A 230134-nucleotide genomic window follows, 5' to 3' on the forward strand; every position below is an offset into this window, starting at 1 on the left:
CTCGTCGAAGCCATGAAGGTCGACAAGAAGTCCCGCGGCGACCTGCTCCGCTTCATCGTCCTGGACGGCCTCGCCCGACCCACCGTCCTGGAAGGACCCGACCCCGCCGTCCTCCTCGCCGCCTACAGTGCCGTCGCGTGACGCGCCGCATCCGAAGCAACACAAAAGGTCAGGTCACAGAATCTGCGACCTGACCTTTGGCTGAGCCGCTTTCGGGATTCGAACCCGAGACCTACGCATTACGAGTGCGTTGCTCTGGCCATCTGAGCTAAAGCGGCGTGCTGCGCGTGCACCGGGGTGCGTGGCAACGTCGGTAAGTCTACACAGGTTCGAGGGGTGGTCGTACCGGCCCCCGGGGCGGGGGCCGGTGGGGCGGGGAGGTCAGGTGCAGCGTTTGTTCTGGGCGGGCGGGGTGCCCTTGAGGAGGTAGGTGTCGATCGCGGTGTCGATGCAGGTGCTGCCGCGGCCGTAGGCGGTGTGGCCGTCGCCCTCGTAGGTGAGGAGGCGGCCCGAGGCGAGCTGGCGGGAGAGGGACTGGGCCCAGCGGTAGGGGGTGGCGGGGTCACGGGTGGTGCCGACGACCACGATCGGGGCGGCGCCCTCGGCCTCGATGCGGTGCGGGGTGCCGGAGGCTTTGACCGGCCAGTAGGTGCAGTTCAGGGACGCCCAGGCGAGGCTCGTGCCGAAGACCGGGGACGCCTTGCGGAACCGCGGGACGTCCTTCGCCACCTGGTCCGGACCGGAGAAGGCGGGCGGGAGGTCCAGGCAGTTCACGGCCGCGTTGGCCATCATCAGGTTGCTGTAGTGACCCTTGGCGTCGCGCTCGTAGTAGATGTCGGCGAGCGCCAGCAGACCCGCGCCGTCGTGCTCGTCCATGGCCGACTTCAGCGCCTCGCGCAGTTGCTCCCACAGCCCCTGGTCGTACATCGCCGCGACCACGCCGATGGTCGCCAGCGACTCGCCCAGCTCGCGGCCGTCCGCGTCGCCCGCCGGGAGGGGGTGGGCGTCGAGCTGGCGGAAGAACGACTGCAGGCGCTCTCCGACCTGGTCCGGGGTGTGGTCCTTGCTGTTCAGCGGGCAGTCCGCCTGCTTCACGCAGTCCCGGGAGAACGCCTGGAAAGCCGTCTCGAAGCCCGCCGTCTGGTCCAGGTTGACCTGGCGGGCGTCCAGGGAGGGGTCGATCGCGCCGTCCAGCACCAGGCGACCGGTGCGCTGCGGGAACAGCCCGGCGTAGGTCGCGCCGAGGAGCGTGCCGTACGAGGCGCCCACGTAGTTGAGCTTCTGGTCGCCGAGCAGGGCGCGCAGGATGTCCATGTCGCGGGCCGCCTCCACGGTGGAGACGTGCCGCAGCAGCCGCGCCGAGTGCGCGCCGCAGCTCTCCGCGAAGCCCTTGTCCGCCGCGACCAGCGCGTCCGTCTCCTTCGGGCTGTCGGGGGTCAGGTCCGTCTCGGTGAAGGCGTCCATCTGGCGGCCGTCGAGACACTCGACCGGATCGCTGCGGCCGACCCCGCGCGGGTCCATGCCGACCATGTCGTACCGGGCGCGTACCTCGGCCGGATAGCCGAGCGCCGCGTACTGCTGGAGGTAGTCGATCGCCGAGCCGCCCGGACCGCCCGGGTTCACCAGCAGGGAGCCGAGCGGCTTCGCCTTGCCGGTGGCCTTCTTGCGGACGACGGAGAGCTTGACGTCGCCGGAGGAGGGCTTGTCGTAGTCGAGCGGCGCCTTGAAGGTCGCGCACTGGAACCCGGCGGCGCCGCACGCGCGCCAGCTCAGCCGCTGGGAGTAGTACGGCGCGAGCGCGGCCGGGGTCGCCTTCGGCAACGGGGGCAGCACCGCGCCCTGGACCGTCCCGGCGGCCGAGGCGTCGGTCGGGCCGGTGGCCGAGCAGGCGGTCAGCGGCAGCGCGGCAGCCACGAGGAGAGCCGCGGTGGCGCGGGCACGGGTGCCGACGGTGCGGGGCGCGCGCGGCCCCGGGGACAGCGTCCGGGAGAACCGGCGCGGAGAAGGCTCGGTCTGCATCAGGCGAGCGTAACCCTGCGCGATGGCGTGGACACGTTGGGTGCCGCGCGTGCCTCGTACGAGGGACGGCGTCGTCCGGCGGTCACCACCCGCCGCGCGCCCCCGTCCATGCGTGCCTCGTACGAGGGACGGCGCCCATCGCCCGCCGCGCGCCCCCGGCTCACCCCGCCCGCAGCGCCATCGTCATCGCCTCGACCGCCAGCAGCGGAGCCACGTTGCGGTCCAGCGCCTCACGGCACGCGGCGATCGCCTCGATGCGGCGCAGGGTGGACTCCGGGGAGCTGGAGCGGGCGATGCGGTCGAGCGCGTCCTCGGCGTCGGTGTTGGCCAGCGCGATGCGGGAGCCGAGCTGGAGGGCGAGGACGTCGCGGTAGAAGCCGGTGAGGTCGCCGAGGGCCACGTCGAGGCTGTCGCGCTGGGTACGGGTCCTGCGGCGCTTCTGCATGTCCTCCAGGTCCTTCATCACGCCCGCCGTGCCGCGCGGCAGCCGTCCGCCCTGGACCGCGCCGAGCGCCGCCTTCAGCTCCTCGGACTCCTTGCCGTCCATCTCCTCGGCCAGTTGCTTGGCGTCCTCGGCGGCGGCGTCGACCAGCTCCTGGGCTGCCTTGAGGCAGGCGCCGACCTCGCTCAGGCGCAGCGGCAGCTTGAGCACGGCGGCACGGCGCTCGCGGGCCGCCGGGTCGGTGGCCAGGCGGCGGGCGCGGTCGACGTGCCCCTGGGTGGCGCGCGCGGCGGACGCGGCGACCTCGGGCTCGATGCCGTCGCGGCGCACCAGCATGTCGGCGACGGCGTCCACGGGGGGCGTGCGCAGGTTCAGGTGGCGGCAGCGGGAGCGGATCGTGGGGAGCACGTCCTCGATGGAGGGCGCGCACAGCAGCCACACCGTGCGCGGGGCGGGCTCCTCGACCGCCTTGAGGACGGCGTTGGCCGACTTCTCGTTCAGCCGCTCGGCGTCCTCCACGAGGATGATCTGCCAGCGGCCGTTCGCCGGGGCGGTGAAGGACTTGCGGACCGTGTCGCGCATGTCCCTGACCAGGATCTCCGCGCCCACGGCGGCGACCGAGGTGACGTCCGCGTGGGTGCCGAGCAGCGCGGTGTGGCAGCCGTCGCAGAAGCCGCAGCCGGGCACGCCGCCCAGGGCGCGGTCCGGGCTCACGCACTGGAGGGCGGCGGCGAAGGCGCGCGCCGCCTGGTTGCGTCCCGCGCCGGGCGGACCCGTGAACAGCCAGGCGTGGGTCATCCGCGACGACTCCGGCGGCGGCTCGGAGGCGGAGGCGGCCGTGACGAGCGCGTCGGCGTCCCGCGCGGCGCCTTCCAGCACCGCGCCGACCTTCTCCTGCCCGACGAGGTCGTCCCATACGGTCATGGGTCACGCCGCCCTTCCGTCACACCGCGCACCGTCACACCGCGCACGTCGCACCGCGCGGATCCGCCTCCATTGTGCGGGGGAGCACCGACAACGCCGAAAACGGGCATCCGGCGAGCACGTGAAAAGGCGGCGCCCCCGGAGCCGTACCCGTGCTCCGGGGGCGCCGCCTCAGCCAGTGCTCAGCGGCGCCGGTTACGGCCCCGCCTGCCCTCGTCCTCGTCACGCGCGCCGTACTCACGCTCGTCGTACGAGCCGAGCAGTTCGTCCGCCAGCGACGGCAGGTCGTCCAGCGGGGTCTCCTCGGCCCAGTCGGGGCGCGGGCGGCCGTCGGCGCCGAGCTGGGGCATCTCGCGGGTGCTGTCGTCGGCGCCGGACCGCGCGTCGCGGAAGGCGCCGGACGGCACCTGGGGCAGCACGGCGGTCTCGTCCGTGGCGCCCGCCGGGGGACGCGGCACCTCGGCGGTGACCTCGGACTCGCGGCGCTCGTCGCGCACCGGGGGCAGCACCGCCGTGCGGTCGGCGTCCGGGTCGACGACCGGGGTCGGGACCGTCTCGTCGACCGCGCGGGGCGCGGAGCGCGGCGCGTCGTCCTTGTTCAGCGAGATGACGGGCGTCGGCATGGTCGTCGCCTCCGGGGGCGTGGACCGGTCCGCCGACTGCGGGGCGCCCCGGCGGCGGGCCGCCTCCTGGGCTGCCGCGGCCGCCTCGGCGGCGTGCCGACGGGCCTCCTCGGCGCGCAGCAGAGCCTCCTCCGCCTTGCGCTGCTTCTCCAGGCGCAGAGCCTCGGCCTCGGCGCGCAGCCGCGCCTCCTCCTCCGCCTCGCGGCGGCGGCGCTCCTCGTCCGCCCTGCGGCGCGCCTCCTCGGCGGCGCGGGCCTTCTCCTCGGCGAGCAGCCGCTGCCGCTCCTCCTCGGCGCGCCGGTGAGCCTCCTCAGCCCGGCGCCTGGCCTCCTCCGCCTGGCGCTCCGCCTCGCGGCGCTGCGCCTCCTCCAGCTCGCGCCGCTTGCGCTCCTCCTCCTCGGCGCGCAGCCGGGCCAGCGTCTCCTGGCGCTCGCGCTCGACGCGCTCCTCCTCGGCCTTGCGCGCCGCCTCTTCCTCGGCCTTGCGGCGCGCGTCCTCCTCAGCCTTCTTGCGTGCCTCCTCCTGCGCCTTGATCTCGGCCTCGGAGAGCGGGAGGACGACGTCGAGCCGGTGCCGGATCACGGTGGTGACGGACTCGGGCTCCTGCCCCGCGTCCACGACCAGATAGCGGCCGGGGTCGGCGGCGGCGAGGGTGAGGAAGCCGGAGCGCACGCGCGCGTGGAACTCGGCGGGCTCCGACTCCAGGCGGTCGGGCGCCTCGGTGAACCGCTCGCGGGCGGTCTCCGGCGGCACGTCGAGCAGCACGGTCAGATGCGGGACCAGACCATGGGTGGCCCAGCGGTTGATGCGGGCGATCTCGGTCGGGGAGAGGTCGCGCCCGGCGCCCTGGTAGGCGACGGACGAGTCGATGTACCGGTCCGAGATGACGACGGCGCCGCGCTCCAGGGCGGGGCGTACGACGGTGTCCACGTGCTCGGCGCGGTCCGCCGCGTAGAGCAGCGCCTCCGCGCGGTGGGACAGCCCCGCCGAGGACACGTCGAGCAGGATCGAGCGCAGCCGCTTGCCGACCGGCGTGGCGCCCGGCTCGCGGGTGAGGACGACCTCGTGTCCCTTGCCGCGGATCCACTCGGCGAGCGCCTCGGCCTGGGTGGACTTGCCGGCGCCGTCGCCGCCCTCCAGGGCGATGAAGAATCCGTTCGCCGCGGGGGCGGTCACCGGGTCGTCCCCGCCGAGCAGGGCGTCCTTGAGGTCCTGGCGCAGCGGGATGCCGGAGCGGTCGTCGACCTTGGCGAGGACGAGGACGGCGATCGGCAGCAGCAGCGCGCCGACCAGCATGAGGGTGAACGAGGCGCCGCCGTGCGCGAAGACGAAGCGACCGCTCTCCAGCCGGTGGCGGCCGATGAGCCCGGCGACCACGGGGGCGATCAGGACGCCGAGCGCCATGAAGACGCGGACCACCGCGTGCAGGTGCTCGGTGATGCGCGCCCGGCGGGATTCCTCGGTCTCCTGGTCGAGCAGCGCGTGCCCGGTGTTCGCGGACACGCCCGCGGCGACACCGGCGAGGGTGACCAGGAGCAGCACCGTGGTGACGTCCGGGACGAGCCCTGCGGCCAGCAGGGCGATGCCGGTGACCGCTATGGCCAGCGCGAGGAACCTGCGGCGCGAGAGCGAGGACAGCAGCGCGGGCGCGCTGCGGATGCCGACGCCGACGCCACCGGTCAGACCGAGCACAAGGAGGCCGTAGAGCACCGGACCGCCGCCCAGGTCGGTGGCGTGCAGCACGCACACGGAGACGGCGGCGGCGATGGCACCGGCGACGGCGGCGCAGGCGATGACGAGCGGCAGGACGGCGCCGGTACGGCCCTTGTCCACACCGGCGGCGCTGCGCGGGCGGCGCAGCCCCTCCAGCGGCGACCGCGGGCGCGGGGTGCGCGTGCCGGGCAGCTTCAGGGCGCTGAGCACGGACAGGGAGGCGGCGAACAGTCCGGCCGCGACGTACGACGCGAGGGCCGCGTGGTGCTGGTCGAACCAGGTGATGCCGGTGGCAAGGAGGTTGTTGAACAGGGAGGCGACGACCAGCGCGGCGGCCGCCAGCGGGACGGCGAGGAAGCCGGTGCGCAGCGCGAGGCGGCGCAGGGCGTCCAGGTGGTCCGGCAGCGGGCGCACGGTCGCGCCCTCGGGCGGCGGGGCGGGCAGCAGACCGGGCGCCGCGCTCTCGCGGCACACCGTCCACAGCCGCTCGGCCACACCGGTGACGAAGGCGGTGACGAGCAGGACGGCGAGCGCGTTGTCCGGTGTCCAGTCGATCCACAGGGGCGCGACGAGCAGCAGCGCGGCACGCACGCCGTCGGCGCCGACCATGGTCCAGCGCCGGTCCAGCGGGCCGTCCGGCGCGGTCAGGGTGCTCATCGGGCCGAGCAGGACGGCGCCGAAGAGCAGGGTGGCCAGCACGCGCACCGCGAAGACGACCGCGACGGCGAAGGCCACGCCCCGGTACCCCCCGCCGAAGGCGCCCTGCGACACCGCCGCCTGGAGGACGAGGAGGACCAGCACGAGCAGGGCCAGGGCGTCGCCCGTACCGCTCACGAGGTGTGCGCCGCACAGGCGTCGCAGGTCCGGTCGGCGCAGCAGGGAACGGACGGCGCGTTCGCGGGAATCCGCGACCAGTGCGTCGTCCGGTGCTGGGGTGGGGGCCGTTGGCTGCTCGGCTCGCGTCATGCGTTCAGCCTATCCGCAGCCGCTGACACCCATGCCCTCCTTGCCCCCTCGGTCCCGCTCTGCCCCGGACGTACACCGGGTGCTCACATCCCGGCGACACGCCGACGCCCCGGCACCGCGCGTGGCGGTACCGGGGCGTCGGGGGAAGTGTCCCGAAGGCGCGTACGGGAGGAGTCCCGCGGGCTCAGTCCTCCGTGCCGGAAGTGCCGGACGACGCCGTCTTCTTGGCGGCCGCGACGGTCTTCTTCGCCGTGGTCGTCTTCTTGGCGGCGGTCTTCTTCGCCGCCGTCTTCTTGGCGGCGGTCTTCTTCGCCGGGGCGGTCTTCTTGGCCGTGGCCTTCTTCGCCGTCTTCTTGGCGGGACCCTTGGCCCGCTTCTCGGCGAGCAGTTCGAAGCCGCGCTCCGGGGTGATCTCCTCCACGCTGTCGCCGGAGCGCAGGGTGGCGTTGGTCTCCCCGTCGGTGACGTAGGGACCGAAGCGACCGTCCTTGACCACGACCGGCTTGCCGGAGACCGGGTCGTCGCCCAGCTCCTTCAGCGGCGGCTTGGCGGCGGCCCGGCCGCGCTGCTTGGGCTGGGCGTAGATCGCCAGCGCCTCCTCCAGGGTGATCGTGAAGATCTGGTCCTCGGAGGTGAGCGAGCGCGAGTCGGTGCCCTTCTTCAGGTACGGGCCGTAGCGGCCGTTCTGCGCGGTGATCTCCACGCCCTCGGCGTCCGTGCCGACCACGCGGGGCAGCGACATCAGCTTCAGGGCGTCGTCGAGGGTGACCGTGTCGAGCGCCATGGACTTGAAGAGGGATGCCGTGCGCGGCTTGACCGCGTTCTTGCCGGTCTTCGGGGTGCCCTCGGGGAGCACCTCGGTGACGTAGGGGCCGTAGCGGCCGTCCTTGGCGATGATCTGGTGGCCGGTGACCGGGTCGGCGCCCAGCTCGAAGTCGCCGCTGGGCTTGGCCAGCAGCTCCTCGGCCAGCTCGACCGTCAGCTCGTCGGGCGCCAGGTCCTCGGGGACGTCCGCGCGCTGGTGCTGCTCGGTGTCCTTCTCGCCCCGCTCGATGTACGGGCCGTAGCGGCCCACGCGCAGCACGATGCCGTCGCCGACCGGGAAGGAGGACACCTCGCGGGCGTCGATCGCGCCGAGGTCGGTGACCAGTTCCTTGAGACCGCCGAGGTGGTCGCCGTCGCCGTTGCCCGCGTCGGCGGCGGCACCGGAGTCCTCCAGACCCTCGCCGAAGTAGAAGCGCTTGAGCCACGGCACGGACTGGGCCTCGCCGCGCGCGATGCGGTCGAGGTCGTCCTCCATGCGGGCGGTGAAGTCGTAGTCGACGAGCCGGCCGAAGTGCTTCTCCAGCAGGTTGACCACGGCGAAGGACAGGAAGGACGGCACGAGGGCGGTGCCCTTCTTGAAGACGTAGCCGCGGTCCAGGATCGTGCCGATGATCGACGCGTACGTCGACGGGCGACCGATCTCGCGCTCTTCCAGCTCCTTGACCAGGGACGCCTCGGTGTAGCGGGCCGGAGCCTTGGTGGCGTGGCCGTCGACCGTGATCGCGTCGGCGGCCAGCGGGTCGCCCTCGGCGACCTGGGGCAGCCGCCGCTCGCGGTCGTCCAGCTCCGCGTTCGGGTCGTCGGCGCCCTCGACGTACGCCTTCAGGAAGCCGTGGAAGGTGATCGTCTTGCCGGAGGCGCTGAACTCGACGTCCCGGCCGTCGGCGGAGGTGCCGCCGATCCTGACCGTGACGCTGTTGCCGACCGCGTCCTTCATCTGGGAGGCGACGGTGCGCTTCCAGATGAGCTCGTACAGCCGGAACTGGTCGCCGGTCAGACCGGTCTCGGCGGGCGTGCGGAAGCGGTCGCCGGAGGGGCGGATCGCCTCGTGCGCCTCCTGGGCGTTCTTGACCTTGCCCGCGTAGGTGCGCGGCTGCGGCGGCAGGTAGTCGGCGCCGTACAGGTGCGTGACCTGCGCACGAGCCGCGGCGACAGCGGTGTCGCTGAGCGTCGTGGAGTCGGTACGCATGTACGTGATGTAGCCGTTCTCGTACAGCTTCTGGGCGACCTGCATGGTCGCCTTCGCGCCGAAGCCGAGCTTGCGGCTCGCCTCCTGCTGGAGCGTGGTCGTACGGAACGGGGCGTACGGCGAGCGGCGGTACGGCTTGGACTCGACCGAGCGCACGGAGAACCGGGTGGTCTCCAGGGCGGCGGCGAGGGCGCGGGCGTTCGCCTCGTCCAGGTGGAGGGTGTTCGGGCTCTTGAGCTGCCCGAGGGAGTCGAAGTCGCGACCCTGCGCGATCCGGCGCCCGTCGACCGTCTGGAGGCGGGCGACCAGCGACGACGGGTCGGAGGGGTCACCGGCGCGACCGGTGGCGAAGGTACCGGTCAGGTCCCAGTACTCGGCGGAGCGGAAGGCGATGCGGTCGCGCTCGCGCTCGACGATGAGCCGGGTGGCCACCGACTGGACCCGGCCCGCCGACAGCTTCGGCATGACCTTCTTCCACAGGACCGGCGAGACCTCGTAGCCGTACAGGCGGTCGAGGATGCGGCGGGTCTCCTGGGCGTCGACCAGCTTCTTGTTCAGCTCGCGCGGGTTGGCGACGGCCTCGCGGATCGCGTCCTTGGTGATCTCGTGGAAGACCATCCGCTTGACGGGGATCTTCGGCTTGAGGACTTCCTGGAGGTGCCAGGCGATGGCCTCGCCCTCGCGGTCCTCATCGGTGGCGAGGAACAGCTCGACGGAGTCCTTCATCAGGTCCCGGAGCTTCTTTACCTGTGCCTTCTTGTCCGCGTTGATGACATAGATCGGCGCGAAGTCGTGGTCCACGTCCACACCGAGGCGGCGGACCTCACCGGTGTACTTCTCCGGCACCTCCGCGGCGCCGCTGGGAAGGTCCCGGATGTGCCCGACACTCGCCTCGACTACGTAGCCGGGGCCGAGGTAACCCTTGATCGTCTTCGCCTTGGCAGGCGACTCGACGATGACGAGTCGGCGGCCGCCCTGTGCGGTCTCGCTGGTCGGGGACAACTTCGCTCTTCTCTCCGGTCGACGCTGTGGCCTCCCCAGGGGCTTGGTCCCGGGGTCGCGGCGTGCTTCTGGCACGTGTGACGCTGCGGAGTGTGACGGTACATCCCGCCCCCGTGTCAAACGGGAAAAGCCCACAACGGCCACTCGAACGGTAACCCGACTACCGGCATTCCTGCCGCCCGGAGTGCCCGGCAGGTCCGTGGCCCGCGTCCGGAGCGCGATGCTCCGCCCCGGATGTCAGAGACGAGTGAGGCAGTACGCGGCGAGTCCGAGCGCCACGGCTCCGCCGACCGCGGCGAGGCTCGCCGACAGGGTCTGCCCGACCCCCTGGGCGACCGGTTCCCCCCGCCGCACCCGGACCCCGGTCCACACCAGCAGACCCCCTCCGAACAGCGCGAACACCACTCCCGCGAACACCGCCGGACCGCTCTCCATGCCCCGCCCGCCCCTCTCTTCCCGCTTCTGCCTGCTTCGGCGCGGGGAGCGTGCCACGGGCGATCGACAGGGGGGCGACATCCGGGTGAACGGCGGACTCCGCCGGACCGGGACGAGGGCGCAGGGCACGTCTTTCCGGCCGTTCTCCCGCCGGTTTCCGGCGCGCGGCGCGGAGCCCCCGGCGTACGGCGAAGATCGGGTGGCGGTTACGCAGGCGCGGCGAGGGCGGCTACGGCAGCCGTACCCGCCCTTTCCGTGCCGGTCGTTCCGTGTCGGTCAGCCTTTCCGTGCCGGTCAGCCGACCTGTTCGCCGACCGGTTCCAGGAAGCCCTGCTCCACCAGCAGCCGGATCTGGGCCGGGGTGCGGTCGCGCAGGGCGACCGGGTCCTCGCCGACGAGCTGGGCGATGGCGTCCAGGATGCGACCGGCGCTCAGCGTGCCGTCGCACACGCCCGCGAAGCCCGCGCCGATGGTGTCGACCTTGGTGGCACGGCACATGCCCCGGTGCTGACGGAGCACCACATGCTCGGGGTCCTCGGCACCGGGGAGCCCGACCTGTTCCTGGACCACCTCGGCGGCGAGCCTGAAGTGCCCCTCCAGCAAAGCCGCGTCGTCGTGCTCGCGCAGATGGGCGACGCGCTCGAAGTGGGCGCGGATCGCGTCGCCGAGGGGCTGTTCGACCGCGTGCGGCCACTCCTCCACGACAATGGACGGCTCGGCCGCCGAGGTCTTGCGCAGGGTGATCCAGCCGAAGCCGATCCCCTTGACCTTGCGCGCCTCGAACTCGTCGAGCCAGGCGTCGTACCGCGCCTGATACTCCGCCGGGTCCTCGCGGTGGTCCCCGGCGTCCCGCAGCCACAGCTCGGCGTACTGCGTGACGTCCTGCGTCTCGCGCTGCACGATCCACGCGTCGCACCCGCGCGGCACCCACGACCTGAGCCGCTCCTGCCAGTCCTCCCCCTCCACGTGCTGCCAGTTGGCGAGGAACTGCGCGAACCCGCCCTCGTTCAGCCGCTCCCCCGCCTGCTGAACGAGCGTGCGGCACAGATCGTCCCCGCTCATCCCGCCGTCGCGGTAGGTGAGGCGGGCGCCGGGCGAGATGACGAAGGGCGGGTTGGAGACGATCAGGTCGAACGTCTCGTCCTGGCACACCGGTTCGAACAGCGAGCCCTCGCGCAGATCGGCGGCGGGCGCGCCGGAGAGCGCGAGGGTGAGCGCGGTGATGTGCAGGGCGCGCGGGTTGAGGTCGGTGGCGGTCACGCGCGTGGCGTGCTGGGCGGCGTGCAGCGCCTGGATGCCGGAGCCGGTGCCGAGGTCGAGCGCGGAACCGACGGGCGTGCGCACGGTGATCCCGGCCAGCGTCGTGGAGGCGCCGCCCACCCCGAGGACGACGTTCTCGGCGCGCTGTCCGATGCCGCCCGCGCCGCCGACCGCGCAGCCGAGGTCGGACACGATGAACCAGTCCTCGCCGTCGGGACCGCCGTACGGCCGTACGTCCACCGTCGCGGCCACCTCGTCGTCACCCACCCGGGTGAGCCAGCCCGCGTCCACCGCGTCGTCGACGGGGAGGACGCCGGTCAGGCGCGCGGACGGCACCGGCTGCTGGAGCAGGAAGAGCCGCACCAGCGCCTCCAGCGGCGTGTCGCCACGGGTCGCCCGGAGCGCGGGCACGGTCTCGCTGCGGGCCAGCGCCGCGTACGCGGGGGCGCCGAGCAGGTCGAGCAGACCGTCGGCGGTGAAGGAGGCGGCGAGCAGGGCGTCGCGCAGCAGGGCGGTGGTGCCGGGTCGGTCGGCGGCGGGCAGGGGAGCGGAGCCGGTGTCAGTCACGTCCCCATTGTGGCCCGCCGCGCCGGGGTGACCGGTGTCGCCCGGCCGGGGCGGCCGGGCAGCGGGCGGGGCGCCGGGCGGCGGACGGCGGGCTTGAGCGGCTTCGCCGCGCGCCCGGCCCAGGCGGGTGCCGTCAGCCCGCCTGCGCGGGTGCCGACGCCGAGCCCGACGCCTTGCAGCTCGGCTGCTCCGCGATCGCCTCGCGGACGTCGCCCTGCTCCAGGCGCTTGAGCGCCTCGGTGCCGCTGTCGCTCTGCCGGCCGATCGCCTTGGTGCGGTCGGCGACGTCGTGCAGACCCTTGGCGAACTCGCCCTGGTCCTTGGTGTCCAGGTCGTCGACCTTCTTCTTCAGGTCGGCGTACGACGTGGAGAGGTCGTTGAGGTTCTTCACCGCGTCCTGCTGGCGCTTGGCGCCGTCCTGGACGCCGGGGGGCGCACCGGCGTGGCTGATGGCGTCGGCGATCGCCTTGTAGCCCTCGGACATGTCCTGGAACGCCTGGGCGTAGGTCTCCTTGGCGTCCTTCGGCGCGAGGTCGCTGTCGGAGGCGATCTTCGCGATGGACGCGTTGGCGGCGCTGATCTTCTTGTCCTGAGCGGGTACGGCGTCGCACACCGACTTGGCCCAGACCCCCAGCTTGGGGTCGGGTCCCTCGCTCTTGCCGCCGCATCCGGTCAGCGCGACTATGAGTACCGCACCGCCGGACAGTGCGGCCGCGAGCTTCTTGTTCACAGGATCGGTCCCTTCCCTGGCTCTCGGCCCCCGGAATCTACACGCCGGACCACACCTTCCCCCTGGCGAACGCCCTCTACGTCGGCTTTTGTCATGCTTCGCACCGCAGGAGAGAAGGCTCACGGCGTGCGGCTGCCCACAGGAAACGTGCGGGCGCCCACAGGAAAGCGCGGGTGCCCCGCAGGACCGGGGAGCGCGCCGTCCCCCGACACGACGGGCGGGCGGTACGTCAGCGCGTACCGCCCGCCCGCCCGTTGACCGGGCTGTTCCCGCGCCGCCTACGAAACGACCGCCGGAGGTGTCGAGTTGGATATCTCGCCCTCGTCCTCGTCGTCCCCGTCGCCCACCGCGATGCCGCGCCGCTTGGACACGTACACCGCGACGACGATCACCGCGAGCGCGAGCACCGCGACCACGACCCGTACGGCCGGGCTCTTGTCCGCGCCGTAGGAGAACTTGATCACCGCGGGCGCGATGAGCAGCGAGACCAGGTTCATGACCTTCAGCAGGGGGTTGATGGCCGGACCCGCCGTGTCCTTGAAGGGGTCGCCCACCGTGTCGCCGATCACCGTGGCCGCGTGCGCCTCGCTGCCCTTGCCGCCGTGATGACCGTCCTCCACGAGCTTCTTGGCGTTGTCCCAGGCGCCGCCGGAGTTGGCGAGGAACACCGCCATGAGGGTGCCCGCGCCGATGGCGCCCGCGAGATAGGCGCCGAGCGCGCCGACGCCGAGGGTGAACCCGATGAAGATCGGCGCCATGACGGCGAGCAGTCCCGGCGTGGCCAGCTCCCGCAGCGCGTCCTTGGTACAGATGTCGACGACGCGGCCGTACTCCGGTTTCTGCGTGAAGTTCATGATCCCGGGCTTCTCGCGGAACTGCCGCCGCACCTCGTAGACCACCGAACCGGCGGACCGGGACACGGCGCTGATGGCGAGTCCGGAGAAGAGGAAGACGACCGCCGCGCCCGCGATCAGACCGACGAGGTTGTTGGGCTGGGAGATGTCCATGGACAGCGTGAGCGGCGAGCCGGGTCCGCTCAGCCTCTCCCCCACGTCCCGCACGTTGGTGGTGATCGCGTCCCGGTACGACCCGAAGAGCGCCGATGCCGCGAGGACGGCGGTGGCGATCGCGATGCCCTTGGTGATCGCCTTGGTGGTGTTGCCGACCGCGTCGAGGTCGGTGAGCACCTGGGCGCCCGCGCCCTCGACGTCGCCGGACATCTCGGCGATGCCCTGCGCGTTGTCGGAGACCGGACCGAAGGTGTCCATGGCGACGATCACACCGACCGTGGTGAGCAGCCCGGTACCGGCCAGCGCGACCGCGAACAGCGCGAGCATGATCGACGTACCGCCGAGCAGGAACGCGCCGTACACGCTCAGCGCGATCAGCAGCGCGGTGTACACCGCCGATTCCAGACCGATGGAGATGCCGGAGAGCACGACGGTGGCCGGACCGGTGAGCGAGGTCTTGCCGATGTCGCGCACCGGGCGGCGCGTGGTCTCGGTGAAGTAGCCGGTGAGCTGCTGGATGACGGCGGCGAGCAGGATGCCGATGGCCACCGCGACCACCGCGAGGATGCGCGGGTCGCCGTCCTTGGCGCGGATCGCGACGTCGGTGACGCCCTTCAGGTCCGCGTAGCGGGAGGGGAGGTAGGTGAAGACGGCGGCGGCGACGAGCGCCAGGGAGATCACCGCCGAGATGAAGAAACCCCGGTTGATCGCGCTCATGCCGCTGCGGTCGGCGCGGCGCGGGGCGACCGCGAAGATGCCGATCATGGCGGTGACCACGCCGATGGCGGGCACCAGCAGCGGGAAGGCGAGACCGGCGTCCCCGAAGGCGGTCTTGCCGAGGATCAGCGCGGCGACCAGGGTGACGGCGTAGGACTCGAAGAGGTCGGCGGCCATGCCCGCGCAGTCGCCGACGTTGTCGCCCACGTTGTCCGCGATGGTCGCGGCGTTGCGCGGGTCGTCCTCCGGGATGCCCTGCTCGACCTTGCCGACCAGGTCGGCGCCCACGTCGGCGGCTTTGGTGAAGATGCCGCCGCCCACGCGCATGAACATCGCGATGAGCGCGGCGCCGAGGCCGAAGCCCTCCAGCACCTTGGGCGCGTCGGCCGCGTAGACCAGCACCACGCAGGAGGCGCCGAGCAGACCGAGACCGACGGTGAACATGCCGACGACACCGCCCGTGCGAAATGCGATCTTCATCGCCGTGTGCGATACGACGGTGAGATCCTTTTCCGGTTCACCCCGCGCGGGAGTGGCCCGCCGGGCTGCCGCGGCGACGCGCACATTGCTGCGTACGGCGAGCCACATGCCGATATATCCGGTGGCCGCGGAGAACACCGCGCCGATCAGGAAGAACACGGATCGTCCGGCCCGCTGATTCCAGTCGTCGGCGGGCAGCAGCAGGAGCAGGAAGAAGACGACCACGGCGAATACGGCGAGTGTGCGCAACTGCCGTGCGAGATACGCCTTGGCGCCTTCCTGGACCGCCTCCGCGATCTGTTTCATCGAGTCGGTGCCCTCGTCGGCGGCCAGCACCTGGCGCACCAGGATGCCCGCGACCACGAGCGCGGCCACGGCGACGGCCGCGATCACCGCGACCATGATCCGGTTGTCGTCGGTCAGGACCGCTGCCGCGAGGGGTATGGAGTGTTCCGGCTGAGGGAGGGAAAGCCCCGCCATTCGTCCTCCTTGAGGCTTGGGCTGAGCTCGTAATGATCAGCACAGGGCACGGTAAACAGAATTGCCCGGCACAAGGTCTTTAGCAAATGATCGGGACCGGAACAAGGACCGAGAACCCGAACGGCGTAATAGCGCTGAGGCATTTCCGGGCGCGTTCGGCGAAGGGGGTTTCTTGATCAGAATTACTCGTGAATTCCTTCACGAATTCCGGGGCGGCGCGCGGAGGTGGCGCGAGCGGGGCGCGGGCAGCACGAAGGGCCCTGCTCGGCAGGGCCCTGGGTGGTGGTGCGGGTGCGGCGGAGGGGGTGGGGTCAGAGGAGCTGGGTGACCGGGGGGACCGTCGGCCAGGACATGCGGATCAGACCGCCGTCCGGACCGGTGGTGACCTTGACGTCGTCCACGAGACCACTGATGACCGCGAGGCCCATCTCGTCCTCCTCGGCCTCCACGTCCGCGTCGGACGCGGGACCGCCCGCCACCCGCTCGGCGGCGACCGCGTGCGGGGCTTCGTCGCCGACCTCGATGGAGAACAGCTTCTCCTCCTCGATCAGCGCGACCTTCACCGGCGCGGTGATGCCCCCGCTCTGATGCAGCCCGACGGCGCGGGAGCACGCCTCGCCCACGGCGAGCCGGACCTCGTCCAGCACGGCCTCGTCCACTCCGGCCCGGCGCGCCACCGCTGCCGCCACCAGACGGGCGGTACGGACGTGCTCGGGCAGCGCGCTGAAGCGGAGTTCGACGGTGGCCATGCATCCCCCTCGCGACTAACGGGCGTGCGATACGGGGGCGGGGCAGCCGAAAGCCCGCACCCCACGTCGTACTTCTGTGCCCCGGCACACGGCACGGGACAGGACCGTCCAGGTCCGGGCCACGGGGCCCGGACTCGGCGAACGGTCCGGAATCAGTCGGTGGCCTCCACCGCTTCCTCGACCGAGGTGTGAATCGGGAACACCTTGGTGAGACCGGTGATGCGGAAGATCTTCAGGATGCGCTCCTGGTTGCACACCAGGCGCAGCGAGCCCTCGTGGGCACGCACCCGCTTCAGGCCACCGACCAGTACGCCGAGACCGGTGGAGTCGAGGAAGTCCACGCCCTCCATGTCGACGACGAGGTGGAAATTCCCGTCGTTCACCAGCTCGACCAACTGCTCGCGCAGCTTGGGCGCGGTATACACATCGATTTCGCCACCGACCTCGACGACCGTGCGATCGCCGACGGTACGGGTCGACAGGGACAGGTCCACGGAACCTCCAGCACCTTGCTATCGAGCGGTCGTCCCTCGGGACATCTCGGCCTGCGGCCCCCGGGACGCAACGCCAGCCGCGATGGCATTCAATCACTTACCGGCAGGTGTGCACGACGCCTTGGCTCCATTGTCCGTCAAGCCGGTGACACACTCGGTGCCGATGGCCAAGAATCACCGACCCGACCGATCCCAGCCGGACCCGGCGTCCCACCCGTCCCCGGGGGCGGTCCTGGGCAGGCTCGCCTCCGGCCCGAGCAGGTCCGCGCGCATCACTCATACGGAGCACTTGCCCCCGCGTGCGGGCCGCCATGCCGTCTGGCCGGACCGGATTCGCCCCGAGGTCGTCGCGGCGGTCCAGGCGTGCGGGATCGAGCATCCGTGGGCCCACCAGGCACGCGCCGCCGAGCACGCGCTGGACGGCGACTCGGTGGTCGTCGCCACCGGCACCGCCTCCGGCAAGTCCCTGGCCTATCTCGTCCCGGTGCTCTCCGCGCTCCTGGACGGCTCCGAGGCGCCGAACGGCCGGGGCGCGACCGCCCTGTACCTCTCCCCCACCAAGGCCCTGGCCGCCGACCAGTGCCGTGCGGTGCGCGAACTCGCCCGCCCGCTCGGCACGGCGGTGCGCGCGGCCGTCTACGACGGCGACACCCCCTTCGAGGAACGCGAGTGGGTCCGCCAGCACGCGAACTACGTGCTCACCAACCCCGACATGCTCCACCGGGGCATCCTCCCCGCCCACCCCCGCTGGTCCTCCTTCCTGAAGTCGCTCAAGTACGTCGTCATCGACGAGTGCCACACCTACCGGGGCGTCTTCGGCTCGCACGTCGCCCAGGTGCTGCGCCGCCTGCGCCGCCTGTGCGCCCGCTACGGCTCCTCCCCCGTCTTCCTGCTCGCCTCCGCCACCTCCGCCGAGCCCGCCGTGTCCGCCGGGCGGCTGACCGGGCTGCCGGTGGTCGAGGTCGCCGACGACGCCTCCCCGCGCGGCGAACTCGTCTTCGCCCTCTGGGAACCCCCGCTCACCGAGCTGCACGGCGAGAAGGGCGCCCCCGTGCGGCGCACCGCCACCGCCGAGACGGCCGACCTGCTGACCGACCTCGCCGTCCAGGGCGTCCGCTCGGTCGCCTTCGTCCGCTCCCGGCGCGGCGCCGAGCTGATCTCGGTGATCGCCCAGGAACGGCTGGCCGAGGTCGACCGCTCACTGGCCGGACGCGTCCGCGCCTACCGGGGCGGCTACCTCCCCGAGGAACGCCGCGCCCTGGAGCGCGCCCTGCACTCCGGCGAGCTCCTCGGTCTCGCCGCCACCACCGCCCTGGAACTCGGCGTGGACGTCTCGGGGCTGGACGCGGTGGTCATCGCGGGCTACCCCGGCACCCGCGCCTCCCTGTGGCAGCAGGCGGGCCGCGCGGGACGGGCCGGACAGGGCGCCCTTGCGGTGCTGGTCGCCCGCGACGACCCGCTGGACACCTACCTCGTCCACCACCCCGAGGCGCTGTTCGACCGTCCGGTGGAGTCCACGGTCCTGGACCCCGACAACCCCTACGTCCTCGCCCCGCACCTGTGCGCCGCCGCCGCCGAGATCCCGCTCACCGAGCCCGACCTCGACCTCTTCGGCCCCGCGACCGCCGAGCTGCTGCCCCAACTGGAGGCCGCGAAGCTGCTGCGCCGCCGCACCCGCGCCTGGCACTGGACCCGCCGCGAGCGCGCCGCCGACCTGACCGACATCCGCGGCGAGGGCGGACCCCCGGTGCAGGTCGTCGAGGAGGGCACCGGGCATCTGCTCGGCACGGTGGACGCGAGTTCCGCGCACTCCACCGTCCACGAGGGCGCCGTCCACCTCCACCAGGGCCGCACCTATCTGGTGCGCTCCCTCGACCTGAAGCACTCCGTCGCCCTGGTGGAACGGGCCGACCCGCCCTACTCCACCGTCGCCCGTGACACCACCTCGATCTCCGTCCTGGAGACGGACACCGAGATCCCGTGGGGCGCCGGGCGCCTGTGCTACGGCTCCGTCGAGGTCACCAACCAAGTGGTCTCCTTCCTGCGCCGACGCCTGATCACCGGTGAGGTGCTCGGCGAGACGAAACTGGACCTCCCTCCGCGTACGCTGCGCACCCGCGCGGTGTGGTGGACGGTCACCGAGGACCAGCTCGACCAGGCCGGGATCAGCCCGGAGATCCTCGGCGGCTCGCTGCACGCCGCCGAACACGCCTCGATCGGCATGCTCCCCCTCTTCGCCACCTGCGACCGCTGGGACATCGGCGGCGTCTCCGTCCCGCTCCACCCCGACACCCTGCTGCCCACCGTCTTCGTCTACGACGGCCACCCCGGCGGGGCGGGCTTCGCCGAACGCGCCTTCCACACCGCCCGCTCCTGGCTCACCGCCACCCGCGAAGCCATCGCCTCCTGCGAATGCGACGCGGGCTGCCCGTCCTGCATCCAGTCCCCCAAGTGCGGCAACGGCAACGATCCTCTGCACAAGCGAGGAGCGGTGCGACTGCTGGGGGTGCTGCTTCGGGGGGCGGCGGAGGCGGAATCGGAGGACGCGGGGGCGGAGAGGGGCGAGGGGGTCGGCGCCGAGAGGGAGGGCGCCGAGACGATGGCCGGGACGAGCGATGCCGAAGCGGAGCCGGTCGAGGCAGAGGCAGCCGAGGCGAACGGGGCCGAGGTGGCCAGCACGGCGAAGGCGGAGGTAGCCGATCAGGCCAGCCCTCAGCCGGACGGGGAGCGCGTCGGCGAGTGAGCGGGCGGCGCGGGCGCCTCGGGGTCCGCCCCCGGCTCCGCGGACGCCACCGCCGGACCCGCTCTGGATCTCACCTCCGCCGAGAACGGTCCCCGTCCCGCACCCGCGCTCACGTCCGAGATCTCCCCGGAGATCACGCACCGCACGAGCCGCGCGCCCTGTGCCGTGGCCAGCCGCTCGGCCCGGGCGCACGCGGCTTCCGCGCCCTCGGCCCAGTGGTCCGCCGCCGCGAGCGCCGCGAGGTCCGCCGCGCCGGCCGCCCGGTGCCGTACGACGACGGCGTGCCCGAGGGCGAGCACCGCGCCGAACACCACGCACAGCACCGCGACGGCCCCGAGGCTCCAGACGGTCGCGGAGCCACGGTCGCCCCGACCCGAACGAGCCGTACCGTCCCGGCACTTCATCGCCCCCTCCCTTCCCCGGCCGGAGCCTCCCCGGCGCCGACAGCCTCCTCCGCATCGGCCACCGCCTCCTCCCGTACGTCGAACGGCAGCCCGCTCAGCACCGGCGGTCTCGCCACCACCGTCACCCGGACCCGGCCACCCTCGCGGGCGACGCTCACCTCGGCGCCGTCCGGTGCCGTCTCGCGGGCCACCCGCAGCACCGCGTCCGGCGGGTCCTGCCGGGCGGCGGCCCGGGCGCCCGCGCGGGCGGCGTCCACGCACCGGATCTGGGCGGCGACCACGAGCAGCCCCCAGACCAGCGCCATGACGAACGCCACCAGCACGGACAGCGCCATGGCCGCCTCGGCGGTCACGAACCCCCGGTCCCCGCGCGGCTCATGTGTGCGCACTGAGCGCCCGTTTCACGATGCCCTGCAGCTCCGCCTTGACCTGCCCGCTGGTGACGACCTCGTAGAGGAGCAGCGCGAACCCGACCGCCGCGATGATCCCCATGGCGTACTCGGAGGTCACCATTCCGGCGTCCTTGCGGCACCGCTCCCGCAGCCGCCGCCACACCAGTCCGGCCTTCTGTCGCATCTCAAGTTCCCTTCATACGAAGTCTGTTCGGTCCTACTTGCGTTTCTGTCTGCGCCCGGAATCACTCACCTCCGCCCCTCAGCGACCACCCCCTCCCAGCACCCCGCCCGCCAGCCCGATCACCACGGGCAGCACGCCGATGGCGATGAAGGCGGGCAGGAAGCACAGCCCCACGGGCGCGGAGATCAGCACGGCCGCGCGACGGGCTCTGGTCGTCGCGGCGCGAGCCGACTCCGCCCGGGCGTCGGAGGCGATCCGGGCCGCCGGGGCAGCCGCGGGCAGACCCGACTCGGACGCCCGCTCCAGCAGCCGGGCGAGCGGGCCCGCGCCGGGCAGGGCGGTCAACCGGCGCCAGGCGCCCGCCGGTTCACCACCGAGGCGCACCTCGGCCGCACCCCGCGCCAACGCGTTCCCGACCGGTCCACCGAGCGCGTCCCCGACCGCCTGCGCGGCGACCACGGGCTCCGCCCCGGCCACGACACAGGCAGCCAGCAGCTCTGCCGCGAGGGGGAGTTGGCGGGTGGCAGCCGCCGTGTCGACCACCTCGGCGGCTTTCCGGGCGCCGTTCTCACGGCACCACCGCCACAGCCCCGCCGCGACCCCGAGCCCCACGAGGAAGCCCGCGATCCCGCCGACCAGAACCCACGCCCCGCAGACCGCTCCGGCGAGGGGTACCCATGGGCGTACGGCTTGCGTCAGGTCAGTGACGGGAGACCTGCGCGCCGATACCTGTGCAGCCGCCTGACCTGCCACCACCGATCCACGGACCCCCACCACCAGCCCCGCCGCCCGCTGTCTCTCCCTCCGCCCCCGCCGAGCCGAATCCACCCACCACGCCACCCACAGCAGGGCAGCCACCGCGAGCACGGTCACCCCCAGCCTGTGGACAGAGTCGCCGTTCATGCCGCCTCAGCTCCCCGCACGATCCGGTGGGACCACCAGACCCCGGCCGCCTCGAACGCCGCCCCGGCCGCCAGGCAGCCGAGTCCGGCACCGGTGTGCAGCAGCACCCGTAGCGGGTGGGCACCCATGGCGGCGCCGAGCAGCAGCCCGAGAACGGGGAGCGCGGCCAGCAGCAGGGCGGTGGCGCGGGCGCCGGACAACTGGGCGCGGAGGTCGGCGCGTTGGTCGCGTTCGGCGCGCAGTGCGCCGTCCAGCCGGTCAAGACCGTCGGCGAGTCCCGCGCCCTGGTCCACGGCGACCCGCCAGCACGCGGCGAGCCCCAGCAGCCCCTCGGCGCCGGGCCGCCGGGCGGCGAGGGCGAGCGCGCCCGGCACGTCGCCGCCGAAGCGGGCGGCGGCGACCACGGCCGCCTGCGCCTCGCCCAGACCGCCGCAGTCCCGTTCGGCCCGCAGCAGAGCCTCGCCGGGCTGCCGTCCGGCGCGCACCTCGCCCGCCAGCGCCCCGCACAGGGCGATCACCGCTTCCGCCCGGCGCTCCTCCGCCTGCCGCCCCTGCCGGGCGATCCGCAACCGGCGCAGCAGCGGCACCCCGGCGGCACCCGCGACCACCGGAATCACCGAGGCGCCCAGGAGCCCCAGCAGCAGCCCGCCCGCGAGCGACCACCACTCGACACCCAACCTGCCGGTCAGCCGCCGCAGTTCGGCCATCACCCGCTCCCCGGAAGGCGGTCCGGTCGCCACGGTCCCGCCTCCTGCCAGCAGCAACCGCGCCCGCCGCACGCCCTGTTGCCGTGTGCAGTACAGCCACCCGGCACCCCCGAGGCACACCAGCACCGCTCCCGTGCCCAGCTCGCCCGTCCCGACCTCACCCATCGCCACCACTCCCCTCACCGCGACCGCTCGCACGGTCCTCGAGTCCCTGAAAACGCCCGCCGCCCAACAGCTCCCGCAGCCGCCCCCACCCCCGCTCGGCGACGAACGCCCGCTCGCCCCATCGCAGCGCGGGCACCGTCCGCACCAGACCGGAGTCGTCCCGCTCCAGGACGTGCACCTCGGCGATCCGGCGCCGTCCGGTCCGGTCGCGCACGAGGTGGAGCACCACCGATAGGGCTGCCGCCAACTGGCTGTGGAGCGCGGCCCGGTCGAGCCCGGCCGCCGTACCCAGCGCCTCAAGGCGAGCCGGTACGTCGCCCGCCGCGTTGGCATGCACGGTGCCGCAGCCGCCCTCGTGTCCCGTGTTGAGCGCGGCCAGCAGATGCACCACCTCGGGACCGCGCACCTCCCCGACGACCAGCCGGTCGGGCCGCATCCGCAGCGCCTGCCGGACCAGGTCCTCCAGCGTGACCAGACCGGCGCCCTCCTGGTTCGCAGGCCGGGTCTCCAGCCGTACGACGTGCGGATGGTCGGGTCTCAGCTCGGCCGAGTCCTCCGCGAGCACGATCCGCTCACGGGGTCCGACCAGACCGAGCAGCGCGCTCAGGAGAGTCGTCTTACCGGTGCCGGTGCCGCCACTGATCATGAATGAAAGCCGGGCATTCAGCAGCGCGCGCAGCAGCCGGTCGCCGCTGGGCGGCAGGGTCCCCGCACGGGCCAGCTCGGCGAGGGTGAAGGCGCGAGGGCGCACCACGCGCAGCGAGAGGCAGGTGCAGCCGACGGCCACCGGGGGCAGCACGGCGTGCAGCCGGGTGCCGTCGGGCAGCCGGGCGTCCGCCCAGGGCCGCGCGTCGTCCAGGCGGCGTCCGGCGACGGCGGCGAGCCGCTGCGCGAGGCGTCGTACGGCGGCGGGGTCCGGGAAGGTCACCCGGGTCAGCTCCAGTCCGCCGCCCCGGTCCACCCACACCCGGTCCGGGGCGGTCACCAGGACGTCGGTGACGGCGGGGTCCGCGAGCAGCGGTTCCAGCGGGCCGGAGCCGACGAGTTCGGAGCGCAGGTGCTCGGCGGCGCCGAGGACCTCGGCGTCACCCAGGACCCGGCCCTGTTCGCGCAGGGCCTGGGCGACCCGGGCCGGGGTGGGTTCGGCGCCGCTCTCGGCCAGGCGGCGCCGGACGCCGTCCAGCAGTGCCGCGCCGTCGGCCCGGTCGAGTCCGGGGAGAGTCATCGGACGCCTCCCGTCTCGGCGAGGGCCTGCTCCCAGAAGGCGGTGCAGAAGCGTGCGAGCGGACCGCGTCCGCTGGCGCCGGGCGGCTTGGCGGTGGCGCGCGGCCGTGTCAGGGCGGGTTCGAGGGGGACGGTGCCGGCCAGCGGGAGGTCGAGCAGCCTGGCCACCTCGCGGTCGTCGAGTCCGGGCGCGCACGGCCCGCGCACCGCCACGCGCAGGTCGCGCACGACCATGCCGACGGCGGAGGCGACCCGGCCCGCGGCGGCCATGGCGCGCAGTTCGGCCGGGACGACGAGCAGGGCCAGGTCGAGCTGGGCGAGGACTTCCGCGACCCCGTCGTCCAGGCGGCGCGGGAGGTCGACGACGACCGTGCCGCCGCGTCGCCGGGCGGCGGCGAGCACCGCGCGGACCGCCTGGGGCGGGACGGCCACGCAGTCGCCCCGGTCCCAGCTCAGCACGCGCAGGGCGTGCAGTTCGGGCAGGGACTCCTCCAGGGCGCCGCCGCCGACCCGGCCGCGGGAGGCGGCGAAGGCGGGCCAGCGCAGCCCCTCGGCGGTCTCGCCGCCGAGGAGCACGTCGAGTCCGCCGCCCAGCGGATCGGCGTCCACCAGAAGGGTGCGTACGCCCTGGCGGGCGGAGGTGACGGCGAGGGCGCAGGCGAGGGTGGAGGCCCCGGCGCCGCCCCGGCCGCCGATGACGCCGACGGTGAGGGCGGGACGGCCGACGCCTTCGGCCACGTCGGCGATGCGGTCGACGAGCCACTGTTCGCCGTCGGGCAGCATCAGGACGTGGTCGGCGCCGATCTCGACGGCGCGTTTCCACACGTCGGGGTCGTCCTGGTCGCGGCCCACCAGCACCACTCCTCTGCGGCGCGCGGCTCCGCGCACGCGGCGGGCGGCGTCGTCCCCGACGAGCACGAGCGGCGCGGCCGACCAGCCGCCGCCGTGATCGGGGACGCCGTGGTGGACCTCGGGGGTGGCGCCTGCCGCCGCGCACAGGCGCAGCAGATCGTCCAGGAGCAGGGCGTCCTCGGTGACGATGAGCGGGCGCCCGGCGCGGTTTCCGGCGGCGGGTGGCGGATCGTGGGCGACGGCATTCGTCATGGCGGATTCCCTTTCGCTGCATGGTGCGCGCGGCCCCCTCGGGCCCCGCGATTCCCCGACTTGTGGAGAACCGGTAAAGGTCTCCATATGAACGGCCGACAGGAACCGGCCAAACGCGTCCGGCATTGCGATCAGGCCATCGGGCGGCCCGATCCGGAGCGCGGTGGAATCACGATGCGGCGAACCCGGAAATGATGTGGATCTTGGTCGAAAACTGTGGATGCCGAAGAGCCTGTGAATATCTCCGTCACCCAAACCAGTGATGCGGACACGGTTCGTGTACGACTTCCACAGAGCACCCTGACGATTACCGTATGTAATCAATCATGGGCATGACGAAACGGCGGCCAGCCGTCGGCCGCCGCCGGTTCCACACCGGACCAAGAAGCAGAAACCCCATTTGGACATGCGACGACCCCCGCCGGGGGGGAGAGCGGGGGTCGTCCCCACGGTCCGACTCGGGGGGGGAGGAGCCGGACCGGGTTAGCACGGTCGCGAACGATCCGTGACTTCCATGGTGTACCCGAGAGCCTTCTCAGGCAAACCCACGCGCCACACCTTACGCCGAATGGTGGGCGCCTATGCTCAGGGACGTGGAAAACCACTCCTTGCCCCGCGCAGCGGCCTTCTTCGACCTGGACAAGACGGTCATTGCGAAGTCGAGCACACTCACCTTCAGCAAGTCCTTCTACCAAGGCGGACTGATCAACCGCAGGGCCGCGTTGCGTACCGCGTATGCCCAGTTCGTCTTCCTCGCCGGAGGTATGGACCACGACCAGATGGAGCGGATGCGCGAGTATCTGTCCACGCTGTGCCGCGGCTGGAACGTGCGGCAGGTCAGGGAGATCGTCGCCGAGACCCTCCACGATCTGATCGACCCGATCATCTACGACGAGGCCGCCTCGCTCATCGAGCGCCATCACGCCGCCGGGCGGGACGTGGTGATCGTGTCCACCTCGGGCGCCGAGGTGGTGGAGCCGATCGGCGAACTGCTCGGCGCCGACCGCGTGGTGGCCACCCGCCTGGTCGTCGGCGAGGACGGCTGCTACACCGGCGAGGTGGAGTACTACGCCTACGGCCCCACCAAGGCCGAGGCCGTCCGGGAGCTGGCCGCGTCCGAGGGCTACGACCTCGACCGCAGCCACGCCTACAGCGACTCGGTGACCGACCTGCCGATGCTCCAGGCGGTGGGCCACCCGCACGCCGTGAACCCCGACCGCGCGCTGCGCCGCGAGGCGGTCGCGCGCGGCTGGCCGGTCCTGGAGTTCCGCAAGCCGGTCCGGCTCAAGCAGCGGCTGCCCGCGCTCTCGGTGCCGCCGCGTCCCGCGCTCGTCGCGATGGCGGCCGTGGGCGCCGCGGCGGCCACCGCCGGACTCGTCTGGTACGCCAACCGCCGCCGCGCGACGACCGCCTGACCGTTTCTCCCCGGTCCGCACCGGGTCATCCGGGAATCAAACCTGAAATCCGGGATGGGCCCATAAGCAAAGAAGTGCGGCCAGGGGTTCCGATTTCTCCACATTTGCAGTACAAAGGAGTCAACGGCCCGCGAGACCAAAGGACATCCGCGAGGATTCCCTGTTACTACGCACTTGGCCCCACGGACCTCGCATGAACACTGGGCACCCACGCGACGTCGGACCGTCGATTACGGGCCTGCTGCACCAGGGCCGGGCAAAGCACCCCGACCTGATGAGCAACACACGAGGACGCTTGGTAACCCGGGTGAACATGCCAGCGGCGGTACGAGAGGGATTCGTACCGCCGCAACCCTTGTCCGGGCGCGCCCGGGTGTCCGGGTCCGCTCAGGCGGCGCCGCGCTGAAGCGCCTCGCACACCGCCGTCGACTCACGGGCGCCGAGTTCCACCGCGCGGCCGCAGTGCGCGATCCACGCCGCCATGCCGGCCGGAGTGCCCGAGACGTATCCGTCCAGCGCGCCCAGGTAGGCCGCGCGGCCCAGTTCGGCGTGGCCGACCTCGGAGGGGCAGACCGCCTTCGGGTCCAGACCGCTGCCGATCAGCACGATGCGCTCGGCCGCGCGCGCGACGAGCCCGTTGTGCGAGGTGAAGGGGCGCAGCGCGAGCAGCTCGCCGTGCACCACGGCGGCCGTCACCAGCGCGGGCGCCGCACTGCCCGCGATGATCAGCTCCGCGAGTCCGTCGAGCCGCCCCGAGACCTCGGGGGCGTCCGGCAGCGGCAGCTCGATCAGCGGCTCGTCCGCCTTCTCACCGGCGCGGCGCGGCCGTCCCACCTCGTCGCCGTCGCTCGCGGCCGCCACCAGATGCAGCCGCGCCAGCACCCGCAGGGGCGACTGCCGCCAGATGGACAGGAGCTGACCCGCCTCGGCGGTCAGCCGCAGAGCCGCGCCCATGACGCGCGCCTCGGGGTCGGTACTGAAGTCCGTACGCCGCCGCACCTCCTCCAGCGCCCAGTCGGCGCCGGAGAGCGCGGCCGAACCACGCGCCCCGCGCAGCGCCGCCTCGGAGGTGACCGCGTTGCTGCGGCGCCGCATGATCCGGTGCCCGTAGACCCGGTCCACGGCCTTGCGCACGGACTCCACGGAGTCGGCCACACCGGGCAGCGATCCCAGGGCGGCGAGCGGGTCGGCGGTCGCACCAGTCGTACTCATGCGTACGACCCTACGCGTCCGCCTCCCACCCGGACCCGCACCCCTGGGGAAGCCCGATGGCAGGCGGGCGGCCGTTCCCCGAAGGAGTGGACTTCCCCGGACTTCCTGACACGCACAGCGATGAAGCGACTACCGTTCGTGAACATGAAAATTGCTTTCGTCGGGAAGGGCGGCAGCGGCAAGACCACGCTCTCCTCCCTCTTCATCCGCCATCTGGCGGCCGCCGGAGCCCCGGTGGTCGCGATCGACGCCGACATCAACCAGCATCTCGGCCCCGCCCTCGGTCTCGACGAGGCGGAGGCGGCGGCGCTGCCCGCCATGGGCGACCGGCTGCGGCTCATCAAGGACCATCTGCGCGGCGGCAACCCACGCATCGCCTCCGCCGAGACGATGATCAAGACGACCCCGCCCGGCGAGGGCTCGCGCCTGGTCCGGGTGCGGGAGCCCAACGCGATCTACGACGCCTGTGCGCGCCCGGTGGAACTCGACGGCGGCGCCGTCCGTTTGATGGTCACCGGCCCCTTCACCGACGCCGACCTGGGGGTCGCCTGCTACCACTCCAAGACCGGAGCGGTGGAGCTGTTCCTCAACCACCTCGTCGACGGTCCCGACGAGTACGTGGTGGTCGACATGACCGCCGGTTCGGACTCCTTCGCCTCCGGCATGTTCACCCGGTTCGACATGACGTTCCTCGTCGCCGAGCCGACGCGGAAGGGGGTCTCCGTCTATCGCCAGTACAAGGAGTACGCCCGCGACTTCGACGTCACGCTGAAGGTCGTCGGGAACAAGGTCCAGGCGCAGGACGACGTCGACTTCCTGCGCAAGGAGGTCGGGGACGACCTGCTGGTGACGGTCGGGCACTCGGACTGGGTGCGCGCCATGGAGAAGGGGCGCCCGCCGCGCTTCGGGCTCCTGGAGGAGACCAACGCCGCCGCGCTGCACCGGCTGAGGAACGCCGCCGACGCGACGTACGCGCTGCGCGACTGGGAGCGCTACACCCGCCAGATGGCGCACTTCCACCTGAAGAACGCCGAGTCGTGGGGCAACGAGCGCACCGGGGCCGACCTGGCGGCGCAGATCGACCCCGGCTTCGTGCTGGGCGAGGGTGTCGCCACCCCCGCCTGACGCCTGCGGCCGGGCGGCGCCCGACCGCCCGGCGTGGACGGCTACTGCTTGGCCGCCGGCGCCCCGGGCACGCCCTTCGGCGCCGGTGCCGGGCGACCGGAGAGGAAGGACGCCCAGCCCTGCTTGGGCGTCTCCCCGACCTCCAGGGTGCGCAGCTTGGTGAGGGTCTGCGGGTCCTGCGCGTCCAGCCAGTCGGCCAGTTCGTGGAAGGAGACGCAGCGCACGTCGGGCTTGCCGCACACCGTCTTGACCACGTCCTCGATGGCGCGCATGTAGGTGCCGCCGTTCCAGGATTCGAAGTGGTTGCCGATGATCAGGGGCGCGCGGTTGCCGTTGTAGGCGCGGTCGAAGCCCTTGAGCAGGCCGTCACGCATCTCGTCGCCCCACAGACCGAACTTGTCGGGGTCGCCCTGGGTCTGGGTGCCGGACTGGTTGACCATGAAGTTGTAGTCCATGGTCAACTGCTCGAAGGTGTGGCCGGGGAAGGGGACCAACTGCATGGACAGGTCCCACAGCCCCTCCTTCTTCTTGGGCCAGAGCTGGTTGTTGACGCCGCTGGAGTCGTAGCGGAAGCCCATCTGGCTCGCCGCCTTGACGAAGTTCTTCTGCCCCTCCAGGCAGGGGGTGCGGGCGCCGATGAGTTCCTTGTCGTAGTCGAAGGGGAGCGGGGAGGCGTTCTTCAGACCGGAGTTGGTCTTCCAGGTCTTCACGAACTGCTTGGCCTGGCTGATCTCACTCTTCCACTCGTCCACCGACCACTGGCCGACCCCGCCGTCGGGTCCGCAGAAGTGGCCGTTGAAGTGGGTGCCGATCTCGTTGCCCTCCAGCCAGGCGAGGCGCGCCTGCTTGGCGGTGTCGGCGATGCCCTGGTCGTCGTTGAAGCCGATGTCGGAGCGGCCCGGGGAGTGCTGCGGCGGCTTGTAGAGGTCACGCTTGGCCTCCGGCAGCATGTAGACGCCGCTGAGGAAGAACGTCATGTTGGCGTGGTTGTCCTTGGCGACCTTGCGGAAGTGCGAGAAGAGCTTCTGGCTGTCCTCGCCGGCGCCGTCCCAGGAGAACACCACGAACTGCGGGGGCTTCTGACCGGGCTTCAGCTTCTCGGGCCTGGGCAGGTGCGGCTGCGACCCGGTGTAGGCGGTGGACCCGTCACCGATCAGACGGACCACGCTCTTGGGAGCGGCGACTCCCTTCTCCGGGCCGGGCGCACCCTCCTTCACGGGGTGGGAGCCGGCGGCGCAGCCGGCGAGGGACGCGGCACCGGCCGCGGCGACCATGGCACAGACGGCGATCCTCTGGGTGGCGGCCATGTTCCGCCCACCTTCTTCCTTCTCTCAGGCGCTTCTCTCGGGCGAGCTGACGACGGCTTTTGTGCGGATGCGCCGGGTTCGCCCCGACGGCGCCGCCAAGGTCGCACGGGGCCGAGAAGGAATTAGTAAGACAAGCCGACGAAATACCCTCTTCACTCGGGCGAGTGGAGATATGCGCCATTTGCCTCGAAAGGCCATGCGGGACATTTACCCGCCATTACGATTCATTTACCGAAATTTGATTCATCCCGCCGCTGCACGCCGTGACCCACGGCCGCGACCGAACATCCGCCCCATTTCCCGCCGTCACACGGCGGAAGAGGGGCGAGCCACCGCAAGTCCGCGACCGCGTAGCCCCGGAGGAGACGGGAACCATGTCAGCCACCGCCCCCACTCGAGTCCACTCCCATTCCCCACCCACCGACCCACCGCCCCGGCGCCGCCGTTTCACCGTCGCGGGTGCCGATCTGTCCGCCTCCGTCGCCGTCTTCCTCATCGCCCTGCCGCTCTCGCTCGGCATCGCGCTCGCCACCGGCGCGCCCCTGCAGGCCGGTCTGGTCGCCGCCGCCGTCGGCGGGATCGTCGCCGGACGGATCGGCGGCTGCCCGCTCCAGGTGAGCGGTCCCGCCGCCGGACTGACCGTGGTCACCGCCGACCTGATCCACCGGTACGGCTGGCGGGCGACCTGCGGCATCACCGTCCTCGCCGGACTCGCCCAACTCGGTCTGGGCTGCCTGCGGGTGGCGCGCGGCGCGCTCGCCGTCAGCCCGGCGGTCGTCCACGGCATGCTCGCGGGCATCGGCGTCACCATCGCCGTCGCCCAACTGCACATCGTGCTCGGCGGCAACCCGGACAGCTCGGTGCTGACCAACCTGCGCGCGCTGCCGCACCAGTTGGCCCATCTGGACCCGGCGGCCGTCTCGGTGAGCGCGCTCACCCTGACGCTGCTCCTCGCCTGGCCCCGCCTGCCCGGCGAACCGGGGCGCCTGCTGCGTAAGGTCCCGGCCCCCCTCGTCGCGGTCACCGGCGCCACGGTGGCCGCCCTGCTCACCGGGCTCAGCCTGCCCCGCGTCGATCTGCCCTCCTGGAGCAGTCACGCGCTGGCCGGGCTCCCCGAGGGACCGGCGCTCGGCGTCGTGGCCGCCGTGCTCACCACGACCCTGGTGTGCAGCGTGCAGTCACTGCTCGGCGCGGTCGCCGTGGACAAGATGGCCGCCGCCCGCACCGGACCCCAGGCCCGGCTCGGCCGCTCCGACCTCGACCGCGAACTCCTCGGTCAGGGCGCGGCCAACATCGTCTCCGGCGCCCTCGGCGGGCTGCCCGTCGCCGGAGTGGCCGTCCGCAGCACGGCGAACGTGAACGCGGGCGCGGTGAGCCGGAACTCCACGATGCTGCACGGCATCCTCGTGGTGATCGCCACGCTGCTGATGGTCCCGCTCCTGGAGCACATCCCGCTCGCCGCGCTCGCCGCCCTGGTGATGGCCGTCGGCATCCAGATGGTGTCCCTGCACCACATCCGCACGGTGAACCGCCACCGCGAGGTCCCGGTGTACGCCGCCACCACACTCGGCGTCGTCGTCCTCGGCGTCCTGCAGGGCGTGCTCCTCGGCATCGCGGTCGCCGTCTTCCTCGCCCTGCGCCGCCTCACCCACACCCGCATCACGCACGAGGAGAAGGACGGGGTCCACCATGTGCACGTACGGGGTCAGTTGACCTTCCTCGCGGTGCCCCGGCTCAGCAGAACCCTGCACCGTGTGCCCCAGGGCGCCCACGCGGTCGTGGAGCTGGACGGCTCCTTCATGGACCACGCTGCGTACGAGGCACTCCAGGACTGGCGGACCTCCCACACCGCGCGCGGCGGCTCCGCCGAACTGACCGGCAGACACGGCACGTTCCACCGCGTCGAGACGCCGTCCACCACCTGCCGCTGCCGCCCCTGGACACCGTGGCGCAACCACCAGTGCGCGCTGCCGTCCGGCGGTGCGGCGGAGAACACGGGTCCACGAGGGACGAGCTCGCGAAGAACAGACGCGCGGGGAAGCGGCACGCGGGGAGCGGGCTCTCCCAGGACGGCTGGCAGCCCGGAGCCCGGACGCGCGGACCTCACCCCCGCCGACGCACCCGGCGCCACCACCGAGACCCGCGCCCCCGAAACCCGCGCCTCCGAGACCTTCGCCCCCGACACCTACCCCCACGAACTCGCCCGTGGCATCAGCTCGTTCCAGCGGAACACCGCCCCGCTGGTGCGGGACGAGCTGGCGCGGCTGGCGCGGGAGGGGCAGCGGCCCTCGCAGCTCTTCCTCACCTGTGCCGACTCCCGGCTGGTCACCTCGATGATCACCGCGAGCGGTCCCGGCGACCTCTTCGTGGTGCGCAACGTGGGAAACCTGGTCCCGCCGCCGGGCGAGGAGCACGGCGACGACTCGGTGGCCGCCGCCATCGAGTACGCGGTGGACGTGCTCGGGGTCCGCTCGATCACGGTGTGCGGGCACTCGGGGTGCGGCGCGATGCAGGCGCTGCTCACGGCGGAGCCCGGCGCGACCCCGACCCCGGCTCCCGCCCCGCCCCCCACCCCGCTCAGACGCTGGCTGCGGCACGGGCTGCCGAGCCTGGAGCGGATGGCCGCGGGCGACGGGACGGCACCGCGGCTGGCGGAGCGGCCGGCCGCCGACGCGGTGGAGCGGCTGTGTCTGACCAACGTGGTCCAGCAGCTCGCGCATCTGCGGGCGCACGAGTCGGTGGCCCGGGCGCTGGCGGCCGGTGCGCTGGAGTTGCACGGGATGTATTTCCACGTGGGTGAGGCGCGGGCGTATCTGCTGGGCGGACCGGCGGCGGAAGGGGTGTTCCACGACGTCAGAGAGGACATGAGAGAGGTGGAAGAGGTGTGCGGTCCCGCGTGAGCGGGCGTCCCGGGTGCGCCGCAGAAAGGTCTAAACCAATTCTGCGGTCCACCCTTGTCATCGGCCTCCTGGTCTGATGAGGTGTGGCCCGGGACACAACGGACACCCTGGGAAAGGGAGATGTCGTGAGCAACGAGAGCCTGGCCAACCTTCTGAAGGAGGAGCGCCGCTTCGCGCCGCCCGCTGACCTGGCGGCGAACGCCAACGTCACGGCCGAGGCGTACGAACAGGCCAAGGCTGACCGGCTCGGCTTCTGGGCCGAGCAGGCCCGGCGACTGAGCTGGGCCAAGGAACCGACCGAGACGCTGGACTGGTCGAACCCGCCGTTCGCGAAGTGGTTCCAGGACGGCGAGCTGAACGTCGCGTACAACTGCGTCGACCGCCATGTCGAGGCCGGGAACGGCGACCGGGTCGCCATCCACTTCGAGGGCGAGCCGGGCGACAGCCGCTCGCTCACCTACGCGGAGCTGAAGGACGAGGTCTCCAAGGCGGCCAACGCCCTGCTGGAGCTGGGGGTCCGCAAGGGCGACCGGGTCGCGATCTACATGCCGATGATCCCCGAGACCGCGATCGCGATGCTGGCCACGGCCCGTATCGGCGCCGCGCACTCGGTCGTCTTCGGCGGCTTCTCGGCGGACGCGCTGGCCACCCGCATCAAGGACGCGGACGCCAAGGTCGTCATCACCTCCGACGGCGGCTTCCGGCGCGGCAAGCCGTCCGCGCTCAAGCCCGCCGTGGACGAGGCGGTCGCCAAGGCCGGCACGGTCGAGCACGTGCTCGTGGTGCGCCGTACCGGACAGGACGTGGCCTTCGACGCCGAGCGGGACGTCTGGTGGCACGACCTGGTGGGACGCCAGTCGGCCGAGCACACCCCGGAGGCGTTCGGGGCGGAGCACCCGCTCTTCATCCTGTACACCTCGGGCACCACGGGTAAGCCGAAGGGCATCCTGCACACCTCGGGCGGCTACCTCACCCAGGCGGCCTACACCCACTGGGCGGTCTTCGACCTCAAGCCGGAGACGGACGTCTACTGGTGCACGGCCGACGTCGGCTGGGTCACCGGGCACTCGTACATCGTGTACGGCCCGCTGGCCAACGGCGCGACCCAGGTGATGTACGAGGGCACCCCGGACACCCCGCACCAGGGGCGGTTCTGGGAGATCGTGGAGAAGTACCGCGTCTCGATCCTCTACACCGCCCCGACGGCGATCCGGACGTTCATGAAGTGGGGCGACGACATCCCCGCGCAGTTCGACCTGACCTCGCTGCGTGTCCTCGGTTCGGTGGGCGAGCCGATCAACCCCGAGGCGTGGATCTGGTACCGGAAGAACATCGGCGCCGACCGCACCCCGGTCGTGGACACCTGGTGGCAGACCGAGACCGGCGCGATGATGATCTCGCCGCTGCCCGGCGTCACCGAGACCAAGCCCGGTTCCGCGCAGCGCCCGCTGCCCGGCATCAGCGCGACGGTCGTGGACGACGAGGGCAACGAGGTGGCGAACGGAGGCGGCGGCTACCTGGTCCTGACCGAGCCGTGGCCGTCGATGCTGCGCACCATCTGGGGCGACGACCAGCGGTTCCTGGACACCTACTGGGCGCGCTTCCCGGACAAGTACTTCGCGGGCGACGGTGCCAAGAAGGACGACGACGGCGACATCTGGCTGCTCGGCCGGGTGGACGACGTGATGCTGGTGTCCGGGCACAACATCTCCACCACGGAGGTCGAGTCGGCGCTCGTCTCGCACCCGGCGGTCGCCGAGGCGGCGGTCGTGGGCGCGGCGGACGAGACGACGGGCCAGGCCATCGTCGCCTTCGTGATCCTGCGCGGGAACGTGACCGAGGACGAGAAGCTCGTCGCGGAGCTGCGCGACCACGTGGGCGCCACGCTCGGCCCGATCGCCAAGCCGAAGCGCGTCCAGCCGGTCGTGGAGCTGCCCAAGACCCGCTCCGGCAAGATCATGCGCCGTCTGCTGCGCGAGCTGGCGGAGGACCGCGAGCTGGGCGACGTGACGACCCTGGCCGACTCCACGGTCATGGCGCTCATCCAGAGCCGGATGCCGTCCAAGCCCAGCGACGACTGAGCGACACGGCCGACGAGGGGTGCCCGGTGCGCGACAGGCGCCGGGCACCCCTCGCGCGTACGGGTCCGCGCGCGCCCCACCCGGCTCGCGAGCGCCGGGCACCTCACCCGGGGTGCGCCATCCCCCGAACTTAGGTAAAGTAAGCAAAATCGGGACGCGCTGCGTGCCCAAGGTGCGCCGGGAAGTCTGGTCGGCAAGCGTTTTGTGCTGCCCACGACCGGAAGGCTCCGCGATGACCGCGCCCCGCACCCCGAACGCCACCCGTAGGGCCCTGGGACGCCTGTCGCTGCCCGAGCGGACCGCCGTGGCGAACGCGCTGCGCACCGAGACCGTGGGCGGAGTCCTCGTCCTGGTCGCCGCGATAGCCGCCCTCGTCTGGGCGAACGTCCCCGCGCTCCACGACAGCTACGAAGCCGTCAGCCACTTCCACCTCGGTCCCGCGGCGCTCGGCCTGAACCTCTCCGTCGCGCACTGGGCGGCCGACGGCGTGCTCGCGGTGTTCTTCTTCGTCGCCGGGGCGGAACTCAAGCGCGAACTGGTCGCCGGGGACCTGCGCGACCCCAGGGCGGCCGCGCTGCCCGTGGCGGCGGCGCTGTGCGGGATGGCCGTACCCGCGCTCGTGTACACCCTCACCAGTCTGACCGGGGGCGGCTCACTGGGCGGGTGGGCGGTGCCGACGGCCACCGACATCGCCTTCGCGCTCGCCGTGCTCGCGGTCATCGGCACCTCGCTGCCCAGCGCCCTGCGCGCCTTCCTGCTCACGCTCGCCGTCGTCGACGACCTCTTCGCCATCCTGATCATCGCGGTGTTCTTCACGAGCCGAATCGACTTCGCCGCGCTCGGCGGAGCCGTCGCCGCCCTCGCCGTCTTCTGGCTGCTGCTGCGCAAGGGGGTGCGCGGCTGGTACGTCTACGTGCCGCTCGCGCTGGTGACCTGGGCGCTGATGTACCGCAGCGGGGTGCACGCCACCATCGCGGGCGTCGCCATGGGGCTGATGCTGCGCTGCACGACCCGGGAGGGCGAGGAGCGCTCGCCCGGGGAGCGGATCGAGCATCTGGTGCGCCCGCTGTCGGCGGGGCTGGCGGTGCCGCTGTTCGCGCTGTTCAGCGCCGGGGTGCCGGTCTCCGGCGGCGCGCTCGCGCAGGTCTTCACCCGGCCGGAGACGCTCGGCGTGGTGCTCGGTCTGGTCGTGGGCAAGACGGTCGGCGTCTTCGGCGGCACCTGGCTCACCGTGCGGTTCACCCGGGCCACGCTCGGCGAGGGTCTGGCGTGGGCCGACGTGTTCGCGGTCGCGACGCTCGCGGGCATCGGTTTCACCGTCTCGCTGCTGATCGGCGAGCTGGCCTTCGCGGACGACGCGGCGCTGACCGCCGAGGTCAAGGCGGCCGTCCTCGTCGGATCGCTGATCGCTGCCATCTGTGCGACCGTGCTGCTGAAGGTACGCAATGCGAAGTACCGCGGGCTGTGCGAGGACGAGGAGCGCGACGAGGACGAGGACGGCATCCCCGACATCTACGAGCAGGACGACCCGGCGTACCACCTGCGCATGGCCGCGATCCACGAGCGCCGGGCCGCCGAGCACCGTCGGCTGGCCGCCGAGAAGGGCGCCGCCGCGCGGGACGCGCGTGCGGAAGTGCCCGGCGGGGCAGGCGAGGAGAACAGTCGTCCGGCATGATCTGACGAGACGGTACAAAACAAGCGGTACACAAGACGGCACCACTTCAGAGGGAGAACGCGATGAGCGCACCCGACGGCAGCCCGGTCGGCGCCGAACACAGCATCGGCCAGTTGTTCGCCTCGGCGTCGACCGATTTGTCGGCGCTGGTGCACGACGAGATCGCCCTGGCCAAGGCGCAGCTCAAGCAGGACGTCAAGCGCGGTGCGATGAGCGGCGGTTCGTTCTCCGTGGCGGGCGCGCTGCTGCTGTTCTCCCTGCCGATGCTCAACTTCGCGCTGGCGTACGGCATCCGGACGTGGAGCCACTGGAATCTCGCGATCTGCTTCCTGCTCTCCTTCGCGGCCAACGTGCTGATCGCCGGGCTCCTGGCGCTCGCCGGTCTGATGCTCGCCAAGAAGACCAAGAAGAGCAAGGGCCCGCAGAAGGTGGCCGCTTCGATGAAGGAGTCGGCGGGCGTGCTCCAGAACGCCAAGCCGCACCCGCGCGGAACCGGCCCGCAGCACCCGCGCGCGCTGCCTCCGGGGGAGCGGGCGCGCAAGGCTGTGGCACGCTCGTCCTCATGACGGAACCCGCCGCCGCCCCGGCCGTACGCATCGGCATCCCCTCCGGGGAGCAGGTCACCCACCGGGACGTCGCCGCCAATGGCGCCCGCTTCCACATCGCCGAACTGGGCGACGGACCCCTGGTGATGCTGCTGCACGGCTTCCCGCAGTTCTGGTGGACCTGGCGCCATCAGCTCTCCGCGCTCGCCGCCGCGGGCTACCGCGCCGTCGCCATGGACCTGCGCGGTGTCGGCGGCAGCGACCGCACCCCGCGCGGTTACGACCCCGCGAACCTCGCGCTGGACGTGACCGGTGTGATCCGTTCGCTGGGCGAGCCCGACGCCGCCCTGGTCGGTCACGACCTGGGCGGCTATCTGGCGTGGACGGCCGCGGCGATGCGGCCCAAGCTGGTGCGGCGGCTCGCCGTGGTGTCGATGCCGCACCCCAGGCGCTGGCGGGCGGCGATGCTGCGGGACGCCCGCCAGACGGCGGCCAGTTCGTACATCTGGGGGTTCCAGCGACCGTGGATCCCCGAGCGGCGGCTGACCGCCGACGACGGGGCGCTGGTGGGACGGCTGATCCGGGACTGGTCCGGTCCGCGCCTGCCGGAGGACGCGGACGTGGAGACGTACCGACGGGCCATGTGCATCCCGTCCACCGCGCACTGCTCGGTCGAGCCGTACCGCTGGCTGGTGCGCTCGCTGGCGCGGCCCGACGGCATCCAGTTCAACCGCCGGATGAAGCGGCCGGTGCGGGTGCCGACGCTGCATCTGCACGGTTCCCTCGACCCCGTCATGCGCACGCGCAGCGCCGCCGGTTCGGGCGAGTACGTGGAAGCGCCGTACCGCTGGCGGCTGTTCGACGGGCTGGGGCACTTCCCGCACGAGGAGGACCCGGTGGCGTTCTCCACCGAGCTGATCAACTGGCTGAAGGACCCCGAACCGGACCGGTGACCGTACGGGCGCACGGAGTGCCCCTTTCCCGACCGTTCCTGAACACTTGTCCCCCGAACGGCCACATGCCTGACGCATAGGCCGATCGGTGGGCGCGGAAGCGGTTATCGACCTTGGGGCGGGGGCACACGTCGGGGTATGGGCTGGACGCACGACTACAGTGACGCACCCCGCGACCGCCGCTCTCTCGCCGGACCTGGTCCGGCGCGGCGAGGGACACCGCAACTGGCGGAAGCGGACCCGAGGGTGGGGATTCCGCGCATTCTGCGCCGCCGGGCCCGCTGGGTCTCGGTACGGCTGCGTCATCCGCGCGGCTGAAACCGCCTCACAGGGCGCAGTTGTCCGTGCCCACCTGCTCGGCGGCGGTGCGTCCCTTGGTGATGTCGGTGCGGATCTCGTCGGCTGTCAGGGCGTAGCCGGTCTCGGCGTCGTCCAGGGACTTGGCGAACACCACGCCGTACACCTTCCCCTGGGGGGTGAGCAGCGGTCCGCCGGAGTTGCCCTGGCGGACGGTGGCGTAGAGCGAGTACACATCGCGGGCGACGGTGCCCCGGTGGTAGATGTCCGGTCCGTTGGCCGTGATGCGCCCGCGCACGCGCGCCGCGCGCACGTCGTACGAGCCGTTCTCCGGGAACCCGGCCACGATCGCGCCGTTGCCGCCGTCGGCGTCCTGGGCGGAGAACCGCAGCGCGGGCGCGTTCAGGTCGGGCACGTCCAGGACGGCGATGTCGCGCCGCCAGTCGTAGAGCACGACCTTGGCGTCGTACTTGCGTCCCTCGCCGCCTATCTGGACGGTGGGTTCCTCGACGCCGCCCACCACGTGCGCGTTGGTCATCACGCGGCGGTCGCCGAAGACGAAGCCGGTGCCCTCCAGGACCTTGCCGCAACTGTGCGCGGTGCCGGTGACCTTGACGATGGAGCGCTGGGCCCGCACGGCGACCGCGCTGCGCGCGAGAGCCGGGTCGGGCGGCTGGACCTCCTTGATGGGCTCGTTGGAGAACGGGCTGAAGACCTGTGGGAAGCCGTTCTGCGCGAGGACGGAGGTGAAGTCCTTGAACCAGATGTCTGCCTGACCCGGCAGCATCTGGTCCATGCCGACCAGCACCCGGGAGTCGCGCACCTCGCGGCCGACCGTCGGCAGCGTGGTCTGCGCGAGCGCGGAGCCGAGCAGCCAGGCGACCAGCAGCATCGCGGCGACGTTGACGAGCGCGCCGCCGGTGGCGTCCAGGGCGCGCGCCGGTGACCACGTGATGTGGCGGCGCAGTCTGCCGCCGAGGTGCGTGGTCAGCGCCTGGCCGACGGAGGCCACGACGATGACGACGACCACGGCCACCACGGCGATCGTGGTGCCGACCTTGCGACCGCCGGTCAGGGCGTCCCAGAGCACCGGCAGCGCGTAGACGGTGACGAGACCGCCGCCGAGGAATCCGGTCACCGACAGGATGCCGACGACGAAGCCCTGGCGGTAGCCGACGACGGCGAACCAGGCGGCCGCGGCCAGCAGGAGGATGTCGAGCACGTTCACCGCTTCTGGACCCGCCCCATCACTTTCGCTCCGGCCCCGGCGGCTCGGCCGGGGACCCGGGGAGCGGCGGCAGGTCCGCCGATGTCGTGCCCCCGGGGAAAACACCGCACGGACACCCTGTCACGACCGCCGGTCGAGCGGGACCTGCCGGGACCTGTCCCAGGGCAGCTCCCAGCCCGCGTAGTGCAGCAGCCGGTCGATGACTCCGGCGGTGAAGCCCCACACCAGGGCGGATTCGACCAGGAACGCCGGGCCGCGGTAGCCGCTGGGGTGGAGGGCGGTGGCGCGGTTGGCGGGGTCCGTGAGATCCGCCACGGGGACGGTGAAGACCCGCGCGGTCTCGTTGGGGTCGACGACGCCGACCGGGCTGGGCTTGCGCCACCAGCCGAGCACGGGCGTGACGACGAACTCGCTGACCGGGATGTAGAGCGCGGGCAGCACGCCGAAGAGCTGCACGCCCGCCGGGTCGAGCCCGGTCTCCTCCTCGGCCTCGCGCAGCGCGGCCCGCAGCGGACCGTCGGTCTTCGGGTCGCCGTCGACCGGGTCGAGCGCGCCGCCGGGGAAGGACGGCTGGCCCGCGTGCGAGCGCAGCGAACCGGCGCGCTCCATGAGCAGCAGCTCGGGACCGCGCTCGCCCTCGCCGAAGAGGATCAGCACCGCCGACTGGCGCCCCGAGCCGTTCTCCGGCGGCAGGAAGCGGCTGAGCTGGAGCGGCTGGACCGTCTCGGCGGCGCGTGCCACCGGCTCCAGCCACTCCGGCAGCCCCTCCCGGCGCAGCGCCACCGGCCCCTCGTGCGTGTCCCGCGTGTACGTCATGCCCGCCCCCTCGCCGTCGCCGTCGTCCGTGCTCCCCGCGCCCCTGCCGTCATCCGGCCCCCAGCGGCGGGGCCGGGATGCCGCCCGCGTCCAGGTACGCCTGCGGCGGGTTCAGCCGCTGGCCGGGGAAGCCGCCCTTCTCGTACTTGAGGAGCTTCTTCGCCTTCTCGGGGTCCGTCTCGCCCTCGCCGTACGACGGGCAGAGCGGGGCGATGGGGCAGGCGCCGCAGGCGGGCTTGCGGGCGTGGCAGATGCGGCGGCCGTGCCAGATGACGTGGTGGGACAGGTCGGTCCAGTCCTTCTTGGGGAACAGCTCCGCGACGGCCGCCTCGATCTTCTCGGGCTCGGTCTCCTCGGTCCACTTCCAGCGCCTGACCAGCCGCTGGAAGTGGGTGTCCACGGTGATCCCGGGGCGCCCGAAGGCGTTGCCGAGGACCACGAAGGCGGTCTTGCGGCCGACTCCGGGCAGCTTGACCAGGTCTTCGAGCTTTCCGGGCACCTCGCCGCCGAAGTCCTCCACGAGGGCTTTGGAGAGCCCTATGACGGAGCGCGTCTTGGCGCGGAAGAAGCCGCAGGGACGCAGGATCTCCTCGACCGCCTGCGGGTCGGCGGCGGCGAGGTCCTCGGGGGTGGGGTACTTGGCGAAGAGCGCCGGGGTCGTCTGGTTGACGCGCAGATCAGTGGTCTGGGCCGACAGGACCGTGGCGACCAGGAGCTGGAAGGGGTTCTCGAAGTCCAGCTCGGGGTGGGCGTAGGGGTAGACCTCGGCAAGCTCGCGGTTGATCCGGCGGGCGCGGCGGACCAGGGCGGTACGGGACTCGCCGCTGCCGCTGCCGCTGCCGGTGCCGGACGTTCCGGGAATGCGGGAGCCGGTCTTCTTCGCCGCCGCAGCCTTTTTTACGGTTTTCACCTTTTTGCCACTTCCATCGGAACCCTGTTCGCCCACGGCGGAATCGCGGCGCACCGTCACCCGTTCAGCCCCCTCGGCCTGTGCTCTCACCGGCTGTTTGGACACCCGGCCAGCCTAAAGCCCGGCACCGACATCTGCCCCGGACCCGGAGGATCAGCCCCCGATTGGACCCCTGCCGCTCACGTTGGGACACGTGTGCGGCATCCTTGTGACAGATCACACTGTTTGGACCGTCCGGCAAAATGGGGAGCACGGTCCCCTGGCACGTGGGGGAGAACCATCCCCTGAGCAGGTCGACAAGGAGAGAACTCGTGGACGACGTTCTGCGGCGCAACCCGCTCTTCGCGGCTCTCGACGACGAGCAGTCCGCGGAGCTTCGCGCCTCCATGAGTGAGGTGACCCTCGCCCGTGGAGACTCCCTGTTCCACGAGGGGGACCCCGGTGACCGGCTGTACGTCGTCACGGAGGGCAAGGTCAAGCTTCACCGCACCTCCCCCGACGGGCGGGAGAACATGCTGGCCGTCGTCGGCCCCGGTGAGCTGATCGGCGAGCTGTCGCTGTTCGACCCCGGTCCGCGCACGGCGACCGCCACCGCGCTGACCGAGGTCAAGCTGCTCGGCCTCGGCCACGGCGACCTCCAGCCCTGGCTGAACGCGCGTCCCGAGGTGGCCACCGCCCTGCTGCGCGCGGTCGCCCGCCGTCTGCGCAAGACCAACGACGCCATGTCGGACCTGGTCTTCTCCGACGTTCCGGGCCGTGTCGCGCGCGCCCTGCTCGACCTCTCCCGCCGCTTCGGCGTGCAGTCCGAGGAGGGCATCCACGTCGTCCACGACCTCACGCAGGAAGAGCTGGCCCAGTTGGTCGGCGCCTCCCGCGAGACCGTGAACAAGGCGCTGGCCGACTTCGCCCAGCGCGGCTGGCTGCGCCTGGAGGCGCGCGCGGTGATCCTGCTGGACGTGGAACGCCTGGCGAAGCGCTCGCGCTGACCCGGCACACTCGTGCGGTGACAAGGGCTCTGCCGGACGGCGGGGCCCTTTCCCGTGGGCGCGGGACCGTGTCCCGTGGCTCTGTCGACGACCTCGCGCGGAGCGGCCCGTCGTATTCGCCGTAATTCGGCTGATCGCAGCCGCCCCGGCGGGGCAGAGTGCGGGGTATGCCCGAGCCTCAGCGCCTTCCCGCCCCGCACGGTCTGGACCCCGACGGGTTCATCGCGCGCGAGGGCTCCCTCGCGCGCGTGCAGCCCGCCTTCCGCCCGGTCGTGGACGCCGCGCGCGAGCGCGTCGCGGCCACCTGGGGCGACCGACTGGACAGCGCCTACCTCTACGGCTCGGTCCCGCGCGGCACCGCGCGCGAGGGCCGCAGCGACCTGGACCTGCTGATCGCGCTGCGCGCGGAGCCGACCGAGGCAGACCGGACCCTCGCGCACGCCCTCGGAGCCGACCTGGATCGCGCGTACGACGCGATCGACGGCGTGGGCACCCTGCTGTACGCCCGGGAGCGACTGCTGAGCGGGCGTGAGCGGCACGACCTGGGCTGGTTCCTCGCCTGCCTGTGCACCCCCCTTCTCGGGGACGACCTCGCCGCCCTCCTCCCCCGCTACCGCCCGACCTCCCTGCTCGCCCGCGAGACCAACGGTGACCTCGCCCGGCTGCTCCCCCGCTGGCGGACCCTGATCGCGGGCGCGCCGGACACCGAGGAGGCTCGCAGACCGCTGGTGCGCTTCATGTCCCGCCATCTCGTGCGCACCGGCTTCACCCTCGTCATGCCCCGCTGGCAGGGCTGGACGAGCGACCTGAACGAGATGGCGGAGGTCTTCGGGGCGTACCACCCTCAGCGGGCAGCGCCGATGCGTGTGGCGGCGCGCTACGGTCGCGAGCCCGCCGGGGACTCGGGGGTGCTGCGGCTGTACGTGGACGACCTCGGTCCCTGGCTCGCCGCGGAGTACGCGCGCGTACACGGCGAGAAGGTCCTCCGCGAGGAGGAGACGGCGCCCTGAGCGGGGCTCAGATCCTGGACCAGCCCTCGGGCGTCACCCGGTAGTACCGCCCCTGGTCCCAGTCCATCCGCGAGTGACCATGGACGCGCAGATGGTCGTCCTCCAGGTGGTAGGTGAAGCCGCCCATCATGCCGACGACCGGGAAGACGATCCGCACCTCGAGTCCCTCCGTCAGCGGGGACAGCGGCGGCAGCAGATGCTCGGTCCGCTCCAGACAGCGACCGGTGTTCTCCCGCAGCAGCGCGTGGAAGTGACGTTCCAGCGCCTCCGGCGGGGCGGGAAGCCGCCGTACCGCGACCGGCGTCAGCAGGTCCACCAGGCGCGTGTGACCGCGCTCGCGGGCGACGTCCACGGGGCGGCGGCCGTCCCGGGCGCGCTGGGTGCGCCAGGCGCCGTGCGCGATCAGCCGGGAGACGACGGCGAAACCGGCGCCGTGCCAGGCTGCCTGGTGCAGCGGGGCGAAGCCGCTGCGGTTGCCGGGACGGGGCACACCGGCCCACTCCGGGTGTTCCTCCAGGACCCCGAACACGCCGTCCCAGTCGGCGTCGCGCGCCAGGTCGGCGAAACGGTCCCGCTCCGCCAGGTACGTCCCGCCGAACTGCTCGCGGTCGGTGAGCCCGTCCCACTGCATGCTGATCACCCGGTCACGCTAGCGCCGGGTGCCGCGCGCCGGAACAGGGCGCTCAGATCAGCCCGTGCTCACCCAGATAGTCCAGTTGGGCGCGGACGGACAACTCGGCGGCGGGCCACAGCGAGGGGTCCACGTCGGCGTAGACGTGGGCGACTATCGCGGGCGCGGTGCGGTGGCCGTTCTCCACCGCCGTCTCGACCTGGGCGAGCCGGTGGGCGCGGTGGGCGAGATAGAACTCGACCGCGCCCTGGGCGTCCTCCAGGACCGGACCGTGGCCCGGCAGGACGGTGTGCACGCCGTCGTCCACGGTGAGCGAGCGCAGCCTGCGCAGCGAGGCCAGGTACTCCCCCAGACGGCCGTCGGGGTGCGCCACCATGGTCGTGCCGCGCCCGAGGATCGTGTCGCCGGTCAGCACCGCGCGGTCGGCCGGGAGATGGAAGCTCAGCGAGTCGGCGGTGTGCCCGGGGGTCGGTACGACCCGCAGTTCGAGCCCGCCGGTGGTGATCACGTCCCCGGCGGCCAGTCCCTCGTCGCCCAGGCGCAGCGCGGGGTCGAGGGCACGCACGCGCGTGCCGGTCAGGTCCGCGAAGCGGGCGGCGCCCTCGGCGTGGTCGGCGTGGCCATGGGTGAGCAGGGTGAGGGCTATGCGCCGCCCTGCCTGCTCCGCCGCGTCCACGACCGCGCGCAGATGGCCCTCGTCCAGGGGTCCGGGGTCTATGACCACCGCCAGGTCGGAGTCCGGCTCGGCGACGATCCAGGTGTTGGTGCCGTCCAGGGTCATCGCGGAGGCGTTGGGCGCGAGGACGTTGACGGCCCGTTCGGTCGCGGGACCCGAGCTGACCACGTTCCGGGGCTGTCCGGGCAGTACGGCGGCGTCGGTCATGCCGCACCTCCGCGGGGAGCCGCCGGGACGTGCTTGGTGAACTCGTCGTGCCCGGGCCAGCTCAGCACGACCTCGCCGTCCCGCAGCCGGGCGCGCGCCAGCACCGGGGTCATGTCCCGCTCCGGCGCGGCGGCGAGCGCCTCGGCGGCGGTGCCGTACGGCAGCAACTGGCGCAGGGTGGCGATGGTGGGCGGCATCATCAGCAGCTCGCCCCGGTCGTACCCGGCGGCGGCGTCCTCGGGGCGGGTCCAGACCGTGCGGTCTGCCTCGCCCGAGGTCTCCCGGGTGCGCTGGCCCTCGGGGAGGGCGGCGACGAAGAACCAGGTGTCGTAGCGGCGGGTCTCGAACTCCGGGGTGATCCAGCGCGTCCAGGCGCCGAGCAGGTCGGAGCGCAGCACCAGACCCCTGCGGTCCAGGAACTCCGCGAAGGACAGCTCGTGGGCGATCAGGGCGGCGCGGTCCGCCTCCCAGTCGTCGCCGCTGGTGTCGCCCACGACCGCGTCGGGACCGCTTCCGGCGAGCAGGACGCCCGCCTCCTCGAAGGTCTCCCGCACCGCCGCGCAGACGACAGCCTGCGCGCCGTTCTCGTCCACCCCGAGCCGGTCGGCCCACCAGGCGCGCGAGGGGCCCGCCCAGCCGATCTCACGGTCGTCGTCGCGCGGGTCGACCCCGCCGCCCGGATACGCGTACGCGCCTCCGGCGAAAGCCATGGAGGCGCGTCTGCGCAGCATGTGCACGGCAGGGCCGGCCGGCGTGTCCCGCAGCAGCAGGACGGTCGCCGCGCGCCTGGGCGCCACGGGAGTGAGCGTGCCGTCCGCGAGCGCGCGGATGCGGTCCGGCCACTCCGGGGGGTACCACTGACCGTTCGCCATGGCCGGAGGCTATCCCGGACAGAGCGAATGTTCGAGAGGTGGCAGGGGGTCGTGCGGGGGGTTTGACGTGGGTGTTACGTAAGAAGCTCCGCCCGGGTCGGGGAGACGGCTCCGCCCGGACCGGGGAGACGGCGCCACCCCGATCACGCGGGCGGCTCCACCGGCTTACGGAAGCAGCTCCACCTGGATCTCGACCTCCACCGGCGCGTCCAGCGGCAGCACCGCGACGCCCACCGCGCTGCGGGCGTGCACGCCCCGGTCGCCGAGGACCTCGCCGAGCAGCTCGCTGGCGCCGTTGAGGACGCCGGGCTGCCCGGTGAAGTCGGACGCGGAGGCCACGAAGCCCGTGACCTTCACCACGCGGGCGATGCGATCCAGATCACCCACGACGGACTTCACGGCGGCCAGCGCGTTCAGCGCGCAGGTGCGGGCGAGGTCCTTGGCCTCCTCCGCGGTGACCTCGGCGCCCACCTTGCCGGTGACCGGGAGCTGCCCGTCCACCATCGGGAGCTGGCCCGCGGTGTAGACGTACGCACCGGACAGCACGGCAGGCTGGTAGGCGGCCAGCGGTGGCACGACCTCGGGCAGCGTCAGCCCCAGTTCGGCCAGCCGGGCGTCCACCGCGCTCACGCCTGCTTCTCCCGCTTCAGGTAGGCCACGAGCTGCTCCGGGTTGGGCCCGGGAACGACCTGGACCAGCTCCCAGCCGTCCTCGCCCCAGTTGTCCAGAATCTGCTTCGTGGCGTGGACGAGCAGCGGCACGGTCGAGTATTCCCACTTGGTCATGGGGCCGACTGTAGTCGCTGTTATCCACAGCCTCCCGCGTGACGGTGGCCCGGACTGGTTAGTCTCGAAGACGTGAGCAGGCTCCAGGTCGTCAGCGGCAAGGGCGGGACCGGAAAGACGACGGTCGCCGCCGCCCTCGCGCTGGCCCTCGCGACCGAGGGGAAGCGGACGCTTCTCGTGGAGGTCGAGGGCCGGCAAGGCATCGCACAGCTCTTCGAGACCGAGGCGCTGCCCTACGAGGAGCGGAAGATCGCCGTCGCTCCCGGGGGCGGGGAGGTGTACGCACTCGCCATCGATCCCGAACAGGCCCTTCTGGACTATCTCCAGATGTTCTACAAACTCGGCGGCGCGGGCCGCGCCCTGCGAAAACTGGGCGCCATAGACTTCGCGACCACCATCGCGCCCGGTCTCAGGGACGTCCTGCTGACCGGCAAGGCGTGCGAGGCGGTGCGCCGCAAGGACAAGAGCGGCGCGTTCCTCTACGACCACGTCGTGATGGACGCGCCCCCGACCGGTCGCATCACCCGCTTCCTCAACGTCAACGACGAGATGGCGGGCCTGGCCAAGATCGGCCCGATACACAACCAGGCGCAGGCCGTGATGCGGGTGCTCAAGTCACCCGAGACGGCCGTGCATCTGGTGACGCTCCTTGAGGAGATGCCGGTCCAGGAGACCGCCGACGGCATCGCCGAACTCCGCGCGGCGGGGCTCCCGGTGGGCGAGATCATCGTCAACATGGTCCGCCCCGAGGTGCTGGACGCCGCCGACCTGGAACTCGCCCGTACGGTCCCGCACGCCGACGTCGCCCGCGCGCTGTCCGCGGCCGGGCTCGGCGGCGCCCGCCGGGGCGGCAACGCCGAGCGGCTGGTCGACCCGCTGCTGCACCAGGCAGCCGAGTACGCCGAGCGGTACGCGCTGGAGCAGGAGCAGCGCGCGGTCCTCGCCGAGCTGGGTCTGCCGATGCGCGAACTGCCGCTGTTCGCCGAGGGCATGGACCTCGCGGGACTGTACGAACTCGCCACCGAGCTGCGGAAGCAGGGGTTGTCATGAGTCCGGACCCGGCACCGAACGCCGCCGGAGCGCCCGCCGAGGACGGCGAGCGCCCCGGACTGTCCCCCGCCCGCACGCTCGACGTGGACGCCCTCCTGGACGACCCCGGGACCCGGATCGTGGTGTGCTGCGGCTCCGGCGGAGTCGGCAAGACCACCACGGCGGCGGCGCTCGCCCTGCGCGCTGCCGAGCGGGGACGCAAGGTCGTCGTCCTCACCATCGACCCGGCCAAGCGGCTGGCGCAGTCCATGGGCATCGACTCGCTGGACAACGTGCCGCGCCGAGTGAAGGGCACCGAGGACCGCCGTCCGGACGCCGGGTCCGAGGACACCCCGGGCGGCGAACTGCACGCCATGATGCTCGACATGAAGCGCACCTTCGACGAGGTCGTGGAGGCGCACGCGGACCCCGAGCGGGCCGCCCAGATCCTGGCGAACCCCTTCTACCAGACGGTCTCCGGAGGTTTCGCGGGCACGCAGGAGTACATGGCGATGGAGAAGCTCGGGCAGTTGCGCGCCAAGGACGAGTGGGACCTGATCGTCGTCGACACCCCGCCCTCCCGCAACGCGCTGGACTTCCTGGACGCGCCCAAGCGGCTCGGCTCGTTCCTGGACGGGCGGCTGATCCGGGTTCTCACCGCCCCGGCGAAGCTCGGTGGCCGCGCCGGGATGGCGTTCCTGAACGTCGGCATGTCGATGATGACCGGCACGCTCGGCAAGCTGCTGGGCGGTCAGCTCCTGAAGGACGTACAGACCTTCGTCTCCGCGATGGACACCACCTTCGGCGGGTTCCGTACGCGCGCGGACGCCACGTTCAAGCTGCTCCAGGCGCCCGGTACGGCGTTCCTCGTGGTCGCCGCGCCGGAGCGGGACGCGCTGCGCGAGGCGGCGTACTTCGTGGAGCGCCTGGCGGCGGAGAAGATGCCGCTGGTCGGGCTGGTCCTCAACCGCGTGCACGCGAGCGGCGCCGGACGGCTGTCCGCCGAGCGGGCGCTCGCGGCTGCGGAAAATCTTGCGGAGGACCGCATTGTCGATCAGGGGGACGGGAAAGCTGGATCTCGTAACTCTCCCGACATGTACGGAAGTTCAGACTCCGCTCCCGAGGAACCGGCTCCCGGCGCAGGCTCCCCCGCCATCGGTCCGGACCGGTCCGTCGACGAGCTGACGGCGGGCCTGCTCAGGCTGCACGCCGACCGGATGCAGTTGCTCGCCCGCGAGCAGCGCACCCGGGACCGCTTCGTCTCCCGCCACCCCGAGGTGGCGCTCGTCGAGGTCCCGGCACTCCCCGGCGACGTACACGATCTGGCGGGCCTGCGCGACATCGGAGACCGTCTCTCCGAGGGCCGCACGGAACTGACCTGACGGGCGCCCTGGCCGGGCTCTCGGCGAAGGGCACGTGGACGTACGGCTCAGGTGACCGGCGTGAGCAGTGACGGCATGTCGGCGCGGTATGGCGCTGTCGGCACGTCAGCACCGGACAGTGCCGTCGGCGTCCCGGCTGCGGGCGTGCCTCGACAGAACAGCGGCCGCATGGCTGCGCCGGATCACGCGCCGCATGTCACGGCGCGCGCGACGGCGACGGCCGCACGCCGGCAACCGAGATCACCCGCGGCGCTGCGGTCATGCTTCCGACACCGCACGCGCTCGCGCAGCCACACGGGCGCGAGCAGCGAACGCACCCGTGGAGCCGGGCGACCGCCCAAACACCCCCGGACGCAAGGGAAGCAGCCGCCCCACCTTCCGCCGCGGGCCCTCCGGGCACCGCGGTCACACGCCTGCCGCCGCAGCACCCCGCCTGGATCACCCGTGCCCAGCGCACTCACGGCGAGGACACCCCCGGGCGAACCCCCGCGGAGCGGCGCCGCACATGCCCCTCCGGTCTATGCCGGAGGCAAGCTCTCAGCTCACCGCCGCGTAGTTCTCGTACACCTCGTCGTTGTCGAGGGGCACGATTCCCGCGCCGCGCTCGTACTCCGAACGAGCGGTCTCCAGCAGGCGTCGCCAGGAGGTGACGGTGGGGCGCCGGCGCAGCAAAGCGCGGCGCTCGCGCTCCGTCATGCCTCCCCACACACCGAACTCCACACGGTTGTCCAGCGCGTCCGCCAGGCACTCCGTCCGCACCGGGCATCCGGTGCACACCGCTTTCGCCCTGTTCTGCGCTGCTCCCTGAACGAACAGTTCATCCGGATCGGTAGTGCGGCAGGCGGCCTGCGCACTCCAGTCGGTAACCCAGCCCATACCGGCGCCGTCCTCTCCCGAATCGAGGCTCCCCCACGGCGGCAGCGGCATATTCACCGCCGCCAGTTGAGGACGTTACGGAAGGCGCGGACAGCGCAACACCCCCTTCGGGCCCAATCTTGAATGGCCCGAACGGACTATGGGTAAGCGGCAGATCACCCGGAGGAGTGAGCTGACGACATGCGTGATCATCCCGGCGAAGCGGGACGGTTGTGGCGTGTCACAAGGGGCGTCCGGTGACACACGAGGCGGATTCGGACACGCCCCGCCGGAAAGTGGGGGTACTCCCGGAACGATTCGGGGTCGCCGGACGTATTGCTCCATGACCGCACCGCTGTGACAGTTGAGAGCAGCTTAGGCCAATGCCTGTGCGCGTGTCCGGCGAATGAACAGGGACGCGCCCCGCCGCGCCATGCCATGACGCCCGCGCGCATCCATGGCGCCCCCGTGCCACCGGCGTACGTCACGATCCTGACCCGAACATCCCGAAGGACTGTCGGTCCATCGGAACGCTCATCAGTACGGATTAGGCTGCCCCCATGCCAAAGAAGCGCTCCGGCGGTGGCCTCTCGACGACGCAGCAGGCCGCCAAGTTCCTCGGTGTCAGTGTGCTGGCGGGGGCGGTGCTCGCGGGCATCGCGCTGCCCGCCGCGGGCGCGCTGGGTCTCGCGGCGAAGGGCTCCGTCCAGGGATTCGACGACATCCCCGCCAACCTCAAGAGCCCTCAGCTCAGCCAGCGCACGACCATACTGGACAGCCGGGGCCACCAGATCGCGACCGTCTACTCCCGCGACCGCACGGTGGTGGACCTCAAGGACATCTCGCCGTACATGCAGAAGGCGATCGTCGCGATCGAGGACTCGCGCTACTACCAGCACGGCGCGATCGACCTCAAGGGCGTGCTGCGCGCCCTGAACAAGAACGCGCAGGAGGGCGGGGTCGCCCAGGGCGCCTCCACGCTCACCCAGCAGCTCGTGAAGAACTACTTCATCGAGGAGGCGGGCGACGACCCCACCAAGGTCGCCCAGGCCACCCAGCAGACCCTCGGCCGCAAGGTCCGCGAGCTGAAGTACGCGATCCAGATCGAGGAGAAGCTCGGCAAGAAGAAGATCCTGGAGAACTACCTCAACATCACGTTCTTCGGGGAGCAGGCGTACGGCGTCGAAGCCGCCTCGCAGCGCTACTTCTCCAAGCACGCCAAGGACCTCAACCTCCAGGAGTCCGCGCTCCTCGCCGGCATCGTCCAGTCCCCGAGCCGCTACGACCCGGTGAACGACGAGGCCGAGGCGACCAAGCGGCGCAACACCGTGCTCCAGCGCATGGCCGAGGTCGGCGACATCTCCCAGGCGGATGCCGACCGCGCGATGGACAAGCCGCTCGGACTGCACGTCAGCCAGCCGAAGAACGGCTGCATCACGGCGACGCGCGGCTCCGCGTTCTTCTGCAAGTACGTCGAGAACGTCTTCCTGACCGACCCGACCTTCGGCAAGACCCGCGAGGAGCGCGCCAAGCTCTGGAACAAGGGCGGTCTGACGATCCGTACGACCCTGGACCCGCAGGCGCAGGACTCCGTGCAGGCATCGCTCAAGGACCACGTCTACAAGTCCGACAAGGTCGCCGCGGCCGCCACCCTGGTCCAGCCGGGCACCGGCAAGGTCCTGGCGATGGGCCAGTCGAAGCCGTTCGGCTACGCCAAGGACGAGACCGAGTACAACTTCTCGGTGGACAAGGCGTACGGCGGCTCCAACTTCGGTTTCCCGACGGGCTCGACGTTCAAGCCGTTCGTGGCCGCGGCGGCGATCGAGGGCGGCAAGCCGCCGACCCAGTCGTACTCCGCGCCGTACAAGATGAACTACCCGAGCCCCGTGCAGCGGTGCTCCGGCGGGCCGTACGTCAACACCAAGAACGAGACGGTGGAGAACGAGAACGAGTCCGAGAAGGGTCCGTACCGCATGAAGGAGGCGATGGCCAAGTCGGTCAACACCTACTTCGTGCAGCTCATCTCCGACATCGGTCTGTGCCCGGTGGTGAAGATGACCGACGCGCTGCACGTGGTGCAGGGCGACGGCTCGAAGCTGCCGCAGACCCCGTCCATCGCGCTCGGTTCGATCGGTCTGTCGCCGCTGACCATGGCGAGCGCGTACGCGACCTTCGCCTCGCGCGGCACGTACTGCACGCCGGTCGCCATCGAGTCGATCACCCGGAAGTCCGGCACCGAGGAGACCTCGCTCCCGGTCCCGAAGACGACCTGCTCGCGGGCGATGAGCCAGAAGACCGCGGACACGGTGAACACGCTGCTGCGCGGCGTGGTGGACTCCGGTACCGGTAAGGAAGCGGGTCTGACCGACCGCGAGAGCGCGGGCAAGACAGGTACGACGGACGAGCGCAAGAACGCCTGGTTCGTCGGCTACACGCCCAACCTGGCCGGTGCGGTGTGGGTCGGCAGCGCCCAGCAGAACGTGAAGATGGCCGGTGTCACCATCGGCGGCGTCTACCGCCCGCTGGTCTACGGCGGTGAGGTCCCGGGTCCGATCTGGAAGGACGCCATGGCGGGCGCCCTCGTCGGCAAGGCAGCCCCGGACTTCCAGCTCGTCGACATCCCCGACGACGATGACGACGACCACGGCAGGGACGGCGGCCGTGACAACGGCGACGACAACGGGCGTACGGGCGGCAACCACCGGGGCAACCCGGGCGGCGGCGGTCTGATCGGCGGTCTCTTCGGCGGTCTGACGAACGGCGGCGGCACGGGGACGACGGGCGGCACCGGCGGTCGTACTCCCGGTACGACGAAGCCGACCGTCACGGTGCCCCGGAACCCGACGCAGGGGCAGGGTCAGGCGAACGGCGGGGCGAACGGCGGCCGCCGGAACTGAGGGACATGAACGACTTCGGGGCCGCACCTACTGCGTGAGCAGGGGGTGCGGCCCCGAAGTCGTGTCAGGGGGACTCGCGCGCGGAATCCTCGCGCGCGGAGTCCCGCCGGGGCTTGTCAGCCCTGGAGGAGCTTCTTCACGACGGCGGCGACGCGACCGCCCTCGGCAAGACCGGCGACCTTCGGGTTCACGATCTTCATGACGGCGCCCATGGCGCGCGGACCCTCGGCACCGGCTGCCCTGGCCTCCTCGACCGCCTGGGCGACGATCGCGTTCAGCTCGTCGTCGGAGAGCTGCTTGGGCAGGTACGTGGCGAGGATCTCGCCCTCCGCCTTCTCCCGCTCGGCCGACTCCGCACGACCACCCTGCGCGAACGCCTCGGCCGCCTCGCGACGCTTCTTGGCCTCCTTGGTGATCACCTTGAGGACCTCGTCGTCGGACAGCTCGCGCTTCTCCTTGCCCGCGACCTCTTCCTTGGAGATCGCGGCCAGGGTCAGCCGGAGCGTGGAGGAGCGCAGCTCGTCGCGCTCCTTGATCGCGGCGTTGAGGTCGTCGTGCAGCTTCGCCTTGAGCGTGGTGGTCATGGTCCGATTGTCGCAGGTGCGGTGCTCGGGACGCGCCCCGATTTCACTGCCCGGGCTCTTGGTCCCTTCCGGCCCGAACTCCCTGTGCGCCAAAGGGCTCCCGGTCTCACCGTCGCGCCGGGGTCTGACACGATGGTCGTATGCGCGCGCGATATGGAGTACCCCTGGGGATCATGGCGGCAGGCGCCGCCGGAGTGGCGTACGCGGCGGGGTTCGAGGCCCGCTCCTTCCGCCTGCGACGAGTGACGGTGCCGGTGCTGCCGCCGGGCATGCGCCCGCTGCGGGTGCTCCAGGTCTCCGACATCCACATGGTGAGCGGCCAGGGCAAGAAGCGGCGCTGGCTGCAGTCGCTCGCGGGACTGCGCCCCGACTTCGTGATCAACACCGGCGACAACCTGTCGGACCCCGAGGGCGTTCCCGAGGTGCTGGACGCGCTCGGTCCGCTGATGGAGTTCCCGGGCGCGTACGTCTTCGGGTCCAACGACTACTACGGCCCCAAGCTGCGCAACCCCGCGCGTTATCTGTTCGAGAAGGCCAGCGGGCGCCACGGTCTGAACGGCAACGCGCCCGCCACCGGCGTGGTCCACAACCCCTGGGAGGACCTCCGGGACGGTTTCGACTCCGCGGGCTGGCTCAACCTGACCAACACCCGGGGCACGCTGAAGATCGACGGCTCCACGATCGAGCTGACCGGTCTGGACGACCCGCACATCAAGCGCGACCGCTACGCGCGGGTGGCCGGGGGTCCGACGGCCGGGCACGACTTCTCGATGGGCGTGGTCCACGCGCCGTACCTGCGCACGCTGGACGCGTTCACGGAGGACGGCTATCCGCTGGTCCTCGCCGGTCACACCCACGGCGGCCAGCTCTGCATCCCCTTCTACGGCGCGCTGGTCACCAACTGCGACCTGGACACGGACCGGGTGAAGGGGCTGTCGACGCACTCGGTGGACGGGCGGACGTCGTATCTGCACGTGTCGGCGGGGTGCGGGACGAACCGGTACACGCCGGTGCGGTTCGCGTGTCCGCCGGAGGTCACGTTGCTGACGCTGGTGGGACGGGTCTAGCGATCCTGGGCGCTCGCGGGTTGGCGTACCCCTCCCGGAGTACGCCAAATAGCCCCATTCATCCCTTATGCCTAGCGTGAGGGCATGACCGCACCGATACCCAGGGACATCCCGGACCTGCCGGCGATCCCCAGCCCGCCCGTGCTCCAGCCGTCGCCGGTGCCGGTGACGGCGGTGGTGGCTCCGATCCGACGGCCCTGGGTGGCGCTGTTCCGCCTGGGAACCGCGCTGCTCGCGCTGGCCGGGATCGCCCTGGAACTCATGATCGGCGCCCCGTCCCGCATCCTGAGCCACTTCGGCGTCCAGGCGGCGGCGCTGCTCGCGGTGGTCATGCTCCTGTCGGCGTCACGCTCGTGGCGGGCGCGGAGGGCGCTGCCGTCCGGGCTGTCGGGGGCGGCACTCCTCTACATGGTGACGAGCGCGCTGACGTACCACGTGCTGCTCGCCCATACGACGCCGCCGTTCTCGATGACGGGCACGTCGGCGATCCCGGAGCGGTGGCACGCCCAGTGGGGCGCGCTCCAGATCCTCTACACCGTGCTGCCGCTGGCGGCCCTGCTGGACTGGCTCCTCTTCACCCCCGCCCCCCGCCTGCACCTGCGCCAGGCGGCGGCGTGGCTGGTGTTCCCGCTGGCGTACCTGATCTTCACGCTGACGCGGGCGCTGTTCATCCCCTCGGGCAGCCCGCGGGGCCGCTACCTCTACCCCTTCCTGGACGCCGCCGCCCACGGCTACCGCAGCACCCTCGCGAACGCCCTCCTCATCGGCCTCGCGATCTACGCCCTCGCCCTCCTCCTCATCGCCCTCGACCACACCCGCCCGACCCCCACCCGCCGCCGCGTCTGACCCCACCCACAACCGGATTTCGCCCTCAGCCCCCAGTGGGCTAAAGTAAACGACGTCGCCGCGACAGCAGCGACATCGGGGTGTAGCGCAGCTTGGCAGCGCGCTTCGTTCGGGACGAAGAGGTCGTGGGTTCAAATCCCGCCACCCCGACAGTGAAGTACCAGATCAGGGGCCTGATCCGCTTAGCGGGTCGGGCCCCTGAGTGGTTCCTGGGGCCCCTTTGGGAGCCGTTTGGGAGGCGAGTTTGGAATCTTGGCTCCCAAAGGGTCTGCTCCACCGGCAAACTCGGCAGGCGCATCGACCAGCTCTTCGGCACCAACCTCTTCCTCCCCCGCCCAGACACCATGCTGGCAGTCGGCGCCACGAATCCTGCCCATAAGGTGGCCGGCCTCAATGCCGCCTAGGGCGAAGCCGACCACCTCACCCTCCTCATGTATGACTTATGCGGCCGTAGCGACTACGAGTGGTCAGAGGGAATCGTGGCAACGTTGGATCTAGGGATCGTCGGTCCCGCACAAAGCGATGATCTCTACCACTTCACCGGCCGTGTCGGATCACAGCCTGCGGCGGTCCCGCAGGAGATCCAACACATGACCCCGCAGGAGCGGCTGAACAACATCCTGACGGAAGAGCAGCTGCGAGCCTTCCCGCCCTTCGGCGCGGTCACCCCGTGTGTGTGCTTCTCAGAAAGCCCCCCTGCCCACCTGAGCCACCTCATCGGCCTGGGTCGCTTCCAGCCTTGGGGGATCGTCGTCAGCCGATACGGGCTCCTCGACCTCGGCGGAGGCTCAGTCGCCTACGTCCCAGAGGCCGTACATGCACAGTTCAGGGAGGCAGGGCTCGAGCACTGGAGCGTTCGCACCGGAACGGATTCAGCCTGGATGCACGAGCGGGAGTGGCGGCTTCCCCGAACCGACGGATACGTAAGCATCCGCAGCGTCAGAGCCATCCTTGTCGGCGACCCAACTTGGCGACCCTCGCTCGTCGAAGCCGCCTGGGTCGACGGATCCACCGGGGAACCTCTGCCCGGCCCGAACGGCTATCCGTTTGCGCAGCCGATCATGGACCTGCCTCGACTCTGGCGCGAGTCAGAAATCTGGGTGTGGGACGCCCAAAGGCAGTCGGTGAACAGCTACCCGCCTGGCGCACTGAGTTGATGCTCGCCCCAGCCCATACCGAGAGCATGGTGGGCTCGGGCATCATCGATACGAGGTGCTGTGCCGACCGAAGTCGGACGACGCTCCCGCCCCATCTTCAGGCCGAAGCGTGCAGACAGCCAGACCGGACGCTCGGGACGGATTGCCCGCCTGGCATGCAGAAGCCGCGCTATTGACGCAAGGACACAGGGACAGGGCCGGGCACGCTGCCGTTGACGAAACACACGTCAAACCACCGGCCCTTCCGAGACCGAGATCAGTCACCGTCCCCCTCGACCTCGCCGCTTCAACGGGCCTCGCACGCATGCACACCACGCGCATCACTCAACCCACGCATCGCGTGAACGTGACTGCGCACGCGATTGCCCTGTCAAAGCAACGCCATATCGTGATGAATCGTCACATATATTCATCTATCAGCTAATTCAGGCTGACAGGCGCCGCGCGTTCGATGTCGTTGATCACATCCGCTCGGACAGCCTGGGGGTGAGCAGCTCCAGCGCTTCCTCCCAGCGGTAGCGGTCGGCTCCGCCGCCGGCCTTCGGCCGGTGAGGCTCGTACGAACCGATCAGTACCCCCATCTCGCGCAGCCGGGCCAGGCTCTGTCCATACGCGGGATGGGCTGCTTGCGCGGAATTCACGTACGGCAGGACGGCGGTGGGGATCCCGAAGCCGTGCGCCTCGCACAGGATGCCCAGGGCGAGCGTGTCGGATATCCCCGCCGCCCACTTGTTGACCGTGTTGAAGGTGGCCGGGGCCACCGCGATGGCATCGGCGGGCGGTAGCGGACGCGGATCACCGGGGGAGCGCCATGCCGAGCGGATCGGGTAGCCGGTCTGGGTCTCGACGGCCGTCGCGTCCAAGAAGCCCAGGCCCTGCGGGGTGGCGACGACGCCGACATCCCAGTCCGCCTCCTGCGCGGCAGTGATCAGCTTGCCGACGTCGCCGGCGACTCCGGCCGCGCACACCACGACGTACAGGAACGGCTTCTTGGTCTGCTGGTCCGGCTGGTCGCTCACGCGGGGACTCCCAGTTGACGACTGAAGTGATGCAGTGCGGGCAGCGTACGGCGGCGGTCGCGGGCGGCCATGTCGGCGACCAGCTCCCGGACGGCGGGGCGGCGGATGTCCTGGGCCGCACAGCTCTCGGCGATGCGCAGCGTCTGGTACCCATCGGCGAGACGGCCCTGCTGGCTGTAGGCGCGGGCGGCGTCGACCCACAGGGCGGCACGGCGCTCGGGGACCGGGATGTGCCGGCGCATGAGCGGCCGGGCTGCCTCCAGGGCGATGCCTGCGTCGCCGAAGGAGACGGCCGCGCTGACCTGGTGGAGGGCGACGTTGGTGGGGCTGAAGTTCGCCCAGGCGTCGGGCCGGTCGAAGGCGACGTAGCGAGCCACCTCTCGGGCTTCGGTGAGGAAGTCCTCGGTGGTGTCACGGTCGCCGTTCCTGCTTGCCGCGGTCGCCCCACGAAGCAGCAGCAGGCCGACCGCTGCCAGGTAGCGCGGCGACCGCTGGTCGTAGGCGCCGGTGAGTTGGTCGGCGGTGTGGCGGATGATGTTCACCGCCTGTGGGGTGTGCTTCTCTCGGACGAGGACGTGGGCGTGAACGCGGACGCTGGCGGCGAGGACGACCGGGTCTCCGGAACGCTCCGCCTCGGCCATGGCGCGACCGGCCGCGAGCCAGGCGTTGCCCTGATCAGCCCGCTTCAGCAAGAGGCTCACTGACGTCTGGTACGCGGTCGCGAGCAACCCGGACGCCTCGGCCGTGCCGGATGAGCCCCCGACTGCATGGCGCAGGTCGGCGATCAGCCCCGGCAGGGTGCGTTCCAACTCCGTGTACTCGCACGTGCAGAACAGCCGCCGTACGGTCCGTGTTCGAACGCGCAGCCCGTTGATGTCCAAGGCTTGGCCCGTGGCCGTTGGGCTCATGCCGGGCAGCAAGACCCGAACCAGGTCTTGATGCGTTGCGGCGGGCGAAGTCGGAACCGCGAGCGCGGCGACGCCTGCGGCAAGAAGGGTACGGCGGTGCATGTCCTCTGCCTCAAGGTCCGAGGTGCTGGTATTCGGCGCGGCAGCGAGGCCAAGGTGGTGTAGCGGGATGTTCAGCGCCTGCGCGACCTCACGCAGCATGCGGACATCGTCAATACCCCGGCCACTCTCCAGGCGGCTCACCTTCGACTGGTGATACCCCAGTGCGGATGCGACGTCTTTCTGCGAGCGCCGCTGTAACACGCGTGCCCGACGGATCACTTCGCCGATCCGTCTCGCCTCGTTCTGCCCCTCGGCCATCTGTGCCACGGCTCCTCCTGCCGCCGCCGATCCTGCCCGTTCAACCGAGCGTAGCCGAGGGGCGATTGACCGTGATGCAGCTCCTGCATAAGTGATGCAGCCACGGCACCCGGTGTGGCTCCGCTTGTGCCTGGCGCGGTTGCGTGGAGGAGCAGCACCGATCCAGGAGGTCACTCATGGAAGTGCACCAAGTCCGTTTCCCTGTCTCCGGCACACCTGGTGCAGCTACGGCTGCACGACAGCAGCTCGCGGGCGTGATACGGACCTGGAATGCATTCCTGGGGCCCGAACTCCTGGACACGGCAGAGCTGGTGGCCGCCGAGCTGATCACGAACGCGGTGCGGCACGCGGGACACGGGCCGATCTCAGCCGGCGCGCGCCTGAGCGACGTGCGTCTGCTGATCGAGGTGACAGACACGAGTCCTGACCTCCCGCAGGTCGGTCTGCCCGACACGGACGAGGAAGGAGGACGCGGCCTGTTCCTCGTCGCCGCGCTCGCGGATCGCCACGGATTCGATCAGGTGCCACGAGGCAAGCGCTGCTGGGCCGAGTTCAAGGTCAGCGCACCGCCTCAGCCCTCCCAACGCTGCCCCTTGCAGAGGAGTTGACTGTTGACAGCCGTACGGATTCCCCCAATCGCAGCCGAAGTAGTCGCCATCCGGCCCGGCAGCCCGCTCACCGGTTCCGTCGAGGTCGACGGGTCCAAGAACGCGGCGTTGCCCCTGCTGGCCGCCGCCGCGGCGATGCACCGGCCGGTGCATGTGGGCAACGTTCCGAGCAACACCGACGTCGAGACCATGCTCACCCTGCTTCAGCAGGCCGGCTGGCACACGGCCCGCCCCGTCAGCGATCCACACACCGTGGTGATCCTGCCGAGCGACAGCATCCAGTCGGGTCCAAATGCCGACACCGCCGCGCGCATCCGAGCCTCGTACTACCTCGTACCCGCGCTGCTGGGCGCGTATGGGCGAGCCCGACTTCCCTGGCCGGGCGGCTGCCGCATCGGGGAGCGCGGGATGGAGCAGCACTTCACGGTCTACGAGCGCTTCGGTGACCGCGTGACCGTCGACGACCACGGCTACCTCGTAGAGGCAGCATCCGCCCCGACCGGCACGGTTTCTATCATGCTGCCCTTCCGCTCTCGGGGCGCGAGTATCGCCGCTCTCCTGCGTGCGGTCGTAGCCGGACGGCCGCTGCGTCTTGGCCAGCCGAACCTGTCACCGGAAGTGCTCAGCATCGTCGGAGCGTTGCAGGTGGCCGGATGGGAGTGCCGGGTCAGCGAGTCCGTACTGACGCTCGCGCCGCCCCCGGCTGCTCCCACCGGGACCATCACCTGGAGAGTGCCCGGCGACAAGATCGAGGCCGGAACGCTGGCCTGTGCGGTCGCGGCGACCGGCGGCGACGCGCGCATCTGCGGCGTCCGCGGCGATGACGTCGCTCCTCTGGTCGCCGCCCTGCGATCGCTCGGCGTACCCGCCGAGACCGAGGGCGACGTGCTCGCGGTGCAGGCTCGGGGCTCCCACCCTGCCGACAAGCCACTGCGAGCCATCGCCTCCCTCTCCCCCGGCGGTCTGGACGCCGACTTCGAACCACCGCTGATGGCGTTTGCCCTCACCCGCCCCGGTACCCATCTGTTCGCTGACACCATCAACCCGGGCCGCCACGGCAACCTCTTACCGCAACTCGCCCGCCTGGGCGCCGAGATCCACGAGGTCTCGCCCACCGAGTGCCGCTTCACCGGCCCGCAGCAACTGGTCGGCGCCGGGGTGGAGGCAACCGACATCCGTACGGGCTCCGCCCTGCTCATCGCCGGCCTCACCGCTCGCGGCGTCACCACCCTCGGCGGGCTCGAACAGCTCCGGCGCGGCCATGCCGACCTGCCCACCAAGCTGCACGCCCTCGGCGCCGACATCTGCGAGGTCACCCCGTGAGCCGACAGCTCCGGCGGATCATCGCCACGACCGACGTGCATTCCGCCTTCGACTCGGCCGCAGCGATGCTCGCCCACCTCCACGCCACCAGGGCCGACAGCCTGATCGTGGACTGCGGTGACTTCTTCGAGGGCAGCGGCTTCTACCGCTTGGGCAACGGCCGGATCGAGCGGCAGGTCCTCACCGGCCTCTACGACCTGCTCGCGCCGGGCAACCACGGCTGGCCGCACTACTTCGAGCCGGCGCTGCACGAGATGACCGTATGCGCCAACGCGGTCGACGAGAACGGCCAGCCCCTCTTCGACCGCGTACGCATCAAACGCATCGGTGGCCGTCGAGTCGCCGTCACCGCAGTGATCGGGCCGCAAGCGTTCAACGCGGTTCCCGTCGACCAGCGCGCAGGCCATCAGGTCACCGATCCGGCCCAGGCCCTGCGGAAGGTGATGCTGGAGCACCACCACTGCACCGACGCCTGGATCGTGTTGTCCCACTCCGGCTTCGACGAGGACCTGAAGCTCGCCGCCGCGTGCCCGTTCGCGGACGTCATCTTCTCCGGTCACTGTCACAGCGACACCTACGGCCCCCTGCACATCGGCGACACCCTCGTCGTCAAGGGCCACGAGCTCGGCCTCGGATACGCCACCGCGGAGCCCGTCGGCAGCGGCTGGGGCGCCCACGCGTGCGCCTTCCCGGACTCGGTCGCGATCCCCGAGGGCCTCGCCGCACTGCATGAAGAGATCAGCCTCGTGGCACGGACGCTGACGAGCCCACTCGGCACGGTGAACGAGCCCTACCGCAATACCCCGTTGGACCGGCGCCGCCTCCTGGCCGAGATCGCCGGCCGACTGCACTCCGGTCTCGGCGCGGACGCGGTCATCCTCAACGAGACCGCCCTGCGTTCCACCTCGCTCGGCCACAGCCTGACCCTCGGCGACCTGCTGTCCATCGAGCCCTTCGACAACCAGCTCGTCCACGCCTTCCTCCCCGACGAGCACGCCCAGGATCACGACAAGCTGCTCGACCACCTCACCGAACGGGTCGGTCCGCTGGTCATCACGCCCGAGCCTCTGCCGTCCACGATACGCAGCGTGCTGACCACCGACTACCTCGCCGACAGTTACCTCGGCGGACGCACGCACCAAGCCGGACTCCGGCTGGCGCAGGCCGCACGAAGCGTCCTCGCCACGCCCTTCTCCTCGACCGCCGGCCTCATCGAAGGAGGCGAACAATGATCCTCACCGGACCCGAGATCACCGCCGCGACCCACGACGGCCGCCTGGTCATCAGCCCCTTCGAGCCGGACCAAGTCAACCCCAACAGCTACAACGTCCGTCTCGGTCCGACGCTGCTGACCTACACAGCCACCGAGATCGACGCCCACCGCCCCAACCCCACCCACGAGGTCGAAATCGGTCAGGACGGCTACGTGCTCCAGCCCAGCGAGCTCTACCTGGGCCACACCATCGAGCACGTCGGCTCCGACACCTTCGTGCCGCTGCTGTTCGGCCGCTCCTCGGTCGGCCGACTGGGCCTGTTCGTGGAGATCACCGCCCCGATCGGAGACATCGGCTTTCACGGCCAGTGGACGCTGATGCTCTCTCCGATCCGTCCGTTACGCGTCTACGCGGGCATGAAGATCGGGCAGATCATGTTCTTCCTCTCCACCGGCGCCATCGACCTCTACCGCGGCAAGTACCAGGCCGCTGCGGGTGCCCAGCCGTCGGCTTACTGGCGCGACGTCACAAAACTTCGGACGGTGGCCTTGTGATCCTCACCGGCCCCGCAATCGCCGCCGCCGTCCAGACCGGCGAGATCACCATCGAGCCGTACGACCCCGCCCGGCTCTCCCCGAACGCCTACGACTGGCGTCTCGGCGACACACTCCGCGTCTGCGACGGTGACCTCGACGCCGCCACCCCGACCGTGTTCATCGAGCAGTCCATCCCCGCCACCGGCCTGGTGCTGCAGCCCGGGACGCTCTACCTCGGCGTCACGCTGGAGAAGACCGGTTCGGAGATGTACGCACAGATGCTCAACGGCGACCGCACCATCGGCGCCCTCGGCATCTGGGTCCACGTCTCAGCCCCGCTCGGCCACCAAGGCCACGCCATCCGCTGGACCCTTGAAATCCGTGCCGCCCGGCCCGTGCGCGTCTACCCGGGGATGACCTTCGGAAAGCTCGTCTTCCTCACGGCCTTCGGCGCCCCGATCAGCTACCAGCAGCAACCCGCCAAGTACGCGTCGACGGACGGCATCGACATCTCCCGCCTCTACGAAGAGATTCCCGGGGGGCCCTGTGAGCTCCCGCTCGGCCACCGGGCCGCTGGTCGCCACTGTCTTGGACCTACCCGTTGGAAGCCCTGGCGGCAGCGTCGAGCTCTTCCTCGACCTCTATACGGGCGACCGCCCCCTCATTCCTGCACGCGCGTTCATGCTGGGCCCTTCGAATCCCAGCCGCCTTCTCCCCACTGGGCTCAACCTGCTGCCCGTGTCGGGGAAATGCCTGGAGGGTTCCGCCTTCGGTCGCTACGTCGGGGCCCTTCGCAGGGCTCTCGCGATGGCGATCGACCCGGCCCAGATCGGCGTACTTCATCTGCAGCACCTCGCGTTCGGTGCGGCTCCCGCCCTGATGCGGGCGCTACCCCTGCACCCCCGTATCGCCTTGGTCCACGGCACGGACCTGATCTTCGCCGAGGCCCACCGCGACCAGCTCCAGGTCCTACGTGAGACCGCCAGGGCGGCCGACGCGATCGTCGTTCCGACGGGGGCAATGGCCGACCACCTCCTCAAGCTCGCCCCACAGATCGACCGCCGGAAGATCACCCACATCCCCTGGGGCATCCCCGACCACCTGCTCACCGATCCACCGGCCCGACCCACCCGCAGGTCCTCCAGCCACCTACGCCTGCTGTACGCAGGACGGCTGACCGCCGAGAAAGGTGTCGAGGCCCTGGTCAAAAGCGTGGCCCCGGTGCCAGGTGTTGAACTGAGCATCGCCGCCCCCAGAGCCCAGTTCCATGCCCTAGCCCCGCTACTGCAACGGGCCGGCGTAAGGGCCCGTTACCTCGGCTGGCTCCGCCGTCCACAGTTGTGGGGAGCGTTCACCGAGCACGACGTACTGGTCATGCCGTCAACCACCCTGGAGGCCATGGGCCTGGTCGCGCTGGAGGCCCAAGCCTGTGGTCTGCCCGTCCTCTACCAACCCGTTCCCGGCCTCAGCGAAGCCCTCGCCGCCTCCGGCGTTGCCACCGACTTCACCCACTCTGCCGCCCTGGCCCGTGACCTCGACCGGCTGCGCACCTCCCCCGGCCTGTTGCCCGCTCTACGGCAGGCGGGGTACGCGAACGTAGCGCGCTATCCGCTCTCGGCGACCGCACGGTCTCTGACCGAGCTCGGCCGCCAACTCGCCTGAACGGCCCTTCGAGCGGTCGGCCACGCCGCTGCCCGGCCCGCTCCGTGAACGTCACTACGCTGGCCGGCGGGATGCCCCAGCGAAGAGGGAGACCATGACGTACGACATCGACCGCATCGAAGCTCTGCTCGACGAGGGCGTCCGCGGCAAGGTGTACCCCGGCGCCGTGTGGGCCGTCGGCGACGCCCATGGCATCCGCGCCCAAGGCACCACTGGAGTCCTCGACCCCGACGAGCCGGACGTGCCGATGCGCGCTGACACCGTCTTCGACGCCGCCAGCCTCACCAAGATCCTCGCCGTCTGGTCATCCATCGGCGCTCTGTGGGAAGACGGTGCCCTCGACCTGGACCAGCCGCTGGGCAGCTTCTGGCCGGAGGTCTCCGGCCACCCCATCGGCACCGTGACCGCGCGGCAGCTGTTGACGCACACAGCCGGCCTTCCCTTGCGTGCCCAGCTGAAGAACCTTTACGGCACCGACAAGGAGGACATCCGCCGAGGCGTGCTGCACGAGCAACTCCACCGGCCACCAGGCGAGGCCGTCGAGTACACCGACCGGGCCGCACTCATCCTCGGCTACCTCACCGAATATCTCTCCGGTCAGACCTTGGACCAGCTGGCCACCGTCCGCATCTGGCAACCACTGGGCATGGAGAGCACCCGCTTCGGCCCACTACCCGATCAGATCGCAGATCGCTGCGCCCCAACCGAGTACAACCGGGACACCGACACTCACCTCAAGGGAACCGCCCACGATTTCTCCGCGCGCCTCTTGGGCGGCGTCTGCGGCATCGCTGGCGCTTTCACCGTCCTCGACGACCTCACCGTCTTCCTTCGCTACCTGCTGGACGTCGGTACCGCGCCGCGGCGCGCCGGATTCGGCCGCGATTGGACCACGACATCACTGACCGTCCAGACCGGCACGTTGACTCCCGTGCGTGGCCTGTTCTGGCACACCGCTCCCGGGACAGCTCTGGTCGATGACGTCTGGGTCCACTACGGATTCACCGGAACCGGCACATGGATCTCACCCCGCCAAGGCCGGTGGGCCGTACTGCTGACGAACAAGCTGTACTACACCCGTGACCGGCAGCCCTTGACCGACGTACGTAACGCCTTCCGTGGTCTGGCCTTTTCGCCGGATGAATCCCCATCTGTGTAATTCAGCCCCTCTGTACCGCCAATGCTCCGCGCTCCCGCACGCGCCTCGGTTGTCAGAGGCGGGTGCCATGCTTCCTGGATGGCCAGCAAGAACGAGCGACGGCGTGGGCAGGTCGGGCCCGCCGTACCCACGAAGCAGAGCAACTCAAGCAGTGGACCCGATGGATCCTTGTGGATGCAAACGCGTTCTGGGGCGCGGGCGGGCCGCGGGTTTCACTACCAGGATGCCGTCGGAGCGTGGCTGTGCGGCCGCGTACTGTCCCGCGCTCTCGTCATCGATCGCATTGTCCCGGAGGGATTTGAAGACCTCTCCTGTGAAGGCCCGACGCCCTGGCACGTCCAGGTGAAGTCACGCCAGGAACGAGTCGGAGACTTCACCGCCTCCCACGTGGCCGCAGATCTTGTCACCATGGCCAAAGCCCACACCAAGCGTAAGCAAGCGGGGGTAGCTGGTCGAGCGGTCCTCGTACTCGAACGGCCAGTCAACAGTGAGTGGTTTACCGAATGGGGCCGCCCGCTGGATGCCCTTCCGCCGGGCCATCCGGTGCTGCGGGAACTCAACGCAAAGGCTGAGCGAGCCGGTCTGAGCAGAGACGAGATCGATGCCTGGTGCGCAATAGTTAGCCTCTACGTGCTGCCCTGGCGGACGGCTGCGGAGCAGACCTGCACGGCAGTAGTACAGCGCTTCGGGCTGCTGCCCGCAGGAGCGGAGCGGGTCGTGCTGGCGTTGCGCGACGCTGTCGCTGGCCATGCCGACGCCAACGCGGAGACAAGCCTTGCAGATGCGGCCGGGCTGAGCCGAACGAGCATCGATCGTATAGCGCAGGAGGTCGCGGAAACCATCGATCGCGAGTCGCTCGAAGAAGCACTGGCGGCAGGCGTTTGTGAGCCGGTCGACTTCGATCGCCCGCTTCAGCCGACAGGCTTCTACGAGGGAATCGACGTACAGCCCGGCCACATCGCCGCCGGCCTGCCAGCCCCCAGGCCAGGTCTGACTGGTCAGGTGGTGGCGGCGATCGACCGCGAAGAGAACATCCTTGTCACCGGCCCATCCGGAGTTGGCAAGTCGACCGTCATGTGGACGGCCGCCTATGTGACCAGGCATGTGCTCTGGTATCGGATCAGGCACTTGCGGAACGAGGACACCGCCTCGCTAGTACGCCTCGCCAAGGCGCTGAAACCATCGACGCGCTCGCCGGTCGGATTTGTGGTGGACGGCATCGGAATCGGAGCGGTCGAGGCTTGGGACGTTCTCCATCGTGAACTTGCACCCATTCCCGGCGTTCTGCTGTTGGGCTCTGTGCGTAGCGAGGACCTGCTACCGCTCCGAAGCCAGGCAGGTTGCACCCAGATCTCGGTAGCGCTCGACGAGGAGGTCGCGAAGCAGATCTACGCAGGTCTCTCAGCATCCGGTCTCACGAAAGCGCCGCACTGGCGGGAGGCGTACGAAGCAGCGGACGGACTGACTTTGGAGTTCACGCACCTTCTCACCCGCGGACGGCGATTGTCGGATGTCCTGTCTGAGCAGGTCAACCGGCGGGTGATCGAAGGGCGACAGACGGAGATCGAGATCCTGGCGAGAATCTCGGTGGCCCATAGATGGGGCGCCGACGTGCCGCTGCGGGCAATACAGCAGCAACTCGGCATCGGCGACGCGGAACTCCGTCTCGCGCTCTCCCGCCTAATGGACGAACATCTCGTCCACGAGCGGCTGGGACGTCTGTCCGGGCTTCATCAGTTGCGCTCCGGCAGATTGGCCGATGCCGTCCATGCGGTGCCGCCACCGATGCTGGATGAGACCGTCATCTCGGTGATGCGAATGCTGGTCGATGCACAGCTCCAGCCGTTCGTGGCGGGCGTCCTCACGGAATACCCGGATCTGGATTCCGTCGTACTGCAGCAGGTCGTAGTCGAGCTCGGGCAAAGGCCTGGTACAGCTGGGATGACAGGTGTTCTCCAGGCACTGCGCCTCGTCGATTTCACCCGTCAGGCCGCCAAGTGGGCAGAGATCCTCGATCGGCACCGGGTGTCGCCCGCAAACCGTCGGACGCTCCTGTACTTCGCGGTGCTGGACGGCGATCCGCTGCCGAACCTGAAACCCGAGATCGCCGCTGCCACGGCCGAGATCCGCGCCGGTGGTCCTTCCAGTTCTCCGCTACGCGACGCACTGGCAGAACGGCTCGGCACGGCCGAGTTGGCGAACGTACTCGCACAGTGCGAGGAGGAGGCCGAAGCCCAGAGATTCCTGGCTGTACTCGCCCAAACGAAGCTGGATGTCACGGACTGGCCGCAAGTGCTCGCCGACTCACCGTTTGCGCGGCTACTCCTCCACTCACCAGTTGAGTCGCTGGGAGACCTCCTCACAGCGGCACGAGCCGTGTCGTCGAATCTGGCCAAGGACCTGCTCGAACTCGCGGGTGGAGAGGACGTAATCCTGGCGAGACTCATAGCTGAATCCCCGTGGGTGGTTGAGGCATCCGTCATAGAACGGGACGGCAATCCGGTCGCGTACGCCCGTCTCATGCATGTGTCCGGTCGGGCTCAGCCAGACGCGGAACAATCGGTCCGGGCGTTTGGGCGAATCCTGCTCCGCTGCCTTCCGCACTGCGAGAGCGTGGATGTCCAAAGCCTGCTGCCCGGTGGAATTCCACAGATAATCGGTGACTTCACGGGTGGAGTCAGCAGCTTGCAACGCAGGTACGACCGTTCGACGAGCCAGGTGGCATGGTTTCGCGCGCAGGCTCTGATCGCCACGGCTGCCGCCGGCACCACCGACTGGACAACTCGAACAGCAACAGCGAGCGCGGTGCTCCCCACGCTGAACAAGTACTTGATGGACCTGACCCGGGCCTGGGCCATCGGCCGCGCGGGGCCCAGGGACACGGCCAAGCTTCGTACGATGCAAGCGGCGCTGTCGGAGCAAGCCGCCGAGCTGACGTTGCCCGCCGACAGCGCCTCCCTGTCCGCATTGCCTGCCGATACCGCCGCTCCAGGAGGTGGGGTGGATAACCTTCACCTGCTCGTGGACGGAATCGCGGACAACCTCACCCGAAGGATTATCGACCCCACGGAGCACCGGGCACTCGCCGGTTATGTCTGGGAGAATTTGCGGTCGGGCCTATTGCGCGTACGGGACGAGGAACGCTGGCACCTCATCGGCCAGGAACCACCGACCGCCCTTGATCAACTCATGGAGACTCTCACTGACCTGCATCCCGTTCTCGCTGAGCTCACCTGGGGCACCCTCGGACCGAAGGCGCTCAGGACCGCGGCACGGTCTGGGCCTTCTGCTCAGGGGCTCGCCCGAGCGGCGGACCTCGCCCGAGCGGCTGCCAACGAACGAGCGATAACAGTCCAGCGGAAGCTTCAGGCCGAAGCCGAAGCAGCCGGTATCTCCATTCAGCTCTACTCTCGGCCGATCACCGACGCAAAGGCGGTGGAGTGGCCCCCCGTGCAGTTGGCAGTCGGCGTGGCGCTTGACGACGTTGCCCAATGGCAGGCCGTCTTGACCCAGCTGAGCGAGCTAATGCGGCATGATCACGCATCTCAGGGGTACCGCAGGCCCGTCCTTATCGTGCCACTTGCCGACGGCAAGCCGGTTCGACGTCTCGCACATCAGCTTCAAGATGAACTCTGGCCCGGAATCGACCTCTTCGACACCTGGAGCGCGGCCCTTCCTGAAGCCCACCCGACGCCGCTCACTAACGCGGTCATCGACGCCCACCAAGCTCTCCGGGGTCTCTCCGGCCTGGCCCACCTAGCGGCCCTGCGGGAACCCGACCCGCGCCACCAACGTATCGCTGATCAGGAAGTGGCACAGTTCCAGCAAGCGCATGGCATCATCACTGCGCTCCAGCCGGGGAACCCAGTCATCGATGAGGTCGAGCATTGCCTCATTTCCCTGGCTCGTCGAGTGGAGGGCGAGTGCGCCCAGGACACGGCTCTCCGAGACTCAGGGATGCCGAACCTCGCCACCGCCATCGCTCAAGGCATGACCAACCAGCCGACGGAGGACTCCCAACAGTTGGGCGGCCTGATCACGATCTCCCTGCAATGGGACCTCAGCCCCGACGGTGCTGCGCGGCTCCTCGCCGAACTGTCAGATGAAACCGACCCGTCTGCGCGTGCTGGCTCAGAGCTTCATCCCATCTCGATGCCTGCGATCGTTCAAGAGAAGCCGGTCGACGGCTGAGGCGCCGCTCCCTCAGGGCGCAGAGGTGGCCGGATGCCGCTCCTTCCGTCGATCCAGGGTTGTCGCCAGCGAACGCCCTCGTGCCAAAGTCGCTGAACAGACTGGACACGCAAAATGAGCGAACACAAGGAGCAGCACATGCGCGACGGGGGACCGCAGTGGACATTGACCGTGCCCACAGGCGGCGACACATTCCGGCAGGAGCGTCTCACCCGCGATCTGCATGACAGCCTGGATAGGACGGACGGTCTCGTCATCGGCATCCTTGACGCCGAAGGGCCGGCCGAACCGGGTCGTAAGGGTACGGGCGCGGGCTAGGTGGCCCTCTGGGCGGCTACCACTGCCGCTGTCGTTCGCCCGGCGTCCCAGGTCCTGATCACACTGATCAAGGAATGGTGCGCCAAGGAGCGGCACCGCAAGGTCGTGGTCACCATCGCGGGAGACTCGATCGAGATCACCGGGCGCCCTGACGCCGCGCAGGAACGCATGGTCCGCGCATTCCAGGAGCGGATCTCCGGCGAGGACGGCCCCGGATCTGATGGCTGCGCGACGTGACCCGCCTCCACAAGCGTCGGGCTCTTCTGATCGGCAATGAGCACTACGACGACGGCCGGTTCTCGCCACTCGCCTCCGTCCGGGCGGACCTGTGGGGACTTGCCCAGGTCCTGAAGCACCGCAACATCGGCAACTTCGTCTCCGTCCAGACGGAATCCGATCTCACCGCGGACGACATGCGGGCGGTCATCGGGGAATTCCTCCAGGACCGCGACGAGGACGAACTCGCGCTCGTGTACGTCTCCGGGCATGGCGTCCGTAGGGTGCGTGACGGCGGCGAGTTCCACTTCGTCGCCAAGGACACGGACTACGACAGAGTGGCCGCGACCGGTGTCAGCGCCGGGTTCCTCAACGACTCGCTGGAAGAGTGCGTCGCACCGCAGAAGATCGTGATGATCGACTGCTGCCGCAGCGGCGGGTTCGCCATGGGGCTGCGTACGTCGGACCGACGGCTTGACAGCTCCGTGGCCAAATCCGGCGAGCAGCCCGTGCTGACCAGCAGGGGTGTGTACGTCCTGTCCTCCTCACGGGCCGGGGAGGACTCGTTCGCGGACGCAGGCGGCGGCGATGACGTGAAGCCGTCGGCGTTCACCGGTGAGGTCATCGAGGCGCTGCGCACGGGAAAGGTCAGCAAGGACGGCGGCCGTGAAGTACAGGTCAGCGACCTGTACGACTATGTGAACCGGCGTATGCGGGCCAAGGACGGCGGCCGCCAGGTGCCGGTGCAGTCCACGCTCGGCGTCGACGACCGGATCGTCATCGCGGACAGTCCGTTCGGCCGGGCCCCCGTCCTCGAACCGCTCAGGCCGCGACCCCGCCCCGGCGCGGAGGAACCCCCACAGCCGCACGCCGCGAAGTCCGCTCCTACGCAGCCCGCCTGGTCCGCCCTGCTGGACTACTACCGCGAGTGCGTTATGGCCGAAGGCGCCGAGACGCCGCTGATGGAGGTGGGCCATCAGAACACGTCGTACGTATGCCTGGACGGCGCGGAGAGGTTCATCTCCGGCGACGTGGACGACGACGGATGCACCGCGCTCCCCGAGGAAGCGGTCTCGCTGGTGGATTCGGCGGCCGAGGAGGACGCGGAACTCTGGGCGGGCTACCCGGCCGTGGTCCTCACCGGGCCGCGCTCCGGACCCCCTTGGCGGCACCCGAAGTTCGCGCCACTTCTGGTGCGCCGTGTCGAGATCGTCCAGGGCGACGGTGAGGTGCGGCTGAAGCCGTACGGTCCGGTCCAGCCGCATCCTCAGCTCGCTCTCGACTGGCTCGGTGAGGAGGAGGCCACCCAGCTCATCGACACGTTCCAGCCGTCCTGGCATCGAGGACAGCACGACCGTATGGCATTGGAGGTACGCAACCTCCTCACGCAGGAATTTGAGCTGCCGTGCGTGCAGGAGCTCCAGCCCGACCGACTCGCCGATCGCATCGACATCCGCACACCCGGCCACGGCGCCCGCAACACCGCGGTCCTCTTCTCGGCGCGACCCCAGACAGGCTTCACCAAGCGCCTGCTCAACGACTTCGCCGACATCGCCAAGCGGACCGACGAGATCGAGAAGACCGCCCTCGGGGCCCTCGCGCCCGAAGCCTCGCAGCGTGACCGAGCCCTCGGCCACACGGAACCCGATCCGGCGCGCCTCGTGACGCCGCTGCCCTGCAACGAGGCGCAGGCCGCGGTGCTCCGGTCCGCCATGACCAGCCGGCTCACCGTGGCCACCGGGCCGCCCGGCACCGGCAAGAGCCAGCTGGTCGCCAATCTCGTCGCCACCGCGATCTCCGCCGGTCAGACGGTACTGGTGGCGTCCACCAACAACGAGGCGGTGGACGAGGTCTGGCGCCGCTGCGACACGCTGGTGCCCGGCAGCATCGTACGGACAGGTTCGGCGCGGAAGAACGCCAAGAGCAACGCGGAGCACGAGGCCACCGCGCTGCACGCGCTGCGCACCGGCCCGGAGCCGTCGTCCACAGTGGCCACGGCGTCCATGAAGGCCACCCTGGCCGCCGACCGTCTGACAGAAGTACGGGAGAAGCTGGCGCACGTCGCGGAGACCGAGCTGCGGCTGCGCCGGGCAGGCGAGGCCCGCGACCACCACGCGGAGCAGCTCGGGATCGCCGTCGCCGCACTCCGGGACCTCCTCGCTCGTCCGACCCGGCCCGGGGAGCTGGAGGACAGGGCACGCCGCCTCTCCCGCGCACGCTTCCTCGGGTCGTGGCGCCGGGCCCGGTTCCTGCGCCGGGCAGGTCTGGACGCGTACGACGGCGATTCCGTCGCGGGCTGCCTCGCGCTCGCCGGCTTCGCCGCGGCCGAGACGGAATGGCGTGACGGGCGCGATCACGCGGCCTCCGTGGACGACACAGCGCTCGCGCACGCTCTGCGCGACGCCGAGAACAGCGTTCAGGACGCTTCACGCGCTCTCCTCGCCACCACGGTGCAAGCCGCCGCCCGGGCCGGGCGCCGTCGCATCCTCGCACTGTCGCGACGGCCTGCTCGTAGGTGTCCTTATCGGTGTCGATCGTCAGCCTCACGCACGCCCCCTCGGTGATTCCCGACGGGGTCATCCTCGCGCACGGCCGCCCGGGATGTCCGGCGGTCAGGGCGCGTTGCCCCGCTTCCGGCGACCGCTCCGGACCGGTGCGGGGCGGCCGCCGTCTCTTGTTCCGTAGTCGGTGACGGTCAGTCGCTGGTCTCCGGCGGATAGCCGTCATCGAGGACGATGCGGATGGTCTGGCCTTGCCCGGCGGGATTGGTGAGTTCGGCCGCGATGCGGTTGTACGTCATCGTGGCCAGGGCCCATTCGCTCTGCAGCGGAGCCGCGGTGGAGCGGGTGTTCCACAGCTCGATCAGCAGCAGCCGATACCGATCTCGCGCGGCATCCGACGTACCTGTGCACGAATCACGATGAAACTTCCTCACTGCCGCCGTAGCGGCGAATGAGGTCTGCCATCAAGCCTGCCGCACGGAGCGGATCGCTGCCGAAGGTGGTCTCAGTCGTGAGCAGAACCCCGTCGACGCCCGCCTCCAGAACGCCGCTCAGGTAGGCGAGTTCAGAACGAAGCGGCAGCCACGAGTGCTCCAAACCTGACAGCAGCTGGGTGCCCACTACAACCGGCTTGGACAACCGTCTGCATTCCTGCACGGCGGTGGTGCACAGAGCATGGAAATCGAACACGCCGCTGTCCATGAGCAGGTCACCGCGACCCACCAGCACGCTGTCCGCCGCCTGTGCGATCTCCGCGACGTTGGCGACGCCTGCCCTGGTCTCTATCTTGGCGACGACGGCGTTGGCGCTCCGCTCGCCCCACCGCGCCCGGACCGGATCCAGCACGGCCGCATCCTCGGCGAACGAGACGATCGCCCCCGTGAAGGCCGACGCACTCAGCTTCTCGAGCAGGGCAAGGTCCGCCTCGGGGGCCGGTGGCCGGAGGCGTCGTGACTTTCCCATCACCCAGACACCCTTGCGCGGGCCTAGTACGCCGCCGTCAATCGACTCGGCCACACAGTGGGTCCCGGATGCCGACACCACGCGAGCCGCGAGCTCACCGTCACCGATGAGCAGGATGTCGCCGGGAGCAATGTCGGCGCCCAGCTCCGGATCGGAGAGACCGAGCTCGGGCATGTCCGGGCTGTAGCGGGTGTGCTGCTGTGCGTACGAGATCCTGATTCGCGGCGTGACACCCAGGTCGAGCGAGTCCGCGTTCGTGAAGCGGACCTTGGAGCCGGGCAGGTCCAGAAGCAGCTCGACGGGCCGGCCGACAGCGCGGCCCGCCGCGCGGGCGTCCGCTGCCTGGGCCGCGAGCTCGACCACGCCGAACTTGGAGGCAGAGAACCGGAACCCGCTGACACCGAGGCGAATCAGGGCAGCCATGGTCTCAGGTGCGCGGGTCGCGGGACCGATGGTCGCAAGCATGGTCGTCATCGGGGCGCAGTCACCCTGGCAAAGTCCTCGACAGTGCTGACCTTGTGTCCATCGGTGCTCATATTTCCCCTGCCCCGCAACCGCCGAATCCCGGACTGATCCTCATAGAGGTGCGAGCGGCTGGGCAATGCGTCGATACGCATCGTTCTCGATAACCCGCATCAACGCGTTCGATGGCGACCGAGCGGAATGGCGCTCCACGAGACGAACCGCGTGGTCGACATCACCTGGGACCGCAGCTCCGGCGGACCTTCGTCTGCCGGTGGGCGCGGGTCAAAATGCTGCCGATCACAGGATGGCGTACGACGAAGGTACAGCCCGCCTTGATCGGTCGGCTCGGCTTGGTGTGGGAGCCGACACCGGATCGCCGGCGGCGTCGAGAAGCAGTCGACACACCGGTGGTAGCCGATGCTGTTGGAGATCTCCCGCGCGCGGCGCATGCACTGGAGCGTCTCGTCCGGCTCGTGCAGCACGATCGCCTCGTGGTGCACGCCGTCTGGTGTGGGGCAAAGGCTCAGTGCGTCGCCGAACCAGCACGGGGGGCGTCGTGGTCGCCGACGGCGGGGTGGATCGCGCCGATCGCGCTCATCAGCTGCGCCTCGGTGTGCCGGTCACCTGAGGCGCTCACGAGCTCCAGCGCGCGCGTGGTGTGGCCGAGCGCGGACTCGTGCCCGTCGACGACCCGGTAGATGGTGCCGAGCCCAGCGGTCGCGAGCCCCTCGCCGAGCTTGTCACCCAGCTGCCGGAAAAGCTCGATCGACCGCCGCAGGTTTGCCGTCGCCCCGGCGAAGTCGTCACGGTGGATCTGCGCCTGCGCGAGGCCGCGCAGCAGCACCGCCTCGCCGAGCGGATCGCCCGCACGCCGGACCGCGCCGAGTGCCATCTGGTGCCCACGCTGCCAGTCCTCGTACCGGCTGTGGTGATCGTCGTAGGTCACCGCGACGGTTGCGAGCTCCCAGGCCAACTCTGCCAGCTCCCAATCCGCGGCCAGCCGCACCGCATCGAGCAGCGCGGCCCGCTCGGTGCTGAACCAGCTCACGGGGTCGGCGACCGCCCGCCGTTTGACGTCGTCGGAGACCGTGCGACGGGGTGCCGATCCTGGCGGCGGACGGAACAGGCTCGGTGGTAACGCGTCCGCGGCGTGCGTGGCGAGGTCCAGCCAGGCGGTGAGCAGGCGGGCGACCGCGGCGCGACGCTCGGCGCGCGGGATCTCTTCGGCGCCCTCGGCCGCGTACGCGCGGAGCAGGCCGTGCAGCCGGTAGCGGGGCTGGCCGATGGCATCGGTCGTGGTGAGCCGCACCAAGTTCACGTCGACCAGGGTGTCGAGGACGTCGTCGGCGTCGGCGCGGTCGAGCAGGGGGCCGACCACCCAGCCCGGTACGGTCTGCCGACCGAGAATGCCGAGCAGCCGCAGCGCGGTAATGGCATCGTCCGGCAGCCGGCGCACCGACAGGTCGAAGCTCGCGCCCACGCCGAGGTCGCCGAGCCGCAGCTCGGACAGCCTGCGCGACTCGTCCTCCAGCCGCTCCCGCAGCACCCGCAGCGACCACGCCGGCCGGCTGAGAAGCTTGCCCGCGGCGATCCGGATGGCGAGCGGCAGGTGCCCGCACGCTCGCAGGATCGCCGCGGCGTGCTCGGGTTCGCGGTCGGTGCGGTCCGCGCCCACGATGCGGGTGAAAAGATCGTGCGCCTCCACGTCGCCGAGCACGTCCAACGCGACGTGCCGGGCGCCGGGCAGGTCGGCGAGCACAGCGCGGCTGGTCATGATCACGGCGCAGTTCCCGTTCGGAGGTTGCAGCCAGTGGGCCTGGTCCGTGTGTCCGGCGTCGTCGAGGACGAGCAGCATCCGGCGATCGGTGAGCAGCGACCGGTAGAGCGCGGCCCGCGCGTGCAGGCCATCCGGCACGGCGGCCCCGGTGACGCCGAGGGCGTGCAGTACCTCGGCCAGCAGCACCGCCGGATCCCGTGGGGCGGGCGACGTGCCGGCGAGGTCGAGGTAGAGCTGGCCGTCCGGGAACCCCGGCGTCGCGCGGCGCGCGGCGTGCAGAGCAAGGGCCGACTTGCCGACGCCGGGGCCGCCGGAGATCACCGCGACCGGCGGCGGCGCCTCGGGAGACCTGTCGGCCAGCAACTCATCCAGCGCATCGAGCGGGACGCGGCGGCCGGTGAAGTCGGGTACGTCGGCCGGCAGCTGATAGACCTGCGCCACCGCGATGGCGCGTGGCCCGGCCTCGACCTCGTCTGCCAGCACCTGCTGCTGCAGCTCTCGCAGCGCCGTGCCCGGCTCGACACCGAGCTGGTCAACCAGGATCATGCGCACCCGCTGGAACGCGTGAAGCGCCTCAGCCTGCCGTCCGGTGCGGGACAGCGCGAGCATGAGCCGGTGCCAGACCTGCTCGCGCAGCGGGTGCTCCTCGACAAGATGCTGCAGTTCGCTGATCAGCATGGTGTGCCGGCCGCATTCGAGGTCGGCGTCGATGCGGGTGTCTAGCGCGGTCAGCCGTTGCTCGGTGAGCCGAGCCGCCTCTGCCGCGATCGTCGCCGACTCCGACACGTCGGCGAACGCGGGTCCCCGCCACAGTGCGAGCGCGTCGCCGAGCAACTCGGCCGCGAGGTCAGGCCGACCGGAACTGTACCTGCGGTGGCCTTCGCCGACGAGGAACCCAAACCGCTGGGCGTCGGTGTCCGGGGCATCGGGATCCTCGCCGAGCAGAAGCCGGTAGCCGGGCGCCGCGGTGACCAGCAGCCTGCCGTCAGGGTCGCCCAGGAGCCGGCGTAGCCGCAGCACATAGCCGTACACCTGGGTCGTGGCGGTCTTTGGCGGCGTCTCACCCCACAGCTCAAGGACGAGCTGCTCGATCGACACCACCTGGCGCGGACGGACGAGCAGGGTAGCGAGCAGCGACCGCAGCTTCGGGGTCCCGACGTCGGTCCAGCGGGAGCCGTCGTACACCTCCAACGGCCCAAGGAGCCGGATCCTCACGCGCGGCGCCCCCTCCCCGTTCGAGCCGTGCTTATTGATCACTGTACTACCGGGCCGCTTAGCACCACGGCCGCAGTTGGCGTGACCGGTCGTCGGGTTGTTCGCTGAGCCACGCCTCCACGAAGGGGCGGGCGTTGATCGACCGGGAGCCGTACCTTCCCACCTCCTGGATCGAGGAGTATTTCCAGGCCGCTGAGAACAAAGCCGACCACATACGGCCGCCCACCAGGCCATACCACCGTAACCAGCGGACGGCGGATCTCCCACTCCTGAACGGAATGGGTAGATTCACGGAATCCTGGCAACGAAAGACAGTTGCATCACCGGATATCCACGTACCAGTCCGTGTTCCGAATCGCGTGGCGGCAGGCCACCCACTCCTGAGTGAGCCGTTTGTGCTCCGTGAGAAGACTGACGGTGTCCGCTCGGTGAGGCAGTGGGAAACCGGCTCGCCCGTTGGGCTCGCGCCGCCCTGGCGGCGAGGGCGGTGTCGAACTCGCGGACACAGTCCTCGCGGCTCCCGGCGACGCCTGCCGTGGAAAGCTCCGACCGGAGCGGGCGCCTGGGTACCATCACCGCAATCCGCCGCGCCAGGCGCCGCGAAGGGACACGTACACCAACCGGAGAGGCCAAGAGATGTCCCAGGTCACCACTGAAGAATTGCTCGAGCCGCTGCGCCAAAAGGAATTGATACCCGCGGACTGTCTCGCGGCATTCGTCGTCGGATCAACCGCCCGGGGATGGAACAACGCACGCAGTGACCACGACGTGTACGTCGTCACCATGCGTGAATGGGATACATCCACCAGTAGCCCGATCCCGATGCCCCTCAACCCGCCCCGCGTGCAAAGCGAGACGTTTTACGAAGACGGTCGGCGCTGGGAAGTCACGTACTGGCTCGACAGCCAGATCGACCAACTGCTCTCCAAGGTCTCTTGGGAGAAATACGAGCGCGGTCTGGCCGGAGAGGCGCTGACGCCACGCGAGGAAGTCTCGCTCGGGCGCATAGCCAACTGCTTGACGCTGCTGGGCGAGGACTGGGTGGAGGACAGTCGCAAGCGCCTGACGGACTCCGCCTTCAAGTCATTCCTTGTCGTGCGATCGCTGAGTCTCGCGGACGACGCGGTCGAGGACGCGCTGGGCCAGATGGAGGCCGGAAATCTGGAGAGCGCGACCATCTCGGCACGACGGGCCTTCGGTTATGCGGTGGACGCGTTGCTCGAGAGTCACGGCGAGTTCGGCAGCCACATGCCCAAGTGGCGGCCCAACCGTCTCCGTGTCGTGGCGCCCTCGTTCATCACCTTCGAGCGGTACTGGGAGCTGGAGACCATGCGGAGTTACGACGCCACTGACCCGGGCCCGTGGATCAGGGAAGTCCTCGCCCTCTGCCAGGACATCTCCATGCGAGTGGAGACCCCGTGAGTGACGCCCCGACCGAGTTCTTGGCCGACCTGACCACGAAGACGGCCGTCGAGTGGTAGCCGTGGTGGTGGCAGGGACCCGCCGGTGATCCGCCTTCAGATCGATGACCAGAGCCTTCGCTCGGTCCGGCTGGCGTACAGCCCGCTGTGGGAAGCGCTGGGGAGCCTCGCACTGCTCGCCAGGTACCGGGGCGAGGTCCCTTCGCCGTATACGCAATGGGCGCGCAGCGTGCGACAGGGCATGCCGCCGGAGCTGACCTCCGGCCTGGTCGACCTGATGCGCGAGTCCGACCCGGGGCGTTTCCCACAAACATTCATTCATGCGCCCGACCTGCTCGGCGGCACCATTTCCGAAGAGTTGGCATACGCGGTCGGGGCAAGTTCAGTGGGGCCCCGAGGCGAGCGATTGGCGGAGTTGCTGCAACAGTATTGGAACTGGGCGATCGCGCCCTACTGGACGTCCATCCGCTCGGTACTGGAGGAAGAGGTCCTGTTCCGCGGCCGGACCCTTGCGGTGGCAGGCCCCGAGGCCATGCTCGGCGAACTCGTCGGTCGTGTGGACTGGTCCAGGCCGTATCTGACGGCGCCCTACCACCAGGACGTGAGCTGGGACGTGCTCCAGTCCCCACTCATGCTGGTGCCCATGGTGTTCGCTGGCGGCCTGCGCATCATCACGGGACCACAGAACGGGACTGTCGCACTGTCCTACCAGGCCCGGGCGACGGGGTTCCTCCATGCGCTTCCCGCAAGGAAGCCCGGCACGCTGAAGCGGGACAGGCTGGCACTGCTGCTCGGCAAAGGGCGGGCGCAAGTCCTGCGCTCGCTTGAGGTGCCGAAGACCACCACCATGGTTGCCGCGACCCTGGGTATGGCGAAGAGCACCGTGTCCCAGCATCTGTCGGTGCTGACCCAGGCAGGGCTTGTGTGGCGTCAACGGGTGGGCGGACAGGTCTTCTACCAGATCGACCGGGACGGGTTCGTCGTTCTCGAGCACCTTGGGTCCTGAGTATCCCGTGCAGGACGGGTCTGGTAAAACCCGGCAAAGCGACTCAATCGGAGAGGTTCGGCGGTGGACGAATGCCTGGCCATCGCCGAGCCGCTGCTTCTAGCCTCACTCGTGAACGGCCTGCGGCGGGCATCCCCGTGGCGGGCCGGCCATTCCAGGGCATCCGGTGGTCACCGGACGCCCTGCCAAGAGGAGGTGTTCTGCATGAAGAAGTACGCCAAGCCGTCTGCGAAGAGCGTCAAGCCGGGTTCGGTCCTGAAGAGCAACACCTGATCTACCTGTGGGTGGGCGATCCCTTCAAGGATCGCCCACCCACGTTCATTGTCGTTGCTTCGCAAACGCACGGGTGGGTTGAGGAAGTTCAATGTGTGGCATTGCGTGCATAGCCCGGCTCGACGGCCGGGAGCTGGGGCCGGAGACGGACTCCCTGCTCCATGAGATGGCGGACATCCTGGACCACCGCGGTCCCGACGACCGGGAGCTGCTGCGCGACGGCCCCGTCGGCATGGCTTTCACCCGGCTTTCGCTCGTGGACCCGGCCAACGGCGGCCAGCCGCTGGTCAGTGACGACGGTTCTCTGGTGCTCATCGCGAACGGTGAGGTGTACAACCACAGGGAACTAGCCGCCAGCCTGCCGGGCGGAGTCCGTCTCCGTACGGGATCGGACTGCGAGGTACTGCTCCATCTGTACCAGCAGCGCGGACTGGACTTCCTCCGTGACGTACGCGGCATGTTCGGTGTCATTCTGTGGGACCGGGTCAAGGGGCAGTTGATCCTCGCCCGGGACCGATTCGGTATCAAGCCTCTCTACTACCAGCGCGACGACCAGCGGATCGTGTTGTCGTCGGAGGTCAAGGGCCTGTTCGCCGACCCGGCCACTCCCCGGCGCTTCGACTGGGCGCGCTCTCTGTCGGTGGCGATGCTGCCGGCCTCGCCGCGATTCGCGGAGCCTGACATGTGCACGTGGTTCGAGGGCGTGGAGAGCGTCCCGGCGGCCACGGTTGTGCGCATCGGCCTGCGCGATGGTCGGACCACCGAGCACCGCTACTGGGAGCTCCCTACCGAGCAGGATGACGACGCCGATGCCGAGTCGCTGATCGGCCGCTACGGGGAACTGCTGGAGGCCTCGGTGGCGGAATGCGCCACCGCTGACACGGAACTCGGACTGTTCCTGTCCGGTGGGATCGACTCCAGCGCGGTCCTGGCGCTCGCGGCCCCGCGGCTCGACATGCTCCACACTTTCACCGCCTTGACTGGAGGTACCCACGACAACGGTGACGCCGAGAACGCGGAGTGGATCGCGCGTGAGTTCGGAGTGCCGAACCACCAGGTGGTGTTCCCGCGCGACCACGCGCCGTCGCCGGAGGAATGGGTGCGGCTCCTGTGGCTCACCGAGACGCCGCTGTGCGGTCCCGAGGTCTATTACAAGCACGAGCTGCACCGGTTCGCTCGACAGGAGCGGCCGGAACTGCGCGGAATGCTCCTGGGTGCGGCCAGTGACGAGTTCAACGGTGGGTACTCGCGCGACATCCTCGGCGACGGCGACTGGGAGTCTTTCCTGGGCGGCCTGGCCTACATGGACCGCGAGACGAGGCTGGAGGGCTATCCTGGACTGGCCCGGTGGTGGGCTGGCGATGAGTCGCTGATCGCTCTGTCCGCCCTGGACCGGGGGAGCGATGGCCGGGTCGACGACGTGTACCGGGCGTACGTTGAGTCCGAGTACCGCAAGGTGCAGCAGTACAACGTGTGGCACGAGGACCGGACGGCTGCCGGGAGCGGGGTCGAGGCCCGGGTCCCCTTCCTTGACCACCGGTTGGTCGAGCTCGCCGCGACCGTTCCGGACCGACTCCGGTCACGTCTGCTGTGGGACAAGCGCATCCTGCGCGATGCCATGACGTCGCGCTTGCCCGAGAGGATCGTCCAGCGACCCAAGGGACCCTTCTTCTATGGCACCGGTACGCGCCACGCGTACCGCATGCTCGCCCGCTTGTTGTGCGCGGACGACCACCATCTTGTGGAACGCGCCCTCTCTGCCCCGGGTGCGGACGTCTTCATCGATGCGGATGCCGTACGGCGGCGGCTCGACGCCCTGGGCGACGGCGACACGGACTCCCCGGAGGTCGAAGTCGTTCTGCGGGTCGTCAATATGGGGCTGTTGGCCGAGATGGCAGCGAAACCGCCCCGACTCGAGGACCTTTCGGCGGGCACGGTCCTCTCGCCGCTGGGCGGCTCGGTGGCAGACTCCGGGGAATTGTTCGCCCTGCGCCGTGACTTCGATGCGGACGGCGTCCTGCGACTGCCGGACGACACGATGCTGCTCACCGACTGCGCGGGAGCGTGGTTCCTGCTCCGGGAAGGTCAGATCGAGTACGTCTTTGAGGAGGACTCGCCGATCCTCCGGCTCCTGCGCCATCTTGAGAGCTCGGCCTCACTCGGTGGCGCGCTGGAGGCCGTCGGCGCGGACCTGGATGATGTCCGGTCCGAGTTGGATGAGCTCTTCAGCCAGCGGCTGATCGGCTGGGCCTCGTGAGCGAGGCGCGCCCCTCGGTGCTTCCGGCGGGGGGCGCGAACGTGCCCGAGCCTCTGGGTGTACCCGGTGGCGCATATCAGCGATCAGCGCGTGAACAACTGGTGCCGGGCAACATGGCGGCTAGACCAGTGCTGAACACCTACGCCAGCCGCTTCAGTCGATGGGACGACTTGGCGAGCGTGCGCCGCAGGCCCCGGCGGCATCTGGTGGACCGGGCCGATCTCTACTTCCCGCCCGAGCTGTATCCCGTGGTGTCCCATCCCATCGTGGTTGCCCGGGGGCCGGCTGTCGTGAGGACCCTGCTGCTGCACCGTCTGTACGACTACCTCCACTTCACCACCGAACTGGAGAATCTTGCGGTCATCCCGGTAGCGGCCAAGATTGCCCGGGGCACCTCCGGTCTCCTCCTGCCGCGGCAGATGCAGGCCGACGCCTTCAAGATCGTTACTGACGAGGCATGGCACGCACAGTTCTCCTACGACTTCACCCAGGAGCTCGAACACGTCACCGGGGTGCCGCGAGGAGGGGGCGGCATCCCGGTATTCACCCAGCGTCTGGACGAGATAGTCGCCCTGTTTCCCCGGGAGATCGCGGGGCTCGAGGCTCTGGTCTTCGCGATCGTGAGTGAGACGTTGATCTCCGGCATCCTGTCGGAGATCCCGCGGGACGAGAGGCTGCCCCGTCCTGTCCGCGACCTGGTACGCGACCATGCCGAGGACGAGGGACGGCACCACGTCTACTTCCGCTCGGTCCTCAGACATCTGTGGCCGGCGTTGACGCTCCGCGAGCGGCGTGCCGTGGGCCCGCATGTGCCGGCGATCATCCAGGCGTTCCTCATCCCCGACCACGGGCAGGTGGCGACCCGGCTCGCATCTGTCGGACTTTCGGCCGAAGAGATCGTCCAGGTCGTCACCGAGTGCTGGCCGGAGCACGAACTGATGGGCCCGATAGCGGAGTCGGCGGCTCCCGCCGTCAGGTACTTCACCGAGGTTGGCGCCCTCGACGACAGTCGCACGCGGTGCGCCTTCGTGGAGGCGGGGTTGCTCGCAGATGATGCGGGCTCCGACATCGGCCGGTCCAAGCAGCTCACAGACGGGGTGTCGAGGACGCCACGGGACTCGAACGCACCTAGGAGTACGACGACATGACCGATGGGATCGCCAAGAGGACGACGGAAGCGTCGTCCTCGTTCTGGCGCTTCTGGACGGCAACGACCGTGAGTGGGGTTGGCTCGGCCGTCACCCTGGTCGCGTTGCCGCTGGTGGCCGTGACCGTTCTTGACGCGTCTGTAATCCAGGTCAGTCTCCTCGCCGCTGCCGGACAGATCGGCTGGTTGATCCTCGGACTCCCCGCGGGCGTCATTGTCCAGCGGTATCCCCTGCGACGGCTCCAGGTCATCACCGACCTCATACGTCTCGTCGCCCTCGCCTCCGTCCCCGTAGCGTGGTGGCTGGGACACCTGACCTACACGCATCTCGTCGTGGCGGCCTTGGTCGTCGGTCTCGCGACGGTGGTGTTCGACGTCGGTAACGCCACATTCCTGCCGGCCATCATCGACAAGAAGGACCTGACCGCCCGCAACGGTCTGATGTCAGGAACCCTCTCCGTGACCCAGACAGGCGGTCCCTCGCTCGGGGGCCTACTGGTCCAGGTGTCCGGGCCGGTGGGGGCTCTGTGCGTCGACGCCGTGAGCTACCTCGTCTCGGCTCTGACCCTGCGCTCCCTGCCTGAGGTGCCGCGGAGCAGCACGGGTGCCTCGCCCGGGCGAGCGAGATTCACTCAGCAGATCCGCGAGGGGTGGGACTTCGTGGCCAGGCACCCGGTGATGATGCCGTGCATGTGGTGGGCGACCGCCACGAATTTCGCGGTCGGCTCGCTGGTCGCACTGACTCCTACCTACCTGGTTCGCGAGGCACACCTCTCGCCCCTCATGGTGGGGCTCCTGGTAGCGGCCGACGGGATCGGCTCGCTGGTCGGCTCACTCGTCGCGGCCCGGCTCGCCACCCGGTTCGGTACCGCGCGCATCATGATCCTGGCCTCGCTGGTCGGTGCCGTGCTGGCCACGGCCATGCCGCTGACGGTGGGGCTCGGCAGTGCCCTCTTCTTCGCGGTCGGCAATGCTGGCTACGGTGCCGGTGTCGTGATCGGCAGCATTGTGACCCGTACGCACCGTCAGACGGAGTCGCCTCCGGAACTGCTGTCGCGGGTGATGGCCACCGTCCGCTTCGTGTCATGGGGGGCGCTCCCCCTCGGTGCTGCGCTCAGCGGCCTGCTTGCGGCGACCGCGGGACTGCGTCCCGCGCTCTGGCTCCTGTGTGCGTGCACTTTCCTCGGGCCGGCCATTCTCCTGCTGAGCGGGGTCCGCGGGCGACGAGACCTTTCGGAGAAGGTAGCCGATCCGCAGACCGGATCCTCGGCGGCCGCAGCCTGACCGGCCGGGGCCTCGTCCCCGGTGCCACGGGTCGGCGGTGTCAGAGTGTGATCCAGTAGCGCCGTTTCACACCGATAGGGGTGGTGCGGACGTCTTCCAGGACACCGCCGTTCGCCTCGATGGTGCGCGCGGAGGGGATGTTGCCGTCATCGCAGGTCAACAGGACTCGGTCGAGACCCAGGCGGCGAGCCTTCGGGAGGACGGAGCCGAGGGCCCAGGTGGCGTGTCCTCGCCTGCGGGCCGAGGGACGGATGCTGTAACCGATGTTGCCTCCACCCTCCAGGAGCAAGGCGTTCAGGTAGTGCCGTACATCGATCGCCCCCAGATACGTGTCGTCCTCGACGATCCACAGGTGCGTCGCGTGCACGCTGCCCTCCGGCATGGGCATCGACCGGTCGGACTGCTCCTGTAGGCGCCTCACCCAGTCCTCGAAGCCCGAAACGCTGTCGAGATCCGTTCCTGCCAGTCGCAGTCCGCTTCCGTCCTGGTGAGCATTGGGACCCCACTCCTCCCGTGCCTCCATCCACGAGGCCAGAAGACGGGCGGTGGGCTCTATAAGTCTGGGCATACCGAGGAGATTAACATCCATTCGATTCTGCAAACAGGTCATTCCGGCCGGGTTCTCGATCTGGCCCGACGGAATACGAAATGACACTGTTTCGCGGCCGATCGACCCGAGCGCGGTTAATTTCAAGAATGATCCGCCCGGCGTGTACCCGCCCCACTGCGCGCACCTGACGATCCGTCGCATCGCAGGGATTACGAGCCGTCACTCCCCGTACACAACCGTTGAGTCCAACCCGAGTAGCCGCCGCTTAGCTGCGATGTAGGCAGCCCTCGTAGCGTCCGCATGCGTCCGATGCGTGATCTGGGGGGATGTGAAATATGGATCTAAGGCAGCTCAGTACGTTTCATCGGGTCATGACCCACATGAGTTTCACCAAAGCCGCGACCGAGTTGCGGTACGCACAGTCCAGCGTGACCGCACAGATCAAGGGTCTTGAGGCCACTTTGGGCATGGAGCTCTTCGAACGGCTCGGAGGAAAGATCCGGCTCACCCCGGCCGGCGAGCGGCTCGTTCCTTACGCGGAACGAATTCTCGCGCTTGTCGATGAGGCGCGGTACTCCTTGTCCGACGAGACCGAACTATCGGGGACTCTGACCATCGGGGCGGTCGAGAGCCTGATCTCCTATCGCATGCCTGTCCTCCTCGAATTCTTTCACCACCGCTACCCCCGGCTGCAGTTGATCTTGCAGTCGATCACCTGCAGCAAGGCACACGAGTCCGTGCGCAGGGGTGTGCAAGACGTGGGCTTCCTCATCGACGCCGAAACTCGGCACGATGGACTGGTAACCAAAGTGCTCGGGGCCGAACGGCTGGTGGCTGTGGTCGCGCCCGGCCATCCGCTGAACCGCGCCTCGCAGGTATCGACGTCCGATTTACGAGCTTTCCCGGTACTTGCGCCAGGGACGGACTGCTCCTACCGGGCGCTCTTGGAGTCGGAGTTCAACAAGGACGCCGAGACTCCCGTCTCCCTCCTCGAGTTCGGCAACATCGAGTCGGTCAAGCAGGGGATCGCGGCTGGGGTCGGTCTCAGTGTGTTGCCAGCGGCCGCTGTAGCAGGGGCCGTCAAGGAGGCACGGCTGAGCGTGCTCGACTGGCAGCCATCCGTCGAGGTCTTCGCCCAGATCATCTGGCGGCAGGGCCGGCAGCTCACCCGAGAGACACGGATCTTCGTCGACCTGGCCACCCAGGCCATGCGCCAGGACGGCGAGTCGCTTGTCGACACGTTGTCAGGCCCTGGGTTTCGCCGAGACTGAGTCAGCGGTCCCTTGTTGCGGATCAGCTCGGCCCTTGCACAGAGCCGACACCAGCAGCAGTGGGGAGCGCCGGCGCCGGGAGATCGCAGTGGAAAGACGCGGTCACGAAGGGCCGGGGCCCCTGCGAGCCGCACGGCCCAAGGGGAACAGGGCGACGGCGCCTCGCCCGGACAGCGGGCGAGGACCGCCAGGCTGCTGATGGCTCACCACAGCGGACTGAGCGCGAGCCGCACCCGGCCGAGGCTGTCGTCGTCCACCCGCAGACGGATCACCCCAAGGGCCCCTCGACGACCCATTCGACGACACCGCGACCCACGAGATCATCGAGGAACTCGCTCACGTCCGCGCTCACCTCCGCGGGGTCGGCATCGTATGCGGCGGCGACGATGCCGACGATGTCGGCGACGCGGTTCAGCCCGTCCGCCGATTCGTAGATCAGCTTCGCCACATCGGTGAGTTCCAGTGCGTCCGCGTCGATACCGATGACCAGGTCGCCGGCGACCCGGCGGACGCGGACACCGAGGGCACGACGCGGTACACGAAGGCTGGTACTCATGAGGTCTCCACCCGCATAGCGATGTCCTGGCAGATGGTGAGCACGGATCGGATCCACGGCCGTGCGTCGGCCGGGTCATAGTCCCGCATCGTCTCCAGTGCCCAGTACTTTTCGAAGGACAGCACCTCGGGGGCAGCCGTCTTGAACCGGTTGGGGCGCCACTTGGGCATGTGGCTGCCGTATTCGCCCGCGCTCTCCAACAGCGAGTCGACAGCGTGGCCAAGCGCCCGGCGAGCCGACAACACCGCGCTGTGCAGATGCCCGGACTCCAGTTGGCCCAACGCGTCTTCGGCGGCGTCATCGGCCAAGCCGAGCGACCGGACCACGACGATGGAGCGGAAGGCGGACTGCTTCAAGACTTGGTACTTGGCTTCGATCCATTCGCTGCCCAGCAACGGGCGGCAGTGGGCGAGGCGGGCCAGGGAGGTCTCCTCGCGTGGCGAGAGGATCTCGCCGGCGAAGACGCCACCCGTGTACTTCTCCCAACTGATCTTGGCGAGCATCTGGTCGATCTGGCTCTCCAGCCAGTAGGTGATCTCCCAGCGACGACTGTTCTCGTAGAACACCTCGCTTCGCACCCTTGGCGGGTTGAGCGGCATCAGGGTGGCGTTGCAGGTCTCTGTCTGCCATTCCTGGGTGGTGACGACGTAGATGTCGAAGTCACTGCGGGAGTTTTCCCAGCCACGGGCGACCGAGCCGACGACGAAGGCGGCGACCGTGTCGTCGGGGAGCAGGTTCCGCTCTCGGAGCGGGGCCAGCCAGTCGGCCGGGTGCTGCATCGGGGTGGGCATCGCGATGACGGGCTGCTCACTCATATGCGGCACGCCAGCGACATGCCGTCGGCGACGGGGAGCATGACGACCTCGACTCGGGGATCCTTGGCGAGCCGCGTGTTGAACTCGATGACCGCGCGGTCGGCCTCCTTGACCGGTTCCAGCACCCGGCCACTGCGAAAGACGTTGTCGAAGGCGACGATTCCGCCCGGTCGAGTCCGCACGATCAGTTCCTCGAAGTACTCCAGGTACCCCTCTTTGTCGGCGTCGACGAAAGAGAAGTCCAGGTATGGCTCGACCGGTAGCGCGCGCAGCGTCTCGATCGCCGGCGCGATGCGCAGCTCGATGCGGTCCGCGACGCCGGCCGCCTGCCATGCTTCGCGGGCCACCGGTGTCCAGTCATCGGTGATGTCGCAGGCGATCAGGCGGCCGCCGGGCTGCAGGCCGCGGGCGATCGCGAGGGAGGACATTCCGGTGAAGCTGCCGACATCGACGGCTTGACGCGCGCCGAGAGTCCGGACCAGCAGGGTGATGAGAGCGCTTTGCTCAGGTGCGGTCTGCCAGTGCGCCACCTTGGGCAGCGCCGTGGTCTGCTCGATCAGCCGGTGCTGCACAGCGTCGAGGGGGACGCTGTGCGCAAGCATGTAGTCGCGCAGCGGGGCTGGTATGAGGAGTGTGCTGTCCTTCACGAGGCGGTGGCCTTTCCAACGGTCGAGTCGGTGGGGATGCGGCTGGGAGTGGTGGCGCCGCCGACGATCCGGTCAGCGGTGTCGAAGAGCTGGAGCACGTGCTCGGCGAGTTCAGGTGCCGTGCAATGGTCCGTACGCAGCACTGTCCACTCGGGATCGTCGGCGACCTGCCGGGTAGTCAGCTCGTCGAGCCGCACGATCTCGTCCAGGTGGCGGTGCAGGAAGGCGTTGACGGCGTGCTTGGCGGGTCCCTCGCGAGCCGCCATCCGTTCCCGTCGGGCGGCAGGACCACAGGTCAGGTAGACCTGCACGGCGAAGCGGGGGACTCGGGCGCGGATCCACTCCGGTGCCAGGTATCCCTCGCCAGGGGTCAGAAAGGTGTTGAACGAGTACTGCGTCAGCCAGTACCGGTCTTGCACCCTGACGTCATCTGCTTCGGACGGCCCCTGTGCAGCCGCCAGTTCGGCGTCGACGATGAGCTGTGCGGAGCGCATGCTGTTGAACCGGCGCCACAGCTGCGGGTCGCGAAACGGTCGGTCCGTGGCGCCCTCGAAGACCGCCACCGCTTCACTGAGCATCGCGTCCACGAGTCCGCCGTTGGTCAACGTGCCGTGTGACTGTGTGACCTTGCGGCCCCGCGCGCGCAGACCGGCGGTGATGAGCCGGGAAAGGCTGGTCTTGCCGCTGCACTCGTGTCCGTCCAGGAGGATTCCGGAGATGAAGGGACGCTGGACGATGGTCCCTGGACTCGGGTCAGGCGTCACGGGCGACTCGCAAAGAGTGCGGTGGGAACGGTGATGGGTGCGTACCGGTCCCGCAGTCCGTTGAGGAGCGTTACCGCGCGGACCGGGTCGGTGGCCCCCGCCGTCTCTTCGGAGAGCATCAGCCCGGCCACCCCCTCCGCCAGCAACTCGCTGACGGTGGCGAGCTCCGATCGGTGCGGCAGCCAGCCGGCCGCTAGGCTGGTCAGCAACTGGGTGCCGACGAGCGCAGGGCGTCCGTTCGTGCGCGCCGCATCCAGCACCCGGCGGCAGGCCGCGTGGAACTCGACCGGGCCGGTGTCGAGCAACAGGTCCCCGCGGCCGAGCAGGATCCCGTCGGCGGCTCGGGCGACCTCGTGGGCCGCGGCCGCCCCGGCCGCCGTCTCGATCTTGGCGACCACCGCGGGCAGTGGTCCCTGGCGGACACTCTCACGCAGGACGGCGCGGGCCCGGTCAACGAGATCGGCCGACTCGGTGAAGGAGAGCACCACAGCGTCGAACGGTGTACCGGCCATGGCCCGCAACCCGGCGAGGTCGTACGGGGTGAACTCCTGTGCGTCCCCGGCGCTGCGAACACCGGGAAAGGAGAGCCCCCGCCGGATTCCGATCACTCCGGTGGTCAGTGGTACTGCCGTCCACGAACCGGCGGTCTGTCCGACAATGCGCAACGCGTCCTCCCCGTCGCCGATGACGACGAGGTCGCTGACCTGTGGAAGCAGGTCGCCAGGGCCGAGACCGGACACCCCGAGGTGGGGCACCGGACCGGTGAGATCGGAGGGGCTGCCGTCGAAGCGCAGCACGAGTTCGGTGACGCCGGCCAGATCCAGGTAGGCGTCGTTGGTCAGCCGCGGCTTGGCGCCGGGTAGGTCAAGCACCAGCTCGGACGGCAGACCGAGGCCCGCGGCGAGCTCGCGAACGACTTCGGCGAGGGTCGCGAGCTGGGCGACAGGGGTCTTGGAGGCCGTGAAGCGGAATACATCCACTCCGGCTTTCAGCAGGTCGCCGAGCGTCTCCCGTGAGGAGCACGCCGGTCCGACCGTAGCGACGATGTGAGTCATGCCGGCCCGCTCAGATCCGCGCACCGAGCAGCCCGAGCGTCTCGGCAGCTCGGGTGGCAGGGCTCGCGTCGAGGCGGGCCAGACCCGCGTGTATGAAGGACAGACTCAGCCGGAAAATGAGCCAACCCACCTCCTCTTGCTCGCGCCTGGTGAAGTCGAAGGGATCTCCGAGCATCTCGGGGGTCCAGGCGCCCAGTCGATCGTGCAGGTGGACGGGCACCAGGGACAGCGCGCTCAGGCCGTAGCGCAGCAACACCAGGCAGGCCAACAGCTCGAGTCGGGCGGCCTCGTTCGCATCGGCAGGGCGGTCGAAGTAGGCCTCCAGGAACTTCTCGCGCAGCCCTCCGTCGATACCGAGCGAGAGCATCGCGTTGGCCACGTCGTACAGCGGGTCCCCGATACCGAGGTGGTCGAAGTCGATGAGCCAGGCGCGCATGCCGTCGAACAGGACGTTGCCGCGGTTCAGGTCGTTGTGACAGAGCCGCTCCGCGACCCCGAGCCGCCCGAGCGCGTCGCGCAGGGTGTCGAACCGCTCGGACGCTTCGCCGTAGACTGCAAGCCCTGGGATCGTGGCGACCAGTTCCGCCACCGCGGCGCTCGCGGCGATTTCCTTGCTCACGTGCAGCCGCGGCTCACCGCCCATGTCGAGGGTGTGCAGCTCGCGCAAGACCCGGGCGAGCGAGAGGGCCTGCCACAGAGGGAGAGGCCGGGCGCCGGGGGCGCCATCGATCTCGTCCATGACCAGCACGCCGGCCGCGGGATCGGCGTGCTCGACCAGCGGGCCGATCCGGCGTTCACCGAGGAACCGGGCTGCCTTGAATTCCGTCGACACAACGCCTTCTTCAGCGAATTGCAGCTCGACCAGGCGTGCGACCCGACGAGTGCCACCAGCCACGATCGAATAGGTCGACGCCCATGGCGTAGGGGTGGGCGGGAAGGCACGAACCGTTGCCTCGTCGCCCAGCCCGAGGAGCTCAAGAACACCCGCAATCCGGGCATCAACGCACATGGATGACCTCTTTCTGATCAGCGTCAGTGCAACATCCAACGGCTGCGTTTCTTTCGTCAAGGAGTCGATCGGTGTTGTCGATCAGGGTTTTCGAGAATTTCGATGTAGTGCCGTCCGGGAACCAGGTCATGACTTATTGCCGTTGCACATGAGACGCAGGTGGCTGCCACTTGACGGTGTTGGCAATCGGTGCTTACGCTGCGCCGACATCAGCAAAGGGGCATGTGATCTTGCTGAGTTCGAACTGAGAAAACGCAATGGCCAAGAGCTGGAGAATCAATCGCGCCTTTCGGTGCGCGGAAAAGAACTCCCAAATGAAGAGGTATGTACGCCTGACTCCCAGCACCGCGCAGTTGTAGCAGTCAGGCTTTGTTGCTGTTGCGGGCGCGGTCGAGTTGCCATCTCGCGAGGGTGTAATCATGCACGAAGATATTGCGATTGTCGGAGTTGCCTGCCGGTATCCTGACGCAGCATACGCAGGCGCATTCTGGGAGAATCTCGCGAACGGACGATCCGGGATCACAGAAGTCGGCCCGGACAACTGGAGTCTGGATACTTTCTATTCGCCTGACGGCATTGAGTCGGGGCAGGTGAACACGAAATGGATCGGCAGCCTCAGCGGTTCGCGCAACTTTGATCACGCGTTCTTCAACATCTCGCCACGCGAGGCGGTCGCGCTGGATCCGCAGCATAGGATCCTCCTTGAGGAGACATGGCATTGTCTCGAGGATTCCGGCCTGCCGATCGACCTGCTCCGCCGGTCGCGGACGTCGGTGAACATCGCCCTGTCGGTGCACGACTACCTACTCAAATCCACCGCCAGCAACAAGCGCGTGGATGTGTTCGACCCCGTCGGCAACTACCACTGCCTGTCGGCCAACCGAATATCATATTTCATGGATTTGTGTGGGCCCAGTCGCGCAGTGGACACCGCCTGCTCGTCCTCACTGGTGGCGCTGAGCCACGGTCGCCAGGATCTGCTGCACGAGGACTGTGATTTCGCCTTCGTCGGCGGAGTGAACCTGGTCTTCTCCCCCTGGCGCTATCTGGCATTCACGCAATCCCGCATGCTAAGCCCGGACGGACGCTGTTTCACCTTCGATTCCCGGGCAAATGGATACGTGCCCGGTGAGGGCGCCGGCGTGGTGCTGCTGACCAGGCTGTCGAACGCCGAGCGGCTCGGGTGTCACGTGTACGGCGTGCTCAAGGGAATCGCCACGAACCACAACGGGCACAATCGCAACATCACCGCTCCGAGCGTCGCGGCACAGGTCGATGTCATTTCCCGCGCACTGACCGACGCTCAGGTGGACCCTGCCCAGGTGAGCTATGTGGAGGCGCACGGCACCGGCACCAGCCTGGGTGATCCGATCGAGATCGAGGCGCTCGACATCGCCTACGCCCGGCGGGAACGGCCGTCACCGCTGTCAGTCGGCTCGGTCAAGACCAACATCGGTCATGTGGAAGCCGGCGCGGGCATGGCAGGGTTGATCAAGGTCCTGCTCATGCTCGGGAACAAGACCATCGCACCCACCTTGAACATCGAGCGGATCAACCCGCTCATCGAAAACGCGGCGGAGCGAATCGAATTCCCCGGCGACGCCGTGCCGTGGTTGAGCGAAGGGCCGCGAACGGCGGGTATCAGCTCATTCGGATTCGGTGGCGTGAACTGCCACGCCATCGTGTCGGAACACCGGCCGCGTGAGCGTGGCCCGGACTCAGTGCGCGAAGGGGTGACCGAAGGAAGTGGCTCGCCGGTGTTCACCCTCGCGGCGAAGACTCCCACCGCACTTAAGCGTTCGCTCGGCGAATGGTCCCAACGCGTGCGATCCGCCTCGGCAGAGGAGCTTGCCGAACTCTGCCGGGCAACGAACCAACGAGATTTGACGCTGCCGTACCGATTTGCCAAGCGTGCGGGTGATCTTGTGGCCGCACTCACCCGCGTAGACGGAGAGATCCGGCATAGCGAAGGCCCGCCGGAACTCGCGATACTCCTCACGGCCGGCCCCCTCGGGTCGATTGGCGACCCGGCCGTGGCAGCGCACAGATCGGCCGTGTTCGCCGAAGCCGTCGCAGACTCGACGAGTCTGGCTTTGGGCCCGTTCGCCACCCGATTGGCCTTGCTACGGGCGTTGGCCGAGCGCAATGTACACGCGACCGAGTTGGTCGCACTCTGCGGCAACAGTGCCGCTGCCGTCATGGTGCATTCCGGGATGATCTCGATCGCTGACGCTGCCGTGGCGCTGAACACCGACGGCGTTCTCGTGGCGACAGCCCCGCCGACCACCGCAGTGCACATCGGTGGGCAGTCATTCCTGCCCAGCGAGGTAACGGCAGAATACTTGGCAGAACTCGCCGACACGTGTGCTCGATCGGTGACCGCAGTCGCAGGTTACGCGGCACAGGCGGCCGGTCTTCTCGGCCACCAGCACACCTTCACTCGCGCACTCAGCTCGTGGGCGAACCCGACGCGTGCTCACGGGCTGGTCTTGACCGAGGCTGTTCACGACTTCGCCGGGATCGCGGATTCATTGACGCCTGAGCACCGCGCGATGATAGCCCTCGCAATCGACGTTGCTCACGCAGAAATCGACCACGCCTGGGGTTTGACATCTGCCGGATGGCTCGACGCGGGTACCCACGAGCTGGCGAATCTCGTCCGCCGGAACATCGTTTCACCCATGACGGCACTGGATATCCTCGCCGGGACAGCCGATCTGGCGGCAGTCGCAGCGCAGGCGCGCGAGCACCGCGATGTTCGCTCCGCGGTGCCGACGGACCTGCCGCTGCTGCGGCAGCGAACCACCGAGCAGCACTGTGGTCTTCGCATTGATGCCACACAGGTTGAGGCGGTGTCGGATGTCCCGGACGATGTCCGGGCGGATCGCCTCGCCATCATCGGCAGCTTCGGCAGCACGGATTCCACGGTCGGCGCGGTGCGGATCGACGCACCGACAGCGGATGCTTTCGCCACCTGTCTGATCGAGCTCTGGTCTGCCGGCTGCGAGATCGACTGGGCCGGTGCGCAAACCGGTGTCGAGCGCATCCCTGGGCTCCCCGGCTACTCATTCGATCCGAATGAGCACTGGCATGAGGACGGGGTGTTCAGATTCGACGGCCGTGAACCGGCCACGACCTCTGTGCCGGCGGAGCAGTCGGCGAATGCTCAGCGTCACAACGAACACAAGGCGAGCGATCGGTCAGCAGAAGCGGCCCAGTCCGTCCCGGCGACCATGTCGGATGACGACCTGGCAGCGGCCCTGCGGCAACTGTTGCGCCAGTTGGTGGGGCAAAGCACCGGGAATCATCTCTCCGTGGTGCAGCCGGACACCGAGTTCGCCGACCTGGGCATTGATTCGCTGACCATCCACTCGCTCAACGGAGAACTGTCCCAGCGCTTCGGCGAGGTCGCGGTCACCCTGTTCTTCGAGTGCCGCGACATCCGGTCGCTCGCCGACCGCATTCTCCGGGACTACCGACCAGCCGTCGCCACCTATTTCACCTCCCCCACCGGCGGTCATCGCGCGCCCAGAACCGAGCCGCGGCATCCGCAACCGTCAGTCGCGCAACACACCCCGGACCACGGAACGCGCCCAGACGCGGCACGGCACCCGACACCGCCGGAGCGGCCGGTGCTACTTCCGCGGTGGCGCGACGCGGAACGCGAACGCGGTGGCGCATCGCCGATTGCGATCATTGGGCTCGACGCCAGGTTCCCAGGCGCGGACTCGCTCGACGCGTTCTGGGCCGCCCTGTGCGACGGTGCCGACTCGATCACCGAGATTCCGCGCGATCGCTGGGACCACGACCGCTACTTCGATCCCCGCCGCGGCGTGCCGGGCAAGGTGTACGCCAAGTGGGGCGGATTCCTCACCGACGTCGACTGTTTCGACGCCGCGGCTTTCGGTATCGCACCGTCAGAGGCACGGTTCATGGATCCGCAGGAACGGTTGTTCCTGGAGTCCGCATACGGGTGCCTCGAGGTCGCAGGCTATTCCCGAGAGCGCCTGCGCGCCCAGCACGACAACGAGGTCGGTGTCTTCGTCGGGGCCAGTTACAACAACTATCAGCTGATCCAGTACGAAGCCGACCTGGCGAGGCAGGGCGGCGCGACGGGCGTTCTCAACTCGCAGTCCTACGCGATCGCCAACAGGGTGTCGTTCACCTACGACTTGCGGGGCCCCAGCCTCACCCTGGACACCGCGTGTTCGTCCTCGTTGTACGCCGTCCACTTGGCCTGCGAGAGTCTGCGCCGCGGTGAATCCGCGCTGGCACTCGCGGGCGGGGTGAACCTGTCGCTGCATCCGTCGAAGTACCAGATGATGGCGCGATATCAGTTCCTCTCTTCCGATGGGCGGTGCAGGGCCTTCGGCGACGGTGGCGACGGCTATGTGCCTGCCGAGACGGTCGGCAGCTTCCTGCTCAAGCCCCTGGACGCCGCCGAACGCGACGGCGACCGGATCTATGGCGTCATCCGAGGCAGTGCGCTCACCCACGGCGGCCGGACCAACGGATTCACCGTCCCCAATCCGGCCGCCCAGGCACTGGCGATCGAGCGGGCGCTGCGCCAGGCCGCTGTCGATCCAGCCACGATCAGCTACATCGAGGCGCACGGCACCGGGACCCAGCTGGGCGATCCAATCGAAATCGCCGGTATCACAAAAGCATTCGGCTCGGCACGAAAGCAGTACTGCGCCATCGGCTCGGTGAAGTCCAACATCGGCCATGGCGAGGCGGCGGCCGGTGTGGCTCAGGTTGCCAAAGTGGTTTTGCAGATGCAGCACCGCACATTGGTTCCGTCGCTGCTGCACACCAAGCGGACGAACCCCTCGATCGACTTCGCGAACTCACCGGTGTACGTGCAACAGAGTCTCGAGGAGTGGAGCCCCACGCGCCTGGGGCCCGGCGACATCCCCTTGCGCGCCGGCATCACTTCGATCGGTGCGGGCGGCACCAATGTCCATCTCATCATGGAGGAGTACCGCGGATGAGTACCGGTCTTCCATCGAGTCTTGCCGATCGCTACGTCCTGACGGTCTCGGCAGGCAGCGCCGAATCCCTCACGGCCCACGCCCGTGGACTGGCCGCCTTCCTCTCCGGCGGTCCGCGTTCCGGGAGACGCGCGTTCCCCCGCAGCAGCGCGACGCTGCCCGGCGTGGCTGCGACGCTGCTGAACTTCCGGCAGTGCGCGCCGTACCGGCTGGCGCTGAGCGCTGCCACCGTCGCCGAGGCAGCTGACAAGCTCATCGCCTTCACCGAGCACGCTGTGAATCCGAAATCGCTTGCACCACAAGGCTTGTATGCGAACGTCATCCACACGAGCACCTTCGACGGAGACGCCGTAGAAGGCCAGGACCGGAATTACCTGCTGGGGCTTGCCGCGAGTGCACGCCACGATCAGCTCGCGAGGCTGTGGTCCGTCGGGTTCCCGGTCGACTGGCGGCACGTCTATCCCGAACTGGTTGCCGAGCGTCCGGTCTACCTGCCGCCGGCGCCATTGGACCGGCGTAGGTACTGGCCGGAAACGCCCGAGGCCGCGACAACCACGGAAGCAGCTGCGCTGCCAGACGGCGACGCGGCCGAGCAGGTTCAGCCGGTCGGCAGCGCGCAACCGGGGAACGAGCCTTCACAGCTCGTCGCCGACCTGACCGGCCTACCGACCGCACTTCGCGTGCGCCGGCTCTGCGGCTATCTGCAGGCCCACATCGCCGGACTGCTCGACTATCCGGAGGGGGAGCATCCCCACACCGACATCGGATTCTTCGACCTGGGCATGTCGTCCCTTCATCTTGGGCAGGTGCGCCAGTCCATCATCGCCGACACCGCTTTCGAACCCAGCGCGACGTCGGCTTTCGACCATCCGACCATCGCTGATTTCGCCGCCTATCTGGAGCGCGAGCTGACGCTCAAGAGCGAACCTGGGACCGAGTCGGCAACTCCCGTGGCCCCCACGGCCGCACCGGCCGTGACGAAGTCTGGTCAACCCCTCCTGTTGCACACCCTCGGCCAGGACGACATCGATCGGCTGTCCGCCCACGATCTCGAACGCGCAGTCATCGAGGTGCTCTCATGACGCGCTATCTCGACGCGGAACACGAGATCCGCACACTCAAAGCGCTACTGCGCAAGTCGCTCGACACGATTCGCGAGCTCAAGCAACCCTCCTCGGTCGCCGGACCTGCGGAGCCGATCGCGATCATCGGCATGGCTTGCGAGCTACCGGGCGGGGTCACCACGCCCGAAGATTACTGGTCCCTGCTGCGGTCCGGTCGCGAATGCGCACGCGACCTGCCTGCCAGCGAATGGGTGGCAGATGTCTATCGCCGCTACTTCGACCAGAATCCGCGCGCGGCCCGCTACGCTCGCGCAAACTATCTCGACAGTGATGTCATGCGTTTCGATCCGCGCGCCTTCAACATCTCCCCGAAGGAAGCGCGGGACATGGACCCGACGCAGCGACTCGCGCTGAAACTCACGGCTCAGGCACTGGAGCGCGCGGGGTACCAACCGCGGCGCATCGACGGGCGTGTCGGGGTGTACTTCGGGGTCATCGGCGGCGAATACGGCGCGCTCGCCCGACAATCGGCCGAGCCGGGTTCGTACGCCGCCACCGGCTCGCTCAATAGCGTGGTGGCCGGCCGGATCAGCCACACCTTCGATTTCGGCGGGCCTGCCGTGGCCGTCGACACGGCGTGCTCATCGTCATTGGTCGCGCTGCACCTGGCCGGTGAGGCCATCCGCGCCGGAGATTGCGATGTCGCCGTGGTCGGCGGGGTGAACCTGCTGCTGGACCCATCGATCTTCACCGTGCTGTCGGGCATCGGCGCTCTCTCCGCTGACGGTCGTTGCCGCCCGTTCGCTGCGGACGGTGAGGGCTACGGCCGCGGTGAGGGGGGCGGGGTGGTTGTGCTGAAGCGTTGGAGTGACGCCGTGCGCGACCGCGACAACGTACTGGCCCTGGTGCGCGCCACGTCGATCAATCACGACGGAACCTGCAGCGGACTGACCGTACCGAACGGACGGGCGCAGCGTGCCCTGATCGAGCAGACCCTCAAGCGATCGGGTCTGCGAGCCGCCGACGTCGACTACCTCGAGGCCCACGGCACCGGTACCCGGCTGGGGGATCCCATCGAGATGTCGGCTGCGAGCGCGATCTACTGCCAGGACCGTTCCGCGGATCGACCGCTCGCCGTCGGCTCCGCAAAGGCACAGATCGGACATCTTGAGGCCGCGTCCGGCATCGCCTCGCTCATCAAACTCGTTCTGGTACTGCAAAAGCGCCGAGTGCCAGCACAATTCGTCGCGGGCGAAGCCAACCACGACATCGACTTCGAGCGCCTGTGCCTGCAACCGACGGTGACTGAAACACAGCTGACCTCCGCGCAGCCAGTCGGTGCGGTCAGCTCCTTCGGCTTCAGCGGCACCAACGGGCACGCCATCCTGTCGGCCGTTCCTCCGGCCGGGATCGCGCGGGCGGGGCAGCGGTCGAGCGCTCAGCCGGTACTGCTGTCGGCTCGCTCGGCCGCCGCGCTGACCGACCAGGTGTGCCGTCTGGCCAAACATCTGACCGAGGTCGATGCCGACCTCGAGGACGTCGGATTCACGCTGGCAGTAGGCAGGCACCACGGGCCGTTTCGCGCCCACCTGCTGGCCGAAACCCGCGAACAAGCAGTGCGCACCCTTGAAGCCAGGCGCGCCACGCCACAAATTGTCACCTCATCGCGGCTGTTCCGCGCCGGTGCGGCCAAACTCGCCTTCTTTGTCGGGGCGGCGGATCGTGGGCGGCAGGCCCGCCAGTGGTACGGCATGTTCTCCGCGTTCCGCGACGGCTTCGACCGAGTCGACGCGGCCTGGTCCAAACTGGGTGAACCGGCACTGACCCGCTGGATCGACTCGGACCACCATCCATCCAGCGCCGTGGAGTCCGCCGCCCTGCAGCTCGGGCTGCTGTGCGGCACGGTGCGGCTGTGGCAGGCATTCGGCCTCCAGCCGGCGATCTGGATGGCCGAAGGCATCGGATGCTTCGCGGTTGCTGTCGAGACCACCGCTCGCACACCACAAGACGCCCTCGCTGAGCTGAGTCGACTGGTCGAAGAGTCCCAGGTACGTCCTGACGGGAGCATCGACTTCTCCGGACTGCCAACTCCCCCGACCGGTGGCGCACCCACCCCTCACCTTCACCTCGACGCCGCCGTGATCTGTCCCCGTGATGGTGATTTCGTCGGTCCTGACCAACTGGCCGACCCGGCCTACTGGGCTGCGGCCGCTACCGCGCGAACCGACATCTCCGCGGCCGGCCGCCTCTGCGTGGAACACGATGTGCACATCGGCATGTTGCTCGGTGAGGGCGGTGTGACCGCGAGTGTCCGGCAGCATCTCGATCCGGTTCTAACTCTTGTCGACACCGCCGAGGATGCAGACGATCCGCGGCAGGCCCTCGTCCGGAGCCTGTTGCGTATGTACGAGCTGGGCTTCGACATCGATTGGCACCCTCTCTACGAGAACACCGCAGCGCGCCGGATCACTTTGCCCACGAGTGCCCTGGACGAAGCGGTGTACGCCTTCGAATCCGCTGCCCGGCAGCCGGCCAGAGTCACAACGCCCGCCCGGTCCGGTGTACTGCAACCGATGCGACACCTTTCGCCTGGTGACAACCTCGAAGTGGATTTCGAGCTCGACCCTGTTGAGCTGGCCCTCTCCGACACACACCATGTGGTTCACATCGGTTACTTCATCGAAATGCTGTTGCGCGGGCTGACCACAGTCGTGCCAGGCCGCGAGTTCGAGGTGGCCGACATGCATTTCAGCACGGCACTGGTCCTGCGCGACGGGCCCGGCATCGTCCGGTTGGTGTTCAACGGGTTGCGCGGCGACCGCGCCGGTTTCACCTTCCACTCGCTCGCCGATGCCGCGAACAACCAATGGCAGCAGCACGCGCACGGAACGCTCATCGAGCGATCACCAGCGGCGGAATCGGTGCGTGCTCATCCGCAGGTCGCGGAACGCGTCTACTCGGGGGCCGAGTTCTACGCCGGCATGGGCGCGCGTGGAATGCGTCTCGGACCAAGCGTGCGTGCTGTCGGAGAAGTGTTCCGTGACGATTCCACTGTCTGGGCCACCGTCGCCGCAGAACACCGCGCTGCCCCGGCGCAGGCCGCCGCCCGGATCGCTCCGGGGCTGCTGGACGCCTGCTCGCAGCTGTTCCACGCCGCGCTGCCCGGCGAGCAGTCGACGCGGGCGTTCATGGTGGAGCGATTGCAGGGCCTGATCGTTCACTCCGGGGCGCCCACCGCGGTTACCGAACTGTATGTCGAAAACCTGCAGGTCGAATCCGGCAGTGCGCTCGCTCACGGTCGCATGGCGGTCCGCGACGTGGAAGGCCGGACCGTGCTCCAATGCGCCACCGCCACCGTGCGTGTCATCGAAGGAGGAATCGAATCGGTGCTGGCCGCCGCAGGACCGGTCGGTGACACTCTGCGCCTCACAGCCGACGACCTGACAGCCGCCACCGCAGGAGGTCGAAGCGCTGTCGAATGTATTGTGCGACGGCTGCTGGCCCGGTTGACCGACGCGCCGGAGGACGGCATCGGGCCACGTGATTCGACGACCGCGCTCGGCATCGATTCCCTGCAGGCCACTACTCTGCACCGGGCGCTGCGACCGATCGATACGGACGGACGAGTTCCGCTGGCCGATATCGTTGCCGGAATTTCCGTCTCCGAGCTGACCGCACGACTGCTCGGCAGGCGCAATGGTGTGGTGGTGGACGATCTTCCGGCGATGGCCCCGGCGACGGCACGCACCGGCGCCGGCTATCTGAAGCGGCGGGTGGAGACGGCACGAGTACGCCTGTTGTGCATCCCTTACGGTGGCGGCAGCACGCTGCTGTTCCAGCGTTGGCAGGGGTTGCTCGGCGACGAGGTGGACGTGTGCCCGGTGGCACTCCCCGGTCGCGGCGAGCGTCTCGGCGAACCACTGGTACCCAACGTGTACGACGTCGTGGACGCCCTGGAACCAGAAGTCGCCGAGGCATGCGACAAGCCCGTTGTCATCTACGGGCACAGCGCGGGCGCACTGATCGGTTACCTGCTGGCGCTGCGACTCCGCCGGCGCGGCATCACCGCTGTGCGGCATCTCGTCATCGGTGCCTTCAGCGGCCCAGGACTCAAGGAAAATCCTTTCTATCGCGATTCTTTGCGCACCCTCGCGGCTGCCGGGTACCCGGACCTGCCGAGCGCCGAACAGATCCGAGGGCTGGACGCGGAGGCACTACGCGAGCTCGCGCGACTGCTGCTGCTCCCCACCCCGTCGGACGTGGACGCCGAGTTCCTGCGCCTGACACTGCCGATTCTGGTCAATGACATTCGCCTCGTAGGCAGCTTCCGGCCCGCCGATGCGCATGTGCTCGACATTCCCATCACCGCGGTCCACGGCACCCAAGAGGACCGAGTGACCAGTGACGAGATGCGCGACTGGCGCCATCACACCTCCGCAGGCTTCGACTTCCACACCGTGGTCGGCGACCACTTCTTCCTCCATCCGGACCAGCGGCAGCATGAACTGCTCGCCATCATTCGTGAGGTTGTGAATGACGACCGTAGACACCCCTGAAATCGAAGTGCTGGTGGTCGGCGCGGGCCCTGTCGGCCTCACCCTCGCCTGCGCGCTCGCCGACAACGACGTGCGGATACGTATCATCGACAAATTCGAGCACTGGTCACCGCTGAGCAAGGCCATGACGCTCACACCGCGCACGCTGGAGTGCTTCCACATGCTCGGCGTCGCCGCCGAATGTCTGCAAAGCGGCATCATGTCCCGACGGATCAACCATTACACCCAGCGCGGACGCACTATCGGCGTGGCGGATCTCGCCGAGCTCGAGGGCGACTATCCGGGGCTTCTGCAGCTCAGTCAGAGCGACACCACCGGCATCCTCGACCGGGCGGCGGCAGAGCGGGGTATCACCGTTGAACGTGGCCGCGCACTGATTGACATCGAAGTGGACGGGGACAGCCATCGCTGTTCCCTGCTTGACGCCGATGGCCGAACCTCCACGGTCACCGCACGTTTCGTGGTCGGCGCGGACGGCGGCCGCAGCCGGGTTCGGCAGATCATCGGCGCGGACTTCGACGGTGCGGAACAGGATGAGACCTTCATCATGGCCGACATCGAGATGAGCGGGTTTCCGCATCACGCGCACGAGCGACATCAGTTCTGGCTTGACGAAGGCACCTTCCTCGCGGTTCTGCCCATCGACGGCCGCATGTTCCGGCTAGTCTCCACCTGCCGGGTTGCCTCCGCGGAGGTGGACGAGGAATTCGTGCTGCGTCGATTCAGTGAAGTGCTGAGCGCAGTCGGTCTCGACGCGGTGGTTCTGGGCAATCCGTATTGGATCAGCCGATTCAACCCCCGGCAGTTCATCGCCGACAGCTTCCGGAGCCAGGGAATCTTCCTGGCCGGGGACGCCGCACACGTGCAGAGCCCCATCGGCGCACAGGGATTGAACACCGGCATCCAGGACTCGATTGATCTGGCCTGGAAGCTGGCCCTGGTGTTGCGCGCCAAAGCGGGCGACGCTCTGCTCGACAGTTACCACGACGAACGGTTTCCAGTGGCGCAAGCCCTGTTCGCCTACAACAACATGCTGAGCGAACGCGTCTTCGGGCGGAACCGGTGGAAACGAAGGCGGCTGCGTAGTCAGAACAAGCGGCTGCGTCGACGCGCGTATCACACCGCGGAAATAGCGAAGCTCAGTCAATTCGCCGTGTCCTATCCCGCACCGGCGGGATCCGTCGTACGTTCCCGAATTGTCCCCGGCCGGCGTATGCCGACCTGCACGCTGACATCGGCTTCGGGTTCGTTCGACCTGCTGCGTGAACTGGGCGCGCGGCGGCATGTCGTCATGGCTTTCGCAGGTGCGCACGACACTGACGAGTCGCTCGTCGGGCAGGCGCTGGAAAAGTACCGGGAGCGTCTGGGGGACGACGCATTCCGCGCCTACACCGTGCACGACAGGACATCTGCGGGCCAGCGGTTCGACAGGCCCGCGGGTCCGCACGCTCTGATCGACATCGCCGGGCGCTGCCGGGACCGCCTCGGTCTCCAGCCGGGAGACGTCGTGGTGATCCGTCCCGACGGCTATGTCGGGGCCATCGCGGACGCGACATCGCTAGCAACCCTCGACGACTACCTCGACCGCTTGTTCGTTTGATCGCCACATCGGATCTCGCGACGGTGAACTGATAGAAGGGGAACACCGTGCCAGTCATTATGTTCGCGGGCCAGGGCTCGCAGTATGCGGGAATGGGACGCGACCTGTTGGACGAGTTCCCTGAGCACCTGGCACGCGCGGACGAGGTGCTGGGTTACTCCGTCCGCGATCTATGTCTCGGCGAAAACGGGCAGTTGAACTCTACAAAGTTCGTCCAGCCCGCGCTGTACGTCGTGAATATATTGACCTACTTGCGTGTTCGGCGAGAGTGTTACATCGAACCGAGCGCACTGCTCGGGCACAGCCTTGGCGAGTACTGCGCATTGCACATCGCGGACGTCTTCGACTTCGCCACCGGACTCGCCCTGGTGGCACGCCGTGGGGAGCTGATGGCGGATGCTGCCGATGGCGCCATGGCGGCGGTCGTCGGACTCGACACCGACGCAGTGCACGACGCTCTCACAGCCTGGAGCGGAGACGGACTTTGGGTAGCCGGTTACAACACGCCAGATCAGACCGTGCTCTCCGGCTCCCCTGATCAGGTGCGTGCCGCCAGAGATCACTTCCTCGATGCCGGGGCGCGAAATTACGTCCCGTTGAACGTCAGCGGTGCGTTCCATTCCCCATTGATGGCGGCAGCCCAGTCGGAGTTTCAGCGCGTACTGGCCCGGGTCGACCTCAAGGCTCCGCGCATACCGGTGGTGAGCAACATTACTGGCGCGATTCACACTGCAGACCGGATTGGACACCATCTGGGCGAACAGATTTCGGGCCCGGTCCGGTGGGTGGAGAGCATTCAGCTGCTGGCAAGCCGCGGCGAAACCACTTGGATCGAAATCGGCCCTAAGAGGGTGCTTACGCCGATGGTCGAACAGACTTTGGCGGTCCACAGCAGGGCGATGAGGGAGCGTCCGGACAGGACGGTCTAAGCGCTGTCCCGTAAATGATCTTCGGGTTGACTCAAGCACGGTTGGCCGCTGTGGGACCCGCTGGCTTACCCGGAAAGGGCGAGGTTGTGCATCCGCGCGATGCCGAGCATGGCGTGATGGACACCGTCGTCCTTCAAACGACAATCGCGGAGGATCTTCCAGGTCTTCATGCGGGCGAAGACGTGCTCGACGCGGGCGCGGACCTGTTTGTGGGACTTGTTGTGGTCCTCCTTCCAGCCCGGGAGTTCGCTTTGTCCGCGCTGCCGGCGGTGAGGGATGACGAGTCCGGTGCCTGGGTAGCCGCCGTCGGCGATCGTAATGATGTTGCCCACGGCAGCCTTGGCGCCGGATTCCTCCCAGGCCCTGCAGTCGTTGCGATTCCCGGCGAGCGGTCGACCGACCACGACGATCAGGCGGGTGTCGGCGTCGATGACGACCTGGTGGTTGGTGGAGTATCGGTAGTTCTTCGACCGCTCGGCGATGGTGTGATCCCGGGTGGGGACCAGGGTGCCGTCCACGATGAGCACGGTGTCTTTGGCGAACCGCTTGCGGGGCTGGAGGGCGAGCCTCGGCCCGAGGTGGTCGATGATGCGGTCCGCTGCCGACTTGGACACCCGGAACAGCGGGGCGAGTTGGCGCATGGTCAGGTTCGTGCGCCAGTAGGCCGCGACCAGCAGGGCCCGGTCCTCCAGCGGAAGGCTCCACGGCCGGCCCTTGCGGACGGCGTCAGCACCCTGGCGCCTCAGAGCGGTTACCAGCTTCCCGAACTGCCTCGGGCTCAGCCCGCTGAACAGGGCTATCCAGGATGGCTCCGACGCCGTGATTACACCAGCCACGGCGAGATCGTCTCACCTTGATCATGGCGCGGGGCCGCCGTCCTCTGACGGGAGACATCTCGGTCGCCCGGACGGATTCGGCATGAGAGCCTCACGCCCGTGGCTACTGAAACCGAGGTGGGAGAGCTGTTGCACCAGCGCGGCTGGAGGTCGGCGTTCACGGTCGCCGAAAGGGTGAACGCCTGGGCTGCCCTGGTGAGCGCCATCGAGCGCGGCTACGGCGACGACATCTACGAGTACACCAATGACCTCTACTGCCGAAACTGGCTGCACGAGGCGTGGCTCCTGCTGGACGAACACGTCGTCCAGCTCTGGACCCCGCGGATCAAAGCCTTGGACGCGCAGTACAAGGCCGCGACTGTCGACGACGACGGCCACGCACTCGATCATTTCCACAGGCTGCCTGGCCCCGACCTGTGGTGGTGGCGGCGCCACCCCCGCATCCTCACCGGAGACCTCGGACGTTCGCTGCGCTCGGCCGGTGCCATCGGCGCCGACCCGGGCACGACATGACCCTCAGCCTCGAGGGATTACGGGACAGCACTTAGTGGCACTTCGTCTGGTTCTTCTGGTTCTTGGGAGCCATATGGGAGCCGACCCACTCTCTAATCCTCCTCCAGACCACCTGAGACCGCCCGACCACAACGCCTTTACCAGGCGACACAGCAAAGCACCTGGCCTCGACTCCAACCGAACCTCATTCGGGACGAAGAGGTCGTGGGTTCAAATCCCGCCACCTCGACAGCCGTAGTACCAGGTCAGGGGCCTGATCCATCAAGTGGATCAGGCCCCTGATCCTGTTTGGCGGGTTGGATGGGGAGCCGTCTAGGCGCCGAGTTCGGTGACTGACTCCCTGGTTGCAAGCAGCCGAGTAGAGCCAGGACGGCCGACCAGTGGGGCAGCGTCACTCGCACGGAACTGGTGACATCGGGCCCCTCGCCAGCGGCGCCACGGGCGGGCGGACGGGTCCAGGAAGAATCCCGAGCCATTCCGATGGGTCCTGAGGAATCTCAAGCCGCGGTCCTCTCCGCCTCACCGCACCGTCACGGTAACGAGTCCGGGACCCGGGAGTTTCGTCGGAGCGGTGTCGCCGTACCAGGAGAACTCCAGGGCCGAGAGCCTGCCGTCGCTCACCCAGACCAGCAGTTCGCCGAACAGTTCGCCGGAATCGTCCGTGACCGTACCGGTGGCAGGGATGACGCCGTCCTCGATTGCCGCTGCCGGAACACCGGGTGGCACGTCCAGATCGATGCTCGGGGAATCGCTCCCCCAGGTGCGGGTGACGCGGGTCTGCGCCAGTTGGTTCCTCAGCCCCTGCGCGCCCGGGAACTCCACCGAGAGGAGCTTGACGAGGACGCGCTGTTCGAGGGGGGAGAGCGGTCTGGTGGCAGGGCGGTCCGTCATGGTGTCTTTCCTGGGAACTTGTCCTGGATGAACGCGGTTCCGACGCGGGGTATCCCCTTGACCATGGCACCGCGGATGGTGACCAATTCTCCGTCGATAAGGTCGTCGCTCTCCCCGAGGCTGTTGACGATGCGCCGGAACGCTTCGGCGCGTCCTCCCGAATTCTTCACTATCTCCTCGAAGTCGTGCTTCGGAGGATCAATGACGCGTTCGAGCTTTCGCGGCGTATTGTTCATCTCGAAGGCCTTGTCGAGCGCCTCCTGAGTGCACTTCACCAATCCCGTCGGGTCGATCCATCGGAAGGGGTCGAACGGGTGGCGGGCAGGCGTGCAGAGCCCTTCGGGTGCACGCCCTTGAGCCAACCCGCTCCCCGAACCCCGCCCATGCCATGCGACACCAACCGAGCTAACCCCTCCGACCTGCGGAAACGCGATCGAAGCTGGCCTGTTCGTGCTGGGGTGGGTGGATCTCCTCGGTCTGGAGGTCTGCGGCCGCTCGAAGCCCTCAGGGGCCGACGCTCACCTCGGTGGAGCGGATACGGCGGGAGCGCCACCAAGCCCAGACCGTGTGGCCCACGAGGGCGACCGCGACGGCGATGGCCGTGAAACGGACGGTGGTCCAGGTGGTCAGGACGACTTGGTTCGGTCCGCGTGACTCCGTGCGCAGGCGCATGGACGTCTCGTAGAAGGCCACCAGGGGAATGAGCAGCCGGAAGAACAGGCCGCCGATGCCCGGTACGCGTGCGATGTTTCCCAGGAGGCCGAGGGGTGCTCCGAAGACCAGTGCCAGCATGCCCCAGAGGGCGATTCCGGATGATCCCGCGCCCGAGGAATCCAGTCCGCTCAGGGACGCCAGGCTTGCCTTGGTGAGGTAGTAGGTCACGACACCGATGGCCAGTCCCAGGGGCGCGAGAACGACCGATTCGATTTTGGACCGGCGGAAATAACCCACCAGGAACGCGTAACAGGCCCACGGCCACCCACCGGTGAAAACGGCGCCCACGGCCTCACCCGGAAAACCGCCCCACCGTTCGGCGGCAGGTCCGGCCAGGCCGAGCAACAAGCCGAGCGCGAGTGGCATCGCCCACGACACGGCCCGAGCACCCCAAAAGTTCACTGTAGGTCAACCCTCGTACGGCGGACAGATTCAGGCGTTGTCGTAATACGCAAAGCAGGTCCATGCCGCACCCTGGGTCGAGTTGGCGTAGGAGGTCGCCCCCTTCGCCACCCAGCCGCTGGGATGGTCGACGTTCTGGACCCTGACCGTCGACTTGTGCTTCACGTCCGCGATGTAGTTCGAGTAGCACTTCTTTCCGGCCGACACGAGATCGTACCCGTAGCACCATTTGCCGTGGGTCACGTTCTCGCAGGTATTGCCTTTCGGCTGCACGGCGGAATCCTTGATTTCCAGCCTTACCACGCCCCACTCGGAGGGGTTGCCCAGCTCCGCGGGCGGCTTGACCCCGTCACCTCTTTTGTGGATGACGGGCTTCCCAGGTATGAGGCTGCTCTGAGAGCCGTGGGCGGACGCCGGCGTGGCGAATCCGGAAACCGCGAGCGCGGCGCCCGAAATACCGAAAAGTATTGCCTTTCCGAACTTCTTCATGCTGTCCCTTCCCCGTTCCCCGCCGTCGCGGGTTCCAAGGGATCCTCTACGAGGGTGCTGTGGCGGTCAAGGCTTGACCGATTTACGGCCACGAAACGGCCAGAAACGGTTATCGGGCGGCGCTATTCACGAGCGTGGTCATGAACGCGTGGCCTTGCTGCGGTCCGGAAATTCCCTGCGGGCAGCGGGCGGAGCGTTGATAGTGGGCGGATGGAGCTGGTGGAGATCGCGCGGGAGCTGGTGCTGGAGCGGCATCCCAGCGCCAGGGCCGCGTTTCTTGGGGGCAGTGTCGTTACGGAGCGGCGGACGGCGATGTCGGATCTTGATGTCGTCGTACTGCTCGACGGGGAGCCCGCGCCGTATCGGGTGAGTTTTCGCGGGTCGGGGTGGCACGTGGAGATGTTTGTGCATACCGAGGCGTCGTGGGGGGATTTTGTCGGGCGGGAGGTGAGGGCGGGGCGGTCGCCGTTGCTTTTTATGTGTGCGGAGGGGGAGTTGCTGTTCGATGTGGATGGGGTGGGGGCGCGGATCGCCTCCGAGGCGCGGGAGTTGGTGGAGGCCGGGCCGCCTGTGGTGTCGCGGGACGAGGTCGACGACCTTCGGTATGCGCTCACCGATCTGCTCGATGACCTCGCGGGGAGTGGGGACCCGGGTGAGCGGTTGTTCATCGGTACCGAACTTGCCCGGCGAACCGCCGAGTTGGCTCTTGTTGTTCGGCGGTCCTGGCGTGGGGGTGGGAAGTGGCTCGCTCGGCGGTTGGAGGGGGCTGTGCCGGGGTTGGGGGAACGGCTCCGGTGTGGGGTGAGGGAAGTGCTCGATGGGCGGGACGAGTTGCTTGTGTCCGTTGTGGATGAGGTGTTGGGGGAGGTGGGTGGGCGGTTTTGGGTCGGGTATCGGCGGGGTGGGTGAGCCGGCGTCCAGTACCGCCACACCGTTGAGCATCTCCGCCCGCGCCCTTACGCTCGGCTGCCCCCCGTAGGGGAACCGCCCTTAGCGTGAAGGAGCCCTCGCGTGCCCTTGATTGACGTCAATGGTGTTTCGGTCCACTACACCGACACCGGGGCGCCGCCCGGGAAGCCTGACGCGCCTGTCGTCGTATTCGGGCATGGGCTGCTGTTCAGTGGGTGGATGTTTCATCCGCAGGTGGAGGCGCTGCGGGGGGAGTATCGGTGTGTGACTGTCGACTGGCGGGGGCAGGGGGAGACTCCGGCGGCGGCGGGTGGGTACGACATGGACAGCCTTACCGCGGATGCCGTCGCGCTGATCGGGGCGCTCGGGCTCGGGGTTGTGCATTACGTCGGACTGTCCATGGGCGGGTTCGTCGGGCAGCGGATCGCGGCGCGGCACGGGGAGTTGCTGCGGTCGCTGACGTTGCTCGACACCAGTGCGGAGGTCGAGGATCCCGCGAAGGTCGGGGAGTACCGGCTGCTGGCCAGCGTCTATCGGGTCACCGGGGTGCGACCGGTGCTGGGGCGGGTCAAGGCGGAGATGTTCGGGCCCGAGTTCCTCGCGTCTCCGGCGAGCGGACCCGTGGTCGAGGAGTGGGTGCGGCGGCTGCGGCGCTGTCGGCGGTCGGGCATACGGAAGGCGGTGCTCGGGGTGGTCGAGCGGCCGAGCGTGATCGCCGAGCTGGGTCGTATCTCCGTGCCCACGCTGGTCGCCGTCGGTGCTGATGACACCGCCACTCCCGCCGTCGAGTCGGAGCGGATCGCGGCGGGTGTGCAGGGGGCTCGGCTGGAGGTGGTGCCGGGGGCGGGGCACAGCAGCACGGTGGAACAGCCGGTGGTGGTGAGTGAGTTGATACGGGAGTTCCTGGGGGCGGTCGACGGGGGGTGAGGGGAGTCCCGGCTACGCGTCCTCCGACGCGCGGTCCGCTCGCCTCAACTCCCCTGCGGTCAGCACCGCGTACGCCGCGCCGACGTAGAGCACGCCCGGGAGCAGGAGCCAGGTGCGGCCCTCGTCGTGGCGGACGGCTCGGTACTGGGTCCGGGAGATCTCGACGGTGTGGCGGGTCAGTGGGCTGGTGTCGAAGGCGTAGTAATGGCCGTTCTTCTCGCGGGCGTTCTGGAGGCTGCCGCCGCCGGAGATGGTGAGTGCCAGCAGGGTGGCGCCCGCCAAGCCTGCCAGGGCCAGGGCCAGTTGCACCTTGGCGGGGAGGCAGCGGAAAGCCTGCCAGGTGGTGTGGCGGTCCGCCCGGGCGAGAAAGGCGCGGATTCCGGCGGACAGGAAGGTCGGGATCAGCAGGGCGAGGATCGCCGCCGTGAGCCAGGTGAGGGCTGTCGGCGGTATGCGAAGCGCCACGGCGGGCAGCCAGGTCAGGGCTGTCAGCGCCAGCAATGTCAAACCCAGTGCGTAGGCGAGGGCGCCGTGCGCTTTGAAGGTCCACCCCATGGCGGGAGCTTGGCACAGGGTGGAGTCCGTCATCGTCCGGACCGGCATCCCTTACTCGTTCTTAGCGAGTCAGGTCCAGCAACTCGCCGAAGGGGGAGGGGAAGTGGCGCCAGGCTGGGCGGCCCGCCTCGTACTCCTCGTTCGTCAGGAGGCAGGAGTCCAGGAGCAACTCCAGGGCTTCCGCGTCCAGTTCCGGGGATGTGAACGTCAAGTGCTGGCAGCGGTCGCCGTGTTCCGGGTGCCAGTCCACCGCTGCCGCCAGGCGGCGTTCGACGGGGACGAAGTCCCACGCCGCGTCCGGGAGCGCCGCCAGCCACGGGCCGGCCGGCTCCACGCAGAGGGCGCCGCCCGCCGCTTCCCAGGAGAGGAGGGTGTCGGGGTGGTCCGCGAGCCAGAAGCGGCCCCGGCTGCGGGTGGCGGCGCAGGTCAGGTCCTCCAGGGCGGTGTAGAGGCGGTGGGGGTGGAAGGGGCGGTCGCGGCGCCAGACGAAGGTCGACACCCCGTGGGCGTCGCAGTCCTGCGGGAGCAGCGCGGTCGCGGGCTGCCGCCGCCGTCGCGTCGAAACCGCTCAGGAGGGCTTCGCCCAGTCGCGACGTCCCGATCGTCAACTTGCGGGCGCCTGATGTTAGTTGGGTCAGTAGCGCCGCGTCCTCCGCCGACTCCCCCGGCAGCTTCGCCACTACCGTCGGGTACTCCAACTGCCTCGCGTACGTGTCCCCCACCGTCCGCCGGTCCGTCGGCGCGGCGGCCAGACCGACCTCCGCCAGGTCGTCGCCGTTGGCGAGGTAGGGGAGGATCAGCGCCGGGTCCACCGCCGTCGCCACCCCGGTCAGGGTCAGCGGGGCGCCCGCCGCGGCGATCACCGGGGCCATGGACTGGGGTTCCACCGAGTCCCACAGCTCCACCACGGCCAGTCGGTAGCGGAACTGCTCTGCCAGGCGCACGAGTTCGGGTACGAGGTGCTCGCGCAGGGCGCAGCAGGCGCAGTCGTTGACCAGCGGGGCGTCGCCGCTGGTCAGCAGCCCCGTGGCGTCCCGTACCGTCCACCGCACCGCGCTCTCCGTCGCCGACGTGAGGTCGTGGTGGAGGACCACCGTGCCGGGGACCGTACGGAGGATCTCCGCCACGGCGGCACGGCGGGCGTCCGCGTGGAGCCCGGCGACGAGTGCCACGGGGAGGCGGGGCGTCGTGGGGGCGCCGGTCATCGGTCACCCCTTTCGCGTCCGGCGCCTTCGCCTCCGGCGCCCTCATGCCCCGCGCCCTCACGTCCCGCGCCCTCACGTCCCGCGCCCTCACGCCCCGCGCCCTCACGCCCCGCGCCTCCCCGCGCGCCCCGCCCCCGTACCTCCGCTCGAACCTCTCCACCCGTCCCGCCACGTCCAGCACCCGTCGCGTGCCGGTGTAGAAGGGGTGGCTCGCCGAGGAGATCTCGACGTCGATCACGGGGTACGTGCGACCGTCCTCCCACTCCACGGTCCGTTCGCTCGTCGCCGTCGACCTGGTCAGGAAGGCGAAGCCCGCCGCGCGGTCGCGGAAGACGACCGGGGCGTACTCGGGATGGATTCCTCGCTTCATCGGGTTCAGCGCTCCTCGCGGAAGTCGACGTGGCGGCCCGCGACCGGGTCGTACTTGCGCAGCGTGAGGCGGTCGGGGTCGTTACGGCGGTCCTTGCGGGTGACGTAGGTGTAGCCGGTGCCCGCGGTGGACCTCAGCTTGATGACGGGACGGAGTTCGTTGCGTGCCATGACTCGGACCATACATGAAAGTGGTTCTCATTTTCATTTAGCTGGTAGCGTGCTCCGCGTCGCATCGACCACACCGTCCACCGGTCGACCCCAGCAGCCACACCAGGAGGCACCCCCATGTCCGCCCACTGCCAACTCACCGGTCGCAGCCCGGGGTTCGGGCACCGCGTCTCGCACTCCCACCGCCGTACCAAGCGCCGCTTCGACCCGAACATCCAGCGCAAGCGCTACTGGCTGCCCAGCGAGGGTCGCCATGTGCGGCTGACGCTCTCGGCCAAGGGCGTGAAGACGGTGGACACGATCGGGATCGAGGCGGCGGTGGCGCGCATCCGCGCGCGGGGAGGGAACGTCTGATGGCGAAGAAGAGCAAGATCGCGAAGAACGAGAAGCGGCGCCTGGTGGTGGCGCGTTACGCCGCGCGCCGCGCCCTGCTCAAGGCGGTCATCGCGTCGACGCGTTCCAGTGATGCCGAAAAGGCGGCGGCTCAGCGGGAGTTGCGGCGCCAGCCCCGGGACGCGAGTGCCACCCGGGTGCGGAACCGGGACGCCGTGGACGGGCGCCCGCGCGGGCATCTGCGAGCCTTCGGGCTGTCCCGCATCCGGGTACGGGAGCTGGCGCACGCGGGCGAGCTGCCGGGGGTGACCAAGAGCAGTTGGTGAACCCCGGACCACCGCCCCTCCTCAGCCACGGCGGCGTCAGACCCGCCCCGCCTCCTCAGCCACGGCGGCGTCAGCCCCGCCCCCGCCTCCTCCGCTCCCCCAGCACCACCACCGCCCCCACCAGCACCGACATCACGCACCCCGTGGCCAGCACCGGGCTCGGTGTGAAGGTCACCGCCAGCACCGCGAGGATCCCCGCGCCCCACACCACGTCCAGCGCACCCCCGCGCCCATGGCGGTGCAGGAGGCGCAGGACCAGGAGGTACAGCGCCACCGGGACGGTGTACGCCGCCGCCACCGCGAGCCTGCTCAGGTGGGCGTGACCGGTCAGGTGGGCGATCTCGACCGCCAGTCCCGCACCCGCGGCAGCCGCCGAGGCGAAGACGACGTAGTGGCCGTAGCCCCACAGGAGGGCCGTGCGCAGGGAGGTGAGGCGTTCGGCGGCGTCCTGGGTGAAGTAGAGCCACCACATCGCGAAGACGGTGAGGATGCCGCCGACGACCAGCGGGGCGATGTCGCCGAGGGAGACGGCGGTGTCGAGGGCGGTGCGTACGGTCGCCGTCGCCGCGGTGATGGACTCGCCCAGCACGATGAGGGTGAACAGGCCGTACCGCTCGGCGATGTGGTGCGGGTGCCAGGTGGTGCGTTCGGCGCGCTCGGCCCAGGCGGGTACGGCGAGTTCCGCGACGGCGAGGACGAGGAAGGACGGCAGACCCAGGTCGTGGGGCAGGGCGAGCCGGGCGACCCAGCCGATCTGGACGACGAGGATGCCGGTCGCGTAGCGCAGGCTGGAGCGGCGGCGATCGGGGTCGGAGCGGGCGGCGCGCAGCCACTGGCTGACCATGGCCAGCCGCATGACGACGTAGCCGTAGGTGACGACCGCGAAGTCGTAGTGCTCCAGCGCCTTGGCGGTGCCGGCCGCCATGACGAGGGCGCCGGTGATCTGGATCAGGGTGAGGACGCGGTACGGCACGTCGTCGGTGTCGTAGGCGGAGGCGAACCAGGTGAAATTCATCCACGCCCACCAGATGGCGAAGAAGACGAGCGCGTAGCCGAGCACGCCGTGTCCGGTGTGGCCGCCCGCCAGCTCGTGCTCGAACGCCGCGGCTGCCTCCGCGACCGCGGTGACGAAGCAGAGGTCGAAGAACAGCTCCAGGACGGTGGCGACGCGGTGCCGCTCGTCGGTGGGGCGGGCGACCATGGGGCGGTACCAGGACCTGCCGTTTCCGATGGGTTGTGACTGGTTCATGCCGGACACCGTAGTGGCGGCGCCCGCACCGGGCTCGGATGCGATCACTCGCCGTCGCGCGGTGCAATGGAGGACCCCAGCCCCTGGAGTTGTCATGGCCGACGCCCGCCCGCCGCTTCCCCCCTTCACCCGCGAGAGCGCCGTCGAGAAGGTACGGCTCGCGGAGGACGGCTGGAACTCGCGCGATCCGGAGAAGGTCGCCCTCGCCTACTCGCCCGACAGCCGCTGGCGCAACCGCGCCGAGTTCCTCCGCGGCCGGGACGAGATCGTCGCCTTCCTCACCCGCAAGTGGGCCCGCGAACTCGACTACCGGCTGATCAAGGAGCTGTGGGCCTTCACCGGGGACCGGATCGCCGTGCGGTTCGCGTACGAGTGGCACGACGACTCCGGCACCTGGTTCCGCTCCTACGGCAACGAGAACTGGGAGTTCGACGAGAACGGCCTCATGCGGGTCCGGCTCGCCTCCATCAACGACCTGCCGATCACCGAGGACGAGCGCACATACCACTGGCCACTCGGCCGACGCCCCGACGATCACCCGGGGTTGTCGGACCTCGGGCTCTGAGGTCCGGTCCTCAGACGGTCCTCAGACCCAGATCGCCTCCGCCACCGCCGTTCCCACGAACGCCGCTCCCAGCCCCGCCACCAGGCTGGCGACCACGTTGGCGGCGGCGAGGAAGCGGGCGCCGTCCTCTGCCAGGCGGAGGGTTTCGAAGGAGAAGGTGGAGTACGTGGTCAGGGCGCCGCAGAGACCGGTGCCGAGCAGGAGCTGGACGTTGCCGGACGCCGCGCCCGCGACCACCGCGCCGGTCAGGAGACCGAGGATGAAGCAGCCGATCACGTTGACGGTGAAGGTGCCCCAGGGGAACACGGCGTCGTGGCGTTTCTGCACGAAGCGGTCGGTCAGGTAGCGCAGCGGGGCGCCCGCCATGCCTCCGACGATCACCAGCAGCCAGTTCACGCGTGCCTCTCCTTGCCCACGTAGCGGATGACCTCGCAGTCGTCCAGGATCACCAGCCCCGAGGACACCAGCTCGTCCAACTGGGGCAGGAACGCCCGCACCCGGTCCTCCGTGTCCACGATCACGATCGCCACCGGCAGGTCCTCGTTGAGGGACAGCAGCCGGGCGGTGTGGATCAGGGAGGTCGCGCCGAAGCCCTCGATGCCCCGGAAGACGCTCGCGCCCGCGAGTCCGGCCGCGTGCGCGCGGTGGACGATCTCGCTGTAGAGCGGCTTGTGGTGGTAGGTGTCGTGCTCACCGATGAAGATCGTCACCCGCAGGGCGTCTCCGGTCAGCCGTGTCGCCGTCATGACTGCCTCCAGGCGAAGACGCGGCGCGTGGCCGTGACCGTGAGGGCCACCGCGCCGAGAGCCGCGAACAGGGTCGCGGCGAGGTAGAGGAGGGCGGTGCGTGCCTCGCCCGCGTTCACGAGCCGCTCGATCTCGACGGCGTACGTCGAGAAGGTGGTGTACCCGCCGAGCACGCCGGTGCCGAAGAAGGGGCGCAGCAGGCGGTGGGCGGTCCACACCTCGCTGACGAGGACCAGGAAGACGCCGATCACCGCGCAGCCGGTCACGTTGATCACGAAGGTGGTCCACGGGAATCCGTCGGCTGCCGTCGGCCACAGCAGCGAGCCCGCGTACCGCGCCGTCGCGCCGATCGCGCCGCCCACCGAGACGACGGCCACGACGGGCGCCTGAGCCCGCCAGGACCGCGCGCGTTCACGGGGTACGCGCAGATCGACGTCGGGGTCCACGGGTTCTCTCGCCGTGGCGGGTCGCGATGCTGTCATGAAGGTACGTCTCCCTACTCGCCCGGGGCCCGCGCACACGGGCACACTCCATCGCAAGCAGGGACTGTTGGCGGCGCCGATGCCGCGGTTCGGGTACGGCGAGCCCCACCGCCGCGCCGCACCCCGAGGGCACGGCAGGTCACCCAGCCTACCCGGGGCCCGCGGTGAGTGACCACGTCAACGTCACCGGCGGACCCCGGGTCCTGCGGCTCCCGGCGGCTCCTGCGGCGCCAAGGAGGCTCTACGGCTCTGCGGCTCTACGAGCCGACGGTCAGCGGCAGGTCGTCCGTGTAGGCGTTGATCGGCTGCGCCATGGGGCGGGTCTCGTGGACGTCCAGCGCTGCCGCCGCCGACCTGGTGCCGAGGGTGCCGGTCGGGTGCCAGGTGCCGGTGACCGAGAGCCAGGTGTTGGCGGGCGGGGCGTCGGAGCCGTACATGCGGAGCTTCACCGTCTGGGAGTCGGCGGCGCAGCAGGTGAAGATGATCCGGGTCAGGTACCAGCCGCCGTCCGCGCCGCCCGGCGTCACGAAGCCGGTCAACTGGACCGCGCGATCCTTGAGCGACCTCGCCGGGTCCTGCTGGACGCGGTTGGTGAAGCCGGTCAGGGTCAGGGGGACGGGCGCCGTGGAGGCGGGGAGCGGCTCGAAGCGGGTCTGCCGCACCGGGGGCGCCGACTTCGTGCTCGCGTGGGAGGCGGTGTAGGCGCCGAGGGCGGGTGGCGCCCAGACGAGGAGGCTGAGGGCGGGGAGGGCGAGGAGCCAGGCGACCTTGGGGGCGCGGGAGTGGTCGTGACCGTGGTCGTGTCCCGGGTCTGGGTGGGCGTGCTCCATGTGCTCCTGACCTGTGTGGTCGCGGCACATGTAGTCGGCGCCCGTGTGATCGCGGCACATGTGGTCGGCGCCCGTGTGGTCGCGGCACATGTCGGCGGCGCCCGTGTGGGCACGGCACATGTCGTCGCCGCACATGTGGTCACACCCTGTGTGCCCGTGACCCACATCTCCGTGACCCACATCTCCGTGACCCACATGTCCGGAGCCCACACGATCCGTCCCCCCACCCGACCGCCGTCGCCCCTCGCGCAGCTCCAGCACCAGGTTCACCACCCCCAGCGCGATCAGCACCACGCCCGACGCCACGAGCAGCGGACGCAGCCCCTCCTTCACGTACCGCAGATACAGCGTCGTGAGGAGCGAGGAGTGGAGCAGTCCCGCGCCGGTGAGCAGCAGCAGGGCGCTCTGTACGGTCCGTCTCACAGCAGTCCCCCTCCGACCAGGACACTCGCGGCGACCGCCACGACCGTCGTCGCCGCCGAGAAGCGGAGCGCGAACGCGCGCCCGAACGTGCCCGCCTGAAGGGCGATCAGTTTCAGGTCCACCATGGGTCCGACCACCATGAAAGTGAGCCGGGCCATGGGTGAGAACCCCGTGAGCGACGCCGCCACGAACGCGTCCGCCTCCGAGCACACCGCGAGCAGTACGGCGAGTCCGGCGAGGAAGGGCACCGCCAGCCAGGGCGAGCCGGAGAAGGTGTCGAGGACCGAGCGCGGGACGGCGACGTTGAAGGTGGCGGCGGCCATCGCGCCGAGGACGAGGAAGCCGCCCGCGTGCAGGAAGTCGTACTGGAAACCGTGCCGGAACTCCGTCCAGCGGCTCTGTCCGTGCGCGTGTCCGGAGTGCCGTACGGCAGGGCGCAGCCACTTCTCCTTGCCGAAGCAGAGCCACAGCCAGCCCATCACGGCGGCGGTGGCCAGCGAGGCGAGCAGCCGGGCGGCGACCATCGCGGGGTTGCCCGGGAAGGCGACGGCGGTGGCGGTGAGCACGACCGGGTTGATGGCGGGCGCGGAGAGCAGGAAGGCGAAGGCGGCGGCGGGGGTGACACCCCGTCTGATCAGGCTGTTCGCCACCGGCACCGAGGCGCACTCGCACCCCGGAAGGACCGCGCCCGCCACCCCCGCGACCGGCACCGCGAGCGCGGCTCGCTTGGGCAGGACCCGGGTGAACAGGTCGGCGGGGACGAAGGCGTTGATGGCGCCGGACAGGACGGTGCCGAGCAGCAGGAAGGGCAGCGCCTGGACGGCGATGGCGAGGCAGACGGTGCGCCACGCCTGGACGGCGGGCTGGTCGAGCCATCCGGTGCCGGTGAGCAGCAGCACCGCGATGCCGAGGGCGACCGCCGCGACGAGGGCCACGGCGACGGGGCGCGGCCGGGACCGGGGGCGTACGACGGGGGTGCGCACCGGCGGGGCGGCCACGACCGTCGCCGCCCTGTCGACCACACCCACCAATTCATCCGTTTTTCCCATTTTCACTCCGGATGTCGGGTGTGGCCGACGATATGCGAGCGGCGTGCGCGCGACCGTGCGCACACGCCGTCTCACAGGTTCCGCTCAGACCAACTGACCCACCTGGTAGTCACCGGCGGGGAGCTGGAGCATCACGTTCATCCGGTTGTACGCGTTGATCAGCGCGATGAGGGTGACCAGCGCGAGCAACTGCTCCTCGTCGTAGTGCTTGGCCGCGTTCGCCCACACCTCGTCCGGGACGCCGCCGTTCGCGTCCGCGACGCGGGTGCCCTCCTCGGCCAGCTCCAGGGCGGCGCGCTCGGCGTCGGTGAAGACGGTCGCCTCGCGCCACCCGGCGACCAGGTGCAGCCGCTGGTGGGTCTCGCCCGCGTGCACCGCTTCCTTGGTGTGCATGTCGAGGCAGAAGGCGCAGCCGTTGATCTGGCTGGCGCGGATCTTCACCAGCTCCTGCGTCGAGGCAGGCAGCGCGGACTCGGAGACCGCGCGCCCGGCGGCGCCGAGATGCTTGATGACCTTGCCGGAGATCGGGTTGGCGAAGACGTTGAGTCGGGCTTCCATGCCGTGCTCCCTGGTGCCGTTTCCGATGGATACACGGTTACGACGGAGGGCGGCGCCGGGGTGTGACACGGCTCCGTGTGACCCGCGTCACCGCCGCCTACTTGTTCCAGGTCTCGTCGTACGGGTCGCGTGGCGTCGGTACCGGTCTGGTGGACGTGACCTTCAGATACGGGATCGGACCGCCGTTGACCGGGTCACGGGTGAGCCCGGGGCGGTAGGTGCCCTTCACCTCCAGCCAGGCGTCCGGGCGCAGGACGGGCGGGAGCTGTCCGGTCAGGGCGATCTTGACCGGCTGGGCGTCTGCCGCACAGCAGTTGAGCGCCATGCGGACGAGGTACGGCTTGCCGGAGCCGTCCAGGGACAGGAAGCCGGTGACGCGGACGGCGCGGCCGTGCAAGCTCTTCCCGTGCCCGTACGCCGCGCGGGAGGCGTAGTCCACCACGCTCAGCGGGACGGGGTTGCTCGCGGGCAACGGGTCGTAGCCGAAAGGCTTTTGGAGCGCGGTGCCGGTGCGCAGGGCGCTGTACGAGCCGAGGGCGGGCGGGGCGACGAGGATGAGGGCGAGGAGGGGGAGGACGAGGAGCCAGGAGACGCGGGGTTCGGGGTGGGCGTGGTCTTCGTGCCCCTCGTCTTCGTGGTGCTCCCTGAGCTGCGCCTCGTGTTCCGGGCGCCCCGGCTCCTCCGAACTCCCGTTCGCCGAAGCCGACTTCCCCCGCCGCCACTCGTACCAGACCGTCGCCCCCGCCGTCACCAGCAGCACCACCCCCGCCGCGAGCAGCAGCGGCTGGAGTCCCGCCTTGACGTAGCGCAGGTACAGATCCGTCGTGCCCGCGTGCAGCAGCGCGCCGCCGAGCAGGAAGAGGACCGCCGCCTGGGCGTGCCGGTTCATAGGAGCACCGCCCCGGTCAGGAGCGCGCCCGCGACGGCGGCGGCGAAGGTGGCGGGGGCGAAGCGGAGCGCGAAGCCGCGCCCGAACGTGCCCGCCTGCATGGCGAAGAGTTTGAGGTCGATCATCGGTCCCACCACCAGGAACACGAGCTTGGCGGTCATCGAGAACTGGGTCAGCGAGGCGGCGACGAACGCGTCCGCCTCCGAGCAGATGGAGAGCAGCACGGCGAGGACGGCGAGCGCGAGCACCGACAGCGCCGGGTTGTCGGCGGCCAGCCGGAGCCAGGTCGCCGGTACGACCGCCTTCAGCGTGGCGGCGGCCATCGCGCCGAGCACCAGGAAGCCGCCCGCGTGGACGGTGTCGTGGCGTACGGAGTTCCAGAACGTCTCGCCCCTGGTCGCGCCCTCGTGGGCGCCGTGGGCGCGGGTGCGCAGCCAGTCGGTGCGTCCGAGGCGCTGCCAGAGCCAGCCCATGCCGCACGCCACGAGGAGGCTCGCGCCGAAGCGGGCGACCACCATCTCGGGGTTGTTCGGGAAGGCGACGGCGGTGGCGGTGAGCACGACCGGGTTGATCGCGGGCGCGGAGAGCAGGAACGCGAGGGCGGCGGCCGGGGTCACGCCCCGGCGCACCAGCGCGCCCGCGACCGGCACCGAGGCGCACTCGCAGCCGGGCAGGACGGCGCCCGCGAGTCCGGCGACGGGGACGGCGAGCGCGGGTCTGCTGGGCAGCGCGCGGGCGAAGAAGGAGGCGGGCACGAACACCGCGAGGGCGGCGGAGAGGAGCACGCCGAGGACCAGGAAGGGCAGCGCCTGGACGGTGACGGCCACGAAGACGGTCGTCCAGCTCTGCATCACCGGGGTGCCGAGCGCGCCGCGGATCGGGGACTGGGCGAGGACGGCGAGCAGCAGGACCAGCGTCAGGACGAGCGGCGAGCTGAGGCGCGGGCGGCCCTCCCCGCCGGGCTCTCCCTCCCCGCCGGGCTTCCCCTCCTCGCCCGCGCGGGTGGGCGGGGCGTCCTCGGTGATGGCCACGGGTGTTCCCTCCGGATCGGTACTCCTTCGGGGCGGTACGCACCCCGGGGCGCGCCCGTTCACGCCATCCCTGGAACCGGGGCGCTCCTTGGGGCACTCTTTTCCCTCGTGGGGAGCATTCCTGGACAGGGCGGGACGGGCGGAGCGTCCGGGCACATGGTGGTGTGCGGCGACGACGGGCTCGCGCGCCGGCTGACCGCCGAACTGCGCGGAGTCTACGGCGAGCAGGTCGTCCTGGTCGTACCGCCGGGCGCGGACACGGCGGGACCGCCGATGGTCGGACCGCCCCGGTCGGCGTCGGCGGCGCTGTTCGACCGGGTGGTGAACGCGGCGGTCGGGCGGGGCGCGGTGAACGCGGCGGTTCCGCCGCCGCCCTCTCAACGCTCCTACGGTGAGCGTGTGGTGGAGGCTCCCGCTGCCACCGAAGCCGTGCTCGCGGAGGCGGGGGTGGAGCGGGCGGCGGCGCTGGCGCTGGTGTACGAGGACGACGAGACCAACATCCGGGCGGCGCTGACCGCGCGGCGGCTGAACCCGCGCGTGCGGCTCGTCCTGCGGCTCTACAACCGGCGGTTGGGGCAGCACATCGAGGAACTCCTCGACCAGGCAGCCGCGTTGGCGGCGGGGGACGACGACCTCGGGCTGCCCGACGGCTCGACCAGCGTGCTGTCCGACGCCGACACCGCCGCGCCCGCGCTGGCCGCCACCGCGCTCACCGGGACCAGCCGGGTCGTGCACACCGACGGGCTGATGCTGCGCGCGGTGGAGCGGGCGGCTCCGCCGGAGGGCGCGCCGGGGCTGTGCACGCTGGCGCTGCTCTCCGCCCCCGAGGCGGCGGACGGCTCCCCCGACCAGCGTCCCCGGATGCTGCCCGACGACGAGGAGGTGCGGCAGGCGGGGCACCGGGCGCGGATCGTGCTGGAGCAGGTCTCCGCGAGCACGGGACAGGCGGCCGGGGCGGGGCTCGGCATGGGGGTCGTACCGCCGCTCGCCTCGCTGTTCTCGCCCCGCCTCAGGTGGTCGCTGGCGGGTCTGGCGGCGTGTGTCCTCGCGCTGGCGGTGGCGCTGTGGCTCGTCACCGGGATCCATCCGCTCGGCGCGTTCTACCTGACGCTCCTGGACCTGTTCGCGATCGACGACCCCGCGCTCGGCAAGCCGCTCGGCCGCCAGATCCTCCAACTCCTGTCCGGGCTCACGGGGTTGCTGCTGCTGCCGGTCCTGCTGGCGGCGGTGCTCGAAGGGCTCGGCACGTTCCGCACGGTGGGGGCGCTCCGTAAGCCGCCGCGCGGGCTCGGCGGGCATGTCGTGCTGCTCGGTCTCGGCAAGATCGGCACCCGGGTGCTGGTACGGCTGCGGGAGCTGGACATCCCGGTGGTGTGCGTGGAGTCGGGTCCGGAGGCACGCGGGCTCGCGGTGGCGCGGCGGCTCCGTGTCCCGGTCGTCCTCGGTGACGTCACCCAGGAGGGCGTCCTGGAGGCGGCGAAGATCCACCGCGCCTCCGCCCTGCTCGCGGTGACCAGCGCGGACACCACCAACCTGGAAGCGGCTCTCTACGCCCGCTCCCTGCACCCGAACGTACGGGTCGTCCTGCGCCTCTACGACGACGACTTCGCCACCGCCGTCTACCGCACCCTGCGCGCCGCCCACCCCCAGGCGACCACCCGCAGCCGCAGCGTGACGTATCTGTCCGCCCCCGCCTTCGCGGGCGCGATGCTCGGGCGCCGCGTCCTGGGCGCCTTCCCCGTGGAACGCCGGGTCCTCCTCTTCGCCTCGGTGGAGGTCACCGGCCACCCCGAACTGGAGGGCCACACCCTCGCCGAAGCCTTCCGCCCCGGCGCCTGGCGCACCCTCGCCCTGGAGGGCTACCCGGACGTCCCCCCGAACTACGTCCTGCGCAAGGGCGACCGCGTGGTCATCGCGGCGACGCGGAGGGGGCTGGCGGAACTCGGTTGAGTCCTGCCAGCCCCCGAGGCACCCGGTTCAGCGGCCCAGGTGCCGTCGTGCGAAGTCCATCTCCAGGGACACCTGCTTGATGCGTTCGTCGACCACCAGGGAGCCGTGACCGGCGTCGTAGCGGTAGACCTCGTGGGCGGCGCCGCGGTCGCGGAGGCGGTCGACGTAGTTGTCGATCTGGCGGATGGGGCAGCGGGGGTCGTTGACGCCCGCGGAGATGTAGACGGGTGCCTTGACCTGGTCGACGTAGGTCAGCGGGGAGGACGCCTCGAAGCGGTCGGGGACTTCCTCCGGGGTGCCGCCGAGGAGGGTGCGGTCCATCGCCTTCAGGGCTTCCATCTCGTCGTGGTACGCCGTGACGTAGTCCGCGACCGGGACCGCCGCGATGCCGACCGTCCACGCCTCGGGCTGGGTGCCGAGACCGAGGAGGGTGAGGTAGCCGCCCCAGGAGCCGCCGGTGAGGACGAGGCGCTCGGGGTCGGCGAGACCGGAGGAGACGGCCCACTCGCGGACGGCGGCGACGTCCTCCAGCTCGATCAGACCGACCCGGTGCTTGAGCGCGTCGGTCCAGGCGCGTCCGTAGCCGGTGGAGCCGCGGTAGTTGACGCGGACCACCGCGTACCCCTGGTCCACCCAGGCGGCGGGACCGGCGGCGAAGGAGTCGCTGTCGTGCCAGGTCGGACCGCCGTGGAGGTCGAAGACCGTCGGGAGGGGACCGGTGGCGCCCGCGGGCTTCTGGATCAGGGCGTGGATGCGCCCGCCCGGACCCTCCACCCACACGTCCTCCACCGCGACCGACGGCGGGCACTTCATGCCGGGCGGGTCCAGGACGACCTCGCCCGAGGTGGAGCGGACCACCGGCGGCTCGGCAGCCGAGGACCACAGGTACTCCACGCTGCCGTCGGGACGCGCCGTCGCCCCCGAGACCGTGCCCGGCGGGGTCGGGATGCGGGACAGGGCGCCGGAGGACAGGTCGTAGCGGAACAGCTCGCTGCGCGCCTCGAAGCCGTGCGAGATCAGCAGCGCGCTGCCGTCCGGGTACCACTCGGCGGCGACGTCGCCGGGCAGGTCGAGCGCGAGGTCGGTCTGCGTGCCGGTCGCCACGTCCCACACCAGCGGCTCCCAGCGACCCCGGCGCTGGTGCCCGATGAGCAGCCGGGTGTCGCCGTCGACCGGCGCGAAGCCCAGCACCTCGAGACCCAGCTCCTCGGTGCCGCCGCGCGTGTCGTCCAGCTCCGCGACCGCGCTGCCGTCGGGACGCAGGACGCGCAGCGCCGCGTGCATGGCGTCGCCGTGCTCGGTGTGCTCGATCGCGATCAGCGTGCCGTCGTGGGAGAGGTCCCCGACCCCGGCGGACTCCCGGTCCCGGTACAGCAGCACCGGCTCCTCACCGGTCCGCGCCAGGTGGATCGTCGTACCGTCCTCGTCCGTGGACCGTCCGACGATCGCCGTACGCCCGTCCCGGGCGAGCGCGAGCCCGGCGGAGTAGGCGGGCTCGATGCCGGGCACCGCGGGCTCGTCCGGACCGCCCGCGAAGGGCTGGCGGCGCCAGACGCCGAACTCGTCGCCGTCCTTGTCGTCGAACCACCAGATCCACGCGCCGTCCGGGGTGAGCACCCCGTCGGTCGTGCCGTTGGGGCGGTCCGTCACCTGCCGCTGGGCACCGCTCACGCGGTCCCAGGCGTACAGCTCGTACGTGCCGGTCGCGTTCGACACGAACAGCGACCGCTCCGGCGCGTCCTCGGCCCAGTCGGGCAGCGAGACGCGCGGCGCCCGGAACCGCTTCTCCCAGTCGGGCATCTCCACAGCTTCACTCATGCCCCTAGCATCCCCGACCGGGCAATCCCGCGTCGGCACAAGGCGCACGCGGGCCCCCGGCGAAGGCGCCCCGGGGGGCAGCCGTACCGTTGGGGTGTGTACCGGTTTCTGCTGACACCCCGCTGGTGGGGCATCAACGTCTTCGTGCTGCTCGCCGTCCCGTTCTGCGTGTTCATGGGGTCCTGGCAGCTCAGCCGGTTCGAGGGGCGGGTGCAGGACTCCCGTACCGCCACCGAGCAGGCGGCCTCCGACCACAGCGAGACGGCACGTCCGCTGGCCACGATGCTGCCCGTCGACAAGCGGACCTCGGGCGAGCGGGTCACCGCGAGCGGGCGGTACGGCAAGCAGTTGCTGGTCCCGGACCGGCAGCTCGACGGCCGGAACGGGTACTACGTGCTGACCCTGCTGCGCACCGGCGGCGGTCAGTCCCTGCCCGTCGTACGCGGCTGGCTGCCGGGGAGGGCGGACGCGCGCACCGCGCCCGCGCCGCCCACCGGCGAGGTCACCGTCACCGGCGCGCTCCAGGCGCCCGAGACCCCCGGGGACAACGGCGTCAGCGCCCAGGGCGGACTGCCCGCCGGGCAGACGGGCGCGATCAGCCCTGCCTCGCTGGTCAACCTGGTGCCGGACAAGCTGTACGACGCGTGGGTGACCCTCGACCAGGGCGACGCGGGGATGAAGGCGGTCCCCGCCACCGCGCCCGCCGGGACCGGGCTCGACCTGAAGGCGTTCCAGAACCTCGGCTACACCGGTGAGTGGTTCGTCTTCGCGGGGTTCGTGGTCTTCATGTGGTTCCGGCTGCTGCGCCGCGAGGCGGAAGCCGTGCGGGACGCCGAACTCGGCATCCTGCCGCCTGAGCAGCAGGACGCCGAGCCGCCGGCTCAGGCTCCCGGGACCATCCCGGTGAAGTAGACCGTTCCGGCGCACGCGTTCGGGACCGTCGCGGAGGCGCTCGGCGTACCGCCGGTCCCGCTGTACGTCACGAGCACGCTGCCGTCGGCGGGAGCGCCGTCCGCCACGAGCTGGGGCGCCACGCCCTCCGCACCGGTGTTCTCGGCGCCGCCGCTCGCGCTGCCGTCCGTGCCGCCGGTCGGGGTCGGGTCGGGCGTGGGGTCGCCACCGCCCGTGCCGCCGGTCGCGCCGCCCTGGACGGGGCAGGTCTCCGAGGGCACGAACCCGAACTTCTCGGCGTACGACGCGCCCGGCTGGAGCACCAGCGTGGACACGACCAGACCGGGCGCTGGCAGCGCCGCCGCCGCGTCGCCGGGTACGTGCGTCGCGGTCGTGACCTTCGCGGGGTCGGCGGCGCCCTGCGCTGTCGCGCCGACGTAGCCGGTGCCGGTGACGGTGCAGGCGGTGCCGGAGGTGTTGGTGACGCGGAAGGTGCCGTAGACGACGCCGGAGGAGTCGGGGGCGTCCGTGGCGCCGGTCGCGCTGAGCTGTCCTGCCGTGCAGGCGGGACCGCCGGAGGCGAGGGTCGCGGAGGGGTCGGCGCCGCCGGTGGAGCCGTCGCCGCCGGAGTGCTTCTTCCCGGGCTCGCCCTTGTCGCCGTCCTTGCCGTGCTGACCTGCGGTGGTGCCCGCCTGACCGCCGGTGCCCTCGGTGGCGCCGCCGCTCCTGCTCTTGCCCTGGGTGCCCTGGGCGTCGGAGGACTGGCCCGCCATGGCGGTGTTGGGGTCGGTGCCGCCCGCGTTGGAGACGTGCACCAGCGCGGGGACGGCGGTGCACAGGAACAGCGCTGCCGCCGCCATGCCCACGACCGCCTGCCGCTTCCTGGCCCGCCGCGCGGGTACGGCGCGCCGCAGCCGGTCCAGCGAACCGTCCCTCGGCGCGATGTCGTCCACCGCGGTGTGCAGCAGCCGCCGCAACGCCAGCTCGTCCGACCCCAGCCCGCTCTCCACATCCTGCGGACCACCGAGATCACCCAGCCCCGGCAGCCCGGTGAGCCGAGCAAGCTCAGCGAGACCGTCACCGGACGCCTTCCCAGCGGGCTCAGCGGTGCGCGCCTCGCCCGGGGGCTGGCTCAGCTTCTGGGTGGGCTGCGCGTCCGGCTGCTGGGGCAGGTTCCGGGTCGGCTGCTCGTCCGACTGCTGGGGCAGGTTCCGGGTCGGCTGCTCGTCCGAGGTCTGGGGCAGCACCCGGGTCGGCTGCTCAGCCGAGGTCTCGGGCAGCTTCTGGGTGGGCTGCGCGTCCGGCTTCGGGGTCAGCGCCTGGGTGGGCTGCTCGTCCGGGGTCTGGGGCAGCATCCGGGTCGGCTGCGCGTCCGGAGTCTCGGGCAGCTTCTGGATGGGCTGCTCGTCCGACTGCTGGGCCAGCTTCCGGGTCTCGTCCGGGACCTGGGTCAGCTTCTGGGTGAGCTGCGCGTCCGAGGTCTGGGTCAGCGCCCGGGTCGGCTGCTCGTCCGGGTTCTCGACGCCCTCGGCGGCGGAGGGCGCCTTGTCCGCCCCGCCTGCCTTGGCCATCCGGACGGTCTCGGCAGCCTGCGCGACCGGGGTGACCGTCGAGCCCCGGGGGTTGTCAGCAGCCTCGGACGCCTCGGCGGACCCGGGTGCCTCGGCAGCCGCAGCACCCTCGGGTGCCTCTGCCACCTCGCGGGCGCCCGGCACCTCAAAGTCCTCGCCAGCCCCCGAAGTCGCAGACCCCTCGGATGCCTCCGCCACCTCGCGACCCCCCGGCGCCTCAGAATCCCCGCCAGCCCCGGAAGCCGCAGCACCCTCGGGCGCCTCAACCGCCTCGCGGGCGCCCGGCGCCTCGGAACCCTCGGCAGCGACCGGAGACTTCGCAGCCCCCGAGACCGCCGCAGGCGTCTCGCGAACCCCCGGCGTCTCAGAATCCCCGCCAGCCTCGGAAGCCGCAGACCCCTCGGATGCCTCTGCCGCCTCGCGGGCACCCGGCACTTCGGAACCCCCCGCAGCAACCGGAGACTTCACAACCCCCGAAACCGCCGCAGGCATCTCTCGGGCACCCGGCGCCTCCGAACCCCCGGCAACAGCCGGAGACTTCGCAGCCCCCGGAACCGCCGGAGGCGTCTCGTGGTTCTCGCCGGTGGTCCGGCCGTCCCCCTGGGGGCCGTGCTTCACAGTTCCGTTCCCAGCGTGCGTAGGCGTGTCGTCGTGCCCGGTGTTCGGATCCCGCTCGCGCGGAGCGTTGCCGCTCATGTCTTCGCCCCCATCGACACCCGCAGCGCGGCGATGCCACGGGAGCCGTACGCCTTGACCGAGCCCAGCGAGATGCCGAGCGTCTCGGCGACCTGCGCCTCCGTCATGTCGGCGAAGTAGCGCAGGACGAGGACCTCGCGCTGGCGGCGCTGGAGTCCCTTCATCGCCTTGATGAGGGAGTCGCGCTCCAACTGGTCGTAGGCGCCCTCCTCCGCGCTCGCCATGTCGGGCATCGGCTTGGAGAGGAGCTTCAGGCCGAGGATGCGCCGACGCAGCGCGGAGCGGGAGAGGTTGACGACCGTCTGCCGGAGGTAGGCGAGGGTCTTCTCGGGGTCGCGCACGCGTTTGCGCGCCGAGTGAACGCGGATGAACGCCTCCTGCACGACATCCTCGCAAGACGCGGTGTCGTCGAGCAGCAGCGCCGCGAGCCCCAGCAGCGAGCGGTAGTGCGCGCGGTAGGTCTCGGTGAGATGGTCGACGGTCGTACCGGCGGCCGCGTCGGCAGCCTGGTCCTCGGAGCCGTCGCGCTGGCCGGGTATGCGGGTCTGCCGTCCCGTGGGCATCGGCGCGATCACCGGCATGTCGCCGAACGCGCGCGGCCGGAGGACGGCGCGGGGCGGACGGAGCGCCGCGGCGCCGCCTGCCGTTGGGGATACGCCCTGCTCGAAGAGCATCGGGGCGAATTCGAGTACCTCTGCCACGTCAGTTGGACACACGCACCCCCACAAGGGTTGTACGTGCCGGGCGTCACATGTGCGACGACCGACGGTTCCTCAAGTGCCGCCATGCGTCCCGCTCATCCCCTGTGTCCTCGTCGAACGGGCGTCACACGCCCCCGATCACGGCGCCCCCGCGCCGGACTCCCGCGCCCTACGGCCCCACACGGTGACCGCAAAGACGCTCCCCGCCCTTCGCGTGGTTGCGGAGGGCGGGGAGGAAATCCTCTGTTGCCGTGAAGCCGGGGTTCAAGTGGTGTGGACCATGGTTCCGGCCACATTTCTTAAAACAATCCTACGGAATCCACAGGATTCCCCCACCGTTCCTACAGGTTCCCGGCGGCGAGCAGCTCCGCGATCTGCGCGGTGTTGAGCGCGGCGCCCTTGCGCAGGTTGTCGCCGCAGACGAAGAGTTCGAGCGCGGCGGGGTCGTCGAGCGCCCGCCGGACCCTGCCGACCCAGGTGGGGTCGGTGCCCACCACGTCCGCGGGGGTGGGGAACTCACCCGCCGCGGGGTCGTCGCACAGCACCACACCGGGCGCGGTCGCGAGGATCTCGCGGGCGCCGTCGACGGTGACCTCGTCCTGGAAGCGGGCGTGGACGGTCGCCGAGTGGACGGTGACGACGGGGACCCGGACACAGGTGACGGCGACGGGGAGGTCCGGCAGCCCGAGGACCCTGCGGGACTCCTCCCGCACCCCCAGCTCCTCGGTGGACCAGCCGTCCGCGCCGAGCGACCCCGCCCACGGGACGACGTTGAGCGCGACCGGCTCCGGGAACGGTCCGGTCAGCTCGCCCGCCGCCCGCCGTACGTCACCGGGGGCGCCGCCGAGTTCCGTACCGGCGACGAGGGACAACTGGGCGCGCAGGGTCTCCACCCCGGCGCGTCCGGCGCCGCTGACCGCCTGGTACGAGGAGACGACCAGCTCGCGCAGTCCGTACTCGGCGTGCAGCGCGCCGAGGGCGACGATCATCGACAGGGTCGTACCGCCCGGACTGGCGACGATGCCGCGCGGGCGGTTGCGCACGGCGTGCGGGTTGATCTCGGGGACGACGAGCGGCACCTCGGGGTCGGTCCGGAAGGCGCCGGAGGTGTCCACGACGACCGTGCCGCGCGCGGCGGCGAGCGGCGCCCACTGGGCGGCGACCGCGTCGGGCACGGCGAACAGCGCGATGTCGATGCCGTCGAAGGCGTCCTCGTTCACCGCGCCGACCTCGGTCTCCGCCCCGCGCACGGTCAGCTTGCGGCCGGCCGAGCGCGGGGAGGCGAGCAGTCTGATCTCGCCCCACACGTCCGCGCGCTGGGACAGGATCTGGAGCAGGACGGAGCCGACGGCACCGGTCGCCCCCACGACCGCGAGGCCCGGTCGTCGAACTCCCGGCGTCCGCCCGTAGGGCGGGCCTTGCGGCGTCAGGTGCGTGCTCTCGGCGTGCCGGGCCCCGGCCCTCGTACTGGATGTACGTGGGTCTGGGCCCGGTGCGGCGAGAGTGCGTGCATGGCGTCGCGAGGCAGACGGGAGTTCGACGACCGGGCCCGGGGCGGGGCGGTTCATCAGCGGCCCGTGCCTCCGTAGACCACGGCCTCGTCGCTGTCGGAGTCCAGACCGAAGGCGGTGTGCACGGCGCGCACGGCTTCGGTGACGTCGTCGGCGCGGGTGACGACCGAGATGCGGATCTCGGAGGTCGAGATCAGCTCGATGTTGACGCCCGCGTCGCTCAGCGCCTCGAAGAAGGCGGCGGTGACGCCCGGGTTGGTCTTCATCCCGGCGCCGACGAGGGAGATCTTGCCGATCTGGTCGTCGTAGCGCAGGGAGTCGAAGCCGATGCCGGGGCGGTTCTTCTCCAGGGCGTCGATCGCCTTGCGGCCCTCGGTCTTCGGCAGGGTGAAGGAGATGTCGGTCAGCCCGGTGGAGGCGGCCGACACGTTCTGCACCACCATGTCGATGTTGATCTCGGCGTCCGCGATGGTGCGGAAGATGGCGGCGGCCTCGCCCGGCTTGTCCGGCACGCCGACGACCGTGATCTTGGCCTCGGAGGTGTCGTGCGCGACACCGGAGATGATGGCCTGCTCCACCTGCTGTTCCCCTTGCTCGATCGGCTCGCTGCTGACCCACGTGCCCTTGAGTCCGCTGAAGGAGGAGCGGACGTGGATCGGGATGTTGTACCGGCGGGCGTACTCCACGCAGCGGTGGAGCAGCACCTTGGAGCCGGACGCGGCCAGCTCCAGCATGTCCTCGAAGGAGATCCAGTCGATCTTCCGCGCCTTCTTCACCACGCGCGGGTCGGCGGTGAACACGCCGTCCACGTCGGTGTAGATCTCGCAGACCTCGGCGTCGAGGGCGGCGGCGAGCGCCACGGCCGTGGTGTCGGACCCGCCGCGCCCCAGCGTGGTGATGTCCTTCTTGTCCTGGCTGACGCCCTGGAACCCGGCGACGATCGCGATGTTGCCCTCGTCGAGCGCGGTGCGGATGCGACCGGGCGTGACGTCGATGATCCGGGCTTTGTTGTGGACCGAGTCGGTGATGACGCCTGCCTGGCTGCCGGTGAACGACTGGGCTTCGTGGCCCAGGTTTTTGATCGCCATCGCCAGCAGGGCCATGGAGATACGCTCTCCGGCGGTCAGCAGCATGTCGAATTCACGTCCGGCAGGCATCGGAGACACCTGCTCGGCGAGATCGATCAGCTCGTCCGTCGTGTCGCCCATCGCGGAAACGACGACAACCACCTGGTTGCCGTTCTTCTTCGCTTCCACGATCCGCTTGGCGACGCGCTTGATGCCCTCGGCATCGGCTACGGAGGAGCCTCCGTACTTCTGCACGACAAGGCCCACGTGCGCTCCTCGCTCGGTTCGTTTGTGTCGGCTCAGTCTATCGAGCGTCCGAAATCGGCCACCGCGCTCCCGCATGGTGAGACATCGTCCGCCCGGTCCCGAACCTGCCCAGCCCACCGCCCCTCACGCGGAACGTGCCCCGCGTCACAGCGCGTCAGTCGACGAACTCTTTGAGAGGGGCGGTGTCGAGGATGATGTCGACGGGGTCGGGCAGCTTGACGGAGGCGCCGAAGGGCAGCTTCTCGGCGTGGAGGTAGCGGCCGTTCTCCGGCTGGTTGTACACCACGACCGAGCCGTCGTCCCGGTCGATGAGCAGATACACAGGGATACCTGCTGCGGCATAGCCGCCGGGTTTCTCGACTCGGTCCCGCTGGTTGGTGTCGGAGTCATGCGACGTTACTTCCACTGCCATCAGTACACCCCCTGCGTCGGACCAGTCTCCGTGCCCCGCCGGGAATCCGAACGGCGCGAGAACGCCATCCGGACGTGCCCGCCCCTTCCGATAGCGCTCAACCTTCATCCCTCGGTCCCCGTACAACCAGAGCTCGGGGCGATGCTGCATGCACAGCCGCTGCAACCAGGCGATGATGTGGTCGTGGTTGCCATCGGTCACCGGCTTGACCTGGACCTTCCCATTGATGAACTCCAGCCGCACGGTCTCCGGGGCACGGCGTTCGAGCTCCTCGAACTCCTCGACGGACATCTGCGGCCTGTCCTCGGTCCTGGGGGTCATGGCGTCGCCTCCTCGACTCCATGGTGCCCCGGCCTGCGCCTCCTGCACGCTCATACGTCCCTCCCCGCCCTGGGCCGCAGCCTGGCGGCCCTGCGCAGCTCGGCCGCCCAGTGGGTCACGTCGACCACCCCGGTGTCGTCGGCCGGGTCGCGCAGGAACGTCTCCGGGACGTATCCGATCGGCGGCCCTTCCATTTCGGCCGCCTCATCCGCCTCGATCTCGGCATGGCACTCACGGCAGATCCCGTCGATGATCTCCGTCGTCCGCTCGTCCGCGTCACAGGTGACGCAGGCCATGATCACGCGGTTGATGCGGGCGCGGCGTCCGGTCTTCTGCCGGATCTTCGCCTTCGTCGGGGGCATCTTGTCCTCCAGTCGTTTGCGGGCGAGTCCGCCCGGGTTGGTGACGGCGGGCGGGAGCCCGTCGGTCAGGGCCTTGGTGATCTCCTGCGGCGTCGCGCCGAGCGCCAGCCACTGCGCGGCGAGGGATTCGAGGGAACGGCAGTCCGACGCGGACAGCGCCATGCGCGGGTCGGCGTCGCGCAGGTCGGCGAGGGTGCGATAGGCGTCGCCGGGCTCGTCCGAGGGCTCCTCGGAGGGCTGCTCGTCGAGTGCGGCCGGGGCGGCTTCGGCGGCCCGCGCCAGCCCGGACTCGTACTGGTCGGTGACGTCCAGGCCCTTGCGCTCGCGTACGAACTCCGCCCACCACTCCGGTGACCTGGGCGTACGCGACCAGTACGTCCGCGTGACCCAGCGCATCGAGTTGTCCTCGACGGTGAGGTGCTCCCGGATGTGCCGCAGGTGGCCGGCCGCGGTGATGCGCTTCAGCGACGTGCGCACGGCCTGCTGGCCGTAGCGGGGATGTACGGCGGCGATCGCCTTGTAGCCCATCGCGTGACCGTCGCCGAGATGGTCGACGAAGACGGCGATCTCGCGGTCACGAGGGCTCAGATGTGCGAAGTCCGGGTCGCCGTGCGGATGTTCGTCACCGGCAGAGCGCTTGCCGTAGCCCGATTTGGCCATGGGGTGGGACGGGGACGGCAGGGCAGCACTAGGGTATGAGCAAGCCACGGCCGGGGCTCCTCGATTGGTTGGTATCGAGGTTCCTCGATACGTAGGCCGAGGCCCCGGAGCCGGTGTTGCCGCACCGACCGGGGCCGATCTATTGCCGCGAACCTAGGGCGGCTTTACTCTTCAGCGCAAGCCGATCACAGAAAGTCACACTTTCGGGTAGGCGACTTCAACTCACCTGGGAACTTGGTTGGTTGGGTTGGTTTTCACCCAGCCCGGAAACCCATGGAAAAGCTCGAAGCCCGAGGCTCAAGCCTCGGGCTGAACTGCGGCGATGAATATGTGGTCGCTGCGACCGTGTCAGTTGCCTGTCGACGCCGAGCCGATGTCACCGCCCGCGGCGATGGACCCCGTACCGGAGGCGGTCACGCCGCCGATGCCCGGTGCGCCGGACCCAGGCGCGCGAGGTGGCAGGGGGGAACCCGGCGACGCCGCACCACCCGTCGACGCGACACCGATGCTTCCGCCCGCTGCGATCGCCCTCTCGCCGGAGGCGTGGACATCACGCGCTGAAGCGGAGGGGGCGGAGGGGGCGGCGGACGCGCCACCGAACTGTGCGATCACCGCGAGCGCGAAGCCGACGAGACCGACGGCCCCTCCCCCCACACTCGCGACCTGGTCCGCCGTACCCAGATCCACGAAGGCGAAGCCGATCAGTGTGGCCACACCTGCTCCGCAGATCCCAAGTCCTGCCCACGCCCATGGCTTGAGTGTCATGCCGCCATTGTGGTGCAACCGCCCCGCGAGGAGGAGGCGTTGGAAGCAGATGACGTCACTCGTCAGGGGGCCGCGGAAGTTCGTCGATGACCGTGCGCAGCGCACTGAACATACGGAGCATGATGGCGATGGCGGATTCGTTCGCGCTGATGACCGAGAACGCTTCCATCAGGAGGTCTTTCGCAGGCTCGGCATAACGCGGATCCTGTGTCGCCCCGTACACCTGAAACAGCACGAGGCGGGCGACCACGGTGTCGACGTGATCGTCGCCGAGGACACGTCGACACGTGTCGAGATCCCGCTCCGCCGCGCTCACGTCTTCCTCCGTGGCACGCACGAACTGCTCCAGGTCCACTGCCCCGACCTGCTGAACCAGGACACGTAGGGCGGCGATCAGACCCTCCTCGTCCTCTTCCCCGACGGAGTGGACCCCAGCCAGGAGCTTGATCAGGGTTTCCGGGAGTTTCCGTTGGCCGTCCAGCGTGGTGCGCAGGCTTCTCGCCGAGAGGGTCGCAGGATCTTCCTCCCCCAAGACCCGGGTGGAGTCGGCGAGAAGCTCGTCGCACAGGTCGTCGGCCCGCGTCATCTCACCGACCGCCATCAGCGCCATGACCAGCCTGTTCCGCGCCTCGAAGGTCGAGCGGGCCTCCGCACCCCGCAGCCGGGCAATACCCGCGAGGCACTCTTCTGCCAGTCGCAGAGCTCGTTCCGTATCCCCCTGCAGCGAGGCGACCTGATGCATGTTCGACATGGCCGACAAGGTCACCTCGTGGTCCGGTCCCAGGACTCGTGTGCAGTCGGCCAGAACCTCCTCGGCGACCGGGGCCGCCTCCTCGGTCGTCTTCAGCATGCGCGTCGCCCGGGCCAGCAGGACGCGGGTGTCCAGCGTCTGCTCCCCTTCGAGGCCGTGATGTCGAACGCACGCGGCCTCCGCGCGCCGCAGCAGGCCGTACGCCCCGCCTGCGACCCTCATCCCCGCACCCAGCATGTAGTCACCGGTCCGCGTCAAGAGGTACGCCATCGCGGCCGTGTCCTCCTCCGGCCGCACATGTTCGGCCAGTGCCTGGACATGCGGGAGCAGGGACCGCATCACGTGCCACGCCGACGGATCGTCGATGTCCTCGGGCACCGCGCGCGCCAGCGCCTCCACCGCCGCCGCACACGCGTCTCCGATCGCCTCCGGGCTCCGGTGCCGGTCTCCGTCGGCACACGTACGGGACACGGCCTGAACCAGTCGATGCACTGCCACCGTGTCACCCGAGAACGTGATCATGCTGTGGGCCGCCAGTCGCCCGAGTGCCCTGCGTACGGCCAGTGGCGTGCCCAGGTGGGCGAAGAGGTCGCGCGGGATGCCGTCGGGGGCGTACCAGGCCATTGTCAGCAGGATCCGGACCGCGAGGGGATCGTCCGCGAGGCGGTCCAGCGTGACGTGCCAGACGCGGGCGATCGTGCGTTCGTGGTCGCCGCCCTCGTGCGTTTCCGCGTACATCTCGCCGGGTGACGCGGCGAGGTCGTCCAGATACACGCGGACCGTGCAGTCCGTCTCCAGGCAGTACGCCGCCGCCTGGGTGACGGCCAGCGGAAGACAACCCAGTTCCTCGCAGAGCTCGGCGGCATCGGAGTCCTCGCCGCCTCGGACGCGGGTGAAGAGGCGCACCGCGTCATCGCACGACAGCACGTCCAGCGGGATCTCTTCCGCGACACCGTGCCATCCGGTCGCTCGTTGGCTCGTGATCAGGAAGCGCCCCGAGGGGGCTCTGGACAACAGGGGCTCCACGTCGTCCGGGTTCGTGACGTTGTCGAGGACGAGGAGCCATCCACTGTGGGACGCGAGCCATCGTCTGCCCCACTCCGCCCTTTGCTCCGGGGGCAGGAGGGGGGCGAGGGACGGCTGAAGGGCGTCCGCGAGGTCGGCGATACCCGCGTCGATCGCGCTGCGGCTGCCGGCCCTGATCCACCACACCGGCGCGTGGGTCGGTCCGCATTCGACGGCCCAGCGCGCGGCGAGCGTGGACTTCCCGATGCCGCCAAGGCCACGCAGCACCTGCGCGAGAGGTCTGCCGGGCGTTGCCGACGCCGCCCGCAGCAGCCCGAGTTCACCGCCTCGCCCGACGAAGAGCTCCGCGCGGAAGGGAAGATTGGTGAGACGGGGCGGGCAGCTCACCGACTCCGCCGGTGGGCACGCGTCCGGCAGCAGCATGCCTACGTTCTCGATGTGCAGGGCGATCGCACCCGGCCCCGTCATCGCCTGCGCGATGCTCCCGCCGGCGGCGATGGCACCGGCACCGGAGGCGTCCGCGGCAGGCCGGGGCCGACGGTCGAACAAGGCACTCATGCGTCACATCATGACCGCCTGCGGGACCCGCCGTCAGGCGTACGGCGGGAGTCGCGCATCCGTGCCCGGTACGGGCACGCCTACTGGACCTGCCGGATGCCGAGCGGAGTGCCGATCTCCTCCTCCATCACGCGTCCCGCCTCGCGCTCCAGGACGTCGTCGCCCATGGGCTCCTGGTCGGTGTCGAGACCGTCCAGCTCCTCCAGGGGCTGGTCCAGGCGGACGTGGATGAGGACGGACTGGAGGGCGCGCAGGACCGCGGAGGTGGTGGGTCCCCAGTTGGAGAAGTAGGAGAACTGCCACCACCACAGCGCCTCGGTGGTGCGGCCCGCGCGGTAGTGCGCCATGCCGTGGCGCAGGTCGGTGATGACGTCCGCGAGGTCGTCGGAGATCCGGGCGGGCACGGGCGCCCTGCGGGGCGCGTACGGGTCGAAGACCTCGGAGTAGACGTCCACCGGGTCCAGCAGCCGGGCGAGGTTCTCGCGCAGCTCGTCCACGTCCGGCTCGGGACCTGGGTCCGGCTCGTAGCGCTCGTCGGGCACGAAGTCCTCGTGCGCGCCGAGCCGGCCGCCCGCCAGCAGCAACTGGGAGACTTCGAGCAGCAGGAAGGGGACCGTCGAGCCGGGCTCGTCCCCCTTGGCCACCTCGGTGACGGCGACCAGGAAGCTCTCGACCTGGTCGGCGATCTGGACCGCGAAGTCGTCCGGGTTCCGCGTCGTGGCGTGCAGCGTGGCGTCAGACATCTAGGAGTCGTCTCCCCTCGAAGGCGCGGCCGAGGGTCACCTCGTCCGCGTATTCCAGGTCACCTCCGACCGGCAGACCGCTGGCCAGGCGGGTGACCTTCAGACCCATGGGCTTGATCATGCGGGCCAGGTACGTCGCCGTCGCCTCGCCCTCGAGGTTGGGGTCGGTGGCGAGGATCAGCTCGGTGACGGTGCCGTCCGCGAGCCGGGCCAGGAGTTCCCTGATGCGCAGGTCGTCCGGGCCGACGCCCTCGATGGGGCTGATGGCGCCGCCGAGGACGTGGTACGTGCCCCGGAACTCGCGGGTGCGCTCGATGGCGACCACGTCCTTGGGCTCCTCCACCACACAGATGACCGACGGGTCACGGCGCGGGTCGCGGCAGATGGCGCACAGCTCTTCCTGCGCCACGTTGCCGCAGGTCGCGCAGAACCGGACCTTGGCCTTGACCTCCATCAGCGCCTGGGCGAGCCGTTTGACGTCCGTCGGCTCTGCCTGGAGCACGTGGAAGGCGATCCGCTGCGCGCTCTTGGGACCGACGCCGGGCAGTCGCCCCAGCTCGTCGATGAGGTCCTGGACCACGCCTTCGTACAACGGACTGCCTTTCCTGGAGACCTTTCGGTACGTACGGTAGTTGCCCCGGCGTCAGAACGGCAGACCGGGGATGCCGCCGCCGCCGAGCCCCTGGGCCAGCGGGCCGAGCTTCTGCTGCTGGAGGGTCTGCGCGTTCTCGTTCGCCGCCTGCACGGCGGCGACGATCAGATCGGCGAGGGTGTCGGTGTCCTCGGGGTCGACCGCCTTCGGGTCGATCTTCAGACCGCGCAGCTCGCCGGAGCCGGTCACGGTGGCGCGCACGAGACCGCCGCCCGCCTGCCCGTCGACCTCCGTGGCCGCGAGTTCCTCCTGGGCCCGCTGGAGGTCCTGCTGCATCTTCTGGGCCTGCTGGAGCAACTGCTGCATGTTGGGCTGGCCACCACCGGGAATCACGATCAGCTCCTGTCCTCTCCGGCGCCGCGTACGCCGCTCTGGCACGAGCCTACGTGCTCCGGGCGGCCCTCGCCCCGCCACTCTTTCGAGTGAGAACGCCCCCGGCCCTATACCTGATCAAGACCCTCTTACGGGCGGATTGCCCGGGAAAGCCACCACTTGGCCACCCATTGGGAGGTAGGAAGGGTGGCGCGCGCGTCATGGAGTGGGTCGTTGTGGAGTGGGTCGTTTCAGTAGGGAGTGCCGGGTGGGTCAGGCGGAGATGCAGCCCGAGGGTCCGCCGCAGGACGGGTGGGGCGGGGGCACGACCGGGGCGGCGGACCTGACGGGACGGGCGTTCCCGCTGGGCGACTGGGGGGAACCGGCGGAGCGGCTGGACGAGCTGTACCGCTGGGTGGAGGACGGCGCGCTGCGCACGGCGTCCTGGTACCTCCGCGACCGCCTGTGGCGCCGCCGCACCGCCCGCCTGCTCCGCCTGGGCACGACGGCGGGGGTGGCGACGGGTTCGGTGCTGCCGCTCCTGGACCTGACCCACGCGGTGCCGGGCGCGGCGCCCTGGGGGTACGTGGCGTTCGTGGTCGCCCTCGCCTGCACCGGTCTCGACCGCTACTTCGGCGTCTCCTCGGGCTGGATGCGCGACATCGCCACGGCGCAGGCGGTCCAGCGCCGCCTGCAGACCCTGCAGTTCGACTGGGCGTCGGAATGCGTCCGCGAGGTGCTCGGTCCCGCCGAGGGCACCGCGGGCGAAGCCGCCGACCGCTGTCTGAACGTCCTGCGCCGCTTCTCCGACGACGTGACGGACCTGGTCCGCGCCGAGACCTCCGACTGGATGTCCGAGTTCCGGGCGGCGCCCTCCCCCCTGACCCCGCACACCACGCCCCGCCTGCCCCGCCCCGACCCCGCCGTCCCGCCGCCCCGCCCGCTGCACTCGCCCCCGGGACCGCGCCCGAACATGCCCCGCCAGCGCCCCCCGGAGCCGAGGTGAGCGGCTCCCCGGAACCGGGGTAACCGCCCCGTCTTCCCCGGCGTGCCCTCGGACAGGCGAATCGCCCCCCGGTGCCGCATGTCTTGATCTTCTGGGACGCCTGACGTGCAAAGAACCGGTCCGGACGCTCCCCGCGTCGCGGGCCCAAGCGGACGGGCGAACCCACATGGCACCAACTCACCGGCGGCTGACCGCCTCAGTCCTGCGGACGGTGGGCGTACTGACAGCCGTGCTCGGCGCGGCGGGCGCGGCGAGCGTCCCGGCACCGGCTTCCGCCGCTCGCGCGGCGGTCCGCGCCGATGTCCCCACCCCCACGGCGACGACCTCGGTGGTGACCGTCCGCACCGGCGGTGACCGGAGCGCGGACGACGAGGTGGGACCGCTGGCCGGCGTCACCCTCGGTCTCTTCGCCGACGAGGACGCGACGGAGCCGGTGGACCCGGCGTGGGGCGTCTGTGTCTCCGACGCCGACGGCGACTGTTCCTTCACCGTTCCCGGCACAGGTCCCGGCGGTCCACGCGAGGACGCCCGGTACACCGTGCGGCAGATCTCCGTGCCGTCCGGCTGGTACACCAACCCGGTGCTGCGGACCGGTCCCGGCAGCGGGAGCGGCTCGATCGCGGCGCCGTACGTCTTTCGGACGCCGGAGCTGGAGGGCGGCGAGACGTACCGGTCCACCCGGGACTTCATGTACGGCACGGACTGGCGCACCCCGCCGTTCACCGCCTCCACCGGGATCTGGCAGCAGTCCCGGGTCAATCCGCCGCCGCCCCGGGGCTGCGGTCTGGACGTGGCGCTCGTGCTGGACCTGTCCGCCTCGGTGGGCAGCGCGCTGCCCCAACTGAAGGAGGCTGCCGACGAGTTCACCGACGCGCTGGCGGGGACGCCCTCGCGGCTCTCGCTGTTCTCCTTCGACCGCGAGTCCCCGAGCACCGGCACGGAGAACCACCCCGAGCCGCACTCGGTCTCCACCGAGGAGGGCGCCGACTCCTTCAAGCGGCTCTACGCGGACTGGGGGCTGGGTTCCGGGACCAACTGGGACCAGGCGCTGTACGCCACCGCCAAGGCGGCGCCCCGCTACGACCTGGCGGTGGTCCTCACCGACGGCAACCCGACCCGCTTCAGCAAGCCCATCGAGGGCGACGGCAGCCGCACCCACTTCGCGGACGTCGAGGGCGGTGTCTTCGCCGCCAACGCGCTCAAGGCGAAGGGGACGCGGGTGATCTCGGTCGGCGTGGGCCGGGGCGTCGAGGGGGTCTCCGGGCTCAACCTGCGCGCGATCTCGGGCACCGAGGCGTTCGACGGGGACAACCCGCAGACGGCGGACTACTACCAGACCACCGACTTCGCCGCCGCCGGTGCCGCGCTGAAGAACCTCGCGCTGAGCCAGTGCGCCGGGACGGTGTCGGTCATCAAGCAGATCGTCCCCGAGGACAACACCGGCGAGGACGTCTCGGGCGCGCGGAACGCGGGTCCCGGCTGGAGCTTCACCGCGTCCTCCACCGGGGATCTCGGCGGGCTGCCCGCCACCCGGGTCACCGGGGACGACGGCACCGGCGGTGTCGTCTTCGAGCCGGAGTTCCCGCCGACCACCGCCGAGGCGCCGGTCACGGTCGACGAGACCCAGCAGCCGGGCAACACCCTGGTCACCCAGGGCGGGGCGAACGCCGTCTGCACCAACCTGGACGACGGCACGTCCGTGCCGGTGACCAACTCCGGGGCGACCGGGTTCACCGTGGACCTCCAGCGCCGGGGCGCCGTCTCCTGCGTCGTCTACAACCGCCCCGACCCCACCCCGGCGCAGTCCGCCGACCTCACCGTCGACAAGCGCTGGAGCATCGACGGCAGGTCGTACGCCGAGGGCGACCAGCCCGACGGGTACGAAGCCGCGCTGCGCCTCACCGGTCCGGACGGCACCGCCGCCACGCCGCAGCCCTGGGGCACCGCCCGCACCGGCTACGACCGGGGTGAGCAGGCGACGGTGAGCGAGGACGTCACCCTGCCCGACGACTGCGAGCTGACCCGGAGCCGGGTCACCGAGGTCAACGGCTCGCCCGCCGGTGCGGCGCTGCCGTACCGGGCCACGCTGACGCAGGAGCACAACCGGGTGACCGTCACCAACACCGTGACGTGCGCTGCCCACCTGACCCTGGAGAAGAAGGTCGTCAACTCCCACGGGGGCAGCGCCGTACCCACCGACTGGACCCTGACCGCTACGGGTCCCGACCGCCTCACCGGTCCCGGCGGCGCCGGCGGCGCGGTGACCCCCGGCGCCTACCGCCTGACCGAGTCCGGCGGTCCCGAGGGCTACACGTCCTCGCCCTGGTCCTGCACCGGCGCCGACGGTCCGCTGACCGTCACCGGCGACACGGTCACGCTGCCCGCGGGCGCCCGCGTCACCTGCACGGTGACCAACACGGACGTCCCGTGCCCGACCCCGACCCCGACGCCCACCCCGGACCCCTACGGGCGCCTCGACAAGCACGCCCACCGGACCGCCTGATCCCCACCGCTCCGCGAACCGAGGTCCGGTCCCCCGCACAGGGGGTCGGACCTCGGTTCATGTCGTTTTCGGGGCGCGCCGGAAGATCAGTCCCCCGCCGGTCAGGCGTCCGTCGGGGAGGAGGGTGAGGGTGGTCGGGGGGTCGGTGGCGCAGGTGGCGGGGTGGGCGGTGAAGCGCAGGGAGGTGGGGGTGACGGCGGTCAGGCGGGCGGTGGCGGCGCAGTGGTGTGTCACCAGGGTCAGGACGCTGTCGCCGACGTGACCCGGGGTGAGGGTCAGGCGGTGGTCGGGGGCGAGCCAGGTGCCGACCCAGGCGGCGGGGACGGACGCCTCCGGCTGGGGATCGACCGGTGGGGTGGCGGTGGGTCTGCCCTCGTGGAGCAGGGCGTAGACGGAGCCGCCCGCGCCGAGGGCGACGACCAGGGCGACGACGACGAGCAGGACGGTGGAGCCGCCGCTGCGGCGGGGAGCGGGCGGGGCGGGCGGACCGTAGGAGTGCGCCTGGGGGTGGTCGTAGGGACCCTGACCGCCGTCGGCTGCGGTCGGCCAGTGGTCGCCGTCGCCCACCGCTCCGTGCTCGACTTCCTCCGGTCCCCAGCGATCCACGACAGCCCGCCCTCCCCCAAGGCGCGCACCCCCGTACGCGCGACCCAGGCGCCCGCGGGACATCCCCCGCACGGGCGCGGATTCCGAGAATAGTGGGGCGGCTCCGGGCGGGGGCGGAGTCGGGGGGACGGCCGCGAAACCGACAGTCTGTCGCGCGTCGTGGCCACCCGGCAGGCAGCCCGCCGATGTCGTACGGACCCTCGCGCCGCATACCCTCCCCCGCATGACGTCACAGCCGCAGGCACAGCCACAGCCGCACGCGACCCCCGACCCCGCCACCGGCCGCGCCGTGAAAGCCGCCGACCGCGCCCACGTCTTCCACTCCTGGTCCGCGCAGGAGCTGATCGACCCGCTCGCCGTGGCGGGCGCCGAGGGCTCGTACTTCTGGGACTACGACGGCAAGCGCTATCTGGACTTCACCAGCGGGCTCGTCTTCACCAACATCGGCTACCAGCATCCGAAGGTCGTCGCGGCGATCCAGGAGCAGGCGGCAAGGATGACGACGTTCGCGCCCGCGTTCGCGGTCGAGGCGCGCTCGGAGGCGGCGCGGCTGATCGCGGAGCGGACGCCCGGCGAGCTGGACAAGATCTTCTTCACCAACGCGGGCGCGGACGCGGTCGAGCACGCGATCCGGATGGCGCGGCTGCACACGGGGCGCCCGAAGGTGCTCTCGGCGTACCGCTCGTACCACGGCGGCACCCAGCAGGCGATCAACCTCACCGGTGACCCGCGCCGCTGGCCCTCGGACAGCGGGACCGCCGGTGTCGTCCACTTCTGGGCGCCGTTCCTCTACCGCTCCCGTTTCTACGCGGAGACCGAGGAGCAGGAGTGCGCGCGGGCGCTGGAGCACCTGGAGGCGACGATCGAGTTCGAGGGACCCGGCACGATCGCCGCGGTGATCCTGGAGACGATTCCGGGCACCGCCGGGATCATGGTGCCGCCGCCGGGCTATCTCGCCGGGGTACGCGAGATCTGCGACCGGTACGGCATCGTGTTCGTCCTGGACGAGGTGATGTCGGGGTTCGGTCGCACCGGCGAGTGGTTCGCGGCGGACCTCTTCGACGTCGTCCCGGACCTGATGACCTTCGCCAAGGGGGTCAACTCGGGGTACGTGCCGCTCGGCGGGGTCGCCATCTCGCCGGAGATCGCGGACACCTTCGCGACCCGCCCCTACCCCGGCGGGCTGACCTACTCCGGGCACCCGCTCGCCTGCGCTGCCGCCGTCGCCACGATCAACGTGATGGCGGAGGAGGGCATCGTCGAGAACGCCAAGCGGCTCGGGGAGACGGTCCTGCGCCCCGCCCTCACCGCGCTCGCCGAGCGCCACCCGAGCGTGGGCGAGGTGCGCGGCACGGGCATGTTCTGGGCGCTGGACCTCATCCGCGACACCGAGACCCAGGAACCCCTGGTCCCCTACAACCCCTCCGCCTCGTCCAACGCACCCATGCTCGCCTTCACCAACACCGCCAAGCAGCACAACCTCTGGCCCTTCGTGAACATGAACCGCACCCACGTCGTCCCGCCCCTCAACATCACCGAGGCGGAACTGAAGGAGGGCTTGGCAGCGCTGGACGCCGCGCTGACCACGGCGGACAACTTCATGGTCCTCTGACGGCACCCGAGGGGCACCGGTCGCGCTACGGTGCGCCGGTGCCCTGGCCCGCCGCCGCTCCCCTCACCACACCCCGCCTCCGCCTGGAGCCGCTCCGCGTGGAGCACGCGCGGGAGGCGTTCGCGTTCCTGGACGACGCCCGGCTGCACACCTGGACGGGCGGCACGCCGGACACCCTGGCGGAGCTGGAGGCGCGCTACGCCCGCCAGGCAGCGGGGCACTCGCCGGACGGCGTCCAGGGCTGGCTGAACTGGCTGTTGCGGCGGCGGGCGGACGCGCGGCTCGTCGGGACCGTGCAGGCGACGCTGAGTCGCACGCCCGGGGGCGGTACCGAGGCGGTGCTGGCGTGGGTGACCGGGGCGGCGTATCAGGGTGAGGGGTATGCGCGGGAGGGGGCGGGGGCGATGGCGGAGTGGTTGCGGGCGGGCGGGGTGAGTGCCCTGGTGGCGTACATCCGCCCAGGTCACGCGGCGTCGGCGGCGGTCGCCCGCGCCCTGGCGCTCGCCCCCTCCGATGCCGTCGTCGACGGCGAGGTCCGCTGGGTGGACCAGGGCTGACGGGGTGAGGAGTCGAACGCGTAAGGTTTCTTGCTCGTAAGCAAGAGTGAGCAGACCGGCAAGCAGGTGCGACCGCGCCCGATCGTGTGAGGAGACTCCCGGACGATGGCCTTCACCGGTGCCGTGACGCGCAGTACGCTCCGCCAGCAGATCGCGGACGCGCTGCGCGACGAGGTGCTGGCCGGGCGGATGCGGCCGGGACGCGCGTTCACGGTGAAGGAGATAGCCGATCAGTACGGCGTCTCCGCGACGCCGGTGCGCGAGGCGCTGGTGGATCTGTCGGCGCAGGGTCTCCTTGAGGCGGACCAGCACCGGGGCTTCCGGGTGCCGGAGTACTCGCTGGCGGACTACCGCTCGATGATCGAGGCGCGCAGCCTGATCACGGAGGGCATGTTCCGCGCGCTGCTGGACGGGCACACCGCGTTCGCGCACCCCGAGGACCCGTGCACGGCGGCGGCGCTGGCGGCGGTGCGGCGCCGGGGCGAGGAGGCGAAGCGGGCGAACGCGGCGGGCGACCTGACCGTCCTCGTCGGCTACGACCTCCGCTTCTGGCGCGAGCTGAGCGTCCTGTTCGGCAACCCCTATCTCGCGGACTTCCTGCACCGCCTCCGCCTGCGCTCCTGGGTCTGCGCGGTCCAGCACCTGCGCCGCCGCCCCGAGCCGCACGAGGTGCGCGGGCGGCTGTGGGCGGGACACACGGACCTGATAGACGCCCTGTCCCGCCGCGAGGCGGAGGTCGCCCGCTCGATCGTGGCGGCGGCGAACGCCCACTCCCTCTCCCTGGTGGAGCGCCTCGCGGCGGAGTGACGCCGCCTACTCCGTGAACATGCTGATCAGGTGGTACGGCGTGTCCTCGCCCAGCATCTCGCGGAGGTCCACCCCGTCGAGCGCGGCGGCGGCGCTGCGCGGGAACAGCTCCCGCTCGTACGCGGTGAGCGCCCCCTCCACGTCCCCGGGGTGCGCGGCGATCGCCTTGCCGAGTTCGGCGCCGTCGAACAGGGCGAGGTTGGCGCCCTCGCCGTTCGGCGCCGTGAGGTGGGCGGCGTCGCCGAGGAGCGTGACGCCCGGTACCCGGTCCCAGCGGTGCTCGGAGGGCAGCGCGTGGATCTGGCGCGGCACCGGCGCGGTGTCGCCGTCGGCGATCAGCGCGGTGAGCCGCGGAGCCCAGTCGTCGAACTCGTGTGCGATACGCGTAAGCGCGGCGCCGGAGTCGGAGAAGTCGATCCCCTCGACCCAGTCGCGCGACCGGACGAGCATCACCCAGGTGTGCAGGTTGCCGTCCCGCTCCCGGTGCACCAGAACCCCCTTGCCCGGCGCGAGGACCATCGTGGACCCGTCGCAGACGAGCTTCGCGCTCTCCGGGTGCCGGGTGTCGGCGTCGAGCAGATAGGTCTCCACAAAGGAGACGCCGGTGTACTCGGGCGTCGCGCCGGACAGCAGCGGACGCACCCGCGACCACGCGCCGTCCGCGCCCACGAGCAGCTCCGTCTCGACGGTCGTGCCGTCCGCGAACGCCACCTCGTGACGCCCGCCGCCGAGCCCGCGGACCCCGGTGACCTTGTGCCCCCACCGCACGGTGCCGGACGGCAGCGAGTCGAGCAGCATCCGCCGCAGCTCGCCGCGCGGGACCTCGGGGTTGGTGCCCGTGCCGTCGTCGGGCAGGTCGAGCAGGATCTCGCCCTCCCGGCTCAGGACGCGCGTCGCCTGGCGCCCCTCCAGGATGAGCGCGCGGAACTCGTCATGGAGACCGGCGTCGCGCAGCGCGGGCTGACCGTTGTAGTCGCGGATGTCGAGGAGTCCGCCCTGGGCGCGTGCCTGAGGGGAGGACTCCGCCTCGTAGACGGTGGAGGTGATGCCGTGGAGGTGCAGCACGCGGGCGAGCGTGAGACCGCCGAGTCCCGCGCCGATGATCGTGACGTGAATGCTCATGACCCCAAGCTCGCAAGCCCGCCCGACAAAGCCCCGACACACCGCCGACAGCCGCCCGCGCCCGCCGACAAGGCGACGACACTGTCCGTGAACACCCGCTGTCGCCACAGGACTTGGAGCCCCCGATGACCGTCCGCCGAGTCGTCCCCGTCATCCACTCGGAGTCCCTCCGGGAGAGCCGCGACTTCTACGGCAGCCTCGGCTTCGAGGAGGTCATGAACCACGGCTGGATCCTCACCCTCGCCTCCCCGGCGCACCCGGCGGCGCAGGTGAGCGTGCTGACCGAGGACGCGACCGCGCCCGTCGTCCCGGACCTCAGCGTGGAGGTGGACGACGTGGACGCGGCGTACGCGGCGATGCGCGAACAGGGCGCCGAGATCCTGCACCCCCTCCAGGACGAGCCCTGGGGAGTGCGCCGCTTCTTCGTCCGCGACCCGAACGGGCGGGTGGTCAACGTCCTGAGCCACCGACGGACCCCGGACGCCTGACGCCCCGCCCGGGGAGCCCTACCCCTCGCCCGACCGGGGGATGGTGTCCCCGATGACGGCGGCGAGCCGCTGGAGCTGGGCGGCGAGGGCGTGGCGTTCCTCGGGGGTGAAGCGGGACAGCGCCTCGGTCTGGCGGGCGCGCAGCTCCGTCCGCATGGCGGCGAGGCGGTCGGCGCCGTCGGGGGTGAGGCGGATCAGGACCTGGCGTTCGTCGTGCGGGGAGCGCTGCCGGGTGACCACGCCCGCCGTTTCGAGCTGCTTGAGCATCCGGGTGGCGGTCGGGACGCTGACCTCGGCGGTGGCGGCGAGCCTGCCGACCGGCAGCCCCTCGCCCCGGGCGTCGTCCGCCAGCGGCTCCAGCAGGGTGAGCTGCGCCATGGACAGCCCGGTCCCGGCGCGCCCCATGGTCGCCGCCCGCGAGCGGCGCATGGCGTAGAACAGCCGGTCGGCGGCGTGCGCCAGCTCCCTGATGCCCGCCTCGTCCGTCACCTCGCCCGGCGTCCACCTCGGCGACGACGCCGACGCCCGCGACCTGGCGCGCGCGGTCAACGAGTACGGCGCCGAGGTCGTCAAGGACCACCCCGACCGCTTCGGTCACTTCGCCAGCGTCCCGCTGCCCGACGTGGACGCGGCGGTCGCGGAGGCGGTGTACGCGCTCGACGTCCTGGGCGCCGACGGCGTGGTCCTGATGTCCAACGCCCACGGCAAGTACCTCGGCGACGCGGACTTCGAGCCGCTGTGGGCGGAGCTGGACCGCCGGTCGGCGAACGTCTTCGTCCACCCCGCGCAGCCCCCGATGACGCTGCTGCCCGGCACGCCCGCGCCGCTCGCGGACTACGTCTTCGACACCACCCGCACGGCGCTGAACATGGTGCTCAACGGCGTCATGGACCGCTACCGCAACGTCCGCGTGATCCTGTCCCACGGCGGCGGATTCCTCCCCTACGCCGCCTACCGCTTCTCCGGTCTGACCGCCACGGTCGTGGACCCGGAGCGCGACGCGGAGGACATCGTCCGCGCCCTGAAGCGGTTCTACTTCGACACCGCCCTGTCCGCGAGCCCCTCCGCGCTGCCGTCCCTGCTCGCCTTCGCCGAGCCCGGTCACGTGCTCTACGGCAGCGACTGGCCGTTCGCGCCGACGGAGGCGGGCTCCTACTACAACCACTTCCTGGAGACCTACCCGGACTTCGCGCCGGGTCAGGCGGCGGCGGTCAACCGGGGCAACGCGGAAGCGCTGTTCCCGCGCCTGACCCGCTGACCGCCGCCCCTCAGGCGAGGCGGGGGAGGATCCGCCGGGCGTTGCCGTGGTTGAAGGCGGTCTTCTGCTCGTCCGTGAGACCGCTGTGGTCGTCCAGCAGATGGTTGAACGCGGCGGCGACGGGGGCGGGGGCGTAGGGGAAGTCGCTGCCGAAGAGGATGCGTTCGTGGTCGGCGAAGGCGAGGAAGCTGGGGAAGGCGTCCGGTCCCGAGGACAGGGCGGTGTCCCAGTAGAACAGCTTGAACTTCGCCAGCAGTTCCTCGGTGCTGGGACCCTCCGGGTGGAGCGCCGGCTGGATCTCGCAGAACCGCATCACGGCGTACGGGACGAAACCGCCCGCGTGCGACAGGATGATCTTCGTGTCCGGGTATCTGTCCAGGACCCCGGCGAACACCATCTGCACGGCGTTGCGGGTGGTGTCGAAGGGGTAGTCCACGAGGGGACCGGGGACGTCCGGGAGCAGGGGGATGAGGGGGTGCCCCGGGTGGATGAACACGACGGCACCCCGGCGGTCGAGCGCGTCCCAGAGCGGGGCGTACTTCGGGTCCCCCAGGTAGGCACCCTCGTAGTTGCTCAGCAGTACGACTCCGTCGGCGCCCAGCTCGTCCAGCGCATACTCCGCCTCGGCTACGGCGCCCTCCACGTCCGGCAGCGGCACGGTGGCGAAGTTCCCGAACCGTCCCGGATGCGTGGTGACCGTCTCCGCGACGAACTCGTTCACCCTGCGCGCCATGTCCCGGCGACCCTGACCCTCCCAGCCGACGACACTCGGCGCGGTGAGCGACAGGACGCTGGTGGCGATCTGCTGGTCGTCCATGTAGGCGAGGTGCGCCTCCGGGCTCCACGCGGGGGTGGTCCACCCGGAGGGGTCTCCCCCGTGGCTGGGCAGCGCCTCGCCCCAGAACGGGGGCACCACATGCGTATGCACATCGATCCGGTCAGCCTTGGCCACGGGTAACTCCCTTGCCGCCCCAGGGTCAGATGCCATCTGGAACGTAACCCGCGACCTGGACCCCCGCCATCGCAGCGCGCCCGACCCCGGACCGAACCCGGAGATCCCGAAGGACCCTCCGCACGGACCCCGCCCCCTTGACCTCCACGCATTACGCTTGTCCACCCGCGACACCCGACGCGCCCCGACCTGCGAGGAGCTTTCCTTGGCCTGCGACCTGTGGCTGGTCCCCCTCGTGGACGTGCTGTGCCACGCCCCGGACAACCCCTTCGCCGAGGAACTCGCGCACTACAACAGCGCGCTGACCGACGCCGGACTCCCCTCCGTGCCGGTCTTCCCCTACATGCCGGGACTGTCGGGCGACGTCGCCCCCGTCGCCGGTTTCGACTACGACGCCCTGCACTTCCTGCGCCGCGTCTACCTGCTCCAGGTCTGCGGTCTGCCCCTCACTCCCGTGGATGAACTCGGCGGCGACTACGAGCAGTTGCTGGAGATGTTCGAGTCCACCGCCCAGCAGTCCCACCTGGTGTGGCACTACGACCACGCGGGTGCGTACGTCCCCGTGGACTTCCCGCACCCGCTGTCGAACGACGAACTCCTCGCGGGCGGCGGTCCCCTGGGCTCCACCCACGCCCTCCTGCGCGAGCTGGAGCACATCGGTCCCGCCCTCGGCATCGACCCCGCCAACCCGCCCGCCGCACCCCAACCCCCCTCGGCACCCACCGAGTTGGAAGAAGCAGCCGCCCCCGCGCCCTACGACCCCAGCCCCTTCGCCCGCGAACGGCACGTCTGGCTCGGTCTGCACGCCGCCGCCACGCGCTCCCTCGCGCAGGGCTCGATGATCGTCTTCAGCTAAGCGCGTCAGGGCTGTTGAGCAGGGCGGTCCGCAGCAGCATCGTGTGCACGAACCGGTCGACCGCCGTCGGTGGAAACCGCCAACTCAGTGGCCAGGTCGGTCCGTTCAGCGCGGGCACCGGGATGTAGCTCACCCGGAACGGTCCGCTCGTCAGCCGGGTGACCTCCGGCGGCCACGCGTGATGCGCCGTACTCCCCGCCTCCACGAGGAAGTACACGCTCCGGCGCCCGCTCCCCGACTCCACCACCGGACCCGGATCACCGCCCGTCATCCGCGCCAACCGGTCGGCGATCCGCCGCCCCGGTTCGCCGTCCAGCCGGACCGCGTCGAACTGAACCCCCGCCTTGCGGAGGTGGATGCCGCTGGTGGGCAGCCATTGGATCGCCAGGTGACTTTGCGTATTCATGGGGACAGTGTCAGTGGCGGGCGCTACGGTTTTCCATGACTCTCCGTCGATACCTCGAAACAGTCGGGCACGGGCGGTGAGGCATGGTGACCGGTTGAGTTCGGTTGAGTCCGGGGGTGACCGCAATGGCGCGGGCAGCAAATAAGGCGGCGGCGAGTGGGACGGCGCGTATGATCGCCACTTTCGCAAAGGCTCGGCGTGAACAGTTGGGGCTGACCCAGGAGGAGTTGGGCCGCCTCATCGGCTACACCGCGTCAGCGATCAGCGCGATGGAGACGTGCGCGCAGCCCGCCAGCGACAAGATGCTGATGGAACTTGAGCGAGTGCTCGGGGACGGTATGGGCATCTTCGAGATGGCCCGCAAGTTCATTCTGATGGACAAGTACCCGGCACAGTTCCAGGACTTCGCCCTCATGGAGGCGGAGGCGGTCTCTCTGTCGTCGTACCAGACGTACGTGATCGACGGCCTGTTCCAGACGCCCGACTATGCGCGGGCGCTGATCGGCGGCAACTTCCCCAAGCCCAACGATGCCAAGCTGGAGGAGCTGGTCGAGGCTCACGTCGCTCGTAGGAGTCTGTTCGATCGGGAGCCCGCCGCCATGATCGAGCTGATCCTCGATGAGACGGCCCTGAAGCGGCCGTTCGGTAACTGGGAGATCCACAGCGCGCAGTTGCATTCGCTCGCGGAGGACGCCGAGCGGGACAATGTGAGTGTCCAAGTGATCAAGCATGACCGGGGGTTGAAGGGAAGCCACGCAGGAGCAGCGGGCAACATGGTGCTGGTCGAGACTATGGAACACCACCATGTGGTTTATCTGGAGAGCCAGGAGCAGAGTCAGTTGGTGAGCGACCCCGTAACTGTGGCGCAACTCAGCCACCGGTATGCGAAGATCCGCACACAGGCTCTGAGCCCGGAGGACTCGGTGAGCCTCATTCGAAAGTTGGCGGGAGAAGAGCGAACATGACCAGCACCCTGCGGTGGTTCAAGTCGAGCTACAGCGACAGCACGGGCGGCCAGTGCGTCGAAGCCGCCTACACCTGGTGCAAGTCCTCGTACAGCGACAGCAGTGGTGGCCATTGCGTTGAGGTCGCCACCTGCCCCCACGACATCCACGTCCGCGACTCCAAGGTCCCCGACGGTCCCCACCTCACCCTCTCCACCACCGCCTGGACCTCGTTCCTCACGGGCGCCCGACGAGCCTGATCACCGGCGGCCAGAGAACCCCCGCCCCCATCAACAGGGACGGACCCAGATGCACCGGGCACACCGCCAGCGGCGCCCGTCCCTGCCGCGCCACCTCGAAGACCGCGGGGTCCACACAGTCGGGACCCCCGGCCGAGGGCGCCTCACCGCCGTACGGTCCCCGGCACCGCGCACCCCGCTCGCCGCTCATACTCCGATCGCACCCCGCCGGACGGCACCCCGCACGCGGCGGACGGCCAGCAGAGTGACCGTACGACGAGCCGCACGGGGCAGACACGGAGCGTAGCCCTACCGTGCCGCCATGAATGCAAAGCGTTACCAAAGGCACACGGTGCTGGGCGTGGTCGCCCTCGCCGTGGCCCTGCTCACGCTGGCGGCGGCGGGAGCGTCTGCCGCCGCGCAGCGCGCCGGGACGATGCTGACGGTGAGGTTCACCAACAACAGCGACCGCGATCTGACGCTCGGACCCAACAGCTACAACGGATGCCCCGCGGCTCTGCCGGAGCGCATCAACGCGGGCGCCACCGCGAGCTGGAGCCTCGACGCCTGCGGCGACCCGCGCGGGAACTTCGGGACCGTCAGTTTCAACATCTACCGGGAGCCCAACCGCACCCAGATCACCTGGGACGCACCCGTCGTCGGCGACGCCACCTACACCCAGTCGGCGCCGTCCGGCTATGTGATCAGCCGCAGCGGCGGTCAGGGAATCAACCCGACCGTCGACTTCACCTTCGACTGCAACTCCACGACCTGCGACGGCATCCCCGACGCCTGGAAGCGCAACGGCATCTACATCAACCCGGCCAACGGCAGCGCCCACACCGCGCCGGGTCCGGGACTGCAGTTCGTCAACCTGCCCGCGATGGGAGCCACGGTCGACAAGCCGGACATCTTCGTCCAGCTCGACTGGATGGCGAACGACAACCACAGCCACGCGCTCGCCCCCGCGGCGATCAAGCAGGTGGTCGACGCCTTCGCGAACGCGCCCTACTCACGGCACTCGCCCACCACCGGCATCAACCTGCACGTGGACGCGGGTCCGGACAGCATCATGAACTTCGCGGACAACACGACCTGGGGCACCCTGAGCAAGGCACGCCCGCTCACGGAGCAGACCAACCTGGGCACGTCGGTGAACGGCATGTACCAGTGGAACGCCTTCAACACGATCAAGAACCAGACCGGCGGCTTCACCAGCACCGGACGGGCGCCGATCTTCCACTACGCCATCTCCGCCCACAACCTCGAGTCCGGCAGCAGCTCCAGCGGCATCGCCCCCACCCCGGGCAGTGACCTCATCGTCAGCCTGGGCAGCTTCGCGAACCAGGTCGGCACGGTCGCCGAGCAGGCGGGCACCCTCCTGCACGAGCTGGGTCACAACCTCAACCTGGAGCACGGCGGCGACCAGAACGTCAACAACAAGCCGCAGTACTTCAGCTCGATGAACTACCTGTACCAGTTCGGTCTGACCTCCGGCACCACCAGCGGACTCACCGACCTCTCCCGCCAGAACACCTCGCTGGACGAGAACAGCCTGGACGAGCGGTCGTACCCCACGAGCAGCGGGAACTACGACGTCCGGCACTGGTGCCCGGGCAGCAACGGCGGCTCGTTCGTCATGGTCCCCGCCGCGGACGGGCAGGTCGACTGGAACTGCAACGGCTTGATCGAGACGACGCCGGTCTCCTTCGACGTCAACAACGACGGGCAGCGCACGACGCTCACCGGTTTCAACGACTGGAACAACGTCCTGCTCCGCGTCGGCGCGGTCGGGCGCACCGAGGCGTCGGGCGACGTACCGCCGCCGACCCGCGAGGACGAGCTGACCCCGAGCGACGCCGAGCTGAACCTCCCGCTGGACACCGAGCCGCCGGTCACCAAGGCACGCGTCGCGGCATGCTCCGCCGGATACGGTGCCCGCCCCTCGGACGTGTGCGTCACCCTGACCGCCAAGGACCGCATCTCCGGCGTGGCCAGGACCGAGTACCGGCTCGACAACGGCAAGTGGAAGAAGTACACCTCCCCCGTCACGGTGCACGGCAAGGGCAAGCACGTGCTGAAGTTCCGTTCGGTGGACTACGCGCAGAACCTTGAGAAGACGCGGTCGGTCACCGTCGACGTCAAGCGCCCCTGACCCGGGAGCGCGCAGGAAAAAAGGGGCTCGCACCGGTCGGTCGGTGCGAGCCCCTTTCCCTTGTCGCCTTACAGGTGTCCCCTTACCGGGGTCCCCTTACAGGAACGAGTTGATCTCGATCGTCTCGTCGCGACCCGGACCGACACCGATCGCGGAGATCGGCGCGCCGGACATCTCCTCCAGCGCCTTCACGTAGTTCTGCGCGTTCTTCGGCAGGTCGGAGAAGGACTTCGCCTTGGTGATGTCCTCGGACCAGCCCGGCAGCGTCTCGTAGACCGGCTTCGCGTGGTGGAAGTCGCTCTGGGAGTACGGGAGTTCCTCGACGCGCTTGCCGTCGATCTCGTACGCCACGCAGACCGGGATCTCCTCCCAGCCGGTGAGCACGTCCAGCTTGGTGAGGAAGAAGTCGGTGAGACCGTTGACGCGCGTGGCGTAGCGGGCGATCACCGCGTCGAACCAGCCGCAGCGACGGTCGCGACCGGTGGTCACACCGCGCTCGCCACCGATGCGGCGCAGCGCCTCGCCGTCCGCGTCGAACAGCTCGGTCGGGAACGGACCGGAGCCGACGCGGGTCGTGTACGCCTTGAGGATGCCGATGACGCGGCTGATCTTCGTCGGACCGACGCCGGAGCCGGTGCAGGCGCCGCCGGCGGTCGGGTTGGAGGAGGTGACGAAGGGGTACGTGCCGTGGTCGATGTCGAGCAGGGTGCCCTGACCGCCCTCGAACAGCACGACCTTGTCGTCCTCCAGCGCCTGGTTGAGCACCAGGACGGTGTCGGCGACGAACGGCTTGATCTGCTCCGCGTAGCCCAGCAGCTCCTCGACGACCTGCTCGGCGGCGATGGCGCGGCGGTTGTAGAGCTTGGTGAGCATCTGGTTCTTGACGTCGAGCGCGGCTTCCACCTTCTGGAGGAGGATCGACTCGTCGTAGAGGTCCTGGACGCGGATGCCGACGCGGTTGATCTTGTCGGCGTAGGTCGGACCGATGCCGCGACCCGTGGTGCCGATCTTGCGCTTGCCGAGGAAGCGCTCGGAGACCTTGTCCATCGTCACGTTGTAGGGCGTGATGATGTGCGCGTTTCCGCTGATGAGGAGCTTCGACGTGTCGACGCCGCGCTCGTTCAGACCGCTCAGCTCGGAGAGCAGGACCGAGGGATCGACGACGACACCGTTGCCGATGACCGGCGTACAGGTGGGTGAGAGGATTCCGGAAGGGAGGAGGTGGAGCGCGTACTTCTGGTCGCCCACGACGACCGTGTGGCCGGCGTTGTTGCCGCCCTGGTAGCGCACTACATAATCCACCGAGCCACCGAGCAGGTCGGTCGCCTTCCCCTTGCCTTCGTCACCCCACTGAGCACCGAGCAGCACAAGTGCGGGCACGCGCGTACACCCCTTCCGGGCGGGGCATGTCCAAGGTCGGGGGCGTGGGCGCGAGGTTTGATCGCCTCGTCGCCGCGTACCGCCGCGACCGTCGTTGGCCGCACAACCCGTCGGACCGGATGCCCCGGAATAGACGAAGCCCCTGGCGCAATAGCGCAAGGGGCTCTTGCACAAAGATGCTACCCGAGGAAGCGAGGCAGGACCGAGGTGGCGACTTCCGCGACGTCCGATCAGCTCCTGGTGATCATCGACCCGGCGGCACGGCAGGGGGACGGGGAGTCCGTTCGGATAGCGAAAGACGTGCTCAGCGCGGGTGCGGCGGCGAAGGTGTGCCTGCCGGACTCTCCCGAGGAATTCGCCCGAGCGCTCGGCAGACGGGGGTCCCGTCGCCCGGTCGTGATCGGGGACGACGCGGCGCTGGTGCGGGCGGTCGGTCTGCTCCACCGGCACCGGGAGCTGGCGGACTGCGCGCTGTCGGTGGTCCCGGTGGGACCGGCTTCGCTCGCCGGGGCGCTGGGGGTGCCGCTGGGCGCGGTCGCGGCGGCGCGGGCGGTCCTGGAGGGCGGGGAGCGGCGCCTGGACCTCCTGGTGGACGACAGCGACGGGGTCGTCCTCGGCTGCCTGGGCATCCCGCCGACCTCCGTCCGCGCCCTGACCCCGGAACCGGTCGGCGCCCCCGCCCACCACCACCCCTGGCTCCGCTCCACCTACCGCACCCTGGTCCGCACGCTGGGCTCCCGCCCGGCGCGGCTCCGGGTGGATCTCGACGGGGAGACGGTGACGGACCTCGACCGTCCCGTGGAGGCGGTCTCGGTGACACCCTCCGGGCACGGTGTCGCCTCGGTCGAGATACACCCGTTCGCCTTCGCGGACTCCACCGCCTCCGTCGTCACCTCCGCCCGCACGATCACGGTGACCGGGGAGGACTTCCACTACCGCGCGGACGCGGTGACCTCCGGTCCGGTGCGGAGGAGGACATGGCGGGTGGCGGAGGGGGCTTGGGGGTTGGTGGTGCCTCGGGGGTGAGGGGGTTGGGGGGAGGGGGGTGGTTGGGGGGTGCGGTTTGGGGTGGGTGCGGTCTGGGGGACGCGGTCTAGGGGCGCAGGTTGAGGCGGGCGCGGGGCGAGGCGGGCGCGAGGCGGGCGCGGGGCGAGGCGGGCGCGAGGCGAGGCGGGGGCTGTTTGAGGGGGGTGGGGGCGGAAACTCGGGCGTCCTTCGGTTCCGTTCCTCGGGCGCGGGAGGCAGTCGTGAGCAACAGCCCCTTGCAGGGTCGCACCGTGGTGGTGACCGGGGCGGCGCGTGGGCTGGGGGCGGCGCTCGCGCGGGACGTCGCGGCGCGGGGGGCGCGGGTCGCGCTGCTCGGACTGGAGGGGGAGCGGCTGGCGATGGTCGCGGCGGGGCTGCCGGTGCCCGCGCTGGCGGTCGAGGTGGACGTCACCGATCCGCTCGCGCTGGAGCAGGCGGCGTCCGAGGTGCGCGGCGAGCTGGGTCCGCCGTCCGTCGTCGTCGCCAACGCGGGGATCGCGGAGGGCGGTCCGTTCCTCACGTCCGACCCCGAGTCGTGGCGCCGGGTGATCGACGTGAACCTCGTCGGCAGCGCCAACACCGCCCGGGCGTTCCTGACCGACCTGACGGCAACGGCCGGGTACTACCTCCAGGTGGCGTCCCTCGCCGCCTTCGGCACCGCGCCCATGATGAGCGCCTACTGCGCCTCCAAGGCGGGCGTGGAGTCCTTCGCGCACGCTCTCCAGGCGGAGGTCGCCCACGAGGGCGTCGCCGTCGGCATCGCCTACATCAACTGGACCGACACCGACATGACCCACGACGCCGACCACTACCCCGTCCTGCGCGCCCTGAAGTCCAACATGCCGCTCCCCGCCCGCAAGGTCTATCCGGCACCCCTCGTCGCCGCCCGCCTGGTCGACGCCGTCGAACGCCGCCGCACCGCCGTCTACGTCCCCGCCTGGCTCCGCCTCGCCCAGATCCTCCGCGCCACCCTCCCACCCCTCGTCCTCCGCCGCGCCCGCCACACCCTCCCCACCCTCCAGTCCTCCCCCACCCCGCTCACGGCGACGGGGGTGCTCGGCGGCGGGGGACGGGCGGACGAGGTCCGCCGGACGGGTCCCTAGGGGACGTGCTCCCGCCGGGGGTCAACTTGGGGTTCCGGCTGGCGTCACCGGGCGGGTGATCCTGCGGCGCCCGACGTTGACGCGACCGCACCGCACGCACAAGGACCGCCCGGTTTCCCGAGCGGCCCTTGCCGAAGTCTGAACCCTGGGCGTGTGGCCTGCCCTCTCGGGCTACCAGGGACGCTTCCAGGGTCTTCGCCGCCAGCCTACGGCCAGGGCTCCGGGTCCGCCGCCTTCCGGCTCGGTGTGGACGCCGCCCGCCCCCGCGGGTCAACCCGGCGGATCTCGACGCGGCGCGGTCGCCCTCTCTCGCCGCCTCGGGCTGCCATGGCACCGCGCGCCTGCCGCTGGACGGCGTCCTCAGCCCGCCACGTCACGTCGGCGTATGCCCATGAGCCCTGCGTATGTCAGTGCGAGGGTGACGCCCAGGAGGGTGAGTACCGGGGGCCAGTTCATGGGGGTGCCGGGGAGCTTGGGGAGGTGGGCGTAGGGGGAGAGGTCCAGGAGGAGGTGGGGGGCGTTGAGGGCGGGACCCACCCAGCCGAGGAGGAGGGTCGCGCTCGCTGCCGCCCAGGCGATGGTCGCCGCGCGGGGGAGGACGCCGTAGAGCAACACCGTCAGGGCGCCGAGGGTCCAGATCGCGGGGAGTTGGATCAGGCAGGCGGCTAGGAGGGCGCCGGGGCGGTGGCCGTAGCCCGCCATGAAGCCGAGGGACGCCAGGAGCATCAGGGCTGTGGAGCCCGCGAAGGCGATCGTCAGGTGGCTCGCCGCCCAGCGGAGGCGGCTCACCGCGCAGGCGAGGACCGGTTCCGCCCGCCCCGAGGTCTCCTCCGAGGCGAGGCGGAGGACCGAGGAGACGATGTAGAGCGCGGCGACCAGACCGAGCATCCCGGTCATCGCGGAGAGGAACGCGTCCTGCGCGCCGGTGCGCCCGCCCATCCGCTCCAGGATCCGCCGTACCCCCTCGTTGTCGCCCATCATGTCCGCCGCGCCCTGGGTGAGACCGCCGTAGACCACCCCCGCCAGGAAGAACCCCACGCCCCAGCCCAGCAGCGCACCCCGCTGGAGCCGCCACGCCAGACCCGCCGCGCCGCCGAGACGACCCCGTGCCGGACCCGGACGGGTCGGCAGGAAGCTCATCCCCAGGTCGCGGCGGGCGGCGAGGATGAAGGCGAGGGCGCCGAGAACCGCACACGCGCCGCCGAACAGCAGCAGCACCCACCACCGCTCCCCCGCGTACGCCCGCAGGTTCTCCTGCCAGCCCAGCGGCGACAGCCAGGTCAGCACGGAGGAACCGTCCGCCCGCGCCGAGTCGCCCGCCGCGCGCAGCACGAACGCCGCCCCGAGCACCGCCGAGGTCAGCCCCCGCGCCAGCCGCGCGCTCTGCGTGAACTGAGCCGCGACCGCCGCCACCCCGGCGAAGACGAGACCCGTCCCGGCGACGCCCAGCGCGAGCGCCACCGCGCCCGGGACGCCGTACGACGCCATCCCCGCGAGAAGCAGCAGCGCCAGCACGCCGTTCGCGACCGCCGCCGCGAGCAGCGCCGCCGTCAGCGGTGCCCGACGCCCGACCGCCGCCGACGCGACCAGCTCCGCCCGCCCGCTCTCCTCCTCGTCCCGGGTGTGCCGTACGACGATCAGCAGACTCATCGCGGCGGCGAGCAGCCCGGCGTACACGCCCGCGCGCCACGCCGTCATCCCGCCCACGGAGTCGTCGAGGAGCGGTCCGGTCAGGGCGCGCAGCGAGGCGTTGGCGGTCATCTGCTGCCGCAGGGACGCGCGTTCGGCAGCCGTGGCGTACAGACCCTTCAGGGTGCCGGGCATGGAGAGGACCATCAGGGCGTTCACCCCCGCCCAGACGGGGATCTGGACGCGGTCCCGGCGCAGGGCGAACCGGAGCAGGGCGGGGGTGGCGGTGAGGGTGGAGGCGGGGGTGGAGACGGGGTGCCGGGTCCCGGGGGTCGTGGTGGTCGCCGTGGTGGTCATCGCGCCGCCACCTCAGCGTCCGTCGCCGTCTCCGTCTCCGCCGGGGTCTCCTCGTAGTGCCGCAGGAACAGCTCCTCCAGCGTCGGCGGGGTGGAGGTCAGCGAGCGGACGCCCACGGCGGTGAGGGCGCGCAGGACGCCGTCCAGTTGATCGGTGTCCACCTGGAGGTGGACGCGGTGACCCTGGACGTCGAGATCGTGCACGCCGGGCAGCTCCGTGAGACCGACCGGGTCGCCGCGCAGCTCCGCGCGGACGCTGGTCCGGGTCAGATGCCGCAGCTCCGCCAGCGAACCGGTCTCCACCGTGCGCCCCTTGCGCACGATGGAGACCCGGTCGCACAGCGTCTCCACCTCGCTGAGGATGTGCGAGGAGAGCAGGACGGTACGTCCCCGGTCCCGCTCCTCCGCCACACAGGACTGGAAGACCTCCTCCATCAGCGGGTCCAGACCCGAGGTCGGCTCGTCCAGGATCAGCAGGTCCACGTCCGAGGCGAACGCGGCGACCAGGGCGACCTTCTGCCGGTTGCCCTTGGAGTACGTACGGCACTTGCGGGTCGGGTCCAGCTCGAACCGCTCGGTCAGCTCCGCGCGGCGCCGCTCGTCCAGACCGCCGCGGAGTCTGCCGTACAGGTCGACGACCTCGCCGCCGGAGAGGTTGCGCCACAGGGTCACGTCACCGGGGACGTACGCGATGCGGCGGTGGATCTCCACGGCGTCGGACCACGGGTCGTGACCGAGCACCTGCGCGGCACCGGCGTCCGCGCGCAGGAGTCCGAGCAGGACGCGGATGGTGGTGGACTTCCCGGCGCCGTTCGGACCGAGGAAACCGTGCACCTCGCCGCGCTCGACGCTCAGGTCGAGTCCGGTGAGGGCGTGGGTACGGCCGAAGGACTTGTGCAGTCCCGAGACCGTGATGGCCTTCGTCATGGAGGCGAACGTACGCTTCTTTCAGAAATTTGTGAAGTTAAGGAATCGTATGAAGTCGGGTTAGGGTGGAGAGATGACGGAGCCGAGGGTGGAGAGTGGGGGCGACCGCGATCCGGAGACGGTGTCGCGCTTCGTGGAGCGGTTCGCGGCGCAGTTGGTCGAGGCGGGGATGCCGCGCATGCCGGCCCGCGTCTTCGCCGCCCTGCTCTCCTCCGACACCGGCACCCTCACCTCCGCCGAACTGGGCGAACAGCTCCGCATCAGTCCCGCCGCCGTCTCCGGCGCCGTCCGCTACCTCGCCCAGGTCCACCTCGTCTCCCGCGAACGCGAACCCGGCTCCCGCCGCGAGCGCTACCGCGTCCACAGCGACCAGTGGTACGAGGCGCTCACCAACCGCGAGGCGATCATCAAGCGCTGGGAGGAAGCCCTCCGGGACGGGGTCTCCACCCTCGGCGCCGACTCCCCCGCCGGGCGCCGCCTGTCCGAGACCCTCGAGTTCTTCGAGTTCATCGAGAAGGACGTGGCGGGGCTGATGGAACGGTGGCGGGCACATCGGGAGGCGGGGCGCGCGGGCTGATCCGGGCGGGGCGCCTGCGGTGCCTGGGGTGCCTTATGCGTCACTCCCCAGGCGTGCGGGACTCCTCCGTGGGCTTCGTCGCCGCCCAGGACGCCAGGAGGCGTAGGGATTCTTCGGAGGGGGAGCCGGGTTCGGCGGTGTAGATGGTGAGGGTGAGTCCGGGTTCGGCGGCCATGTCCAGACCCTCGTAGGCGAGGGTCACCTCGCCGACCGCCGGGTGGTGGAAGCGCTTCGTGCCGGTGCCGTGGTGGCGGACGTTGTGGGCGCCCCAGCGGGTGCGGAACTCCTCGCTGCGGGTGGAGAGTTCACCGACCAGGTCGTGCAGTTCCTTGTCGTAGGGGTCGCGACCCGCCTCCGTGCGCAGGATGGCGACCGAGATGTCGGCGAAGTAGTCCCAGTCCGGGTAGAAGCGGCGGGACGCGGGGTCGAGGAAGTTGTAGCGGGCCAGGTTCGGGGGCTGGGGACCGGCGAAGAGGTCGGCGTAGAAGGCGCGGGCGAGGGGGTTCGCGGCGAGCAGGTCCAGGCGTCCGTTGCGCACGAACGCGGGACCCGCCGTGATCGCGTCCAGGGTCCACTGGAGGCTGCTTCTGGGCGCCCACTGCCGGGTCGCGCGGCGCCGGGGGCGGGTCAGCGCGTCGGTGCCGTCGGCAGCCTGCGCCAGGTGCAGCAGATAGGCGCGCTCGGCGTCGTCGAGCCGGAGGGCGCGGGCGACCGCCTCCAGCACGGACGGGGAGACCCCCGCGAGGTTCCCGCGCTCCAGCTTCGCGTAGTACTCCACGCTCATGTCCGCCAGCGCCGCGACCTCGCTGCGCCGCAGCCCCGGCACGCGCCGCCTGCTGCCCGTCGGCAGCCCCGCCCGCTCCGGGCTGATCTTCGCTCGCCGCGAGGTGAGGAACTCGCGGACCTCCGCACGGTTGTCCACGTCATCGACGGTACGTCCACCGGGCGGGCGGAGGGATGTACTGCCGGTACACCTCTTGACGGTGACTCGCTGTGGGGGCGGGGCGGGGGTTGCATGGGTGGAGTGGCGGGGTGCGTGTGGTGCGTGTGGTGCGCGTGGTGCCGCCTCGCCGGTCTCTTCCGTATCTCCCGTCTCTTCCGTTCTTCCGTTCTTCCGTTCTTCCGTACGTAAGGAAAATCCCATGCGCGGAGCAGTGATCCACGCCCCCGGCGACGTCCGCTTCGAGACGCTGGAGGACCCGAAGATCCTCCGGCCCACCGACGCGATCATCCGCACGGTCGTGACCTGCGTGTGCGGGTCCGACCTGTGGCCGTACCGCGGTCTGGAACCGATCGGCGAGCCGCATCCGATGGGGCACGAGTACGTCGGCGTCGTGGAGGAGACCGGCAGCGAGGTCACCTCGGTCCGGCCGGGACAGTTCGTCGTCGGCTCCTTCGCCACCTCGGACAACACGTGCGCGAACTGCCGCAACGGCTGGCAGTCCTCGTGCGTCCACCGCGAGTTCATGTCCACCTGCCAGGCGGACCTCGTCCGCATCCCCAACGCCCAGGGCACCCTCGTCGCCACCGACGAGCACCCCGACGAGGAGTTCCTCCCCAGCCTGCTCGCCGTCTCGGACGTGATGGGCACCGGCTGGTACGCCGCCCTCGCCGCCGAGGTCCGTCCCGGCTCCACCGTGGTGGTCGTCGGGGACGGCGCGGTCGGGCTCTGCGGGGTCATCGCCGCGAAGGAGATGGGCGCGGAGCGGATCATCGCGATGTCGCGGCACGCGCCCCGGCAGCAACTGGCGCTGGAGTTCGGCGCGACGGAGATCGTGGTCGAGCGGGGCGAGGAGGGCGTGGCCCGCGTGCGCGACCTCACCGGCGGGATCGGCGCCGACTCCGTCCTGGAGTGCGTGGGCACCGCCGAGTCCATGCGGCAGGCGGTGTCCTCCGCGCGACCCGGCGGGAACGTGGGATTCGTGGGCGTACCCCACGAAGTCGCCCTCGACGGGCAGGAGTTGTTCTTCTCCCAGGTGGGGCTGCGGGGTGGTCCCGCGCCGGTACGCCGTTACCTCCCCGACCTGATCGAGCGGGTGCTGTCGGGACGGATCGACCCCGGCAAGGTCTTCGACCTGTCGCTCCCGCTGGAGGACGTCGCGGAGGGATACCGGGCGATGGACGAACGGCGGGCGATCAAGGCGCTGTTGACGCCGTGACCGACGACCTCGTACGCATCGCGCCCCGGGAGGACACACGATGAACCCCACCTACGACTTCCACGGTCAGGTCGCCTTCGTCACGGGCGCCGGGTCCGGCATGGGTCTGGCCACGGCGCGCGCCTTCGCGCGGTCGGGGGCGGCGGTGGCGCTGGCGGACGTCGACGCGGCGGTGGTCGACACGGCGGCGAAGCGGTTGACCGACGAGGGGCACCGCGCCCTGGCGCTGACCTGCGACGTCACCGACGAGGCGCAGGTGGCTGCCGCGGTCGACCGCACCGTGGAGATCTTCGGCCGCCTCGACATGGCGTACAACAACGCGGGCGTCCAGGTGCCGCCCACCGACGCCGCCGAGGAGAGCGCCGACCAGTTCGACCGGGTGAACGCGATCAACCTGCGCGGGGTGTGGGCCGCCATGAAGCACGAGTTGCGGCACATGCGGGCGCGGGGCAGCGGGGCGATCGTCAACTGCTCCTCGCTGGGCGGTCTCGTCGGACTCCCCGGCCGCGCCTCGTACCACGCCTCCAAGCACGGCGTGATCGGTCTGACCACCAGCGCCGCGCTCGAGTACGCCCCGCGCGGTATCCGCGTCAACGCCGTCTGCCCCGGCACCATCGACACCCCCATGGTCGGCGACATGATCGCCAAGGGGGAACTCGACCGCGCCGAGGCGGTCGCCAACCAGCCGATCAACCGCCTCGGCACGGCGGACGAGATCGCGCAGGCGGTGCTGTGGCTGTGCAGCCCGGGGGCGAGCTTCGTGGTGGGCGTGGCACTGCCGGTGGACGGCGGTTATGTGGCCCAGTAGTTGACCTTCCCTCCCTACAACTCTCAAGGAGCATCATGGAATTCATCAAGCGCACCGCCACGGGCAAGGGACCTGCCGACTGGTTCACCGGGGACGTGTGGTGGGACGTGATCGTCGCGGGTGAGGCGCCGTCGCGGCTGCGGGCCAACCTGGTCCGGTTCTCGCCGGGTGCGCGGACGCATTGGCACTCCCATCCGGTGGGGCAGACCCTGCATGTGGTGTCGGGGGTGGCGCTGATCGGGACGCGGGACGGCACGGTGTTCGAGGCGCGTGCCGGGGAGACGGTCGCCTGTCCGCCCGGCGAGGAGCACTGGCACGGGGCGTCCCCGGACCACTTCATGGAGCACATCGCGATGTGGGAGGGGACGGGGGACGGGGCTCCGGAGGCGGTGTGGGGTGAGGCGGTGACGGAGGAGGTGTACGGCGGGGTGCGGCGGCGGGCGTAGGCGCGGGGGCGCTCACGCGGGTGCGGCGGTGGCACGTGGCGTGCCCGGGGTGAAGAAGTTGACGAGGTTGCCGTCGGGGTCGCGGAACAGGAGCGAGCGGTTGCCCCAGGGCATGGTGGTGGGCTCGTTGACGAAGTCCTCGACGAAGGCGCGCAGGTCGGCGTACACGCGGTCCACGTCGTCCACGCGGAACTCCAGGATGACGCTGTGGTTGTCGGCGGGGCGGGCGGAGCCGGGGGCGAACAGGGGGACGGTGCGGGTGGAGCCGATCGCGAGGGTCGCCGAGGGGGTCCTCAGCTCCGCGAAGTCCTCGGTGGCCCAGGTGGCGGGGACGCCGGTGGCGCGCTCGTAGAAGCGGACGAGGCGGGGGACGTCGTCGGTGATGACGCGGGTGGAGACGAACACGGGGTTACTCCTCTGCCGTAGGGCGCTGGTGGCCCGATGACCTGGTGACCGCACGCTACGACCGATACCGGACGGAACCCGCCCGGTATCCGGAGGAGAATTCCCGCCATGCCCCGACCCCTCGCCCGCGTCCTCACCCTCCTGGAGCTGCTCCAGTCGGGCGGCACCCGAACCGTCTCCGAACTCGCCGCCCGCCTCGACGTCGACGAACGCACCGTACGGCGCTACGCCCGGCAACTCCTCGACCTCGACATCCCCGTGGAATCGGTACGCGGGCGCTACGGCGGCTACCGGCTCAGCCCCGGCTACCGCATACCGCCCCTGATGTTGAACGACGACGAGGCACTGGCGGTACTGCTCAGCCTGACCACGGAGGGGGCGAGGGAGACGGCGGGCGACACGGCGCGCGACACAGCGAGGGACACGGCGAGGGAGACGGCGGCAGCCAAGATCCGCCGCGTCCTCCCCGACCGCCTGCGCCGCAAGCTCGACGCGGTGCTCGCCTCCCTCGCCTACACGACCCCGCCCGGAGGGATCGCGGACGCCCCCGACCCCGCGATCCTCCTCCCGATCGCCGACGCGGTGCACCACCACCGCCCCGTCTCGATCCGCCACACCGCCGCCGACGGCCACCGCACCGAACGCACCCTGCACCCGTACGGCGTCGTGGCCCACGCGGGGCGCTGGTACGTGACGGCGGCGGACCTCCTCTCCGGCGAGGACCGCACCTTCCGCCTGGACCGCATCACCGACGCCCGCACCCTCCCCGGCGCCTTCACCCCACCCCCCGACCCCGACCCCGCCCCCACCACCCGCGTCCTGAACGCCCTGGCCACCGCCCCCCACCCCCACCGGGTCACCCTCCACATCCAGGCAACCCCCACCCACATCCACACCCACCTACCCCCCTCCCTCGCCACCGTGACCCCCCTCCCCCCGGACGACTGGTGCCGCGTCACCCTCCACGTCACCCACCTCACCTGGCTCCCCGCCATCCTCGCCGCCCTGAACCGCCCCTTCACGATCGAGCGCCCCACCGAACTCCGCACACTGGTCGAAGAGTTCGCGAACCGCCTGCTGGGCTCCGCCCGCCGGGAGCCACTCCACTGAGCGGCGTCCTCGAGACCACCCGGCAGCCGCCGACGGCGAGAACGCGCCGCGGGGGCCACCCGCGGGTGACGACGAAAGTTGTACGGGTGGTGCGGGTGTCGCGGGCGACGGTGGTCAGCGGGCCACGCGGCGGCTCAAGTGCGTCGCCTTCTCCCGCAGTGCCGACGCCCAGGCGTCCGGTTCCGCCGGTGTCGGCATGCCTGTGCCCACGCCGATCTGTACGTCACGGCGCGCACCCTGCGGCATCGCCGCCAACTCCGTCCAGTTCAGGTCGACTCCGGCGCGTTCCGCCAGGACCAGCACCGTTGCTTGGACGGGTTCCACAGGGTCTCGTCGCCGAGGAGGAAGTCCTGGCTCATCCCGTGAACCCCCGGAGGTACAGCCGGAACCGCGTCGTGTCCTCCGCCTCGAAGCACACCTCCTGCCCCCAGTGAGCGGTGAGCCGCTGCGCGACCGCGATCAGGCGACGGCGGTCCTCCGGGGTGTGGGCGGGGTAACGGACCGAGCCCTGTTCGGAGATCTGGTGACCGAGTTCGCCGAACAGGAGGTTCCGGTAACGGAGTTCCTCCTCGTCGGTCAGCGGAGTGACGGCGTCCTCGGCGGGTCGTATCTGGACGTTGTACAGGTCTCGGATCACGGCAACACACGCTCGCACTCTGCTGGGGGACGGTCCGACGCAGGCTATCGACCGGGGGGGGGATCGTCGTCCGCTCCCCCGCCGGAGGCAACCTCAGCCCGGAGTCACCAGCCGCGCCTCGTACGCGAAGACCGCCGCCTGGGTGCGGTCGCGCAGGCCGAGTTTGACGAGGATGCGGCTCACGTGGGTTTTCACCGTGGACTCCGCGACGATCAGGCGGGTGGCGATCTCGGAGTTGGAGAGACCCTGGGCGATGAGGACGAGGACCTCGGTTTCGCGTTCGGTGAGTTCGCCGTAGGCGGCGTGGGCGGCGGGCATGAGGCGGGGGGTGTCGGAGAGGCGGGAGAACTCGTGGATGAGGCGGCGGGTGACGGAGGGAGCCAACAGGGCTTCGCCCGAGGCGACCACCCTTACCGCTTCCGCCAGTTGGCGCGCCGAGGCGTCCTTCAGGAGGAAACCGGAGGCGCCCGCGCGGAGCGCCTGGTACACGTACTCGTCCAGGTCGAAGGTGGTCAGGACGAGCACCTTCGCCGCCGCGTCCGCCGCGACGATCTCGCGGGTCGCCTCGATGCCGTTCAGTTCGGGCATACGGATGTCCATCAGGACGATGTCCGGGGCGAGTTCGCGGACCCGCGTCACCGCCTCGCGCCCGTTGACCGCCTCGCCGACGACCTCGATGTCCGGCATCGCGTTCAGCAGGACGGAGAAGCCCTCGCGGACCATCATCTGGTCGTCGGCGATCACCACGCGGATCGTCATGACCGGTCCTCGTACAGCTCGATCTCCGTACCCGGCGCCGGGACCGGCAGGAACACGGTCACCTCGTAACCCCCGTCGGCAGTCGGACCGTCGGTCATCTCGCCGTTCAGCATCGCGACCCGCTCCCGCATACCCGTGATGCCGTGCCCGGCGCCCGGGGAGGGCTTGATCAGACTCGGGGCGGGCGGCGGACCGTTGACCACGCGCACGCCCAACCCGCCGAGCACGTAGGCGATCTCGACGCGAGCCGTCGCCCCCGGCGCGTGCCGGAGCGTGTTGCTGAGCGCCTCCTGCACGATGCGGTACGCCGACAGCTCGACGCCCTGCGGGAGTTCGCGCACCGCGCCGGTCACCGTCCTGGTGACCTCCAGACCGGTCTCCCGCACGTTGGCGAGCAGGGTGTCGAGGTCGGCGAGGGTGGGCTGCGGGGCGTCCGGCGCCTCGTAGTCCTCCGCGCGGACGACACCGAGCACCCGGCGCAGCTCGGTCAGGGCGGCGACCGCGTTCTCCCGGATCGTGGCGAACGCCTTCACCAGCTCCGGCGGCGGGTCCTGCACCCGGTACGGCGCGGCTTCCGCCTGGATGGCGACCACCGACATGTGGTGGGCGACCACGTCGTGCAGCTCGCGGGCGATGGTGGAGCGCTCCTCCAGCAGGGTGCGCCGCGAGCGCTCGTGCGCGGTCGCCGTCCGCTGCTCGGTCACCTCGCGGCGAGCCTGGCGGTGGGTGTGCCGGACGGTGACCGCCAGCAGGATCAGCGCCGACAGGAACAGCATCGGCGCGACGTCGGAGGACTCGTGCCAGGCGGAACCGGTCTGCGCGAGGACGCCGTACAGCGCGGTGAGCGCCCACATCCACGCGGCGGTGCGCGGGCGGGTGCGTATCGCGACCACCGTGAGCACGGTCAGATGGGAGAGGAAGCTGCCCGGCAGCCACGGCCAGGCGCCCCAGTCCCCGCCCACGGTGACCGCGGTCACCGTGGTCGCCAGGAGCGACAGCCAGAAGGCGCCCACCGGTCGCGCCAGCGTGAGCAGGACCGGGGCGAGCGCCAGCAGCGCGGCCAGCAGGGCAGCCGGTCCGCCGAAGGTGCCGGCCAGGGACACCAGCGCCGCGAACCCACCGAGAGCGGCGACGACGAGGTGCGGGACCCACGCCGCGTACTCCTTGAGCCGGCCGGGCAGCGCGCGCCCCAGGGCGCCGTCGACAGCCGCGCGGGGCATCGGGCGGTACCCGAAGGCGCCGCTGAACAGGTCCTGCCGCAGCCCGCGCAGCGCGTCCGCCGCGAGCCGGAACTCGGGGCTGCGGGGTCTGTCCTCGCCGCGCGGGGGCGGCGGCTGCGTGTGCGTCGTCATCTCGGTCACGTGAGAGACGGTAGGCGGGGGCGGGGGGTGCGGTCGTCCCCTCGCAGGGGGGTTTCCGGGGGTCCGCCTCAGGTACTACGCGCCGCCCTCAGCGGTGCCGGATGAGCTTCGCGACCTCCGGCGGCAGCGCCTTCCTCGCGTCGTCGGCGACGAGAAGGACACCCCGGGGCGCGTCCTCCAGCGTGATGGCGACGCGGGGGTCCACCCCCTTCACCGCGTACGCGGTCCTCGGCTCCGGCGTCTCCGGTCCGTCCCCGGCGTTCGGGGTGTCGTCGCAGGGCGGGAGAACGGCGGGACCCAGCTTCGCCCCGACCTCGAACTCGGCGTGGGGGACGTCCCCGTACTGCCGCCCGTCGTACGCGACGCGGTACGCGCAGGACTTCGCCGCGCCCCCGCCGTCCGGGGAGGGCGCCCCCGCGCAGGAGGCGCACAGCGCCACGACGGCTGCCGCCAGGAACGCCCTTCGGTACTGATGACTTCGGTACTGGCTCATGCGTGCCACCCCTCCGCCGGTCCGCTCGGTCACGCTCGCTCCGTCACGCTCCTCAGACGACGGAGACCTCCAGTTCGTTCAGACCGCGCAGCACGAACCCCGGTTTGCGGCGCGGCTCCGCCGCGAGGGTGAGGGCAGGGGCGCGGGTGAGGAGCGCGCGGGTGGAGGCGGCGAGTTCGAGGCGGGCGAGGGGGGCGCCGATGCAGTAGTGGATGCCCGCGCTGAAGGAGATGTGGGGGTTGTCGCGGCGGGTGAGGTCCAGGCGGTCGGGGTCGTCGAAGACGGCGGGGTCGTGGTTGGCGGAGCCGAAGAGGAGGGCGAGTTCGGCGCCGCGCGGGATACGGGTGCCGTCGATCTCGATGTCGTCCAGGACCCAGCGTTCGAAGAGCTGGAGCGGGGTGTCGTAGCGGAGCAGCTCCTCCACGGCGGAGGGGATCAGGGCGTGGTCGGCGCGGAGGGCGGCGAGTTGGTCGGGGTGGCGGAAGAGGGCGAGCCAGCCGTTGGCGGTGGCGTTGACGGTCGCCTCGTGACCCGCGTTGAGGAGGAGGACGGCGGTGGAGACCAGCTCCTGCTCGGTGAGGCGGTCGCCCTCGTCGTGGGCGGCGATCAGCGCGGAGATCAGGTCGTCGCGGGGGTCGGCGCGGCGGGCGGCGATCAGCTCGCGCAGATACGCCGAGAACTCCTCCGACGCCCGTACCGCCCGTTCGGCCACCTCCGGCGCCGGGTTCAGCTCGTACATCCCGCAGATGTCCGCCGACCAGGGACGGAGCGGTGCCCGGTCCCCCTCGGGGATGCCGAGCATCTCCGCGATCACCGCGACGGGCAGCGGTTCCGCCACCTCCGCGACGAGATCCCCGCCGCCCTCCGCGACCAGCCCCGCCACGAGCGTGTCGGCCAGCCCCTCCACATACCCCCGCAGCCGCTCCACGGTCCGTGGCGTGAACGCCTTCGCCACCAGGCGCCGGATCCGCGTGTGGTCCGGGGGTTCCAGGTCCAGCATCCCGTGATCGTTGAGCGTGTGGAACGGCTCGTGCTCCGGCGGAGGCGGGGTCCGCCCGAACTCCTCGTGGGAGTACCGGTGTTGATACGTCCGCCCGAGCCGCCGGTCCCGCAGCAGCGCGGACACGTCGGCGTGGTGCGGTACGAGCCACTGGTCAGTCGGCTCGTACCGGATCACCCTGCCCCGGGACCGGAGTTCGGCGTAGGCGGCGTAGGGGTCGGCGAGGAAGTCCGGGGAGGCGGGATCGAAGGTCGCTGACATGGGGGGACGTTAGCCCGTGGGGCGGGGCGGCGGTAGATATGACCCCGCCCGCGCGATGACATGTGTCATCCCCGAGAGATGCCCCCGGACACTGCCTGCGCCGCCGCCCGCCTTCCTAGACTCCGACCATGTTCACATCCCGCAAACCCGGACAGGACGACTCCTGGGAAGGCGTCGTCACCGACAAGTCCCGAGGCATGCTCGACGGCTCGAACATGTACCACTTCGTCCAACTCCGCCTCCCCGACGGCGAGTCCAGGAAGATCAGAATCCCCCGCCGCCTCTGGAAAGAGGTCACGGTGGGCGACCGCCTGGTCAAGCGCCCGGGGTCGGACCCGGTGAAGGAGTAGCGGCTCGGAAGCAGGCGCGGGCAGCGGTCGACTCCGCTTCACGGGCAACAACCTGACGCCTCACCACGCCAGTTGGGCGATCTCCTCCGCCACCACCGCGCACGCGTCCGCCGTCGGGTCGATCAGGGGGAAGTGGCCGACGTCCGCCAGGAGGGTGAGGCCGACGACCTCGCCCGCCTTGGCCGCCGCGTCGGCGAAGGCGTCGGCGAGGGGTTCGGGGACGTCGAGGTCGGCGCGGCCCTGGACGAGGGTGGTGGCGATGCCGGTGGGGAGGAGGAGGGAGGGGTCGGCGTGGGGGAGGCGGTCGGTGAAGTGGTCGGGTCCGCCGAGGAGTTGGACCGCCGCGTTGCCGCAGACCTCCAGTTTCGCCGCGAGGGTGAAGTCCGCGATCGGGGCGAGGGCGACCACACCGCGCAACGGCGCGGGCTCCCGCGTGCGCCAGGGAGAACCGGCGGGCAGGACGTGACGTGCCGCCGCCCACAGGGCGAGGTGACCGCCCGCCGAGTGGCCGGTCAGGACCATGCGGCGGGTGTCCGCCCGGGGAAGCGTCTCGCGCGCCAGGTCGGGCAGCGCGTCGAGGGCGGCGGCCACGTCGTCGAAGGTCTCCGGCCAGCGACCCGCCTCGTCGCCGTCGGACGCGGAACTCCCGCGCCGGTACTCCACGTTGGCCACCGCGAAGCCCCGCCGGGCGAGGTAGTCCGCGAACGGGGTGATGTGGCGTCGGTCGTAACGGGCGCGCCAGGCACCGCCGTGCAGGACGACGACCAGGGGCGCCGGTGACGCCGCCTCCGTGCGCGGGGCGTAGAAGTCGATCACCTGGTCCGGGTGGTCCCCGTACGCCGCCGTGGCATCCGGCTCGACCGGCTCGTGCGAGAACGCCGACTCCTCCTCGGCGGCGGCGCGGGCTGCTGCGGCGTCGTCGTCCGGCATGTCCAACCTCTCAGCGTCGGAACGGAATTCGGGGGGATCAGGTACGGCGACCCACCCCGCCGTTGGCCGGACGGTACCAGGCCGGTCACCGCCCCTCACATGCGGATGTCACGCAGGGTCACCTAATGGGAGCACCTGCCGGTTTTGTACCTCCGCCGGGTCCGGGGACCGCCCGCGAGCGACCCCCGGACCCACCGGTACGGACCCACCGGTCTACGTCAGCGCCCCCGCCAGCACCCGCGCCGCCCGCTCCGTCTCCGCGAAGCCCACGTACAGCGGGGTGAAGCCGAAGCGGAGCACGTCGGGGCGGCGGAAGTCGCCCACCACGCCCCGCTCGATCAGCCGGGGCATGACCTCGGCGGCGTCGGCGCAGCGCAGGGCGATCTGGCTGCCCCGCTCCTCGTGCCGCAGCGGCGTGACGCACTCCAGGCGCCCCGGCTCGGTGTACTCCGTGACGCAGCGCAGGAAGAAGTCCGTCAGCGCGAGCGACTTGGCGCGCACCGCCTCCACCGAGACCCCGTCCCACACGTCGAGCGCCGCGTCGAGCGCGAGCATGGAGAGGATGTCCGGCGTCCCGACCCGCCCGCGCACCGCACCCGGCGCCGCCCGGTACTCCGCGCTCATCCCGAACGGCTCCGCGTGCGAGTTCCAGCCCGGCAGCGGGGAGTCGAAGCGGGGCTGGAGGTCGCGGCGGACGTAGAGGTACGCCGGTGAACCGGGTCCGCCGTTCAGGTACTTGTAGGTGCAGCCGACCGCCAGGTCCACCCCGTCCGCATCCAGACCGACCGGCAGCGCGCCCGCGCTGTGGCACAGGTCCCAGACGACGAGGGCACCGGCGTCGTGGACCGCCGCCGTCAGCGCGGGGAGGTCGTGGAGGCGTCCGGTGCGGTAGTCGACGTGGTTCAGCAGGACCGCCGCCGTACGCGGACCGAGCGCGGCGGGGATCTCCGCCGGGGTCAGCGCGCGGAGCGTGCGGCCGGTCATGCGGGCTGCCGACTCGGCGATGTAGCCGTCGGTGGGGAAGGTCGTCGCGTCGACCAGGATCTCGTCCCGCTCGTCCCCCGCCATACGGACTGCCGCCACAAGTGCCTTGAACACGTTGACACTTGTCGAGTCGCCCACGACAACCTGCCCCGGTGCCGCGCCGATCAGCGGAGCGATCCGGTCACCGATCCGCTCCGGCGCCGTCCACCAACCGGACTCCTCCCAGGAGCGGATGCGCAGCTCGCCCCACTGGCGGCACAGCACGTCCCGCATCCGGTCGGGGACGTGCGCGGGCAGGGCGCCCAGCGAGTTACCGTCCAGATAGACCACGTCGTCCAGGGTGAACTTCCCGCGCAGCTCCGCCAGTTCGTCGGCGGCGTCCAACTTCTCCGCGATCAGCGCCAGTTCGTTCGACTCAGACATACGACCTCGCCGTCCACAGCTCGGGGAACACGGTGTTCCGCGCCCGCTTCTCCAGCCACGCCACTCCGGCGGAACCGCCGGTGCCCGCCTTCGCGCCCATCGCGCGGCGGGTGGCGACCAGGTGGTCGTTGCGCCAGCGCCACACCAGCTCGGCGACGTTCGTCAGCGCCTCCCCGAGGCGGGCGGTCTCGGCGTCCGGGTCACCGGAGTACACCGCCGTCCACGCCGCCTCCACCTCCGGCGCGGGCTCGTACCGCCGCGACACGTCCCGGCGCAGCACCGCGGCGGGGATCTCGTGACCCCGGCGCGCGAGGAGCCGTACCGCCTCGTCGTACAGGCTCGGCTCGTGCAACGCCTTCTCCAGCTCCGCGTGCACGCGCGGGGTGCCGCGGTGCGGGACGAGCATCGAGGCGGACTTGTCCCCGAGCAGGAACTCCATCCGGCGGTACATCGCGGACTGGAACCCGGAGCCCTCGCCGAGCGCCGAGCGGTAGGAGTTGAACTGCGCCGGGGTGAGCTGCGCCAGCGGGCGCCAGGACGCGTTCAGCGCCTCCAGCTCGCGCACGGAACGCTTCAGCGCGGCGATCGCGGTCGGCACGTCGTCCGAGCGGAGCGCCTTCGCGGCGGTCTCCCACTCGTGCGTGATCACCGTGAACCACAGCTCCATCACCTGGGTCGTCACCAGGAAGACCATCTCGCCGGGGTCGTCGGAGAGGGTGTGCTGGAGGTGGGTGAGCACGTCGGCGCGTACGTAGTCCTCGTACGGCGTCGTGCCGGCGAAGTCGAGATGCGGGGTCTCGGGCTCAGCGGCCTCTTCGGGGGCCTGGGAAGGGGGGTGAGCCTGGTGGGACATCGCTGTCTCCTGTCGAGCTACGGGTAGCGGTCCGCCCCTGCCGATGCCGGCACGGGGGCCCCGGTCCCCAGATCGAATCCTGCGTAATCCCACCGGATACGGCAAGGGCTGTCCTCCTGACCTGCCGTCCCCGGTCTCCGTCCCCACCTGTGGACAACCGAAGGACCCGCCCCGCCCAGTGGCAGACTGCACCCATGACGACGCACAAGAACCTGTTCGGCGGCCCGGACCCGACCCACCTCCCCGAGAACGAGGAGGCGTACCGGCTGCTGGCCGAGGACTCGCTCGCCCCTGCCGAGGTCGTGGCCAAGTACCCGACCTTCTCCCTGGCCTGGGCGATGCTCGCCGACGACGCCTTCGAGGCGGGGCGCGTGGTCGAGTCGTACGCCTACGCCCGTACGGGTTACCACCGCGGTCTCGACCAGTTGCGCCGCGCGGGCTGGAAGGGTCACGGACCCATCCCGTGGAGCCACCGCCCCAACCGCGGCTTCCTGCGCTGCCTCGCCGCCCTCACCCGCGCCGCCGACTCCATCGGCGAGAAGGACGAGGCGGAACGCTGCCGCCAGTTCCTGCGCGACAGCAGCGAGGAGGCGTACGAGGAGCTGATGCGGTAACCCCGGGGGCTCTGCGGGCGGCGCCGGGCGTCCCCGGTGCCGCTCAGCCCCGTCCCGCCGCGCTGTCCGCCACGCCGCCCGCCGCGCCGCCCGCTGTCCTGCCCGTCTCCAGCGGCGGTGTCGTGAGGTTGCCGTGGGTGCGGCACTCCGGGTGCGGGCACTCCGGCGTCGGACGCCGTCTGACCAGGGCGAACGCCAGGATCGAGCCCAGCACCAGGACACCCGCGCAGATCGGCATCGCGCGGTCGAAGGAGCGGTTGAAGGCGGACGCGGAGCGGTACGCGTCCGGACCCATCCCGGTGAGCAGCGGAAGCGCGGCGACCGCGATCAGACCCGCCGCACGCGCCGCCGCGTTGTTGATGCCGCTGGCCACCCCCGCGCGGGCGGTGTCCACCGAGGCGAGGACGGTCGCGGTCAGCGGCGCCACCAGGGTGACCATGCCGGTGCCCATGACCACCAGCGCGGGCAGCACGTCGGTCAGGTAGTTCGCGTGCGGACCCACCCGCAGCATCATCAGCATCGCCGCCGCGCACAGCAGCGGACCCACCGTCAGCGGCAGCCGGGGACCGATCCGGTCGGCGAGCGCACCCGAGCGGGACGAGAACAGCAGCATCAGGACGGTCGTCGGCAGCAGAGCCGTACCCGCTTCGAGGGGCGAGTACCCCGCCACCACCTGCAACTGGAGCGCGGTGAGGAAGAAGAAGCCGCCGAACGCCGCGTACACGCACAGCGTCACCACGTTGACCGCCGTGAACTGCCGCGAGGAGAAGATGTCCAGCGGCAGCATCGGATCGGCACGGTGCTTCTCGACGTACACGAACGCCACCGCCGACGCCACGCCCGCGACCGCGCTCACCACCACGCCCACGGACGCCGAGCGCGCCTCGATCAGGGCGTACGTCAGCAGCGCGAGCGCCAGCGCGCCGAGGAACGCGCCGAGCACGTCGAACCTGCCCGGGGGCGCGCCCTCGCCGGAGGTCGCCGCGTCCGACTCGGGTACGTGCCGCAGCGCCACGGGGACGCACACCAGCGCGAGGGGCACGTTCAGCAGGAACACCCAGCGCCAGCCGGGACCGTCCACCAGCCAGCCGCCGAGGAACGGTCCCACCGCCGCGCCCACACCGCCGAACCCCGACCACAGACCGACCGCGCGGCTGCGGTCGTCGGGGTGGAAGGACGCCTGGATCAGCGCGAGCGAACCCGGCGTGAGCAGCGCGCCGCCGATGCCCTGGAGGGCGCGGGCGCCGATCAGCACGGCCGGGTTCGGCGCGAGTCCGCACAGCAGCGACGCCGCCGCGAACCACACCACGCCGATCATGAACACCTTGCGGCGCCCGTACCGGTCGCCCAGCGAGCCGCCGAGCAGGATCAGCCCGGCGAGGGTGAGCATGTACGCGTTGACCGTCCACTGGAGCGCGGCGAGGCTCGCGTCCAGGTCACGGCCGATGCGGGGCAGCGCGACGTTGACGACGGTCGAGTCCAGCAGGGCCATGCTGGAGCCGAGCACGGTGGTGAACAGGATCCATCTGCCCTGGGGCGAAGCCAGCCGGACATCGGGCATGACCCACATATACCGCAGACCCACATGTGCCGACACGCCATGGGTGCGACCCACATATGCGCTGGACCCGGCGCCCACCGCAGGGCACCGGGTCCAGCACACACCACCCCGAAGGGCTACTTCATCTTGTTGCCCGCCGAGCGCAGGTTCTTCGCCGCGACCACGACACGCGCGGCCATCGACGCCTCGGCCAGCTTGCCCCAGGTGCGCGGGTCGTACGCCTTCTTGTCGCCGACCTCGCCGTCGATCTTCAGGACGCCGTCGTAGTGCGCGAACATGTGGCCCGCGACCGGACGGGTGAACGCGTACTGCGTGTCCGTGTCGATGTTCATCTTCACGACGCCGTTCTCCAGCGCGGTGAGGATCTCCTCCTCCGAGGAGCCGGAGCCGCCGTGGAAGACGAAGTCGAACGGCGACTGCTTGCCGAACTTGGCGGCCACGCCGTCGTTCAGCTCCTTCAGCAGCTCGGGGCGGAGCACGACGTTGCCCGGCTTGTAGACGCCGTGCACGTTGCCGAAGGAGGCGGCGAGCAGGTAGCGGCCCTTCTCGCCCAGACCCAGCGCCTCGACGGTGCGGATCGCGTCGTCCACCGTGGTGTAGAGGGAGTCGTTGATCTCGTGCGTGACACCGTCCTCCTCGCCACCGGTCGGGGTGATCTCCACCTCGAGGATGATGTTGGCGCGACGAGCCTGCTCAAGCAGCTCCTGGGCGATCTCCAGGTTGTCCGCGAGGGTCTCGGCGGAGCCGTCCCACATGTGCGACTGGAACAGCGGGTTGCGCCCCGCCTTCACCCGCTCCTCGGACAGCGCGAGCAGCGGACGCACGTAACCGTCCAGCTTGTCCTTGGGGCAGTGGTCGGTGTGCAGGGCGATGTTGACCGGGTACTTCTCCGCGAGGATGTGCGCGTACTCCGCCAGCGCGACCGCGCCGGTCACCATGTCCTTGCTGTACTGACCGCCGAGGAACTCCGCGCCGCCGGTCGAGATCTGGACGATGCCGTCGCTCTCCGCCTCGGCGAAGCCGCGCAGCGCCGCGTTCAGGGTCTGGCTGGAGGTGACGTTGATGGCCGGGTAGGCGAACTTGCCTGCCTTCGCCCGGTCGAGCATCTCGTTGTAGACCTCGGGGGTTGCGATGGGCATCTGTCCGCTCCTCGTGTTGCGGGTTGGCGTTCTGCGTGGCGGCCCTGAACTTGGACCCAGGGGGCGACGACGTCAGCGTCGTGCCCATCTTTCCAGACATGGCCCGGCGGACCGGCTGGCGGTCGAGGCCAGGAAAAGTCCACGCCGTGGCGGGCCGTTCAGTCCAGACCCAGTTCATCCTTCGAGAAGGCGAACCGGTACGGAACGCCCGCACCCGCCTCGATCTTCTCCGCGGCGCCGGTCGCGCGGTCCACGATCGTCGCCACCGCGACGACCTCCGCACCCGCCTCGCGCACCGCCTCGACGGCGGTCAGCGGCGAACCGCCGGTGGTGGAGGTGTCCTCGACCACCAGCACCCGCCGCCCCGCGATGTCCGGACCCTCCACGCGCCGCTGGAGACCGTGCGCCTTCGCCGCCTTGCGCACCACGAAGGCGTCCAGCTTCCTCCCGCGCGCGGCGGCGGCGTGCAGCATCGCCGCCGCCACCGGGTCGGCGCCCATGGTCAGACCGCCCACCGCGTCGAAGTCGAGGTCGTCGGTGAGGTCGAGGAGGACCTGGCCGACCAGCGGGGCTGCCTCGCCGTCGAGGGTGATGCGGCGCAGGTCGACGTAGTAGTCGGCTTCCAGACCCGAGGAGAGGGTCACCTTGCCGTGCACCACGGCCTTGTCCTTGATCTGTTCCAGCAGTTCGCCACGTGCGTCGGTCGTCATACCGCCAGCTTAGAGGCGGCGCCAGCGCCAGGTCGTGGACGCCTCCAGCGGCTCCAGCGGGGTGACCAGGCGGGGCATCGTGTTGAGCCCGTTGGGCGGACCGGTCTGCGGCTCCACGCACACGGCGGCGTCCTGCTCGTCGTAGACGACGGCCCACTGCTCGCGGCTGGTCAGCTTCAGTTCGAGCTGCTCCGGCCAGGTCAGCGTGACGTCCACGCCGTCGGGCATCCCGAAGCAGTCGTCCCAGGGACCGGGCCGGGGGTCGATCCGGTTGCCGGTGGGCAGGTGGTCCGCGCCGCGCTCCTCCTGCCAGGCGGGGGTGAAGTCGACGCGCACGCCCTCGCCGCCCAGGGTCCGGTTGAACCAGGGGTGCCAGCCGATCTGCGCCGGGAACGAGTCCTCGTACGTCTCCACCGACATGGTCAGCGTCAGGCTGTCCTCGCCGACGCTCACGATCTGGGTGACCTTGCCGGGGTGCGGCCAGGGGTCGGTCAGCTCGAACGTCAGGACCGCCTCGTCCGCCGAGACGCGGGCGGTGCGCCAGGCGCCGTCGCGGGTGGTGCCGTGGATGGCGTGCGGCGGGGAGTTGAGCGGCATCTGCCGGACGACACCGCCGTCCAGGAACCTGCCGTCCCTGATCCGGCCGCACCAGGGGACCATCGGGAAGCAGCCGAACCGCTCGCCCTGGCGCAGCAGCTCCGTGCCGCCGACCTTCAGCCCGGCGACCCGTCCGCCCTTGCCGGGGCGGACCACGACCTCCGCGTCACCCGCGGTCAGCACAATGTCTTCGTCACTCACGGGACGACCCTACTCGGGTACGACCGCCCCGCCCGTGGTGCCCGGACCGCCGTCTCAACGGCGCTTGCGCAGCGCCCGGGTGACGACGATCGCGGAGGCGAGCGCGAAGGCGGCGGCGGGGGCTGCCCAGCGCAGGGTGGAGTTCGCGGTGACCGCCTGGGGGGCGGGTACGGGGGCGTAGCGACCGCGCGGCGGGGCGTGGTCGACCTCTTCGGCGCTGCGGCCGATCATCGTGCGGCGCGCGTGCGCGGCTTCGGCAGGCGGCTGTGCCGCGGCGCCGGGACCCGCCGGGGCGTCCGAGGGCGGGGGGACCTCGGTGTCGAAGACGGAGGTGTGGGCGTCGGCGAGGTCGTCGGCGTCCGCCTCGGATTCGGGCTGCTCGGGCTGCTCCGGAGGTGGCGGCGCGACCGGCTCCTGCGGCTCCTCCGCCAGACCCTCCAGGAAGCGGGTCAGCAGACGTGCCGCCGCCGAGGCGAGCTGGTCGGCGGGGAGTTCCGCCGTACGGGCGCCCGTCGTGGTCACCGCCGTCGCGGTCAGGTCGGCCGTCGTCCCGTCCGCCGCCTCCGCGAGCCGTACGGTCACGGTGAACTCCGCGCTGCCGGTGCCCCGGGACTCGGTCGCCTCGCCCTTGACGGTGTAGCTGCCGTCCTCGTGGCGTACGACACCGGCGGTGCCCCGGTACGTCACCGAGTGACCGCCCACGCGCAGCTTCAGCCTGCCGGTCAGCGGGTCGGCGGTGGCGTCCTGCTGAAGCCCGGGTACCGCCCGGGCGACCCGCACGGGGTCCGCCAGAGCCTCCCTGAGCCGGTCGGCCGGAACCGGGACGAAGACCTGGTGCTCCATGTCGCCCGAGCCTACCCAGTGGGCGCCGGTTTTCACCCTGGAGTGCGCCCGGCTCCGTGACGGCTCCCTTTCTCAGTACCTCGGGTGCGCCAGCGTCGAGACCACCAGCCCCGGCACTCTCGTACGGCGGGCGGCGCGGGCGTCCGCGCTCAGCTCGGCCGGGGTCAGGGTGCTCGCGCGGGGTCCCGTGAGACGGAGGCGGGGTCTCGCCGGACCCGGCACCGCCAGGAGATAACCCCAGTCGGGCGGGGTGCCCGCGCGGGCGGCGGAGCGGTCGGGACCCGCCGGGAAACCGGAGTCCTGGCCGAGGACGCGGTAGGGGGCGGTGGAGAAACCCGCCGCGCGCAGGGTCGTCGCCACCGTCCAGAAGACGCGGGGGCGGGTGGTGACCGGTCCCGCGTGGACGACCAGGCGCCCGCCGGGGGCGAGGGCGCGGCGGGCGAGTCCGTAGAACTCCTGGGAGTACAGCTTGGTGCTGGCGGTGATGCCGGGGTCGGGGAGGTCCGCGATCACCACGTCGTACCGCCCGGCGGGGGTGCGGCGCAGGCGACCGAGCGCGTCGGCGGTGGTGACGTGGACGCGGGGGTCGGCGAGCGCGTGCCCGTTGAGCGCGGCGAGACCGGGGTCGCTGCGGGCGAGCCGGATCAGCCCCGCGTCCAGCTCGACCACGTCGACGCGCTCGACCCCGCCGTAGCGCAGCACCTCGCGCGCGGCGAGTCCGTCGCCGCCGCCGAGGATCAGCACGCGTGCGTGCGGTCCTGACATCGCGGGGTGGACCAGCGCCTCGTGGTACTGCCGCTCGTCCCGGCCGCCTACCCTCAGGCGCCCGTCCAGGAAGAGGTCGAGCGGTCTGCCGCCGGTGCCTCCGGCGAGGACGACCTCCTGGACATCGGTCTGGAGCGCGACCCGGACATCACCGCCGTACACCGCGTGCCGCGCGGCGCGCTCGAAGTCGCCCGCCAGCGCGGCGGCGGAGGCGAGGACGCCGAGCACCGCGAGTCCCACGACGAGCAGCGTCCAGCGCGCGCGGCGGCTCAGGTCGTGGCGGAACAGCCCGAGCACCAGCGCGCTGCCCGCGACCACGTTCACCGAGCCGGTGAGCAGGGCGCCGGTCAACTGGCCGAGGAACGGCAGGAGAAGGAAGGGGAAGGCGAGACCGCCGACCAGCGCGCCCACGTAGTCCGCGGCGAAGAGGTCGGCGACCGCGCCGCCCGCGTCCTGGCGCCGGATGCGCTGGATCAGCTCCATCAGCAAGGGCACTTCGGCGCCGACCAGCAGCCCGATGGCCAGCGAGAACCCGACCAGCAGACAGCGCGGTCCCTGCGCCCATATCCCGCCCCAGCCGCCGGTCCACGCGAAGACCGCGTACAACGCCATCGCGCTGCAGCCGCCGACCAGCGCGAGCGCGGTCTCGATCGCGCCGAAGCCGACGGCCGCGTGCCAGCGCAGGCGTTTGGCGGCGAGGGAGCCGATGCCCATCGCGAACACCATCACGGACAGCACGACGGACGCCTGGGTGACGGAGTCGCCCATCAAGTACGAGGCGAACGCGACGAGTTCCAGCTCGTACACCAGTCCGCAGGCCGCGCAGACGAAGACGCACGCGAGGACCAGGAACCGCCCGGTGCCGGGCCGCACGGGCAGCCACGCGGGCTCGGCCCAGGGCGGGGCACCCGGGGACACGGGGGCGTGGGGTTCGATCACGTTGCGACGTTACGTCACGGCGTACGTACGCCTCGTCACCCACACGTGTGGAACTCGGGCGCCTTGCAGCGCGATCGGTTTACGGCGGCCAGAGTGGGTTGACTCGGGTCCGGGTTCAGCCGGACTGTCCGGCGGGGACGCGTACGCCCACGCGGGTCCTGGTCGCCACCAACTGGCCGTCCTGCGGGTAGGCGTGCCAGGTGCGCCAGTGCACCTGACCGCCCTGCCACTGGGCGAGCAGCGCGGTGAACGCGTGCGGGCTGCCGGGGAAGACACCGGCCAGACCGTGCGGGTGGTCGGAGACCAGGGCGAGCAACTCCTGTGCGCGTCCCGCGAACTGGCCCGGCGTCAGCATCTCCACGCGCGCCGCGAACTCGTACTCCCAGTCACCGATCCGCTTGGCGACGCCGAGCGGGAGGGGAGTGCTGGAGCCGGGCATGCACGCCACGGTCTCCGAGCAACTGCCGTTCTCTTCTTCGAGGAGGACCTGGTGGGAGGCGCCGAGGAGCCTCAACTGGAGTCTCGCCCCGCTCAGTTCGAGGTCGAGGGTGGCCAGGGCCGGGAGCGGTTCGCGTCCGAGGGCCCAGGCGAGGTCGGCAGCGCGCGTATCTGTGTAGGAGGTGTTCAGGGTCGTGAGCATGGATCGGCTCCGCTAACACGCATGAGGGAGAGGGCAGTCCGGCGCACCTCGGCGGACACCGGGGCGGTCGGCCCGCTCGGCCCGGCTGGAGGGGGGTGTCCTTGGGACGCCCGAGGGCTGCGGTGGTGATTTAGAGGGAATCATGAACTGTGGCCGTGCCACAGCGTTTTTACCCAACTTCGGAGGGTTTCCATCCCTCAGAGGGCCCCACAGCTCAACTGTTCAACCATGCCCTCCGGGGGCGGACGGAGGGACTGAGGAGGGGCGTTGCGGCAGCGCTGCCGACCGGGCGCGGAAGCCGTACGACGTCGCGACCCCGCCCCGGCGCTCCACGCCACGGCGACCTCGCGCGAGAGCGCCGCCGACCGGAGCCGCAGGAGCCTGCGCGGCGCCGCGGACCCCGCTCGGGACCACCGCGTCGACAACGACCGGCACCCGCCCCGGCGGGCGGGTCCCGCCTCGGAGAGAGGCGTCGCCGCGTTCCCCGCCGGGTCCAGCACCCGCACCCGGACCGCCCCCGCACGTCCCCCGACCGGAGCGCCCCCTACGCCACCCTCAGTTCCCGCCGCCGCAGCCCCCGCCACCACAGGACGAGCCGCCCCCGCACGACGAGTGCCCCCCGCAGGACGAGTGACCGCCGCCGCAGGAGTGGTGGCCGCCGTGGTGGCCGCCCGAGGAGCCGGAGTCGCCTCCGCCCGCCCACCAGCTCGATCCGCCGTCGGACGAGGACGAGGACGAACGCGAGCGGTACGACGACCGCGAACCCCCGCCGCCGCGCCCCTTGCCGAGCGAGACCCTCCCCCGTCCGCGCCGCCGCGAGCGCGACGAGACCGTCACGACGAGCACCAGCGCCACTACCAGGACGATGCCCACAACCATGGCGTCATCCCCCTTCCGTTCCCCCGAAGCGGCCCCCCGTGGGCGCCTCGCTCCCGCGCCGTGCGACGCGGTGACCGGGGGATGCCCGGCGCGCCGCACGGCCAAAGCAGAGTTGAGCAACTTCTGAGGGTGGCGTCCGGCGGGCAGCCGCCGCGGGCGCCCGGCACGCGGCGGACACAGGTTGAGGAAGCCCCCCGCCGGGGCGCAGGATGGCCCGCATGACCTCCAGCGCACGTCCGTACCTCAATCGCCGGCTCGCCGAGTTCGGGACGACGATCTTCGCCGAGATGTCGGCGCTCGCCGTGGCGACCGGCTCGATCAACCTCGGCCAGGGGTTCCCCGACACCGACGGACCCGAGGAGATCAGGGAGGCGGCGGTGCGCGCGCTGCGGGACGGACGGGGGAACCAGTACCCGCCCGGACCCGGCGTGCCGGAGCTGAGGAACGCGATCACCGCGCATCAGCAGCGCAGGTACGGGCTGACGTACGACCCCGACACCGAGGTGCTGGTCACGGCGGGCGCCACGGAAGCCATCGCCGCGACGCTGCTGGCGCTCCTCGAACCGGGCGACGAGGTCGTGGCGCTGGAGCCGTACTACGACTCGTACGCCGCGAGCATCGCCATGGCGGGCGGACGCCGCGTCCCCGTCACGCTGCGCCCCGACGCCGGGCGCTTCACCCTCGACCTCGACGAGCTGCGCGCCACCGTCACCGACCGCACCCGGCTGCTGCTGATCAACACCCCGCACAACCCCACCGGCACCGTCCTCACCCGCGCCGAGCTGGCCGCCATCGCCGAACTCGCCGTCGAGCGTGACCTGTTGGTCGTCACCGACGAGGTCTACGAGCACCTGGTCTTCGACGACGCCGAGCACATCCCGCTGGCCACGTTCCCCGGGATGCGCGAGCGCACGGTGACCATCGGGTCGGCGGGGAAGACCTTCTCCTTCACCGGCTGGAAGGTCGGCTGGGTGACCGCCGCGCCGGAGCTGGTGAGCGCGGTCCGCTCCGCGAAGCAGTACCTCACCTTCGTCTCGGCGGGACCGTTCCAGTACGCCGTCGCCGAGGCGCTCGCGCTGCCCGAGTCGTACTACGACGGCTTCCGGCGGGACATGGGCGCCCGCCGCGACCTCCTCGCGACCGGGCTGACCGAGGCGGGCTTCGAGGTCTTCCGCCCCGCCGGTACCTACTTCGTCACCGCCGACATCCGCCCCCTGGGCGAGAAGGACGGCTTCGCCTTCTGCCGCGCCCTCCCCGAGCGCGCGGGCGTCGTCGCCATCCCCAACGCCGTCTTCTACGACGACCGCGAGGCGGGCGCGCCCTTCGTCCGCTTCGCGTTCTGCAAGAAGGAAGAGGTGCTGCGGGAGGCGGCGGAGCGGCTGCGCGGCATGTGAGCGGACACGGCGAAGGGGCCCGGGGCGTGTGTCACCCCGGGCCCCTTCGGGGTCCGTGAACCGGCGGTCCGTGAACCGGCTGGACTAGTCCTCGTCCTCGCCCGGCTTCTCCTCGTCGATCTCGTCGACCTCCTGCTCCAGACCGAGCTGCTCCACGATCCACTTGTCGAACTCGATCGCGGCGCGGACCCAGCTCACCGTGGAGGACACGAAGTGGTTGAGGTCGACGCCGGTGCCGACCAGCATCTGCGCCTCGCCGATGAGGCGGACGGTGCCGTCCTCGTGGGTGTGGGTGTACACCTTCGGCCACAGGGTGCGGCGGTTCCACTCGTCGACGGTCTCGAGGAGCTGGGGCTTCTCGTCGATCTTGTGGGGACGATCGTAGAAGGTCCGTACCGAGAAGACCGCCTGCTCGTCCTCGCCGCGGAACATGAAGTACGTGCGGAACTGCTCCCACGGAGCCGCGAGGTCGCCCTCCTCGTCCACCACGAACTTCAGCTCCATCTGCTCGAGGAGCTGCTTCACAAGGTCCTGATCCGGGACGACGGGGCCCACCGGTCCCTGGGGCTGCGGTTCGGGCTGGCCCCCGAAGTTCGGAATCGAGGACGGGTCGATGCTCACCGTGTTTTTCCCTTCGTACGGATACCGCCATCCTCCCCCAGGAGGGGAGGCCCCTGGCAAGCCCCGCCGCGCCCTGTAAGCCCTCGGCGGACACGAAGTCCCTGGACGGACGGCACCCGTACGCCATGATTCCGTCATGCGCATATCAAGAGCAGGGCGATGGCTCCTCTGGACCCTGTGGACCGCCTGTCTGCTGTTCGTCCTCTGGGCCGCCTGGACGGCATGGGACCTCTTCCGCACGGCGGAGTCGTGGTGAGCGGGCGAAGACCGGGCGCGATCGCCCTGGTGCTGTGCACGCCGCTGGTGGTCGGGGTGGGGACGGTCGCGGCGGTGACCGGCTGGGGGTACGCGCAGGAGGCGTACGACGTGCCCCGGCCCACCGCCGTGCCGTGCGCGCGGGCGCTGGGCTACGGCGGGGCGACCTTGCCCGCCGGTGCCCACGGCGCGCAGTGCACGGTCGTGTCCTGGCAGGACACGGAGTACTACGCCCGGTTCCGGGTGCCGCGCGCGGAGCTGCGGAAGTGGCTGAAGACCACGTATCCCGACGCCCCCGAGCCGTCCACGCAGTGCCGTCCGCCCTACGACCTCTGCCTCGGACTGGGCTTCCTCGAAGGGGACGGCGTCGAGGCGGACACCGCGGAGGTGGACGCGCGGTTCACGAAGGCGGGCGACGCCGAGGTGCTGTTCTCCGCGTTCGCCGGGTGAGAGACGGGCGACACGACGGTGGCCCGCCCCCTTCGTGAGGGGGCGGGCCACCGTGCCGTGCGGGTCCGTCAGAGCGTCTTCGCCGTCTTCGGGCCCACGATCAGCTCGTCGCCGAAGCGGTCCACGCGGACCGTGTCGCCGTCCTTGATCTCGCCGGAGAGGATCTCCTTGGCGAGGCGGTCGCCGATGGCGGTCTGGACGAGGCGACGGAGCGGGCGGGCGCCGTACGCCGGGTCGTTGCCCTCCTGCGCGAGCCAGGCCAGGGCGTCGGGGGTGACGTCCAGGGTGAGGCGCCGCTCCGCGAGCCGCTTGGCGAGCCGGTCGATCTGGAGGCGGGCGATGCGGGCCAGCTCCTGCTCGTCCAGCGCGGAGAACACCACCAGGTCGTCGAGCCGGTTCAGGAACTCCGGCTTGAAGGAGGCGCGGACCACGTCGAGCACGCGCTGCCGCTTGTCCGCGTCGTCCAGCGCCGGGTCGACCAGGTACTGGCTGCCCAGGTTGGAGGTCAGCACCAGGATGGTGTTGCGGAAGTCGACGGTGCGCCCCTGGCCGTCGGTGAGGCGGCCGTCGTCCAGCACCTGGAGCAGGATGTCGAAGACCTCGGGGTGCGCCTTCTCCACCTCGTCCAGCAGCACCACGGTGTACGGGCGGCGGCGGACCGCCTCGGTGAGCTGACCGCCCTCCTCGTACCCCACGTACCCGGGAGGCGCGCCGACCAGGCGGGCCACGCTGTGCTTCTCGCTGTACTCCGACATGTCGATGCGGACCATGGCCCGCTCGTCGTCGAAGAGGAAGTCCGCGAGCGCCTTGGCGAGTTCGGTCTTGCCGACACCCGTCGGACCGAGGAACAGGAAGGAACCGGTGGGGCGGTCCGGGTCAGCGATGCCCGCACGCGAGCGGCGTACGGCGTCGGAGACCGCCTGCACCGCCTCGCGCTGGCCGATGAGCCGCTTGCCCAGCTCGTCCTCCATGCGCAGCAGCTTCTGCGTCTCGCCCTCCATGAGGCGCCCGGCCGGGATGCCGGTCCAGGCGGCGACGACGTCCGCGATGTCGTCGGAGCCGACCTCCTCCTTGACCATGGTGTCGCGCGCGGCTTCCTCCTCCGCCTCCGAGGCAGCCTCCAGCTCCTTCTCCAGTTGCGGGATCTGCCCGTAGAGCAGCTTCGCCGCGGTGTCGAAGTCGCCGTCGCGCTGGGCGCGTTCCGCCTGACCGCGCAGGTCGTCCAGGCGCTCCTTCAGCTCACCGACCCGGTTGAGGGACTGCTTCTCCTTCTCCCAGCGGGCGTTGAGGTGACGCAGCTCCTCCTCCTTGTCCGCGAGGTCGCGGCGCAGCCGCTCAAGACGCTCGCGGGAGGCGGGGTCGGTCTCCTTGCCGATCGCCAGCTCCTCCATCTTCAACCGGTCGACGGAGCGCTGGAGTTCGTCGATCTCGACGGGCGAGGAGTCGATCTCCATGCGCAGCCGGGAGGCTGCCTCGTCGACGAGGTCGATCGCCTTGTCGGGCAGGAAGCGGGAGGTGATGTACCGGTCGGAGAGCGTCGCGGCGGCCACCAGCGCGCTGTCCGCGATCTGCACCTTGTGGTGTGCCTCGTACCGCCCCTTGAGACCGCGCAGGATCGCGATGGTGTCCTCGACGGTGGGCTCCGCGACCAGCACCTGCTGGAAGCGGCGCTCCAGGGCGGGGTCCTTCTCGATCCGCTCGCGGTACTCGTCCAGCGTGGTCGCGCCGACCATGCGCAGCTCGCCGCGGGCCAGCATCGGCTTGAGCATGTTGCCCGCGTCCATCGCGGAGTCGCCGCCCGCGCCCGCGCCGACGACCGTGTGCAGCTCGTCGATGAAGGTGATGATCTGGCCGTCGGAGTCCTTGATCTCCGAGAGCACGGACTTGAGCCGCTCCTCGAACTCGCCGCGGTACTTGGCGCCCGCGACCATCGCGCCGAGGTCCAGCGAGACCAGGCGCTTGTTCTTCAGGGACTCGGGGACGTCGCCCTTGACGATGCGCTGGGCCAGCCCCTCGACCACGGCGGTCTTGCCGACGCCCGGCTCGCCGATGAGGACGGGGTTGTTCTTCGTACGGCGGCTCAGCACCTGCACGACCCGGCGGATCTCGTGGTCCCGGCCGATGACCGGGTCCAGGCGACCCTCGCGGGCGGCGGCGGTGAAGTCGGTGCCGAACTTCTCCAGGGCCTTGTACTGGCCCTCGGGGTCGGCAGTGGTCACGCGGCGTCCTCCCCTGGCCTTCTGGAAGGCCCCTTGCAGCTTCTTCGCGTCGGCGCCCTGCTTCTGGAGCACCTCTCCGGCGGCGCCGCCCTTCGCGGCGATGCCGATCAGCAGATGTTCGGTGGACAGGAACTCGTCCCCGAGTTCCTTGGCCCGCTGGTCCGCGTCCGCGAGGACCGCGAGGAGGTCCCGGCTGGGCTGGGGCGGGGCGACGGTGGAGCCGGTCACGCTGGGCAGCCCGGCGACGACGCGCTCGGCACCGGTGCGGACGGCGGCCTGGTCGGCTTCGACGGCCGCGAGCAGGTCGGTGATGTTGTCGTTGTCCTGCCCCGCGAGCAGCGCGAGGAGCAGGTGAGCGGGCGTCAGGTCCGGATTCCCCTCGGTCACGGCCCGCTGGCTGGCCGCGTTGATCGCGTCCCGGCTCCTGTTGGTCAGCTCGGCGTCCACGTTCGTGTTCTCCTCCTCGACACGTCTCCACTGATGACTTCATCAGTGTACACAAACTTGAGCCGGGTGCACTCAATTAAGCGGAGGTCGTTTGAGGTTGGTTAGGTTTCGGCCATGAGCCCCGTGAACGCGGACGAGCCGTACCTCGCCTTCTGGCGCGAACGGCACCTGTGCACCCTGACGACCCTCCGCCCCGACGGCAGTCCGCACGTGGTCCCGGTGGGCGTCACGTACGACCCCGCCACCCGTGTCGCCCGCGTCATCACCGACGCCGCCACCGCCAAGGCCGCCCACATCCGCGCGGCGGGCTCCGCCGGTGCCCGCGTAGCCGTCTGCCAGGTCGACGGCCGCCGCTGGGCCACCCTGGAGGGCGTCGCCCACGTGGTCACGGACCCCGCCCGCGTCGCCGACGCCGTCCGGCGCTACGCGGAGCGCTACGGCCGCACACCCCGGGAGAACCCCACACGGGTGGTGCTGGAGATCGCGGTGGACCGGACACTGGGACACGGCTGAGGGGCGCCTCCGGCGGTTCGGGGGTCTGGCAACGGGGGTATCGCACTGGCCTGCGGACGGCACCGGGGCAGGGCAGGTGAGGGCTACCGGGCAGGACCGTCGGGGACACCGCTCGGGGTACGCCTTCGCTGCTGCCGTTGGCCGAGGTGGCCGGGGGCGACACCGGGACAGGGCGGGTGACGGCCGCCGGGCCCGTGCCGTCGGCGACCCCGCCCAGGGCGCGCCTCCGCCGCTGCCGTTGGCCAAGGTGGCCGGGTCGGCGCCGGGCGACGCAGGGCAGAGCCTCGGCAAGCAGCACCGGTCGACCCTGGCCGAGACAGCAACCAGCACGCCATCGAGCGGCAGAAGCCCGCCCGAGCCGGGGTCGGCCAATTCCGACCGGGGGGCCAGATGCCGTCCCGGGCCAGGGCCGAGGACGACGGCGACCGGTGGAGACCAGGCCGCCGGAGCGTCGGCCCCGACCTCGGCAGGCGTGAAAGACCCCTCAGCCGCCGGGAGGAGTGCCGACCGACCTGGGCGCCCGCGAGGGCGCGGTGGATACGCCGGTCGCGGCGCGGTGACCGAGACCCTCGAACGCGTCGGCGCCGGAGGGCGGCCGTGGTCTCGGGCGGCGGCAGACCGGCCCGCGCGGAAGCGGGGGGGCGGATCTCGGCGGGTCCCGGGGGCAGTCGCCGTACGCCACCCGCGCGCGCAGCCGACGGGCACGCACCCCCCGTACAACACGTACAACGGCACCCGCCCGCACGACGCCGCGCGGCACCGGCACCCCCGCCCCCGACACCCCGCCGAAACCGGCGATGAACAGTTTCGGCCAGTTGGCCAGGGGGTGCATACGCCGAAATATCCGCAGAAACTGCAGCGGCGTCACCGTGTTCAGGTCACGGTGACGCCGCTGCGGGGGGAAGCGCCTGAGCGATCTTTTACGACGGGGGAATCGCGTCAGGCACTGCGGGGGGTGGCCGAGATGGTTCTCAGGTCGGCGACCTCCGGGGAGGTGAGCCGGTGGTCGCGCTGGTCCAGGTTGACGAAGATCATGCCGTACCGGACGGCACACCGCACCGGCTGCGGCGCCCCGCGCGGCTTGCGCAGGCACCGGTAGGCGCGAACGTCCTCGTCCTCGTCGCGGGTGACCACGACCGGTTCGCCGAACACCGTCACCATCAACGAGTCACCACTGTGGGGGAGAGCGGTGACCAGGTCGATGAAGTGCCAGCCGGACCGGTAGGCCGTGGCCATCTCTCGCCGGAAGGAACGGTCGTCGGGCGGAGTCGTCATGTCAGGACCAGATACTGTCGTTCGGCTTGTACACCGTGCCGGCGTCGTCCGCACTCGCCGCATGCGGCGCCACCACGGACCAAATACTGTCCGCCCGTACGTCACTCTTCCCCGCGGAGAGGCCACTCAGAGTCCCGAAGGCCACAACGGCGGAGAAGACGGCGACAAACACCGAGCGAAGCATTCTCTTACGCATAGTCGGCTTCGTCCTCACTTGAAGGTCCCCTCACTCCCCCGTCGGATAAGACGATGGCTCATTCAGGCACGTCATCGCCACACAATCAGTGCATCATGTTCCTGCATGTTCAGGACCCTGGGGGGTGGAGATTTGACGCTAAATCCGGCAGATGCGACACATCCCCATGCGCTCACAGAACTGTGCGCCGAGGGAAGGCGGCTGTACGCCACCGCACTGCGCACCGGCCACATCGCGCGCGCGGACGCCGAAAAGGCTCCCTGCCTCATGGAATTCGCCCTGCTCCACCCGGATCTGGACGACGCGGACCTGATGCGCCCGGTCGCCCCCTCCGTCGCGCTGGCCCAGCGGCTCAACCCCATCGAGCGGGAGATCTCCGAGCGCAGACGCACCTCGATAGAGCTGGCGGAGGCGTTCGAGCCGTTCATGGCGCTCACCGCGCAGGGCGCGACCCCCACCCACTCCATCACCGTCCTGGAGGGACTGGACCGCATCAACGCGGCGCTCGACCTGGCCACCGAACAGTGCCGCTCCGAGATGCTGACCGTCCAGCCGAGCGCCCGCCACCCCGAGCGCCGCGTCATCGAGGGTCTGGAGCGCGACCGCACCCTGATCGAACGTGGTGTGCGCATCCGCACCCTGTACCAGCACACCGCCCGCTACAGCCCGGAACGCCTCGCGTACGTCGACCGGTTCGCGGACGGGAAGGTGGAGTACCGCACGATCGACGAGCTGGTGGAGCGCCTCGTCATCTGCGACGAGACGGTCGCCTTCATCCCGATACGCGACGACCGCCAGGTCGCCCTGGAGGTCCGCCACCCCGGACTGGTCCTCTACCTCACCAAGGTCTTCGAGTTCATGTGGAACCGCGCGGTCCCGCTGACCGCGGGGACTCCTTACGAGACCGCGCCCGACGGCATCACCGAGATCCAGCACTCCATCGCCAAGCTGCTGGTGGAGGGCCATGTCGACGAGGCCATCGCGCGCCGCCTCGGCATGAACGTGCGCACCTGCCGCGCCCACATCGCCAAGCTCGCGCAGGCGCTCGGCAGCGGCAGCCGCGCCCAACTCGGCTTCCTGATCGCCCAGTCGGGCATCCTGAACCAGGAGAACTGACCCGCCTCCCGCGCCCCTCACGGCCCCTCTGACCGCCTCACGCCTCCCGGTCGAGCCCCGCCGCCGCGGCCGTGCGCGGAGGTCCCTCCAGGCCCGCCTGGGCGATCCGTACGCCCAACTGGGTACGGCTCGTGGCGCCCAGGGTCTCCGAGAGGCGGGCGATGTGCGCGCGGCAGGTGCGCACGCTGATGCCGAGCCGCTCGGCGATCACCGCGTCCTGGTGCCCCTCGGCGAGCAGCGCGGCGATGGAGCGCTCGCGGTGGGAGATGCCCTCGATGCCGGTGTCGGGCAGAGCGGCGGTCAGCGGGATCGCGAGCCGCCACAGCCGCTCGAAGACGGTCACGAGATATTCGACCAGCGCCGGGTGGCGCAGCTCCAGCGCCATCGTGCGGTCGGTGTTGGCCGGAATGAACGCCACCGTGCGGTCGAAGAGGATGAGCCGGTCGATCACCTCGTCCAGGCTGCGCGCCTCGACCGCGTCGCCCATCAGCTCCAGATAGGTGAGCAGCCCCTGCCCGTGCCGGGCGACATGGGTGTAGAGGTCCCGCATCCGGACGCCCCGCCCGCGCAGTTCGAGCGCCCGGTGCAGCCCCTCCGTCAGCTCTGCCTCGCGCCGGATGCCGCCGGGCTGCACGGTGAGCACCTCCGTGGTGCACGCCTGGGTCGCCGCGTCCATCGCCGCCTGGATGCGGGAGAGCCCGTCCAGGACGCGGATCGCGGTGCCCTCGACGGGCGCGGTCCCGGCCGGTTCACGCCCGAGTACGGCGTACCGGTCGAAGGCGGTGACCGCCGAGCCCACCCGGCGACGGCTCTCGGTGACGTCGTCGTACAGCTCGCGCAGCAGCCGGGACATGACCTCCTGCGGGGAGGTGGGGACCAGCCAGTCCATGTCGTCGGGGTCGGGGTGCAGCAGGGCCAGGTCCAGCAGACAGGGCACCGGTCCGGCCTCGGCGCGCGGCACCCGCCCCCGGCGCAGGGCGAGGGTGTACACCCGCTCTCCCGGCCCGCACAGCCGGTCGGCGCCGTGGGGATGCTCCTCCGTCGCGTGCCCGGCCATCGACCATTCCACCCCCGGTTGCTGCCACTTCCGCAGCGCAACTATGCGCGGACCCGTGCGGGTCCGCAACACGGCTCTCCGCGCCCTGGCAGGCGCGGAGTACGGGTATGCCCCGGAATCGCCCGGGCCCCCGGGAGACGGGCCGACGCGGCCGGTGGGGGCGCCAACCGGCGTGCGCGGCACGGGAGTCGGGAGGGGACCGGGGCGGCCGTGACTAGGGCCTGTCCGGCGGATCTTCGTGGAGCAGCCCGCGGCGTCTGGTGCGTGCTCTCGGCGTGCGCCCGGATCTCCCTCGTACTGGACGTACTCGGGTGATTCGGGCGTGCGGCGAGAGTGCGTGCCAGGCGTCGCGGGCCCACGAAGATCCGCCGGACAGGACCTAGTGGAGTCCGGCGGCGGCGCAGGCGGCCTTGTAGTCGGCGGTGCAGATCTCGGAGACCGAGTAGATGCCGTCGGCGACGACGGTCGACTTGATCTTGCTCTTGGTCAGCGCGCTCACCTGGACGAGCTGGGCGGGGATGTTCTTCTGGGTGGGGCTGTCCACGTGGTCCTGGGTCAGGGCGTCGAACTGGATGTCCTTGCCCTGCACCTTGGCGACGGCCATCTGCGCCGCCGCCTCCGCCTCGTCCGGGTAGGACTTGTAGACGCTCATGTACTGCTCGCCGGTCAGGATGCGCTGCACGGCGTCGAGTTCGGCGTCCTGGCCGGTGATGGGGGGCATCTTGGTGACGCCCGCCGCCTTGAGCGCCTTGATGACACCGCCCGCCATGCCGTCGTTGGCGGCGTAGACACCGGCGATGCTCGCCTTGCCGACCTTGTTGATGACCTCGGTCATGTGGGCCTGGGCCAGCTCCGGCTTCCAGTCCTTGGTGTCGGAGGTGTCCGCGATCGTCACCTTGCCGTTCAGCTCGGAGAGCGCGCCCTCCTTGAACTGCTTGGCGTTGGGGTCGGTGGGCGAGCCGTTCACCATGACGATCTTGTCGGAGAGACCGGCGCCCGAGCCCAGCGCCTCCAGCAGGGAGCGGCCCTGCACCTCGCCGACCAGCTCGTTGTCGAAGGAGATGTACGCGTCGATCGGACCCTCGGCCAGCCGGTCGTAGGCGATGACCGGGATGCCCGCCTCCTTGGCCTTCTTCACCTGCGGGGCGATCGCGTGCGAGTCGACCGCGTCGAGCAGGATGATGTTGACCTTGTCGTCGATCATCCGCTGCATCTGGTCGGCCTGCTTGGAGGCGCTCGCGTCCGCGTTCTGGTAGTCGACCTTGCCCTTCTTCTTCGTCAGCTCGGCGACCTGCTTCTGAATGATCGGGTAGTCGAACTTGTCGTAGCGGGTGTTCGCCTTCTCCGGCAGCAGCAGTCCGATGGTGACGTTGTCCCCCATCGTCGGGCTGGCGCTCGCGCCGTCCCCCGCCGCGTTCAGCACGCCGCAGCCGGCGAGCGAGAGGGACATCGTGGATACGGCCACGGATATGGCGATACGACGCATGCGAGGGCTCACTTCAGGTGCGTTCAAGAGGAGGGGGACACGGAGGTGATGCTTCCGCCCCGGGTGTCTGAAAAGACAACTTGGAGGCGCTACCCGCCGTCAAGCAATACAACTTAACGAGATGGCAACATCACTCTCCGTCGAGAACGTGAAGAGATCGCGAACCCGTACGCCACTCCCTGTAAACCCTGGTCACCGTCTCTTCACCAACTTCCGACCTCCGCCCGCACGTTCTCCACCACTTCCGCACTCCTGACCGAACGAACTCGGCCAGATGCCGCGCTCTACCGCGTAACATCCTCAACTTACCGCTCGTTGTGGGCAGTTGAGGCGCCGGGTACGCCTGAGGGACCGGGTACGCCGAAGGGGCCGGGAGGATGTGCTCCTCCCGGCCCCTTCGGAGACGGCTGTCGACCGGCGGCGGTCAGTCGGCGGACTGCTGACGCTTGGGGCGCCACACGACCAACGCGCTGCTCTGCTGCACCTCCTGGTACGGCACCAGGTCGCGCCGGTAGGAGGCGTGGACGGCTGCCTCGCGCTGGCGCATCGCGGCCGCCGCGCCGTCCAGGGCCGACTCCAGCTCCGCGACGCGGGACTGGAGCGCGGCGACCTGGTTCTCCAGTTCGATGATGCGCTTGATACCGGCCAGGTTGATGCCCTCGTCCTGCGACAACTGCTGCACCTGACGGAGCAGTTCGATGTCACGGGCCGAGTAGCGCCGACCGCGGCCCGCCGTGCGGTCCGGGGAGACCAGACCGAGGCGGTCGTACTGGCGCAGGGTCTGCGGATGGAGACCGGAGAGCTGCGCCGCCACCGAGATGACGTAGACCGGGCTGTCCTCGGTCAGTTCATAAGGATTACGGCGACGACCGGGTGTGTCCATAGGGGCTCAGTCTCCCTTCGCGGCCTCGAACAGCTCCGCCCGCGGGTCCTCGTCCGAGGTCGCCTCGCGATACGCCTCCAGCGCGTCACGAGCCTTCCCCGAGAGGTCCTTGGGAACACTCACCTCCACGGTGATCAGCAGATCGCCGTGGCTGCCGTCCTTGCGCGCCGCGCCCTTGCCCCGCGCCCGCATGGTGCGGCCGTTGGGCGTGCCCGGCGGCAGCTTCAGCGTGACGGCGGGACCGCCCAGCGTCGGCACCCGCACCTCGCCGCCGAGCGCCGCCTCCGCGAACGTCACCGGGACGGTGACCGTGAGGTTGTCGCCCTTGCGGCCGAAGACCGGGTGGTCGCCCACGTGCACGGTGACGTACAGATCACCGGCCGGACCGCCGCGCTCGCCGGGGGCGCCCTTGCCGCGCAGCCGGATGCGCTGCCCGTCGGTGACGCCCGCCGGGATGCGGACCTGCATGGTGCGCGAGGAACGCGCCCGCCCGCTGCCGTGGCACTCCAGGCAGGGGTGCTCCGCCATCAGACCGCGGCCCTTGCAGTCCGGGCACGGGTCGGTGAGCGAGAAGCCGCCGCCCGAGCCCCGCGCGACCTGTCCGGTGCCGACGCAGGTCGGGCACACGCGCGGCGTGCCGTTCTTGTCGCCGGTGCCCGAGCACGCCTTGCAGGGCTGCTGGGACGTCATCCGCAGCGGGACCGTCGCCCCCTCGATCGCCTCGGTGAAGCTGAGGGTCACCTCGGTGTCGACGTCCTGACCCCGGCGCGGCTGCGTACGGGTCGTGCCCGCGCCGCCGCCCCGGTTGAACAGTCCGCCGAAGACGTCCCCGATGCCACCGCCGAAGCCGCCCTGGCCGCCGCCGCCCGCACCCGCGCCCCCGGCGCCCCCGAAGAGGTCACCGAGGTCGAAGTTGAACTGGCCGCCGCCGCCCGGACCCGGGCGGAAACCGCCGCCTCCGAACAGGGCGCGGGCCTCGTCGTACTCCTTGCGCTTCTTGGGGTCGCCGAGGACGTCGTTCGCCTCGGAGATCTCCTTGAACCGCTCCTCGGCCCTGGCGTTGCCCTTGTTGGCGTCCGGGTGGTTCTCGCGGGCGAGCTTCCGGTACGCCTTCTTGATCTCGGCCTCGGTGGCGTCCTTGGGGACGCCGAGGACCTTGTAGAAGTCCTTCTCGATGAAGTCCTTGGTGCTCATCCCCGACGTCCCTCCTTCCTGTCCTTCGTGATTACGTCAGCCCTCCTCCGGGCCACCGTTCTCCTTGTCGTCCGCCGCGCTCTCCTCGGCGTCCTCCGCCTTGACGGTCTGCGCGCCGGGCTGCGGCTCGGCCACGGCCACCCGCGCGGGGCGGATGGTGCGCTCGCCGATGCGATACCCGGGCTGGAGGATCGCCACGCAGGTCGTCTCGGTGACGTCCGGCGCGTAGGAGTGCATCAGGGCCTCGTGCACGGTCGGGTCGAAGGGCTCGCCCTCCTTGCCGAACTGCATCAGACCCATCTTGGCCGCCACGGTCTCCAGCGACTCGGCGACCGACTTGAAGCCGCCGACCAGCTCGCCGTGTTCCCGCGCGCGACCGATGTCGTCGAGCACGGGCAGCAGCTCGGTCAGGAGGTTCGCGATGGCGATCTCCTTGACCGCGACCCGGTCGCGCTCGACCCGGCGGCGGTAGTTCTGGAACTCGGCCTGGAGGCGCTGGAGGTCGGCCGTGCGCTCGCCGAGCGCCGTGCGCGTCTGGTCCAACTGGGCCACGAGGGCCGCGTCCTGGCTTGCGTCCCCGGCCGGGGCCGCCCCCTCGGAGGAGGCGGCCTTCGGCTCGGCGTCGTCGGGGGTGGCGCCGGAGGGGACGTCGGGCTTCTCCTCGAAGCCCGGGGTCTCCTCCGTCACGCGGCACCGTCCTTGCGCTCGTCGTCGACGATCTCGGCGTCCACGACGTCGTCGTCGGCCTTGGCGTCACCGGCGTCGGCGGAACCACCGGCGGCCTGGGCGCCCTGGGCGTCGGCGTACATGGCCTGGCCGAGCTTCTGCGAGACGGCGGCGACCTTCTCGGTGGCCGTGCGGATCTCGGCGCTGTCCTCGCCCTTGAGCTTCTCCTTCAGCTCGGCGATGGCACCCTCGACCTCGGTCTTGATCTCGCCCGGGACCTTGTCCTCGTTGTCCTTGAGGAACTTCTCGGTCTGGTAGACGAGCTGCTCGCCCTGGTTGCGGGTCTCGGCGGCCTCGCGGCGGCGGTGGTCCTCCTCCGCGTACTGCTCGGCCTCCTGGCGCATGCGGTCGACCTCGTCCTTCGGCAGCGAGGAGCCGCCGGTGACGGTCATCTTCTGCTCCTTGCCCGTGCCGAGGTCCTTCGCGGTCACGTGCATGATGCCGTTGGCGTCGATGTCGAAGGCGACCTCGATCTGCGGGACGCCGCGGGGCGCCGGGGGCAGACCGGTCAGCTCGAACATGCCGAGCTTCTTGTTGTACGCCGCGATCTCGCGCTCACCCTGGTAGACCTGGATCTGCACGGACGGCTGGTTGTCCTCGGCCGTCGTGAAGATCTCGGACCGCTTGGTCGGGATCGTGGTGTTGCGCTCGATGAGCTTGGTCATGATGCCGCCCTTGGTCTCGATACCGAGGGACAGCGGGGTGACGTCGAGGAGCAGGACGTCCTTGACCTCGCCCTTGAGGACACCGGCCTGGAGCGCGGCGCCGATGGCGACGACCTCGTCCGGGTTCACGCCCTTGTTGGCGTCCTTGCCGCCGGTCAGCTCCTTGACGAGCTCGGCGACGGCGGGCATGCGGGTCGAGCCACCGACGAGGACGACGTGGTCGATCTCGTTGATGGAGACGCCGGCGTCCTTCATGACGTTGAAGAACGGGGTCTTGCAGCGCTCGAGCAGGTCGGCGGTGAGCTGCTGGAACTGGGCGCGGGTGAGCTTCTCGTCCAGGTGCAGCGGGCCCTCGGCGGACGCCGTGATGTAGGGCAGGTTGATCGAGGTCTCGGAGGACGAGGACAGCTCGATCTTGGCCTTCTCGGCGGCCTCGCGGAGGCGCTGGAGGGCCATCTTGTCCTTGGCGAGGTCCACGCCGTGGCCGGCCTTGAACTGCTGGACCAGGTAGTCGACGACCCGCTGGTCCCAGTCGTCGCCACCGAGGTGGTTGTCGCCGTTGGTGGCCTTCACCTCGACGACGCCGTCACCGATCTCCAGGAGGGACACGTCGAAGGTGCCGCCACCGAGGTCGAAGACGAGGATGGTCTGGTCGTCCTTGTCGAGGCCGTACGCCAGGGCGGCGGCGGTCGGCTCGTTGACGATGCGCAGGACGTTCAGACCGGCGATCTCGCCGGCCTCCTTCGTCGCCTGACGCTCGGAGTCGTTGAAGTACGCGGGGACGGTGATGACCGCGTCGGTCACCTTCTCGCCCAGGTACGCCTCGGCGTCCCGCTTCAGCTTCTGCAGGATGAACGCGGAGATCTGCTGCGGGTTGAAGTCCTTCCCGTCGAGCTGGATCTTCCAGTCGGTGCCCATGTGGCGCTTCACCGAGCGGATGGTCCGGTCCACGTTCGTGACCGCCTGGCGCTTGGCGACCTCGCCGACGAGCACCTCACCGTTCTTCGCGAAGGCGACGACGGACGGCGTGGTCCGGGCACCCTCGGCGTTGGTGATGACGGTGGGCTCGCCGCCCTCCAGAACGCTGACGACGGAGTTAGTCGTGCCCAGGTCGATGCCGACCGCACGTGCCATGGTTGATTCCTCCAACTGACTTGAGTGGAACGGACTCAAGCATGACACTCCCGCTCCGCTGAGTCAACAGACATGAGCGAAGTCGACTCAACTCTTATCCATCCCCTACACGCAACGCCCTCCGGGCGGGGGCAAGTCGGGGCGATCTTCTCAGTTGGGTGGGGGTGCGGGGGGCGTGTTCCCCCGGGTGGCGTGGATACCGGGGGGGCTCGGGGACGGTCGGGACTGGCCTGGGGATCGGTCGGGCGTGCGCCTGTGGGGGCGTGATCCCTGGGGCGCGTCACGGCGACTGAGACCGTGCCCCAGCAACCGGATACGAGCGCGGCACCATCTCCGAGACCAGACACCGGGTCGCGGTAACGCGGGATGACCGGGCACGGGCGCCACTGCGGAGTGACCTGAGCCGGCGAGCCACACGCCCGAACGCAAAGCGACGGCCACGGGTGCGGCTGCGGGACAACCCGGACGGCGGCACCACTGGCCGCGAAGCGGCTCAGGGGGGGCAGGCACGGTTGGGGCTGGCTTGGGGAAATCGGCCGGGCGTGCGCCTGGGGCAGCTTGAGTGTGCGGGCGTGGGTCGGATCAGGTGCGGCGCTCAGCGCCACCTGGGGCAGGCGCGGTTTGGGAGGCAACTGGCACAGGGGGGTGCTGCGAGAGCTGGGGTTCACCCCTGGCGCCCGGGCATCCGGGGCGCCGGACGGCGGGGGTGGCAGCCGTCCGGGGTGACGGGCGGCAGGGGTGGCAGCCCGGTGCCGCGAGGGCTGGGATTCGACCCCGGCACCCCGGCACCCCGGCACCCCGGCACCCCGGCACCCGGCATCCGGGCGGCCAGGGTGGCGGCTAGGCGCTGTGAGGGCTGGGGTTCGGCCCTGGTGCCTGGGCATCTCGGTCGTCTGGCGGCTCGCATCCCGGTGTGGACCTCGCCTTCGGGGCGGTCCGGGCGGTGGCCGTGTCACCCGGGTGGGCCAGTCGGGGAGGCGGAGCAGGGGGCGGGGGGTTCGGGCGGGGAGGGTGAAGTGGGAGGATTCCACCGCCGTTCCGCCGGACCTCCCGGGCAGGGGAAGGGTTGCCTCAGCGATCCACGTCACCCCGCGGACGGCTGCGTGGCGGCGGAAGATGGGGGTAGTCTCAAACGGACTGCATAAGTTACCGCTTAGTAATTTCGAGGCCGCCTCAGGAGCCCCTCATGCAACTCGCCGCGATCATCGTGTCGCTGGTCCTGACCGTGATCGGCGTCGCGCTGCTGGCCCGCGCCATCGGTCAGTTCGTCCGGTACTTCAAGCTGGGCCAGCCCGTGCCCGCGGGAACCCGGACCGACAACCCGTACCAGCGCAGCGTGACCCTGGTGCGGGAGTTTCTCGGCCACACCAGGATGAACCGGTGGGGCATCGTCGGCATCGCCCACTGGTTCGTGGCCGTCGGCTTCCTGACGCTGCCGCCCACCCTGGCGCAGGCGTTCGGCCAGCTCTTCAAGGCCGACTGGACGCTGCCGCTGATCGGCGACTTCCTGCCGTTCGAGCTGTACATCGAGTTCATCGGCGTCATGACGACGATCGGCATCCTCGTCCTCATGGCCATCCGGCTGATGAGCCTGCCGTCCCGCCCCGGCCGCAAGTCCCGCTTCGCGGGCTCCAAGTCCGGCCAGGCGTACTTCGTCGAGTACGTCATCCTCACCATCGGCCTCGCGATCTACACCCTGCGCGGCCTCGAAGGCGCCCTGCACCACGTCGACCACTACGAGGCGGCGTACTTCGCGTCGTACCCCCTGGTCCTCGCCTTCAAGGGGCTGAGCGTCGCCACCCTGCAGAACCTGGTCTACCTGGTCGCCACGATCAAGATCGGGACCTCGTTCGTCTGGATGATCGTCGTCTCGCTCAACACCAACATGGGCGTCGCCTGGCACCGCTTCCTCGCGTTCCCGAACATCTGGTTCAAGCGCGAGGCGACCGGCGGCACCGCCCTCGGCGCGCTCCAGCCGATGACCTCCGGCGGCAAGCCGATCGACTTCACCGACCCCGGTGACGACGACGTCTTCGGCGTCTCCCAGGTCGAGCAGTTCTCCTGGAAGGGTCTGCTGGACTTCTCCACCTGCACCGAGTGCGGCCGCTGCCAGTCGCAGTGCCCCGCCTGGAACACCGGCAAGCCGCTCTCCCCCAAGCTCCTCATCATGTCGCTGCGCGACCACGCGCACGCCAAGGCGCCGTACCTCCTCGCGGGCGGCGGCAAGACCATGGAGGGCGACGAGAAGGCGAGCGAGGAGCAGCTCAAGGACGTCCCCGCCGCCGCCCTCGCCGAGGCAGAGCGCCCGCTCATCGGCACCGCCGAGGAGAACGGCGTCATCGACCCGGACGTCCTGTGGTCCTGCACCACCTGCGGCGCCTGCGTCGAGCAGTGCCCCGTCGACATCGAGCACGTCGACCACATCGTCGACATGCGCCGCTACCAGGTGATGATCGAGTCCGCGTTCCCGTCCGAGGCGGGCACGATGCTCAAGAACCTGGAGAAGAAGGGCAACCCCTGGGGTCTGGCGAAGAAGCAGCGCCTGGAGTGGCTCAAGGAGGTCGACTTCGAGGTCCCGGTCGTCGGCAAGGACATCGAGGACCTGACCGAGGTCGAGTACCTGTACTGGGTCGGCTGCGCCGGTGCCCTGGAGGACCGCGCCAAGAAGACCACCAAGGCGTTCGCCGAGCTGCTCCACATCGCGGGCGTCAAGTTCGCCATCATGGGCGGCGACGAGAAGTGCACCGGTGACTCCGCCCGCCGCCTCGGCAACGAGCCCCTCTTCCAGGAGCTCGGCATGGAGAACGTCATGTCCCTCAACGCCGCGTTCGGCGAGGAGATGGACGACGACGGCAAGGTGACCGACGCCTCGCGCAAGCCCAGGTCCGCCAAGAAGATCGTCGCCACCTGCCCGCACTGCCTCAACACGCTCGGCAACGAGTACCCGCAGCTCGGCGGCGACTACGAGGTCATCCACCACACCCAGTTGCTCCAGCACCTGGTGGACGAGGGCAAGCTGATCCCGGTCACCCCGGTCGAGGGTCTCATCACGTACCACGACCCCTGCTACCTGGGCCGCCACAACAAGATCTACACGCCCCCGCGCGAGATCATCGGCAAGGTCCCCGGTCTGCGCAACGAGGAGATGCACCGCCACAAGGAGCGCGGCTTCTGCTGCGGCGCCGGTGGCGCGCGGATGTGGATGGAGGAGCGGATCGGCAAGCGCATCAACAACGAGCGCGTCGACGAAGCCCTCTCCCTCAACCCGGACATCGTCTCCACCGCCTGCCCGTTCTGCCTCGTCATGCTGACCGACTCGGTCAACGGCAAGAAGAACGATGGCAAGGCGAAGGAGTCCATCAAGGTCGTGGACGTCGCCCAGCTCCTGCTGGAGTCGGTCAAGACCCCCGTGGACCCGTCCGAGGACGACGAGCCCGCCAACGAGCCGGAGCCCGAGCCGGTGAAGTAAGCGGTACGACGACGAAGGTGCCCCCGGCCGATGACTGGCCGGGGGCACCTTGTCGTATCGGCGGCAGGACCTCACCGCCGAGAAGGAACTACGCCTCCTTCGGCGCCGCCTGCTGCACCACCTCGAACGACCACAGCGTCGAACCCGCCGCCGCGGGCCGGTGCTTCCCGCCCTCGCCGCCCTCGCCGCCGCCGGTCCCCTGGTGAGCCGCCTTCATCGGGCCCTCCATCCACGCCTGGAACGCGGCGTCGTCGCGCCAGCGGGTGTAGACGAGGTACTGGTCGGTCCCCTCGACCGGACGCAGCAGCTCGAACCACTCGAAGCCGTCCGAGCTCTCCACCGTGTGGGCCCGCGAGGCGAACCGCTTCTCCAGCACCTCCCGCTGCTCGGCGGGAACGGTCAGTACGTTGATCTTGACTACGCTCATGCCCCCATCCTGCCCCCGCCGCCCCCGCGGTGCGCCCCCGACACCGGACGTCACGGCGGTCGCACCGGACCCGCAGGTCACGGCAGACCGAAATTTTCCCGAACTCCAGTACAACCCTTGCGTCTTGGCGCCGGTCTCTTGATCGCCGACCGCCGCGCAGCCCCCCTCGGGCGGACCGAGGGGGAGCGCGGCGGGCGGCTTCATCGACTGCGGATGCCCGACCCGGCGTCCCCTGTATGCCGCAGGAGAAACCGCATGCACGCACCTCACAGACTCGCCCTCGCGACGGCCACCGCCGCTGCGCTGACGGGCGGTCTGTTCACCGTCGCCGCCGCTCCCGCCTCCGCCGCCGACTCCGTCAAGGTCGCGCGCGCCGACTTCAACGGCGACGGCTACGGCGACATCGCCACCGAGGCGGCCGGCGCCTACGTCGGCGGTCTCAAGAACGCCGGCCAGGTCACCGTCATGTACGGCGGCACCTCCGGCGTCTCCGGCGCCCAGCACACCACCCTCAGCCAGAACTCCACGGGCGTCCCCGGCACCTCCGAGGCGGGCGACTTCTTCGGGTACTCCGAGGCGTACGGCGACTTCAACGGCGACGGCTACGACGACCTCGCCGTCGGCGCCCCCAGCGAGAAGGTCGGCTCCGACACCAACGGCGGCACGGTCGCCCTGCTGTGGGGCTCCAAGAGCGGTCTGACCGGCAAGGGCGTGACCCTGGCCGACCCGTCCCCCAGCGCGCACGACCGCTGGGGTCTGACCCTGGCCTCCGGCGACTTCGACGGCGACGGCAGGGCGGACCTGGTCGTCGGCTCCACGGCCACCACGCTCTACGTCTACCGGGGCGGCTTCAGCGCCTCCGGCACCGCCCCGAGCCGTACCACCTTCACGGTGCCCATCCAGAAGGGCAGCTCCGACTACCCGTTCGGCCCGCTGCACCTCGCCGCCGGGGACGTGAACGGCGACGGCCGCAGCGACCTCGTGATCAACGGCTGGGAGAGCTCGTCCGACTACGGCTGGAACACCAACTACTGGCTGCCCGGCACCAGCAGCGGTCTGACCACGTCCTCGGTCAGGACGCTGAAGTCCGGCATCGTCACCGGCATCGGCGACATCAACGGCGACGGCTACGGCGACATCGTCAGCGGGGTCGGCTGGGACGCGGGCAAGCTGGACGACGGCACCCCGATCCCGGACTCCTCCACCGGCGGTCGCGTCAACATCACCTACGGCTCCGCCTCGGGTCCCGCCTCGACCGCTGTGATCAACCAGGACACCGGCAACGTCCCCGGCGGCTCCGAGAAGGGCGACGAGTTCGGCTGGGACCTGGACCTCGGCGACGTCAACGGCGACGGCTACCAGGACATCGCGATCGGCAGCCCCTTCGAGGACCTCGGCGGCGTCGCCGACACCGGGCAGGTCACCGTCCTGTACGGCTCCCCGAGCGGGGTGAACACCACCTCCGGCGGCCAGGCGCTCGCCCAGAGCACCGCGGGCGTCCCCGGCGGCGACGAGAAGGGCGACCACTTCGGTCTCGACCTCAAGCTCGACGACGTCAACGGCGACGGCAGGGCGGACCTGGTCGTCGGCTCGGACGAGAACAGCGGCAACGGCTCGGTGACCTACCTGCCCTCCAACGGCACGAAGATCACCACGACCGGCTCGCACCTCACCAACGTCGGCGACGTGGGCGTCTCCACCTCCGGCACCCCCGAACTGGGCGCCGTCTTCGGGGACTGAGCCCGTCACCGGACGTCATCCTCGCCCGGCACATCCCCGACCGACCCCTGACCGACCCCTGACGGTCCCTTAGGGGATGTCACAGGTCGGCCGCAAAGCCGGGCCCAGCCCCCTGGGCCCGGCCCGCGACCGCCGCGGACCAGGTACGTTCGACGGGTGGCTGGATTCAGGATCGGACGCGGGGACCACGACCATCGCTCCCCGCAGGGACAGCAGGCGCCGCAGGGCCCGTCGTACGGCGGCGGACCCGCCCCGCGCCACGGACAGCAGGGACCGTCGTACGGCTACCCCCAGGGCGGCCCGGCGTACCCGCAGCAGCAGGCGTACCCCCGGCCGGGACAGCCGGGCCCCAGTGGCCCGTCGTACGGCTACCCCGGACCGCCCGCGGACGGACCGGAGTACTTCGGCGACGGCGGTCACCACCCGGGTCCGCGCGCGCCGCACGACCCGTACGCCGCCGACAACCCGGGTCACACCCAGGCGTTCTCGGTCGACGACGCCGCGGGCTACACCCAGGGCGAGACCTACCACGCCGGTGCCGCCGAGCCCGCCGGTCCGATCGGACCGCCGCTGCACTGGAAGGAGCTGCTGAAGGGGATCGTCCTGTCCCCGAACCAGACCTTCCTGCGGATGCGCGACTACACGATGTGGGGTCCCGCCCTCATCGTCACGTTCCTCTACGGTCTGCTCGCGGTCTTCGGGTTCGACACCGCCCGCGCGGACGCCATCGGCGCGACGCTGACCAACGCCATCCCGATCGTGCTGGTCACCGCCGTCGCGATGGTGCTCAGCATCTTCGTGCTGAGCGTGGTCACCCACACCCTGGCCCGTCAGCTCGGCGGCAACGGCAACTGGCAGCCGACCGTCGGACTGTCGATGCTGATCATGTCGCTCACGGACGCGCCCCGGCTCGTCTTCGCGATGTTCGCGGGCGGCGACGCGGGCTTCGTCCAGGCGATCGGCTGGGCGACCTGGCTCGGCGCGGGCGCGCTGCTCACGCTGATGGTGTCGCGCTCCCACGACCTGCCCTGGCCGAAGGCGCTGGGCGCGTCCGCGATCCAGCTCATCGCGCTGCTGTCGATCGTGAAGCTCGGCACGTTCTGAGCCGACACGCGGAGACGCGCTCGGAAAACACCCGTACGGCATACACCCGTCCGGCATATGCAGAACTGATATGTCCGTTTATCTCCCGATACGTTGAGAACGCCGCACCGGCCGAGGAGCCGGTGCGTGCCTCTTCTTCGAGACGAATCAGGGAGTGAGTGTGAAAGCTCGCTTTGGCGTGAGCCGCGCAAAGGCGCTCACGATCGCCGCACTGTCCGCCCTCGCCGCCACGGCCCTCCAGGTACCGGCCACGGCCGCCGGGGGCACCGGGGGCGGAAGCAGCGCGGACCACTGGGGTGTCATCACCCGCAACACCATCGGCTCGCCGGTGGCCGCACTGCGGGAGGGCCCCTACGGCTCGTTCGGCGTCACCGGCGCCGCCGCCCGTCCGCCCTTCGGCACCGGCAGCCTCGGCATCGAGGTGGCGGACAACTCCACCTCACTGACCCCGCCCAGCGAGAAGGTGGACTTCGGCAACGAGGTCGACTTCTACGGCAACCCGGTGCTCGGCCTCACCCAGGTCGGCTTCCGCGTGTTCCAGACCGGCGAGAACGTCTCGTACGGCGGTCCCCGGAACCTGCCCAACATCAAGTTCGAGATCAACCCGAACGTCGCCGCCCACCCCGGTGACACCTACTCCACGCTGGTGTGGGTGCCCGGACCGGTCACCACCACCGACCGCTGGAGCGGCTACCTCGACGCCACCACCACCGGCACCTGGTATCTGACGGGCGGCGAGACCGCCTGCACCCAGGCCGCTCCCTGCACGTTCGCGCAGGTCAAGGCGTCGCTGAACGACGGCGGCGCGGCACCGCTCATCTACACGGCGGCTGTCGGCAAGGGCCGCGACTACCTGTGGACCGGCGCGGTCGACGGTCTGCGCATCAACAACAACGTCTACGACTTCGAGGCGAACGGCGTGAAGGTGCGCCGCGCCTGACCGAGCCGTACGCGGGCGACGCGGTCCTCGGACGGCCGACGGTATCCGGCCGGGATCAGAGGGCGTCCTTGGACGGCGTCACCGGCTCACCCTGCCTGCGCACCGGAGGCAGCACGCTCCACGGGAAGTTGATCCAGGCGTCGGTGTGCTTCCACACGTACTCGCACTTCACGAGCGAGTGCGGCTTCTCGTACACGACGGCGGTGCGGACCTCGGCGACGGTCTCGCGGCAGAAGTCCCGCACCAGCTTGAGCGTCTTGCCGGTGTCGGCGACGTCGTCGGTGATCAGGACCTTCTTGTCGGAGAAGTCGATGACGTTCGGGACGGGCGCCAGCATGACCGGCATCTCCAGGGTGGTGCCGACGCCGGTGTAGAACTCCACGTTGACCAGGTGGATGTTCTTGCACTCCAGGGCGTAGGCGAGACCGCCGGCCACGAAGACGCCGCCACGGGCGATGCTCAGCACGATGTCCGGCTCGTAGCCGTCGTCCGCGATGGTCTGCGCCAGCTCGCGGACCGCCTCGCCGAAGCGCTCGTAGGTCAGGTTCTCCCGTACGTCGCTCATATCGCCCTCACACCTGGGTCCGGTGGAAGTTCAGGTAGGAGCGCGAGGCGGTCGGACCGCGCTGACCCTGGTACCGGGAGCCGTAGCGCTCGCTGCCGTAGGGGTGCTCGGCGGGCGAGCTGAGCCGGAACATGCAGAGCTGGCCGATCTTCATGCCGGGCCAGAGCTTGATCGGCAGGGTGGCGAGGTTGGACAGCTCCAGGGTCACGTGACCGCTGAAGCCGGGGTCGATGAACCCGGCGGTGGAGTGCGTGACGAGACCGAGGCGCCCGAGCGAGCTCTTGCCCTCCAGGCGGGAGGCGAGGTCGTCGGGGAGGGTGATGACCTCGTACGTGCTGGCCAGCACAAACTCACCGGGGTGCAGGATGAAGGGCTCGTCCCCCTCGGGCTCGACCAGCCGGGTGAGGTCGGTCTGCTCGACGGAGGGGTCGATGTGGGGGTACCGGTGGTTCTCGAACACCCGGAAGTAGCGGTCGAGCCGCACGTCGATGCTGGACGGCTGCACCATGGATTCGTCGTAGGGATCGATCCGCACCCGCCCGGCGTCGATCTCGGCCCGGATGTCCTTGTCTGAGAGAAGCACGTCCCGAGGATACGCAAGGGGTACGGAGGGCGGACAATCGTGGCGGACGCCGTGCACGGGCGGCTACGCGACGCGACCGCCTCCGGGTGGAGACGGCCGCGCGTGTCTGTATCTCTTGTTGATCTCTTGTTGCCGCCGCTACCGCTTCTCGAGCGTGACCGGTACGACGCTGCGGAGCCGGGCGCACCGCGGGCACCGCACGAGCCGACCGGGTCCGAGCCGCTCGGCCTGCTGCATCGGGAACGAAGTGGTGCTGAAGACGTGGCCGTCCACGCAGCGGACGACGGTGCGTTCCATCAAGTCCCTCAAGTCCCTTCCCCAGGAGCCTCGTCGGGCCATCAACCCCGACGACAAAAGCCACATTACGGGATACTCGGGAAGCCTCTCCAGACGGCACTCCGCCCCACCCGAGCCCTCTCCGAAGGCCCCACCGTACGCCCCAACTCCACACCCCCGTACCGCCCCGAGCCCCCGACACGCGAAGCGCCCCGCGGTGCGACTTTGGGATGGGGTACAGTGAGCGAGCGTTCGGACATCGACTGCGATTTGGTCTCTATGTCCGCCTTACGCGGGTGTAGTTTAATGGTAGAACATCAGCTTCCCAAGCTGAGAGCGCGAGTTCGATTCTCGTCACCCGCTCCAAGAGAAACCCCAGGTCAGCGACCTGGGGTTTATTCGTGCCTGCTCCAATTTGAGGCGGCGCGCCCTAAGCAACGGCGCGTGAGGCCGCTCGCCTGAGTCGCGCCAATCATGTAGGCGCCGTGCTCACGCCGAGTGAGTGAGGGCAGGAGCCCGGTGTCAGTGGCTACTGTCAGGATCGGCATCGCCCCACGTCGTCGCCTGGAGGACACATGAGCGCCGATCTCGGTCCGCTGGCCATCACGCGCCGCAGCAGCAGCGAGCTGATACGGGCCAAGGGCGAAACAGTGGGCAGACTCGGCGACTTCTGGAGCTGGGCGTGCTCCGACCTGGCCAACAACACCATGCGTGGCGTCCTGGCCGAGTACCTCGTAGCCATGGCACTGGGCGCCGCAATCGGCACACGCACTGAATGGGACACCATTGACATTCGTACGCCCGAGAAGTGGCGCGTGGAGGTGAAGTCGGCGGCTTACCTGCAGTCGTGGGCACAACCCCAGATGTCGAAGATCGAGTTCGGTATCGCGCCGGCTTCCGGCTGGGACGCCCAGACCGGCACCGCCTCAGTAGAGGTCATGCGGCGCTCGGACGTGTACGTGTTCTGCCTGCTGCACCACCAGGACAAGCAGACCCTCGATCCCTTGAACCTCGACCAGTGGACCTTCTATGTCCTGCCCACCCGCATTTTGGACGAGCGCTGCCCGACCCAAAGGTCCATCAGGCTCTCCAGCCTCGTCGAGCGCCTCAGCCCGCTGAAGACCGACTTCGCCGGCTTGCCGAAAGCGGTCTCCGCGTGCGCCGAAGGCATGCGCCAGCCCGAGGGCAGCGGCCTCAACCCACTTCAGTAGACGGAAGCAAGACGGTCTGTTCGACGTGCTCCGGGCGTGGGAGCCGGAGGAGTAGGACGGGCTTTAGACCTTCTCCGGACTTACGCGTGGATGTGCGGCGGTGAGCAGCTCGATGTCTTCCACATCGGAAGTCAGGATCGTCACGCGGCCGGGATGCTGCAGGGCGGTCGCGCACAGCATCGCGTCGATGGCGTACTTGTGGCCGTGCAGTCCCGCCGCGCGCAGCAAAGCGGCAGCGGATTCCGCGACGGCCCGGGTCACCGGATCGACGCTCAGGCGGGACAGCGTCCATTTCAGGGCCGCTTCGTTGATCTTCGGGTGGATCACCTCGACCAGAACCGCCGCGGAGGTGATCACGGGCAGGTCCGCGTCGCGAGCAGCCGTCAGCCACTCGTGGATTTCCCGGTCACGTTGTACGGCCTTCGCCAGGCCCTCGCTGTCCAGGACCAGGGCACCGCTCACGCCGCCGCCCCGGCACCGGAAGCGCCGCCGGTCAACCGGGCACGCTTCGCCGCCACGGCCTCAGGGTCGGCGGGGCCGTGCACCTTGTCGAAGTCCGCGATCAACTCGTCCAGGTTGTCCCGCTCGATCTGCCGCTGGGCGGCTTTCTCCAGATACGCCGAGACGCCCCGCTTGCCGACTCGCTCGCGGATCGCCTGCAGAGTCCCGGCAGTCAGCGTGACGGAGATGCCACTGGTGGGGCCGTCGCCGGGCGGGAAGTCAACGTCGTCATCAGCCACAACCCCGAGTATGCCATTGAAAATGGCATAACGGGCGACCCGCCCCCGTGGTGCGGGCCGCCCCGGTTCGGTCAGGGGCGGGTGCCTGGCTTGTCCACCACGGCTGTTGTGAAGAGGGAGCTGCCGCCGAGGACCTTGCCGTGGGCGGAGACGATGCGTTCGCCGACGATGCGGTGGGTCTGGGGGTCGATCAGCCACTGGTCGAGCATCGAACCGCCGGTCTTGGACGGTTCCCCGCGGTTCCAGTTCAGGGCGATCACCCGGCGTCCGGCGGCGTCCTTGACCAGGTGGCCGGTGACTTTTCCGCCCGGGAGCAGGGCGAGGGCGCGGTAGAGGGAGGCAAGACCCTTGGCCGGCATCACGGGGTTCGAGAGCAGGACGCTGATCTCGGAGTAGTCGTTGCGTGCCTGGGAGGACCCCTTGTCGTCGGCTATGGCGTTCTGCTCGCGCAGCGCCTTCAGCGTGCCCCTGCCGTCGGTGGGCAGGGCGGCGAGGACCCGGTACATCTCGCGGGGCGAGCGGTCGTCGCCCTCTCCGCCGTTCTCCAGGTGCATCTTCATGATGTGGAGCGGCTCGTCCCCGAACCGGGAGGTCATGGCGGAGCCGTCGTAGCGGATCCACTTCTCCTCGGGGCCCACGAATCGGCCGGTCCTGCCCACAGGCTGCGGAGGCTCCTGCGCCTCCTTGGTGTAGATCCACTGCTTCGCTGTCGGTACCGTGCCGTCCGGCTGTGTCTGGACCGCGTCGGCTGCCTGCCGCAGGAACTCCGCCGTGGTCACGCCCCGGTAGCGCACGTCCGGCGTCGTCGCGGGCCGCACGGTGTCCCGTGAGCCCGACGAGCCCACCAGCAGGGTCGCGGCGACGGCGACGGCGGTCACCGCGGCCACGACCCCGACGAGCGCGAACTCCCGCCGCAGCCACCGCGCGCGGCGCGACCGCCCGACCCGCGCGGCTTCGGTGAGCAGGGTCCGTCCCGGTGCGAGCCGGGCGCGGTCGGGCGCCGGTACATGGGCGCGCAGCGCGCGCACCTCGGTCATCTCGTCCATGGCTACGCCACCTCTACCGCGTCGGTCACGAATGCAGGATCGGCACCCAGCGCCGTACGTACCTTGCGTCGCGCCCGGTTGAGCCGCGAACGCACCGTGCCGACCGGTATGCCCAGCGCCTCCGCGACCTCCTGGTAGGTGAGGTCGGCCCAGGCGACGAGCAGCAGGACGTGCCGGTCCGGTCCCGACAGCGCCGCGAGGGCTCCGGCCAGCGGAGCCTGCGCCGCGATCCGGCTGTCGGCGTCCTCCAGCCAGAACGCGCCCCCCGACGCGGCGAGCGGGTCGCGACCGGTGCGGGCGAGCGCCCTGAGCGCACGCACCTCGGCGCGGCGCTGCTTGCCGATCAGGTTTCCGGCGATGCCGTACAGCCAGGGGCGGGCGTTGGCGCGCGTGCGGTCGTAGCGGGACCGGATCCGGAAGGCGGTCAGGAAGGTGTCGGCGGTGATGTCGTCCGCGGCGGCGTCGCCCAGGCGACGGGCGGCGTAGCGGTGGATGTCGGCGGCGTAGCGGTCGTAGAGCAGGGCGAACAGCTCCGACTGCTCCAGCGACTGCGCGACTATCTCCGCGTCGTCCTCCGTCCGCGCCGCAGACGGCGGTGGTCCGCTCACTGTGCTCCCCTGACTCGTCGGTGACGGTGTGCCACCCGCTGTTCCCCGACGAGCCCCGAAGAGTTCACGGTTTCCGGGGAGTCGTCGTCCCGCCGGTGAAGCCGCATAGGGTGGAGCCGGTATGCCCGTCACCGTGAGAGGTCTGTGATGACCGAGCTCCCCCCGGACCCCGCCGTCACGCAGTTCGGCCCCCAGGGGCTGCGCCGCATCAGTGTGCCCGCGACGTACGGGACCGTGCCCGCCTCCGCCCGCGTCCACCTCGCGCAGGTCGGGGTGCCGCTGCACGTCGGACCGTACTTCGTCGCGGCGGACGAGACCGACGGGCTCACCCTCGGGATGTACACCGGGCATCGCGGCGTGGCGCTGCAGGGGGAGTGGGCGGAGTGGGTGCGTGTCGGCACCGACCGGCTGGCGCATCTGTGTGTCCGCACCGACGGCTCCGTGACGGCGGTCTTTCCCGGACGCGGTGAGCCGGAGCTGTTCGTGAACTCGGACATCGCCGCCTTCACCCACTGCGCCGCCGCCCTGGACCGCGCCCTGCCGGTGATCGCCGCCGCGGACGGACTGCCGTCCGCCGCCGAGGCGTTCGCCGCGCTGGTCCAGGAGATCCGGCGGATCGACCCGGCGGCCGTCACCGACCGGGAGAACTGGTGGTCCCGGGTGCTCGACGACGTCCGCCACACGCTCAACTTCCCGTTCTCCTCCGCCTTCGAGTACGTCACCGAGGACGGCGGCAAGCAGATCGTCACCGCCCAGGCGGGTCCCGGACTCCCGCACCCCGAGGAGCAGTTGTGGCGGCGGCTCGCCTCCTCCGGCGTGGAGCCCGGGCAGGTCAGCCGCGTCTACTGCGAACTCCAGCCGTGCATGATGCCGGGGCACTACTGCGCCGCCTGGCTCCAAGCCGTCCTGCCGGACGCCGAGTTCACGCACAGTTTCGACTACGGCGACACCGCGGAGTCCCGGGAGGAAGGGATCAGGGAACTCATCACCCACGCCGCGCGGCAGGCAGGGCAGTGATCCGCCGCCCGGGTGGCGCGGGGACGGAGCCGGGTTCATGACCGCCGGTGCCGCCCCGCAGTGGTCCCGCCCCGCCGCCGGGCGGGAGCCCGCCGCGGCAGCCCTGCTCTCCTGGCTCGGCGATCCCCTCGCCCCGGGGCTCGCCGTGCTCACCGGTGGGGAGGGGAGCGGGAAGTCGCGGCTCCTCGCCTGGCTGATCGGGCACGGCACCCGGCCCGGCACCACCGGCGACCGCCGCGTCCACGCCTTCGTGCCGCTGGTGGGACAGAGCGCGACCACGGCCGTCTGGATGCTCGGCCAGCAACTGTCGGTCGCCGCCCGTTCCCCGGGCGACCTGCTGGCAGCGCTCGCCGCCGACCGGCGCCGTACCGTCCTCGCGCTGCCCGCGCTGCACGCCGCCGAGGAGCCCGGCTCGCTCGTCGAACTCGCGCTGGATCTCGCGTCGTTGGAGCATGTCCGGGTCCTGGTCGAGGTCCGCTCGGGTACGCCGTGGGAGCAGGCGCTCACCGCCGGACCCTGCGCGCGCATGGACCTGGACGAGCCCCGCTGGACCGACGAGGCGCGTCGCGCGTCCTGGGACGCGGACCATGCCGACGAGCCCGTGGAGCGGGACCCCGAGCCGGAGGAGCCGTTCGACCTGGACGATCCCGCCTCGGTCTGCGCCGCCGACCCCTGGAGCGTGAGCCTCGCCTACGAACGCTCCGCGGAGAGCCACGGCGGACTGCGCCCCGCCTGGCTGCGCGCCGGTGCCTCCCTGACCCGTGAGCAGCCCGCCGCCGAGCGCGCCCTGGTGCTCCTCGCCGCCCTCGGTGACGACGCCGATCCGCGCCTGCCCGCCGCCCTCGGCACCGTGGCGCGGGACGCCTCCTGGACCGTCGTGTGGCACCGGGTGCGCGGGGACATCGACCCGCCGTGGCCCGGTCCGGCCCGCGCCCTGGCGTCCGGTACCGGTCCGTCGGGCGGGCACCTCGTCGTCGCGGACCACCAGGGCACCGTGCGTGTCCTCGACGCGGACAGCGCCCGCGCCACCGGTCGCCTCCCGCACTCCGCCGCCGGGGTCCGCGCCCTCGCCGTACTCGACGACGGCACCGTCGGCGTCCTGGACGAGCACGGGCTGCCGCACACCCGGCACACCGCCGAGTCCGCGAAGCCCAGGGGGCTCGCCGCCCTCCTCGACGACGGACCCTCCACGGGGGAGCAACTCCTCGACGCTGTAAGGGAGTACGCGCGAGGCGGGCGGGAGACGGTCACCGCGATGGGCAGTACTGGCGAACAGGTCTTCCTCGGTGACGCGGACGGTACGGCGCATGTCGTGGCCGTCGGCGCCGAGCCGCGTACCGCCGCGCTGCACCAGGGGCGCGTCACCGCGATCGCCGGGACCCCGCTGCCCGTCTCCGCGGCGGGCGACACCGCCCTCCTGCTGTACACGGGCGGCGCCGACGGCACCGTACGAGCCTGGGCGCCCCACGCCGGACCCATGCCGGAGCCGGTGGCCGAACGTGACTGCGCGGTCAGCGCGTTGGCGGTGACGACGGGGGACACCGGACCCGTCCTGGCGATCGCCTGGGCCGACGGACTCGTGGAACAACGGGCCCTGGGCGACGACCGGTTGCCCACCTTCCATCCCGGTGGCCAGGTCCACGCGCTCGCCTTCACGGCGGAGGGGGACCTGGTGGTCGGGACGGACGAGGCGCTCGTGCGGCTGCAAACTCGGTAACTACCGTGCCGCCGCCCGCCGGACGGTGGGCGCCGCTGTCAATTCCCTTGCGCCGCCCAACAGATGGGACTCTTGTCACAGAATCGCGACGCGGCGCGGTTTCCACTTGTGCACCTGCCAACCCGCCCCGTTAGCTGGGTAGTCGGAGACATGAAGGCCGACGGGAGACGGGGCGCGCGGTCATGGGGCTGGTCCTGCCGAGCATCATCGACGAGGCACTCGACCTCATCGGGGTCAACTGGCCCAACGTCGACGAGGACGACTACTTCGAAATGGCGACGTCCATGCGGGACTTCGCCGACACCTTCGAAGGTCAGGGAGGCGCCGCGCACAAGGCGGTGACCCGCATCATCGACTCCTCCGAGGGTCTGGCCGTGGAGGCCATGCGCAAGCACTGGTCCCATGTGAAGACCGGTCACCTGGACAAGATCCCCGACCTGGCGCGGCTGTTCGCGGACGCCTGCGACGGCGTCGGTCAGATCATCCGCGGCATGAAGGTCAAGGCGGGCGTCGAACTCGGGGTGCTCGCGGGCACCATCGTCGCCGAACTCGCCGCCGCGCCGCTGACGTTGGGCATCTCCGCCGCTGCCGCCGCCGGTGAGATCGCGCTGATGCGCACCATCGTGAAGCGGCTCGTCGACGAGGCGGTGGATCAGCTCGTCGACACGCTCGTCACCAAGCTCACCGAGCCCGTCACCGCCAAACTCCAGGAACTCATCTCGGACATGGTGCTCGACCTGGCCGAGGGCTCCTTCAAGCCCGGTGCCGACCCGGGCGGCATGAAGCTGGCGTCGGCGGGCGACGACGGCGACACGGGTGGCTCCGGCGGCGGGGGACTGCGGACCGTCATCGACCACACCGCGTTCGAGGACGGCGCCGGGAAGGTCTCCAGCCACGGCAGCGACCTGGGCAGCCAGTCCGGGGTCCACCTCCACAGGTCGAAGAGCACCTTCGGCAGGACCAAGGGCAAGGACGTCTTCACCCACGCCGTCGACGGCTTCATCGAGGAAGCCATCGACGGCATGGAAAAAGCCGCCAAGAAGGTGACCGACCACGTCACCCACACGTTCCCGGACAGCGTGAAGGCCGCCTCCCGGCACCAGAAGCGCAAGGACCACGACATCGGCGACGAGGTCGGCAGGGTCGAGGTCAAGAAGCCCAGGCAGGACGGCGGCAACACGCCGATGTACCTGCTCAGCGACGACGGTTCGATACGGCGGCTGCACCACGACGGCACCACCACACCCGTCCACCCCGACGACTCCTCCGGCGTGCACGGCGTACTCGGCGACAAAGCCTGGTACCCGTGGAACCACACGGGCGAGAAGCAGCGCAAGGACAAGCCGAACAAGGGCGAGACGGTCGGCTCCACCAAGGTCGCGCCCGGCTCCACCGAGCTGGCCCGCGCCACCCAGCTCGGCCGCTACGCCAACCGCACCGAGCGCCCCGGCTCCTACGTCCCCGGCGGCAACTACGCCTCCGCCCTGTACGACGGCGACGGCAGCCGCTTCATCCTGGTCGGCGCCAGCGGCAAGGCGCACTCCGAACGCTCCATCGGGCACCCGCTGATCAAGAAGGGGCATGAGGGCAACGTCTCCCACCTCTACACGGAACGGCAGCCCTGCCAGAAGAACCCCAAGTGCGAGAGATACCTCGCGCGGGAGTTCCCCAGCCATCTGGAAGTCACCCACAGCGCGAAGTACGACCAGTCCGAGAAGGGACCGGACGGCACGGAGCTGAGCAAGTACAAGAAGGACCGGGAACACCGCGCCTACGTCCAGTGGCTGGAGGACCAGTGGAAACAGCACGGTGTCGCCGGTGGACGCACTGATACGGTGATGGACCTCTCGCCCTCGGACCGCAAGTTCGTGCCGTAGGAGGGGAGTCGGCCCAGAATCCCACGGCGTCCGCAGCGCCGCCGAGTTCGGAGTCCCGGAAGTGCTTTTCGACGTCACCCACAGCGAATTGGCCGGCATCTTCGGGGAGGAGCGGGTCGCGACCGTGCCCGCGAGCGCCTTCCCGCCCGCCGTCGCGGACACCGAGGGCGCCCGCTTCCTGCAGACCGTCGGCGTCCCCACCGGCACGCTCGCCCTGCGTCAGCCCGAGGAGCCCGGCGGTCGGCTGCCCCTCGTCCGGGACGCCGTCCACCTCGACGACTTCGAGGACCTTCCGGAGGGCGCGGGCGACTGGCCCGTCGTCGCCTGGCTGCTCAACGCGCACCTCGCCCTCGACCCCGCGTCCGGCGCGGTGTACGCCCTCGACGCCGACGAGGAGAGCGCGCAGCGGCTCCACACGGACGTCTCCTCCCTCGCCGAGGTCACCCTCCGGTTCCAGCGGCTGCTCGACGAGTTCACCTTCGGCGACGACGAGGAAGCGGGCTTCGAGCGCCTGGAGGGCGACGTCGACCGCATCCGCGAGGAGACGAGCGCCGTCGACCCGCTCCCCTTCCGGGACGACGAGACCGTCTGGTCGGCGGTGGGCGACGAGATCGCCATGGGCCAGCGCTTCACGGCCGACAGCCCGGGCGGCCGCTCGCTCTACGGCTGACCGACCCGGTACCAGTGGGTGCCGCCGACCGGGAACTCGTAGGTCGGACGCCCGTGGCTGCCGGTCGTACGGAACGGGACGCCGTGGTCGCTGATGCGGAGGGTGCCCTGGCGACCGCCGCTGTTCCACTGGAGGTCGACGTACCACCGCACGTCGTGGGTGTCCGCGCCCGCGGTGATGTAGAGGACCTCGGGGTCGGACTGGCTGACCTTGTAGGGGAAGCCGCGCTGACCCGCCTTCGGGACGACGACCGGGTGGGCGGCGTCGAGGTTCGTGCCGAAGGACCTCGTCTCCACTCCGCCGCCGCAGCCCGACGAGCCCAGGTAGGCGTTCCAGGCGGCCGGGGCGCCCGAGTCGACCACGACGACGTGCATGGACTCGATGACGACCGTCTCGTCACCCGTGCCCTGGACGGTCAGCGCGACGCGCTGCTCGTCGGCGGCTACGGCGCCGTTCGCCTTCACCCACCCCGGCACGTCCTGTCCCATCACCGGCGGCGAGACCTGTCCTGGCGGGCGGTTGATCAGGTACTTCGCCTCGCACTGCGGGTCGTCCCAGCCGTAGGTGCGGGTGCTGACCGTGAGGGGGACCGCGTTGTGGTCCTGCGGGTGGTTCGGGGCGGTGGTGGTGTGGGTCGGGGGCGTGGTGGTGGGTCCGGTGGGGGACGGGGTGCGGCTCGGGCGCTTGGCGGGTGATGCCGAGGTCGAGGGGTGGGGGGTGGCGGGGGTCGGGTGGCCGGTGGCGGTCGCGGCGGTGCCGGTCGGGCGGTCGTTCGCCGTCGGGGTGGTTCCCCAGTCCTTCGGGTCGAGGGCGAGGGCGGTGGACACGGCGACGACTACGGCTACGGCCGCGGCGACGGGGATCCAGCGTTTGCGGGCGCGCCGGGGGGCGGGAGCGGCAGGGGCTTCGGGCTCCTCCGACGCACTGGGCGCGGGCGACGCGGGCACTGGCTCGGGTCGGTCAGCCCGGGACTCCGGTCCGGTGTCGGGCACAGGCGCTTCCACCGGCGCTTCCACAGGGGTGTCCGCCGCGGGCTTCCGCCCGCGTTCCCGCGCCGCGTCCGCCAGGACCCAGCGCCGGTGCAGCTCGACCAGTTCCTCGGGGGTCGCCCTGCACAGGCGGGCGAAGCGGGAGAGGACGGCGTAGTCGGTCGGTACGCCGTCGCCCTTGCAGTAGCGGTGCAGCGTCGACGTGCTCATGTGCGCGCGTTTGGCCAGGGCTTCGTAACTCAGCCCGGACCGCTGCTTCAACTCGCGTAACAGCGCGGCGAAAGCGGCGATCTCGTCAGCGTCCCCCACCGGTCCCCCATTCCGTTCGGCATCCCAGGGCGGTCATGTTTCCCCAGGTCAGAGCCGGTGCGAGCATCCCAGCGTCCCGAAACTCCCGATGGAATGGCGGGTGGGACGGCGCGTGGCACAAGCTGAGGTCATCCAAGCACGGAGCCCCGCCGGGATCGGTGACGGCCCCGCTCGGACCGGCTCAAGGGACCCGCGCCGCAAGCGCGTTCGGCCCGACCCACCCGTACAGAGAGAGCAGTCGACCCATGCGTATCGCCTCCCGCTTCACCGCCCGCGTCACCTCCTCCGTGGTCGTCGCCGGTGCCCTCGCACTCGTCGGCGTCCAGGCCGCCGGGGCGACCGCCTCCGCCGCCACCAAGGCGTCCACGGTCACCTGCACCACCGCGAACACCAAGCTGACCGTCACCGAGGTGTCCCGCCCGATCAACCACCTGCTGCTCAAGGCCACCAACACCGGCACCGCGACCTGCAACGCCCACTACGCCCCCTTCCTGCGCGCCGGTGCCGACGCGCAGGCTCCGCTGGCGTGGGCCGAGGAGACCAAGCCGCAGGCCGTGGTGACGCTCAAGCCGGGCGAGTCCGCGTACGCCGGCATCCTGACGTACTCCCCCGACGGCGAGGGCGGCTACACCGCCAAGACCCTGGGCGTCCTCTTCACCGACAAGAACGCCGCCTCCACCAACAAGGAGAAGACCCTGAACCTCCCGAACGGCGGCGTCTTCTTCAACAGCGCGGCGGCGGTGACGTACTGGCAGACCAACGCGGCGGACGCGCTCGCCTGGTAGTCGCGGTACGACCGCACCGCACCGCACCGCACCGCAGCCGTCGTCGGGCTCGTCCCGTTGCGGCGGGACGGGCGGTGACGCGAAAGCCCCGGGTCCGCCTGTGCGGCGGGCCCGGGGCTTTCGCGGGGTCACTTGGTGAAGGTGAAGTACTTCCAGGCGCCGTGGGTCGTCGAGTTGACGTTGTCGCCGGAGGTGCCGTTGACGTACGACGAGCGGGTGCGGGCGAGGATGCCGGATTCGCCGGGGGCTTCCAGGCGGACGGCGGAGGTGCCGTCGGGGGCGAGGGCGAAGTACTCGGAGTCGGTCTCGTACCAGGTGCCCTGGTAGTAGACCTCCAGCTCGAAGCGCTGGCTGCGGCCCTTGTAGTAGTTCATGGTCGTGGTGAGGACCGGGTCGGTGTTCTTGTGGAAGTAGTAGTAGGTGTGGGAGCCGATCTTGCCGGTCTTGTAGTGGCGGGAGACCGCGGTGGAGACCTTCGCCTTGGCGTACGCGACGGACTTGACGGTCCTGTCGGCGTAGTGGGCGTCGCCGGAGAAGACGGCGGTGACGGTGGTGTCGCGGGTCATGTCGACCGTCGCGGAGACGTTGCCCTTGGAGTTGACCTTGGCGGTCTTCAGCAGCTTCCTGGACTTGTCGGAGCCGAAGGGGTCGGCGTACAGGGAGACGGTGCGGTTCTTGTACGTCGTGCCGAGGTGGGCGGTGAAGGTGACGTCCTTGCCGTACGCGTACAGCTTGCCGTTGTTGTTCAGGCTCAGCGAGGTCGACTTGCGGGAGACCGCGACCGCGTCGGAGCCGGAGGCGGCGGCGTGGGTGGCGTCGCCCGCGTAGGAGACCTTGTAGGTGACCTTGCCGCCCGCGGGCGGGGTGTCGGTGAAGGAGAAGGTGCCGTCCGCCTTGGTCTTCGCGGCGATCAGCGTCTTGCCCTTGGGCGACTCGACGTCCGTACGGGTCACCGTCAGGGCGGTGCCCGCGGGCGGGCGCGTCTTCGAGGTCAGCTTGCCGGTGACGGTGAGCTTCTTCGCGCGGTCCGCCTTCGACGGCGCCGACACCGTGAGGGTGGGCAGCTCCTTCGTCGGGTCGGTCAGGATGCGCAGGGTGAGGGTGCCGTAGGTGTTCTCGGAGACGGCGAAGAGCCGGCTGGAGTCCGGCGCCCAGGCGAGCGCGCCGTCCACGAGGGTGTCGGCGCCGGAGCTGTTGCCGGTGTTGGGGAAGTCGTACGTCCGTACCGGCACCGGGTCGCCGGGGCGGTGGATGTGGACGTCGGGGTCGTACCAGGAGAAGCTGCCCGCGGCGACCGTGCCGTCGGGGGCGACCCGCACGGCGTTGGGGTACGCGTCGTCGGGGTAGCCGGTCTGCTGGGTGAGGTCGGTGGTGGAGTAGGCGCCTATGGAGTAACCGCCCCCGGAGCCCCACGAGGTGAGGACCTGGCGTCCGTCCGGCGTCAGCTCGAGCTGCTTCACACCGGAGTCCATCTGCCCCTTGGCCCGCAGCGTGGCACCGTCGGCGGTGACGTCGTACACCGCGAGGTCGCTGCCGCTGCCCGCGACCAGCACGCCCGGGACGGACGGGTCGGCGGCGAGGAACGTGGAGCCGCCGTAGAAGCCGACGTCGCCGCGCTGGGCGAGGTGGACGACGGGTTCGGCGCCGGAGACGTCCAGCGAGCCGAAGTCGGTGTTCTGGCTGAACCAGATGCGGCCGTCCACGACCTCCAGGTCGCTCGGGGCGTCGCCGACCGGGTAGCTCGCGGTCTGGGCGTACGTGCCCGTGTCCACCGCGATGATCCGGTCGCTGTTCTTGACCGCCGCGTACACCTGACCGGAGTCGGCGGACAGCGCGAGACCGGTCACGCCGGAAAGACCGGTCAGCGTGGCCTTCACGGTGCCGGAGTAGTCGGTGACGACGATCTTTCCGCCGCTCGGGTCGGAGACGTACACGCGCTGGTGCGCGCCGTCGACGACCATGTCGCCGACCGACGTCACCGGAAGGACCTTGGCGGAGTCCGCCGCCGCGGTACCGGCCGCGCCCGCCATCAGGGACGCGGAACCGAGGACGACCGCGAGCGCCGTCGCGATCGAGATGCTGCGCCTGCGCACAGTGATTGAACCCCCACGGGAATGTCCGGTGCTCCCCGGACGAAGACGAGACACCACCAGTCCCCCCTCGCACCTCGTGTGGGCGCGTGGTCGGTGGTGTGGAGGGCAGCGTATGGCATGGCTGTGACAAAGAGGGAGAGGGTTAGTGCGTGCCTCCGGTCCCCTAGTCGGGTGTTGTCCAGGCCAGTATCAGGAGGCTCGCCCCTGACGCAGATGGCGGGAGGCCGCGAGGCAGGACGACAGCCACGTAGCTTCCGCGCGGTTGATGACCAGGTTGGCGACTGTGATCATTCCGCTCAGTTCGCCGTCGGTGCGTATCGAGTGGTCGCCGACGCGGTACATCTCCCAGCCCGCGTCACTGTGCCAGAGCCGTGCGGTCTTCTCGCCCCGGCGCTGGGCGAAGACGAGTTCCTCGGCGTGCTCGTTCATGAAGTAGCCGACGTAGTCCTTGGTGGTGATCTCGCCTCCGCACAGGCGGGCCAGCAGCGGTTCGATCGCGGGAGGGTTGTCGTCGTTCATGCGGTGGGCTCCTCTTCCGTGTCGGAGTCCTGCCGGGCCGACGAGAGGGCCAGCATGCGGGAGGCCGACTCCAGCAGGGTCTCGTACGTGATCACTTCTATGCGTGACATGTGGGCGTTGTGGGTCCGCAGCGTCTCCGCGATCTCCTGGGCCGTGACGTTCCTCGTCACGTATTTGGGGTGCCCGATGACCACCGTCGCCGAGGCCCGGCGCGTCTCGACGCCATAGCGGGCGAGGATGTCCTGACGGTTCTCGTCCATGGCCCGGAGATAGTTCTGTGCCTGGGAGACCGCGTGGTGTACCGAGGCTCCGAGCATGAGATGACCAGAGGGCCGGATGACCAGGTCTCCGATGTTCGCGCGCTTGAGCTCCACCACGTGAAGGGCACCGTCACCGCGCAGCAACGGAATGTCGAGGATCGTGTCCGGGGTGTACTGACGGCGGGCCAGTTCCGCCACGTAGGCGCCTCCGAAGATCCACTCTTGGTTCTTCAGACAGGCGTGGAGGGCGCTCTCGGAACTGTTCTCGTCATCCACCGCGGCGCGCAGAGCCGCGAGTCCGGCGCGTCTGGCCTTCAGTTCGAGCAGTTGAGCCAGCATCCCGGCATCGACGTCGGCCAGAACCTCGCTCACCATCTGCGCCGTCTCGGCAGAGGCGGGCCGGGGAAGGTTGCGCAGCACCAATTCCATGTGCCCGAACTGCTGAAGCCGCCTCGCCTGCCTCGTGGACAACTGGATGCCGCCCTCGCCGGGCCCGAGATACAGGTGGTCCGCAGACCGGGCGATTCCGCGAAACAGGTCGCGCACGTCGGCGGCCGTGGCATCGGGCTTGTCGCGGCACAGGACGTCGATGGCGGCGACCGCTCTGTCCGCCCCTATGGCGACCATCCCCCGTATGCCGTCCTCACTGTTCCGGCGCGCTTCGTCGTCGTAATAGTTCTCCAGGATCTCCAGGAACAGCTCGCCGTTCGCGTAGGAGGCAAAGCGCTGAAAGCGTTGGGCGAGCGCAAAGTCCTGGTGGAGGATCGCCTCTTGGGCCACGTCCTCCAAGGCGTCCACCAGGGGTCTGCCTTTGCCATAGGTCCTGCGGTCACCCATCAGCCCCAGCACCGCGTCTATACGCTCCCGCACGCCGGTATGTTCGGTCAGCTCGCGTGCCGTCTCCACCATGCGCCAGAGCGTGAACCCGGAACGAAACGTCGTCATGCGCGCGACCCTAGAGCCAGGCACTGACAGAGCCGGTCCGATGCGGTCATCCCTAGTGAGTTCCTGGCAGCTTCTGCACGCCAATATCTGCCGTTTGATCACTACCGGTACCAGGCTTCTGCGCCTCGGTACGAAATGCAATGATCGCCCCATGCAGGACATGGACAGCTCCGGCATGGAGCAGTGGAACGTGGCCGGGCGTGCTGTCCCCATGACACCCTCGCTCGCCTCGGACCTGCTGTCGCGAAAGACCTCCAACCGCCGTCTGTACCGCGGGCATGTGGCAGCGCTGGCGGACAGCATGCTGCGCGGCAACTGGCAGCTCACCCACCAGGGCATCGCCCTCGACGGTCCGTTGGAGACCGGTGGTGTTGTCGACGGCCAACACCGGTTGCACGCCGTCGTGAAGTCGGGAATGACCATTCCCATGATGGTCTTCGAGAACGTCCCCCCTGAGACCTTCCCCGTACTCGACACCGGGCTTCGCCGCAGCGCAGCCGACGCCCTGTCACTGAATGGCGAGAAGGACCCGGCGCTGCTCGCCTCCACCGTGCGCCATGTCCACCTCTACCTGAACTTCCCGACCGAGTCGTGGACCGGATCCCGGGCACGCATGACGAATGACCAGGTCCTGGAGGCTCTTGCCAAGGATCCGGACGGATATCGGCAGGCGGCGTCGATCGGTCGCCAGTTGGGACCGAAGATCTTCATCATCCCCACCGCCGCCGCCGTGGGGTACTACGTCACGGTGGACGCGGGCACACCGCCGAGGCGGGTCGACGAGTGGCTCTCCGGGCTCGCCAGCGGCGCCTTCCTCGGGCCGGGCGACTCACGCCTCGCCCTCCGCAACGCGATCGCGGCGTCCCAGGGCCGCTCCAGCCACCGGCGGAGGTCGACGCGGGTCCAGGCCGGGCTCTACGTCAAGGCGTGGAACTTCTGGCTGGACGGCAGGGAAGTGAGCACCTTGCGGCTGCCGAAGAGCGGCAACCTCCCCCAACCGGTACGGCTCGCCGCCTCGCCGAGGGGCGAGGCACTCTGACCGGAGCCGGTCAGCAGGCACTCCAGTCCGGGCTGTGGCCGACGACTCTCCAGGTGCTCAGGGTGTCCCCGTCCGGCCCGTGACCGTTCGCCCTGCCGGTCACGGCGACGAGGCGCTCCGCGGTGTCCTGCCGAAGTACCTGCCAGAAAGCCTCACCCGCTTCCGGGCCGAGGACGAGATCGCGGAGCAGGTCCCTCTCCGAGGCATCCGGGCAGATGCGGACACGTCCGTCACGAAGGCGTTCCGTCCACGGAGAGCGGTGGACACAGACACGGAACGAGCGCTCCCGGAACGCGTAGCCGAGACCGCGCAGCCACGAGGCGACGGTGGTGACGGGGAGCGGGGCAGCGGCGGCCAGGAGCGTCAACCGGGCCGCCTGTTCCAGCGTGCGCGGGCCGGGGAGGAGACCGTGCCGGTAGAGGCCGTAGCGTCTGTCCCCCGCCCAGCAGAAGCGCGGGTCGCGGTAGAGGAAGGCCGAGGCGGTGCGGCTGGAGATGTCCTTGCCGTATCTGACACGTGCGTGCTGCACCAGCCGGGCCACGGGCTGGGGAAACCCGATCGCGCAGGCGGTGGCGTACAACAGGTCGGAGTTGAGGGGTCCGGTCGGCCCCGTGCAGCCGCACCGGTCCGCTTCCCATGGGCTCAGCGCGGCACCGCACCGAGGACAGGGGGCGCTCCACTGCCGGTGTTCAGCCGGGCCACGCCCGGCATCGCTCCGCTCGCGCACCAGGGTCTCCAGGGTGTACACGGTCAGTCCTGGCTCCAGTCGATGGTGTTCGCGACCCCCGCGATGCGCGCTTCACGGGTCTGGGACGGCACCGGCGGCTCCAGAAACCTGAGGACATCCGGCAGCCCGATGCGCGGCAGGTTCTCAGCAGCCGCTGCCGACACGACGATGTGCGCCTTGCGCAGGACGTCGCGGGGCTTGCGCGCGGACCGGTCGAAGAGACAGGCGATCGCGTCGGAGGTGAACGGAAACAGCTCGTCGCCCTCTTCCCGGACCGTTCCGTCCTTCGTGGCCGCCGCCAGATAGGGCTTGAGGAGCTGAGCCGCCTGGGCGGCGTCCCGCAGCGCGGGCAGCCGGACGGTGCTCTGCCGGTTGGCCTCCGTCAGGTCGAAGGCGGGCAGGTCGGCGAGCGCCCACGCCGTGCCGATCGCCAAGGATGCCCGTGGATGCATGGTCACCACCATGGTGACCATGTCGGCCATCGGCAGCGTCTCCACGAGCACGTCGCGAAACTTCTCCACCTCGAGAACCCGTTTCGCCTTGGCCGTCGTCGTGCTCGCCAGGTCCTCCAACTGGTCGCAGAACACCAGGACGTGCTTCATCCCGGCCGCCGCCGCGAACAGGAGAAAAGTGGCCATGTAGGAAGCGCCGTTGCGGCTGCGCGACATCGGTGTGACGAGCCGCAGATGCTCGACGGCGGGCTCCTTGCTCTCCTCACACAGCGCGACGATGAGCTTGTCGTCCGGCGGACCGAGCGTCCGTCCGCGGATCGACCGGTGCTGGTCCGTGACCACCTTCACCAGATCGCGGACGTCGTCGCTGCCCACACGCTGGACGAGCCGCTCCCGCAGCCGCTCGGCCAGCGGCTTCTCGTCGCCTCCCGAGGAATAGGTGACGGCGTACTCCACCGCGGCGAACAACGCGGCGCCGAGCGACCGTACGTTGGCCGTGTCGAAACCGGTGAGCAGGCAGCAGATCGGGACCTCGGACGCGTCCTCCTCGTCCAGACCGACCTCACGGTACGCCCACGTACCGAAATCCCTGTTCACCTGCCGGGCCAGGTGCTGCATGAGGACAGACTTTCCGAATCCCCGCGCGTCGGAGTCCCCCGGCACGATTCCGACCGACCACAGATAGCCGAACTTGAGTCCGGAATAGGACATGCCGAGGATGAATTTCTCGATCGCCTCCCGAAGTTGCTCGGCGTGCACTCCGGGCTCATAGAGAAGACCGTTCTCCCGGTCGTCCTCGCCTCCGATGCGGGCCATTCCCGTCGACGGGAACGGGTTTTCCCGCATCCGCCATTGCTGCTTGATCCATACGATTCCAGGCTTCGCCGTGCTCACAGGACCCCGACCTCCCGGTGGACCTCGTCGAGGCGCATGACATGGAACACCCGGCGGATGCCCGAGGAGGTTTCCAGGACGAGTGGTCGAGTGGAGGCGGGGGTCCGGGCGTCGGACGCGCCGTCCAGGTGGAGCCGGAAGGGGAGCCCTTCCACGTCGCCGCGGTAGGCGTCGAGCAGTGCCGCGTCGAACTCGTCATCGCTGATGCGCTGTTGCCAGCAGGCTGCCGCCCGGACGCGCCACACGGAGCAGTACTCCGTCCCGCCGCCGGAGCGTTCCGCTTCCTGCTGGCAGATGCGCGGCAGGGCGGCCAGCAGCGACCTGCGCACCCGGCGCCCGACCGACCGCCGGAACGTCGCCTGCGGCCCGCTCCCCGCCACGGCTCCGGTGGCCCAGATGCGCAGGGCAGCGGGACCCGGCGTGTAGTAGCTGAAGTTGGCCAGACCCATGAACCGGGTCCAGCGGCGCAGCAGTTCGTGGCTGATGTAGTCCATGGGACAGCCGCTCGCCGTGAAGGCGAGCCGTACCGCCGCCTCCTCGCAGAACGAGGCGATCCGCTTGGCCGTCAGCGCGGGTGGGGGCTTGACCGCTCGCCCCGATACCACCTGTTCGTCGACTGTGCCCCGCGCGCGCTTCGCCTCGTCCGCGCGGCGCTGCGCCTCCCACCGCGTGATACGCGTCTCGGCCCGTCGCACGGCGGCGGTCACGTAGTCGCGAACGGCGGACTCGGCCGCTTCGGGTTCGGCCTTCCAGCCCAGACCGCCCTGGTGGAGACATTCCGTCACATGCCTGACGAAGGCGCGCAGGAATTCAGGGGCACCGCTGTAGGAGGCGCCCTCCCAGCGGAGCAGCGGGATGGTGAGCTGATCCGACTCGCTGTCCGGCCGGGCCCCGGTCACCCGCAGGAAGCCTTCGAACTGGGGGTGAGCATCGATCAGTTCGCCTACCAGGACGTTGTAACCGGCGCGTACGTCCCGACTGACCGACTCCGTCCACTCGCGGCCCCGCCCGGTCAGTTCGAAGACGACGTGGGCGTGCGCGTACGCGGATCGCGGTGACGAGGGCAGCACATGGCGCTCGACCCACCCCAGCCGCATCAGCTCCTTGAGGACATCCACGGTGTTGTGCACATGGCACCTGTGATCGGCACGCTGCGCCGCCCACTTGCCGGAGTCGAAGGATCCGTCGAGGTCCGTCTGGCGGGCGATGCGTTCGGCGCGGTCCACCATCGCGACCCGGATCTGCTCGAAGGAGTCACCCCGCGCCACGGCCAGCGCCGCAGTCTCGATGTAGGCAAGCTCCTGAAGGCGGGGAATTCCCGCCCCACCAACACTCATGGCGTCTTTTCGGGCCGTGTGGGCCAGTCGCAGGATACGCGCACCGTGTGTCCTTTCCCGAGTTGCTCAGGTCTCCTCGCCGGAACGGAGTGCACAGAGCCTGAATCCGGCGCCCGAGGGTCCGTCCGGGCTCTTTCAATCCGGCCAACAGAGGGAAAGCGCTCTCATGGCCCATGAAACATCCGTCGCGAACTTTATCGAGGATGCCGCCCGGCAAACCGCAGTGAAACGCGACCTCATTGCCTAAAGTCATCCTGCGTTCGGTCGACCACCGGAACGAAAGCGCGAATTCCCCGCGCCGAGGCCGGGACGGTCACGCACGCGCCGAGGGGCCCGGCTCGCCGACGGCCACCACCCATGTGTCCTCTCCCGGGCATCCCCATGCCCGGGACGACCCTTCGGACAGGAGAGGTCATGCAGCTCACCGCACCCCGTCGCCGGGCCGCCGCCGAGCGGTGCGCGCCGAGCCTCCGGCGGCGCGCACTCCGGTGCCGGACAACAGCACTCTCACACTCGCCCCTGGAGCCGACCGTGATCGAACGATCCTCTCCCTGGTACGCCTACGCGACGCACGCACCGAAGCCGCCCCCGGGACCAGGCGCGGTCCCGACGCGATTCGAATGGGGTACGTCTCCAGGGACCGGCCCCGGCGCGGCCGCGTTCGGGCGGAGTATGCGCGGCCATCGGGTGCTCGAACTGGGCTGCGGACAGGGCCACAACGCAGCCCACCTGGCCGGAGTCCAAGCGGCTCGGGTCGTGGCGATCGACCCCGTCGACCTCCAGATCCGACGTGCCCGCGAGCGGTACGGCCATCTGGCGGATGCCACGTTCCTCACCTGTGACGCCCTGCGCTATCTCGGGCGCCGGACCGTGCGGTTCGACGCCGTCTACTCCGTTTTCGGCGCTGTGGGACTGGTTGCCCCGGACCTGCTGCTGCCGGCGATCGCCCGGGTTCTCCGTCCACACGGCCTGCTCGTGTTCTCCGTCCCTCATCCCCGCCGGTCCGGGCGGCCCTTCGAGAGCGGCGGGGGTCCGCGCTGGGACGCGCTCCACCTGTCCGACGGCACCTGGCATCCCGTGGTCCGGTGGGAGCTGGCCGTCGGGCAGTGGCAGCAGGCCCTCCTCCGTTCCGGGCTGCGCCCGCTCGGCGCGCGGGAGCTGGGTGACCCGCGTCGAGCGGGGGTCACCACGCTCATGGTCCGGGCGCGCAAGTCCGCTGCCCCGTGGACGCCGACGGGCAGCGGACAAGGACGCTGCAAGGAGGCTGCAAGGAAAGTGCCGTATCCCCCGGGAAAGACCCGGTCAACCGCTGTACACACCGATGAGCGACGGGGGATCGCATGACGGTCGGAACCACGAGACACGCACTGATCGAGCAAGGGCACTGGCTCACCGTGCGGAACTGCAAACGGGTGCTGGTGGTCGTCCACACCATGACGTTCGCGCAGCGCCTTCGGGAGGTCTTCGAGCTGCTGGAGGCCGACTTCCGTATCCAGATGGTCTTCACGGCCGCGCCGCACGCGTTCGGCCTCGGAGTCGCGCAGTACCTGGAGGGTCTGGGCATCACATCCATCCCCTGGGAGGAGGCGCGGCGTTCCGAGTTCGATCTGGCGCTGGTCGCCGGTTCCCGCGGGGTGCACGAGCTGCGCGCACCGGTCGTGCGCATCTCGCACGGGGCCGGTCACATCAAGCTGCTCACCGACACCACGATGCTGGCGCCCGGTGAGCGACGCTGGCCGGGCATGCTGAGCCGCCAGCACCTCCTGCACGGGGACCGCGTGGTCCCCACGGCGATCGCCTACGCGCACGAGCGCGATCTGGCGGACCTCAGGGCCTCCTGCCCCGAAGCCCTTCCGGCGGCACACGTGGTGGGTGACCCGTGTGTCGATCGCATCCTCGCCGCCAGGTCCTGGCGGAAGCGCTACCGCCGGGCGCTGGGCATCACACCGGGGCAGCGTCTGGTCGTCATCAACTCGACGTGGGGAGCCACCTCCACTTTCGGACAACTGGGCTCCCTGCTACCCCACTTGGTGAGCCGGTCGCTGGGCGACGGCTACCGGGTCGCCCTGCTGATCCACCCGAACGTCTTCGCCGGGCACGGCAGATGGCAGGTACGCGGCTGGCTGGCCTCGTGCAGCCGGAGCGGGGTCGCGATCGTGCCGCCGGAGGCGGACTGGCAGTCCCTTCTCGTCGCGGCCGACTGGGTGCTCGGTGACCATGGGTCTCTGACCGCATACGGTTCGCTGACCGAGGCCACCGTACTGCTCACCCCGGGACCGAAACGGGAGATCTCGGCGTCCTCCCCGGCAGCGTTGCTGGCCGCCGCGGCGCCCGTGATCTCTCCAGCGCATCCGCTGACCGATCAGTTGGAATACGCGGCACGGGTCCGCCGCCCAGGGCAGTACGACCGGGTGGCGGCAGCGCTGTCCTCGGTGCCGGGGCAGTTCCACCGGAGAATGCGTTCGCTCCTCTATCGCCTGCTCGGACTGAGCGAGCCCGCCCATCCGCCCGCTGTCACCCCTCTTCCCGCGCCGCCGCCGCTGGAGCAGTGGGTGGCCGCACCGGCGCGGGAGGAAGTGGGATGAGAAAGAAACGGTGAGGCGGAAGCTCCAGGTGGTACGTCGCCAATGACGGTCGGCGTGCCCCTCGTCCGTCGGCGTGCGGGTCTCCGTCGTGCCGGAGACCCGCACGCCGACTTCACAGTCGGCCCAGTCGGTCGTCCAGCCGGTGCGCGTCGCCGGGGTTCAGTCTGCGGAAGAGATCACGGGCGGCTTCGTAGTGGCGACCCGCTTCCGCTCGATCGCCCCTCGACTCGGCCGCCGCTCCGAGCAGTTCCAGGCAACGCCCTTCCCACAGCTCGGAACGCGCGTCACCCACGCGAAACCCCTCCAGCGCGTGCCGCAGCCGTCGGGTGCCTTCGTCATGATCCTGGTGCAGACAGAGCGCCTGGCCGAGGAGGGCCAGTACCCGGGTCGCCTCGTACGTCTCGCCCAGCGCCGCCAGTTCGCGGTGTGCCTGATCGAAATGGCGAATCGCACCAGCGGGATCTCCGGCCGCCAGGGCCGTTTCGCCGAGACGCCCCCTGGACAGCGCGACCCCGCGTACGTAGCCGATCGCCTCACGGAGCCGTAGCGCCTCCTCGAAGTGATCACGAGCGTCGTCGAGCCGGTGATCGAGAAGACTGATGTGACCCAGCCCGTTGAGGGCTTGCGCCTGCTGCCGTGTGTCGCCGTCGGCCGTGGCCATCCCGAGTGCCTGCCTATACCACTGGGCCGCCTCTGTGTACTCCCCCGCATCGCGGAGACCGATCGCACCCGAGGTGAGCATGCGGCCCGCGCCCGGCCGGGACCCGCTTCGGAGTGCCGCATCGAAGCCGAGCCGATGAGCCTCGATCCACATCTGCGAGGGCCGAAACCGTAGGAACAGGCTCCACATGACGTCCGTCAGACGCCAGCAGCGATCGTGCCAGCCCGCCCGGGCACAGTGCCGGACAGCTCCCATCAGGGCGTTGCGTCGTGTGTCCAGCCAGGTCAGGGCCTGTTCCGGGCCATCGAGCGGAGTGGGCTCGACCGCGTGGAGGAGGTCGTCGTGCCCCGGCAGCCGATGGCTGGGGGAAAGGATGCTCTCCGCGACAGCGGCGGTGGCCAGGCACCAGTCCACGAACCGGCGCATGGTGCGGTCCTGCTGCCCGGCGTCCTCCCCCTCCTCGCCGAGCCGCCGGGCATGCGACCGTACGAGATCGTGGAATCCGTATGTCTCCGAGGCGGTCTCCTCCACGAGATTCGCTTCCACGAGCATGTGCGCGGCGATGTCGACCGTGCCTGCGGACGCGTCCGCGTGGTGCGGATCGTCGTCGATGGCGGCCAGCAGACCGAAGTCGTAGTGGTCGACCGGCAGCAGCCCCATCCGGCGGTAGAGCCTGGCGGGCGCTGGTGGCAACAGGTCGTACGACATGTCCAATGCCGCGTGCATCACGGCCTCGCCGTCCAGTCGCAAGGCGTCGAGGGCCCCTCGTCCTTCGGAAAGGTGCCGGGCGAGCGCGGACACGGAGCGATGCGGGCGGAGGGCGAGCTGGGCGGATGCGAGACCCACCGCCAAGGGCAGTCGACCGCACAGTGCGACCACTTCGCGCGCGGCGGCAAGCTCCTCCGCGACGCGCGCACCGCCTCCCACGGCGAGCAGGTCGAGAGCCGACTGCTCCGGAAGACCGGCCAGCCGGTGCACGGACGCCCCCTCGATACGTAACCCGCTGAGGTCGCTCCTGCTGGTCACCACAGTGAGTGCGGACGCGGAACTCAGCAGCAGCGGACGTACCTGAGCGGCCGAAACCGCGTCGTCCAGCAGGACGGCCAGCCGCAGTTCCGCGGTCAGGGACCGCCACAGGGCGGAGCGTTGTGACAAGTCAGGCGGTATCGCGGCGACTCCGAGCGCTACCAGGAACGCCTCCAGAACCGTCATGGCCGATACGGGACCACTCCCGGCCGACGCGTGGGCTCTCAGATCGGCATGGAGCTGGCCGTCGGGAAACTCATCGGCGTGCGCGTGCAGCCAGCGCGAGGCGAGCGTGGTCTTTCCGGCACCGGCGAGTCCGCAGACGGCCAGAACCTGTGGGACGTACGACGGGTGCCGGGCACGCAGCGCGTCGAGAGTGCGCAGGTCCTGTTCACGGCCGACGAAATGAGCGGTGAGCGGCGGCAGTTGTCGTGGCGAGGGAACGCGTGACCGGGTCGGCCGGGGCACCGGGTAGAAGTGGATGCCGCCGT

Annotated in this window: 202 protein-coding genes, 3 tRNA genes and 4 pseudogenes (1 of these 209 cut by a window edge); 87 read left to right on the forward strand and 122 right to left on the reverse strand. The window is 70.4% G+C overall.

All coding sequences use genetic code 11. The features are described from left to right. Positions 1-141: pseudogene (locus tag IF655_RS00005) on the forward strand (3-dehydroquinate synthase); the annotation flags it as partial. Between the two features lie 63 nt (positions 142-204). Here the strand turns inward: IF655_RS00005 and IF655_RS00010 are convergent. The 11 genes from IF655_RS00010 to bldG all read right to left on the reverse strand — a co-directional run bounded on the left by IF655_RS00010 (position 205) and on the right by bldG (position 16625). Next, a tRNA-Thr gene (locus tag IF655_RS00010) sits at positions 205-278 on the reverse strand. Positions 279-381: 103 nt separating this feature from the next. Further along, a complete protein-coding gene (locus IF655_RS00015) occupies positions 382-2019 on the reverse strand; it encodes an alpha/beta hydrolase (RefSeq protein WP_199581305.1) in 1638 nt (545 codons plus the stop codon). A gap of 160 nt (positions 2020-2179) precedes the next feature. Continuing rightward, positions 2180-3385, reverse strand: a complete 1206-nt coding sequence (locus IF655_RS00020) for a DNA polymerase III subunit delta' (RefSeq protein WP_199581306.1) — start codon at positions 3383-3385, stop codon at positions 2180-2182. Between the two features lie 182 nt (positions 3386-3567). Beyond that, positions 3568-6687, reverse strand: a complete 3120-nt coding sequence (tmk, locus tag IF655_RS00025; protein WP_199581307.1) for a dTMP kinase — start codon at positions 6685-6687, stop codon at positions 3568-3570. A 184-nt stretch (positions 6688-6871) separates the two neighbouring features. Next, positions 6872-9703: a type I DNA topoisomerase gene (topA, locus tag IF655_RS00030; protein WP_199581308.1), complete on the reverse strand. Its 2832-nt coding sequence runs from the start codon at positions 9701-9703 to the stop codon at positions 6872-6874. Between the two features lie 237 nt (positions 9704-9940). Then, positions 9941-10138 (reverse strand): hypothetical protein, encoded by a 198-nt coding sequence (locus IF655_RS00035; RefSeq protein ID WP_199581309.1) that lies wholly within the window; start codon positions 10136-10138, stop codon positions 9941-9943. A 294-nt stretch (positions 10139-10432) separates the two neighbouring features. Beyond that, entirely contained in the window at positions 10433-11965 is a 1533-nt protein-coding gene (locus IF655_RS00040) for a class I SAM-dependent methyltransferase (protein ID WP_199581310.1), read from the reverse strand. A gap of 133 nt (positions 11966-12098) precedes the next feature. Next, a complete protein-coding gene (locus tag IF655_RS00045; protein WP_199581311.1) occupies positions 12099-12695 on the reverse strand; it encodes a small secreted protein in 597 nt (198 codons plus the stop codon). A 278-nt stretch (positions 12696-12973) separates the two neighbouring features. Beyond that, positions 12974-15382, reverse strand: a complete 2409-nt coding sequence (locus IF655_RS00050) for a sodium-translocating pyrophosphatase (RefSeq protein WP_199581312.1) — start codon at positions 15380-15382, stop codon at positions 12974-12976. A 311-nt stretch (positions 15383-15693) separates the two neighbouring features. After that, entirely contained in the window at positions 15694-16131 is a 438-nt protein-coding gene (locus IF655_RS00055; protein ID WP_199581313.1) for an ATP-binding protein, read from the reverse strand. A 152-nt stretch (positions 16132-16283) separates the two neighbouring features. Then, positions 16284-16625, reverse strand: a complete 342-nt coding sequence (bldG, locus tag IF655_RS00060; protein WP_018547960.1) for an anti-sigma factor antagonist BldG — start codon at positions 16623-16625, stop codon at positions 16284-16286. A gap of 82 nt (positions 16626-16707) precedes the next feature. Here bldG and IF655_RS00065 point away from each other — a divergent pair, with 82 nt between their 5' ends. Further along, positions 16708-19368: a DEAD/DEAH box helicase gene (locus IF655_RS00065; RefSeq protein ID WP_242488468.1), complete on the forward strand. Its 2661-nt coding sequence runs from the start codon at positions 16708-16710 to the stop codon at positions 19366-19368. On the opposite strand, the gene IF655_RS00070 is transcribed toward IF655_RS00065, so the two are convergent. The 7 genes from IF655_RS00070 to ssd form a co-directional block, all read right to left on the reverse strand. Beyond that, positions 19338-19772 (reverse strand): Rv3654c family TadE-like protein, encoded by a 435-nt coding sequence (locus IF655_RS00070; protein WP_199581314.1) that lies wholly within the window; start codon positions 19770-19772, stop codon positions 19338-19340. The genes IF655_RS00065 and IF655_RS00070 overlap by 31 nt on opposite strands. Next, positions 19769-20107, reverse strand: a complete 339-nt coding sequence (locus IF655_RS00075) for a TadE family type IV pilus minor pilin (protein WP_199581831.1) — start codon at positions 20105-20107, stop codon at positions 19769-19771. The genes IF655_RS00070 and IF655_RS00075 overlap by 4 nt, the downstream gene beginning before the upstream one ends. 40 nt (positions 20108-20147) lie before the next feature. After that, on the reverse strand, positions 20148-20348 hold the full coding sequence (locus IF655_RS00080; RefSeq protein WP_199581315.1) for a DUF4244 domain-containing protein: 201 nt from the start codon (positions 20346-20348) through the stop codon (positions 20148-20150). A 78-nt stretch (positions 20349-20426) separates the two neighbouring features. Then, a complete protein-coding gene (locus IF655_RS00085; RefSeq protein ID WP_199581316.1) occupies positions 20427-21251 on the reverse strand; it encodes a type II secretion system F family protein in 825 nt (274 codons plus the stop codon). Next, on the reverse strand, positions 21248-22123 hold the full coding sequence (locus tag IF655_RS00090; protein ID WP_199581317.1) for a type II secretion system F family protein: 876 nt from the start codon (positions 22121-22123) through the stop codon (positions 21248-21250). Before IF655_RS00090 ends, IF655_RS00085 begins: the two co-directional genes overlap by 4 nt. Next, a complete protein-coding gene (locus IF655_RS00095) occupies positions 22116-23348 on the reverse strand; it encodes a TadA family conjugal transfer-associated ATPase (RefSeq protein WP_199581318.1) in 1233 nt (410 codons plus the stop codon). Before IF655_RS00095 ends, IF655_RS00090 begins: the two co-directional genes overlap by 8 nt. Continuing rightward, on the reverse strand, positions 23345-24451 hold the full coding sequence (gene ssd, locus IF655_RS00100) for a septum site-determining protein Ssd (RefSeq protein ID WP_199581319.1): 1107 nt from the start codon (positions 24449-24451) through the stop codon (positions 23345-23347). The genes IF655_RS00095 and ssd overlap by 4 nt, the downstream gene beginning before the upstream one ends. A 581-nt stretch (positions 24452-25032) precedes the next feature. Here ssd and IF655_RS00105 point away from each other — a divergent pair. Continuing rightward, on the forward strand, positions 25033-25866 hold the full coding sequence (locus tag IF655_RS00105; protein ID WP_199581320.1) for an HAD family phosphatase: 834 nt from the start codon (positions 25033-25035) through the stop codon (positions 25864-25866). Between the two features lie 387 nt (positions 25867-26253). Here IF655_RS00105 and IF655_RS00110 read toward each other — a convergent pair whose 3' ends face one another. Further along, entirely contained in the window at positions 26254-27078 is an 825-nt protein-coding gene (locus IF655_RS00110) for a Fic family protein (RefSeq protein WP_199581321.1), read from the reverse strand. A 138-nt stretch (positions 27079-27216) separates the two neighbouring features. On the opposite strand from IF655_RS00110, the gene IF655_RS00115 reads away from it, so the two are divergent. Continuing rightward, on the forward strand, positions 27217-28203 hold the full coding sequence (locus IF655_RS00115) for an ATP-binding protein (RefSeq protein WP_199581322.1): 987 nt from the start codon (positions 27217-27219) through the stop codon (positions 28201-28203). A gap of 41 nt (positions 28204-28244) precedes the next feature. On the opposite strand, the gene IF655_RS00120 is transcribed toward IF655_RS00115, so the two are convergent. Continuing rightward, a complete protein-coding gene (locus tag IF655_RS00120; protein ID WP_199581323.1) occupies positions 28245-29510 on the reverse strand; it encodes a hypothetical protein in 1266 nt (421 codons plus the stop codon). 374 nt (positions 29511-29884) lie between these two features. Here IF655_RS00120 and IF655_RS00125 point away from each other — a divergent pair, with 374 nt between their 5' ends. The 6 genes from IF655_RS00125 to IF655_RS30915 all read left to right on the forward strand — a co-directional run bounded on the left by IF655_RS00125 (position 29885) and on the right by IF655_RS30915 (position 37982). Beyond that, positions 29885-32410, forward strand: a complete 2526-nt coding sequence (locus tag IF655_RS00125; RefSeq protein WP_199581324.1) for a SulP family inorganic anion transporter — start codon at positions 29885-29887, stop codon at positions 32408-32410. Between the two features lie 125 nt (positions 32411-32535). Beyond that, positions 32536-34491, forward strand: coding sequence for an acetate--CoA ligase (acs, locus tag IF655_RS00130; RefSeq protein WP_199581325.1), 1956 nt, complete (start codon positions 32536-32538; stop codon positions 34489-34491). 232 nt (positions 34492-34723) lie between these two features. After that, complete coding sequence (gene nhaA, locus IF655_RS00135) at positions 34724-36166, forward strand: Na+/H+ antiporter NhaA (protein WP_199581326.1); 1443 nt, start codon at positions 34724-34726, stop codon at positions 36164-36166. 62 nt (positions 36167-36228) lie between these two features. Then, the gene (locus IF655_RS00140; protein WP_199581327.1) at positions 36229-36732 is read left to right on the forward strand and encodes a phage holin family protein; all 504 of its coding nucleotides are present in this window, start codon (positions 36229-36231) and stop codon (positions 36730-36732) included. After that, on the forward strand, positions 36729-37664 hold the full coding sequence (locus tag IF655_RS00145; RefSeq protein ID WP_199581328.1) for an alpha/beta fold hydrolase: 936 nt from the start codon (positions 36729-36731) through the stop codon (positions 37662-37664). Before IF655_RS00140 ends, IF655_RS00145 begins: the two co-directional genes overlap by 4 nt. A 138-nt stretch (positions 37665-37802) precedes the next feature. Then, positions 37803-37982: a hypothetical protein gene (locus tag IF655_RS30915; protein WP_078496036.1), complete on the forward strand. Its 180-nt coding sequence runs from the start codon at positions 37803-37805 to the stop codon at positions 37980-37982. A 7-nt stretch (positions 37983-37989) separates the two neighbouring features. Here the strand turns inward: IF655_RS30915 and IF655_RS00150 are convergent, their stop codons facing one another. From IF655_RS00150 to nth, 3 genes are all read right to left on the reverse strand, one after another. After that, on the reverse strand, positions 37990-39189 hold the full coding sequence (locus tag IF655_RS00150; RefSeq protein WP_199581329.1) for a MarP family serine protease: 1200 nt from the start codon (positions 39187-39189) through the stop codon (positions 37990-37992). Positions 39190-39309: 120 nt separating this feature from the next. Further along, on the reverse strand, positions 39310-40005 hold the full coding sequence (locus tag IF655_RS00155; RefSeq protein ID WP_199581330.1) for a CoA pyrophosphatase: 696 nt from the start codon (positions 40003-40005) through the stop codon (positions 39310-39312). 49 nt (positions 40006-40054) lie between these two features. Beyond that, complete coding sequence (gene nth, locus IF655_RS00160; RefSeq protein ID WP_307814839.1) at positions 40055-40867, reverse strand: endonuclease III; 813 nt, start codon at positions 40865-40867, stop codon at positions 40055-40057. 359 nt (positions 40868-41226) lie between these two features. Between nth and IF655_RS00165 the strand changes: the two genes are divergently transcribed. Further along, positions 41227-41901, forward strand: a complete 675-nt coding sequence (locus tag IF655_RS00165; protein ID WP_018547939.1) for a Crp/Fnr family transcriptional regulator — start codon at positions 41227-41229, stop codon at positions 41899-41901. 167 nt (positions 41902-42068) lie between these two features. Continuing rightward, positions 42069-42911 (forward strand): nucleotidyltransferase domain-containing protein, encoded by an 843-nt coding sequence (locus IF655_RS00170; RefSeq protein WP_199581331.1) that lies wholly within the window; start codon positions 42069-42071, stop codon positions 42909-42911. A gap of 7 nt (positions 42912-42918) precedes the next feature. Here the strand turns inward: IF655_RS00170 and IF655_RS00175 are convergent, their stop codons facing one another. The 5 genes from IF655_RS00175 to IF655_RS00195 all read right to left on the reverse strand — a co-directional run bounded on the left by IF655_RS00175 (position 42919) and on the right by IF655_RS00195 (position 46082). Further along, a complete protein-coding gene (locus IF655_RS00175; RefSeq protein ID WP_199581833.1) occupies positions 42919-43542 on the reverse strand; it encodes an ankyrin repeat domain-containing protein in 624 nt (207 codons plus the stop codon). A 52-nt stretch (positions 43543-43594) separates the two neighbouring features. Further along, complete coding sequence (locus IF655_RS00180; RefSeq protein WP_199581332.1) at positions 43595-44425, reverse strand: MBL fold metallo-hydrolase; 831 nt, start codon at positions 44423-44425, stop codon at positions 43595-43597. After that, a complete protein-coding gene (locus IF655_RS00185; protein WP_199581333.1) occupies positions 44422-45297 on the reverse strand; it encodes an NUDIX hydrolase in 876 nt (291 codons plus the stop codon). Before IF655_RS00185 ends, IF655_RS00180 begins: the two co-directional genes overlap by 4 nt. Positions 45298-45462: 165 nt before the next feature. Beyond that, on the reverse strand, positions 45463-45927 hold the full coding sequence (locus IF655_RS00190; protein WP_199581334.1) for a RidA family protein: 465 nt from the start codon (positions 45925-45927) through the stop codon (positions 45463-45465). Further along, on the reverse strand, positions 45924-46082 hold the full coding sequence (locus IF655_RS00195) for a DUF4177 domain-containing protein (RefSeq protein ID WP_018547934.1): 159 nt from the start codon (positions 46080-46082) through the stop codon (positions 45924-45926). Before IF655_RS00195 ends, IF655_RS00190 begins: the two co-directional genes overlap by 4 nt. Before the next feature lie 72 nt (positions 46083-46154). Here IF655_RS00195 and IF655_RS00200 point away from each other — a divergent pair, with 72 nt between their 5' ends. Beyond that, positions 46155-47132: an ArsA-related P-loop ATPase gene (locus IF655_RS00200; protein WP_199581335.1), complete on the forward strand. Its 978-nt coding sequence runs from the start codon at positions 46155-46157 to the stop codon at positions 47130-47132. Further along, positions 47129-48493, forward strand: coding sequence for an ArsA-related P-loop ATPase (locus IF655_RS00205; protein WP_199581336.1), 1365 nt, complete (start codon positions 47129-47131; stop codon positions 48491-48493). The genes IF655_RS00200 and IF655_RS00205 overlap by 4 nt, the downstream gene beginning before the upstream one ends. A 537-nt stretch (positions 48494-49030) precedes the next feature. On the opposite strand, the gene wblA is transcribed toward IF655_RS00205, so the two are convergent. Further along, entirely contained in the window at positions 49031-49369 is a 339-nt protein-coding gene (wblA, locus tag IF655_RS00210) for a transcriptional regulator WblA (protein ID WP_018547931.1), read from the reverse strand. Positions 49370-49908: 539 nt separating this feature from the next. Between wblA and IF655_RS00215 the strand changes: the two genes are divergently transcribed. Further along, positions 49909-52245 carry a transglycosylase domain-containing protein gene (locus tag IF655_RS00215; RefSeq protein ID WP_199581337.1) on the forward strand — a complete coding sequence of 779 codons (2337 nt, stop codon included), beginning with the start codon at positions 49909-49911 and terminating at the stop codon, positions 52243-52245. Between the two features lie 116 nt (positions 52246-52361). On the opposite strand, the gene IF655_RS00220 is transcribed toward IF655_RS00215, so the two are convergent. Continuing rightward, positions 52362-52829 carry a GatB/YqeY domain-containing protein gene (locus tag IF655_RS00220; protein ID WP_199581338.1) on the reverse strand — a complete coding sequence of 156 codons (468 nt, stop codon included), beginning with the start codon at positions 52827-52829 and terminating at the stop codon, positions 52362-52364. Positions 52830-52969: 140 nt separating this feature from the next. Here IF655_RS00220 and IF655_RS00225 point away from each other — a divergent pair, with 140 nt between their 5' ends. The 4 genes from IF655_RS00225 (at position 52970) to IF655_RS00240 (ending at position 55899) form a co-directional block, all read left to right on the forward strand. Then, positions 52970-53896 (forward strand): metallophosphoesterase, encoded by a 927-nt coding sequence (locus IF655_RS00225; RefSeq protein ID WP_199581339.1) that lies wholly within the window; start codon positions 52970-52972, stop codon positions 53894-53896. 84 nt (positions 53897-53980) lie between these two features. After that, positions 53981-54742 carry a Pr6Pr family membrane protein gene (locus IF655_RS00230; protein ID WP_199581340.1) on the forward strand — a complete coding sequence of 254 codons (762 nt, stop codon included), beginning with the start codon at positions 53981-53983 and terminating at the stop codon, positions 54740-54742. Positions 54743-54818: 76 nt separating this feature from the next. Beyond that, positions 54819-54892, forward strand: a tRNA-Pro gene (locus IF655_RS00235). Positions 54893-55332: 440 nt separating this feature from the next. Then, entirely contained in the window at positions 55333-55899 is a 567-nt protein-coding gene (locus tag IF655_RS00240; protein WP_199581341.1) for a hypothetical protein, read from the forward strand. Positions 55900-56360: 461 nt separating this feature from the next. Here the strand turns inward: IF655_RS00240 and IF655_RS00245 are convergent, their stop codons facing one another. Further along, positions 56361-56918 carry a flavoprotein gene (locus IF655_RS00245; protein ID WP_199581342.1) on the reverse strand — a complete coding sequence of 186 codons (558 nt, stop codon included), beginning with the start codon at positions 56916-56918 and terminating at the stop codon, positions 56361-56363. Further along, positions 56915-58186 carry a helix-turn-helix domain-containing protein gene (locus IF655_RS00250; protein WP_199581834.1) on the reverse strand — a complete coding sequence of 424 codons (1272 nt, stop codon included), beginning with the start codon at positions 58184-58186 and terminating at the stop codon, positions 56915-56917. The genes IF655_RS00245 and IF655_RS00250 overlap by 4 nt, the downstream gene beginning before the upstream one ends. Positions 58187-58362: 176 nt before the next feature. On the opposite strand from IF655_RS00250, the gene IF655_RS00255 reads away from it, so the two are divergent. The 11 genes and pseudogenes from IF655_RS00255 (at position 58363) to IF655_RS00295 (ending at position 71977) form a co-directional block, all read left to right on the forward strand. Continuing rightward, a complete protein-coding gene (locus IF655_RS00255) occupies positions 58363-58794 on the forward strand; it encodes an ATP-binding protein (RefSeq protein ID WP_199581343.1) in 432 nt (143 codons plus the stop codon). A gap of 3 nt (positions 58795-58797) precedes the next feature. Then, entirely contained in the window at positions 58798-60117 is a 1320-nt protein-coding gene (locus IF655_RS00260; protein WP_199581344.1) for a UDP-N-acetylglucosamine 1-carboxyvinyltransferase, read from the forward strand. After that, positions 60114-61349 carry a metallophosphoesterase gene (locus tag IF655_RS00265; RefSeq protein WP_199581345.1) on the forward strand — a complete coding sequence of 412 codons (1236 nt, stop codon included), beginning with the start codon at positions 60114-60116 and terminating at the stop codon, positions 61347-61349. The genes IF655_RS00260 and IF655_RS00265 overlap by 4 nt, the downstream gene beginning before the upstream one ends. Continuing rightward, positions 61346-61885 carry a dCTP deaminase gene (gene dcd, locus IF655_RS00270; protein WP_199581346.1) on the forward strand — a complete coding sequence of 180 codons (540 nt, stop codon included), beginning with the start codon at positions 61346-61348 and terminating at the stop codon, positions 61883-61885. The genes IF655_RS00265 and dcd (IF655_RS00270) overlap by 4 nt, the downstream gene beginning before the upstream one ends. Beyond that, a pseudogene (locus IF655_RS30920) lies at positions 61882-62409 on the forward strand (deoxycytidine triphosphate deaminase); the annotation flags it as partial. The gene dcd (IF655_RS00270) and the pseudogene IF655_RS30920, both read left to right, overlap by 4 nt. A gap of 4 nt (positions 62410-62413) precedes the next feature. Continuing rightward, on the forward strand, positions 62414-63529 hold the full coding sequence (locus tag IF655_RS00275; RefSeq protein ID WP_199581347.1) for a glycosyltransferase family 4 protein: 1116 nt from the start codon (positions 62414-62416) through the stop codon (positions 63527-63529). 94 nt (positions 63530-63623) lie between these two features. Next, positions 63624-64688 carry a serine hydrolase gene (locus IF655_RS00280; RefSeq protein WP_199581348.1) on the forward strand — a complete coding sequence of 355 codons (1065 nt, stop codon included), beginning with the start codon at positions 63624-63626 and terminating at the stop codon, positions 64686-64688. Between the two features lie 78 nt (positions 64689-64766). Continuing rightward, complete coding sequence (locus IF655_RS00285; protein WP_199581349.1) at positions 64767-68879, forward strand: hypothetical protein; 4113 nt, start codon at positions 64767-64769, stop codon at positions 68877-68879. A 114-nt stretch (positions 68880-68993) separates the two neighbouring features. Further along, positions 68994-69197: a hypothetical protein gene (locus IF655_RS30925; RefSeq protein WP_242488469.1), complete on the forward strand. Its 204-nt coding sequence runs from the start codon at positions 68994-68996 to the stop codon at positions 69195-69197. Continuing rightward, positions 69198-69434, forward strand: a complete 237-nt coding sequence (locus IF655_RS30930; protein ID WP_242488470.1) for a hypothetical protein — start codon at positions 69198-69200, stop codon at positions 69432-69434. Beyond that, positions 69431-71977: a caspase family protein gene (locus tag IF655_RS00295; protein WP_307814830.1), complete on the forward strand. Its 2547-nt coding sequence runs from the start codon at positions 69431-69433 to the stop codon at positions 71975-71977. Before IF655_RS30930 ends, IF655_RS00295 begins: the two co-directional genes overlap by 4 nt. 131 nt (positions 71978-72108) lie before the next feature. Here the strand turns inward: IF655_RS00295 and IF655_RS00300 are convergent, their stop codons facing one another. From IF655_RS00300 to IF655_RS00310, 3 genes are all read right to left on the reverse strand, one after another. Then, the gene (locus IF655_RS00300) at positions 72109-72348 is read right to left on the reverse strand and encodes a hypothetical protein (RefSeq protein ID WP_199581350.1); all 240 of its coding nucleotides are present in this window, start codon (positions 72346-72348) and stop codon (positions 72109-72111) included. After that, positions 72329-73351, reverse strand: coding sequence for a pyruvate kinase (locus tag IF655_RS00305; RefSeq protein WP_199581351.1), 1023 nt, complete (start codon positions 73349-73351; stop codon positions 72329-72331). Before IF655_RS00305 ends, IF655_RS00300 begins: the two co-directional genes overlap by 20 nt. A 514-nt stretch (positions 73352-73865) precedes the next feature. Next, the gene (locus tag IF655_RS00310) at positions 73866-76334 is read right to left on the reverse strand and encodes a BTAD domain-containing putative transcriptional regulator (protein WP_199581352.1); all 2469 of its coding nucleotides are present in this window, start codon (positions 76332-76334) and stop codon (positions 73866-73868) included. A 636-nt stretch (positions 76335-76970) separates the two neighbouring features. Between IF655_RS00310 and IF655_RS00315 the strand changes: the two genes are divergently transcribed. From IF655_RS00315 to IF655_RS00335, 5 genes are all read left to right on the forward strand, one after another. Further along, positions 76971-77756 carry a hypothetical protein gene (locus IF655_RS00315; RefSeq protein ID WP_199581353.1) on the forward strand — a complete coding sequence of 262 codons (786 nt, stop codon included), beginning with the start codon at positions 76971-76973 and terminating at the stop codon, positions 77754-77756. A gap of 84 nt (positions 77757-77840) precedes the next feature. Further along, entirely contained in the window at positions 77841-78761 is a 921-nt protein-coding gene (locus tag IF655_RS31600; protein WP_199581354.1) for a helix-turn-helix transcriptional regulator, read from the forward strand. Between the two features lie 364 nt (positions 78762-79125). Further along, positions 79126-81291 carry an asparagine synthase (glutamine-hydrolyzing) gene (gene asnB, locus IF655_RS00325; RefSeq protein ID WP_199581355.1) on the forward strand — a complete coding sequence of 722 codons (2166 nt, stop codon included), beginning with the start codon at positions 79126-79128 and terminating at the stop codon, positions 81289-81291. After that, complete coding sequence (locus IF655_RS00330) at positions 81288-82439, forward strand: diiron oxygenase (RefSeq protein ID WP_199581356.1); 1152 nt, start codon at positions 81288-81290, stop codon at positions 82437-82439. Before asnB ends, IF655_RS00330 begins: the two co-directional genes overlap by 4 nt. Further along, complete coding sequence (locus tag IF655_RS00335) at positions 82436-83722, forward strand: MFS transporter (protein WP_199581357.1); 1287 nt, start codon at positions 82436-82438, stop codon at positions 83720-83722. The genes IF655_RS00330 and IF655_RS00335 overlap by 4 nt, the downstream gene beginning before the upstream one ends. A gap of 40 nt (positions 83723-83762) precedes the next feature. On the opposite strand, the gene IF655_RS00340 is transcribed toward IF655_RS00335, so the two are convergent. Continuing rightward, on the reverse strand, positions 83763-84290 hold the full coding sequence (locus IF655_RS00340; RefSeq protein ID WP_199581358.1) for a GNAT family N-acetyltransferase: 528 nt from the start codon (positions 84288-84290) through the stop codon (positions 83763-83765). Positions 84291-84607: 317 nt separating this feature from the next. Here IF655_RS00340 and IF655_RS00345 point away from each other — a divergent pair, with 317 nt between their 5' ends. Next, positions 84608-85543, forward strand: coding sequence for a LysR family transcriptional regulator (locus IF655_RS00345; RefSeq protein ID WP_199581359.1), 936 nt, complete (start codon positions 84608-84610; stop codon positions 85541-85543). 268 nt (positions 85544-85811) lie between these two features. Here IF655_RS00345 and IF655_RS00350 read toward each other — a convergent pair whose 3' ends face one another. Genes IF655_RS00350 through IF655_RS00375 form a run of 6 tightly spaced genes read right to left on the reverse strand, consistent with a single transcriptional unit; the run spans position 85812 to position 90449 of the window. Next, the gene (locus IF655_RS00350) at positions 85812-86099 is read right to left on the reverse strand and encodes a PqqD family protein (RefSeq protein WP_199581360.1); all 288 of its coding nucleotides are present in this window, start codon (positions 86097-86099) and stop codon (positions 85812-85814) included. Then, a complete protein-coding gene (locus IF655_RS00355; protein WP_199581361.1) occupies positions 86096-86914 on the reverse strand; it encodes a hypothetical protein in 819 nt (272 codons plus the stop codon). The genes IF655_RS00350 and IF655_RS00355 overlap by 4 nt, the downstream gene beginning before the upstream one ends. After that, entirely contained in the window at positions 86911-87516 is a 606-nt protein-coding gene (locus IF655_RS00360) for an O-methyltransferase (protein ID WP_199581835.1), read from the reverse strand. Before IF655_RS00360 ends, IF655_RS00355 begins: the two co-directional genes overlap by 4 nt. Before the next feature lie 41 nt (positions 87517-87557). Beyond that, positions 87558-88325 carry a hypothetical protein gene (locus IF655_RS00365; RefSeq protein ID WP_199581362.1) on the reverse strand — a complete coding sequence of 256 codons (768 nt, stop codon included), beginning with the start codon at positions 88323-88325 and terminating at the stop codon, positions 87558-87560. Beyond that, positions 88322-89380 (reverse strand): pyruvate kinase, encoded by a 1059-nt coding sequence (locus IF655_RS00370; RefSeq protein ID WP_199581363.1) that lies wholly within the window; start codon positions 89378-89380, stop codon positions 88322-88324. The genes IF655_RS00365 and IF655_RS00370 overlap by 4 nt, the downstream gene beginning before the upstream one ends. A 10-nt stretch (positions 89381-89390) precedes the next feature. Next, positions 89391-90449: a phosphotransferase gene (locus tag IF655_RS00375; protein WP_199581364.1), complete on the reverse strand. Its 1059-nt coding sequence runs from the start codon at positions 90447-90449 to the stop codon at positions 89391-89393. Positions 90450-90808: 359 nt separating this feature from the next. On the opposite strand from IF655_RS00375, the gene IF655_RS00380 reads away from it, so the two are divergent. From IF655_RS00380 to fabD, 5 genes are read left to right on the forward strand one after another with little or no spacing between them, the layout of a single operon-like run. After that, positions 90809-95380, forward strand: a complete 4572-nt coding sequence (locus IF655_RS00380) for a beta-ketoacyl synthase N-terminal-like domain-containing protein (protein WP_199581365.1) — start codon at positions 90809-90811, stop codon at positions 95378-95380. Continuing rightward, positions 95377-96462 (forward strand): acyl carrier protein, encoded by a 1086-nt coding sequence (locus tag IF655_RS00385; protein WP_199581366.1) that lies wholly within the window; start codon positions 95377-95379, stop codon positions 96460-96462. Before IF655_RS00380 ends, IF655_RS00385 begins: the two co-directional genes overlap by 4 nt. Beyond that, complete coding sequence (locus IF655_RS00390; RefSeq protein ID WP_199581367.1) at positions 96459-101000, forward strand: beta-ketoacyl synthase N-terminal-like domain-containing protein; 4542 nt, start codon at positions 96459-96461, stop codon at positions 100998-101000. The genes IF655_RS00385 and IF655_RS00390 overlap by 4 nt, the downstream gene beginning before the upstream one ends. Then, the gene (locus IF655_RS00395; RefSeq protein WP_199581368.1) at positions 100978-102600 is read left to right on the forward strand and encodes an FAD-dependent monooxygenase; all 1623 of its coding nucleotides are present in this window, start codon (positions 100978-100980) and stop codon (positions 102598-102600) included. The genes IF655_RS00390 and IF655_RS00395 overlap by 23 nt, the downstream gene beginning before the upstream one ends. A gap of 59 nt (positions 102601-102659) precedes the next feature. Then, positions 102660-103529: an ACP S-malonyltransferase gene (fabD, locus tag IF655_RS00400; RefSeq protein WP_277952640.1), complete on the forward strand. Its 870-nt coding sequence runs from the start codon at positions 102660-102662 to the stop codon at positions 103527-103529. A 65-nt stretch (positions 103530-103594) separates the two neighbouring features. Here fabD and IF655_RS00405 read toward each other — a convergent pair whose 3' ends face one another. After that, positions 103595-104365: a transposase gene (locus tag IF655_RS00405; protein WP_199581370.1), complete on the reverse strand. Its 771-nt coding sequence runs from the start codon at positions 104363-104365 to the stop codon at positions 103595-103597. Positions 104366-104464: 99 nt separating this feature from the next. Here IF655_RS00405 and IF655_RS00410 point away from each other — a divergent pair, with 99 nt between their 5' ends. Beyond that, entirely contained in the window at positions 104465-104878 is a 414-nt protein-coding gene (locus tag IF655_RS00410) for a hypothetical protein (RefSeq protein ID WP_199581371.1), read from the forward strand. A 519-nt stretch (positions 104879-105397) separates the two neighbouring features. On the opposite strand, the gene IF655_RS00415 is transcribed toward IF655_RS00410, so the two are convergent. The 4 genes from IF655_RS00415 to IF655_RS00430 form a co-directional block, all read right to left on the reverse strand. After that, positions 105398-105769 carry a hypothetical protein gene (locus tag IF655_RS00415; RefSeq protein WP_199581372.1) on the reverse strand — a complete coding sequence of 124 codons (372 nt, stop codon included), beginning with the start codon at positions 105767-105769 and terminating at the stop codon, positions 105398-105400. After that, the gene (locus IF655_RS00420) at positions 105766-106044 is read right to left on the reverse strand and encodes a hypothetical protein (RefSeq protein WP_206775265.1); all 279 of its coding nucleotides are present in this window, start codon (positions 106042-106044) and stop codon (positions 105766-105768) included. The genes IF655_RS00415 and IF655_RS00420 overlap by 4 nt, the downstream gene beginning before the upstream one ends. Positions 106045-106273: 229 nt before the next feature. Then, on the reverse strand, positions 106274-106861 hold the full coding sequence (locus IF655_RS00425; RefSeq protein WP_307814831.1) for a hypothetical protein: 588 nt from the start codon (positions 106859-106861) through the stop codon (positions 106274-106276). A 54-nt stretch (positions 106862-106915) separates the two neighbouring features. Then, on the reverse strand, positions 106916-107374 hold the full coding sequence (locus IF655_RS00430; RefSeq protein WP_199581375.1) for a lactococcin 972 family bacteriocin: 459 nt from the start codon (positions 107372-107374) through the stop codon (positions 106916-106918). Between the two features lie 210 nt (positions 107375-107584). Here IF655_RS00430 and IF655_RS00435 point away from each other — a divergent pair, with 210 nt between their 5' ends. Continuing rightward, a complete protein-coding gene (locus IF655_RS00435; protein ID WP_199581376.1) occupies positions 107585-108283 on the forward strand; it encodes a nucleotidyltransferase domain-containing protein in 699 nt (232 codons plus the stop codon). A 102-nt stretch (positions 108284-108385) separates the two neighbouring features. Continuing rightward, positions 108386-109210 (forward strand): alpha/beta fold hydrolase, encoded by an 825-nt coding sequence (locus IF655_RS00440; protein WP_199581377.1) that lies wholly within the window; start codon positions 108386-108388, stop codon positions 109208-109210. A gap of 12 nt (positions 109211-109222) precedes the next feature. On the opposite strand, the gene IF655_RS00445 is transcribed toward IF655_RS00440, so the two are convergent. The 4 genes and pseudogenes from IF655_RS00445 to rpmG form a co-directional block, all read right to left on the reverse strand. Further along, complete coding sequence (locus IF655_RS00445; protein WP_199581378.1) at positions 109223-109765, reverse strand: hypothetical protein; 543 nt, start codon at positions 109763-109765, stop codon at positions 109223-109225. Between the two features lie 61 nt (positions 109766-109826). Beyond that, positions 109827-110970, reverse strand: a pseudogene (locus tag IF655_RS00450) (GTP-binding protein). Positions 110971-111079: 109 nt separating this feature from the next. Further along, positions 111080-111340 (reverse strand): annotated as a pseudogene (locus IF655_RS00455) (type B 50S ribosomal protein L31); the annotation flags it as partial. 5 nt (positions 111341-111345) lie between these two features. Then, positions 111346-111510 carry a 50S ribosomal protein L33 gene (rpmG, locus tag IF655_RS00460; RefSeq protein ID WP_199581379.1) on the reverse strand — a complete coding sequence of 55 codons (165 nt, stop codon included), beginning with the start codon at positions 111508-111510 and terminating at the stop codon, positions 111346-111348. A gap of 117 nt (positions 111511-111627) precedes the next feature. Between rpmG and rpmB the strand changes: the two genes are divergently transcribed. Together rpmB and rpsN are read left to right on the forward strand one after the other, a co-directional pair. Then, entirely contained in the window at positions 111628-111864 is a 237-nt protein-coding gene (gene rpmB / locus IF655_RS00465) for a 50S ribosomal protein L28 (RefSeq protein ID WP_199581380.1), read from the forward strand. Then, complete coding sequence (gene rpsN / locus IF655_RS00470) at positions 111864-112169, forward strand: 30S ribosomal protein S14 (protein ID WP_199581381.1); 306 nt, start codon at positions 111864-111866, stop codon at positions 112167-112169. The genes rpmB and rpsN overlap by 1 nt, the downstream gene beginning before the upstream one ends. A 70-nt stretch (positions 112170-112239) precedes the next feature. Here rpsN and IF655_RS00475 read toward each other — a convergent pair whose 3' ends face one another. Continuing rightward, positions 112240-113418 (reverse strand): low temperature requirement protein A, encoded by a 1179-nt coding sequence (locus IF655_RS00475; protein WP_199581382.1) that lies wholly within the window; start codon positions 113416-113418, stop codon positions 112240-112242. Between the two features lie 94 nt (positions 113419-113512). Here IF655_RS00475 and IF655_RS00480 point away from each other — a divergent pair, with 94 nt between their 5' ends. Next, a complete protein-coding gene (locus IF655_RS00480; RefSeq protein ID WP_199581383.1) occupies positions 113513-113983 on the forward strand; it encodes a nuclear transport factor 2 family protein in 471 nt (156 codons plus the stop codon). 21 nt (positions 113984-114004) lie between these two features. On the opposite strand, the gene crcB is transcribed toward IF655_RS00480, so the two are convergent. The 8 genes from crcB to IF655_RS00520 all read right to left on the reverse strand — a co-directional run bounded on the left by crcB (position 114005) and on the right by IF655_RS00520 (position 119991). After that, positions 114005-114379 (reverse strand): fluoride efflux transporter CrcB, encoded by a 375-nt coding sequence (gene crcB / locus IF655_RS00485; protein WP_199581384.1) that lies wholly within the window; start codon positions 114377-114379, stop codon positions 114005-114007. Then, on the reverse strand, positions 114376-114729 hold the full coding sequence (locus IF655_RS00490) for a DUF190 domain-containing protein (protein ID WP_199581385.1): 354 nt from the start codon (positions 114727-114729) through the stop codon (positions 114376-114378). Before IF655_RS00490 ends, crcB begins: the two co-directional genes overlap by 4 nt. Continuing rightward, positions 114726-115211: a CrcB family protein gene (locus IF655_RS00495; protein WP_199581386.1), complete on the reverse strand. Its 486-nt coding sequence runs from the start codon at positions 115209-115211 to the stop codon at positions 114726-114728. Before IF655_RS00495 ends, IF655_RS00490 begins: the two co-directional genes overlap by 4 nt. A 257-nt stretch (positions 115212-115468) precedes the next feature. Continuing rightward, positions 115469-116464, reverse strand: a complete 996-nt coding sequence (locus tag IF655_RS00500) for a TIGR03943 family protein (RefSeq protein ID WP_199581387.1) — start codon at positions 116462-116464, stop codon at positions 115469-115471. Then, on the reverse strand, positions 116461-117513 hold the full coding sequence (locus IF655_RS00505) for a permease (RefSeq protein ID WP_206775266.1): 1053 nt from the start codon (positions 117511-117513) through the stop codon (positions 116461-116463). The genes IF655_RS00500 and IF655_RS00505 overlap by 4 nt, the downstream gene beginning before the upstream one ends. 84 nt (positions 117514-117597) lie before the next feature. After that, the gene (locus IF655_RS00510; RefSeq protein ID WP_199581388.1) at positions 117598-118071 is read right to left on the reverse strand and encodes a carboxymuconolactone decarboxylase family protein; all 474 of its coding nucleotides are present in this window, start codon (positions 118069-118071) and stop codon (positions 117598-117600) included. A 97-nt stretch (positions 118072-118168) separates the two neighbouring features. Then, positions 118169-118960, reverse strand: coding sequence for a TIGR03943 family protein (locus IF655_RS00515; RefSeq protein WP_199581389.1), 792 nt, complete (start codon positions 118958-118960; stop codon positions 118169-118171). Then, the gene (locus IF655_RS00520) at positions 118957-119991 is read right to left on the reverse strand and encodes a permease (RefSeq protein ID WP_199581390.1); all 1035 of its coding nucleotides are present in this window, start codon (positions 119989-119991) and stop codon (positions 118957-118959) included. The genes IF655_RS00515 and IF655_RS00520 overlap by 4 nt, the downstream gene beginning before the upstream one ends. Before the next feature lie 156 nt (positions 119992-120147). Here IF655_RS00520 and IF655_RS00525 point away from each other — a divergent pair, with 156 nt between their 5' ends. Then, positions 120148-121941, forward strand: coding sequence for an NAD-binding protein (locus IF655_RS00525; RefSeq protein WP_199581837.1), 1794 nt, complete (start codon positions 120148-120150; stop codon positions 121939-121941). Between the two features lie 27 nt (positions 121942-121968). On the opposite strand, the gene IF655_RS00530 is transcribed toward IF655_RS00525, so the two are convergent. Continuing rightward, positions 121969-123759, reverse strand: coding sequence for a prolyl oligopeptidase family serine peptidase (locus tag IF655_RS00530; RefSeq protein WP_242488473.1), 1791 nt, complete (start codon positions 123757-123759; stop codon positions 121969-121971). A 96-nt stretch (positions 123760-123855) separates the two neighbouring features. Between IF655_RS00530 and IF655_RS00535 the strand changes: the two genes are divergently transcribed. Then, positions 123856-124671 carry an SURF1 family protein gene (locus IF655_RS00535; RefSeq protein WP_199581391.1) on the forward strand — a complete coding sequence of 272 codons (816 nt, stop codon included), beginning with the start codon at positions 123856-123858 and terminating at the stop codon, positions 124669-124671. Here IF655_RS00535 and IF655_RS30940 read toward each other — a convergent pair. The 10 genes from IF655_RS30940 to IF655_RS00585 form a co-directional block, all read right to left on the reverse strand. Next, positions 124641-126365: a hypothetical protein gene (locus tag IF655_RS30940; protein WP_242488474.1), complete on the reverse strand. Its 1725-nt coding sequence runs from the start codon at positions 126363-126365 to the stop codon at positions 124641-124643. The two genes, IF655_RS00535 and IF655_RS30940, sit on opposite strands and share 31 nt — an antisense overlap. Positions 126366-126913: 548 nt before the next feature. Further along, the gene (locus IF655_RS00545; protein WP_374100152.1) at positions 126914-127618 is read right to left on the reverse strand and encodes a SigE family RNA polymerase sigma factor; all 705 of its coding nucleotides are present in this window, start codon (positions 127616-127618) and stop codon (positions 126914-126916) included. A gap of 341 nt (positions 127619-127959) precedes the next feature. Continuing rightward, positions 127960-128985 (reverse strand): aspartate-semialdehyde dehydrogenase, encoded by a 1026-nt coding sequence (locus tag IF655_RS00550; protein ID WP_374100153.1) that lies wholly within the window; start codon positions 128983-128985, stop codon positions 127960-127962. A 200-nt stretch (positions 128986-129185) separates the two neighbouring features. Further along, positions 129186-130463 carry an aspartate kinase gene (locus IF655_RS00555; RefSeq protein WP_018547903.1) on the reverse strand — a complete coding sequence of 426 codons (1278 nt, stop codon included), beginning with the start codon at positions 130461-130463 and terminating at the stop codon, positions 129186-129188. Positions 130464-130617: 154 nt separating this feature from the next. Beyond that, a complete protein-coding gene (locus tag IF655_RS00560; RefSeq protein ID WP_199581842.1) occupies positions 130618-131196 on the reverse strand; it encodes a Uma2 family endonuclease in 579 nt (192 codons plus the stop codon). A gap of 50 nt (positions 131197-131246) precedes the next feature. Next, positions 131247-132218, reverse strand: a complete 972-nt coding sequence (locus tag IF655_RS00565; RefSeq protein WP_199581392.1) for a hypothetical protein — start codon at positions 132216-132218, stop codon at positions 131247-131249. An 820-nt stretch (positions 132219-133038) separates the two neighbouring features. After that, positions 133039-135318, reverse strand: coding sequence for a tetratricopeptide repeat protein (locus IF655_RS00570; protein ID WP_199581393.1), 2280 nt, complete (start codon positions 135316-135318; stop codon positions 133039-133041). An 80-nt stretch (positions 135319-135398) separates the two neighbouring features. Then, complete coding sequence (locus IF655_RS00575) at positions 135399-136061, reverse strand: DUF5063 domain-containing protein (RefSeq protein WP_199581394.1); 663 nt, start codon at positions 136059-136061, stop codon at positions 135399-135401. Further along, positions 136054-136653 (reverse strand): recombination mediator RecR, encoded by a 600-nt coding sequence (gene recR, locus IF655_RS00580; RefSeq protein WP_199581395.1) that lies wholly within the window; start codon positions 136651-136653, stop codon positions 136054-136056. Before recR ends, IF655_RS00575 begins: the two co-directional genes overlap by 8 nt. Before the next feature lie 51 nt (positions 136654-136704). Next, positions 136705-137046 (reverse strand): YbaB/EbfC family nucleoid-associated protein, encoded by a 342-nt coding sequence (locus tag IF655_RS00585; protein WP_026248919.1) that lies wholly within the window; start codon positions 137044-137046, stop codon positions 136705-136707. A 247-nt stretch (positions 137047-137293) separates the two neighbouring features. Here IF655_RS00585 and IF655_RS00590 point away from each other — a divergent pair, with 247 nt between their 5' ends. Together IF655_RS00590 and IF655_RS00595 are read left to right on the forward strand one after the other, a co-directional pair. Further along, positions 137294-138031 carry an SLATT domain-containing protein gene (locus tag IF655_RS00590; protein ID WP_199581396.1) on the forward strand — a complete coding sequence of 246 codons (738 nt, stop codon included), beginning with the start codon at positions 137294-137296 and terminating at the stop codon, positions 138029-138031. A gap of 166 nt (positions 138032-138197) precedes the next feature. After that, a complete protein-coding gene (locus IF655_RS00595; RefSeq protein WP_199581397.1) occupies positions 138198-140534 on the forward strand; it encodes a VWA domain-containing protein in 2337 nt (778 codons plus the stop codon). A gap of 57 nt (positions 140535-140591) precedes the next feature. Here IF655_RS00595 and IF655_RS00600 read toward each other — a convergent pair whose 3' ends face one another. Next, complete coding sequence (locus IF655_RS00600) at positions 140592-141140, reverse strand: hypothetical protein (protein WP_199581398.1); 549 nt, start codon at positions 141138-141140, stop codon at positions 140592-140594. Positions 141141-141363: 223 nt separating this feature from the next. Between IF655_RS00600 and IF655_RS00605 the strand changes: the two genes are divergently transcribed. From IF655_RS00605 to IF655_RS00615, 3 genes are all read left to right on the forward strand, one after another. Next, positions 141364-142752 carry an aspartate aminotransferase family protein gene (locus tag IF655_RS00605; RefSeq protein ID WP_199581399.1) on the forward strand — a complete coding sequence of 463 codons (1389 nt, stop codon included), beginning with the start codon at positions 141364-141366 and terminating at the stop codon, positions 142750-142752. Between the two features lie 38 nt (positions 142753-142790). Next, positions 142791-143309 carry a GNAT family N-acetyltransferase gene (locus IF655_RS00610; protein ID WP_199581400.1) on the forward strand — a complete coding sequence of 173 codons (519 nt, stop codon included), beginning with the start codon at positions 142791-142793 and terminating at the stop codon, positions 143307-143309. Between the two features lie 105 nt (positions 143310-143414). Continuing rightward, positions 143415-144116 (forward strand): GntR family transcriptional regulator, encoded by a 702-nt coding sequence (locus IF655_RS00615; RefSeq protein ID WP_199581401.1) that lies wholly within the window; start codon positions 143415-143417, stop codon positions 144114-144116. Between the two features lie 6 nt (positions 144117-144122). On the opposite strand, the gene IF655_RS00620 is transcribed toward IF655_RS00615, so the two are convergent. Beyond that, entirely contained in the window at positions 144123-145238 is a 1116-nt protein-coding gene (locus tag IF655_RS00620) for an NAD(P)/FAD-dependent oxidoreductase (RefSeq protein WP_199581402.1), read from the reverse strand. A gap of 125 nt (positions 145239-145363) precedes the next feature. Here IF655_RS00620 and IF655_RS00625 point away from each other — a divergent pair, with 125 nt between their 5' ends. After that, positions 145364-145726, forward strand: coding sequence for a VOC family protein (locus tag IF655_RS00625; protein ID WP_199581403.1), 363 nt, complete (start codon positions 145364-145366; stop codon positions 145724-145726). An 18-nt stretch (positions 145727-145744) separates the two neighbouring features. On the opposite strand, the gene IF655_RS00630 is transcribed toward IF655_RS00625, so the two are convergent. Then, positions 145745-146155, reverse strand: a complete 411-nt coding sequence (locus IF655_RS00630) for a MarR family winged helix-turn-helix transcriptional regulator (RefSeq protein WP_199581843.1) — start codon at positions 146153-146155, stop codon at positions 145745-145747. Between the two features lie 40 nt (positions 146156-146195). Between IF655_RS00630 and IF655_RS00635 the strand changes: the two genes are divergently transcribed. Beyond that, positions 146196-146984 carry an amidohydrolase family protein gene (locus IF655_RS00635; protein ID WP_199581404.1) on the forward strand — a complete coding sequence of 263 codons (789 nt, stop codon included), beginning with the start codon at positions 146196-146198 and terminating at the stop codon, positions 146982-146984. Between the two features lie 10 nt (positions 146985-146994). Here the strand turns inward: IF655_RS00635 and IF655_RS00640 are convergent, their stop codons facing one another. Beyond that, entirely contained in the window at positions 146995-147936 is a 942-nt protein-coding gene (locus IF655_RS00640; RefSeq protein ID WP_307814832.1) for an amidohydrolase family protein, read from the reverse strand. Positions 147937-148141: 205 nt separating this feature from the next. On the opposite strand from IF655_RS00640, the gene IF655_RS00645 reads away from it, so the two are divergent. Next, positions 148142-148792 carry a hypothetical protein gene (locus IF655_RS00645; RefSeq protein ID WP_199581406.1) on the forward strand — a complete coding sequence of 217 codons (651 nt, stop codon included), beginning with the start codon at positions 148142-148144 and terminating at the stop codon, positions 148790-148792. On the opposite strand, the gene IF655_RS00650 is transcribed toward IF655_RS00645, so the two are convergent. Beyond that, positions 148785-149198, reverse strand: a complete 414-nt coding sequence (locus IF655_RS00650; RefSeq protein WP_199581407.1) for a hypothetical protein — start codon at positions 149196-149198, stop codon at positions 148785-148787. The two genes, IF655_RS00645 and IF655_RS00650, sit on opposite strands and share 8 nt — an antisense overlap. Before the next feature lie 170 nt (positions 149199-149368). Here IF655_RS00650 and IF655_RS00655 point away from each other — a divergent pair, with 170 nt between their 5' ends. The 3 genes from IF655_RS00655 (at position 149369) to IF655_RS00665 (ending at position 152536) form a co-directional block, all read left to right on the forward strand. Next, positions 149369-150163, forward strand: a complete 795-nt coding sequence (locus IF655_RS00655; RefSeq protein ID WP_242488475.1) for a helix-turn-helix transcriptional regulator — start codon at positions 149369-149371, stop codon at positions 150161-150163. Beyond that, a complete protein-coding gene (locus IF655_RS00660) occupies positions 150160-150402 on the forward strand; it encodes a DUF397 domain-containing protein (protein ID WP_199581408.1) in 243 nt (80 codons plus the stop codon). The genes IF655_RS00655 and IF655_RS00660 overlap by 4 nt, the downstream gene beginning before the upstream one ends. Positions 150403-150703: 301 nt before the next feature. Further along, positions 150704-152536: an OmpL47-type beta-barrel domain-containing protein gene (locus IF655_RS00665; RefSeq protein WP_199581409.1), complete on the forward strand. Its 1833-nt coding sequence runs from the start codon at positions 150704-150706 to the stop codon at positions 152534-152536. 96 nt (positions 152537-152632) lie between these two features. Here IF655_RS00665 and IF655_RS00670 read toward each other — a convergent pair whose 3' ends face one another. Continuing rightward, positions 152633-153916 carry an adenylosuccinate synthase gene (locus tag IF655_RS00670; RefSeq protein ID WP_199581410.1) on the reverse strand — a complete coding sequence of 428 codons (1284 nt, stop codon included), beginning with the start codon at positions 153914-153916 and terminating at the stop codon, positions 152633-152635. Between the two features lie 207 nt (positions 153917-154123). Here IF655_RS00670 and IF655_RS00675 point away from each other — a divergent pair, with 207 nt between their 5' ends. Together IF655_RS00675 and IF655_RS00680 are read left to right on the forward strand one after the other, a co-directional pair. Then, positions 154124-154942 (forward strand): diacylglycerol kinase, encoded by an 819-nt coding sequence (locus tag IF655_RS00675; protein WP_199581411.1) that lies wholly within the window; start codon positions 154124-154126, stop codon positions 154940-154942. Between the two features lie 221 nt (positions 154943-155163). Continuing rightward, entirely contained in the window at positions 155164-156045 is an 882-nt protein-coding gene (locus tag IF655_RS00680) for an SDR family oxidoreductase (RefSeq protein ID WP_199581412.1), read from the forward strand. A gap of 360 nt (positions 156046-156405) precedes the next feature. Here the strand turns inward: IF655_RS00680 and IF655_RS00685 are convergent, their stop codons facing one another. Continuing rightward, positions 156406-158031: an ABC transporter permease gene (locus IF655_RS00685; RefSeq protein WP_199581413.1), complete on the reverse strand. Its 1626-nt coding sequence runs from the start codon at positions 158029-158031 to the stop codon at positions 156406-156408. Continuing rightward, entirely contained in the window at positions 158028-158957 is a 930-nt protein-coding gene (locus tag IF655_RS00690) for an ABC transporter ATP-binding protein (RefSeq protein WP_199581414.1), read from the reverse strand. The genes IF655_RS00685 and IF655_RS00690 overlap by 4 nt, the downstream gene beginning before the upstream one ends. A 73-nt stretch (positions 158958-159030) precedes the next feature. Here IF655_RS00690 and IF655_RS00695 point away from each other — a divergent pair, with 73 nt between their 5' ends. Further along, positions 159031-159534: a GbsR/MarR family transcriptional regulator gene (locus IF655_RS00695; RefSeq protein ID WP_199581415.1), complete on the forward strand. Its 504-nt coding sequence runs from the start codon at positions 159031-159033 to the stop codon at positions 159532-159534. A 40-nt stretch (positions 159535-159574) separates the two neighbouring features. Here the strand turns inward: IF655_RS00695 and IF655_RS00700 are convergent, their stop codons facing one another. Then, positions 159575-160456 carry a helix-turn-helix transcriptional regulator gene (locus IF655_RS00700; protein WP_199581416.1) on the reverse strand — a complete coding sequence of 294 codons (882 nt, stop codon included), beginning with the start codon at positions 160454-160456 and terminating at the stop codon, positions 159575-159577. A gap of 220 nt (positions 160457-160676) precedes the next feature. Here IF655_RS00700 and IF655_RS00705 point away from each other — a divergent pair, with 220 nt between their 5' ends. The 3 genes from IF655_RS00705 to IF655_RS00715 are packed head-to-tail and all read left to right on the forward strand — an operon-like array spanning position 160677 to position 162947. After that, a complete protein-coding gene (locus tag IF655_RS00705) occupies positions 160677-161693 on the forward strand; it encodes a zinc-dependent alcohol dehydrogenase family protein (RefSeq protein WP_199581417.1) in 1017 nt (338 codons plus the stop codon). Positions 161694-161733: 40 nt separating this feature from the next. Beyond that, positions 161734-162501, forward strand: coding sequence for a glucose 1-dehydrogenase (locus IF655_RS00710; protein ID WP_199581418.1), 768 nt, complete (start codon positions 161734-161736; stop codon positions 162499-162501). A gap of 35 nt (positions 162502-162536) precedes the next feature. Further along, positions 162537-162947 (forward strand): cupin domain-containing protein, encoded by a 411-nt coding sequence (locus IF655_RS00715; protein ID WP_199581419.1) that lies wholly within the window; start codon positions 162537-162539, stop codon positions 162945-162947. 12 nt (positions 162948-162959) lie between these two features. Here IF655_RS00715 and IF655_RS00720 read toward each other — a convergent pair whose 3' ends face one another. Next, a complete protein-coding gene (locus tag IF655_RS00720; protein WP_199581420.1) occupies positions 162960-163352 on the reverse strand; it encodes a VOC family protein in 393 nt (130 codons plus the stop codon). A 108-nt stretch (positions 163353-163460) separates the two neighbouring features. On the opposite strand from IF655_RS00720, the gene IF655_RS00725 reads away from it, so the two are divergent. Continuing rightward, a complete protein-coding gene (locus IF655_RS00725) occupies positions 163461-164462 on the forward strand; it encodes a YafY family protein (RefSeq protein WP_199581421.1) in 1002 nt (333 codons plus the stop codon). Between the two features lie 114 nt (positions 164463-164576). On the opposite strand, the gene IF655_RS00730 is transcribed toward IF655_RS00725, so the two are convergent. The 6 genes from IF655_RS00730 to IF655_RS00755 all read right to left on the reverse strand — a co-directional run bounded on the left by IF655_RS00730 (position 164577) and on the right by IF655_RS00755 (position 168973). Continuing rightward, positions 164577-164786, reverse strand: coding sequence for a hypothetical protein (locus IF655_RS00730; protein WP_199581422.1), 210 nt, complete (start codon positions 164784-164786; stop codon positions 164577-164579). 31 nt (positions 164787-164817) lie between these two features. Then, positions 164818-165099 (reverse strand): hypothetical protein, encoded by a 282-nt coding sequence (locus IF655_RS00735; RefSeq protein WP_199581423.1) that lies wholly within the window; start codon positions 165097-165099, stop codon positions 164818-164820. 93 nt (positions 165100-165192) lie between these two features. Continuing rightward, on the reverse strand, positions 165193-165858 hold the full coding sequence (locus tag IF655_RS00740) for a response regulator transcription factor (protein ID WP_199581424.1): 666 nt from the start codon (positions 165856-165858) through the stop codon (positions 165193-165195). Next, positions 165855-167210, reverse strand: coding sequence for a sensor histidine kinase (locus IF655_RS00745; RefSeq protein ID WP_199581845.1), 1356 nt, complete (start codon positions 167208-167210; stop codon positions 165855-165857). Before IF655_RS00745 ends, IF655_RS00740 begins: the two co-directional genes overlap by 4 nt. A gap of 97 nt (positions 167211-167307) precedes the next feature. Next, positions 167308-167712 (reverse strand): DUF6281 family protein, encoded by a 405-nt coding sequence (locus IF655_RS00750; RefSeq protein WP_199581425.1) that lies wholly within the window; start codon positions 167710-167712, stop codon positions 167308-167310. Between the two features lie 52 nt (positions 167713-167764). Continuing rightward, a complete protein-coding gene (locus tag IF655_RS00755) occupies positions 167765-168973 on the reverse strand; it encodes a cytochrome P450 (RefSeq protein ID WP_199581426.1) in 1209 nt (402 codons plus the stop codon). A gap of 128 nt (positions 168974-169101) precedes the next feature. Here IF655_RS00755 and IF655_RS00760 point away from each other — a divergent pair, with 128 nt between their 5' ends. Beyond that, on the forward strand, positions 169102-169323 hold the full coding sequence (locus IF655_RS00760; RefSeq protein ID WP_199581427.1) for a hypothetical protein: 222 nt from the start codon (positions 169102-169104) through the stop codon (positions 169321-169323). A 60-nt stretch (positions 169324-169383) separates the two neighbouring features. On the opposite strand, the gene IF655_RS00765 is transcribed toward IF655_RS00760, so the two are convergent. The 3 genes from IF655_RS00765 to IF655_RS00775 form a co-directional block, all read right to left on the reverse strand. Then, positions 169384-170253: an alpha/beta hydrolase gene (locus IF655_RS00765; protein ID WP_199581428.1), complete on the reverse strand. Its 870-nt coding sequence runs from the start codon at positions 170251-170253 to the stop codon at positions 169384-169386. A 213-nt stretch (positions 170254-170466) separates the two neighbouring features. Further along, positions 170467-171660 carry a kynureninase gene (gene kynU / locus IF655_RS00770; RefSeq protein WP_199581429.1) on the reverse strand — a complete coding sequence of 398 codons (1194 nt, stop codon included), beginning with the start codon at positions 171658-171660 and terminating at the stop codon, positions 170467-170469. Continuing rightward, complete coding sequence (locus IF655_RS00775; RefSeq protein WP_199581430.1) at positions 171653-172513, reverse strand: tryptophan 2,3-dioxygenase family protein; 861 nt, start codon at positions 172511-172513, stop codon at positions 171653-171655. The genes kynU and IF655_RS00775 overlap by 8 nt, the downstream gene beginning before the upstream one ends. 194 nt (positions 172514-172707) lie before the next feature. Here IF655_RS00775 and IF655_RS00780 point away from each other — a divergent pair, with 194 nt between their 5' ends. Then, positions 172708-173127 (forward strand): DUF3151 domain-containing protein, encoded by a 420-nt coding sequence (locus tag IF655_RS00780; protein ID WP_199581431.1) that lies wholly within the window; start codon positions 172708-172710, stop codon positions 173125-173127. A gap of 43 nt (positions 173128-173170) precedes the next feature. On the opposite strand, the gene IF655_RS00785 is transcribed toward IF655_RS00780, so the two are convergent. The 7 genes from IF655_RS00785 to IF655_RS00815 all read right to left on the reverse strand — a co-directional run bounded on the left by IF655_RS00785 (position 173171) and on the right by IF655_RS00815 (position 180522). Beyond that, positions 173171-174688, reverse strand: a complete 1518-nt coding sequence (locus IF655_RS00785) for an MFS transporter (RefSeq protein ID WP_199581432.1) — start codon at positions 174686-174688, stop codon at positions 173171-173173. 116 nt (positions 174689-174804) lie between these two features. Further along, entirely contained in the window at positions 174805-175827 is a 1023-nt protein-coding gene (fbaA, locus tag IF655_RS00790; RefSeq protein WP_199581433.1) for a class II fructose-bisphosphate aldolase, read from the reverse strand. Between the two features lie 158 nt (positions 175828-175985). Beyond that, positions 175986-176537 carry an orotate phosphoribosyltransferase gene (gene pyrE, locus IF655_RS00795; protein WP_199581434.1) on the reverse strand — a complete coding sequence of 184 codons (552 nt, stop codon included), beginning with the start codon at positions 176535-176537 and terminating at the stop codon, positions 175986-175988. A gap of 9 nt (positions 176538-176546) precedes the next feature. Beyond that, on the reverse strand, positions 176547-177335 hold the full coding sequence (locus IF655_RS00800) for an aldose 1-epimerase (RefSeq protein WP_199581435.1): 789 nt from the start codon (positions 177333-177335) through the stop codon (positions 176547-176549). Between the two features lie 54 nt (positions 177336-177389). Further along, positions 177390-178178, reverse strand: coding sequence for an SRPBCC family protein (locus IF655_RS00805; protein WP_199581436.1), 789 nt, complete (start codon positions 178176-178178; stop codon positions 177390-177392). A gap of 72 nt (positions 178179-178250) precedes the next feature. Beyond that, the gene (locus IF655_RS00810) at positions 178251-179882 is read right to left on the reverse strand and encodes a polyamine aminopropyltransferase (RefSeq protein WP_199581437.1); all 1632 of its coding nucleotides are present in this window, start codon (positions 179880-179882) and stop codon (positions 178251-178253) included. A 115-nt stretch (positions 179883-179997) separates the two neighbouring features. Next, entirely contained in the window at positions 179998-180522 is a 525-nt protein-coding gene (locus IF655_RS00815; RefSeq protein ID WP_199581438.1) for a DUF2617 family protein, read from the reverse strand. A gap of 1088 nt (positions 180523-181610) precedes the next feature. Between IF655_RS00815 and IF655_RS00820 the strand changes: the two genes are divergently transcribed. Beyond that, the gene (locus tag IF655_RS00820) at positions 181611-182795 is read left to right on the forward strand and encodes a pyridoxal phosphate-dependent aminotransferase (protein ID WP_199581439.1); all 1185 of its coding nucleotides are present in this window, start codon (positions 181611-181613) and stop codon (positions 182793-182795) included. 84 nt (positions 182796-182879) lie between these two features. On the opposite strand, the gene IF655_RS00825 is transcribed toward IF655_RS00820, so the two are convergent. Beyond that, positions 182880-183416 (reverse strand): YbjN domain-containing protein, encoded by a 537-nt coding sequence (locus IF655_RS00825; RefSeq protein ID WP_199581440.1) that lies wholly within the window; start codon positions 183414-183416, stop codon positions 182880-182882. Between the two features lie 252 nt (positions 183417-183668). Here IF655_RS00825 and IF655_RS00830 point away from each other — a divergent pair, with 252 nt between their 5' ends. Beyond that, positions 183669-184121: a hypothetical protein gene (locus tag IF655_RS00830; RefSeq protein WP_199581441.1), complete on the forward strand. Its 453-nt coding sequence runs from the start codon at positions 183669-183671 to the stop codon at positions 184119-184121. 68 nt (positions 184122-184189) lie between these two features. Here IF655_RS00830 and clpB read toward each other — a convergent pair whose 3' ends face one another. Continuing rightward, positions 184190-186787 (reverse strand): ATP-dependent chaperone ClpB, encoded by a 2598-nt coding sequence (clpB, locus tag IF655_RS00835; protein ID WP_199581442.1) that lies wholly within the window; start codon positions 186785-186787, stop codon positions 184190-184192. Between the two features lie 114 nt (positions 186788-186901). On the opposite strand from clpB, the gene IF655_RS00840 reads away from it, so the two are divergent. Continuing rightward, complete coding sequence (locus tag IF655_RS00840; RefSeq protein WP_199581443.1) at positions 186902-187300, forward strand: pyridoxamine 5'-phosphate oxidase family protein; 399 nt, start codon at positions 186902-186904, stop codon at positions 187298-187300. A 939-nt stretch (positions 187301-188239) separates the two neighbouring features. Here the strand turns inward: IF655_RS00840 and IF655_RS00845 are convergent. Then, positions 188240-188575 (reverse strand): hypothetical protein, encoded by a 336-nt coding sequence (locus IF655_RS00845; RefSeq protein WP_199581444.1) that lies wholly within the window; start codon positions 188573-188575, stop codon positions 188240-188242. A gap of 301 nt (positions 188576-188876) precedes the next feature. Between IF655_RS00845 and IF655_RS00850 the strand changes: the two genes are divergently transcribed. After that, positions 188877-189887, forward strand: a complete 1011-nt coding sequence (locus IF655_RS00850; protein WP_242488476.1) for a helix-turn-helix transcriptional regulator — start codon at positions 188877-188879, stop codon at positions 189885-189887. Between the two features lie 37 nt (positions 189888-189924). On the opposite strand, the gene IF655_RS00855 is transcribed toward IF655_RS00850, so the two are convergent. From IF655_RS00855 to dnaK, 6 genes are all read right to left on the reverse strand, one after another. Further along, positions 189925-190944 (reverse strand): helix-turn-helix transcriptional regulator, encoded by a 1020-nt coding sequence (locus IF655_RS00855; RefSeq protein WP_199581446.1) that lies wholly within the window; start codon positions 190942-190944, stop codon positions 189925-189927. A gap of 379 nt (positions 190945-191323) precedes the next feature. Then, complete coding sequence (locus tag IF655_RS00860) at positions 191324-192430, reverse strand: sugar ABC transporter substrate-binding protein (protein ID WP_199581447.1); 1107 nt, start codon at positions 192428-192430, stop codon at positions 191324-191326. A 424-nt stretch (positions 192431-192854) separates the two neighbouring features. Beyond that, a complete protein-coding gene (locus tag IF655_RS00865; RefSeq protein ID WP_199581448.1) occupies positions 192855-193313 on the reverse strand; it encodes a heat shock protein transcriptional repressor HspR in 459 nt (152 codons plus the stop codon). A gap of 6 nt (positions 193314-193319) precedes the next feature. Further along, positions 193320-194507, reverse strand: coding sequence for a molecular chaperone DnaJ (gene dnaJ / locus IF655_RS00870; RefSeq protein ID WP_199581449.1), 1188 nt, complete (start codon positions 194505-194507; stop codon positions 193320-193322). A 36-nt stretch (positions 194508-194543) separates the two neighbouring features. Beyond that, a complete protein-coding gene (gene grpE / locus IF655_RS00875; protein WP_199581450.1) occupies positions 194544-195194 on the reverse strand; it encodes a nucleotide exchange factor GrpE in 651 nt (216 codons plus the stop codon). Then, the gene (gene dnaK, locus IF655_RS00880; protein ID WP_199581451.1) at positions 195191-197032 is read right to left on the reverse strand and encodes a molecular chaperone DnaK; all 1842 of its coding nucleotides are present in this window, start codon (positions 197030-197032) and stop codon (positions 195191-195193) included. Before dnaK ends, grpE begins: the two co-directional genes overlap by 4 nt. A gap of 1186 nt (positions 197033-198218) precedes the next feature. On the opposite strand from dnaK, the gene IF655_RS00885 reads away from it, so the two are divergent. Further along, positions 198219-200501, forward strand: coding sequence for a (Fe-S)-binding protein (locus tag IF655_RS00885; protein ID WP_199581452.1), 2283 nt, complete (start codon positions 198219-198221; stop codon positions 200499-200501). Between the two features lie 88 nt (positions 200502-200589). Here IF655_RS00885 and IF655_RS00890 read toward each other — a convergent pair whose 3' ends face one another. Then, positions 200590-200928, reverse strand: a complete 339-nt coding sequence (locus IF655_RS00890) for an antibiotic biosynthesis monooxygenase (protein ID WP_199581453.1) — start codon at positions 200926-200928, stop codon at positions 200590-200592. A gap of 255 nt (positions 200929-201183) precedes the next feature. Here IF655_RS00890 and IF655_RS00895 point away from each other — a divergent pair, with 255 nt between their 5' ends. The 3 genes from IF655_RS00895 (at position 201184) to IF655_RS00905 (ending at position 204712) form a co-directional block, all read left to right on the forward strand. Beyond that, positions 201184-202668, forward strand: a complete 1485-nt coding sequence (locus IF655_RS00895; protein WP_199581454.1) for an FG-GAP and VCBS repeat-containing protein — start codon at positions 201184-201186, stop codon at positions 202666-202668. A gap of 156 nt (positions 202669-202824) precedes the next feature. Next, positions 202825-203772: a YIP1 family protein gene (locus tag IF655_RS00900; RefSeq protein WP_199581455.1), complete on the forward strand. Its 948-nt coding sequence runs from the start codon at positions 202825-202827 to the stop codon at positions 203770-203772. 178 nt (positions 203773-203950) lie between these two features. Next, positions 203951-204712, forward strand: coding sequence for a hypothetical protein (locus tag IF655_RS00905; protein ID WP_199581456.1), 762 nt, complete (start codon positions 203951-203953; stop codon positions 204710-204712). A 55-nt stretch (positions 204713-204767) separates the two neighbouring features. Here IF655_RS00905 and IF655_RS00910 read toward each other — a convergent pair whose 3' ends face one another. The 3 genes from IF655_RS00910 to IF655_RS00920 form a co-directional block, all read right to left on the reverse strand. Then, positions 204768-205277: a phosphoribosyltransferase gene (locus IF655_RS00910; protein ID WP_199581457.1), complete on the reverse strand. Its 510-nt coding sequence runs from the start codon at positions 205275-205277 to the stop codon at positions 204768-204770. 7 nt (positions 205278-205284) lie between these two features. Further along, on the reverse strand, positions 205285-205860 hold the full coding sequence (gene dcd / locus IF655_RS00915) for a dCTP deaminase (RefSeq protein WP_018547797.1): 576 nt from the start codon (positions 205858-205860) through the stop codon (positions 205285-205287). A gap of 138 nt (positions 205861-205998) precedes the next feature. Continuing rightward, the gene (locus IF655_RS00920; RefSeq protein WP_199581872.1) at positions 205999-206169 is read right to left on the reverse strand and encodes a hypothetical protein; all 171 of its coding nucleotides are present in this window, start codon (positions 206167-206169) and stop codon (positions 205999-206001) included. A gap of 259 nt (positions 206170-206428) precedes the next feature. Between IF655_RS00920 and IF655_RS00925 the strand changes: the two genes are divergently transcribed. Both IF655_RS00925 and IF655_RS00930 read left to right on the forward strand, forming a co-directional pair. Continuing rightward, positions 206429-206502: transfer RNA gene (locus IF655_RS00925), tRNA-Gly, on the forward strand. A 209-nt stretch (positions 206503-206711) separates the two neighbouring features. Next, entirely contained in the window at positions 206712-207347 is a 636-nt protein-coding gene (locus IF655_RS00930) for a hypothetical protein (RefSeq protein ID WP_199581458.1), read from the forward strand. A 63-nt stretch (positions 207348-207410) separates the two neighbouring features. Here IF655_RS00930 and IF655_RS00935 read toward each other — a convergent pair whose 3' ends face one another. The 4 genes from IF655_RS00935 to IF655_RS00950 all read right to left on the reverse strand — a co-directional run bounded on the left by IF655_RS00935 (position 207411) and on the right by IF655_RS00950 (position 209741). Then, a complete protein-coding gene (locus IF655_RS00935; protein WP_199581459.1) occupies positions 207411-207809 on the reverse strand; it encodes a PIN domain-containing protein in 399 nt (132 codons plus the stop codon). Continuing rightward, complete coding sequence (locus IF655_RS00940; RefSeq protein ID WP_199581460.1) at positions 207806-208087, reverse strand: hypothetical protein; 282 nt, start codon at positions 208085-208087, stop codon at positions 207806-207808. The genes IF655_RS00935 and IF655_RS00940 overlap by 4 nt, the downstream gene beginning before the upstream one ends. Before the next feature lie 71 nt (positions 208088-208158). Further along, the gene (locus IF655_RS00945) at positions 208159-209133 is read right to left on the reverse strand and encodes a CU044_5270 family protein (protein ID WP_199581461.1); all 975 of its coding nucleotides are present in this window, start codon (positions 209131-209133) and stop codon (positions 208159-208161) included. A gap of 2 nt (positions 209134-209135) precedes the next feature. After that, positions 209136-209741, reverse strand: coding sequence for an RNA polymerase sigma factor (locus IF655_RS00950; RefSeq protein WP_199581462.1), 606 nt, complete (start codon positions 209739-209741; stop codon positions 209136-209138). Positions 209742-209888: 147 nt separating this feature from the next. On the opposite strand from IF655_RS00950, the gene IF655_RS00955 reads away from it, so the two are divergent. The 4 genes from IF655_RS00955 to IF655_RS00970 all read left to right on the forward strand — a co-directional run bounded on the left by IF655_RS00955 (position 209889) and on the right by IF655_RS00970 (position 215022). Beyond that, positions 209889-210758, forward strand: coding sequence for a nucleic acid/nucleotide deaminase domain-containing protein (locus tag IF655_RS00955; protein WP_199581463.1), 870 nt, complete (start codon positions 209889-209891; stop codon positions 210756-210758). A gap of 37 nt (positions 210759-210795) precedes the next feature. Then, the gene (locus IF655_RS00960; RefSeq protein WP_199581464.1) at positions 210796-212475 is read left to right on the forward strand and encodes a WD40 repeat domain-containing protein; all 1680 of its coding nucleotides are present in this window, start codon (positions 210796-210798) and stop codon (positions 212473-212475) included. Between the two features lie 182 nt (positions 212476-212657). Next, positions 212658-214352 (forward strand): nucleic acid/nucleotide deaminase domain-containing protein, encoded by a 1695-nt coding sequence (locus IF655_RS00965; protein WP_199581465.1) that lies wholly within the window; start codon positions 212658-212660, stop codon positions 214350-214352. A 61-nt stretch (positions 214353-214413) separates the two neighbouring features. Further along, positions 214414-215022, forward strand: coding sequence for an SUKH-4 family immunity protein (locus IF655_RS00970; protein ID WP_199581466.1), 609 nt, complete (start codon positions 214414-214416; stop codon positions 215020-215022). On the opposite strand, the gene IF655_RS00975 is transcribed toward IF655_RS00970, so the two are convergent. Further along, complete coding sequence (locus tag IF655_RS00975) at positions 215013-216320, reverse strand: helix-turn-helix transcriptional regulator (protein WP_199581467.1); 1308 nt, start codon at positions 216318-216320, stop codon at positions 215013-215015. The genes IF655_RS00970 and IF655_RS00975 overlap by 10 nt on opposite strands. A gap of 245 nt (positions 216321-216565) precedes the next feature. Here IF655_RS00975 and IF655_RS00980 point away from each other — a divergent pair, with 245 nt between their 5' ends. After that, positions 216566-217105, forward strand: a complete 540-nt coding sequence (locus IF655_RS00980; RefSeq protein ID WP_199581468.1) for a DUF4232 domain-containing protein — start codon at positions 216566-216568, stop codon at positions 217103-217105. Positions 217106-217233: 128 nt separating this feature from the next. On the opposite strand, the gene IF655_RS00985 is transcribed toward IF655_RS00980, so the two are convergent. The 3 genes from IF655_RS00985 to IF655_RS00995 form a co-directional block, all read right to left on the reverse strand. After that, the gene (locus IF655_RS00985) at positions 217234-219198 is read right to left on the reverse strand and encodes an Ig-like domain repeat protein (RefSeq protein WP_199581469.1); all 1965 of its coding nucleotides are present in this window, start codon (positions 219196-219198) and stop codon (positions 217234-217236) included. 189 nt (positions 219199-219387) lie between these two features. Further along, positions 219388-219717, reverse strand: a complete 330-nt coding sequence (locus IF655_RS00990) for a hypothetical protein (RefSeq protein WP_199581470.1) — start codon at positions 219715-219717, stop codon at positions 219388-219390. Further along, positions 219714-220922 (reverse strand): Shedu anti-phage system protein SduA domain-containing protein, encoded by a 1209-nt coding sequence (locus IF655_RS00995; protein ID WP_199581471.1) that lies wholly within the window; start codon positions 220920-220922, stop codon positions 219714-219716. Before IF655_RS00995 ends, IF655_RS00990 begins: the two co-directional genes overlap by 4 nt. Positions 220923-221073: 151 nt before the next feature. Here IF655_RS00995 and IF655_RS01000 point away from each other — a divergent pair, with 151 nt between their 5' ends. After that, on the forward strand, positions 221074-221961 hold the full coding sequence (locus IF655_RS01000; protein ID WP_199581472.1) for a hypothetical protein: 888 nt from the start codon (positions 221074-221076) through the stop codon (positions 221959-221961). Between the two features lie 10 nt (positions 221962-221971). On the opposite strand, the gene IF655_RS01005 is transcribed toward IF655_RS01000, so the two are convergent. From IF655_RS01005 to IF655_RS01015, 3 genes are all read right to left on the reverse strand, one after another. Further along, entirely contained in the window at positions 221972-222541 is a 570-nt protein-coding gene (locus tag IF655_RS01005; protein WP_199581473.1) for a hypothetical protein, read from the reverse strand. Positions 222542-222711: 170 nt separating this feature from the next. Then, on the reverse strand, positions 222712-223956 hold the full coding sequence (locus IF655_RS01010; protein WP_242488477.1) for a hypothetical protein: 1245 nt from the start codon (positions 223954-223956) through the stop codon (positions 222712-222714). A gap of 74 nt (positions 223957-224030) precedes the next feature. Then, on the reverse strand, positions 224031-225371 hold the full coding sequence (locus IF655_RS01015; RefSeq protein WP_199581475.1) for a hypothetical protein: 1341 nt from the start codon (positions 225369-225371) through the stop codon (positions 224031-224033). Positions 225372-226043: 672 nt separating this feature from the next. On the opposite strand from IF655_RS01015, the gene IF655_RS01020 reads away from it, so the two are divergent. Then, on the forward strand, positions 226044-226715 hold the full coding sequence (locus tag IF655_RS01020; RefSeq protein WP_242488478.1) for a class I SAM-dependent methyltransferase: 672 nt from the start codon (positions 226044-226046) through the stop codon (positions 226713-226715). After that, on the forward strand, positions 226712-227956 hold the full coding sequence (locus tag IF655_RS01025; RefSeq protein WP_199581477.1) for a hypothetical protein: 1245 nt from the start codon (positions 226712-226714) through the stop codon (positions 227954-227956). Before IF655_RS01020 ends, IF655_RS01025 begins: the two co-directional genes overlap by 4 nt. Before the next feature lie 112 nt (positions 227957-228068). Here the strand turns inward: IF655_RS01025 and IF655_RS01030 are convergent, their stop codons facing one another. Beyond that, a protein-coding gene (locus IF655_RS01030) for a tetratricopeptide repeat protein (RefSeq protein WP_307814833.1) crosses the window boundary here: on the reverse strand, positions 228069-230134 show its 3' portion. The gene runs 352 nt beyond the window's last position; the window shows 2066 of its 2418 coding nt (coding positions 353-2418); its start codon lies beyond the right edge, outside the window — the gene reads right to left on this strand; its stop codon occupies positions 228069-228071.

The sequence above is a fragment of the Streptomyces sp. DSM 110735 genome, from assembly GCF_016482685.1.
Lineage (GTDB): Bacteria > Actinomycetota > Actinomycetes > Streptomycetales > Streptomycetaceae > Streptomyces.

What these genes read in the sequence shown, in the direction of transcription:
- IF655_RS00015 (WP_199581305.1), bottom strand. Translation starts at nt 2,019, where the DNA reads ATGCAGACCGAGCCTTCTCCGCGCCGGTTCTCCCGGACGCTGTCCCCG.
- IF655_RS00020 (WP_199581306.1), bottom strand. Translation starts at nt 3,385, where the DNA reads ATGACCGTATGGGACGACCTCGTCGGGCAGGAGAAGGTCGGCGCGGTG.
- tmk (WP_199581307.1), bottom strand. Translation starts at nt 6,687, where the DNA reads ATGACGCGAGCCGAGCAGCCAACGGCCCCCACCCCAGCACCGGACGAC.
- IF655_RS00035 (WP_199581309.1), bottom strand. Translation starts at nt 10,138, where the DNA reads ATGGAGAGCGGTCCGGCGGTGTTCGCGGGAGTGGTGTTCGCGCTGTTC.
- IF655_RS00050 (WP_199581312.1), bottom strand. Translation starts at nt 15,382, where the DNA reads ATGGCGGGGCTTTCCCTCCCTCAGCCGGAACACTCCATACCCCTCGCG.
- IF655_RS00055 (WP_199581313.1), bottom strand. Translation starts at nt 16,131, where the DNA reads ATGGCCACCGTCGAACTCCGCTTCAGCGCGCTGCCCGAGCACGTCCGT.
- IF655_RS00065 (WP_242488468.1), top strand. Translation starts at nt 16,708, where the DNA reads ATGGCATTCAATCACTTACCGGCAGGTGTGCACGACGCCTTGGCTCCA.
- IF655_RS00070 (WP_199581314.1), bottom strand. Translation starts at nt 19,772, where the DNA reads ATGAAGTGCCGGGACGGTACGGCTCGTTCGGGTCGGGGCGACCGTGGC.
- IF655_RS00075 (WP_199581831.1), bottom strand. Translation starts at nt 20,107, where the DNA reads ATGGCGCTGTCCGTGCTGGTGGCGTTCGTCATGGCGCTGGTCTGGGGG.
- IF655_RS00080 (WP_199581315.1), bottom strand. Translation starts at nt 20,348, where the DNA reads ATGCGACAGAAGGCCGGACTGGTGTGGCGGCGGCTGCGGGAGCGGTGC.
- IF655_RS00085 (WP_199581316.1), bottom strand. Translation starts at nt 21,251, where the DNA reads ATGAACGGCGACTCTGTCCACAGGCTGGGGGTGACCGTGCTCGCGGTG.
- IF655_RS00090 (WP_199581317.1), bottom strand. Translation starts at nt 22,123, where the DNA reads ATGGGTGAGGTCGGGACGGGCGAGCTGGGCACGGGAGCGGTGCTGGTG.
- IF655_RS00095 (WP_199581318.1), bottom strand. Translation starts at nt 23,348, where the DNA reads ATGACTCTCCCCGGACTCGACCGGGCCGACGGCGCGGCACTGCTGGAC.
- ssd (WP_199581319.1), bottom strand. Translation starts at nt 24,451, where the DNA reads ATGACGAATGCCGTCGCCCACGATCCGCCACCCGCCGCCGGAAACCGC.
- IF655_RS00105 (WP_199581320.1), top strand. Translation starts at nt 25,033, where the DNA reads ATGCTCAGGGACGTGGAAAACCACTCCTTGCCCCGCGCAGCGGCCTTC.
- IF655_RS00110 (WP_199581321.1), bottom strand. Translation starts at nt 27,078, where the DNA reads ATGAGTACGACTGGTGCGACCGCCGACCCGCTCGCCGCCCTGGGATCG.
- IF655_RS00120 (WP_199581323.1), bottom strand. Translation starts at nt 29,510, where the DNA reads ATGGCCGCCACCCAGAGGATCGCCGTCTGTGCCATGGTCGCCGCGGCC.
- IF655_RS00125 (WP_199581324.1), top strand. Translation starts at nt 29,885, where the DNA reads ATGTCAGCCACCGCCCCCACTCGAGTCCACTCCCATTCCCCACCCACC.
- nhaA (WP_199581326.1), top strand. Translation starts at nt 34,724, where the DNA reads ATGACCGCGCCCCGCACCCCGAACGCCACCCGTAGGGCCCTGGGACGC.
- IF655_RS00140 (WP_199581327.1), top strand. Translation starts at nt 36,229, where the DNA reads ATGAGCGCACCCGACGGCAGCCCGGTCGGCGCCGAACACAGCATCGGC.
- IF655_RS00145 (WP_199581328.1), top strand. Translation starts at nt 36,729, where the DNA reads ATGACGGAACCCGCCGCCGCCCCGGCCGTACGCATCGGCATCCCCTCC.
- IF655_RS30915 (WP_078496036.1), top strand. Translation starts at nt 37,803, where the DNA reads ATGGGCTGGACGCACGACTACAGTGACGCACCCCGCGACCGCCGCTCT.
- IF655_RS00155 (WP_199581330.1), bottom strand. Translation starts at nt 40,005, where the DNA reads ATGACGTACACGCGGGACACGCACGAGGGGCCGGTGGCGCTGCGCCGG.
- IF655_RS00170 (WP_199581331.1), top strand. Translation starts at nt 42,069, where the DNA reads ATGCCCGAGCCTCAGCGCCTTCCCGCCCCGCACGGTCTGGACCCCGAC.
- IF655_RS00175 (WP_199581833.1), bottom strand. Translation starts at nt 43,542, where the DNA reads ATGCAGTGGGACGGGCTCACCGACCGCGAGCAGTTCGGCGGGACGTAC.
- IF655_RS00180 (WP_199581332.1), bottom strand. Translation starts at nt 44,425, where the DNA reads ATGACCGACGCCGCCGTACTGCCCGGACAGCCCCGGAACGTGGTCAGC.
- IF655_RS00185 (WP_199581333.1), bottom strand. Translation starts at nt 45,297, where the DNA reads ATGGCGAACGGTCAGTGGTACCCCCCGGAGTGGCCGGACCGCATCCGC.
- IF655_RS00195 (WP_018547934.1), bottom strand. Translation starts at nt 46,082, where the DNA reads ATGACCAAGTGGGAATACTCGACCGTGCCGCTGCTCGTCCACGCCACG.
- IF655_RS00205 (WP_199581336.1), top strand. Translation starts at nt 47,129, where the DNA reads ATGAGTCCGGACCCGGCACCGAACGCCGCCGGAGCGCCCGCCGAGGAC.
- wblA (WP_018547931.1), bottom strand. Translation starts at nt 49,369, where the DNA reads ATGGGCTGGGTTACCGACTGGAGTGCGCAGGCCGCCTGCCGCACTACC.
- IF655_RS00215 (WP_199581337.1), top strand. Translation starts at nt 49,909, where the DNA reads ATGCCAAAGAAGCGCTCCGGCGGTGGCCTCTCGACGACGCAGCAGGCC.
- IF655_RS00220 (WP_199581338.1), bottom strand. Translation starts at nt 52,829, where the DNA reads ATGACCACCACGCTCAAGGCGAAGCTGCACGACGACCTCAACGCCGCG.
- IF655_RS00225 (WP_199581339.1), top strand. Translation starts at nt 52,970, where the DNA reads ATGCGCGCGCGATATGGAGTACCCCTGGGGATCATGGCGGCAGGCGCC.
- IF655_RS00230 (WP_199581340.1), top strand. Translation starts at nt 53,981, where the DNA reads ATGACCGCACCGATACCCAGGGACATCCCGGACCTGCCGGCGATCCCC.
- IF655_RS00240 (WP_199581341.1), top strand. Translation starts at nt 55,333, where the DNA reads ATGACCCCGCAGGAGCGGCTGAACAACATCCTGACGGAAGAGCAGCTG.
- IF655_RS00250 (WP_199581834.1), bottom strand. Translation starts at nt 58,186, where the DNA reads ATGGCCGAGGGGCAGAACGAGGCGAGACGGATCGGCGAAGTGATCCGT.
- IF655_RS00255 (WP_199581343.1), top strand. Translation starts at nt 58,363, where the DNA reads ATGGAAGTGCACCAAGTCCGTTTCCCTGTCTCCGGCACACCTGGTGCA.
- dcd (WP_199581346.1), top strand. Translation starts at nt 61,346, where the DNA reads ATGATCCTCACCGGACCCGAGATCACCGCCGCGACCCACGACGGCCGC.
- IF655_RS00280 (WP_199581348.1), top strand. Translation starts at nt 63,624, where the DNA reads ATGACGTACGACATCGACCGCATCGAAGCTCTGCTCGACGAGGGCGTC.
- IF655_RS00285 (WP_199581349.1), top strand. Translation starts at nt 64,767, where the DNA reads ATGGCCAGCAAGAACGAGCGACGGCGTGGGCAGGTCGGGCCCGCCGTA.
- IF655_RS30925 (WP_242488469.1), top strand. Translation starts at nt 68,994, where the DNA reads ATGAGCGAACACAAGGAGCAGCACATGCGCGACGGGGGACCGCAGTGG.
- IF655_RS00305 (WP_199581351.1), bottom strand. Translation starts at nt 73,351, where the DNA reads ATGACGACCATGCTTGCGACCATCGGTCCCGCGACCCGCGCACCTGAG.
- IF655_RS00315 (WP_199581353.1), top strand. Translation starts at nt 76,971, where the DNA reads ATGTCCCAGGTCACCACTGAAGAATTGCTCGAGCCGCTGCGCCAAAAG.
- asnB (WP_199581355.1), top strand. Translation starts at nt 79,126, where the DNA reads ATGTGTGGCATTGCGTGCATAGCCCGGCTCGACGGCCGGGAGCTGGGG.
- IF655_RS00335 (WP_199581357.1), top strand. Translation starts at nt 82,436, where the DNA reads ATGACCGATGGGATCGCCAAGAGGACGACGGAAGCGTCGTCCTCGTTC.
- IF655_RS00340 (WP_199581358.1), bottom strand. Translation starts at nt 84,290, where the DNA reads ATGCCCAGACTTATAGAGCCCACCGCCCGTCTTCTGGCCTCGTGGATG.
- IF655_RS00345 (WP_199581359.1), top strand. Translation starts at nt 84,608, where the DNA reads ATGGATCTAAGGCAGCTCAGTACGTTTCATCGGGTCATGACCCACATG.
- IF655_RS00350 (WP_199581360.1), bottom strand. Translation starts at nt 86,099, where the DNA reads ATGAGTACCAGCCTTCGTGTACCGCGTCGTGCCCTCGGTGTCCGCGTC.
- IF655_RS00355 (WP_199581361.1), bottom strand. Translation starts at nt 86,914, where the DNA reads ATGAGTGAGCAGCCCGTCATCGCGATGCCCACCCCGATGCAGCACCCG.
- IF655_RS00360 (WP_199581835.1), bottom strand. Translation starts at nt 87,516, where the DNA reads ATGCTTGCGCACAGCGTCCCCCTCGACGCTGTGCAGCACCGGCTGATC.
- IF655_RS00370 (WP_199581363.1), bottom strand. Translation starts at nt 89,380, where the DNA reads ATGACTCACATCGTCGCTACGGTCGGACCGGCGTGCTCCTCACGGGAG.
- IF655_RS00380 (WP_199581365.1), top strand. Translation starts at nt 90,809, where the DNA reads ATGCACGAAGATATTGCGATTGTCGGAGTTGCCTGCCGGTATCCTGAC.
- IF655_RS00385 (WP_199581366.1), top strand. Translation starts at nt 95,377, where the DNA reads ATGAGTACCGGTCTTCCATCGAGTCTTGCCGATCGCTACGTCCTGACG.
- IF655_RS00390 (WP_199581367.1), top strand. Translation starts at nt 96,459, where the DNA reads ATGACGCGCTATCTCGACGCGGAACACGAGATCCGCACACTCAAAGCG.
- IF655_RS00395 (WP_199581368.1), top strand. Translation starts at nt 100,978, where the DNA reads ATGACGACCGTAGACACCCCTGAAATCGAAGTGCTGGTGGTCGGCGCG.
- fabD (WP_277952640.1), top strand. Translation starts at nt 102,660, where the DNA reads ATGTTCGCGGGCCAGGGCTCGCAGTATGCGGGAATGGGACGCGACCTG.
- IF655_RS00415 (WP_199581372.1), bottom strand. Translation starts at nt 105,769, where the DNA reads ATGACGGACCGCCCTGCCACCAGACCGCTCTCCCCCCTCGAACAGCGC.
- IF655_RS00430 (WP_199581375.1), bottom strand. Translation starts at nt 107,374, where the DNA reads ATGAAGAAGTTCGGAAAGGCAATACTTTTCGGTATTTCGGGCGCCGCG.
- IF655_RS00435 (WP_199581376.1), top strand. Translation starts at nt 107,585, where the DNA reads ATGGAGCTGGTGGAGATCGCGCGGGAGCTGGTGCTGGAGCGGCATCCC.
- IF655_RS00445 (WP_199581378.1), bottom strand. Translation starts at nt 109,765, where the DNA reads ATGGGGTGGACCTTCAAAGCGCACGGCGCCCTCGCCTACGCACTGGGT.
- rpmG (WP_199581379.1), bottom strand. Translation starts at nt 111,510, where the DNA reads ATGGCACGCAACGAACTCCGTCCCGTCATCAAGCTGAGGTCCACCGCG.
- rpmB (WP_199581380.1), top strand. Translation starts at nt 111,628, where the DNA reads ATGTCCGCCCACTGCCAACTCACCGGTCGCAGCCCGGGGTTCGGGCAC.
- rpsN (WP_199581381.1), top strand. Translation starts at nt 111,864, where the DNA reads ATGGCGAAGAAGAGCAAGATCGCGAAGAACGAGAAGCGGCGCCTGGTG.
- IF655_RS00475 (WP_199581382.1), bottom strand. Translation starts at nt 113,418, where the DNA reads ATGAACCAGTCACAACCCATCGGAAACGGCAGGTCCTGGTACCGCCCC.
- IF655_RS00480 (WP_199581383.1), top strand. Translation starts at nt 113,513, where the DNA reads ATGGCCGACGCCCGCCCGCCGCTTCCCCCCTTCACCCGCGAGAGCGCC.
- IF655_RS00490 (WP_199581385.1), bottom strand. Translation starts at nt 114,729, where the DNA reads ATGACGGCGACACGGCTGACCGGAGACGCCCTGCGGGTGACGATCTTC.
- IF655_RS00495 (WP_199581386.1), bottom strand. Translation starts at nt 115,211, where the DNA reads ATGACAGCATCGCGACCCGCCACGGCGAGAGAACCCGTGGACCCCGAC.
- IF655_RS00505 (WP_206775266.1), bottom strand. Translation starts at nt 117,513, where the DNA reads ATGGGAAAAACGGATGAATTGGTGGGTGTGGTCGACAGGGCGGCGACG.
- IF655_RS00510 (WP_199581388.1), bottom strand. Translation starts at nt 118,071, where the DNA reads ATGGAAGCCCGACTCAACGTCTTCGCCAACCCGATCTCCGGCAAGGTC.
- IF655_RS00515 (WP_199581389.1), bottom strand. Translation starts at nt 118,960, where the DNA reads ATGAACCGGCACGCCCAGGCGGCGGTCCTCTTCCTGCTCGGCGGCGCG.
- IF655_RS00525 (WP_199581837.1), top strand. Translation starts at nt 120,148, where the DNA reads ATGGTGGTGTGCGGCGACGACGGGCTCGCGCGCCGGCTGACCGCCGAA.
- IF655_RS00530 (WP_242488473.1), bottom strand. Translation starts at nt 123,759, where the DNA reads ATGAGTGAAGCTGTGGAGATGCCCGACTGGGAGAAGCGGTTCCGGGCG.
- IF655_RS00560 (WP_199581842.1), bottom strand. Translation starts at nt 131,196, where the DNA reads ATGACCCCCAGGACCGAGGACAGGCCGCAGATGTCCGTCGAGGAGTTC.
- IF655_RS00565 (WP_199581392.1), bottom strand. Translation starts at nt 132,218, where the DNA reads ATGGCCAAATCGGGCTACGGCAAGCGCTCTGCCGGTGACGAACATCCG.
- IF655_RS00570 (WP_199581393.1), bottom strand. Translation starts at nt 135,318, where the DNA reads ATGAGTGCCTTGTTCGACCGTCGGCCCCGGCCTGCCGCGGACGCCTCC.
- IF655_RS00575 (WP_199581394.1), bottom strand. Translation starts at nt 136,061, where the DNA reads ATGTCTGACGCCACGCTGCACGCCACGACGCGGAACCCGGACGACTTC.
- IF655_RS00595 (WP_199581397.1), top strand. Translation starts at nt 138,198, where the DNA reads ATGGCACCAACTCACCGGCGGCTGACCGCCTCAGTCCTGCGGACGGTG.
- IF655_RS00605 (WP_199581399.1), top strand. Translation starts at nt 141,364, where the DNA reads ATGACGTCACAGCCGCAGGCACAGCCACAGCCGCACGCGACCCCCGAC.
- IF655_RS00615 (WP_199581401.1), top strand. Translation starts at nt 143,415, where the DNA reads ATGGCCTTCACCGGTGCCGTGACGCGCAGTACGCTCCGCCAGCAGATC.
- IF655_RS00620 (WP_199581402.1), bottom strand. Translation starts at nt 145,238, where the DNA reads ATGAGCATTCACGTCACGATCATCGGCGCGGGACTCGGCGGTCTCACG.
- IF655_RS00625 (WP_199581403.1), top strand. Translation starts at nt 145,364, where the DNA reads ATGACCGTCCGCCGAGTCGTCCCCGTCATCCACTCGGAGTCCCTCCGG.
- IF655_RS00630 (WP_199581843.1), bottom strand. Translation starts at nt 146,155, where the DNA reads ATGCGCCGCTCGCGGGCGGCGACCATGGGGCGCGCCGGGACCGGGCTG.
- IF655_RS00635 (WP_199581404.1), top strand. Translation starts at nt 146,196, where the DNA reads ATGCCCGCCTCGTCCGTCACCTCGCCCGGCGTCCACCTCGGCGACGAC.
- IF655_RS00650 (WP_199581407.1), bottom strand. Translation starts at nt 149,198, where the DNA reads ATGAATACGCAAAGTCACCTGGCGATCCAATGGCTGCCCACCAGCGGC.
- IF655_RS00655 (WP_242488475.1), top strand. Translation starts at nt 149,369, where the DNA reads ATGATCGCCACTTTCGCAAAGGCTCGGCGTGAACAGTTGGGGCTGACC.
- IF655_RS00660 (WP_199581408.1), top strand. Translation starts at nt 150,160, where the DNA reads ATGACCAGCACCCTGCGGTGGTTCAAGTCGAGCTACAGCGACAGCACG.
- IF655_RS00665 (WP_199581409.1), top strand. Translation starts at nt 150,704, where the DNA reads ATGAATGCAAAGCGTTACCAAAGGCACACGGTGCTGGGCGTGGTCGCC.
- IF655_RS00685 (WP_199581413.1), bottom strand. Translation starts at nt 158,031, where the DNA reads ATGACCACCACGGCGACCACCACGACCCCCGGGACCCGGCACCCCGTC.
- IF655_RS00690 (WP_199581414.1), bottom strand. Translation starts at nt 158,957, where the DNA reads ATGACGAAGGCCATCACGGTCTCGGGACTGCACAAGTCCTTCGGCCGT.
- IF655_RS00695 (WP_199581415.1), top strand. Translation starts at nt 159,031, where the DNA reads ATGACGGAGCCGAGGGTGGAGAGTGGGGGCGACCGCGATCCGGAGACG.
- IF655_RS00705 (WP_199581417.1), top strand. Translation starts at nt 160,677, where the DNA reads ATGCGCGGAGCAGTGATCCACGCCCCCGGCGACGTCCGCTTCGAGACG.
- IF655_RS00710 (WP_199581418.1), top strand. Translation starts at nt 161,734, where the DNA reads ATGAACCCCACCTACGACTTCCACGGTCAGGTCGCCTTCGTCACGGGC.
- IF655_RS00715 (WP_199581419.1), top strand. Translation starts at nt 162,537, where the DNA reads ATGGAATTCATCAAGCGCACCGCCACGGGCAAGGGACCTGCCGACTGG.
- IF655_RS00725 (WP_199581421.1), top strand. Translation starts at nt 163,461, where the DNA reads ATGCCCCGACCCCTCGCCCGCGTCCTCACCCTCCTGGAGCTGCTCCAG.
- IF655_RS00740 (WP_199581424.1), bottom strand. Translation starts at nt 165,858, where the DNA reads ATGACGATCCGCGTGGTGATCGCCGACGACCAGATGATGGTCCGCGAG.
- IF655_RS00745 (WP_199581845.1), bottom strand. Translation starts at nt 167,210, where the DNA reads ATGACGACGCACACGCAGCCGCCGCCCCCGCGCGGCGAGGACAGACCC.
- IF655_RS00750 (WP_199581425.1), bottom strand. Translation starts at nt 167,712, where the DNA reads ATGAGCCAGTACCGAAGTCATCAGTACCGAAGGGCGTTCCTGGCGGCA.
- IF655_RS00755 (WP_199581426.1), bottom strand. Translation starts at nt 168,973, where the DNA reads ATGTCAGCGACCTTCGATCCCGCCTCCCCGGACTTCCTCGCCGACCCC.
- IF655_RS00760 (WP_199581427.1), top strand. Translation starts at nt 169,102, where the DNA reads ATGTTCACATCCCGCAAACCCGGACAGGACGACTCCTGGGAAGGCGTC.
- IF655_RS00765 (WP_199581428.1), bottom strand. Translation starts at nt 170,253, where the DNA reads ATGCCGGACGACGACGCCGCAGCAGCCCGCGCCGCCGCCGAGGAGGAG.
- kynU (WP_199581429.1), bottom strand. Translation starts at nt 171,660, where the DNA reads ATGTCTGAGTCGAACGAACTGGCGCTGATCGCGGAGAAGTTGGACGCC.
- IF655_RS00775 (WP_199581430.1), bottom strand. Translation starts at nt 172,513, where the DNA reads ATGTCCCACCAGGCTCACCCCCCTTCCCAGGCCCCCGAAGAGGCCGCT.
- IF655_RS00780 (WP_199581431.1), top strand. Translation starts at nt 172,708, where the DNA reads ATGACGACGCACAAGAACCTGTTCGGCGGCCCGGACCCGACCCACCTC.
- IF655_RS00785 (WP_199581432.1), bottom strand. Translation starts at nt 174,688, where the DNA reads ATGCCCGATGTCCGGCTGGCTTCGCCCCAGGGCAGATGGATCCTGTTC.
- fbaA (WP_199581433.1), bottom strand. Translation starts at nt 175,827, where the DNA reads ATGCCCATCGCAACCCCCGAGGTCTACAACGAGATGCTCGACCGGGCG.
- pyrE (WP_199581434.1), bottom strand. Translation starts at nt 176,537, where the DNA reads ATGACGACCGACGCACGTGGCGAACTGCTGGAACAGATCAAGGACAAG.
- IF655_RS00805 (WP_199581436.1), bottom strand. Translation starts at nt 178,178, where the DNA reads ATGGAGCACCAGGTCTTCGTCCCGGTTCCGGCCGACCGGCTCAGGGAG.
- IF655_RS00815 (WP_199581438.1), bottom strand. Translation starts at nt 180,522, where the DNA reads ATGCTCACGACCCTGAACACCTCCTACACAGATACGCGCGCTGCCGAC.
- IF655_RS00820 (WP_199581439.1), top strand. Translation starts at nt 181,611, where the DNA reads ATGGCCCGCATGACCTCCAGCGCACGTCCGTACCTCAATCGCCGGCTC.
- IF655_RS00840 (WP_199581443.1), top strand. Translation starts at nt 186,902, where the DNA reads ATGAGCCCCGTGAACGCGGACGAGCCGTACCTCGCCTTCTGGCGCGAA.
- IF655_RS00845 (WP_199581444.1), bottom strand. Translation starts at nt 188,575, where the DNA reads ATGACGACTCCGCCCGACGACCGTTCCTTCCGGCGAGAGATGGCCACG.
- IF655_RS00850 (WP_242488476.1), top strand. Translation starts at nt 188,877, where the DNA reads ATGTTCAGGACCCTGGGGGGTGGAGATTTGACGCTAAATCCGGCAGAT.
- IF655_RS00855 (WP_199581446.1), bottom strand. Translation starts at nt 190,944, where the DNA reads ATGGCCGGGCACGCGACGGAGGAGCATCCCCACGGCGCCGACCGGCTG.
- IF655_RS00860 (WP_199581447.1), bottom strand. Translation starts at nt 192,430, where the DNA reads ATGCGTCGTATCGCCATATCCGTGGCCGTATCCACGATGTCCCTCTCG.
- IF655_RS00865 (WP_199581448.1), bottom strand. Translation starts at nt 193,313, where the DNA reads ATGGACACACCCGGTCGTCGCCGTAATCCTTATGAACTGACCGAGGAC.
- dnaJ (WP_199581449.1), bottom strand. Translation starts at nt 194,507, where the DNA reads ATGAGCACCAAGGACTTCATCGAGAAGGACTTCTACAAGGTCCTCGGC.
- dnaK (WP_199581451.1), bottom strand. Translation starts at nt 197,032, where the DNA reads ATGGCACGTGCGGTCGGCATCGACCTGGGCACGACTAACTCCGTCGTC.
- IF655_RS00885 (WP_199581452.1), top strand. Translation starts at nt 198,219, where the DNA reads ATGCAACTCGCCGCGATCATCGTGTCGCTGGTCCTGACCGTGATCGGC.
- IF655_RS00890 (WP_199581453.1), bottom strand. Translation starts at nt 200,928, where the DNA reads ATGAGCGTAGTCAAGATCAACGTACTGACCGTTCCCGCCGAGCAGCGG.
- IF655_RS00895 (WP_199581454.1), top strand. Translation starts at nt 201,184, where the DNA reads ATGCACGCACCTCACAGACTCGCCCTCGCGACGGCCACCGCCGCTGCG.
- IF655_RS00910 (WP_199581457.1), bottom strand. Translation starts at nt 205,277, where the DNA reads ATGAGCGACGTACGGGAGAACCTGACCTACGAGCGCTTCGGCGAGGCG.
- IF655_RS00930 (WP_199581458.1), top strand. Translation starts at nt 206,712, where the DNA reads ATGAGCGCCGATCTCGGTCCGCTGGCCATCACGCGCCGCAGCAGCAGC.
- IF655_RS00945 (WP_199581461.1), bottom strand. Translation starts at nt 209,133, where the DNA reads ATGGACGAGATGACCGAGGTGCGCGCGCTGCGCGCCCATGTACCGGCG.
- IF655_RS00955 (WP_199581463.1), top strand. Translation starts at nt 209,889, where the DNA reads ATGACCGAGCTCCCCCCGGACCCCGCCGTCACGCAGTTCGGCCCCCAG.
- IF655_RS00960 (WP_199581464.1), top strand. Translation starts at nt 210,796, where the DNA reads ATGACCGCCGGTGCCGCCCCGCAGTGGTCCCGCCCCGCCGCCGGGCGG.
- IF655_RS00965 (WP_199581465.1), top strand. Translation starts at nt 212,658, where the DNA reads ATGGGGCTGGTCCTGCCGAGCATCATCGACGAGGCACTCGACCTCATC.
- IF655_RS00980 (WP_199581468.1), top strand. Translation starts at nt 216,566, where the DNA reads ATGCGTATCGCCTCCCGCTTCACCGCCCGCGTCACCTCCTCCGTGGTC.
- IF655_RS00990 (WP_199581470.1), bottom strand. Translation starts at nt 219,717, where the DNA reads ATGAACGACGACAACCCTCCCGCGATCGAACCGCTGCTGGCCCGCCTG.
- IF655_RS00995 (WP_199581471.1), bottom strand. Translation starts at nt 220,922, where the DNA reads ATGACGACGTTTCGTTCCGGGTTCACGCTCTGGCGCATGGTGGAGACG.
- IF655_RS01000 (WP_199581472.1), top strand. Translation starts at nt 221,074, where the DNA reads ATGCAGGACATGGACAGCTCCGGCATGGAGCAGTGGAACGTGGCCGGG.
- IF655_RS01010 (WP_242488477.1), bottom strand. Translation starts at nt 223,956, where the DNA reads ATGGCCCGCATCGGAGGCGAGGACGACCGGGAGAACGGTCTTCTCTAT.
- IF655_RS01015 (WP_199581475.1), bottom strand. Translation starts at nt 225,371, where the DNA reads ATGAGTGTTGGTGGGGCGGGAATTCCCCGCCTTCAGGAGCTTGCCTAC.
- IF655_RS01020 (WP_242488478.1), top strand. Translation starts at nt 226,044, where the DNA reads ATGCGCGGCCATCGGGTGCTCGAACTGGGCTGCGGACAGGGCCACAAC.
- IF655_RS01025 (WP_199581477.1), top strand. Translation starts at nt 226,712, where the DNA reads ATGACGGTCGGAACCACGAGACACGCACTGATCGAGCAAGGGCACTGG.